This window comes from Paramicrobacterium humi, from assembly GCF_900105715.1.
GTDB classification, from domain to species: Bacteria; Actinomycetota; Actinomycetes; order Actinomycetales; family Microbacteriaceae; genus Paramicrobacterium; species Paramicrobacterium humi.
In genome coordinates this window covers 2,803,922-3,032,060 of record NZ_FNRY01000001.1, presented here as the reverse complement: position 1 = coordinate 3,032,060, position 228,139 = coordinate 2,803,922, and the positions used below count along the sequence as shown (strand labels likewise).

General features: G+C 67.3%; 216 protein-coding genes, 8 tRNA genes, 1 other RNA gene and 2 pseudogenes (2 of these 227 cut by a window edge). 70 read left to right on the top strand and 157 right to left on the bottom strand.

The window, feature by feature from the left end; genetic code table 11:
* The 3 genes in view from qcrA to ctaE are tightly spaced (at most 45 nt apart) and all read right to left on the bottom strand, a layout consistent with a single transcriptional unit that may run on beyond the window.
* Positions 1 to 808: the 5' portion of a cytochrome bc1 complex Rieske iron-sulfur subunit gene (gene qcrA, locus BLV49_RS15020; RefSeq protein WP_091186428.1), read on the bottom strand. The gene continues 281 nt to the left of window position 1, outside the view; 808 of the gene's 1,089 nt are visible here — the first part of the coding sequence; its start codon is at positions 806 to 808; its stop codon lies off the left edge, out of view.
* A gap of 45 nt (positions 809 to 853) precedes the next feature.
* Positions 854 to 1,678, bottom strand: coding sequence for a cytochrome bc1 complex diheme cytochrome c subunit (gene qcrC / locus BLV49_RS15015; RefSeq protein WP_091186424.1), 825 nt, complete (start codon positions 1,676 to 1,678; stop codon positions 854 to 856).
* 21 nt (positions 1,679 to 1,699) lie between these two features.
* Positions 1,700 to 2,329: an aa3-type cytochrome oxidase subunit III gene (ctaE, locus tag BLV49_RS15010; RefSeq protein ID WP_245723677.1), complete on the bottom strand. Its 630-nt coding sequence runs from the start codon at positions 2,327 to 2,329 to the stop codon at positions 1,700 to 1,702.
* A gap of 142 nt (positions 2,330 to 2,471) precedes the next feature.
* On the opposite strand from ctaE, the gene trpD reads away from it, so the two are divergent.
* From trpD to BLV49_RS14970, 8 genes are all read left to right on the top strand, one after another.
* A complete protein-coding gene (gene trpD, locus BLV49_RS15005; protein ID WP_091186420.1) occupies positions 2,472 to 3,536 on the top strand; it encodes an anthranilate phosphoribosyltransferase in 1,065 nt (354 codons plus the stop codon).
* Positions 3,537 to 3,622: 86 nt separating this feature from the next.
* Positions 3,623 to 4,624, top strand: a complete 1,002-nt coding sequence (gene dhaK, locus BLV49_RS15000; RefSeq protein WP_091186417.1) for a dihydroxyacetone kinase subunit DhaK — start codon at positions 3,623 to 3,625, stop codon at positions 4,622 to 4,624.
* 27 nt (positions 4,625 to 4,651) lie between these two features.
* Positions 4,652 to 5,284, top strand: coding sequence for a dihydroxyacetone kinase subunit DhaL (dhaL, locus tag BLV49_RS14995; protein WP_091186413.1), 633 nt, complete (start codon positions 4,652 to 4,654; stop codon positions 5,282 to 5,284).
* Positions 5,281 to 5,982: a dihydroxyacetone kinase phosphoryl donor subunit DhaM gene (gene dhaM / locus BLV49_RS14990; protein ID WP_091186410.1), complete on the top strand. Its 702-nt coding sequence runs from the start codon at positions 5,281 to 5,283 to the stop codon at positions 5,980 to 5,982. The genes dhaL and dhaM overlap by 4 nt, the downstream gene beginning before the upstream one ends.
* Before the next feature lie 14 nt (positions 5,983 to 5,996).
* Positions 5,997 to 6,437 (top strand): SRPBCC family protein, encoded by a 441-nt coding sequence (locus BLV49_RS14985; protein ID WP_176980865.1) that lies wholly within the window; start codon positions 5,997 to 5,999, stop codon positions 6,435 to 6,437.
* Positions 6,438 to 6,470: 33 nt separating this feature from the next.
* Positions 6,471 to 6,797 (top strand): hypothetical protein, encoded by a 327-nt coding sequence (locus BLV49_RS14980; RefSeq protein WP_091186403.1) that lies wholly within the window; start codon positions 6,471 to 6,473, stop codon positions 6,795 to 6,797.
* A gap of 258 nt (positions 6,798 to 7,055) precedes the next feature.
* Positions 7,056 to 7,424 (top strand): NUDIX domain-containing protein, encoded by a 369-nt coding sequence (locus tag BLV49_RS14975; protein WP_245723676.1) that lies wholly within the window; start codon positions 7,056 to 7,058, stop codon positions 7,422 to 7,424.
* Positions 7,425 to 7,474: 50 nt separating this feature from the next.
* Positions 7,475 to 7,909 (top strand): hypothetical protein, encoded by a 435-nt coding sequence (locus BLV49_RS14970; protein ID WP_143034069.1) that lies wholly within the window; start codon positions 7,475 to 7,477, stop codon positions 7,907 to 7,909.
* Between the two features lie 404 nt (positions 7,910 to 8,313).
* Here BLV49_RS14970 and BLV49_RS14965 read toward each other — a convergent pair whose 3' ends face one another.
* The 4 genes from BLV49_RS14965 to BLV49_RS14950 are packed head-to-tail and all read right to left on the bottom strand — an operon-like array spanning position 8,314 to position 12,217.
* The gene (locus tag BLV49_RS14965) at positions 8,314 to 10,701 is read right to left on the bottom strand and encodes an ATP-binding cassette domain-containing protein (RefSeq protein ID WP_176980864.1); all 2,388 of its coding nucleotides are present in this window, start codon (positions 10,699 to 10,701) and stop codon (positions 8,314 to 8,316) included.
* Positions 10,702 to 10,738: 37 nt separating this feature from the next.
* Positions 10,739 to 11,356 (bottom strand): VOC family protein, encoded by a 618-nt coding sequence (locus BLV49_RS14960; RefSeq protein WP_091186391.1) that lies wholly within the window; start codon positions 11,354 to 11,356, stop codon positions 10,739 to 10,741.
* On the bottom strand, positions 11,353 to 11,763 hold the full coding sequence (locus BLV49_RS14955; RefSeq protein ID WP_176980863.1) for a VOC family protein: 411 nt from the start codon (positions 11,761 to 11,763) through the stop codon (positions 11,353 to 11,355). Before BLV49_RS14955 ends, BLV49_RS14960 begins: the two co-directional genes overlap by 4 nt.
* Positions 11,764 to 11,773: 10 nt before the next feature.
* A complete protein-coding gene (locus BLV49_RS14950) occupies positions 11,774 to 12,217 on the bottom strand; it encodes a helix-turn-helix transcriptional regulator (protein WP_091187415.1) in 444 nt (147 codons plus the stop codon).
* 81 nt (positions 12,218 to 12,298) lie between these two features.
* Between BLV49_RS14950 and BLV49_RS14945 the strand changes: the two genes are divergently transcribed.
* Positions 12,299 to 12,925 carry an HdeD family acid-resistance protein gene (locus BLV49_RS14945; protein ID WP_218132637.1) on the top strand — a complete coding sequence of 209 codons (627 nt, stop codon included), beginning with the start codon at positions 12,299 to 12,301 and terminating at the stop codon, positions 12,923 to 12,925.
* 20 nt (positions 12,926 to 12,945) lie between these two features.
* Here BLV49_RS14945 and BLV49_RS14940 read toward each other — a convergent pair whose 3' ends face one another.
* Complete coding sequence (locus BLV49_RS14940; protein ID WP_091186384.1) at positions 12,946 to 14,940, bottom strand: S9 family peptidase; 1,995 nt, start codon at positions 14,938 to 14,940, stop codon at positions 12,946 to 12,948.
* 27 nt (positions 14,941 to 14,967) lie between these two features.
* Positions 14,968 to 15,735, bottom strand: a complete 768-nt coding sequence (locus BLV49_RS14935; protein ID WP_091186382.1) for an SDR family oxidoreductase — start codon at positions 15,733 to 15,735, stop codon at positions 14,968 to 14,970.
* Between the two features lie 126 nt (positions 15,736 to 15,861).
* Between BLV49_RS14935 and BLV49_RS14930 the strand changes: the two genes are divergently transcribed.
* The 4 genes from BLV49_RS14930 (at position 15,862) to BLV49_RS14915 (ending at position 18,523) form a co-directional block, all read left to right on the top strand.
* On the top strand, positions 15,862 to 16,332 hold the full coding sequence (locus BLV49_RS14930) for an NfeD family protein (protein WP_091186379.1): 471 nt from the start codon (positions 15,862 to 15,864) through the stop codon (positions 16,330 to 16,332).
* Positions 16,329 to 17,336: an SPFH domain-containing protein gene (locus tag BLV49_RS14925; protein ID WP_091186375.1), complete on the top strand. Its 1,008-nt coding sequence runs from the start codon at positions 16,329 to 16,331 to the stop codon at positions 17,334 to 17,336. The genes BLV49_RS14930 and BLV49_RS14925 overlap by 4 nt, the downstream gene beginning before the upstream one ends.
* Positions 17,333 to 18,067 (top strand): glycerophosphodiester phosphodiesterase family protein, encoded by a 735-nt coding sequence (locus tag BLV49_RS14920; RefSeq protein ID WP_091186372.1) that lies wholly within the window; start codon positions 17,333 to 17,335, stop codon positions 18,065 to 18,067. Before BLV49_RS14925 ends, BLV49_RS14920 begins: the two co-directional genes overlap by 4 nt.
* A gap of 93 nt (positions 18,068 to 18,160) precedes the next feature.
* Positions 18,161 to 18,523 carry an RNA polymerase-binding protein RbpA gene (locus BLV49_RS14915; RefSeq protein ID WP_091186368.1) on the top strand — a complete coding sequence of 121 codons (363 nt, stop codon included), beginning with the start codon at positions 18,161 to 18,163 and terminating at the stop codon, positions 18,521 to 18,523.
* Between the two features lie 7 nt (positions 18,524 to 18,530).
* On the opposite strand, the gene lnt is transcribed toward BLV49_RS14915, so the two are convergent.
* The 9 genes from lnt to BLV49_RS14870 all read right to left on the bottom strand — a co-directional run bounded on the left by lnt (position 18,531) and on the right by BLV49_RS14870 (position 28,340).
* Positions 18,531 to 20,075: an apolipoprotein N-acyltransferase gene (gene lnt / locus BLV49_RS14910; protein WP_245723675.1), complete on the bottom strand. Its 1,545-nt coding sequence runs from the start codon at positions 20,073 to 20,075 to the stop codon at positions 18,531 to 18,533.
* Between the two features lie 31 nt (positions 20,076 to 20,106).
* Positions 20,107 to 22,524, bottom strand: coding sequence for a DEAD/DEAH box helicase (locus BLV49_RS14905; RefSeq protein WP_091186364.1), 2,418 nt, complete (start codon positions 22,522 to 22,524; stop codon positions 20,107 to 20,109).
* Positions 22,521 to 23,267, bottom strand: a complete 747-nt coding sequence (tatC, locus tag BLV49_RS14900) for a twin-arginine translocase subunit TatC (RefSeq protein ID WP_091187407.1) — start codon at positions 23,265 to 23,267, stop codon at positions 22,521 to 22,523. The genes BLV49_RS14905 and tatC overlap by 4 nt, the downstream gene beginning before the upstream one ends.
* Before the next feature lie 66 nt (positions 23,268 to 23,333).
* A complete protein-coding gene (gene tatA, locus BLV49_RS14895) occupies positions 23,334 to 23,597 on the bottom strand; it encodes a twin-arginine translocase TatA/TatE family subunit (RefSeq protein ID WP_091186361.1) in 264 nt (87 codons plus the stop codon).
* Between the two features lie 40 nt (positions 23,598 to 23,637).
* A complete protein-coding gene (locus BLV49_RS14890; protein WP_091186359.1) occupies positions 23,638 to 24,624 on the bottom strand; it encodes a helix-turn-helix transcriptional regulator in 987 nt (328 codons plus the stop codon).
* Positions 24,621 to 25,655 carry a helix-turn-helix transcriptional regulator gene (locus tag BLV49_RS14885; protein ID WP_245723674.1) on the bottom strand — a complete coding sequence of 345 codons (1,035 nt, stop codon included), beginning with the start codon at positions 25,653 to 25,655 and terminating at the stop codon, positions 24,621 to 24,623. The genes BLV49_RS14890 and BLV49_RS14885 overlap by 4 nt, the downstream gene beginning before the upstream one ends.
* A 47-nt stretch (positions 25,656 to 25,702) precedes the next feature.
* Positions 25,703 to 26,593, bottom strand: coding sequence for an FKBP-type peptidyl-prolyl cis-trans isomerase (locus BLV49_RS14880; RefSeq protein WP_143034067.1), 891 nt, complete (start codon positions 26,591 to 26,593; stop codon positions 25,703 to 25,705).
* 41 nt (positions 26,594 to 26,634) lie between these two features.
* Positions 26,635 to 27,666, bottom strand: a complete 1,032-nt coding sequence (locus BLV49_RS14875; protein WP_091186353.1) for a tRNA (adenine-N1)-methyltransferase — start codon at positions 27,664 to 27,666, stop codon at positions 26,635 to 26,637.
* Positions 27,663 to 28,340: an HAD family hydrolase gene (locus BLV49_RS14870; RefSeq protein ID WP_245723673.1), complete on the bottom strand. Its 678-nt coding sequence runs from the start codon at positions 28,338 to 28,340 to the stop codon at positions 27,663 to 27,665. Before BLV49_RS14870 ends, BLV49_RS14875 begins: the two co-directional genes overlap by 4 nt.
* Before the next feature lie 86 nt (positions 28,341 to 28,426).
* Here BLV49_RS14870 and BLV49_RS14865 point away from each other — a divergent pair, with 86 nt between their 5' ends.
* A complete protein-coding gene (locus BLV49_RS14865) occupies positions 28,427 to 29,383 on the top strand; it encodes a proteasome assembly chaperone family protein (protein WP_091186344.1) in 957 nt (318 codons plus the stop codon).
* 1 nt (position 29,384) lies between these two features.
* Here the strand turns inward: BLV49_RS14865 and mshC are convergent, their stop codons facing one another.
* Genes mshC through BLV49_RS14850 form a run of 3 tightly spaced genes read right to left on the bottom strand, consistent with a single transcriptional unit; the run spans position 29,385 to position 32,871 of the window.
* The gene (gene mshC, locus BLV49_RS14860) at positions 29,385 to 30,632 is read right to left on the bottom strand and encodes a cysteine--1-D-myo-inosityl 2-amino-2-deoxy-alpha-D-glucopyranoside ligase (protein ID WP_091186340.1); all 1,248 of its coding nucleotides are present in this window, start codon (positions 30,630 to 30,632) and stop codon (positions 29,385 to 29,387) included.
* A 21-nt stretch (positions 30,633 to 30,653) separates the two neighbouring features.
* Complete coding sequence (locus tag BLV49_RS14855; protein WP_091186337.1) at positions 30,654 to 31,508, bottom strand: undecaprenyl-diphosphate phosphatase; 855 nt, start codon at positions 31,506 to 31,508, stop codon at positions 30,654 to 30,656.
* A 28-nt stretch (positions 31,509 to 31,536) separates the two neighbouring features.
* On the bottom strand, positions 31,537 to 32,871 hold the full coding sequence (locus BLV49_RS14850; protein ID WP_091186332.1) for a M20/M25/M40 family metallo-hydrolase: 1,335 nt from the start codon (positions 32,869 to 32,871) through the stop codon (positions 31,537 to 31,539).
* Between the two features lie 111 nt (positions 32,872 to 32,982).
* On the opposite strand from BLV49_RS14850, the gene BLV49_RS14845 reads away from it, so the two are divergent.
* A tRNA-Leu gene (locus tag BLV49_RS14845) sits at positions 32,983 to 33,068 on the top strand.
* Positions 33,069 to 33,193: 125 nt separating this feature from the next.
* Positions 33,194 to 33,916 carry a DUF6226 family protein gene (locus BLV49_RS14840; RefSeq protein ID WP_091186328.1) on the top strand — a complete coding sequence of 241 codons (723 nt, stop codon included), beginning with the start codon at positions 33,194 to 33,196 and terminating at the stop codon, positions 33,914 to 33,916.
* Between the two features lie 231 nt (positions 33,917 to 34,147).
* On the opposite strand, the gene BLV49_RS14835 is transcribed toward BLV49_RS14840, so the two are convergent.
* On the bottom strand, positions 34,148 to 35,968 hold the full coding sequence (locus BLV49_RS14835; protein WP_245723672.1) for a DEAD/DEAH box helicase: 1,821 nt from the start codon (positions 35,966 to 35,968) through the stop codon (positions 34,148 to 34,150).
* Between the two features lie 82 nt (positions 35,969 to 36,050).
* Between BLV49_RS14835 and BLV49_RS14830 the strand changes: the two genes are divergently transcribed.
* Positions 36,051 to 36,890, top strand: a complete 840-nt coding sequence (locus BLV49_RS14830) for an SGNH/GDSL hydrolase family protein (RefSeq protein WP_434061465.1) — start codon at positions 36,051 to 36,053, stop codon at positions 36,888 to 36,890.
* A gap of 1 nt (position 36,891) precedes the next feature.
* Here the strand turns inward: BLV49_RS14830 and BLV49_RS14825 are convergent, their stop codons facing one another.
* Positions 36,892 to 37,698, bottom strand: a complete 807-nt coding sequence (locus BLV49_RS14825; RefSeq protein WP_091186322.1) for a TrmH family RNA methyltransferase — start codon at positions 37,696 to 37,698, stop codon at positions 36,892 to 36,894.
* An 89-nt stretch (positions 37,699 to 37,787) separates the two neighbouring features.
* On the opposite strand from BLV49_RS14825, the gene BLV49_RS14820 reads away from it, so the two are divergent.
* Positions 37,788 to 38,639, top strand: a complete 852-nt coding sequence (locus BLV49_RS14820; protein ID WP_091186318.1) for a Sir2 family NAD-dependent protein deacetylase — start codon at positions 37,788 to 37,790, stop codon at positions 38,637 to 38,639.
* A 3-nt stretch (positions 38,640 to 38,642) separates the two neighbouring features.
* The gene (locus BLV49_RS14815; RefSeq protein ID WP_091186315.1) at positions 38,643 to 39,248 is read left to right on the top strand and encodes a histidine phosphatase family protein; all 606 of its coding nucleotides are present in this window, start codon (positions 38,643 to 38,645) and stop codon (positions 39,246 to 39,248) included.
* Here the strand turns inward: BLV49_RS14815 and BLV49_RS14810 are convergent.
* Positions 39,245 to 39,841: a hypothetical protein gene (locus tag BLV49_RS14810; protein WP_091186311.1), complete on the bottom strand. Its 597-nt coding sequence runs from the start codon at positions 39,839 to 39,841 to the stop codon at positions 39,245 to 39,247. The genes BLV49_RS14815 and BLV49_RS14810 overlap by 4 nt on opposite strands.
* On the bottom strand, positions 39,838 to 40,731 hold the full coding sequence (locus tag BLV49_RS14805; protein WP_091186308.1) for an alpha/beta fold hydrolase: 894 nt from the start codon (positions 40,729 to 40,731) through the stop codon (positions 39,838 to 39,840). The genes BLV49_RS14810 and BLV49_RS14805 overlap by 4 nt, the downstream gene beginning before the upstream one ends.
* Before the next feature lie 99 nt (positions 40,732 to 40,830).
* Here BLV49_RS14805 and treS point away from each other — a divergent pair, with 99 nt between their 5' ends.
* Positions 40,831 to 42,558 (top strand): maltose alpha-D-glucosyltransferase, encoded by a 1,728-nt coding sequence (gene treS, locus BLV49_RS14800; protein ID WP_091186304.1) that lies wholly within the window; start codon positions 40,831 to 40,833, stop codon positions 42,556 to 42,558.
* 48 nt (positions 42,559 to 42,606) lie between these two features.
* Positions 42,607 to 43,305, top strand: a complete 699-nt coding sequence (locus BLV49_RS14795) for a 3'-5' exonuclease (protein ID WP_434061464.1) — start codon at positions 42,607 to 42,609, stop codon at positions 43,303 to 43,305.
* Between the two features lie 63 nt (positions 43,306 to 43,368).
* Here the strand turns inward: BLV49_RS14795 and BLV49_RS14790 are convergent, their stop codons facing one another.
* The 3 genes from BLV49_RS14790 to glgA all read right to left on the bottom strand — a co-directional run bounded on the left by BLV49_RS14790 (position 43,369) and on the right by glgA (position 45,717).
* Entirely contained in the window at positions 43,369 to 43,617 is a 249-nt protein-coding gene (locus tag BLV49_RS14790; protein WP_091186300.1) for a type B 50S ribosomal protein L31, read from the bottom strand.
* 105 nt (positions 43,618 to 43,722) lie between these two features.
* Complete coding sequence (locus tag BLV49_RS14785; protein ID WP_091186295.1) at positions 43,723 to 44,505, bottom strand: ABC transporter ATP-binding protein; 783 nt, start codon at positions 44,503 to 44,505, stop codon at positions 43,723 to 43,725.
* Positions 44,506 to 44,535: 30 nt separating this feature from the next.
* Positions 44,536 to 45,717 (bottom strand): glycogen synthase, encoded by a 1,182-nt coding sequence (gene glgA / locus BLV49_RS14780; RefSeq protein ID WP_091186292.1) that lies wholly within the window; start codon positions 45,715 to 45,717, stop codon positions 44,536 to 44,538.
* Positions 45,718 to 45,778: 61 nt separating this feature from the next.
* Here glgA and glgC point away from each other — a divergent pair, with 61 nt between their 5' ends.
* Both glgC and serB read left to right on the top strand, forming a co-directional pair.
* Positions 45,779 to 47,023 (top strand): glucose-1-phosphate adenylyltransferase, encoded by a 1,245-nt coding sequence (gene glgC, locus BLV49_RS14775; protein WP_091186288.1) that lies wholly within the window; start codon positions 45,779 to 45,781, stop codon positions 47,021 to 47,023.
* Entirely contained in the window at positions 47,020 to 47,685 is a 666-nt protein-coding gene (serB, locus tag BLV49_RS14770) for a phosphoserine phosphatase SerB (RefSeq protein ID WP_091186284.1), read from the top strand. Before glgC ends, serB begins: the two co-directional genes overlap by 4 nt.
* Before the next feature lie 20 nt (positions 47,686 to 47,705).
* On the opposite strand, the gene fabG is transcribed toward serB, so the two are convergent.
* Positions 47,706 to 48,416, bottom strand: a complete 711-nt coding sequence (gene fabG / locus BLV49_RS14765) for a 3-oxoacyl-ACP reductase FabG (RefSeq protein ID WP_091186281.1) — start codon at positions 48,414 to 48,416, stop codon at positions 47,706 to 47,708.
* Between the two features lie 117 nt (positions 48,417 to 48,533).
* Between fabG and BLV49_RS14760 the strand changes: the two genes are divergently transcribed.
* From BLV49_RS14760 to BLV49_RS14750, 3 genes are read left to right on the top strand one after another with little or no spacing between them, the layout of a single operon-like run.
* Complete coding sequence (locus tag BLV49_RS14760) at positions 48,534 to 48,842, top strand: DUF3099 domain-containing protein (protein WP_091186278.1); 309 nt, start codon at positions 48,534 to 48,536, stop codon at positions 48,840 to 48,842.
* A complete protein-coding gene (locus tag BLV49_RS14755) occupies positions 48,839 to 49,063 on the top strand; it encodes a hypothetical protein (protein WP_091186274.1) in 225 nt (74 codons plus the stop codon). The genes BLV49_RS14760 and BLV49_RS14755 overlap by 4 nt, the downstream gene beginning before the upstream one ends.
* Positions 49,060 to 49,905: an SURF1 family cytochrome oxidase biogenesis protein gene (locus BLV49_RS14750; RefSeq protein WP_091186270.1), complete on the top strand. Its 846-nt coding sequence runs from the start codon at positions 49,060 to 49,062 to the stop codon at positions 49,903 to 49,905. The genes BLV49_RS14755 and BLV49_RS14750 overlap by 4 nt, the downstream gene beginning before the upstream one ends.
* A 3-nt stretch (positions 49,906 to 49,908) precedes the next feature.
* On the opposite strand, the gene abc-f is transcribed toward BLV49_RS14750, so the two are convergent.
* The 6 genes from abc-f to sufB form a co-directional block, all read right to left on the bottom strand.
* On the bottom strand, positions 49,909 to 51,507 hold the full coding sequence (abc-f, locus tag BLV49_RS14745; protein ID WP_091187399.1) for a ribosomal protection-like ABC-F family protein: 1,599 nt from the start codon (positions 51,505 to 51,507) through the stop codon (positions 49,909 to 49,911).
* Positions 51,508 to 51,609: 102 nt separating this feature from the next.
* The gene (locus BLV49_RS14740) at positions 51,610 to 51,939 is read right to left on the bottom strand and encodes a metal-sulfur cluster assembly factor (protein WP_091186265.1); all 330 of its coding nucleotides are present in this window, start codon (positions 51,937 to 51,939) and stop codon (positions 51,610 to 51,612) included.
* A gap of 4 nt (positions 51,940 to 51,943) precedes the next feature.
* Positions 51,944 to 52,708 (bottom strand): Fe-S cluster assembly ATPase SufC, encoded by a 765-nt coding sequence (sufC, locus tag BLV49_RS14735; protein ID WP_091186260.1) that lies wholly within the window; start codon positions 52,706 to 52,708, stop codon positions 51,944 to 51,946.
* Positions 52,709 to 52,710: 2 nt separating this feature from the next.
* The gene (locus tag BLV49_RS14730) at positions 52,711 to 53,028 is read right to left on the bottom strand and encodes a non-heme iron oxygenase ferredoxin subunit (protein ID WP_434061471.1); all 318 of its coding nucleotides are present in this window, start codon (positions 53,026 to 53,028) and stop codon (positions 52,711 to 52,713) included.
* 11 nt (positions 53,029 to 53,039) lie between these two features.
* Positions 53,040 to 54,248: a Fe-S cluster assembly protein SufD gene (sufD, locus tag BLV49_RS14725; protein WP_091186253.1), complete on the bottom strand. Its 1,209-nt coding sequence runs from the start codon at positions 54,246 to 54,248 to the stop codon at positions 53,040 to 53,042.
* Positions 54,249 to 54,250: 2 nt separating this feature from the next.
* Entirely contained in the window at positions 54,251 to 55,669 is a 1,419-nt protein-coding gene (sufB, locus tag BLV49_RS14720; RefSeq protein ID WP_091186251.1) for a Fe-S cluster assembly protein SufB, read from the bottom strand.
* 265 nt (positions 55,670 to 55,934) lie between these two features.
* Here sufB and BLV49_RS14715 point away from each other — a divergent pair, with 265 nt between their 5' ends.
* Entirely contained in the window at positions 55,935 to 56,915 is a 981-nt protein-coding gene (locus BLV49_RS14715; protein WP_342706637.1) for a COX15/CtaA family protein, read from the top strand.
* 282 nt (positions 56,916 to 57,197) lie between these two features.
* Here BLV49_RS14715 and BLV49_RS14710 read toward each other — a convergent pair whose 3' ends face one another.
* Positions 57,198 to 58,118, bottom strand: coding sequence for a heme o synthase (locus BLV49_RS14710; protein WP_091186244.1), 921 nt, complete (start codon positions 58,116 to 58,118; stop codon positions 57,198 to 57,200).
* 288 nt (positions 58,119 to 58,406) lie between these two features.
* Here BLV49_RS14710 and tkt point away from each other — a divergent pair, with 288 nt between their 5' ends.
* The 6 genes and pseudogenes from tkt (at position 58,407) to pgl (ending at position 66,547) form a co-directional block, all read left to right on the top strand.
* The gene (tkt, locus tag BLV49_RS14705; RefSeq protein ID WP_091186240.1) at positions 58,407 to 60,500 is read left to right on the top strand and encodes a transketolase; all 2,094 of its coding nucleotides are present in this window, start codon (positions 58,407 to 58,409) and stop codon (positions 60,498 to 60,500) included.
* A 25-nt stretch (positions 60,501 to 60,525) separates the two neighbouring features.
* The gene (tal, locus tag BLV49_RS14700; RefSeq protein ID WP_091186238.1) at positions 60,526 to 61,635 is read left to right on the top strand and encodes a transaldolase; all 1,110 of its coding nucleotides are present in this window, start codon (positions 60,526 to 60,528) and stop codon (positions 61,633 to 61,635) included.
* On the top strand, positions 61,632 to 63,242 hold the full coding sequence (locus BLV49_RS14695) for a glucose-6-phosphate isomerase (RefSeq protein ID WP_091186237.1): 1,611 nt from the start codon (positions 61,632 to 61,634) through the stop codon (positions 63,240 to 63,242). Before tal ends, BLV49_RS14695 begins: the two co-directional genes overlap by 4 nt.
* A 38-nt stretch (positions 63,243 to 63,280) precedes the next feature.
* Positions 63,281 to 64,824: pseudogene (gene zwf, locus BLV49_RS14690) on the top strand (glucose-6-phosphate dehydrogenase).
* On the top strand, positions 64,821 to 65,780 hold the full coding sequence (locus tag BLV49_RS14685) for a glucose-6-phosphate dehydrogenase assembly protein OpcA (protein ID WP_091186234.1): 960 nt from the start codon (positions 64,821 to 64,823) through the stop codon (positions 65,778 to 65,780). The pseudogene zwf and the gene BLV49_RS14685 overlap by 4 nt, the downstream one beginning before the upstream one ends.
* A complete protein-coding gene (pgl, locus tag BLV49_RS14680; RefSeq protein WP_091186230.1) occupies positions 65,777 to 66,547 on the top strand; it encodes a 6-phosphogluconolactonase in 771 nt (256 codons plus the stop codon). The genes BLV49_RS14685 and pgl overlap by 4 nt, the downstream gene beginning before the upstream one ends.
* Positions 66,548 to 66,612: 65 nt before the next feature.
* Here the strand turns inward: pgl and BLV49_RS14675 are convergent, their stop codons facing one another.
* From BLV49_RS14675 to uvrA, 10 genes are all read right to left on the bottom strand, one after another.
* Positions 66,613 to 66,981 carry an RNA polymerase-binding protein RbpA gene (locus tag BLV49_RS14675; RefSeq protein WP_091186226.1) on the bottom strand — a complete coding sequence of 123 codons (369 nt, stop codon included), beginning with the start codon at positions 66,979 to 66,981 and terminating at the stop codon, positions 66,613 to 66,615.
* Positions 66,982 to 66,990: 9 nt separating this feature from the next.
* Positions 66,991 to 67,242, bottom strand: a complete 252-nt coding sequence (secG, locus tag BLV49_RS14670) for a preprotein translocase subunit SecG (protein ID WP_091186222.1) — start codon at positions 67,240 to 67,242, stop codon at positions 66,991 to 66,993.
* Positions 67,243 to 67,324: 82 nt separating this feature from the next.
* Positions 67,325 to 68,116 (bottom strand): triose-phosphate isomerase, encoded by a 792-nt coding sequence (gene tpiA / locus BLV49_RS14665; RefSeq protein WP_091186219.1) that lies wholly within the window; start codon positions 68,114 to 68,116, stop codon positions 67,325 to 67,327.
* A complete protein-coding gene (locus tag BLV49_RS14660) occupies positions 68,104 to 69,318 on the bottom strand; it encodes a phosphoglycerate kinase (RefSeq protein ID WP_091186215.1) in 1,215 nt (404 codons plus the stop codon). The genes tpiA and BLV49_RS14660 overlap by 13 nt, the downstream gene beginning before the upstream one ends.
* A gap of 19 nt (positions 69,319 to 69,337) precedes the next feature.
* Positions 69,338 to 70,342: a type I glyceraldehyde-3-phosphate dehydrogenase gene (gene gap / locus BLV49_RS14655; RefSeq protein ID WP_091186212.1), complete on the bottom strand. Its 1,005-nt coding sequence runs from the start codon at positions 70,340 to 70,342 to the stop codon at positions 69,338 to 69,340.
* Between the two features lie 103 nt (positions 70,343 to 70,445).
* Positions 70,446 to 71,072 carry a superoxide dismutase gene (locus BLV49_RS14650; protein ID WP_091186209.1) on the bottom strand — a complete coding sequence of 209 codons (627 nt, stop codon included), beginning with the start codon at positions 71,070 to 71,072 and terminating at the stop codon, positions 70,446 to 70,448.
* A gap of 114 nt (positions 71,073 to 71,186) precedes the next feature.
* Complete coding sequence (gene whiA / locus BLV49_RS14645; RefSeq protein WP_091186205.1) at positions 71,187 to 72,167, bottom strand: DNA-binding protein WhiA; 981 nt, start codon at positions 72,165 to 72,167, stop codon at positions 71,187 to 71,189.
* 31 nt (positions 72,168 to 72,198) lie between these two features.
* Positions 72,199 to 73,077 (bottom strand): RNase adapter RapZ, encoded by an 879-nt coding sequence (gene rapZ, locus BLV49_RS14640; RefSeq protein WP_091186201.1) that lies wholly within the window; start codon positions 73,075 to 73,077, stop codon positions 72,199 to 72,201.
* Between the two features lie 41 nt (positions 73,078 to 73,118).
* The gene (gene uvrC, locus BLV49_RS14635) at positions 73,119 to 74,987 is read right to left on the bottom strand and encodes an excinuclease ABC subunit UvrC (protein ID WP_091186198.1); all 1,869 of its coding nucleotides are present in this window, start codon (positions 74,985 to 74,987) and stop codon (positions 73,119 to 73,121) included.
* Positions 74,988 to 77,879 carry an excinuclease ABC subunit UvrA gene (gene uvrA, locus BLV49_RS14630; RefSeq protein ID WP_091186195.1) on the bottom strand — a complete coding sequence of 964 codons (2,892 nt, stop codon included), beginning with the start codon at positions 77,877 to 77,879 and terminating at the stop codon, positions 74,988 to 74,990. It lies immediately after the preceding gene.
* Positions 77,880 to 77,959: 80 nt separating this feature from the next.
* Here uvrA and BLV49_RS14625 point away from each other — a divergent pair, with 80 nt between their 5' ends.
* Positions 77,960 to 78,625 (top strand): protein-L-isoaspartate(D-aspartate) O-methyltransferase, encoded by a 666-nt coding sequence (locus tag BLV49_RS14625; RefSeq protein ID WP_245723671.1) that lies wholly within the window; start codon positions 77,960 to 77,962, stop codon positions 78,623 to 78,625.
* On the opposite strand, the gene BLV49_RS14620 is transcribed toward BLV49_RS14625, so the two are convergent.
* From BLV49_RS14620 to polA, 12 genes are all read right to left on the bottom strand, one after another.
* Positions 78,594 to 79,148, bottom strand: coding sequence for a hypothetical protein (locus BLV49_RS14620; protein WP_091186183.1), 555 nt, complete (start codon positions 79,146 to 79,148; stop codon positions 78,594 to 78,596). The two genes, BLV49_RS14625 and BLV49_RS14620, sit on opposite strands and share 32 nt — an antisense overlap.
* Complete coding sequence (locus BLV49_RS14615) at positions 79,145 to 80,446, bottom strand: DUF58 domain-containing protein (protein ID WP_091186179.1); 1,302 nt, start codon at positions 80,444 to 80,446, stop codon at positions 79,145 to 79,147. Before BLV49_RS14615 ends, BLV49_RS14620 begins: the two co-directional genes overlap by 4 nt.
* A complete protein-coding gene (locus BLV49_RS14610; protein WP_091186176.1) occupies positions 80,443 to 81,417 on the bottom strand; it encodes an AAA family ATPase in 975 nt (324 codons plus the stop codon). The genes BLV49_RS14615 and BLV49_RS14610 overlap by 4 nt, the downstream gene beginning before the upstream one ends.
* A complete protein-coding gene (locus tag BLV49_RS14605; protein WP_143034066.1) occupies positions 81,414 to 81,887 on the bottom strand; it encodes a hypothetical protein in 474 nt (157 codons plus the stop codon). The genes BLV49_RS14610 and BLV49_RS14605 overlap by 4 nt, the downstream gene beginning before the upstream one ends.
* Positions 81,884 to 82,576: a DUF4129 domain-containing protein gene (locus BLV49_RS14600; protein ID WP_091186170.1), complete on the bottom strand. Its 693-nt coding sequence runs from the start codon at positions 82,574 to 82,576 to the stop codon at positions 81,884 to 81,886. Before BLV49_RS14600 ends, BLV49_RS14605 begins: the two co-directional genes overlap by 4 nt.
* Positions 82,577 to 82,631: 55 nt before the next feature.
* Positions 82,632 to 84,701, bottom strand: coding sequence for an excinuclease ABC subunit UvrB (uvrB, locus tag BLV49_RS14595; protein ID WP_091186166.1), 2,070 nt, complete (start codon positions 84,699 to 84,701; stop codon positions 82,632 to 82,634).
* 43 nt (positions 84,702 to 84,744) lie between these two features.
* Complete coding sequence (gene pcp / locus BLV49_RS14590; RefSeq protein WP_091186163.1) at positions 84,745 to 85,362, bottom strand: pyroglutamyl-peptidase I; 618 nt, start codon at positions 85,360 to 85,362, stop codon at positions 84,745 to 84,747.
* Entirely contained in the window at positions 85,359 to 85,967 is a 609-nt protein-coding gene (gene coaE, locus BLV49_RS14585; protein WP_091186160.1) for a dephospho-CoA kinase, read from the bottom strand. The genes pcp and coaE overlap by 4 nt, the downstream gene beginning before the upstream one ends.
* 1 nt (position 85,968) lies before the next feature.
* The gene (locus tag BLV49_RS14580) at positions 85,969 to 86,628 is read right to left on the bottom strand and encodes a TetR/AcrR family transcriptional regulator (protein WP_176980861.1); all 660 of its coding nucleotides are present in this window, start codon (positions 86,626 to 86,628) and stop codon (positions 85,969 to 85,971) included.
* Positions 86,629 to 86,782: 154 nt separating this feature from the next.
* Entirely contained in the window at positions 86,783 to 88,225 is a 1,443-nt protein-coding gene (rpsA, locus tag BLV49_RS14575; protein ID WP_091186153.1) for a 30S ribosomal protein S1, read from the bottom strand.
* 167 nt (positions 88,226 to 88,392) lie between these two features.
* Entirely contained in the window at positions 88,393 to 90,069 is a 1,677-nt protein-coding gene (locus BLV49_RS14570; RefSeq protein WP_091186149.1) for a DUF885 domain-containing protein, read from the bottom strand.
* A 35-nt stretch (positions 90,070 to 90,104) separates the two neighbouring features.
* A complete protein-coding gene (polA, locus tag BLV49_RS14565) occupies positions 90,105 to 92,756 on the bottom strand; it encodes a DNA polymerase I (RefSeq protein WP_091186146.1) in 2,652 nt (883 codons plus the stop codon).
* A 59-nt stretch (positions 92,757 to 92,815) separates the two neighbouring features.
* Here polA and BLV49_RS14560 point away from each other — a divergent pair, with 59 nt between their 5' ends.
* Positions 92,816 to 93,238 carry a hotdog fold thioesterase gene (locus tag BLV49_RS14560; RefSeq protein WP_091186143.1) on the top strand — a complete coding sequence of 141 codons (423 nt, stop codon included), beginning with the start codon at positions 92,816 to 92,818 and terminating at the stop codon, positions 93,236 to 93,238.
* A 75-nt stretch (positions 93,239 to 93,313) separates the two neighbouring features.
* Here the strand turns inward: BLV49_RS14560 and BLV49_RS14555 are convergent, their stop codons facing one another.
* From BLV49_RS14555 to BLV49_RS14540, 4 genes are all read right to left on the bottom strand, one after another.
* Complete coding sequence (locus tag BLV49_RS14555) at positions 93,314 to 94,039, bottom strand: amino acid ABC transporter ATP-binding protein (RefSeq protein ID WP_281245340.1); 726 nt, start codon at positions 94,037 to 94,039, stop codon at positions 93,314 to 93,316.
* On the bottom strand, positions 94,036 to 94,704 hold the full coding sequence (locus BLV49_RS14550) for an amino acid ABC transporter permease (RefSeq protein WP_091186139.1): 669 nt from the start codon (positions 94,702 to 94,704) through the stop codon (positions 94,036 to 94,038). Before BLV49_RS14550 ends, BLV49_RS14555 begins: the two co-directional genes overlap by 4 nt.
* 78 nt (positions 94,705 to 94,782) lie before the next feature.
* Positions 94,783 to 95,580, bottom strand: coding sequence for a transporter substrate-binding domain-containing protein (locus BLV49_RS14545; protein ID WP_091186135.1), 798 nt, complete (start codon positions 95,578 to 95,580; stop codon positions 94,783 to 94,785).
* A gap of 211 nt (positions 95,581 to 95,791) precedes the next feature.
* A complete protein-coding gene (locus tag BLV49_RS14540) occupies positions 95,792 to 96,400 on the bottom strand; it encodes an ANTAR domain-containing response regulator (protein WP_091186132.1) in 609 nt (202 codons plus the stop codon).
* A 38-nt stretch (positions 96,401 to 96,438) separates the two neighbouring features.
* Between BLV49_RS14540 and BLV49_RS14535 the strand changes: the two genes are divergently transcribed.
* Positions 96,439 to 96,521: transfer RNA gene (locus BLV49_RS14535), tRNA-Leu, on the top strand.
* Between the two features lie 145 nt (positions 96,522 to 96,666).
* Here BLV49_RS14535 and BLV49_RS16965 read toward each other — a convergent pair.
* The 43 genes from BLV49_RS16965 to BLV49_RS14330 all read right to left on the bottom strand — a co-directional run bounded on the left by BLV49_RS16965 (position 96,667) and on the right by BLV49_RS14330 (position 142,071).
* Positions 96,667 to 96,843 (bottom strand): hypothetical protein, encoded by a 177-nt coding sequence (locus BLV49_RS16965; protein WP_176980860.1) that lies wholly within the window; start codon positions 96,841 to 96,843, stop codon positions 96,667 to 96,669.
* Between the two features lie 25 nt (positions 96,844 to 96,868).
* Positions 96,869 to 97,249: a hypothetical protein gene (locus tag BLV49_RS17065; RefSeq protein ID WP_218132636.1), complete on the bottom strand. Its 381-nt coding sequence runs from the start codon at positions 97,247 to 97,249 to the stop codon at positions 96,869 to 96,871.
* Between the two features lie 88 nt (positions 97,250 to 97,337).
* A complete protein-coding gene (gene pyk / locus BLV49_RS14530; RefSeq protein WP_091186128.1) occupies positions 97,338 to 98,798 on the bottom strand; it encodes a pyruvate kinase in 1,461 nt (486 codons plus the stop codon).
* A gap of 82 nt (positions 98,799 to 98,880) precedes the next feature.
* Positions 98,881 to 100,338, bottom strand: a complete 1,458-nt coding sequence (locus BLV49_RS14525; protein ID WP_091186124.1) for a glutamate synthase subunit beta — start codon at positions 100,336 to 100,338, stop codon at positions 98,881 to 98,883.
* Positions 100,331 to 104,908, bottom strand: coding sequence for a glutamate synthase large subunit (gltB, locus tag BLV49_RS14520; RefSeq protein WP_091186120.1), 4,578 nt, complete (start codon positions 104,906 to 104,908; stop codon positions 100,331 to 100,333). The genes BLV49_RS14525 and gltB overlap by 8 nt, the downstream gene beginning before the upstream one ends.
* 101 nt (positions 104,909 to 105,009) lie before the next feature.
* Positions 105,010 to 105,987: a prolipoprotein diacylglyceryl transferase gene (gene lgt, locus BLV49_RS14515; protein ID WP_091186117.1), complete on the bottom strand. Its 978-nt coding sequence runs from the start codon at positions 105,985 to 105,987 to the stop codon at positions 105,010 to 105,012.
* Between the two features lie 28 nt (positions 105,988 to 106,015).
* Positions 106,016 to 106,804, bottom strand: coding sequence for a tryptophan synthase subunit alpha (trpA, locus tag BLV49_RS14510; protein WP_176980858.1), 789 nt, complete (start codon positions 106,802 to 106,804; stop codon positions 106,016 to 106,018).
* Positions 106,801 to 108,012, bottom strand: coding sequence for a tryptophan synthase subunit beta (trpB, locus tag BLV49_RS14505; RefSeq protein WP_091186112.1), 1,212 nt, complete (start codon positions 108,010 to 108,012; stop codon positions 106,801 to 106,803). The genes trpA and trpB overlap by 4 nt, the downstream gene beginning before the upstream one ends.
* 2 nt (positions 108,013 to 108,014) lie before the next feature.
* The gene (gene trpC, locus BLV49_RS14500; RefSeq protein WP_091187395.1) at positions 108,015 to 108,785 is read right to left on the bottom strand and encodes an indole-3-glycerol phosphate synthase TrpC; all 771 of its coding nucleotides are present in this window, start codon (positions 108,783 to 108,785) and stop codon (positions 108,015 to 108,017) included.
* A 14-nt stretch (positions 108,786 to 108,799) separates the two neighbouring features.
* A complete protein-coding gene (locus tag BLV49_RS14495; protein ID WP_091186109.1) occupies positions 108,800 to 109,030 on the bottom strand; it encodes a DUF6704 family protein in 231 nt (76 codons plus the stop codon).
* A 42-nt stretch (positions 109,031 to 109,072) separates the two neighbouring features.
* A complete protein-coding gene (locus BLV49_RS14490; RefSeq protein WP_091186106.1) occupies positions 109,073 to 109,654 on the bottom strand; it encodes a Trp biosynthesis-associated membrane protein in 582 nt (193 codons plus the stop codon).
* Positions 109,651 to 111,189, bottom strand: coding sequence for an anthranilate synthase component I (locus tag BLV49_RS14485; RefSeq protein WP_434061463.1), 1,539 nt, complete (start codon positions 111,187 to 111,189; stop codon positions 109,651 to 109,653). The genes BLV49_RS14490 and BLV49_RS14485 overlap by 4 nt, the downstream gene beginning before the upstream one ends.
* Positions 111,186 to 111,548 carry a phosphoribosyl-AMP cyclohydrolase gene (gene hisI, locus BLV49_RS14480; protein ID WP_091186097.1) on the bottom strand — a complete coding sequence of 121 codons (363 nt, stop codon included), beginning with the start codon at positions 111,546 to 111,548 and terminating at the stop codon, positions 111,186 to 111,188. The genes BLV49_RS14485 and hisI overlap by 4 nt, the downstream gene beginning before the upstream one ends.
* Positions 111,548 to 112,309 carry an imidazole glycerol phosphate synthase subunit HisF gene (hisF, locus tag BLV49_RS14475; RefSeq protein ID WP_091186093.1) on the bottom strand — a complete coding sequence of 254 codons (762 nt, stop codon included), beginning with the start codon at positions 112,307 to 112,309 and terminating at the stop codon, positions 111,548 to 111,550. The genes hisI and hisF overlap by 1 nt, the downstream gene beginning before the upstream one ends.
* A gap of 10 nt (positions 112,310 to 112,319) precedes the next feature.
* On the bottom strand, positions 112,320 to 113,159 hold the full coding sequence (gene hisG / locus BLV49_RS14470) for an ATP phosphoribosyltransferase (RefSeq protein ID WP_091186089.1): 840 nt from the start codon (positions 113,157 to 113,159) through the stop codon (positions 112,320 to 112,322).
* Between the two features lie 60 nt (positions 113,160 to 113,219).
* A complete protein-coding gene (locus BLV49_RS14465; RefSeq protein ID WP_091186086.1) occupies positions 113,220 to 113,483 on the bottom strand; it encodes a phosphoribosyl-ATP diphosphatase in 264 nt (87 codons plus the stop codon).
* A gap of 31 nt (positions 113,484 to 113,514) precedes the next feature.
* Positions 113,515 to 114,183, bottom strand: a complete 669-nt coding sequence (gene rpe, locus BLV49_RS14460) for a ribulose-phosphate 3-epimerase (protein ID WP_091186083.1) — start codon at positions 114,181 to 114,183, stop codon at positions 113,515 to 113,517.
* A 20-nt stretch (positions 114,184 to 114,203) separates the two neighbouring features.
* A complete protein-coding gene (locus BLV49_RS14455) occupies positions 114,204 to 115,634 on the bottom strand; it encodes an RsmB/NOP family class I SAM-dependent RNA methyltransferase (RefSeq protein WP_091186079.1) in 1,431 nt (476 codons plus the stop codon).
* 8 nt (positions 115,635 to 115,642) lie between these two features.
* Positions 115,643 to 116,563 carry a methionyl-tRNA formyltransferase gene (gene fmt, locus BLV49_RS14450; RefSeq protein ID WP_091186075.1) on the bottom strand — a complete coding sequence of 307 codons (921 nt, stop codon included), beginning with the start codon at positions 116,561 to 116,563 and terminating at the stop codon, positions 115,643 to 115,645.
* Positions 116,560 to 118,479 (bottom strand): primosomal protein N' family DNA-binding protein, encoded by a 1,920-nt coding sequence (locus BLV49_RS14445; RefSeq protein ID WP_091187393.1) that lies wholly within the window; start codon positions 118,477 to 118,479, stop codon positions 116,560 to 116,562. Before BLV49_RS14445 ends, fmt begins: the two co-directional genes overlap by 4 nt.
* Before the next feature lie 25 nt (positions 118,480 to 118,504).
* Complete coding sequence (gene metK, locus BLV49_RS14440) at positions 118,505 to 119,698, bottom strand: methionine adenosyltransferase (RefSeq protein WP_091186072.1); 1,194 nt, start codon at positions 119,696 to 119,698, stop codon at positions 118,505 to 118,507.
* An 83-nt stretch (positions 119,699 to 119,781) separates the two neighbouring features.
* On the bottom strand, positions 119,782 to 120,039 hold the full coding sequence (gene rpoZ / locus BLV49_RS14435) for a DNA-directed RNA polymerase subunit omega (RefSeq protein WP_091186069.1): 258 nt from the start codon (positions 120,037 to 120,039) through the stop codon (positions 119,782 to 119,784).
* An 8-nt stretch (positions 120,040 to 120,047) separates the two neighbouring features.
* A complete protein-coding gene (gmk, locus tag BLV49_RS14430; RefSeq protein WP_091186065.1) occupies positions 120,048 to 121,019 on the bottom strand; it encodes a guanylate kinase in 972 nt (323 codons plus the stop codon).
* Complete coding sequence (gene pyrF, locus BLV49_RS14425) at positions 121,012 to 121,863, bottom strand: orotidine-5'-phosphate decarboxylase (protein ID WP_091186061.1); 852 nt, start codon at positions 121,861 to 121,863, stop codon at positions 121,012 to 121,014. Before pyrF ends, gmk begins: the two co-directional genes overlap by 8 nt.
* Positions 121,860 to 125,135, bottom strand: coding sequence for a carbamoyl-phosphate synthase large subunit (gene carB, locus BLV49_RS14420; protein ID WP_091186057.1), 3,276 nt, complete (start codon positions 125,133 to 125,135; stop codon positions 121,860 to 121,862). The genes pyrF and carB overlap by 4 nt, the downstream gene beginning before the upstream one ends.
* Positions 125,135 to 126,319 carry a glutamine-hydrolyzing carbamoyl-phosphate synthase small subunit gene (gene carA / locus BLV49_RS14415; RefSeq protein ID WP_176980857.1) on the bottom strand — a complete coding sequence of 395 codons (1,185 nt, stop codon included), beginning with the start codon at positions 126,317 to 126,319 and terminating at the stop codon, positions 125,135 to 125,137. The genes carB and carA overlap by 1 nt, the downstream gene beginning before the upstream one ends.
* A complete protein-coding gene (locus tag BLV49_RS14410; RefSeq protein ID WP_091186051.1) occupies positions 126,316 to 126,840 on the bottom strand; it encodes a PH-like domain-containing protein in 525 nt (174 codons plus the stop codon). Before BLV49_RS14410 ends, carA begins: the two co-directional genes overlap by 4 nt.
* Positions 126,833 to 128,161 carry a dihydroorotase gene (locus tag BLV49_RS14405; RefSeq protein WP_091186048.1) on the bottom strand — a complete coding sequence of 443 codons (1,329 nt, stop codon included), beginning with the start codon at positions 128,159 to 128,161 and terminating at the stop codon, positions 126,833 to 126,835. Before BLV49_RS14405 ends, BLV49_RS14410 begins: the two co-directional genes overlap by 8 nt.
* Complete coding sequence (locus tag BLV49_RS14400) at positions 128,158 to 129,111, bottom strand: aspartate carbamoyltransferase catalytic subunit (protein WP_091186044.1); 954 nt, start codon at positions 129,109 to 129,111, stop codon at positions 128,158 to 128,160. The genes BLV49_RS14405 and BLV49_RS14400 overlap by 4 nt, the downstream gene beginning before the upstream one ends.
* Positions 129,111 to 129,644, bottom strand: a complete 534-nt coding sequence (pyrR, locus tag BLV49_RS14395) for a bifunctional pyr operon transcriptional regulator/uracil phosphoribosyltransferase PyrR (protein ID WP_091186041.1) — start codon at positions 129,642 to 129,644, stop codon at positions 129,111 to 129,113. The genes BLV49_RS14400 and pyrR overlap by 1 nt, the downstream gene beginning before the upstream one ends.
* A gap of 90 nt (positions 129,645 to 129,734) precedes the next feature.
* Positions 129,735 to 130,154 carry a transcription antitermination factor NusB gene (gene nusB / locus BLV49_RS14390; RefSeq protein ID WP_091186037.1) on the bottom strand — a complete coding sequence of 140 codons (420 nt, stop codon included), beginning with the start codon at positions 130,152 to 130,154 and terminating at the stop codon, positions 129,735 to 129,737.
* Entirely contained in the window at positions 130,154 to 130,717 is a 564-nt protein-coding gene (efp, locus tag BLV49_RS14385; RefSeq protein ID WP_091186033.1) for an elongation factor P, read from the bottom strand. The genes nusB and efp overlap by 1 nt, the downstream gene beginning before the upstream one ends.
* A gap of 101 nt (positions 130,718 to 130,818) precedes the next feature.
* Positions 130,819 to 131,247: a type II 3-dehydroquinate dehydratase gene (locus BLV49_RS14380; protein WP_091186029.1), complete on the bottom strand. Its 429-nt coding sequence runs from the start codon at positions 131,245 to 131,247 to the stop codon at positions 130,819 to 130,821.
* Between the two features lie 17 nt (positions 131,248 to 131,264).
* Positions 131,265 to 132,341 carry a 3-dehydroquinate synthase gene (gene aroB, locus BLV49_RS14375; RefSeq protein WP_091186027.1) on the bottom strand — a complete coding sequence of 359 codons (1,077 nt, stop codon included), beginning with the start codon at positions 132,339 to 132,341 and terminating at the stop codon, positions 131,265 to 131,267.
* A complete protein-coding gene (locus BLV49_RS14370; protein ID WP_091187387.1) occupies positions 132,338 to 132,829 on the bottom strand; it encodes a shikimate kinase in 492 nt (163 codons plus the stop codon). Before BLV49_RS14370 ends, aroB begins: the two co-directional genes overlap by 4 nt.
* A gap of 31 nt (positions 132,830 to 132,860) precedes the next feature.
* Positions 132,861 to 134,069 carry a chorismate synthase gene (gene aroC / locus BLV49_RS14365; RefSeq protein ID WP_091186023.1) on the bottom strand — a complete coding sequence of 403 codons (1,209 nt, stop codon included), beginning with the start codon at positions 134,067 to 134,069 and terminating at the stop codon, positions 132,861 to 132,863.
* Positions 134,070 to 134,126: 57 nt separating this feature from the next.
* Positions 134,127 to 134,978, bottom strand: coding sequence for a shikimate dehydrogenase family protein (locus tag BLV49_RS14360; protein WP_091186019.1), 852 nt, complete (start codon positions 134,976 to 134,978; stop codon positions 134,127 to 134,129).
* Positions 134,978 to 136,396, bottom strand: a complete 1,419-nt coding sequence (mltG, locus tag BLV49_RS14355) for an endolytic transglycosylase MltG (RefSeq protein WP_091186016.1) — start codon at positions 136,394 to 136,396, stop codon at positions 134,978 to 134,980. The genes BLV49_RS14360 and mltG overlap by 1 nt, the downstream gene beginning before the upstream one ends.
* 6 nt (positions 136,397 to 136,402) lie before the next feature.
* On the bottom strand, positions 136,403 to 136,873 hold the full coding sequence (ruvX, locus tag BLV49_RS14350; protein WP_176980897.1) for a Holliday junction resolvase RuvX: 471 nt from the start codon (positions 136,871 to 136,873) through the stop codon (positions 136,403 to 136,405).
* Positions 136,874 to 136,884: 11 nt separating this feature from the next.
* The gene (gene alaS, locus BLV49_RS14345) at positions 136,885 to 139,542 is read right to left on the bottom strand and encodes an alanine--tRNA ligase (protein ID WP_091186005.1); all 2,658 of its coding nucleotides are present in this window, start codon (positions 139,540 to 139,542) and stop codon (positions 136,885 to 136,887) included.
* Between the two features lie 34 nt (positions 139,543 to 139,576).
* Positions 139,577 to 139,810: a hypothetical protein gene (locus BLV49_RS14340; protein ID WP_091186000.1), complete on the bottom strand. Its 234-nt coding sequence runs from the start codon at positions 139,808 to 139,810 to the stop codon at positions 139,577 to 139,579.
* 126 nt (positions 139,811 to 139,936) lie between these two features.
* Positions 139,937 to 140,560, bottom strand: coding sequence for a 30S ribosomal protein S4 (gene rpsD, locus BLV49_RS14335; RefSeq protein WP_091185997.1), 624 nt, complete (start codon positions 140,558 to 140,560; stop codon positions 139,937 to 139,939).
* A gap of 185 nt (positions 140,561 to 140,745) precedes the next feature.
* Entirely contained in the window at positions 140,746 to 142,071 is a 1,326-nt protein-coding gene (locus tag BLV49_RS14330; protein ID WP_091185993.1) for a replication-associated recombination protein A, read from the bottom strand.
* Between the two features lie 160 nt (positions 142,072 to 142,231).
* On the opposite strand from BLV49_RS14330, the gene BLV49_RS14325 reads away from it, so the two are divergent.
* The 3 genes from BLV49_RS14325 (at position 142,232) to BLV49_RS14315 (ending at position 144,996) form a co-directional block, all read left to right on the top strand.
* The gene (locus BLV49_RS14325; protein WP_091185990.1) at positions 142,232 to 143,011 is read left to right on the top strand and encodes a peptidylprolyl isomerase; all 780 of its coding nucleotides are present in this window, start codon (positions 142,232 to 142,234) and stop codon (positions 143,009 to 143,011) included.
* Positions 143,012 to 143,102: 91 nt separating this feature from the next.
* Entirely contained in the window at positions 143,103 to 144,332 is a 1,230-nt protein-coding gene (locus BLV49_RS14320; RefSeq protein ID WP_176980855.1) for a DUF349 domain-containing protein, read from the top strand.
* 88 nt (positions 144,333 to 144,420) lie between these two features.
* Positions 144,421 to 144,996: a hypothetical protein gene (locus BLV49_RS14315; RefSeq protein WP_091185983.1), complete on the top strand. Its 576-nt coding sequence runs from the start codon at positions 144,421 to 144,423 to the stop codon at positions 144,994 to 144,996.
* On the opposite strand, the gene BLV49_RS14310 is transcribed toward BLV49_RS14315, so the two are convergent.
* The 15 genes from BLV49_RS14310 to BLV49_RS14240 all read right to left on the bottom strand — a co-directional run bounded on the left by BLV49_RS14310 (position 144,975) and on the right by BLV49_RS14240 (position 158,048).
* Positions 144,975 to 147,221, bottom strand: a complete 2,247-nt coding sequence (locus BLV49_RS14310) for a RelA/SpoT family protein (protein ID WP_091185978.1) — start codon at positions 147,219 to 147,221, stop codon at positions 144,975 to 144,977. The genes BLV49_RS14315 and BLV49_RS14310 overlap by 22 nt on opposite strands.
* A 55-nt stretch (positions 147,222 to 147,276) precedes the next feature.
* Positions 147,277 to 148,278 carry a protein translocase subunit SecF gene (gene secF / locus BLV49_RS14305; protein WP_091185975.1) on the bottom strand — a complete coding sequence of 334 codons (1,002 nt, stop codon included), beginning with the start codon at positions 148,276 to 148,278 and terminating at the stop codon, positions 147,277 to 147,279.
* A complete protein-coding gene (secD, locus tag BLV49_RS14300) occupies positions 148,278 to 149,993 on the bottom strand; it encodes a protein translocase subunit SecD (RefSeq protein ID WP_091185972.1) in 1,716 nt (571 codons plus the stop codon). The genes secF and secD overlap by 1 nt, the downstream gene beginning before the upstream one ends.
* A gap of 48 nt (positions 149,994 to 150,041) precedes the next feature.
* Positions 150,042 to 150,359: a preprotein translocase subunit YajC gene (locus tag BLV49_RS14295; protein WP_245723670.1), complete on the bottom strand. Its 318-nt coding sequence runs from the start codon at positions 150,357 to 150,359 to the stop codon at positions 150,042 to 150,044.
* 87 nt (positions 150,360 to 150,446) lie between these two features.
* Positions 150,447 to 151,472 (bottom strand): Holliday junction branch migration DNA helicase RuvB, encoded by a 1,026-nt coding sequence (gene ruvB, locus BLV49_RS14290; RefSeq protein ID WP_091185966.1) that lies wholly within the window; start codon positions 151,470 to 151,472, stop codon positions 150,447 to 150,449.
* Positions 151,469 to 152,089 (bottom strand): Holliday junction branch migration protein RuvA, encoded by a 621-nt coding sequence (gene ruvA / locus BLV49_RS14285; protein ID WP_091185961.1) that lies wholly within the window; start codon positions 152,087 to 152,089, stop codon positions 151,469 to 151,471. Before ruvA ends, ruvB begins: the two co-directional genes overlap by 4 nt.
* Positions 152,090 to 152,135: 46 nt before the next feature.
* Complete coding sequence (gene ruvC, locus BLV49_RS14280) at positions 152,136 to 152,702, bottom strand: crossover junction endodeoxyribonuclease RuvC (protein ID WP_091185956.1); 567 nt, start codon at positions 152,700 to 152,702, stop codon at positions 152,136 to 152,138.
* 3 nt (positions 152,703 to 152,705) lie between these two features.
* Positions 152,706 to 153,467, bottom strand: a complete 762-nt coding sequence (locus BLV49_RS14275; RefSeq protein ID WP_091185952.1) for a YebC/PmpR family DNA-binding transcriptional regulator — start codon at positions 153,465 to 153,467, stop codon at positions 152,706 to 152,708.
* Between the two features lie 66 nt (positions 153,468 to 153,533).
* Complete coding sequence (gene pdxT, locus BLV49_RS14270) at positions 153,534 to 154,130, bottom strand: pyridoxal 5'-phosphate synthase glutaminase subunit PdxT (RefSeq protein ID WP_245723669.1); 597 nt, start codon at positions 154,128 to 154,130, stop codon at positions 153,534 to 153,536.
* The gene (gene pdxS, locus BLV49_RS14265; protein ID WP_091185944.1) at positions 154,120 to 155,022 is read right to left on the bottom strand and encodes a pyridoxal 5'-phosphate synthase lyase subunit PdxS; all 903 of its coding nucleotides are present in this window, start codon (positions 155,020 to 155,022) and stop codon (positions 154,120 to 154,122) included. Before pdxS ends, pdxT begins: the two co-directional genes overlap by 11 nt.
* Positions 155,015 to 155,614: an HIT family protein gene (locus BLV49_RS14260; RefSeq protein ID WP_091185941.1), complete on the bottom strand. Its 600-nt coding sequence runs from the start codon at positions 155,612 to 155,614 to the stop codon at positions 155,015 to 155,017. The genes pdxS and BLV49_RS14260 overlap by 8 nt, the downstream gene beginning before the upstream one ends.
* On the bottom strand, positions 155,602 to 157,524 hold the full coding sequence (gene thrS, locus BLV49_RS14255; RefSeq protein ID WP_218132669.1) for a threonine--tRNA ligase: 1,923 nt from the start codon (positions 157,522 to 157,524) through the stop codon (positions 155,602 to 155,604). The genes BLV49_RS14260 and thrS overlap by 13 nt, the downstream gene beginning before the upstream one ends.
* A gap of 230 nt (positions 157,525 to 157,754) precedes the next feature.
* A tRNA-Val gene (locus BLV49_RS14250) sits at positions 157,755 to 157,826 on the bottom strand.
* Between the two features lie 20 nt (positions 157,827 to 157,846).
* Positions 157,847 to 157,920, bottom strand: a tRNA-Cys gene (locus BLV49_RS14245).
* Between the two features lie 56 nt (positions 157,921 to 157,976).
* A tRNA-Gly gene (locus BLV49_RS14240) sits at positions 157,977 to 158,048 on the bottom strand.
* Positions 158,049 to 158,220: 172 nt separating this feature from the next.
* On the opposite strand from BLV49_RS14240, the gene BLV49_RS14235 reads away from it, so the two are divergent.
* From BLV49_RS14235 to BLV49_RS14220, 4 genes are all read left to right on the top strand, one after another.
* Positions 158,221 to 158,293: transfer RNA gene (locus BLV49_RS14235), tRNA-Val, on the top strand.
* 121 nt (positions 158,294 to 158,414) lie between these two features.
* Positions 158,415 to 158,627 (top strand): MerR family DNA-binding transcriptional regulator, encoded by a 213-nt coding sequence (locus BLV49_RS14230; RefSeq protein ID WP_245723668.1) that lies wholly within the window; start codon positions 158,415 to 158,417, stop codon positions 158,625 to 158,627.
* Complete coding sequence (locus BLV49_RS14225; protein WP_245723667.1) at positions 158,624 to 159,244, top strand: GyrI-like domain-containing protein; 621 nt, start codon at positions 158,624 to 158,626, stop codon at positions 159,242 to 159,244. The genes BLV49_RS14230 and BLV49_RS14225 overlap by 4 nt, the downstream gene beginning before the upstream one ends.
* A gap of 115 nt (positions 159,245 to 159,359) precedes the next feature.
* Positions 159,360 to 159,716 (top strand): VOC family protein, encoded by a 357-nt coding sequence (locus BLV49_RS14220; RefSeq protein ID WP_091185934.1) that lies wholly within the window; start codon positions 159,360 to 159,362, stop codon positions 159,714 to 159,716.
* A 49-nt stretch (positions 159,717 to 159,765) separates the two neighbouring features.
* Here the strand turns inward: BLV49_RS14220 and BLV49_RS14215 are convergent, their stop codons facing one another.
* The 3 genes from BLV49_RS14215 to zapE all read right to left on the bottom strand — a co-directional run bounded on the left by BLV49_RS14215 (position 159,766) and on the right by zapE (position 162,540).
* Positions 159,766 to 160,062: a hypothetical protein gene (locus BLV49_RS14215; protein ID WP_091185930.1), complete on the bottom strand. Its 297-nt coding sequence runs from the start codon at positions 160,060 to 160,062 to the stop codon at positions 159,766 to 159,768.
* Between the two features lie 62 nt (positions 160,063 to 160,124).
* The gene (locus BLV49_RS14210; protein WP_091185926.1) at positions 160,125 to 161,366 is read right to left on the bottom strand and encodes an ammonium transporter; all 1,242 of its coding nucleotides are present in this window, start codon (positions 161,364 to 161,366) and stop codon (positions 160,125 to 160,127) included.
* Between the two features lie 133 nt (positions 161,367 to 161,499).
* The gene (gene zapE, locus BLV49_RS14205) at positions 161,500 to 162,540 is read right to left on the bottom strand and encodes a cell division protein ZapE (protein ID WP_091185922.1); all 1,041 of its coding nucleotides are present in this window, start codon (positions 162,538 to 162,540) and stop codon (positions 161,500 to 161,502) included.
* A 160-nt stretch (positions 162,541 to 162,700) separates the two neighbouring features.
* Between zapE and BLV49_RS14200 the strand changes: the two genes are divergently transcribed.
* Positions 162,701 to 163,603 (top strand): sulfurtransferase, encoded by a 903-nt coding sequence (locus tag BLV49_RS14200; protein ID WP_091185916.1) that lies wholly within the window; start codon positions 162,701 to 162,703, stop codon positions 163,601 to 163,603.
* A 48-nt stretch (positions 163,604 to 163,651) separates the two neighbouring features.
* On the top strand, positions 163,652 to 164,092 hold the full coding sequence (locus BLV49_RS14195) for a SufE family protein (protein WP_091185912.1): 441 nt from the start codon (positions 163,652 to 163,654) through the stop codon (positions 164,090 to 164,092).
* Here the strand turns inward: BLV49_RS14195 and BLV49_RS14190 are convergent.
* A complete protein-coding gene (locus BLV49_RS14190; RefSeq protein ID WP_245723666.1) occupies positions 164,081 to 165,244 on the bottom strand; it encodes an alpha/beta hydrolase family protein in 1,164 nt (387 codons plus the stop codon). The genes BLV49_RS14195 and BLV49_RS14190 overlap by 12 nt on opposite strands.
* Before the next feature lie 64 nt (positions 165,245 to 165,308).
* Here BLV49_RS14190 and BLV49_RS14185 point away from each other — a divergent pair, with 64 nt between their 5' ends.
* From BLV49_RS14185 to BLV49_RS14170, 4 genes are all read left to right on the top strand, one after another.
* Positions 165,309 to 165,902, top strand: a complete 594-nt coding sequence (locus BLV49_RS14185) for a DUF3000 domain-containing protein (RefSeq protein WP_434061462.1) — start codon at positions 165,309 to 165,311, stop codon at positions 165,900 to 165,902.
* Positions 165,895 to 167,094 (top strand): HRDC domain-containing protein, encoded by a 1,200-nt coding sequence (locus tag BLV49_RS14180; protein WP_091185900.1) that lies wholly within the window; start codon positions 165,895 to 165,897, stop codon positions 167,092 to 167,094. Before BLV49_RS14185 ends, BLV49_RS14180 begins: the two co-directional genes overlap by 8 nt.
* A gap of 71 nt (positions 167,095 to 167,165) precedes the next feature.
* A complete protein-coding gene (locus tag BLV49_RS14175) occupies positions 167,166 to 168,362 on the top strand; it encodes a thiolase family protein (RefSeq protein WP_091185896.1) in 1,197 nt (398 codons plus the stop codon).
* A gap of 2 nt (positions 168,363 to 168,364) precedes the next feature.
* Entirely contained in the window at positions 168,365 to 170,500 is a 2,136-nt protein-coding gene (locus BLV49_RS14170; RefSeq protein ID WP_091185892.1) for a 3-hydroxyacyl-CoA dehydrogenase NAD-binding domain-containing protein, read from the top strand.
* Positions 170,501 to 170,562: 62 nt separating this feature from the next.
* Here BLV49_RS14170 and BLV49_RS14165 read toward each other — a convergent pair whose 3' ends face one another.
* Complete coding sequence (locus tag BLV49_RS14165; protein WP_091185889.1) at positions 170,563 to 171,303, bottom strand: AfsR/SARP family transcriptional regulator; 741 nt, start codon at positions 171,301 to 171,303, stop codon at positions 170,563 to 170,565.
* Positions 171,304 to 171,525: 222 nt separating this feature from the next.
* Here BLV49_RS14165 and BLV49_RS14160 point away from each other — a divergent pair, with 222 nt between their 5' ends.
* Together BLV49_RS14160 and BLV49_RS14155 are read left to right on the top strand one after the other, a co-directional pair.
* Positions 171,526 to 172,788 (top strand): hypothetical protein, encoded by a 1,263-nt coding sequence (locus BLV49_RS14160; protein WP_143034065.1) that lies wholly within the window; start codon positions 171,526 to 171,528, stop codon positions 172,786 to 172,788.
* Between the two features lie 2 nt (positions 172,789 to 172,790).
* Positions 172,791 to 174,188, top strand: coding sequence for a caspase family protein (locus BLV49_RS14155; protein ID WP_091185883.1), 1,398 nt, complete (start codon positions 172,791 to 172,793; stop codon positions 174,186 to 174,188).
* Between the two features lie 89 nt (positions 174,189 to 174,277).
* Here the strand turns inward: BLV49_RS14155 and dxs are convergent, their stop codons facing one another.
* The 5 genes from dxs to dut form a co-directional block, all read right to left on the bottom strand.
* Complete coding sequence (dxs, locus tag BLV49_RS14150) at positions 174,278 to 176,233, bottom strand: 1-deoxy-D-xylulose-5-phosphate synthase (RefSeq protein ID WP_091185880.1); 1,956 nt, start codon at positions 176,231 to 176,233, stop codon at positions 174,278 to 174,280.
* Between the two features lie 109 nt (positions 176,234 to 176,342).
* Positions 176,343 to 179,156: an aconitate hydratase AcnA gene (acnA, locus tag BLV49_RS14145; protein ID WP_091185877.1), complete on the bottom strand. Its 2,814-nt coding sequence runs from the start codon at positions 179,154 to 179,156 to the stop codon at positions 176,343 to 176,345.
* Positions 179,157 to 179,295: 139 nt separating this feature from the next.
* Complete coding sequence (locus BLV49_RS14140) at positions 179,296 to 180,012, bottom strand: DUF3159 domain-containing protein (RefSeq protein WP_091185874.1); 717 nt, start codon at positions 180,010 to 180,012, stop codon at positions 179,296 to 179,298.
* A complete protein-coding gene (locus tag BLV49_RS14135) occupies positions 180,012 to 180,707 on the bottom strand; it encodes a DUF3710 domain-containing protein (RefSeq protein ID WP_091185871.1) in 696 nt (231 codons plus the stop codon). Before BLV49_RS14135 ends, BLV49_RS14140 begins: the two co-directional genes overlap by 1 nt.
* The gene (gene dut / locus BLV49_RS14130; protein ID WP_091185867.1) at positions 180,704 to 181,162 is read right to left on the bottom strand and encodes a dUTP diphosphatase; all 459 of its coding nucleotides are present in this window, start codon (positions 181,160 to 181,162) and stop codon (positions 180,704 to 180,706) included. Before dut ends, BLV49_RS14135 begins: the two co-directional genes overlap by 4 nt.
* A gap of 38 nt (positions 181,163 to 181,200) precedes the next feature.
* Between dut and BLV49_RS14125 the strand changes: the two genes are divergently transcribed.
* On the top strand, positions 181,201 to 181,665 hold the full coding sequence (locus BLV49_RS14125; protein WP_091185863.1) for a DUF3093 domain-containing protein: 465 nt from the start codon (positions 181,201 to 181,203) through the stop codon (positions 181,663 to 181,665).
* On the opposite strand, the gene BLV49_RS14120 is transcribed toward BLV49_RS14125, so the two are convergent.
* Positions 181,666 to 181,959 (bottom strand): DUF4193 domain-containing protein, encoded by a 294-nt coding sequence (locus tag BLV49_RS14120; protein WP_091185858.1) that lies wholly within the window; start codon positions 181,957 to 181,959, stop codon positions 181,666 to 181,668.
* Positions 181,960 to 182,162: 203 nt separating this feature from the next.
* On the opposite strand from BLV49_RS14120, the gene sepH reads away from it, so the two are divergent.
* Positions 182,163 to 183,230, top strand: coding sequence for a septation protein SepH (gene sepH / locus BLV49_RS14115; protein WP_091185854.1), 1,068 nt, complete (start codon positions 182,163 to 182,165; stop codon positions 183,228 to 183,230).
* Here sepH and BLV49_RS14110 read toward each other — a convergent pair whose 3' ends face one another.
* On the bottom strand, positions 183,231 to 184,358 hold the full coding sequence (locus tag BLV49_RS14110; RefSeq protein WP_091185851.1) for an alkaline phosphatase family protein: 1,128 nt from the start codon (positions 184,356 to 184,358) through the stop codon (positions 183,231 to 183,233).
* A gap of 64 nt (positions 184,359 to 184,422) precedes the next feature.
* On the opposite strand from BLV49_RS14110, the gene BLV49_RS14105 reads away from it, so the two are divergent.
* Positions 184,423 to 186,885, top strand: a complete 2,463-nt coding sequence (locus tag BLV49_RS14105) for a DNA gyrase/topoisomerase IV subunit A (RefSeq protein WP_091185848.1) — start codon at positions 184,423 to 184,425, stop codon at positions 186,883 to 186,885.
* A gap of 227 nt (positions 186,886 to 187,112) precedes the next feature.
* Here BLV49_RS14105 and BLV49_RS14100 read toward each other — a convergent pair whose 3' ends face one another.
* Positions 187,113 to 189,248, bottom strand: coding sequence for a DNA gyrase/topoisomerase IV subunit B (locus BLV49_RS14100; RefSeq protein WP_091187382.1), 2,136 nt, complete (start codon positions 189,246 to 189,248; stop codon positions 187,113 to 187,115).
* Between the two features lie 137 nt (positions 189,249 to 189,385).
* Between BLV49_RS14100 and BLV49_RS14095 the strand changes: the two genes are divergently transcribed.
* Positions 189,386 to 189,610, top strand: coding sequence for a DUF7455 domain-containing protein (locus BLV49_RS14095; protein ID WP_091185846.1), 225 nt, complete (start codon positions 189,386 to 189,388; stop codon positions 189,608 to 189,610).
* A gap of 55 nt (positions 189,611 to 189,665) precedes the next feature.
* On the opposite strand, the gene BLV49_RS14090 is transcribed toward BLV49_RS14095, so the two are convergent.
* Complete coding sequence (locus BLV49_RS14090) at positions 189,666 to 190,736, bottom strand: alanine racemase (protein ID WP_176980853.1); 1,071 nt, start codon at positions 190,734 to 190,736, stop codon at positions 189,666 to 189,668.
* The gene (locus BLV49_RS14085) at positions 190,733 to 191,269 is read right to left on the bottom strand and encodes an alanine racemase C-terminal domain-containing protein (RefSeq protein WP_218132635.1); all 537 of its coding nucleotides are present in this window, start codon (positions 191,267 to 191,269) and stop codon (positions 190,733 to 190,735) included. Before BLV49_RS14085 ends, BLV49_RS14090 begins: the two co-directional genes overlap by 4 nt.
* A gap of 148 nt (positions 191,270 to 191,417) precedes the next feature.
* Between BLV49_RS14085 and BLV49_RS14080 the strand changes: the two genes are divergently transcribed.
* Positions 191,418 to 192,437 (top strand): sugar-transfer associated ATP-grasp domain-containing protein, encoded by a 1,020-nt coding sequence (locus BLV49_RS14080; protein ID WP_091185835.1) that lies wholly within the window; start codon positions 191,418 to 191,420, stop codon positions 192,435 to 192,437.
* A gap of 62 nt (positions 192,438 to 192,499) precedes the next feature.
* On the opposite strand, the gene BLV49_RS14075 is transcribed toward BLV49_RS14080, so the two are convergent.
* The 4 genes from BLV49_RS14075 to BLV49_RS14060 form a co-directional block, all read right to left on the bottom strand.
* Entirely contained in the window at positions 192,500 to 193,201 is a 702-nt protein-coding gene (locus tag BLV49_RS14075) for a coenzyme F420-0:L-glutamate ligase (RefSeq protein ID WP_091185831.1), read from the bottom strand.
* Positions 193,202 to 193,244: 43 nt separating this feature from the next.
* Positions 193,245 to 194,507, bottom strand: a complete 1,263-nt coding sequence (locus BLV49_RS14070; RefSeq protein WP_091185826.1) for an RNA polymerase sigma factor — start codon at positions 194,505 to 194,507, stop codon at positions 193,245 to 193,247.
* Positions 194,508 to 194,713: 206 nt separating this feature from the next.
* Positions 194,714 to 196,033, bottom strand: a complete 1,320-nt coding sequence (locus tag BLV49_RS14065) for an MFS transporter (RefSeq protein ID WP_091185824.1) — start codon at positions 196,031 to 196,033, stop codon at positions 194,714 to 194,716.
* Positions 196,034 to 196,050: 17 nt separating this feature from the next.
* Positions 196,051 to 196,989, bottom strand: coding sequence for a proteasome assembly chaperone family protein (locus tag BLV49_RS14060; RefSeq protein ID WP_091185818.1), 939 nt, complete (start codon positions 196,987 to 196,989; stop codon positions 196,051 to 196,053).
* 83 nt (positions 196,990 to 197,072) lie between these two features.
* Between BLV49_RS14060 and BLV49_RS14055 the strand changes: the two genes are divergently transcribed.
* From BLV49_RS14055 to BLV49_RS14045, 3 genes are all read left to right on the top strand, one after another.
* Complete coding sequence (locus BLV49_RS14055) at positions 197,073 to 198,551, top strand: leucyl aminopeptidase (protein WP_091187380.1); 1,479 nt, start codon at positions 197,073 to 197,075, stop codon at positions 198,549 to 198,551.
* Positions 198,552 to 198,646: 95 nt separating this feature from the next.
* The gene (gene lpdA, locus BLV49_RS14050) at positions 198,647 to 200,020 is read left to right on the top strand and encodes a dihydrolipoyl dehydrogenase (RefSeq protein ID WP_091185814.1); all 1,374 of its coding nucleotides are present in this window, start codon (positions 198,647 to 198,649) and stop codon (positions 200,018 to 200,020) included.
* A gap of 48 nt (positions 200,021 to 200,068) precedes the next feature.
* Positions 200,069 to 201,454 (top strand): 2-oxo acid dehydrogenase subunit E2, encoded by a 1,386-nt coding sequence (locus BLV49_RS14045; RefSeq protein ID WP_091185811.1) that lies wholly within the window; start codon positions 200,069 to 200,071, stop codon positions 201,452 to 201,454.
* Here BLV49_RS14045 and BLV49_RS14040 read toward each other — a convergent pair.
* Positions 201,451 to 202,818, bottom strand: coding sequence for a serine/threonine-protein kinase (locus BLV49_RS14040; protein ID WP_091185805.1), 1,368 nt, complete (start codon positions 202,816 to 202,818; stop codon positions 201,451 to 201,453). The two genes, BLV49_RS14045 and BLV49_RS14040, sit on opposite strands and share 4 nt — an antisense overlap.
* Positions 202,819 to 202,979: 161 nt before the next feature.
* Here BLV49_RS14040 and BLV49_RS14035 point away from each other — a divergent pair, with 161 nt between their 5' ends.
* Positions 202,980 to 203,690 carry a DUF4191 domain-containing protein gene (locus BLV49_RS14035; protein WP_091185802.1) on the top strand — a complete coding sequence of 237 codons (711 nt, stop codon included), beginning with the start codon at positions 202,980 to 202,982 and terminating at the stop codon, positions 203,688 to 203,690.
* A gap of 106 nt (positions 203,691 to 203,796) precedes the next feature.
* On the opposite strand, the gene BLV49_RS14030 is transcribed toward BLV49_RS14035, so the two are convergent.
* Positions 203,797 to 204,252, bottom strand: a complete 456-nt coding sequence (locus BLV49_RS14030) for an RDD family protein (protein WP_091185798.1) — start codon at positions 204,250 to 204,252, stop codon at positions 203,797 to 203,799.
* Between the two features lie 134 nt (positions 204,253 to 204,386).
* Between BLV49_RS14030 and glnA (BLV49_RS14025) the strand changes: the two genes are divergently transcribed.
* The gene (glnA, locus tag BLV49_RS14025) at positions 204,387 to 205,811 is read left to right on the top strand and encodes a type I glutamate--ammonia ligase (protein WP_091185796.1); all 1,425 of its coding nucleotides are present in this window, start codon (positions 204,387 to 204,389) and stop codon (positions 205,809 to 205,811) included.
* Positions 205,812 to 205,904: 93 nt separating this feature from the next.
* Here the strand turns inward: glnA (BLV49_RS14025) and BLV49_RS14020 are convergent, their stop codons facing one another.
* The 3 genes from BLV49_RS14020 to BLV49_RS14010 form a co-directional block, all read right to left on the bottom strand.
* Entirely contained in the window at positions 205,905 to 208,919 is a 3,015-nt protein-coding gene (locus BLV49_RS14020; RefSeq protein WP_091185792.1) for a bifunctional [glutamine synthetase] adenylyltransferase/[glutamine synthetase]-adenylyl-L-tyrosine phosphorylase, read from the bottom strand.
* 8 nt (positions 208,920 to 208,927) lie between these two features.
* Positions 208,928 to 210,265, bottom strand: coding sequence for a type I glutamate--ammonia ligase (glnA, locus tag BLV49_RS14015; RefSeq protein ID WP_091185789.1), 1,338 nt, complete (start codon positions 210,263 to 210,265; stop codon positions 208,928 to 208,930).
* A gap of 77 nt (positions 210,266 to 210,342) precedes the next feature.
* The gene (locus BLV49_RS14010; RefSeq protein WP_091185786.1) at positions 210,343 to 210,528 is read right to left on the bottom strand and encodes a hypothetical protein; all 186 of its coding nucleotides are present in this window, start codon (positions 210,526 to 210,528) and stop codon (positions 210,343 to 210,345) included.
* A 34-nt stretch (positions 210,529 to 210,562) separates the two neighbouring features.
* Here BLV49_RS14010 and map point away from each other — a divergent pair, with 34 nt between their 5' ends.
* Both map and ppgK read left to right on the top strand, forming a co-directional pair.
* On the top strand, positions 210,563 to 211,429 hold the full coding sequence (gene map, locus BLV49_RS14005; RefSeq protein WP_091185784.1) for a type I methionyl aminopeptidase: 867 nt from the start codon (positions 210,563 to 210,565) through the stop codon (positions 211,427 to 211,429).
* Positions 211,430 to 211,454: 25 nt separating this feature from the next.
* Positions 211,455 to 212,207, top strand: a pseudogene (ppgK, locus tag BLV49_RS14000) (polyphosphate--glucose phosphotransferase); the annotation flags it as partial.
* Between the two features lie 20 nt (positions 212,208 to 212,227).
* On the opposite strand, the gene rnpB reads toward ppgK, so the two are convergent.
* The 8 genes from rnpB to BLV49_RS13960 all read right to left on the bottom strand — a co-directional run bounded on the left by rnpB (position 212,228) and on the right by BLV49_RS13960 (position 216,670).
* An RNA gene (gene rnpB / locus BLV49_RS13995) (RNase P RNA component class A) lies at positions 212,228 to 212,591 on the bottom strand.
* Between the two features lie 27 nt (positions 212,592 to 212,618).
* A complete protein-coding gene (locus BLV49_RS13990; protein ID WP_091185781.1) occupies positions 212,619 to 213,356 on the bottom strand; it encodes a zinc ribbon domain-containing protein in 738 nt (245 codons plus the stop codon).
* Entirely contained in the window at positions 213,353 to 214,192 is an 840-nt protein-coding gene (locus tag BLV49_RS13985; RefSeq protein WP_091185778.1) for a Nif3-like dinuclear metal center hexameric protein, read from the bottom strand. Before BLV49_RS13985 ends, BLV49_RS13990 begins: the two co-directional genes overlap by 4 nt.
* A gap of 9 nt (positions 214,193 to 214,201) precedes the next feature.
* Positions 214,202 to 214,711, bottom strand: coding sequence for an HIT family protein (locus BLV49_RS13980; RefSeq protein WP_091185775.1), 510 nt, complete (start codon positions 214,709 to 214,711; stop codon positions 214,202 to 214,204).
* The gene (locus BLV49_RS13975; RefSeq protein WP_091185771.1) at positions 214,708 to 215,214 is read right to left on the bottom strand and encodes a bifunctional nuclease family protein; all 507 of its coding nucleotides are present in this window, start codon (positions 215,212 to 215,214) and stop codon (positions 214,708 to 214,710) included. The genes BLV49_RS13980 and BLV49_RS13975 overlap by 4 nt, the downstream gene beginning before the upstream one ends.
* 59 nt (positions 215,215 to 215,273) lie before the next feature.
* A complete protein-coding gene (locus tag BLV49_RS13970) occupies positions 215,274 to 216,002 on the bottom strand; it encodes a DUF1345 domain-containing protein (protein ID WP_176980852.1) in 729 nt (242 codons plus the stop codon).
* A gap of 78 nt (positions 216,003 to 216,080) precedes the next feature.
* A tRNA-Val gene (locus BLV49_RS13965) sits at positions 216,081 to 216,153 on the bottom strand.
* A gap of 49 nt (positions 216,154 to 216,202) precedes the next feature.
* Positions 216,203 to 216,670 (bottom strand): redoxin domain-containing protein, encoded by a 468-nt coding sequence (locus BLV49_RS13960; protein WP_091185765.1) that lies wholly within the window; start codon positions 216,668 to 216,670, stop codon positions 216,203 to 216,205.
* Between the two features lie 197 nt (positions 216,671 to 216,867).
* Here BLV49_RS13960 and BLV49_RS13955 point away from each other — a divergent pair, with 197 nt between their 5' ends.
* The 5 genes from BLV49_RS13955 (at position 216,868) to BLV49_RS13935 (ending at position 221,673) form a co-directional block, all read left to right on the top strand.
* Positions 216,868 to 218,010, top strand: a complete 1,143-nt coding sequence (locus tag BLV49_RS13955; RefSeq protein WP_342706634.1) for a PucR family transcriptional regulator — start codon at positions 216,868 to 216,870, stop codon at positions 218,008 to 218,010.
* Positions 218,011 to 218,097: 87 nt separating this feature from the next.
* Positions 218,098 to 219,018, top strand: a complete 921-nt coding sequence (locus tag BLV49_RS13950) for an ACP S-malonyltransferase (protein WP_091185761.1) — start codon at positions 218,098 to 218,100, stop codon at positions 219,016 to 219,018.
* 13 nt (positions 219,019 to 219,031) lie between these two features.
* Entirely contained in the window at positions 219,032 to 220,036 is a 1,005-nt protein-coding gene (locus BLV49_RS13945; protein ID WP_091185757.1) for a beta-ketoacyl-ACP synthase III, read from the top strand.
* Positions 220,037 to 220,101: 65 nt separating this feature from the next.
* Positions 220,102 to 220,350 (top strand): acyl carrier protein, encoded by a 249-nt coding sequence (locus BLV49_RS13940; RefSeq protein ID WP_091185754.1) that lies wholly within the window; start codon positions 220,102 to 220,104, stop codon positions 220,348 to 220,350.
* Between the two features lie 87 nt (positions 220,351 to 220,437).
* On the top strand, positions 220,438 to 221,673 hold the full coding sequence (locus tag BLV49_RS13935; protein ID WP_091185750.1) for a beta-ketoacyl-[acyl-carrier-protein] synthase family protein: 1,236 nt from the start codon (positions 220,438 to 220,440) through the stop codon (positions 221,671 to 221,673).
* 65 nt (positions 221,674 to 221,738) lie between these two features.
* Here the strand turns inward: BLV49_RS13935 and BLV49_RS13930 are convergent, their stop codons facing one another.
* Positions 221,739 to 222,242, bottom strand: a complete 504-nt coding sequence (locus BLV49_RS13930; RefSeq protein ID WP_091185747.1) for a DUF3145 domain-containing protein — start codon at positions 222,240 to 222,242, stop codon at positions 221,739 to 221,741.
* Between the two features lie 226 nt (positions 222,243 to 222,468).
* On the opposite strand from BLV49_RS13930, the gene BLV49_RS13925 reads away from it, so the two are divergent.
* Together BLV49_RS13925 and BLV49_RS13920 are read left to right on the top strand one after the other, a co-directional pair.
* A complete protein-coding gene (locus BLV49_RS13925; protein WP_091185744.1) occupies positions 222,469 to 223,020 on the top strand; it encodes a PadR family transcriptional regulator in 552 nt (183 codons plus the stop codon).
* Between the two features lie 68 nt (positions 223,021 to 223,088).
* A complete protein-coding gene (locus BLV49_RS13920; RefSeq protein ID WP_091185740.1) occupies positions 223,089 to 224,210 on the top strand; it encodes an acyltransferase family protein in 1,122 nt (373 codons plus the stop codon).
* Between the two features lies 1 nt (position 224,211).
* Here the strand turns inward: BLV49_RS13920 and BLV49_RS13915 are convergent, their stop codons facing one another.
* The 4 genes from BLV49_RS13915 to BLV49_RS13900 all read right to left on the bottom strand — a co-directional run.
* On the bottom strand, positions 224,212 to 225,693 hold the full coding sequence (locus BLV49_RS13915; RefSeq protein WP_143034064.1) for a glycosyltransferase: 1,482 nt from the start codon (positions 225,691 to 225,693) through the stop codon (positions 224,212 to 224,214).
* Positions 225,694 to 225,852: 159 nt separating this feature from the next.
* Positions 225,853 to 225,926, bottom strand: a tRNA-Ile gene (locus tag BLV49_RS13910).
* Positions 225,917 to 227,167, bottom strand: coding sequence for a glycosyltransferase (locus tag BLV49_RS13905; RefSeq protein WP_245723665.1), 1,251 nt, complete (start codon positions 227,165 to 227,167; stop codon positions 225,917 to 225,919). Before BLV49_RS13905 ends, BLV49_RS13910 begins: the two co-directional genes overlap by 10 nt.
* Positions 227,168 to 227,308: 141 nt before the next feature.
* Positions 227,309 to 228,139, bottom strand: partial view of a DMT family transporter gene (locus BLV49_RS13900; RefSeq protein ID WP_091185732.1) — the 3' portion only. The gene runs 93 nt beyond the window's last position; only the last 831 of its 924 coding nucleotides appear in the window; its start codon lies off the right edge, out of view; it ends in the stop codon at positions 227,309 to 227,311.

Here is a 228,139-nt window from a genome sequence, read left to right as displayed (position 1 = left end):
TCTCGTGCAGGTCTTCGGGCTGCAGGCGCATGAGCAGCACGATCGCCTTTGCCTTCTCCTCGAGCATGCCCTCGGAGTGCGGGATCTCGCTCAGGCCCTCGGGGATCACGTGGAAGGCGGAGCCGAACGTCACGTCGGAAGCCTTGATCGGCGTGCCGTCTGGGTCGCGGGTGAGGCGGAGTCCCTTCTTCCACATCGTCTGGTTCAACAGCGCGACGGGTTCGGTGTCCTTGCCTTCCGGAGCCAGCCCGCGGAACAGGGCGACGGCGGGGAGGGGGAAGGCGATGAGGGCGCCGATGAGGGTGTTGCGGATCATCGAGCGCCGACCGAAGCCGGACTCCTGATTGGCCTCGTCAAAGATCTCCACCGCACGACTGCGCGTCTCTTCCGTTCCGCGAACGGGGTGGCGGACGTCAATCGACTCGTGGTCGGCCATGAGCGCCTTGCCCCAGTGGACGGCGCCGATACCGAGCGCGAGGAGGGCGAGAGCGATGCCGATGCCGATGAACAGGTTGTTCAGTCGCACCGAGCCGAGGTCGCTCGGATCGATGGGGAACAGCATGTACGCTGCAACGGCCCAGATGCTTCCGGCGATCGACAGGTAGAAGAGCGTGAAGACAGTGCGCTCGGCGTGCTTCTGCTTCTTCGGGTCGAGGTCCGTCACACGTTTGCGGTGCGGGGGGAGTCCCGGGTTCTTGACGGCGTCGGATGAGACGACGGCCGTACCGGCGGACGCTCCCGGCGCCGCGATGTGGGCTGACGAGTCCTCAGCGGCGAGGTCCTTGCCGCTGTTGTCGTCCTGTGCCATTCTGCTCCTTCTTACAGGTTGTCCGTGGTGTGAGTCTGCGTGGTCCTAGTTGGACTTCGCCGTGATCCACACCGTAATCGCCACGACAGTGCCGAGGCCGAAGATCCAGATGAAGAGGCCCTCCGCGACCGGTCCGAGCGAACCGAGGCTGAGTCCTCCGACGGAGGGGGTGTTCTCCATGTACTTGAGCGCCGTGATGATGTCGCGCTTGTCCTCAGGCGTGAGGTTGGCGTCGTTGAACACGGGCATGTTCTGCGGGCCCGTGATCATGGCCTCGTAGATGTGAGCGGGTGCGACGCCGTGGAGCGAGGGGGCGAACTTGCCCTCGGTGAGCGCGCCACCGGCACCGGCCACGTTGTGGCACATGGCGCAGTTGATGCGGAACAGCTCGGCGCCGTTCGCGGCGTCGCCCTCGGACGTGTCGAGGTACTTGTCCTCCGGAATGGCCGGGCCGGGAGCGACCGAGGCGACGAACGCGGAAAGCGCCGCAATCTGGTCGTTTGTGAACTGGACAGGCTTCGCTTCCGCCTGGGGTCCCTGCATCTGCATCGGCATGCGGCCCGTGCCGACCTGGAAGTCAACGGCTGCGGCGCCGACGCCGATGAGTGACGGCGCGTCCTTGGTGCCCTGGAGGTCGACACCGTGACACGTCGCGCAGTTGGCCTGGAAGAGCTTGTTGCCTTCCTCCACCTGCGCTTGCGACGAGACGGAGGCCGACGCTTCGTCCGCCGAAGCGGTCGTGGCGCTGAACGCGACGTACGCGCCGCCGCTGAAGAGAAGGCCGACGGCGATGAGCGCGACGTTGGCGAGCGGGTGACGGCGACCCCTCTTTGCTGCCTTCAACGCAGGATTCTTAGATGAACGTGACATGCGAACTGTCTGCTCCGAGTTCTACTTGAGGACGTAAATGACGAGGAACAGTCCGATCCAGACAACGTCGACGAAGTGCCAGTAGTACGACACGACGATTGCTGTTGTGGACTCCTTGTGCCCGAAGGTCTTGACCGCGTACGCGCGTCCGATGACGAGCAGGAACGCGATGAGGCCGCCCGTCACGTGCAGACCGTGGAAGCCGGTCGTCAGATAGAACGCTGAGCCGTAGGCGCTCGACGAGATGGTGACGCCTTCGCTCACGAGAGTGGCGTACTCCCACACCTGGCCGGCCACGAAGATGGCGCCGAGGGCATACGTGAGGAAGAACCACTCGACCATGCCCCACTGGGACGGCTTCCAGCCGACCGATCGCGGCTGCATGCGCTCAGCCGCGAAGACGCCGAACTGGCACGTGAACGACGATGACACGAGGATCAGGGTGTTCACGGTCGCGTACGGTACGTTGTGGATCGACGTGGACGTCTCCCATAGCACGGGAGATGTCGATCGCAACGTGAAGTAGATCGCGAAAAGTCCGGCGAAGAACATGACTTCGCTGCCGAGCCAGACGATGGTGCCTACCATCACGGCGTTCGGCCTCTTCAGCGCTGTCGCGCCGGGGGCATAGTTCAATGAGGTGCTCGTCACCGTTCCATTATGGCCGATATTTTGCCGAGAGTTTCGCACGACTGGCCAAGTCGCACCATGATCTTGTTTAGGGCGCCCTTAGTCGCGGCAGAGAATTCCCCGTGAATTACGGGGCGGTCGCGCTCGTCGCTAGGATCGCACCATGTCTGATCTGTTCTCCTGGCCCACCCTTCTCACGCAATTGCTGGAGCGCCGCGACCTCAGCGTCTCCGAAGCGACGTGGGCGATGAAGCAGATCATGACCGGAGACGCCACCTCCGCCCAGATCGCGGCGTTCACCGTCGCGCTCCAAGCCAAGGGGGAGACCGTCGACGAGATCGTCGGATTCCGCGACGCCATTCTCGAGGAGGCCGTGGGGCTCCCGGTCGACTCGATGGCTCTCGACATCGTCGGCACAGGGGGAGACCGCTACGGGACGTTCAACATCTCGTCGACCGCGTCGATCATCATCGCGGCATCCGGTGTTCCCGTCGTCAAGCATGGGAACAAGGCCGCAAGCAGCAAGTCGGGCTCGAGCGATGTTCTCGCCGCACTCGGCATCGACCTGTCGCTCAGCCCGGACGCCGTCGCGAGCGTGCTTGACGATGCGGGAATCACGTTCGCCTACGCCGCCGCCTTCCACCCGGGCTTCCGGTTCGCCGGTCCGGCGCGCGCTGAACTCGGCATCCCCACTGTCTTCAACTACCTCGGTCCGCTCTGCAACCCTGCGCGGCCCGAGGCCTCCGCCGTGGGCGTCGCGAATCTTGACCGGGTGGGCCTCATCGTCGGCGTCTTCCAGACCCGCGGAGCGACCGCGCTCGTGTTCCGCGGAGACGACGGCATGGACGAGCTCACCACGACGGGGCACTCGCACATCTGGGAGGTCTCGCGCGGCCTCGTGACCGAGCACGACCTCGACCCGAGGGACCTCGACATCCCGCGCGCATCGATCGACGATCTTCTCGGCGGCGACGCCGTCGAGAACGCCGCCATGGTCAAGCGCGTGCTCGCGGGGGAGAAGGGCCCGGTCAGGGACATCGTCCTCCTCAACGCGGCGGCGGGGCTCGTGGCCTATCGGCTCGAGGAGGACCCGTCGCAGAGCGAGCGTCGCATCGTGGACCGGTTCAGCGAACAGCTTGACGTGGCGCGTGAGGCGATCGACTCGGGTGCTGCTACCGAGAAGCTTGCCGCGTGGGTCGCCGCCTCCGCGCATCACGCCGGTCAGTAGCCTCTACCCGCCGGCACCGCTCGGGGGTAGGTTGTGAGTGCGGGCCCCCTAATCCCGCGTGATTTCCGTGTTGGAGGAGAGTTCCGATGAAGAAGCTCATCAATGACCCGAAAGACGTAGTCTCGCAGTCTGTCGAAGGTTTCGTCGCGGCGCACGGCGACATCGTGCGCGCCGAGTTCGATCCCACCTTCGTTGTGCGCACCGATGCTCCCGTCAGCGGCAAGGTCGGCATCATCAGCGGCGGCGGCAGCGGCCACGAGCCGCTGCACTCCGGCTTCGTCGGTGCCGGCATGCTCGACGCGGCCGTTCCGGGCGCCGTGTTCACATCGCCAACGCCTGACCCGATCCTCGCGGCGACGAAGGCGGTGGACTCGGGGGCGGGTGTGCTGCACATCGTGAAGAACTACACGGGTGACGTGCTCAACTTCGAGACGGCCGCCGATCTGGCGGAGGCCGACGGAGTCACGGTGCGCTCCGTCGTCATCAACGATGACGTCGCCGTGCAGGACTCGCTGTACACCGCCGGCCGCCGCGGTGTCGCGGGCACCGTCCTCGTGGAGAAGATCGCGGGGGCGGCCGCGGATCGCGGCGACGACCTTGACAGCGTCGCCGGCATCGCCGAGAAGGTGAACGCGAGCGTCCGCTCGATGGGCGTCGCGCTCACGCCGTGCGTCGTTCCTCACGCGGGAGAGCCGAGCTTCGATCTCGGGGACGACGAGATCGAGATCGGCATCGGCATCCACGGTGAGCCGGGTCGCGAGAAGATCCCCATGGAGAGCGCGGACGCGATCGTCGACCGGCTGCTCACTCCCATCCTCGACGATCTGCCCTTCTCGTCGGGCGACAACGTGCTGCTGTTCGTGAACGGCATGGGCGGCACGCCGCAGATCGAGCTCTACATCGTGTACCGGCACGCGGCCAAAGTGCTCGCCGACCGCGGCATCACGGTCGCCCGCAGCCTCGTCGGCAACTACACGACCTCCCTCGAGATGCAGGGCGCGTCGATCTCCGTGCTCAAGCTCGACGACGAGCTGACGCAGCTGTGGGACGCGCCCGTTCAGACCGCCGCCTTGCGCTGGGGACGTTGACCGAACCACTCGATCAAAGGAGAAGCTATGGCAGTGGATGCCGCATGGGCCGCCGCGTGGGTGCGAGCGAGCGCCGAGGTCATCGCTGAGAATCGTGTCGCCCTGTCCCATCTCGATCGCGACATCGGCGACGGCGATCACGGCGAGAACATGGACAGGGGCTTCCAGGCGGTGCTGCCGAAGCTCGACGGTCTCGCCGAGGATGCCGCTCCGTCCGATGTGCTCAAGCTGGTCGCCACGACCCTCATCTCGACGGTGGGCGGTGCGGCCGGTCCGCTCTACGGCACCGCGTACCTCAAGGCCGCCGGCGCCGTCAACGGGAAGGCAGAGCTGGAACCCGCCGACGTCGTTGCGCTGCTCGAAGCGGCCCGTGACGGCATCGTTTTGCGCGGCAAGGCCGAACCGGGTGACAAGACGATGATCGACGCCTGGACACCCGCGGTCGAGGCGGCATCCGCAGCGAACGAGGACGGGAAGGATGCCGCGGCCGTGCTCGCCGCGGCGGCCGACGCGGCCGAGGCAGGGGCGGAGGCGACGGAGCCTCTCGTCGCCCGGAAGGGTCGCGCGAGCTACCTGGGGGAGCGGTCAGCAGGACACCGCGATCCGGGCGCGCAGTCGACCGCGCTCCTGCTGCGCGCGGCGGCGAAGAGCGCGGCATGAGCGTCGGACTCGTCATCGTCTCCCACAGCAGCAAGATCGCCGAGGGGACGGTCGAGCTTGCCCGGCAGATGGCGCCCGACGTCGCCCTCGTCGCCGCTGGCGGCACGGATGAGGACGGCATCGGGACGAGCTTCGAGAAGGTCAGCGCGGCGCTTGCCGAAGCCGACAGCGGAGACGGTGTGGTCGTGCTGTGCGATCTCGGCTCCGCCGTGCTCACGACCGAGACGGCACTTGACTTCCTCGACGACGACGCCCGTTCTCGGGTGATTCTCGCCGAGGCGCCCATCGTGGAGGGCGCCGTGGCGGCTGCTGTCGCCGCCGCGACCGGAGGCGATGTCACCGGGGTGGCAGAGGCGGCCTCGCATGCGGGCGGCGCCAACCCGGCCGCGGCGGACACCGCGTCGCCGCCGTCCGACGAAGCGGCAGGGCAAGCGGCATCCGATTCGGAGTCGCGCACCATCCGGCTCATCAATCGAGACGGACTGCATGCGCGGCCCGCCGCCGAGTTCGTGAAGAAGGCGAGCGGTTACGACGCTCGGGTCAACGTCAACGGCGTCGACGCGAAGAGCCTGCTCGGCATCATGTCCCTCGGGCTCGTGCAGGGCGCCGATGTGACGCTCACGGCCGACGGGCCCGAGGCGAGAAAGGCCGTCTCGGAGCTGAGCGAACTGATCGAGTCCGGGTTCGGAGAGAGCTGACGCGGGAGGGCACCTTGTTGGAGAAGGCAGACACCGGGCCGTTCGAGGGCATCATCCGCATCGTCATGCGGCCCCGCGCCGACGTGTGGCGGCTATGGACCGAGCCGGCGTACATCGAGAAGTGGTTCTGGGACCCCGCGTGGAACGCCCGAGCGACGTTTCGTGCAGTGGAGGGGGAGCGCTGGCGGATCGTGTCCGACCACGCGTCGGTCGGCGGCCAGATCACGGGCGTGAGCGCGGGGGAGCGCCTGTCGTTCACGATGCGGTGGACCGGCGACGACCACACCCACTCGGTCGACGTTCGATTCGTCGACGATGCCGCGGGCGGCACGATCGTGGAGATCAGCGAGTCAGCGTTCGTGTCGGCCAAGGAACAGGCCGACCACGTGCGCGGCTGGAACGACGGTCTCAACCGGCTCGCCGCGATCAGCATCGATTCACTACCACAGCCATAGCCTTCTTGTCAAAACGCGCCTACAATAGGGGGCATGGTCCCGACAGAGAAGACCCACGAAGGCGACAACGCATTCGGTCGCTTCTTCATCTGGGTTGATGACAAGTTGACTCCCATCATCGGTTCCGCGAACGTGGGCCCGTATGACGAGTCTGCTCGTGCCGTCAAGGCAACGGACGAATGCCCTGTGTGTCGGCATGCGATGAGCGAGCACACGATCGACCACTCAACACCGAACGCGGTACTGCACTGCCCGGCCGAGGCCGAAGCGATCGAGGCGGACGTCGCTCCGCTCAACGAGCTTGGCATGCCGACCGACGCAGCCCGCCGCCGCGCAGGGCGTCACGCTGGTCGCGTCTGATCCGCAACCCACCTGCGGGCCAGGCGCAGCCTCCGGCGTGCGGCAGACTGGGGGCGTGATCCTCCCTCGTACTCCCGCCCGCGCTCCGATGCTTGCCGGTCGGCTCCGCGACTGGCATCCGCTCTCGAGTGCCCAGGCGACGCTTCGCGACGACTACCTCGATTTGCTGGAGACGCTGGGGAGAGGGCCCTCGAACGAGACGCGGGCCCGGAGCACCTCACGGCGAGCTGCTTCATCTTCACTCCGGATCTCACGCGCGTGCTGCTGTGCTTCCACAAGAAGGGTCGATTCTGGGTGCAGCTCGGCGGCCACATCGAAGTGCATGACGAGAGCATCCCGGATGCCGCCATGCGGGAAGCCGAGGAGGAATCGGGACTGGGCGGCCTGCGCCTTCTGCGGCCGGCTCCCGTCGACCTCAACCGGCACGAACTCGCGTCGACGTTCGGGCGCTGCCGGCGCCATTGGGATCTCGGCTACGCCGCTGTCGCGTCGGCGGCCACGGCTCCGATCGTGAGCGACGAGAGCGAGGATGTCGCCTGGTGGCCGGTTGACGGGCTGCCCGAGCAGATTCCGTGGGACTTTCCTCAGCGCATCGCCTACGTACTCGAAGAACTGCGATCGCGCTAGCCCTGAAAGTGCGCTTGACCGGGGCTTGAGATGCTACTAGCTTTCGAATCATGGCCAGCGATGTCGGTGGTTTGCGAAGGCGCGGCGTTCTGCAGCGTCGAGTCAGCGGCGGTCGGTTGCGGGAATCGTTCCGGTTCGCCGAGCTCGCAGCCCTGACGGTCGGGTTCGCCGGACTCGTGATGCCCGTGATCGGGTGGCTGATCGGCCTCGCGCTCGTCTTCGCCTCGCCGCGATGGTATCGCTGGGAGAAGTTCGTCGCCCTTGTCGTTCCCGGGGGACTCGCGACCCTCGTGGCTATCGCCGTGGCTGCGCTCACGCGGCTCCAGACGAATCACCCCGAGTTCGTACGCGACGCGCTGCCGTCGCCGTACGACGTTGCCTGGGTCGGCATCACGATGGTTCTCGTGATCGGCGCGTGCGTCGGCTTGTGGCTGTTCCATCGCATCGATGATGCATACCGGATGCCGCCGGGGAGCGGGGCATAGCTGGACGGGGTCACGAGCCGCGTGGAAGGCCGTCCGTGCTTGTTGACATAATGTACATTATCGGCATACGCCATCGGCCGGGTCGGGGTCGCCGCGCTTCGCGCGATGCTGCCTGATCCGCGTCGGGTGGGCCGTCGTGAGCTGTGCGTCAATGACGCGCCTCCATCGTGCCGTCATCGCGCTCAGATTGTTTCGACACAGCGTTGCGCATTGATCTCGTCGACGGTTCAAGCTGAGGTGAAAACGGAGGTCCTGGATTCCGTCGGCAACGCGGCGCCTCGCACGTCAGCTGGCGCTGAGCGACTGTGCGCGGCCAGGCGCCCGTTCGTCGCGCGCCTGCAGGTCTCCTCTGCGGTGACCTTGCGGCATCCCCCGGTACTTGACATAACGTGTAGCCGCTCGTTCTACGCGCCGACGTAGGCCGCGAGGTGTTTTCCGGTCAGCGTATCGGCGGAGGCGACCAACTCGGCGGGCGTGCCCTCGAAGACGATGCGGCCGCCGTCGTGGCCGGCGCCCGGCCCGATGTCGATGATCCAGTCCGCGTGCGCCATGACCGCCTGGTGATGCTCGATCACGATCACCGACTTGCCCGCGTCCACGAGGCGATCCAGAAGCCCGAGCAGCTGCTCGACATCGGCGAGATGCAGTCCCGTCGTCGGCTCGTCCAGAACGTAGACGTCCCCCTTCTCCCCCATGCGTGCCGCGAGCTTCAGGCGTTGACGCTCACCACCGGAGAGCGTCGTGAGCGGCTGGCCGAGCGTGAGGTAGCCGAGGCCGACATCAGCGAGCCGGGTGAGGATCTTGTGAGCGGCGGGCAGCTTGCTCTCTCCCGCGGCGAAGAACTCGGCGGCATCCGTCACCGACATCTCGAGAACCTCGGCGATGTTGCGACCAGCGAACGTGAACTCGAGAACAGCCGATTGGAACCGCTTCCCGTCGCACTCTTCGCACGTTGTCGACACGCTCGCCATCATCCCGAGATCGGTGTAGACGACGCCCGCACCGTTGCACACCGGGCAGGCACCCTCGGAATTCGCGCTGAACAGGGCCGGCTTGACCCCATTCGCCTTCGCGAATGCCTTCCGGATCGGCTCGAGGAGCCCGGTGTAGGTGGCGGGGTTGCTCCGACGCGAACCGCGGATCGGCGTCTGGTCGACCGTCACGACCCCCTCAAGCGGTGTGACAGATCCGTGAACGAGGGAGCTCTTGCCGGACCCGGCGACGCCCGTGATGACGCAGAGGACCCCGAGCGGGATGTCGACATCGACGTTCTGCAGGTTGTGCTCGTTCGCGTCACGCACCTCGATCGCACTCGACCGCGCGCGCACAGTGTCCTTGAGTGAGACACGATCATCCAGGTGGCGCCCGGTAACGGTGTCGCTCGCGCGCAACTCGCCGACCGTTCCCTCGAAGACGATCCCGCCTCCCGCGCTCCCCGCACCCGGACCGAGATCCACGACGTGGTCGGCAATCGTGATGGCCTCCGGTTTGTGCTCCACGACGAGGACAGTGTTCCCCTTGTCACGCAGCTGGAGGAGCAAGTCGTTCATCCGCTGGATATCGTGCGGGTGCAGACCGATCGTGGGCTCGTCGAAGACGTAGGTGACGTCCGTGAGCGAGGAGCCGAGATGACGGATCATCTTGACCCGCTGGGCCTCGCCGCCCGACAGGGTGCCGGCGGGACGATCCAGACTGAGATAGCCCAAGCCGATCTCCACGAAGGCATCGAGCGTCTCCCCCAGCGACGTGAGGAGCGGCGCGACCGAGGGGTCGCTCAGTTCCCGCACCCACCGGGCGAGGTCGTTGATCTGCATCGCATTCACGTCCGCGATGCTCGTCCCCTTGATCTTCGACGAGCGAGCCGTCTCGTTGAGCCGTGTCCCGTCGCACTCGGGGCATGTCGTGAAGGTGATTGCCCGATCGACGAAGGCGCGGATGTGCGGCTGCATCGCATCCCGATCCTTTGCAAGCATCGACTTCTGGATCTTCGGGATGAGTCCTTCATACGTGACGTTGATGCCCTCGACCTTGATGCGGGTCGGCTCCTTGCGCAGAAGATCGTCGAGTTCCGCGTCGGTGAAGTCGCGGATGGGCTTGTCGGCATCGAAGAAGCCGCTCCCCCGAAAGATGCGCCCGTACCAGCCGTCCATGCTGTAGCCGGGAATCGTGAGCGCTCCGTCATTGAGGGACTTGCTGTCGTCGTAGAGAGCCGTGAGGTCGAAGTCGGATATCGCTCCTCTCCCCTCGCAGCGAGGGCACATGCCGCCCGTGACGCTGAAGTCGCGCCGCTCTTTGACCGTCTTGCCGTCGCGCTCGAACGTGACGGCGCCTGCGCCGCTGATCGAGGCGACGTTGAAGGAGAACGCCTGCGGCGAGCCGATGTGCGGCTCCCCGAGGCGGCTGAAGAGAATTCGGAGCATCGCGCCCGTGTCGGTGGCCGTTCCGACCGTCGAACGCGGATCGGAACCCATGCGCTCCTGGTCGATGAGGATCGCCGTTGTCAGTCCCTCGAGGACGTCCACATCGGGACGCGCGAGGTTCGGCATGAAGCCTTGCACGAAGGCGCTGTAGGTCTCGTTGATCATGCGCTGAGACTCGGCTGCGATGGTGTCGAAGACGAGCGAGCTCTTGCCCGAGCCCGACACTCCCGTGAATACCGTCAGCCGGCGCTTCGGGATGTCCACGCTGACGTTCTTCAGATTGTTCTCCCGTGCGCCGTGCACGCGAATGAGATCGTGCCGGTCGGCGGCGTGGCGTTCGTGCGTCGTCTCGGGCGCCGTCTCAATGCTCATCGGATCTCCGTCCAGGTTCCTCATTCAATCGTCGTGGTCAAGCGGTCGCCGCGGCGGATTCCCACTGGAAGCCGTCAGGGTCCGCCGCTGCCGCGGCATCCCCCACGATAGTCAGTCGGTGGGAACCGGTGCCGTCGTCCGGGACGCCTGCCGATTTGGCGAGGGAACGACGACGATACAGGCCGAGGTTGATCCGCCCGCTCGGGGCGAACTCGACGTAGCCGTTGCCGAAGCCCTTCACGACGGTGAATCCTCGATCGACATAGAACTCCTTGCTGGCCTTGACGTCCGTGGCGCCGAGGAGAAGCACGACGTGCTCGATGGAGCGGCTCGCGGGCTCCGCGTTCTTCTTGGCGGACGTCGCGATGTTCCAGATCGCGCCGTCCGGAGCGGAGATGAGGCCGCCATAGCCCCACAGGCTCTTCGCGACCGGCTTGAGCGTCGTACCCCCGGCAGCGAGCGCCGCATCCACGAGCGCGTCGACGTTGCTCGGCTGGGCGGCGATGAGCGACAGAGTGAACCCCCGGAATCCGCTCGTGGCCTCGTCAGAGGCGCGAACGCCGACGCGATCGCCCAGGTCGAACGCGTTCGCGTAGAAGCGTTCCGCCGCTTCGGGGTCCGGCGTGCCAAGGATGACGGAGGAGATCGAGCTCATCGCACCTCCTTGATGCGGATCTGGTTGCCGGCAGGGTCCCGAAAGGCGCAGTCGCGCGCACCGTACGGCTGCTGCATCGGCTCTTGGATCACCTCGGCGTCTGTCGACTGGACCTTCTCGAAGACGCCGTCGAGGTCTGAGGAGGCCAGCAGGATCCAGCCGTACGTTCCTTTCGCCATCATCTCTTCGATCGTGCGTCGCTCCTCGGCAGTGACGCCGGGATCCGCCGCCGGCGGAGCGAAAAGGATCGACGTCTGCGGCTGATCGACCGGGCCGACTTCGATCCAGCGCATGGAGCCCTGCCCGACGTCATTGCGCACTTCGAAGCCGAGAGCGTCGCGGTAGAAAGCGAGCGAAGCTTCCGGGTCCGTGTGAGGAAGCACCGCCGTGTGGATTGTGATGTTCATGGCGGTCAGCCTATGCGCCCCGCACCGCTCGCACTTCTTGATTCCTGATCGGTCTTGCGATCTGCTTAGCGATGCACGCAGGCATGCCGACCGTCGGGTGTGCGCCGTGCCGCTGGTAGACGCTCGGCGGGACGCCCACGAGCTCGCTGAATCGCGTGCTGAACGTTCCAAGGGACGAGAAACCGACGGTGAAGCACACTTCAGTCACGCTGAGATCGCCCCGATTGAGCAGAGCCATTGCCCGCTCGATGCGCCGTGTCATGAGATAGGAGTACGGCGACTCCCCATACGCGAGCCGGAACTGGCGGCTCAGGTGGCCGGCGGACATGTGCACATCCCGCGCGAGCTCCTCGACGTTGAGCGGAGCCGGATAGTCCCGATCGATCCGATCGCGCACGCGGCGAAGCAGGGCCAAGTCACGCAGCCGCTGCGGAGAGGAGGGCGTATCGCTCACATCGGAGATAGTGCCACCGGGCCGCCGACATGTCCACTCGGCGCGGTCAGCGCGATCCGAATGCGTGCACTCGAGGCGAGAATGCGCCAGAGTAAGATCACGAGCTTCAAGGAGGACAGCATGGCCATCAGCGGCTCTCGATTTCTCATCGACCACTCGGTACTGACCAAGCGGCAGCTCTCGGGGCTGCGGGCCGCCCTCATCATCGGCGGCCTCGCTGCTGTCCTGCTTGGCATCCTCATCTGGTCGTGGCCGAACGCCACGCTCCTGCTCGTCGGATGGGCGTTCGGAGTGTTCTTCATCATCAGCGGGATCGTGCGAGCGGTCATCGGCCTGAGCGCCCGCTGGACGTCTGCGGGGAGCAAGACCCTCACGGTTGTGCTCTCGGTGCTGCTGGTCATCGCGGGCATCGTCGTGCTCGCCAACCCGGGCTTCGGCATCGTCGTGCTGGCGACTCTGGTCGGAATCGTCTGGATCCTCGAGGGGATCGCGGCACTCACCTCGATTCCGGACGGATCGCTCAAGTGGCTCGCCGTCATCTACGGCGTGCTGAGCATCCTCGGCGGCATCCTCGTTGTCCTCGCGCCGGTCGCCGCTGCCGGTCTCATGCTGATCTTCGCCGCGAGTCTTCTCATCGTCGCCGGCATCATGCAGACGCTTGAGGGAATCGTCTTCGGCCGCGGCCAGGACCGGCCCACCGTCGTCTGAGCGGTGAGCCGGCCCTGCCATCACGCGTTGTTCTCAGGCGTGGGCAGGTACTGAGCCCACCAGTCGAGGATCACCTCGAAGCGCTGCACGCGGTGCCGCGGCCGCCCGGACCGGCTGAGCTCATGGTTCTCCCCCGGGAAGACCGTGAGCTGCGCGTCGACGCCGTTTCTCACGAGCGCGGCGTAGTAGCGCTCCGCCTGACCCAGCGGGCACCGGTAGTCCTGCTCCGAGTGAAGCACGAGCGTCGGCGTCGCGACGCCGGCCACGTGCGCTTGCGGGCTTTGCGACGCGACGAGCTCCGGGTCGGTGCCGCAGTACTCGTCGCCGAAGAAGTCTCCGATGTCGCTGGTTCCGACGAACGCGTCGGGGTCAAGGAACCCGCGCTCGACGATCGCGGCGGCGAAACGGTGCTCGTTCGTGGTGATCCACGCCGTGAGGTAGCCGCCGTAGGAGCCGCCCATGATGCCGACGCGATCGGCGTCGAACCGGCTCTCCGCGGCGAGCACGCCGTCGAGGAAGTCCAGAACATCGGCTTCGTCGACGGTGCCCATCGCCTGACGGATCGCCCTGCCGTGCTGCTGTCCGTAGCCTGCGGATCCGCGCGGGTTGCACATCACGACGCCGTAGCCGGCCGCGACGAGAACTTGCGCCTCGTCGAAGAACGCGGCGGGGTAGGCGGCGAAGGGACCGCCGTGGATCATCAGCACGACCGGCACGCGTTCCGCCGACTCCGGTACGAGACTCCACCCGTGCACCGGGTAGCCGTCGCGTCCCGCGATCACGTGCTCGCGTGGCGCGACGACGCCGACACGGCGAAGCGCGGCGCCGAAGTCGGTGATCTGCCGCCAGATGCCGCGGGACACGATAGCGACGTCGCCGGCCGTGTACGGGTCGGTGTAGCTGACGACCGTGACTCCATCGGCGGATGCCGCTCCTGTGACGCTGCTCTCCCCCTGCGTGAGGGTGCGCAGCGCGCCGCCGCGGTGGACCTCGACGAGCTGGACCGTGCCGCGAGTGCGGTTCTGCACCAGAACGCCGCCGTCGGCGCAGGCCACGATGTCGCTTCCCGGCTCCCCCAGATCGACGGTCTCCGCGTCCGTCATCACGCGTGCGGACCCGTCGTCGACGACGTAGAGCGAGACGTTGCGGGCGACGAAATCGCGGCCGCTCTCCCCCACCTCCTGCGCGAGCAGGAAGAGCGTGCCGTCGTCGGCGAACCGGGCCTTCGCGATCGACAGGGTGTGTGGCCAGCCGAGGACGGCCGTCAGGTCGCCGCCGTCCACCGGGACAGTCCAGACATTGGATCGCAAGTCATCATCGCGTTCGGGATGCCGGGCGGCGAGCACCGCGATCGCGGACCCATCCGGAGTGAACTGCGGGTTCGAGTAGTCGGCATCGTCGAACGTGAGTTGGCGCGCCGGCGCGACGGGCGCGTCGGACGCGGGCGCCTCGCCGGAGGCATCCGGCACAGGCTCGATGTGCGGCTCCGCCGTGACGTCGGGACTGTCGACGACGAAGAGCTGGCTGCGCCGATCGCGGAAGTAGCCGAGCCCGTTCTGGCGGTAGCGCAGCGACGTGAACGTGCGCGGGTCCTCCGCGCCCGCATCACGACCCTCGACGGTGCCGTAGCGGCCCTGCTCCGGCACTCGGGCGACGAAGGCGAGGCGGGTAGCGTCCGCCGACCACGCGAACTCGGAGACCCCGAGGGCCGCATCCGTGACTGCGACCGGCTCCCCTCCCCCGGCCGACACGACGTGCAGCTGTGCGGGCTTACCCGGCGCGGCGCGCAGGAAGGCCAGCAGCTGTCCGTCGGGCGCGAACTGAGGATTCGTGTCGCGGAACCCACGCGTCAATCGCTCCGGCCCCGCGCCGTCGAGCGGCACACTCCACAGCTGGCCGACGACGGCGTCCGCGGCGAGACTCGGCCGGGTCACGGAGACGACGGCGCGGCCGCCCTGCGGATCCAGCGCCGGAGCGGAGACGGAGAGGATGGATTCGAGGTCTGAAGCTTTCACACGCCCATTCAACCACCGGGCGGGGCGTCAGCTCTCCGGGTCGAAGTCCGAAACGTCGCCGACGAGGCGCGTGTTGTCTGCGGGAACCGGCTCGACCGCCGCGAGGGCGACCTCCGCGGCGAACTCGGCGACGTTGTAGAGCTTGCCGGCCGCCTCCTTGCGGGCCGTGATGGCTCCCGGGTTCATCCGCTCCAGCAGGGTCGCGGTGATCGTGCCCTCGATCATGTCGCCCGAGACGACGACGAAGCCAACGCCCTTCTCGGCAAGGGAAGGAATGTATTCCCGGAGCGCGTCCTCGCCGGCGCGCTTCGACTTCGCGACGGGCTCGTACTCGGGCATCGTTGACGTCGTACGGATGAAATGCGCCTGGTGGCTCGTCACGAACACGACGCGTGCTCCGTCGCCGAGCAGCGGCAGCGCCGCGGTCAGCACGCCCACCTGGGCATCGCGGTTGAGCGTCATCGCGTAGTCCTCGGCCATGCCGGACTCCATGCCGCCTGAGGCGTTGAGGACGAGGATGTCGAGGCCGCCGAACTCGCGCTCGATCTCGTCGAACATGGCTGACACGGATGCCGGATCAGTCAGGTCGGCGCCGACGGTGATGGCGGTGCCGCCCGCCTCCCGGATCACTGTCGCGAGCTTCGCCGCGCGCGCCTCCTTGTTGCGGAAGTTGATGACGACCTTCGCGCCGGCGTCCGCGAAGTATCGGACGGTGTCTGCGCCGACGCCGCGACTCGAGCCGGTGACGAGAACGCGCTTGCCGTCGAGAGAGCCGGGCTGGAGGGGGTTGGACACAAGAAACTCCTCGGGGATCGGAACGCGGACACGCCGCACATACCCCACGAGACTACCAACACGGGCATTCGCCCGACTGCTAGATTCGAAGCAGGCACCCGAGCCTGCCGAGGAAGGGCCCCGACGATGGAGTGGATCACCCACTACGGCTGGATCATCTGGCTTGTGCTGATCCTCGCCTTCATCACGATCGAGATGCTCTCGCTTGAGTTCACGTTCCTGATGATCGCGATCGGCAGCCTCATCGGGATGCTCTCGGGCTTCGTCGGCGCTCCCTGGTGGTTGCAGCTGCTTATCGCGGCAGCGGCATCCGTTCTCCTCCTGCTGCTCGTGCGGCCGCCCCTCCTGCGCGCCCTGCACAAAGGAGAAGACCCGACGAAGAGCAACATCGCCGCCCTCATCGGCATGGGCGGTCGAGTGGTGAGCACCGTCGACGCCGTCGGCGGGCAAGTGAAGCTCGCGAACGGCGAGACCTGGACCGCGCGGATCGCGGAGGGCTCCCTCGTGCCGAGCGTCGCGCCGGGCACGCCCGTGACCGTACTCTCGATCCACGGGGCGACCGCGCTCGTGGCACCGACTGAAGGAGACCCCTCATGATCGAAGCGATCTCGCTCGGATCGGTGATCGGCTGGATCATCGCGATCATCGTCATTATCTTCGTGCTCGTCGCGCTGTTCCGCGCGATCCGCATCATTCCGCAGTCCACGGCGGGCATCGTCGAGCGGCTGGGCCGGTACCACAAGACGCTGCAGCCCGGACTGAACATCCTCGTGCCGTTCATCGACCGGCTGCGGCCGCTCCTTGACATGCGCGAGCAGGTCGTGTCTTTCCCGCCGCAGCCGGTGATCACCGAGGACAACCTCGTCGTCTCGATCGACACTGTCGTGTACTTCCAGGTCACCGACGCGCGCGCCGCCACCTACGAGATCGCCAACTACCTCGGCGCTGTCGAACAGCTCACGACGACGACGCTGCGAAACGTGGTCGGAGGGCTCAACCTTGAAGAGGCTCTCACGAGCCGTGACAACATCAACGGGCAGCTGCGCGTCGTCCTCGACGAGGCGACAGGCAAGTGGGGCATCCGGGTGAGCCGGGTCGAGCTCAAGGCCATCGACCCGCCCGTGTCCATTCAGGACTCGATGGAGAAGCAGATGCGCGCGGAGCGTGACCGTCGCGCGGCGATCCTCACGGCCGAGGGCACCAAGCAGTCGGCGATCCTCGAGGCGGAGGGCGCACGGCAGTCGGCGATCCTCAAGGCCGAAGGTGACGCGAAGGCCGCGGTTCTGCGCGCCCAGGGCGAGGCCGAGGCGATCCTCACGGTGTTCTCCTCGATCCACGAGGGCGACCCGGACAGCAAGCTTCTCGCCTACCAGTACCTGCAGATGCTGCCGAAGCTCGCGGACGGCCCCGCCAGCAAGCTGTGGATCATCCCCTCCGAGCTCACCGAGGCGCTCAAGGGCATCGGCGGCGCGTTCACGCCCGGCAAGCCGGACCCGTTCGGTCCTTCTGCTCCGAAGAATCCGGCATCGGAATCGCCATCGTCCGTCGTGCCGCCGCGCGGCGCTCACGGCTACGGCGTCGGCACGTCCTCGGAGTCATGACAGAGCCGTTCCTGCCTCCGCGCGATCGGGTCCGCATCTTCGCCCACCGCGGCCTGGCGACGCACGCTCGCGAGAACACGCTGCCTGCGTTCCGGGCGGCGCTCGACGCCGGCGCTGACTACCTCGAGACCGACGTCCACGCGACGCTCGACGGCGCGTGCGTCATCAACCACGACCCCGCGTTGGTCGTCGCGGGGCTGACGCGTCGAATCGCCGAGTCGACACTCGACGAGCTGTCGAGCGGCGAGCGGATGCCGCTTCTCGAAGACGCGCTGCGAGAGTTCCCGGATGCGAAGTTCAACATCGACGTGAAGGCCTTCGCCGCAGTCGAGCCCGCCGTCGCAGCCATTCGAGCCGCCGGCGCATCCCATCGCGTCCTCGTCACGTCGTTTGACGAGTCGACCCGCGCCGCCGTGACGGCCCAACTCCCCGCCGCCGCCACGAGCGCCTCCTCCAAGCTCGTTATCGCCGCGCTGCCGTGGCTCTACCTCGGCCTTCCCACGCTCGTGCGCGCGGCCCTTCGCGGCGTCGACGCCGTACAGCTGCCCGAGCGTCGGGGGCCGCTCCGGCTCATCTCCCGGCGCACGGTCCGCACCTTCCACCGCGCCGGCGTCGAAGTGCACGTCTGGACCGTGAACGACGAGCGTGACATGCGCCGCCTCGTCGCTCTCGGGGTCGACGGGCTCGTCACCGACCGCTGCGATCTCGCCGCCCGGATCTTCGCGAGCTGACGCTCCCTACGGCCGGCCGCGACCCGTGCTGGAAGGATTTGCCCAGCTTGTTGGTTTATACATGGTGAGAGCGTGCGAGAAGGAGACCACACAATGGCAGATCGCAGTTTGCGCGGAATGCGCCTCGGCGCCCAGAGCTTGCAGAGCGAAGAGGGCGTCGTATTTTCTGAACGGGTCCAGCGGACGTACCAGTGCACCGTCTGCAAGAAGGAGACCACCCTCACCTTCGCGGCCGACGCCGAAGCGCCGGACACCTGGGAGTGCAAGGCGTGCGGGGCTGAAGCCTTGCTGCTCGTCGGCACCGAGACGGTGACCGTCGACCACTCGGATGCGAAGCATCCGCGTTCCCACTGGGACATGCTGCTTGAGCGGCGTTCACGGGAAGAGCTCGAGGTTCTGCTCCAGGAGCGGCTCGACTACTTGCGTGCTCGCCGAGGGCAGCAGAAGAGCGCCTGACTCTTCTCTACCGGTTTCGTGGCCGCCTGGCGAATACGCCGGCGGCCACGAGCGTTCCGAGACCCAGCAGCGCGATGAACAGTTCGATCTGCCCGCCAAGAAGCACGGCAGGGGTGGTTCCGCGCATAAGCGGCATCGCCTGCACCATGTGCCCCGGCCGGTAGGCGGGGATCTCCTGCAGCGTCGAGCCGTCCGGCGCGATCATCTGGCTCTGTCCCACGCTGGAGATGTTGACGAGAGCCCGCCCCGTCTCGATGGCGCGGAGCCGGGCGTTCGCGAGCTGCTGCTCGTTCTCGTCCGTGCGGCCGAAGTCGGCGTTGTTCGTCTGCGCGAGGATGATCTGCGCACCGCGGTCGATCGTGTCGCGCACAAGCGCGTCATCGACGATGTCGAAGCAGATCGAGATCCCGACGATGCGCCCGTTCACGTCCATGACCGAATCGCGGGTGCCGGGCTGGTAGTCGCGTTGAATCAGCCCGATCAGATCAGGGGCGAGCGGTTCCCAGAAAGACCGGTCCGGCACATACTCTCCGAACGGAACCGGGTGCACTTTGTCGTAGTAGTCGGCGACTCCGCCGTTCTGCCACAGGAGCGACGTGTTGTAGTACAGCTTGTGCCGCTCCGTGATCGTCCCGGTGATGATCGGTGCGCCGCCGAGCGCCTGGCTCAGGAGGCTCAGCGCCACCGCGGCCGAGCTGTTGCGGGTGGGATCGAGATCCGTGCCGTTCTCCGGCCACACCATCATGTCGATCGGCGTGCCGATGACGGGAGCGGATGCTGTGAGCTGCGCCTTGAGGAGATCGCCGGGTTCCCGCGAGTCGAAGTAGCCTGCCTTTCCGTTGCCCTGCACCGCCGCGATCGTCGTTGTGCCCACTTGCTGCGTCGGCCACATCGGAACCGCGAGCACCGCCGTGATCAGCACGGCGGGAAGCATGAAGGACCAGGGGCGCACAGCGCCGGGTTCCCGCAGCAGCTGCACGAGGACCGCGGCGATCAGGACGATGACGAAGCTCAGCCCCGACAGCCCCAGCCATGACGCGAGCGCCGCGAAGGGAGACTCGGACTGGCTGAGCGCCGCTCTCCCCCATGCGAAGCCGCCGTATGGCCAGACGTTCGCGACAGCCTCCCGTGCCGTCCACAGGGCGGCGGCGACGGCGGGAACACCGACGAGGCGCGCCGCGGGTGAACTCCACACGCGCGGCATCCAGCGATAGGCGAGCGTGATGAGCAGCGCGCCCGCGGCGAAGAACAACGACTCGACGACGGAGAGCGCGAGCCACGGCACCGGCCCGAGGTACAGCGTCGCCCAGAAGATGTGGGTGAGGTAGAACGAGAGGCCCCCGACGAAGCCGACGAGGAGTGACGTGCCCGCGCGGCGGCCGATGAACGTCACGAGGAGCATGCCGATGCCGACGAAAGCGAGGGGCCACACGTTCTTGTCGGGGAACCCCGCGTCGTAGACGGGACCGGCGGCCGCAGCCACGATGAGCGCCGGAACGAGCGGAATCACGGGCCGGGTCACGGGAGGAGCGAGAAGCGCGGGCTGTGGCACGATTCCCAGCCTATGGCCCTCATCCTGTGAATCAGATCGTGCTGTAGGCGACGATTCCGCGTCGCACCGACTCGAGAGCGGAGCGGGCTTTGACAGCGAGCTCAGGGGACGCGACGCCCGAGATCTGATCGAGAAGATCTATCGTCTGCCGGCACCAGCGCACGAAGTCGCCGGCCGCCATGTCAGCTTCGATGAGGACGCGATCCAGTGAGGCGCCGCGCGCCCACATGTGCATCGCCGGTGCGAGCCCGGTGGACGGGGGCTCGGAGCGCGTGAGCCGGTGCTCCTCCTCGACCGCGTCGAGATCCGCCCAGATCTGGCGCGTCTCGCGCAGCGCGCGACGGAATGCGCCTCGCGGCAGGTACTGCTCGGCATACTCCGCGTCATCACGGCGCGGCTCGTACATGAGGCAGCAGACGATCGTGGCGAGGGCCGCCGGGTCAAGATTGTCCCAGATGCCGCTGCGCAGGCACTCGGCGACGAGAAGATCCCGTTCTCCGTAGACGCGGGCGAGCACCTCCCCTGCATCGGTCGGCTCGAGTCGCCCGTCATCCGTGGTCTGCAGGTAGTCGAGAGACACGAGCACATCCGTGACGCGATCGAAGACGGCCGCGACGGCGCCGGTTCGCGCGGCGATTCGGCGGTTGAGCTCGTCGGTCTTCCGGCGGAGCTTCCACCAGCGTTCCGCCCAGCGTGCGTGGTTCTCCCGATCGGGGCACCGGTGGCACGGGTGCGCCCGCAGCTGCTTCTGCAAGCTGGCGATACGGCGCTGCCGCTTCTCCCGCTGGGCGTGGGACATGCCGTGGACGGCCGCGCTCTTGCGCTCGAGGTCGGTCAGCTCGCGTCGCATGGCCGCGTATTCGCGGAAGTCGCCGCGATCGCACGTCATGGCCTCCTCGTAGCCCGCGAGGGATGCCTCCTGCTCGCGCACGGTTCGGGCGAGCTCGAGAACCGCGCGATCGGCCTGGAACTGGGCGAAGGAGGATTCCAGGACCTCCCGGGTCCTGGCGCGCCCGAACTGCGAGATCAAGTTCACGGCCATGTTGTAGGTGGGCCGGAAACTCGAGGTCAACGGGTAGCTGCGCTTGGAGGCGAGCGAAGCGACGTCCTGCGGGTGCAGGCTCTCATGCCACTGGATGACCGAATGCCCCTCCACATCGATGCCGCGCCGACCGGCTCGGCCGGTGAGTTGCGTGTACTCCCCGGGAGTGATGCGCACGCGAGCTTCGCCGTTGAACTTCTCGAGCTTCTCGAGCACGACGGTTCGCGCGGGCATGTTGATACCGAGCGCGAGCGTCTCTGTCGCGAAGACGAGCTTGAGAAGCTTGCGGCGGAACAGCTCCTCCACGACCTCCTTGAACACCGGCAGCATTCCGGCGTGGTGGGCGGCGATGCCGCGTTGCAGGCCCTCCAGCCAGGACCAGTAGCCGAGTACCCCGAGGTCTTCGTCGGGAAGGGTGCGACAGCGCTCCTCCGCGAACTCGCGGATCTGAGCCCTCTCCTCCTGATCGGTGAGGCGCAGTCCGGAGCGGAGGATCTGCTCCACGGCCTGATCGCAGCCCTTCCGGCTGAAGATGAAGAAGATCGCGGGAAGGAGCCGGTGCTCGTCGAGCAGCTCAACCATCGCGTCGCGGTTCATTCGAGGGATGCGCCGCGGGCTGCGCCGCTGGTTGTACCGGCTCACGTCACGGTATTGCTTGTTCGTCGGCGACCGCCCGCCGAACTGGGCTAGTCGAACCAGCTCCGGGTTCACGTCGGCGGTGTCGTCGTGCGATGTCGACGCGAACAGGTCGAGCAAGCGGCCGCGCATCAGCACGTGCTGCTCGAGGGGAACCGGCCGCTCTTCGGAGACGATGACTTCCGTGTCGCCCCTGACGGTCTGCAGCCACGCCCCGAACTCCTCCGCGTTCGAGACCGTCGCGCTCAGGGCGACGAGGCGAATGCCCTGCGGGAGATGAATGATCACCTCTTCCCACACGGCCCCGCGGAAGCGGTCCGCGAGGTAGTGCACCTCGTCGAGCACGACGAACGCGAGCCCGCCGAGCAGGTCCGAATCGGCGTAGAGCATGTTCCGCAGCACTTCCGTCGTCATCACGACGATGCGGGCTCGCGGGTTCACGTTTGTGTCGCCGGTGAGCAGGCCCACACTGTCGGCGCCGTACTGCTCGACGAGCTCCGTGTACTTCTGGTTGCTCAACGCCTTCATGGGCGCCGTGTAGAACACCTTCGCGTTCGCCTCTCGCATCGCGAGATGGATGGCGTACTCGGCGACGATCGTCTTGCCCGCGCCCGTCGGCGCCGCGACGAGCACGCTGCGGTCCGCGTCGAGAGCAGTGCAGGCGGCCAGCTGGAACGGATCGAGGTCGAAGCGCTGCGTGGCACGGAACGACCGCAGCGACGCCGACGCGTTCGTCGCGAAGCTGTACCGCTCGGAAGCGCTCGCCGTCACTGGCGGTACTCGGCGTCGATCGCGGCGGCTCGCTTATCCCGCCAGCGATCACGAAGGAACGCGACACCGTAGGCGGCGAAGTAGAGAACGATCATGGGCACTGCCAGCATGAACATCGAGATGACGTCAGCCGCCGGGGTGGCGATGGCGCAGAAGAGCATGATCACGAGGAGAGCGATGCGCCACCCCTTGATGATCGCCCTCGCCGAGAGCACCCCCACGAAGTTCAGCAGAACGAGGAACACGGGGAGCACGAACGCGATGCCGACGGCGAGAACGAGCTTCAGGATGAAGTCGTAGTAGTACCCGGCCTGGTAGAGGTTCGAAGCGTCGCCCGGGGTGAAGCCCGCCATGAGCTCCACGATGTGCGGCATGACGAACCAGCCGGCGGCGCAGCCGGCGAAGAACAGTGGAATCGCGCTCAACAGGAAGCCGAGAACGTAGGTGATCTCTGTGCGCTTGAGCCCCGGAACCAGATACGCCCAGATCTGATAGAGCCACACTGGCGCAGAGATGACGAGTCCCACCGTGAGCGCGACCTTCATGTGCAGGTCGAAGCCGCTTGTCACGGTGTCGAAGTTCAAGCTCGCGTTCTTCGACTCCGCGATCTCGCGAATCGGCGCCGACATCAGGTCGATGATGATGTTCGACAGCACGAATCCGGCGACCATGCCCACGACGATCGCGATCGCCGAGATGAACAGCCGTTTCCTCAGCTCGAGCAGATGCTCGGCCAGGCTCATGCGCCCCTCAGGGTCCTTCGCGGGCTTCGTCTTCTTGGAGCGAGCGAAACGTTCGGTCACGACCGGTCAGGGTTTGGAGGTCGGTTCGTCGGACGAGGAGTCGGGACGCGGCGTGTCGGCCGCTGGCCCGGGGTGTCGCACCTCGTCGCGCGGAGCGTCGGGGCCGGGGGCAGGCGTGCCCGGCTCGTCGTTGCTCTTGACCTCGCTCTTGAAGATCTTCATGGACTGGCCGATGCTGCGGGCGAGTCCCGGCAGCTTCGGCGCGCCGAACAGCAGCAAGACGAGGAAGAGGATGATGACAAGGTGCCATCCGTTGAGATTGCCAAGCATGTGTTTCCCATCACTGGAATGTCGGACAAGTCTAACGCCCTCAGCTGGCTGAGTCGGAGGAACCGTTCTCATACCGTGACAGTGCGCGGGACGCCCATTCGGCGACGGCCTCCCGGGCCTCCGGCGGGTCGAGCACACGCGCGAATCCGGGCAGTCCGACGATGAGCCGTCCGAGGCTCGCGAGGTGCGCCATGCGCAATTGGGCCCGTGTGCGGCCAGGCTCCGTCGCGGCCTCCGCCGAGACGATGTACTCCTCGATGAGGCCTTCGGCGTCTTTCGCGATATCCACGGTCACCGTCACGTCTTCGGCAGACGCCTCGAACAGCGTCTCCGGCAAGGTCACGTCGGCCGCCCGGTGCGTGATCGGCCTCTCGGCGATGCGAACGCCGCTCATCCGGTCGAGGCGAAAGGTGCGGATGCCGGTGCGGAGGTGGCACCACGCCCGCAGGTACCAGTTCTCATCGAGCGATTCGATGCGCAGTGGGTCAACGCGACGATCCTCTCGCTCGCCGCGCGAATTGAGGTAGCTGAACTCGAGCTGGCGCTCGTGCTCGACGGCCTCGCGGATGAGACCGAGCGTCCCGTCGGTCTCCACCGCCTCGACGGCCACCTCGATCGGGGCGCCGGAGGCGCCCCGGGTCAGCTTCGTCATGAGGGAGCCGACGACGTCGCGGTCAGCCTGCTCCGGAACCGTCGACAGATACTGCAGGCCGGCGATGAGGGCGGCCGCCTCCCTGGCGGAGAAGCGCGGCGAGTCGTCGATGGCGACGAGATGCGTGATGATGATCTCGTCGTTCTGCTCGAACGCGTCCCAATCGATGTCGAAGAGGTCGTTGTGCTGGTATTGGCTCGACTCCCCCGGGACGCCCGAGACAGCGATCAGCCGCACCGCCTGGCGCACCTGCTCTTCCGGAACGCCGAAGTGCGCCGCGGCTTCGGCCACGGTCGCGTGGCTCCGGTCGAGCAGGTACGGCACGAGGGAGAGCAGGAAGGCGAGCTTGTCCCGCGCCTGCGGCGGCCGGCTCATGACGACTCTCCGGTGTGCTGATCGGTTGGCCCGTGCGCCGTGCGGGCTCGCGTGAGCCGCTGAACGACAGCGGCGCGCAGGCTCGGCGGCGTGAGGGCCTCGGCCTCCGGCCCGAACGATGCGAGCTCGTCAGCGAGGATATTGATGTCGGTGAAGTGCAGCCGGAGCAGGCCCGCCTCGAGCTCCTCAGCGCCGTGTTGGCGAGTGAGCGTCGCGGCAGCGTGCGAATCAGGCGTCACGCGAACCGTCGCTGTGCTGCGCTCCCACAGCTCGTCGAGATTGCGGAGCGCCTTGTCCGAGAAGCTGCCCTCCGCCTCCGGCGGCTCAAAGGTTCGCCCTGTGACCCGGGGAGCCTGCACCATGCGGGAGAGCAAGAACGTGCGGCGCTCGTCGATGTCGACGTCGATCGCGTAGAGGTGCCAGCGTCCGCTGTGCTGAACGATCGCGAGCGGGGCGACGGTGCGCACGCGCGCCGCCGAGTCGCCGGGCTTCAGGTACGGGAACGTCACAACCGTGTGACGCTCCATCGCCGTGCGCAGCGGCTCGAACGCCGCCTCCCTCGTGCGCAGCCGGGGCGCGTAGCCGATCACCGGGTCGACGGCGTCGACGCCGAGCGAGCGCAGCTTCATGAGCGCCCGCTGGGATTCGCTCGAGAGCGTGCCCTCGCGCCACACGGTTGCCGCGAGACCGAGAAGAGTGATCTCCTCCGCCGTGAACGTGACGTCGGCGGGGAGATCGTACTCCCCCTTCGGAATCCGGTAGCGGATGTGCTGCGAGTTGCCTTCGTCTCCCGGCGGGGTGAGGGACTCGAGCGGAATGCCGAGCTCCCTGATGTCGTCCTTGTCACGCTCGAACTGCCGCTCGAGGCTCGCGTTGTCGCCGCCGTTCACATAGCGCTGGCGATAACCCTGCACGGTCGCGAGGATGGCATCCTTCGTGAGTCCGGACTCGGTGGCCACGAGAGCGAGCACGAGGCTGAAGAGGCGCTCCTCGACGGGAACGCGCTCGGCGGCGCGGGGCTGCTGGGACACGTGACCAATCCTAGTGAGCGGGATGCCTTGCGGCATCCGACACACCCTTAGTCGACGCCGAGGACGTCGATGACGTAGATCGTCGCATCGCCGTTGTCGCTCGGCACGAGTACGAGAAGCTGCGAGCCGACGGTCGAGCCGATGAGAGCCTTCTTGACCTCGTCGGGTACGGAGTCCATGGCGAACTGGCGGGGTGTGCCGTCGGACCACGTCGACTGCGAGACGGTGCGGGAGTTCCACGACGCCTGCAGCATGTGCGCGATGACGGTCGACGACTTCGTCACCGTCGCGCCGTCGCCCCGTTTGAGCGTCGTGAACTTCGCGGTCGTCGGAGCGTCGGACTTCGGGATCGTCAGCCCCGGCGTTCCGTCAGGTGCCGTGACGACCGAGGGGAAGCCCGGCTCGACGACGGGAACGTCGGCGCCGTTCGCCTTCGCGAGGTACGCACGTTCGATGTCGAGAACGATGATGAGAGTGTCGTCCTTGTTCACTCCGAGATCGGGGCGCCCGCCGGCAGGTCCGAGCGCGTCGTCCGCGGCGACGGCGGCGACGACACGGGAGCCGACGGTCTGGCACTCGAGCGCGCGCGCCATGCCGGGCAGCATCTGCGAGCTCGAGACGGGACCGAGGCTGCCATCGTAGGGGCTCGCCTCGATGAGCTTTCCGGTGCGACCGTCGTAGATCGACCAGTCGATGACGACCGGTTCGCCGCCTTCGAGCCGCTCCCCGTCGCCGACGATGTCGGCCTGAGCCTGCGTCTTCTGCGCGTACAGCGGAGTCGGGAAGGACACCGTGGGTGTGCTGCCGAGATCACCGCTCACCGAAACCTGCTCGGTCGCATCCCCCGGTGTCAGGCAATCGGAGGGTGCGCTGCTGCATCCGCTCAGCGTCAGGGTGACAAGTGCTGCCGATACAAGCAGGGCGGGTGCGGTGCGCACGGTACCTCGTTTCGAAGTCGCAGACGTCGGGCTCATCAAGTTTAGTGGTCGGATGCCGCGTCGCCGTCGGTCGTGTCATCGAAGCGCCGCGACTTGGACGTCTCGGCGCCCGTGGCGGCCGCGCGCACGCGCTTGCGGAGGCTCTTGGGGCTGACGGTGCGCTCGCCGAGGGCACCGGGCGTCCACGCCTCGACGTCCTCGTCGCTGTAGTCGCTCTTCGACGCGCGGCGCTTGAGCTCGGGTAGCACGGCGCCGGGAGCGAGCCGGCGGGCCGTGAGGAGGAAGCCCGTGTGCCCGATCATGCGGTGCTCCGGTCGCACGGCGAGCCCTTCCACGTGCCAGCCGCGCACGATGGTCTCGCTCGAGGACGGGTTCGTGTAATTGCCGCTGGCGCGGATCGCCTCGGCGACGCGAGAGAGCTGCGTCACTGTCGCCACATAGCACAGCAGCACTCCGCCCGGCTTGAGCGCGGCGGACACGGCATCCAGGCATTCCCACGGGGCGAGCATGTCGAGGACGACGCGGTCGACGGTGCCGTCGGCGGCGGCCTGCGGCAGCTCCTCGGCGAGATCGCCGACCGTGACGGTCCAATTCGCGGGATCGTGACCGAGGAAGGTCGCGACATTGCCGCGCGCGACGTCGGCGAACTCGTCGCGACGCTCGAACGACGCGAGCGAGCCGGCGTCGCCGATGGCGCGCAGCAGCCACAGCGAGAGGGCGCCGGACCCGACGCCGGCCTCCACGACCGTCGCCCCGGGGAAGATATCGGCGAGGGCGATGATCTGCGCGGCATCCTTCGGGTAGATGATCGCGGCGCCGCGCGGCATCGACATCGCGAAGTCGACGAGAAGCGGCCGCAGCGCGAGATACTCCACGCCGACGGTGTTCGCGACGACGGTGCCGTCGGGCTGCCCGATTATCGCGTCGTGCTCGATCGCGCCCTTGTGCGTGTGGAAGAGCTTCCCCGGCTCAAGCGTGATCGTGTTCCGCTTGCCTTTGGGGCCCGTGAGCTGCACGCGATCGCCGATGCGGAAGGGTCCGCTGTTCTGCGGGCGTTCGGAGGACAGGCTCATGCGGTGGCATCCGTTTCAGGGAGGGGAAGGGCGAACAGGTCGTCGACACCGCGGCCCTCGAGGGTCGGCCAGATGGTGTGGGTTGCGGCTTCCGGAATCGACACGGCGTGCGGCACCGCGAGAGAGCGGGCTCCCGAGGCGACCGCGGAGGCGAGCCCATTGCGGGAGTCTTCGATGGCGATGCAGTCGCGAATGTCCACGCCGAGCTCGCGCGCGGCTTTCAGATACGGCTCCGGGTGCGGTTTGGGGTGCGTCACCTCGTCGCCGGTGACAAGGATCTCGAACGCGGGGAACGGAATGTTCTCGACGACCTGCTCCGCCATCCGCCTGACCGACATGGTGACAAGAGCGGTGCGGATGCCGCGAGCGTGCAGCTCCTTGAGCAGGGCGCTCGCGCCGGGGCGGAACGGCACGCCGTCGCGAGCGAGCCGGCTCTGCACGCGGTCGGTCAGCAGAGCGACGATGTCGTCGGGCTCCATGTCGACGCCGTGGTCCTTGAGGATCTGCGCCGACTCCCACAGCCCGGCGCCAACGAGCGACATCGCGTCCTCGTAGGTCCACGTGTGTCCGAACGACTCGACGAGGTCGGTCTCGGCCTGTATCCAGTACGGCTCGGTGTCGACGACGGTCCCGTCCATGTCCCACAGAACGGCCGCCGGAGTAAGGGCAGTCACGGGGCACCATGCTACCGGCAACGGATGCGCCTATTCTGGGATGAACCGCCGGACGGCAGGCGGCAGACCGAGAGACATGGGTGCGTGTGACTGACGGACAGGACTTCTTGAGCGGCAGGCTCCTCGTGGTGGCGTTTGAAGGCTGGAACGACGCGGGCGACGCCGCAACGGGAGCCGTGCGCATGCTCAAGGACCAGCTCGAGCTCGTTCCCCTGTTCGAGGTGGATCCCGAGTTGTACTTTGATTTCCAGTTCAACCGACCCGTCGTATCGACGGACCCGGACGGCCGCCGCCGACTCACGTGGCCGAGCGCGCGTCTCTACGGTCCGGCCCATCCGATCGAAGCGTACGAAGCGGGCGACATCGCGCGCGACGCGGAGCTGACGATCAGCGCAGACAACAACGACAACGTGTACCTGCTCGTGGGCACCGAGCCGTCCCGCAGCTGGAAGGCCTTCTCGGCGGAGCTGCTCGACGCTGCTCTCACGCACGACGTGTCGGCGATAATCTTCCTCGGCGCCATGCTCGCCGATGTGCCGCACACCCGGCCGATCAGCATCTTCACGAGCAGCGAGAACGCCGAGGTGCGAAGGGCGCTCGGTATCGAGCGCAGCGCCTACGAGGGGCCTGTCGGAGTGCTCAGCGCGCTCGCCGACGCTGCTGACACGCTCGACATCCCGACGCTGTCGATCTGGGCGTCGGTTCCGCACTACGTGCAGCACTCCCCCTCGCCGAAGGCGATGCTGGCGCTCATCGACAAGCTCGAGGAGCTCATCGATGTCGTGATTCCGCGCGGTGAGCTGGTGGAGCAGGCCGCGGAATGGGAGCGGAGCATCGATACTCTCGCGTCCGAGGACGAGGAGATGGCGGCGTACATCCGTCAGCTCGAGGCCGCGCGCGACACGGTTGAGGCGCCGGAGGCCAGCGGAGAGGCGATCGCCCGCGAATTCGAGCGCTATCTGCGCAAGTCGGACGGACACCGCGGCCCGGGAACCGGTCCCGGCTCCCCCGACGACCCGAAGCGCGGACCCGACCCGAGCTGAGTTACAGCCGCACGCCGAGAAGCGCCTCGACGGCGTCTGCGATAAGCGCGGGGTGGTCCACGCCCGCTTCCGCTGCACCGTCGATGAGCGCGAGCGCCGTCGGAGTGTCGAGGTCGCCGCGGAGGGCCGCGCGCACAGCGTCGACGACATCGGACGCTGAGTCCTGCCCCGCTGTTGACGAGGCTCCGAACGCGTCCTGCCACCGTTGCAGGCGCTCGACGGACGCGTCGAGGACGCTGTCGAACCACTCCCAGTCGCTGCGGTAGTGGTGCGCGAGGATTGCAAGGCGGATCACGCGAGGATCGACGCCCTCTTCACGCAGTTGCGACACGCGCACGAGATTCCCGAGCGACTTCGACATCTTCTCGCCCTGGTAGGCGACCATACCCGTGTGGTTGTAGACGCGAGCGAGCGGCTTGCCGGACAGGGCCGCCGCGTGCGCAGCGCTGAACTCGTGGTGCGGGAAGACGAGGTCGCTGCCTCCGCCCTGCACCGTGAAGTCGCTGCCGAGCTCCATCAGGGCGATGACGGAGCACTCGATGTGCCAGCCTGGGCGTCCGGCACCCACGGCGGACTCCCAGCGCGGTTCGCCCTCACGGGCGGCTCGCCAGACGAGCGGGTCGAGACTGTCACGCTTGCCGTCACGATCGGGGTCTCCGCCGCGCTCGGCGAAGAGCTCCGCCATGACAGCGCGGTCGAGGCCGCTCTCCTCACCGAGCGTCCACGGCGACAGCCGCTCTGCCGCGGCGATGTCGAAGTAGACGTCTTCGCCCTCGGAGCTCTCGGGAGTCGGCACCGTATAGGCAGTGCCGTTCTCCAGCATCCGCTTGACCGCGCGCCCGATGGGCTCGATCACCTCCGTGACGGCGACGTAGTCAACCGGCGGAATGACCGCGAGGCTCTCCATGTCCGCGCGGAACAGCTCGATCTGGGAGTCGGCGAGCTCGCGCCAGTTCTCCCCCGTCACGGCCGCGCGCTCCAGCAGAGGGTCGTCGATGTCGGTGATGTTCTGTGCATAGTGCACGTCATAGCCCGCGTCGAGCCACACCCGCTGCAGCGTGTCATACGCGACATACGTGGCGGCGTGGCCCATGTGCGTCGCATCGTACGGAGTGATGCCGCACACGTAGATGCGGGCGACGTCGCCCGGACGCGCCTCCACGAGCGACTGCGTAGCCGTGTCGAACAGGCAGGGTGGTGACGATTCGCCGGGGACGGAGGGAATGACGGGACGCGACCACGACTGCATGCTCTCAGCCTATCGCCGCGGCTACGCCGTCATGACGCCGGTGAGCAGGAGCACGATGAGCGCACCGCCGAGCAGAATGCGGTAGATCACGAACGGCAGGAAGCTGTGCTTCGAGATCCACTTCATGAAGAACGCGATGACGACGATCGCGATGACGAAGGCGACGACTGTCGCGACGAGGGTCTCGAGCGGGCCGAAGATGTCCGGAGTGCAGCCGGTCATGCCCGGCTCGCACGGCGACGCGATGGACTTCGCCACCTGGTAGAAGCCGCTGCCGAGCACCGCAGGGATCGCGAGCAGGAACGCGTAACGCGCCGCAGCTTCCCGGGAGTAGCCGAGGAACAGGCCCGCCGTGATGGTGCCGCCCGAGCGGGACACGCCGGGGATGAGGGCCATCGCCTGCGCGAAACCGTAGATGACGCCGTGCCCGTAGGTCAGGTCGTCGAGCTTTCGTCGTTTCGCCCCGACCCAGTCGGCGATCCCGAGCAGGATGCCGAACACGATGAGCGTGGTTGCGGTGAACCAGAGGGACCGAAGCGTCGTCTCGATCGCGTCTTGGAACAGAAGGCCGAGCACGACGATCGGGACGCTGCCGATGATGATCAGCCAGCCCATCCTCGCATCAGGGTCATTGCGTGGGATCTTCCCGCCGAGCGCTTTGAACCAGGCGCCGATGATGCGGACGATGTCCTTCCAGAAGAAGATCACGACGGCTGCCTCCGTGCCGATCTGCGTGATCGCCGTGAAGCGGGCGCCAGGGTCGGCGCCGGTGCCGAGGAACTCTCCGACGATGCGCAGATGAGCGCTGGAGGAGACGGGAAGGAATTCGGTCAGTCCCTGGACGATGCCGAGGATGATCGCGTTGATGAGGTCCACGTGGAGAAGTCCGCCTGAGGGTTGAGTGTCAGTAGCGTCGCAGCAGGTCGGTGAGAACCTGCCTGCCAAAGACTAATGCGTCGAGTGGCACGCGCTCGTCAACACCGTGGAACATTCCGGGAAAGTCCATGTCGGCCGGCAGGCGGAGCGGCGCGAAGCCGTAGCCGGTGATGCCGAGTTTCGAGAGCGCCTTGTTGTCGGTTCCCGCCGGCATCAGATAGGGCAGCACGGGAGCGCCCGGATCATGACGGCCAAGCGAAGCGGTGACGGCGTCGATGAGCTCGCCCGCGAACGGGTTCTCGAGACCGACGTCGCGATGGCTGATCTGTACGTCGATGTCGGGGCCGACTAGCTCGGTTATCGCTGCGATGATCTCGTCTTCCTCGCCCGGCATGGCACGGATGTCGATGCGTGCTTCCGCCGTGTCGGGAATGACGTTGTGCTTGTAGCCCGCGTCGAGCATCGTGGGGTTCGTCGTCGTGCGCAGCGACGCCTGCAGGAATCCCGCGGCGGTTCCCGTCGCGAGGATGAGCTCTTGCGGGGCGACCTCTCGCACATCCGCGCCGAGGATCTCGGCGATGCGACCGGTCAGCTGTTCCGTCGTGTCGGTCAGTCGGACCGGCCATTCGGTGCGGCCGACCTTCGCGACGGCCTCCGCGAGCTTGGTGATGGCGTTGTCGTGCATGACCCGCGATCCGTGCGAGGCGGTTCCCCGTGCGATGAGCTTCAGCCAGACGAGGCACTTCTCACCCGTCTGCAGCAGGTACGCACGCGTGCCGTCGACATCGATCGAGTAGCCGCCCACCTCGCTGATCGCTTCCGTTGCGCCCGCGAACAGCTCCGGGTGGTTGTCGACGAGGTAGTGGGAGCCGTAGATCCCGCCGTTCTCCTCGTCGGCGAAGAACGCGACGACGAGGTCGCGCTCGGGTTGCCCGTCGGCGAGGATGTCCTCGAGGCTCGTCAGGATCATGGCATCCATGTCCTTCATATCCACAGCGCCGCGGCCCCACAGCATGCCGTCCTTCACGACGCCCTCGAACGGGTCGACGCTCCAATTCTCCGGGTCGGCGGGCACGACATCGAGGTGACCGTGCACCACAAGCGCCCGCTTGCTGGAGTCGCGCCCCTCGACGCGGGCGACGACGGAAGTGCGACGCGGCTCGGAGTCGAACAGCTGCGGGGCGAGACCCATGCCGGCCAGTCGCGCCTCGACGTACTCCGCGGCTTCGGTCTCGCCCTTCGACTTCCCGTCGCCGTAGTTCGTGGTGTCGAAGCGGATCAGATCGCGGGTGACAAGAGCCGTCTCGTCGAGTTCCGACCGGCGCTCGCCGCCGCTGGCCGCGGCATCGTCATGTGTAGGCATGCGTCCACGCTATCGCCTGAGGTTCCGGGTGCACGCGAGTGGCAAAACGCGATCGAAAACCGTGCTAGAGTCTTACCTCGGCGCCGGAGAAATCCGGTTCCGGAACATCACGCGCGGGTGGCGGAATTGGTAGACGCGCTAGCTTGAGGTGCTAGTGCCCGTATTAGGGCGTGGGGGTTCAAGTCCCCCCTCGCGCACGTGATGAAGAGCCGGACCTTCGGGTCCGGCTCTTCGCATTTCCGCCTGCGTAGGCGCTCGGCTTATGCGGCTTCTTGGCCAAAGCGCGTTTGTGGGTTGGCGCATTCATGTCAAGAATGGCTCCATGACGGAGTATGCGCGGCCGTACGTCGAACCGATGGTGTTCCGAGACGATTCCGGAGCTGTCATCGAGCACGGCAATCATTGGGCGGACCGAGGTGGAACTCCGCCAGAGGACAGCTACTCCGTCGTGAGCCACCCGGAGCGATTCGCTCCGCTGCACACGGTGGCGACAGCGCTCATCGACCATCTCGCGTCCACGTATGACGTCGGAGTTGAAGAAGGACACCACGTCACTCTTGATCTGCTCCACCCTCCGGCGGCCGATGAGACCGTGCGAGCCGTGCGCTTGACGCCGTGCGATGACGCGTGCGCACCAGTGGTGATCGTGCTGACCGACTTTCCCGGAGTGCGCGTGTTTGCCGGTGTGCTCTTCAGCGCGGTCTATCCCTCGTGCGGTTGCAACGCCTGTGACGAGCGATGGGACACCGTCGCAGACGAGCTCGAATGGGAGACATTCGCGATTGCCGGCGGCGGCCTTACTGAAGAAGTGAGCGAACCTCGCCGCGCGAAATGGACCTACGACAGCGGCCACGGATTCGTGAAGGGCATGGGCCAGACGGTCTCCTACCGGCTGCGCGCCCTCGACGGAGAGTCGGAGAGAAGCGGCCAATCGCGGGCGGAAGACGTGCCTGCCCGGATGCTGGCGAGCGCCCGCGCGAAGCTCGATGCGGTGACGGCGACCAGTCCCGGCGGCAACTGGCTGCCCTGGTCGACACGACGCTGATCTCGCACGATGTCTCGTGAGGCGTGGCTCCCGCGTGCCTGTTCAGGGCGGTTCTCGTCTCGAATGTGTCACGTGAGGGAATGACGCTTGGCGCGCTTCGAGCGCTTCTCGTTCCGCGCAGCTCAACCCGCTACGAACGTAATGAAGAGCGGACCCTCAGGTCCGCTCTTCGCATTTCTGCCCGCGCAGTTTCGCCGTGCAGCTCGCTCGTGGCGCGGCGGTGACGCTGTCTCAGCGCCCGCTGCCGAGCTTCTTCCGCAGGAACGCGATGCGCGCCTGCAGCTGCGTGACGCTCGCTTGCGGCACTGCGGGCCCACCGCAGACGCGCCGCAGCTCGGCGTGCACGAGCCCGTGCGGCTGGTTCATGTTCTTGGCGTAGAGCCCGACGAGGCTGTTGAGCAGGCTCCGCTGTTCCTTGAGCGTGCGGTACAGGGGGACGTTGTCCTCCTGCTGCTCGGGCGGCAGCGTCTTCTGCCTCGCCTCGATGCGGCGTGCCTGCCGGCGGTGCCGCTGGGTGAGCAGTTCGTGCACCTGCTCCGGCTCAAGCAGTCCCGGCAGCCCGATGAAGTCGAGCTCCTCTTCCGTCTCGGGCTGCGCGTACGACCCGAACTCTGCGCCGTCGTACACGACCCTGTCGAACTGGGCATCGGACGAGATCGCCTGATAGCTGAACTCGTTCATGAGCGCGTCGGAGGCCTTGTCGGGTCGGTTCGCGTCCGCGACCATCGCGTCTTCGGGGTTCCACAGGTCCCCCTCCGACGCGCCCGTGTCCTTCTTGTCCAGGGCGTGGTCGCGTTCGAGCTCCATCTGGCTCGCGAGGGCCATGAGCTGTGGCACGTTCGGCAGGAACACGGATGCTGTCTCGCCGCGGCGGCGGGACCGCACGAAGCGTCCGATGGCCTGCGCGAAGAACAGCGGCGTCGACGAGCTCGTCGCGTACACGCCGACCGAGAGCCGCGGCACGTCGACGCCCTCGGAGACCATGCGCACGGCCACGAGCCAGCGGCTGTCTGCCTTCGAGAACTGCTCGATGCGATCGCTCGCCTCCTTCTCGTCGGAGAGCACGACGGTGGGCTCCTCCCCCGTGATCTGGTGGAGGATCTGCGCGTACGCGCGGGCGGCGAAGTGGTCCGTGGCGATGACGAGGCCGCCTGCATCGGGGATGGCCTGGCGCACCTCGCTGAGCCGCCGGTCGGCGGAGGAGAGCACTTGCGGAATCCACTCCCCCTCCGGGTCGAGGGCCGTGCGCCACGCTTGCGAAGTGATGTCCTTGGTGTTGTCCTCGCCGAGCTTCGCCTCCATCTCGTCGCCGGTCTTCGTGCGCCAGCGCATGTGGCCCGCATACACCATGAACATGACGGGCCGGACGACGCCGTCAGCGAGAGCTCGACCGTAGCCGTAGTTGTAGTCCGTCTGCGACGTGCGGATGCCGTGCTTGTCGGGAAGATAGCTGACGAACGGGATCGGCGCCGTGTCGGAGCGGAACGGCGTTCCCGTCAGCGAGAGCCGGCGCGTGGCGCCCTCGAAGGCCTCGCGGATCGCGTCGCCCCAGCTCAAGGCGTCGCCGCCGTGGTGCACCTCATCGAGGATGACGAGGGTGCGCGCCGACAGGGTGATGTCGCGGTGCAGCGAGGCGCGCACGGCGACCTGTGCGTAGGTCACGGCGACGCCGTGGTAGTGGCTCGCGTAACGGCCCTGGCGGTTGGCGAATCCTGGATCGAGCCGGATGCCCGCCCGGCTGGCGGCATCCGCCCACTGCTTCTTCAAGTGCTCCGTCGGGGCGACGACAGTGACGCGGTCGACGGTGCGCCGGGCGAGCAGCTCGGCGGCGAGCCGCAGCGCGAACGTCGTCTTCCCGGCTCCGGGGGTCGCGGCGGCGAGAAAATCGCGCGGTTCGCTCTGGAAGTACAGGTCGATGGCCTCCTGCTGCCAGGCGCGCAGCTTCCCGACCGTTCCCCACGCGGCGCGCTCGGGAAACGTCGGCGAGAGGTGCTCTGCGGCTGACGTGCCGATGCGGGGGCCGGGGATCGGCGACAATTCAGGACTACTCACGACCTTGGTACTGTACCCGACGGCGCTGACAGGAACGCGGTAGCGTGAGGGCAGCGTCGTCCCCCGACGAAAGGTGGTTTTCGTGTCGATACAGACGGATCAGCATGCGGATGCCGAACCCGAAGACGCCGCCCAGCGGCACCCGTGGTCCCGGTATGTCGCGCTCGGCGACTCGTTCACGGAGGGCATCGGCGATCCAGAGCCCACGCTCCCCGGTGGACACCGGGGCTGGGCGGACCGGGTCGCCGAAGTGCTCAGCCGTGGTTCGAACGACTTCGCCTACGCCAACCTCGCCGTGCGTGGAAAGCTCATTCGGCAGATCGTCGACGAGCAGATCGAGCCGGCGCTCGACCTGCACCCCGATCTCATCACGATCTCCGCGGGCGGCAACGACGTCATCAGGCCGGGCTCGGACCCCGACGCGATCTCTGCCCAGTTCGACGACGCGATTCGCCGACTCAGCGCCGACCGGGCGACGATCGTCGTGTTCACGGGCGTCGACGTCGGCTTCTCCCCCGTGTTCCGCGGCATCCGCGGCAAGGTCGCGATCTACAACGAGAACATCCGTGCTATCGCCGACGCCTACGACTGCATCGTCGCCGACCAGTGGGCGCTCAAGCCCATCCAGGACGCGCGGATGTTCGCACCAGACCGGCTGCACCTCAACGCGCTCGGCCACCATGAGGTCGCGCGCATGGTTCTCGCGGCGCTCAACGTGCCGAACGACCTCGAGCCGATGAAGCCGGAGCCGCTGCCCGAGGTGAGCTGGCGGCAGGCGCGCACGGAGGACCTGCACTGGGCGCGGGAGTACCTCGTGCCGTGGGTGCTGCGCCGCATCCGGCACCAGTCCTCCGGCGACTTCATCACGGCCAAGCGACCCACCGCGGCGCCGTTCAACGTTCCGGTCGACCCGGAGGCGTAGCTCAGCGTCGGCGCAGCTCCCACAGGGCGACAGCGCTCGCCGAGGCGACGTTGAGCGAATCGACGCCGTGCTTCATGGGAATCACGACGACGGTGTCGGCGCTGCGGATCGCCGTGCGGCTGAGACCGTCGCCCTCTGCGCCCATCACGATCGCGAGCTTGTCGTGGTTCCGCGCCGAGAACTCGTCGAGCGGGACGGCGTCATCGGTGAGCGCGAGTGCGGCGACGTGGAACCCGGCGCTCTTCACGTCGGCGATTCCGCCCGCCCAGCTCGGCATGCGCGTCCACGGCACTTGCAGCACAGTGCCCATGCTGACGCGCACGCTGCGGCGGTAGAGCGGGTCGGCGCAGCGTGGACCCACGAGAACAGCGTCGGCTCCGATTCCCGCTACAGCCCGGAAGATGGCGCCGACGTTCGTGTGGTCCACGATGTCCTCGAGCACGACGATGCGAGACCCGTCGCTGATGGTGTCGGCGACGGAGGCGAGCGGCGGACGGTGCATCGAGGCGAGAGCGCCCCGGTGCATGTGGTAGCCCGTGAGCTGCTCGAGCACCGCTTCGTCGCCGACGAACACCGGCACGTCCGGGAACGGCTCGAGCAGCGGCGCGACGTCGTCGAGCCACTTCTGCTGCAGAAGCACCGAGCGCGGCACGTGCCCCGCGGCGATGGCACGCGCGATGACCTTCGGCGACTCCGCGAGGTACAGACCGCCTGCGGGCTCGAGCACCCGGCGGAGGGCGACGTCGGTGAGCCGGGAATAGTCCTCAAGTCCTGGCGCGTTGAGCTCGGTGATCGGTCGGATGTGCACGTGAGTCCTCTCTCGCGGAGACCGGGGCGAACCTGCTCCCGACCACTGCCGATACCATCGTCGCAGGTGCGACGAGTCTGGAGGGACACATGCCCGTGGTCGACGATGCACGCCTCGACGCCGCGGTCGACGCGCTTGACGGGCGACGTGTCGCCTTCCTCACGGGCGCAGGGGTCAGCACGGATTCGGGAATTCCGGACTACCGCGGAGACGGCGCTCCACGCCGAACGCCAATGACGATCCAGCAGTTTCTCGCGGACCCGCTTGCGCGCAAGCGGTACTGGGCGGGCAGTCACCGTGGCTGGACGATGTTCGACGCTGCGCAGCCGAACGAGGGGCACCGGGCGATCGCGGCGTTCGAAGCGGCAGGGCGCTCCACCGGGGTCGTGACGCAGAACGTGGATGCGCTGCACTTGAAGGCCGGCACCCGACGCCTCGTCGAGCTGCACGGCACCGTGCACCGCGTCGTGTGTCTGCGGTGCGGACAGGTGTACGCACGCACAGATCTCGCGCAGCGGCTCGACGCGCTCAACCCGTGGCTCGACGACCCCGCGAGCGTTGTCATCAACCCGGACGGCGACGCGGAGGTCACGGACACCGCCCGTTTCACCGTGCCCGAGTGCGAGCGCTGCGGCGGCATCCTCAAGCCCGAAGTGGTCTTCTTCGGCGAGTTCGTGCCCTCCGGGATCTTCCGCCTCGCCGCGGAGGTCGTGGGACGGGCCGAGGCACTCGTGGTCGCGGGGTCCTCGCTCGCTGTGAACTCCGGCATCCGCATCGTCGAACTCGCCCGGCGTGCGGGCAAACCCATCGTGATCGTCAACCGCGGGAGCACGAAGGGCGACTCACGCGCGACGGTTAAACTGGAGGCAGGGACCACAACGACACTCGCGGCCCTCGCCTCCCGTCTTCTCCCGTTCGGGGCGCGGCCGCCGAAAGGCTAACGCGTGACCGAGATCACCTTCGTGCGGCACGGCCAGACCGACTGGAACCTCGATCGCCGCATCCAGGGCCTCACCGACATTCCGCTCAACGACGTCGGACGCGCGCAAGCGCTGCGCTCCGCCGGACGGCTCGCCGCCTGGCGATGGGATGCGATCGTCTCGAGCCCGCTCGTGCGGGCGCTCGAGACGGCCCAGATCATCGCGACAAGGCTCGGGCTCGATGATCCCCGGCCTGTTCAGGGCCTTGAGGAGCGCGCCCACGGCGAGATGGAGGGCATGACGTTCGAGGAGCGCCAGGCCGCGTTCCCCGGAGCCGCCCCGGTTCCGGGTCTCGAATCTCGCGATGACGTGATCGCGCGCGTTCTCGCCGCGCTGCGCGGGCTGCCGGACGGCGACGACGGGCGGCGCGTGCTCGCCGTTACGCACGGTGGCGTGATCGGATCGCTCTTGCGGCACGTCACGAACGGCGACCTTCCGGCGGCGGGACAGATCGTCGCGAATGGCTCGTTCCACGATTTCCATCTGCAGGGCGGCGAGCTCTCGCTCGTGGAGTTCCGCCCCATGGACGCTGACCCGGAACTCGACCGGGAGCGCGTCGCGCCCCGCTAGCCTGCGGACGCGGCGGACCGCCGCTCGCGGTGCAGCGCGTAGAAGAGCGACATGAGCTGCTCGGCCGGCTCCGACCACTCTTCCGGGTCGATGCTCTCGATGTCACGCGGTTCGAGCCGTACGACGGGCTGACCGGCGCGTGTGCCGGTGACGGCGTCGCGCTGACCCGCTTGAGCGATTGCCGCGACGGCGTCGGCGCGGCGCAGCATCGTGCGTGCCGCGAGGCGTCGCAGAGGACGCAGCAGTCGTCGCCCCACGGAGGGCCGCTGGCCGGCGGGAGCCGCCAGAGGATGCGCAGAGCCCATGACGAGGGCATAGCGCCGGCCAAGGCTGCCCCACACGGGAGCGGGCGAGAATGCGACGTCGACGCCCGCCGAGTTGAGCCCGAGGGGCGTGAGCAGTTCGCGCGGGTCGTCGACGGCGCGCAGCAGCTGCCACGGCAGCGGCGGAAGCAGCTCGAGCTGCGCATGGTCGCTGATGAGCATCGTGAGCGGATGCCGCTCGCCGAGCGCGCCGACGAGACCCCGCGTGGCGCAGCTCACGGGGTCGTCACGTCGGGAGGTGACGAAGCGGCAGTCCACGACGAGCCTCATTGCGACTCCCCCAGCTCGCCCATGATGTGCCGCGCCGCCTCGGCGGGAGCCTCGTAGTGGATGAGATGCCCGACACCGCCGATGACGCGCAGCCGAGCGTCCGGGAACCGCGCGCACAGCGCGTGCTGTGCCGCGATCGGGGTGATGTCGTCCTTGTCGGAGGCGATCAGAAGCACAGGCTGGGTGATGTCCGCTGCGAATTCGCTCACGTCGTGGCTGACGGATGCCGTGAACGCCTCGAGCACGACGTCGCGGTCAGCGAAGGCGCTGAAATACCGATGGTGCTGATCGTGGATCCATCTCCGCAGGCCGGCATCCGTCGTCTTCGCCATCGCCTCGCTCATGACGCGCACGATGGCCCGGTTGCGCAGCAGGCCGAAACCCACCCGCTCGGGCAGCAGCGCGCCGAGCCGGTAGTAGAGGACGGCAAGTCGTGTCAGGATGCCGCGAGGACCTTCGAGCGCGGGCGCGGCGATGGGGTTGATGAGCACGACGCGCGCGCACGGCAGCCCCTGCGCGACGGCCGCCGAGACGACGATGGAGCCGAACGAGTGGCCGACGATGACGGTGTCCTCGCCGAGGTCGAGCGCGGCCGTGAAGGCCGTGAGCCACGCGGCGTACGCGGCGACGCTGTGCTCCCGGTCCGCGAAGCGAGCCGAGGTGCCGAACCCGGGAAGGTCGGGCGCGAGGATTCGCACACCGCGCAGATGCGCGATGACCGGCTCGAGGCCGTGATGATCGCCGCGGAAGCCGTGCACGAGAATGAGCGTGGTTGCGGCATCCGGGTCCCCATACTCCCAGTAGCGCGTTGGGGTTCCGAGCACGTCGACGACCGCCTCACGCACGGGGACGCGCGTGAGCAGCTCTGCATAAGGCGAGGGAACGGACATCAGTGTCCCAGTTTAGGGCGGTCCTGCGAAGAAACCCTGCCAGCAGGCCTAGACTCGAACGGACATGACGACCGTGACGAACATCGAGAGGGTTCCTTCGTGACGTTCACCGCTCCGATCCAGCTTCCTGGCCTCGCGCGCGATCCGTTGTGGCACCGCCGCGCGGTGTTCTACGAGGTCATGGTGCGCTCGTTCGTCGACAGCAACGGTGACGGCACGGGAGACCTCGCCGGGCTCATCGCGAAGCTCGACTATCTGCAGTGGCTGGGCGTCGACGCGCTCTGGCTTCCGCCGTTCTTCAGCTCCCCGCTGCGCGACGGCGGCTATGACGTCGCCGACTATCGGCGCATCCTGCCGGAGTTCGGCACGATCGAGGAGTTCAGCGAGCTCGTCACGAAGGCGCATGAGCGCAACATGCGCATCATCATCGACATGCCCCTCAACCACACGTCCGACCAGCACGAGTGGTTCCAGCAGTCCCGGTCAGACCCGGACGGCCCCTACGGCGACTTCTACGTGTGGAGCGACACCGACGAGAAGTGGCCCGACATCCGCATCATCTTCACTGACACCGAGGACTCGAACTGGGCGTTCGACTCCGAACGGCGCCAGTTCTACTTCCACCGCTTCTTCTCGCACCAGCCCGACCTCAACTACGCGAACCCGGCCGTGCACGAGGCCGTTTTCGACGTCGTGCGGTTCTGGCTCGAGCTCGGCGTCGACGGCTTCCGTCTCGACGCGATCCCCTACCTGTACGAATCGGACGAGGGCAACGGTGAAGGCGAGCCCGAGACCCACGAGTTCATCCGCAATCTCCGAGCGATGGTGGATGCCGAGTTCCCCGGCCGCATCATGGTCGCCGAGGCCAACCAGTGGCCCCGCGAAGTCGCCGCGTTCTTCGGAACCGACGACGAACCCGAGTGCCACATGGCGTTCGACTTCCCCGTGATGCCGCGCATCTTCTACTCCCTCCGCTCGCAGCAGGCCGAAGAGCTCGTACGCGTTCTCTCGGAGACGACAGAGATCCCGGAGTGGGCCGGCTGGGGAGTGTTCCTGCGCAACCACGACGAGCTCACGCTCGAGATGGTCAGCGAGGAGTACCGGCAGGCCATGTACGGCTGGTATGCCTACGACCCGCGCATGCGCGCCAACATCGGCATCCGACGTCGGCTCGCACCGCTGCTCGACAACTCCCGCGCCGAGCTCGAGCTCGCCCACGCTCTGCTCTTCTCCCTTCCCGGCAGCCCGTTCCTCTACTACGGCGACGAGATCGGAATGGGCGACAACATCTGGCTGCCCGACCGCGACTCCTCGCGCACGCCCATGCAGTGGACGCCCGACCGGAACGCCGGCTTCTCCACGGCCGACCCCGGCAAGCTCTACCTGCCCGTCGTCCGCTCTCTCGTGTACAACTACACGCTCGTGAACGTGGAGTCGCAGCTCGCGCAGTCACGCTCCCTGCTGCACTGGATCCGCAACGTCATCCACGTGCGCAAGAGCCACCCGGCGTTCGGCCTCGGCTCGATGCACGTCGTCGCGGCAAGCCACGACTCCGTGCTGGCCTTCGTGCGCGACTACGCGGGCGGGACGCGCCCGGGCGGCGATTTCCCCGAACGGCTGCTGTGCGTGTTCAGCTTCGCTCACCACCCCGTGTCTACCACGCTCCACGTCCCGCAGTTGGCCGGATGCCGCCTGTTCGACGTCTTCGGCGGCGGGGAGTTCCCGGCGGTCGACGAGAACGGCGATCTCACCCTCACGATCGGAACGCAGAGCTTCTACTGGCTGCACGCCGCTGATCCGGCCGGTTCCGAGCCGTACCAGATCTGAGCGGCGAGGCGGCCGCCCGGTGTCGGAGGTGCGCCGTACAGTAGCACCGTGGCAAACATCGTGAAGCACTGGTCCGAATCCGTCGGGGTCTTCGACCTCGAGACGACAGGAATCGATGTGGCGCAAAGTCGCATCGTGAGCGCCAACGTGAGCGTGCTTGACGGTGACGGCGGCATCACCCGCCGGCTGGACTGGCTCGCGAATCCCGGCATCCCGATCCCCGAGCAGGCCTCGCGCATCCACGGCATCACGACCGAGCGCGCGATCGCCGAGGGTCGCGTCGCCGCCGAGGTCGTCGCGGAGATCGTGACGACGCTGAGCGAGCTGTTCGAGGCCGGCATCCCGGTCGTCATCTACAACGCCCCGTATGACTTGAGTCTGCTCCACTACGAAGCGGTGCGGCACGGCATCACGCCGATCGACGACCCGCGGCCGATCATCGACCCGCTCGTCATCGACAAGGCCGTCGACCGCTACCGCAAGGGAAAGCGAACCCTCGACGTCGTCGCCGCGCACTACGGTGTCGAACTGCTTGACGCGCATGAGGCGGCGTCGGATGCGATCGCGGCCGGCCGGGTCGCGCAGGCGATCGCTCGCACGTATCCCGAGGCGCTCGGCATCTCGGCGACTGAGCTGCACGAGCTGCAGGTCAGCTGGTGCGACGCTCAAGCGCGCAGTTTCCAGACCTACATGCGTGCGAAGGGACGTGCGGAGTTCATCGCGAGCGGGCTGTGGCCTCGCCGCTGAGACGACACAAGCGAAAGGCTCGGTTCCCGCAGGAAACCGAGCCTTTCGCGTGAGCGCTGTGGCTTACTTGCCGAAGCCCTTGAAGCGCTGGTTGAACTTCTCGACGCGTCCGGCCGAGTCGAGAATGCGCTGCTTGCCCGTGTAGAACGGGTGCGACTCCGACGAGATCTCGACGTCGATCACCGGGTAGGTCTGGCCGTCGAGCTCGATCGTCTTGTCGCTCGTGGTCGTCGAACGGGTGAGGAACGTCGCGCCCGAAGAGAGGTCGCGGAAAACGACCGGAGCGTACTCGGGGTGAATGTCAGTCTTCATGGGATTCCTTCGTCGTACAGAGTGCTGGTGCTCGTCTGCCGATTCACGCTGGGCAGAGAAGTCGTCGGCGTGCGCCAGCTATCTACTTTACCAGATCGTCTGGGCTCAACGCGCCCGAGCGGCGAAGCGGCCGTCAGCGTCGGTGAGCTGGATGGACATGTCGAAGGTCTCGGACAGCGTCTCAGAAGTGAGCGACTCGTTGAGCGGCCCGCTCGCCACGACCTGGCCCTGCTTGAGCAGGAGAGCGTGCGTGAAGCCGCGCGGAATCTCCTCGACGTGATGCGTGACCATGACGATAGCGGGAGCGTCGGCGGCCTGCGCGTACCCGCCGAGGAGGGCGAGGAGCTCCTCGCGGGCCCCGAGGTCGAGGCTTGCCGCGGGCTCGTCGAGCAGCAGCATCTCCGGGTCGGTCATGACTCCGCGGGCGATCTGGACGCGCTTCTGCTCTCCGTCGCTGAGCGTGCCGAAGCGGCGATCGGCGAGGTGGTCGAGCTTCCACTCGGCGAGCACCCGGTGGGCGCGCTTCTCGTCGAGCTCCTCGTACTGCTCGTTCCAGCGACCCGTGACGGAGTACGCGGCCGTCATGACGACGTTGAGCACCGTCTCCTCGAACGGGATGCGCTTGGCCATGGCGCTCGAGGCGAAGCCGATGCGAGGGCGAAGCTCGAAGACATCGACCCGGCCGAGGGTCTCGTCGAGAATCGACACGGCGCCGCTCGTCGGGTACATGAGCGTCGCCGCGAGCTGCAGGAGCGTCGTCTTGCCGGCGCCGTTCGGGCCGAGGATGACCCAGCGCTCCGCCGCGTCCACCGTCCAGTCGACGCCGTCGAGAATCGGCTTGCGGTTGCGGACGACCGTGACATCGTTGAATTCGAGAACCGTCGACATGCTCCAAGCCTATCGGGCGGCCGATGCCGGTCAGGACAGCACGGACTCGTACAGGTCGAGAGTGTCGCGAGCGATGCGCGCCCAGCTGAACTCCCGCTCGGCGCGCTCCCGGCCCGCGCGGCCCATCGCCGCGGCGGCATCCGGATCCGACACCATCGCCGTCAGCGACTCCGCGAGATCGCGCGCGAAGCGGTCGGGATCGGTGGGTGACCCGGTGCCGTCGTCGACCTGGTCGATCGGGACGATGGCGCCCGTGACGCCGTCGGCGACGACTTCCGGGATGCCGCCGGTTCCCGTTCCCACGACCGCCGCGCCGCACGCCATGGCCTCGAGATTGACGATGCCGAGCGGCTCGTACACGGAGGGACAGACGAACGTTGTCGCCGCCGTGAGAAGCGCCGTCAGTTCGCGGCGTTCGAGCATGCGGTCGATCCAGACAACGCCGCTGCGCTCCTGCTGCAGCTCGCGCACGAGGCCGGTCACCTCGGACATGATCTCCGGCGTGTCGGGAGCGCCGGCGCACAGGACGAGCTGCACGTCGCCCGGCAGCATGCGGGCTGCTCGGAGCAAGTGCGGAAGGCCCTTCTGCCTCGTGATCCGGCCGACGAAGACGATGGACGGCGCGTCCGGGTCGACGCCGAGTGAGCGAACGAGATCCGGGTCGTCGTTCGGCGACCACGCCGACAGGTCGATGCCGTTGTAGATCGTGTGAACGAGAGACGGGTCAAGATCGGGGTAGCTGCGCAGGATGTCCGCACGCATGCCGTTGCTCACAGCGACGACCGCGTCGGCGGCTTCGAACGCCGTCCGCTCGAGCCAGCTCGAGACGCGGTATCCCCCGCCGAGCTGCTCGGCCTTCCACGGCCGCAGCGGCTCGAGGCTGTGCGCCGTGACGACGTGCGGGATTCCGTGCAGCAGCTTCGCGAGATGACCGGCGCCGTTCGCGTACCACGTGTGCGAATGCACGAGGTCCGCTGCGACGTCCTGCGCGATGAGCAGGTCGGTGCCGAGGGTCTGCAGCGCCCCATTCGAACCGTCGAGCTCGCTCGGGACGGGATACCCGACGGTGTCGGGCTCGTCGCGCGGCTCACCGAAGCATCTCACGGTCACGGGGATGCTCTCGCGCAGCGCCTTGACCAGTTCGGCCGCGTGCACGCCGGCTCCCCCGTAGATGGCGGGCGGGTATTCCTTGGTCAGCAAGTCAACGCGCATGACTTGAAGCTAGTACACGGGCGGGCACTCCTCTAGTGTTGGGGCAAGGGAGGTGGGTCCCATGCCTGCATCGAAGAAGGTGTTCGGAATCGTGCTTGCGGGCGGCGAGGGCAAGCGACTCATGCCGCTCACGGTGGATCGAGCCAAACCGGCCGTGCCCTTCGGCGGCCAGTACCGCCTGATCGATTTCGCGTTGTCGAACCTCGTCAACTCGGGGCTGCGTCAGATCGTGGTGCTGACCCAGTACAAGTCGCACAGCCTGGACCGCCACGTCTCCCAGACGTGGCACATGCCGAACCTGCTCGGCTCGTACGTCGCCTCCGTCCCCGCGCAGCAGCGGCTCGGCAAGCGCTGGTTCTCGGGATCCGCCGACGCCATCCTGCAGAGCCTCAACCTGATTCGGGACGAGAAGCCGGACATCGTCGTTGTCGTCGGCGCGGACCACGTGTACCGCATGGACTTCAACGACATGATCGACGCGCACATCCAGTCGGGAGCCGGCGCGACGGTCGCGGCGATCCGTCAGCCCATCGAGCTCGCGAACCAGTTCGGCGTCATCGACGTCTCCCCCGACGACCCGACGCGTATCCGCGAGTTCCTCGAGAAGCCGATCAACGCGACGGGGCTCGCCGATTCGCCCGGAGAGGTCTTCGCCTCGATGGGCAACTACGTGTTCACGGCCGACGCGCTCATCGACGCCGTGACGCGCGATGGCGAGAACACGCAGTCGAATCACGACATGGGCGGCGACATCGTGCCCGACTTCGTCGCGCGAGGCGACGCGGGCGTGTACGACTTGAAGAACAACGACGTGCCGGGCTCGACCGATCGGGACCGCTACTACTGGCGCGACGTGGGAACGATCGACTCGTTCTTCGACGCGCACCAGGACCTCATCTCCACGCTCCCGGTGTTCAACCTGTACAACGCGGACTGGCCCATCTACAGTCAGCAGCTGAACTCGCCGCCGGCGAAGATCGTCCGGGACGCGCAGGGGAACCTCGGGCAGCTCATCGACTCGATCGTGTCCCTCGGGTCGCTCATCTCCGGCGCGCACATCGAACGAAGCGTGCTCGGCGCGTGGGCCAAGATCGACTCGGGCGCGCATGTCGTCGATGCTGTCGTTTTCGATCGCGTCCAGATTGGTGCGAACGCGCGCGTGCAACGTAGCATCATCGACAAGGACGTGATCGTCGACGAGGGGGCGACGATTGGCGTCGACCCCGAGCGCGACCGAGCTCGCGGGTTCACTGTCACCGATTCCGGACTCACGGTCGTGGGCAAGGGAGTACACGTCACACCATGACGCTCAAGAGCGCCGTCGCATCGTCCGCCCGTTTCCTCGTCGTCCTCGATGCCGACTCGACGCTCATCGAGAACGAGGCGATCGAACTGCTGGCCGAGGAAGCCGGCTCGCTTGAACTCGTCGCCCGCGTCACGGAACGCGCCATGCGCGGAGAACTCGACTTCGCCGCGAGCCTGCGCGAGCGCGTCGCGACCCTCGCGGGCGTTCCCGTCGACGCGCTGCCGCGCATCCGCGAACGGATCACCCCGACTCGCGGCGCGGCCGAGATGATCGAGGCCGTGCACGCCGCAGGCGGCATCGTCGGCGTCGTCTCAGGCGGCTTCCATGAGCTGCTCGACCCCGTCGCGCAGGGCCTCGGCGTCGACACGTGGCGTGCCAACCGGCTCGAGGTGAGCGACGGCACGCTGACCGGTCGCGTGTCGGGCGACATCGTCGACGCCGAGACGAAGGCGCGTTCCCTGATCGAGTGGGCGGATGCCGCGGGCATCCCACGCCGCAAGACCATCGCCGTGGGCGACGGGGCGAACGACCTCACGATGATGGCGTGCGCGGGGCTGAGCGTCGCCTTCAACGCGAAGCCCGCCGTGCGCCGGCAGGCGCGGCTCGCGCTCGAGCGCGTCGACCTGGCCGAGCTGCTGCCCGTTCTCGGTCTGCGCGGCTGACGCGTAGGCCGCGCCCGCGGTCAGTGGCCCATGCCGAGGCCGCCGTCGACGGGGATGACGGCGCCGGAGATGTAGCCGGCGTCCTCGCCCGCGAGCCATGTGACGACGCGCGCGACCTCGTCGACGGAGGCGAATCGGCCAGCGGGGATGCTCTTCTTGTACTCCGCCTGCGTCGCTTCCGGCAGCTCAGCCGTCATGTCCGTCTGAATGAAGCCAGGGGCGACGACGTTTGCCGTGATCCCGCGTGCGCCCAGCTCACGGGTGATCGAGCGCGCCATCCCGACGAGACCCGCCTTGGAAGCGGCGTAGTTCACTTGCCCTGCGGAGCCGAACAGCCCCACGACGCTCGAGATGAAGATCACGCGGCCGAAGCGCGCCTTGAGCATGCCCTTCGACGCGCGCTTGACGACGCGGAAGGAGCCGCCGAGATTGGTGTCGACAACCGTGTCGAAGTCCTCCTCGCTCATGCGCATGAGCAGCGTGTCACGGGTGACGCCGGCGTTCGCGACGACGACCTCGACCGGGCCGAGCTTCGCCTCCACCTCGGTGAAGGCGGCGTCGACGCTCGCGGCATCCGTCACATCCGCCGTGACCGTGAGCGCTCCCTCCGGGCCGGAGCCGGAGCGAGCCGTGACCGCGACCCGGTGCCCCTCCGCGACGAACTGCGTGGCGATCGCGAATCCGATGCCGCGGTTTCCTCCCGTGACGAGGACGGTGCGAGGTGTGGTCATAGTGCGATCCAATCCGGTGAATGCGGTGCGGGGTCGAGTGGCGGCAAAGCGGAGAATCGTCCGTGCCGCTGTCACGGTATCAGCTTACGAGCCCCGAAACGACGTACGATTGAGGGGATGAAGAAGGCCTCGATCACCACCCTCGGGCTGACCCCCGAGGAGGAGCGTCGGCGCCGAATGATCAAGTACTCCGTCGCGATGTCGGTGCGCATGGTGTGCATTGTGCTGATGCTGTTCTCGCGCGGCTGGTGGCTTGCGCTGTTCGCCGCCGGCGCCATCGTGCTGCCCTATCTCGCCGTCGTCATCGCGAACACGCCGCTGCGCACCTCGCGGTCGGTCGAGCGTCCCGGCGGAGTCGTGCAGGTGCGTCCGCCCGCGGACAAGGGCGGCGATGGCTCGCCCGGCGCGGAACGGAAGGCGTCATGATCGGCTTCGGCGCCGAACCGGGCGTCCGTGAGTGCTCGCGCGCCGCCTGCCGGGCGGAGGCGTCCTGGCGCATCGGCTGGCGTAATCCGCGCATTCACGGCGCCGATCGTGAGAAGGTGTGGCTCGCGTGCGACGAGCACATGCCCTACTTGAGGGACTTCCTCGAGGCGCGGAGCTTCCCGGTCGCCGTGACGGCGCTCGAGAGCGAGGGGGCGTCATGAGCCGCGGCTGGAGATTCGCGTTCAGCGCGCGCTGGCTCGGCTACCTCGCCGTCGCCATCGTCTTCGCAGTCGTGTGCGGATTCCTGTCCAACTGGCAAGTGAGCCGACTGCACGAGAAGGAGCAGGTCCAAGCCCTCGTCGACGACAACTGGAGCGCCTCCCCCGTTCCCCTCGAGCAGGCGGCGCCCGATCCGGCGGCTCTTGATCCCTCCCTCGAATACCACCCCGTCTCGATGAGCGGAACCTACCTCACGGACGAACAGGTTCTCGTGCGCAACCGGCCCCGCTCAGGGCAGCCCGGCTTCGAGGTCATCACGCCGCTCAAGCTGGATTCCGGCGGCATCTTCATGGTGGACCGCGGCTGGGTGCCCACCGGAAACGACCAGGACGCCCCGGATGCCGTTCCCGCACCGCCGTCGGGCGACGTCACCGTAATCGCCCGCATCAAGCCCGGCGAGCCACAGCTGCCCGGCCGAAGCGCGGGAGAGGGCCAGATCGCCACGATCTACCTGCCCGACCTCGCCTCCCGCGTGAACGGCGACGCGTACACGGGGGCGTACGGCCTTCTCATGAGCGAATCGCCCTCCCCCGCGCAGGACCGGCCGCTTCCCGCGTTCCCGCCGGAGATCAACGAGGGAATGCACTTGTCGTACGCGATCCAGTGGGTGCTTTTCGCACTCCTGGCGTTCGGGTTCCTCTTCTACGCCGTGCGGCAGGAGTACCGCCTGCACAACGCGGAGGACCCCCGCGAGAAGGAGCGGTCTGCGAAGCGGGAGCTCAAGCGGAAGCAGAAGAGATCGGATGCCGACATCGAAGACGAGATCCTCGACTCCGTCTCCTGAGCCTCACGCGAGCGAGATGAGCTCCGCGTAGTCCTTCGTCCACAGGTCCTCGACCCCGTCGGGCATGATGAGCACGCGCTCCGGGTCGAGCGCCTCGACAGCACCCTCGTCGTGGCTGACGAGCACGACAGCGCCCTCGTAGTGCGCGAGCGCGTCGAGGATCTCGCCGCGGCTGGCCGGGTCGAGGTTGTTCGTCGGCTCGTCGAGCAGCAGCACGTTCGCTCCCGACACGACGATCATCGCGAGTGCGAGTCGGGTCTTCTCACCGCCGGAGAGCACCCCGGCGGGCTTGTGCACGTCTTCGCCCGTGAACAGGAACGAGCCGAGCACCTTGCGGGCCTCCGTCTCGGTGAGGTTCGGCGAGGCCGACACCATGTTCTGCAGCACGCTGCGCTTCACATCGAGAGTCTCGTGCTCTTGCGCGTAGTAGCCGATGCGCAGGCCGTGGCCGGTCTCGATCACGCCCGTGTCGGCCTCGTCCACGCCCGCGAGAATGCGCAGCATCGTCGTCTTTCCGGCGCCGTTGAGTCCGAGAATGACTACGCGTGATCCTCGGTCGATCGCGAGGTCGACCGCGGTGAAGATCTCGAGCGAGCCATAGCTCTTGCTCAGGTTCTTGCCCATGAGCGGGGTGCGACCGCAGGCCTGCGGTGTCGGGAACCGCAGCTTCGCGACACGATCGACCTGCCGGACCTCGTCGAGGCCGGCGAGGAGCTTCTCGGCACGAGCGACCATCTGGTGAGCCGCCGCGGCCTTCGTCGCCTTCGCCCCGAACTTCGCCGCCTGCTGCTGCAGCGCCGTCGCCTTCTTCTCGGCGTTCGCGCGCTCCTTCTTGCGTCGTTCCTCGTCCGCCTCCCGCTGGCGCTGGTAGTTCTTCCAGTTCATGTTGTAGATGTCGATGACCGTGCGGTTCGCGTCGAGGTAGAAGACCCGATTCACGGTCTCCCCCACGAGCGCGATGTCGTGGCTGATCACAATGAACCCGCCGCTGTAGCTCTTGAGGAACTCGCGGAGCCACACGACGGAGTCAGCGTCGAGGTGGTTCGTCGGCTCATCCAGGATCATCGTCTGCGCGTCGGAGAAGAGGATGCGAGCGAGCTCGATTCGGCGGCGCTGACCGCCGGAGAGCGTCTTCAGCTGCTGGTCGAGGATGCGGTCGGGCAGGTTGAGATTACTGGCGATGGATGCCGCTTCCGCTTCCGCCGCATAGCCGCCGAGCACATGGAAGCGCTCCTCGAGGCGGCTGTACTTCTTCATCGCCGCAGCGGTGACGGTAGGGTCGTCGCTGCCCATCGCGTCGGTCGCCTTGCGCATGCCGAGCACGAGATCACCGATGCCGCGCGCGTTGAGGATGCGCGTGCGAGCCGTCTCCTCCGGGTCGCCGGAGCGCGGGTCCTGCGGGAGGTAGCCGAGCTCGCCTGAGCGCTCGACGTTTCCGGCGCTCGGCATGACGTCGCCGGCGAGCACCTTTGTCAGCGTCGTCTTGCCCGCGCCGTTTCGGCCGACCAGACCGATCTTGTCGCCGGCCTGCACGCGGAAGCTGACGTCTTGCATCAGCACGCGTGCGCCGACGCGGATCTCGAGGTCACGCACGTTCAGCACGGGATTCATCCATTCGTAGTCGTGCGCCGGTCGGCGCGGTTTCGGACAGCATCATGGCTCGGCTCCGTTGCGGAGCCGAGCCATGATCCGATTCTCAGGTGTTCAGATCGCGAAGCCGAGGGCGCGCATCATGTCGCGACCGTCGTCCGTGATCCGTTCCGGACCCCACGGCGGCATCCAGACCCAGTTGATGCGGAACGCGTCAACGACTCCCTCGAGCGCTTCGGCGGTCTGCTGCTCGAGCACGTCGGTGAGCGGGCAGCCCGCGCTCGTCAGGGTCATGTGGATGATGAGCGAGTCGGTCTCGTCGTCCCAGCCGAGGTCGTAGATGAGGCCGAGATCGACGACGTTGACGCCGAGCTCGGGATCCATGACATCCTTGAGCGCTTCTTCGACCTCGTCGAATCGCTCAGGGCTCAGTGTTGTGACCATACCGTTATGATACGGCGGTTTCGGTCAGGAATCGATCGTAGCCCTCTTCCTCAAGGCGGTCGGCCAGCTCGGGGCCGCCTTCCTCGGCAACGCGGCCGTTCACGAACACGTGCACGAAGTCCGGCTTGATGTAGCGGAGGATGCGCGTGTAGTGCGTGATGAGCAGCACGCCGAGCCCGGTGTTCTCCTTGGCGCGGTTGACGCCCTCGGAGACGATGCGCAGAGCGTCGACGTCGAGTCCGGAGTCGGTCTCGTCGAGCACGGCGAACAGCGGCTTGAGCAGCTCCAGCTGGAGGATCTCGTTGCGCTTCTTCTCGCCGCCCGAGAACCCCTCGTTGACGTTGCGAGCGGCGAAGCTCGAGTCCATGCGCAGCTTCTCCATGGCGGACTTGACGTCCTTCATCCAGCCGCGGACAGCGGGCGCTTCGCCGTCGATGGCGGTCTTGGCCGTGCGAAGGAAGTTCGTCACGGTCACGCCGGGGATCTCCACCGGGTACTGCATCGCGAGGAACAGGCCGGCGCGGGCGCGAGCGTCGACGGTCATCTCAAGCACGTCTTCGCCGTCGAGCGTGATCGAGCCCGAGTCGACGATGTACTTCGGGTGTCCTGCGATCGTGTAGGCGAGCGTGGACTTGCCCGAGCCGTTCGGGCCCATGATGGCGTGCGTCTCACCCGTGCGGATCGTCAGATCCACGCCCTTGAGGATGGGCTTCGTGCCCTGGTCGGTTTCGACGCTGACGTGCAGGTCGCGAATCTCGAGTACTGACATGACTAGATCTCTTTCGTAACAGTCGGGTCTATGAAAATTGCACCGTCGATGATCTCGACGTTGTAAACGGGGACCGGCTCATACGCCGGAAGGGTGAGGGGCTTGCCCGTGGTGAGCGAAAACTGCGAGCCGTGCGCCCAGCACTCGAGGGTGCCGTCCTCGACGAACCCCTCGGACAGGGAGATGTCGCCGTGCGTGCAGGTGTCACCGATCGCGTGGACCGTGCTGCTCGAATCGAGCACGACGGCGATCGGGACGCCGTCGAGGACGACGCGCTTGGCCTGGTCGACCGTCAGCTCGCTCAGGTCGCATGCTTTCAGTGCTGCCACGGTTACTGCGCGTCCCCCGTGAGCACGGTCCCGCTGAGCTCCTGCTCGACGGCTCGCTCGAGGTGCTCCTGCAGCTCCGCGTCGCCGATCTGCTGGATGATCTCCGTGAGGAAGCCGCGCACGACGAGGCGACGCGCCTCGTCCTCCGGGATGCCCCGAGCCTCGAGGTAGAACAGCTGCTCGTCGTCGAAGCGACCGGTCGCGCTCGCGTGGCCGGCGCCCGCGATGTCGCCCGTCTCGATCTCGAGGTTCGGGACGGAGTCGGCGCGCGTGCCGTCGGTGAGCACGAGGTTGCGGTTCTGCTCGTAGCTGTCGGTGCCGGTCGCCTTTGGCCCGATGAGCACGTCGCCGATCCAGACCGTGTGCGCACCCTCGCCCTGCAGTGCGCCCTTGTAGGTGACGCGGCTGCGGGAGTAGGGGGCGTCGTGGTGGATGTACACCTGGTGCTCGAGGTGCTGCCCCGCGTCGGCGAAGTACAGGCCGAGCGACTCGATGTCGGAGCCCTGCTCCGCGAGGTGCACGGAGGGGTTCACGCGCACGATGTCGCCGCCGAGAGTGACGACGACGTGCTTGAGGCGCGCGTCGCGACTGACCCGGGCGAAGTGCGATGCGAGGTGCATGGCCGAGTCATCCCACCACTGCACGCTGACGACGGTCAGCTGCGCGCCCTCTTCGACGACGATCTCGACGTTCTCGGTGAGCAGAGCGTCGCCCGTGTTCTTGAGGATCAGCATCGCCTGGCTGTTCGGCTTCGCCGTGATGACCGTGTGAGCCGCCCGTGCGGTGGCGCCGAGCGCGGAGCGGTCCACCGTGACGGTCTTCGCTTCCTCGCCCGTGATCGTGATCGCGTAGACCTTCTCCGTCTGCGTCCATGCGTTCGCCGAGGGGCGCTCCTCCGGCTTTCCCGCCTGTCCGCGGTTCGCCTCGGCGACGTCGAGCCATTCGGCGCTCACGCCGGCGGCATCCGTCGTGCTGATCTCGTACGGCCCGCCGTCGAGCTCGCCGTCGCTGAGCGCCGTGAGGCGGGCGACGGGCGTGTAGCGCCACGCGGCCTCGCGGCCGGTGAGCTGCGGGAAGTCGGCGACGTTCGTGGAGTGGAACCGCTCGGAGCGGGTCTGGACGGGGACGAGGTCCCAGCCGCCGTCGGAGTGCTTCTTGAATCCGTGCTGGCCGGCCTCGGCGGGGGTTGCTGCGGTGTCTGTGACAGTCATCGTTAGCCGACGGATCCTTCCATGCCCATTTCGATAAGTTTGTTGAGCTCGAGCGCGTACTCCATGGGCAGTTCGCGCGCGATCGGCTCGATGAAGCCGCGCACGATCATCGCCATGGCCTCGGTCTCCTCGAGACCGCGGCTCATGAGGTAGAACAGCTGCTCCTCGCTCACCTTCGACACTGTCGCCTCGTGGCCGAGCTTGACGTCGTCGACGCGGATGTCGATCGACGGGTATGTGTCGGATCGCGAGATCGTGTCGACGAGCAGGGCGTCGCAGACGACCGAGTTCGACGAGTGGTGCGCTGACGCGTCGACCCGGACCTCACCGCGGTAGCCGGAACGACCGCCGCCGCGCGCGATCGACTTGGAGACGATCGAGGACTGCGTGTACGGCGCCATGTGAATCATCTTCGCGCCGGCATCCTGGTGCTGGCCGGGGCCGGCGAACGCGACCGAGAGGGTTTCGCCCTTGGCGTGCTCGCCGGTGAGGTAGATCGACGGGTACTTCATCGTCACCTTGGAGCCGATGTTGCCGTCGACCCACTCCATGGTGGCGCCCTCTTCGGCGATCGCGCGCTTGGTGACGAGGTTGTACACGTTGTTCGACCAGTTCTGGATCGTCGTGTAGCGCACGCGGGCGTTCTTCTTCACGACGATCTCGACGACGGCCGAGTGCAGCGAGTCCGACTTGTAGATCGGAGCGGTGCAGCCCTCGATGTAGTGGACGTAGCTGCCTTCGTCGGCGATGATCAGGGTCCGCTCGAACTGGCCCATGTTCTCCGTGTTGATGCGGAAGTAGGCCTGCAGCGGAATGTCCACGTGCACGCCCGGCGGCACGTAGACGAACGAGCCGCCCGACCAGACGGCCGTGTTGAGGGCGGCGAACTTGTTGTCGCCGGACGGAATCACCGTGCCGTAGTACTCCTCGAAGAACTCCGGGTGCTCGCGGAGCGCCGTGTCGGTGTCGAGGAAGATGACACCCTGCTTCTCGAGGTCCTCGCGGATCTGGTGGTAGACGACCTCGGACTCGTACTGGGCAGCGACGCCCGCGACGAGGCGCTTGCGCTCGGCCTCGGGGATGCCGAGGCGCTCATAGGTGTTCTTGATGTCGTCGGGGAGGTCCTCCCACGACGAAGCCTGCTTCTCCGTCGAGCGGACGAAGTACTTGATGTTCTCGAAGTCGATCTCGGAGAGGTCAGCGCCCCAGGACGGCATCGGCTTGCGGTCGAACAGCTGCAGCGCCTTGAGCCGGCGTTTCAGCATCCACTCCGGCTCGTTCTTCAGCCGTGAGATATCGGTCACGACATCGGCGTTGAGCCCGCGACGCGCTGAGGCGCCCGCGGCATCCGGATCCGACCAGCCGAACTCGTAGACACCGAGGCTTTCGAGTTCGGGGCGGTCAATCAGAACATCTGACATATCTACCTCTCTTCACCGCTAAGAAACAGGATCTCTGTTCACGGCATTCCCCCGCACGCAGGTGCGTCCGGCGAGTGAGGGAAAATGTGGTCCGCGTCCGCGTGAACCTACAATTGTTCGTGACCTCGTGAGAGCGGCGTCGGAACGCGCGCTGAAACCGGGTGATGAACAATGCAATTCTACAGGTTGTAGCTCCGAATGTGCGAGGAACTCAGAGGACGCTGAGGCGGCATTCCGCCGAGCGAAGCCACGAAGGATGACGAGAGTGAACAGTGTGAAGTCGGCCGGCACGGATCAGACCTCGGCGGGTCGGCCGCAGCGGCGGCTGGGGCGATTCTGGGATTGGCTCCCGACGACCGTTGACCGCCGCGTGCGCGTCGCGGCCTGGTTGAACCTGATCTTCCAGACCGTCCTCGTCGGCACCGGTGGAGCTGTGCGCCTGACCGCATCGGGTCTCGGCTGCCCGACGTGGCCCAAATGCACGGCGGGCTCGTTCGTGACGACGCCGGAGATGGGCATCCACGGCATCATCGAGTTCGGCAACCGGACGCTGTTCTTCGTGCTGCAGATCGTCGCCCTCATCGCGCTGCTGTTCGTGCTCAAGCTGCGCAAGGAGCGTCCCGACCTGTTCGTGCTCGCGGTCATCCCCGCGTGCAGCGTGCTGCTGCAGGCCGTGGTCGGCGGCATCACGGTGCTGAGCCAGCTCAATCCCTACGTCGTCGGGCTGCACTTCGTGCTCAGCGTCGTGCTCGTCGTGCTCGGCGCCGTGTTCGTCTATCGCACCTACACGGCGCCCGGGCCTCGCGAGCGTGTCGTCCCCGCCTGGTTCGCCGGCCTCACGCATGCCACCTCGTTCTTCGTCGCGATCACGGTGCTCGTCGGCATTCTGACAACCGGTTCCGGCCCGCACGCCGGCGACCACGGGTCGGCACGCAACAATCTGCCGACGGAGCTCATGGAGCACGTGCACTCCTGGCCTGCGTATGTGACCCTCGCGCTGACGATCGTGCTCGTGATCGCAGCCTGGACGCGTGGCATCACAGCCCCGCGTTCGGCCCTCAGCTGGCTCTTCGTCGTCGAGGGCGTGCAGATCATCGTCGGCGTGACCCAGGCGCGCACGGGGCTCCCCGGGATCCTGGTGGGAACGCACATGGTTCTCGCCTGCGTGCTCGCCGCCGTCATGGCCGTCGCGATCCTCCAGCTGAAGCAGCCCGTGCGAACGAGCGCCGTCGCTCGCGACCTCTGACGGCACAGAGGGCGCCGAGGCCTTCACGACTAGGCCTCGGTCCGCTTTGCCGCGTACCCGCGATTGCCCGACGTTCTCGGACGCGCACTCAGCGGATCGAGTCTCGCCGCAACGGCGCGTGATCGAACGCAGCTGCTCGGCTTGACGCGCCGCGTCCGATGAGGCGAGGAACTGCTGCCTGCAGGGCATCCGCGTGGGCCCGGACGCGTGAGCCCGCCCCAGCGTCGTCCCCGTCCGTCGAGCGTGGGCGCTCCGCCTCGGACGGCCGGCGCTCCGCCGACGTCAGAAGGGAAGCAGCGGGTCGATTCCGACGGCGAGGAACAGCAGCGACAGGTACGTGATCGACCCGTGGAACACGCGCATCGGCGACGCGTCCGAGTCGCGGATCGCGCGGTTGTAGAGGCGGTGCGTCTCGTAGATGAACCAGCCGCCGGCGACGAGCGCGATGGCCGTGTACGTGATCCCCATGGGCGCAACGGGAACGAGCAGAAGCGAGCACGCGACGGTCGCCCACGCGTACAGGATGGTCTGCAGACCGACGACGGCGCGGCCGCGCACGACGGCGAGCATGGGGACGCCGACTTCCTTGTAGTCGGCCCGGTACTTCATCGAGAGCGGCCAGTAGTGCGGCGGCGTCCACAGGAACACGACAGCGAACAGGATCCACGGCTCCCAGCTCAAGGAGCCCGTCACGCTCGTCCAGCCGATCAGCACGGGGAAGCATCCGGCGATTCCGCCCCAGATGATGTTCTGCTCCGTGCGGCGCTTGAGCCACAGCGTGTAGACGACGACGTAGAAGAAGATCGCGACGACCGAGAGCGAAGCGGCCAGCAGGTTCGTCGTGAGGGCCAGCCATACCGTCGACCCGATCGCGAGCACCCACGAGAACACGAGGGCCTCACGCGGGGTCAGCTCCCCCGTCACGAGCGGACGGTTCTCGGTCCGCTTCATGTGCTTGTCGATGTCGCGGTCGATGTAACAGTTGAAGGCACCGGCCGACCCCGCGCTCATGGCGCCGCCGATGACCGTGGCCGCGATGAGCCAGAGACTCGGGATGCCGTCATACGCGAGAATCATCACGGGCACCGTCGTGACGAGCAGAAGCTCCATCACGCGAGGTTTCGTCAGAGAGAAGTAAGCGGCGGCCTTGCGGCGGAACCCGATCCGGTCAGACGGGCGGGGGGTCTGAATGGCGACGTCCATTGCTCCTCAAACTATTCTCTGGCTCGGACAATTCTATGCCATCGGGCCTGAGAGCGTCCCCGCTCCCCGAGAGCGACGGAACAAATCACCCCCGTAATACGTTGTCAACCGTGTGGGACCAGCGGGTATGCGTTCCCTATACTGGGGGTGCTCGCCTACCTTCGCGGTGTCCGCGTCACATCAATCGTGATTCACCTCGACTCCGCGACGTGCCAAAGTAGCCAAATGTGCGTGTAAACGCTTCGGCGGGCCGTCAGGCCCGGACGACAACCAGAAGGGTCAGATAACGTGGCAGCTCTGCAATGGGACTCCATTGACAACAAGGCGGTCGACACCGCACGCGTCCTCGCGGCAGACGCCGTTGAGAAGGTCGGAAACGGTCACCCGGGAACGGCCATGAGCCTCGCCCCGGCCGCGTACCTCCTGTTCCAGAAGGTCATGCGCCGTGACCCGAGCGACGACAAGTGGCTCGGCCGCGACCGCTTCATCCTCTCCGCGGGTCACACCTCGCTCACCCAGTACATCCAGCTCTACTTCGCCGGAGACGGCCTCGAGCTCGACGACCTCAAATCTCTTCGCACGTGGGGCTCCCTGACCCCCGGCCACCCCGAGTACGGCCACACCAAGGGCGTCGAGATCACCACCGGACCGCTCGGCCAGGGACTGTCCTCCGCCGTCGGCTTCGCGTACGCCTCGCGCTACGAGCGCGGCCTTTTCGACCCGGATGCCGCTGAGGGAACCAGCCCGTTCGACCACTTCGTCTACGTGATCGCCAGCGACGGCGACATGGAAGAGGGCGTCACGAGCGAGGCCTCCTCCCTCGCCGGCCACCAGCAGCTCGGGAACCTCGTCGTTCTCTACGACAGCAACCAGATCTCGATTGAGGACGACACGAACGTCGCGTTCAGCGAAGACGTCGCCGCCCGCTACGAGGCATACGGCTGGCACGTGCAGACCGTCGACTGGAAGAAGACGGGCGAGTACGTCGAAGACGTGCAGGAGCTCTTCGACGCGATCGAGACGGCGAAGTCCGAGACGGGAAAGCCGTCGCTCATCGTCCTCAAGACGATCATCGGCTGGCCCGCTCCGAACAAGCAGAACACCGGCAAGATCCACGGCTCCAAGCTCGGCGGCGAAGAGCTCGCGGCTGTGAAAGAGGTGCTCGGCTTCGACCCCGAGCAGCACTTCGAGGTCTCCGACGAGGTGATCGAGCGCACTCGCGGCGCGATCGAGCGCGGGAAGACCGAGCGTGAGCAGTGGCAGAAGGGCTTCGACGACTGGAAGGCCGCGAACCCGGAGCGCAACTCGCTGCTCGAGCGGCTCCTGGCCGGCGAGCTGCCCGATGGCACCGCGGACGCACTGCCGAGCTTCGAGGCCGGCACCGACGTCTCCACCCGCGCGGCATCCGGCAAGGTGCTCGCCGCACTCGGCCCTGTCGTTCCCGAGCTGTGGGGCGGCTCCGCCGACCTCGCTGAGTCCAACAACACGACGATCCCGGACGCCGCATCGTTCATCCCCGCAGAGCACTCGACGGACGAATGGAGCGGAAACCCCTACGGGCGCGTGCTGCACTTCGGCATTCGCGAGCACGCGATGGCCGCGATCCTCAATGGGATCGTGCTGCACGGACCGACGCGCCCCTACGGCGGAACGTTCCTGATCTTCAGTGACTACCAGCGCCCCGCTGTGCGCCTCGCCGCCTTGATGGACATTCCGAGCGTCTTCGTCTGGACCCACGACTCCGTCGCGCTCGGCGAGGACGGCCCGACGCATCAGCCGATCGAGCAGCTGTCAACGCTACGCGCGATCCCGAACCTCACAGTCGTCCGTCCGTCGGACGCGAACGAGGTCTCGTACGCGTGGCTTGAGATCCTGAAGCGCCGCGGCGGCCCGACCGGCATCGCGCTGACCCGCCAGAACATCCCCGTGTTCGAGCGTGGAGACGGTGAGGCCTCCGGCGACACCTTCGCGGCGGCATCCAACGTTTCGAAGGGCGCCTACATCCTCGCGGAAGCGCCGAACGGAACCCCCGACGTCATCCTTATCGCCACGGGATCCGAAGTGCAACTCGCCGTCGAGGCGCGCGAGCAGCTCACGTCGGAGAACATCAACGCGCGCGTCGTCGCGGTTCCCTCGCTCGAGTGGTTCCACGAGCAGGACGCCGCGTACCAGGAGAAGGTGCTTCCCGCGGCCGTCACTGCGCGCGTCTCGGTCGAGGCGGGCCTCGACCTCACCTGGCGAAGCATCGTCGGTGACAAGGGGCGCTCGGTCTCCATCGAGCACTTCGGCGCATCGGCCGACTACAAGACGCTGTTCCGCGAGTTCGGCATGACGACCGAAGCCGTCGTGAACGCTGCCAAAGAGACGCTCGGCGCCAACTGAGGCCGAGCAGAGGAGAGAAGAATCAATGACTGAGACACCTACTGCGAAGCTTTCCGACGCCGGCGTGAGCATCTGGCTCGACGACCTCTCGCGTGAGCGCATCCAGACCGGAAACCTCACCGAGCTCATCGAGAAGAAGAACGTCGTCGGCGTCACGACGAACCCGACGATCTTCGCGAAGGCGATCAAGAACGGTGACCGCTACTCCGACCAGGTGGCGTCCCTCACCGCAGACGGCAAGAGCGTGGACGAGGTCGTGTTCGAGCTGACCACGGACGACGTGGCTGCGGCATCCGACATCTTCCGACCGATCTACGACGCGACAAAGGGCTTCGACGGCCGGGTGTCGATCGAGGTCGAGCCCGGTTTCGCCCGCGACGCCGACAAGACCGTCGCCCAGGCGAAGCAGCTGTGGGAAAAGGTCGACCGCCCGAACGCCTACATCAAGATCCCCGCGACCGCGGAGGGCCTCGAGGCGATCACCGCGACGATCGGCGCCGGCATCAGCGTGAACGTGACGCTGATCTTCAGCCTGCAGCGCTACCGCGAAGTCATCAACGCGTACCTGACGGGTCTCGAGCAGGCCAAGGCCGCCGGCATCGACCTCTCGGCGATCCACTCGGTCGCCTCGTTCTTCGTGTCGCGTGTCGACACCGAGATCGACAAGCGGCTCGACGCGGTCGGAAGCGACGAGGCGAAGGCGCTCAAAGGCAAGGCGGGAATCGCCAACGCGCAGCTCGCGTACCAGGTTTTCGAGCAGGAGTTCGCGTCGGAGCGCGCGACGGCGCTGCTCGAGGCCGGCGCGAACAAGCAGCGCCCCCTGTGGGCCTCGACAGGTGTCAAGGACCCCTCGCTTCCCGACACCCTGTACGTGACGAACCTCGTCGCGCCGAACGTCGTGAACACGATGCCCGAGGCAACGCTCGACGCGACCTTCGACCACGCCGAGATCACGGGCGACACCGTCACCGGAAACTACGACGAGGCCAACGACGTGCTCGACCGCGTCGCAGCGCTCGGCATCTCGTACGACGAGGTCACGCAGCAGCTCGAGGACGAAGGCGTCGACAAGTTCGTCGTCTCCTGGAAGGAACTGCTCGACGACGTGACCACCGCAATGGAGGCCACGAAGTGAGCTTCAAGATCCATGTGAGCGGGGCGGCCGAACAGGCCGTCCGCTCCGCGGTCCCGCAGCTGGTCGCCGATCTCGTCGCCTCGGGAATCACCGACCAGAACCCCACGCTGTGGGGCCCTGACGCGGAGTCCGAGTCGGCGAAGCGGCTCGGCTGGACGGAGGCCGTGTCGGTCTCACGTCCCCTCGTGCCGGAGATCCTCGCGCTGCGCGACAAGCTTCACGCGCAGGGGGTCGACCACATCGTCCTCGCCGGAATGGGCGGCTCGTCGCTTGCGCCTGAGGTCATCACCCGCACCTTCGGCGTCGAGCTGACAGTGCTCGACTCGACTGCGCCCGGACAGGTTCTCGCTGCGCTCAACGACCGCCTTGCGGCGACGGCGATCGTCGTTTCGTCGAAGTCAGGCTCCACCGTCGAGACCGACAGCCAGCGCCGCGTTTTCGAGCAGGCGTTCACGGATGCCGGGATCGACGCGCGCGAGCGCATCATCGTCGTGACGGACCCGGGCTCGCCGCTTGACGGTTCCGCGCGCGACGAAGGCTTCACCGTCTTCAACGCCGATCCCAACGTGGGCGGCCGGTACTCGGCGCTCACCGCCTTCGGGCTCGTCCCGTCGGGGCTCGCCGGCGTCGACATCGCCGCGCTTCTCGACGAGGCCGAGTCGGTGCTTGTCGAGCTGTCGATCGACGACGAGCACAACCCCGGTCTCATTCTCGGCGCCGCGATTGCCGCGACGTCGCCGCGCAAGGACAAGCTGGGCATCGTCGCCGACGGTACCCACATCGTCGGCTTCGCCGACTGGGCCGAGCAGCTGATCGCTGAATCGACCGGCAAGTCCGGCACCGGCATCCTGCCTGTCGTTCTCGACCCCCTCGCGCCTGAGCTCGAATCGCGTCCCAGCGATCTTCAGATCGTGCGCATCGTCGACGACGCCGACGCCATCCACTTGCTCCCCCGCGATCGCCACGAGGGCGAGATCCTCGTGAGCGGCACGCTCGGCGCTCAGATGATCGTGTGGGAGTACGCCGTCGCCGTCGCGGGACGACTGCTCGGCATCAACCCCTTCGACCAGCCCGACGTGGAGTCCGCGAAGGCCGCCGCTCGCGGACTTCTCGACGAGCGCCCTGAGGCGACGCCCGCCGCGTTCACGGACGGCGGCATCGAAGTCCGCGGCGACGCGAGCGTGCTGGGCGACGCCTCGGACGTCGGCGGAGCCGTGAAGGCGCTCCTGGCACAGCTGCCGGAGGACGGCTACGTCTCGATCCAGGCGTACGTCGATCGCCTCGCGCTGCCCCAGCTCGAAGGACTGCGCAGCATGGTCGCGGCGATCGCCGGGCGCCCCGTCACCTTCGGATGGGGACCCCGCTTCCTGCACTCGACCGGTCAGTACCACAAGGGCGGCCCCGCACAGGGCGTGTACCTGCAGATCACCGAGAAGACCTCGACCGATCTCGAGATCCCCGGTCGTCCGTTCACGTTCGGCCAGCTCATCGAGGCTCAGGCCGCCGGCGACGCGGGAGTGCTGCGCGAGCACGGCCGCCCGGTCATCACCCTGACCCTCACGAACCCGCAGGACGACGTACTCGCGCTGTTCGAGGCCATCAACTAGTCACGAGTCCGTGCACCGCCGATTCGTCAAGGAGCCGAATGTCCCCGGTGGAAATCACCCCTGAATACAATCCGCTGCGCGTCAGCAGCGACCGGCGACTCAACCGCATCGCCGGACCGAGCGGCCTCATCATCTTCGGCGTGACAGGAGACCTGTCGCGCAAGAAGCTGATGCCGGCCGTGTACGACCTGGCGAACCGGGGACTTCTTCCCCCGGCTTCGCACTCGTGGGCTTCGCGCGCCGCGACTGGGAAGACCAGGACTTCATGGCGGTCGTGCACGACGCGGTCAAGGACCACGCGCGCACGCCGTTCCGTGAGGAGGTCTGGGAGCAGCTCGCGCAGGGCATCCGATTCGTGCCGGGGGAATTCGGCGACGACGACGCGTTCAAGCGCCTCGGCGACGTCATCGATGAGCTCGACCGCGACCGGGGAACGATGGGCAACCACGCGTTCTACCTGTCCATCCCGCCGAAGGCGTTCCCACAGGTGACGGAGCAGCTCAAGCGCTCCCGACTCGCCGAGCAGAAGGACGGCCAGTGGCGACGCGTGGTCATCGAGAAGCCGTTCGGAAGCAACCTTGAGACCGCGCGCGAGCTCAACGACGTCGTCGAGTCGGTGTTCCCGCCGGACGCGGTGTTCCGCATCGACCACTATCTCGGCAAAGAGACGGTGCAGAACATCATGGCACTGCGCTTTGCGAACCAGCTGTTCGAGCCGATCTGGAACGCGAACTACGTCGATCACGTTCAGATCACGATGGCCGAGGACATCGGGGTCGGCGGTCGCGCCGGATACTACGACGGCATCGGCGCTGCGCGCGACGTGATCCAGAACCACCTGCTGCAGCTGCTCGCGTTGACGGCGATGGAAGAGCCGAACTCGTTCGACGCCGCCGACCTTCGCGCCGAGAAGGAGAAGGTGCTCGCCGCCGTGCGACTGCCCGACGATCTCGCGACCGGCACCGCTCGCGGACAGTACGCGGGAGGACTGCAGGGTGGCGAGAAGGTCGTCGGGTTCCTCGACGAGGAGGGCATGGACCCGCACTCGACGACGGAGACGTTCGCAGCCATGAAGCTGCACATCAACACGCGTCGGTGGGCCGGCGTCCCGTTCTACCTGCGCTCCGGCAAGCGCCTGGGCCGTCGAGTGACCGAGATCGCCGTCGTGTTCAAGCGCGCCCCGCAGTACCTCTTCGCGGAGGCGCAGACGGCGGAACTGGGTCAGAACGCGCTCGTGATCCGGGTGCAGCCCGATGAAGGGGTGACAATCCGGTTCGGCTCCAAGGTTCCCGGCGCCGGAATGCAGGTCCGAGACGTGACAATGGACTTCGGCTACGGCCACGCCTTCACCGAGGCCAGCCCGGAAGCGTACGAGCGGCTCATCCTCGACGTGCTCCTCGGCGATCCGCCGCTGTTCCCCCGCCATGAAGAAGTCGAGCTGTCATGGAAGATCCTCGACCCGATCGAGGAGTTCTGGGCCGCCCAGGGCGGACCCCTCGAACAGTACGACCCGGGCTCTTGGGGCCCCGAATCCGCTGATGCCCTGCTCGCCCGCGACGGCCGCACCTGGAGGCGCCCATGATCATCGACATGCCGGACACCACGACGAGCGCGGTATCGAAGCGACTCGTCACGCTGCGCGAGGAAGGCGGCGTCGTCGCACTCGGTCGTGTGCTCACCCTCATCATCGTCGCTAACCGCGGCGAAGAGGAAGACGCGATCGAAGCGGCGAACGAAGCCTCGCGTGAGCACCCCATGCGCGTGATCGTGATCTCCCGGTCAATCGAGCCGGAGGGCGACGAGCCGCGCATCGACGCGCAGATCCGCGTCGGCGGCGACGCGGGCGCCAGCGAGGTCATCATTCTGCGAGCCTGGGGTGACGCATCCCAGAACAAGGTCAGTCTTGTCACGCCGCTTCTGCTGCCGGACGCGCCGGTCGTGGCCTGGTGGCCGGGAGCCGCCCCGGAGAACGTATCCGACTCCCCCATCGGCAAGCTCGCCCAGCGGCGCATCACCGACGCGTCCGCGCACAGCAATCCGCACCTCGCGCTCGAGTCGCTCGCCCGCAGCTACAAGCCCGGCGACACGGACTTCGCGTGGACGCGCCTGACGCTGTGGCGTGGCCAGCTGGCAGCGGTGCTGGATCAGCCGCCATTCGAGCCGATCACGGCCGTGCAGGTGACGGGCGCCGCCGACTCGCCGTCGACCACTCTGCTCGCCGCGTGGCTGCAGATGCAGCTGCAGGTTCCCGTGGACTACGAGCTCACGCATTCGGTGCGCGGCGTCGGCGGCATCCACGGGGTGGAGATGGAGCGCGCGTCGGGAACGATCTCTCTCGAGCGTCCCCTCTCCAACGTCGCGACGCTGGAGATCCCCGGCCAGCCGACGCAGGACATCGCGTTGCCGCGCCGCAACCTCCGGGACTGCCTCGCCGAGGAGCTTCGTCGCCTGGACCCGGACGTGCTGTACGGTGAAGTCATCACACGGGGCCTGGCGGGACTCGAATCCCCGGCGGACGCGGCGGAGGAGAATCGATGACGAACGAGCGGCGAGTTCTCGTCCACAACGATCGCGCGGCCCTCGCTGCCTCGCTCGCGGCGCGATTCCTCACGAAGGTCGTTGACCTGCTCGATCAGAAGCAGCGTGTCAACGTCGTGCTCGAGGGCGGACGCGTCGCGATGGACGTGCTGCGGCAGGTGAACGAGAACCCTGCGCGGGATTCCGTGGACTGGTCGCGCGTCCACTTCTGGTGGGGCGACGAGCGTTTTGTGCCGACCGGTGACGCGGAACGCAACGACGCGAAGGCGCGCGACGCGCTGCTCGATCACATCGACGTACCGGCATCCAACATCCATCCCATGCCCGCTGCTGACGGCGAACTGAGCCTCGACGACGCCGCTGCGGCCTATGAGGCGGAGCTCCGCGCCAACCCCGACGGCGATCTTGGCATGCCGCGGTTCGACATCACGTTTCTCGGAGTGGGTCCCGACGGGCACACGGCGTCGCTGTTTCCCGAGCACCCGGAAGTGCTCGAGAAGGACGCGCTTGTTCTGCCGGTGCGGAACTCGCCGAAGCCGCCGCCAGAGCGCATCACGCTCACGCGCCCCGCGCTGAACTCCTCGCGTCGCATCTGGGTCGAGATCGCCGGAGCGGACAAGGCCTCGTCCCTCGGTCTCGCTCTTGCCGGCGCGGCATACTCGGAAGTCCCGATCGCCGGCATCAAGGGCCGCCGTCGCACCGTGTTCTTCGTGGACCGCGAGGCCGCAGCGGAAGTTCCGGAGAACCTGATCTCGCAGTCGTACTGACAAGCACACGACGAAGGGGCCGGCGATCTTTCGATCGCCGGCCCCTTCGTCGTGTGTCAGCCGCCTCAGCTAGCCGGGGCAGCGGTTCCCCGGCGTTGCCGCAGCTGATCGAGAGCATCGGACAGAAGCTTCTCAGCCTCCTCGTCGGTGCGACGCTCCTTCACGTAAGCGAGGTGCGTCTTGTACGGCTCCACCTTCGATGCGGCGGGCGGGTTGTTCTTGTCGCGACCGGCCGGCAGACCCGTCGTCGGAGAGTCGATGGTCTCCGGGATCTCCTCGTCGGGAACATCGGCCGCGAAATAGCGGACTGTCTCGTTGCCGAGCGAATCCCAATACGAGATCGCCACACGGTCGGCGTGGTGCCCGTGGTCCTGCTCCCCCATGGGACCGGAACCGACGCGCGAACCTCTGATTGCGCTGCCTCCTACTGGCACCTGATCCTCCTAGACGCCCGAATGGAATTTGGTGATGAGCCCGAGCACGACGATGCAGGCGAACCAGACCAGTCCGAGCAGCACCGTGATGCGGTTGAGGTTGCGTTCCGCCACCCCGGACGCGCCGAGGTTCGAGCCCATGCCGCCGCCGAACATGTCGGAGAGGCCGCCGCCGCGCCCCTTGTGCAGCAGAATGAGGAACGTGAGCAAGAGGCTCGTGATGCCGAGCAGCACTTGCATGATGACCTGGAGAATATCCACGAAGGACCTTTCTTGGGCGAAACCGGGTGCGGGCGACCTCGTCGATTATACGCGAGTCCGCGCCGCAACCCGGGTTCGGCGGCTAGACGCCGACGTGCTTCTGATAGCGGGCGATGTTCGAGAACTCCGTGACGTCGAGGCTGGCCCCGCCGACAAGAGCGCCGTCGACGTTCGGCTCGCGCATGAAACCCGCGATGTTCCCGGACTTCACCGATCCGCCGTACAGGATCCGGGTGCGCGCGGCGGCATCGTCACCGAGCGCCTCGGCGATGACGCCGCGCAGCGCAGCCGCGACGGCCTCAGCCTGGTCGGGCGTCGCCGCCTGACCGGAGCCGATCGCCCAGACGGGCTCGTACGCGACGACGATCTCTGCATCAGCCGACACGCCCTCGAGCGCCGCCCGGAGCTGAGCGACGGGGACCGCGCTCGAACCGTGCTTCTCGAGATCCTCGGCGGTCTCTCCGACGCAGATCACCGGCACGATGCCGTGCTTCAGCGCGGCAGCCGTCTTCGCACGGACGACCTCATCGGTCTCAGCGTGAAGAGTGCGCCGTTCCGAGTGCCCGATGATGACGTAGCGACAATCGAGCTGCGACAGGAACGCCCCCGAGATCTCTCCCGTGTAGGCGCCGGAGTCCTGCGCCGAGACGTCCTGCGCCCCGTACGCGAGGGGCAGCTTGTCGGCGGAGACCAGCGTCTGAACGCTCCGGAGGTCGGTGAACGGCGGGAAGACCGCGACCTCGACGGAATCGAAGTCGTGCTTTGCGTCCTGGAGACTCCACGCGAGCTTTTGCACGAAAGCGATCGCCTGCAGGTGATCCAGGTTCATCTTCCAGTTTCCGGCGATGAACGGGGTGCGTTTCACTGTTGCCATCCGAGTACCTCCAGGCCGGGCAGCCGCTTGCCTTCGAGGAACTCGAGGCTCGCTCCGCCACCGGTTGAAATGTGGCCGAACTGATCGTCAGAGAAGCCGAGCGCGCGTATAGCGGCAGCGGAGTCACCTCCGCCGACGACGCTGAGCCCCTTCACTGTCGTGAGCGCTTCCGCGACGGTCTTGGTTCCCGCCGCGAACGCGTCGAACTCGAATACGCCCATGGGACCGTTCCAGAACACTGTCGTCGACGCCGAGATCCGCTCCGCGAATGCCGCAGCGGTCTTCGGACCGATGTCGAGCCCGATGCCCTTGTCGCCGTAAGGGGTGTCTTCGATGGCGTCGACGTCGCGCACGACGTGATCGGCATCCGCAGCGAAACTCGCGGCGACGACGACGTCCTCCGGGAGGAGGATGTCCACGCCAAGCTCCTCGGCGTTGGCCAGGTACTTCTTCACCGTGTCGATCTGGTCCTCTTCGAGGAGGCTCGAGCCGACCTTGTGACCGAGGGCCGCGAGGAAGGTGAACAGCATTCCGCCACCGATGAGCAAGGCATCGACGCGCGGCAGAAGGTGCCCGATGACTCCGAGCTTGTCGGAGACCTTCGACCCGCCCAGCACGACGGCGTAGGGCCGCTCGGGCTTGGCGGTGAGCCGTTCGAGCACGTCGAGCTCTTCGGCGATGAGGGTTCCGGCGGCGCTCGGCAGGAGCTGCGGCAGATCGTAGACGCTTGCCTGCTTGCGGTGCACGACGCCGAAGCCGTCGGAGACGAATGCATCGCCGAAGGCGGCGAGCTGCTCGGCGAACGCTCGCCGTTCGGCGTCGTCCTTGCTCGTCTCCCCCGGGTTGAAGCGGAGGTTCTCGAGAAGGGCGATCTGACCGTCGGCGAGACCGTCCACGGCATCCCGTGCGCCCTGTCCGACAGTGTCGGAGGCGAACGTGACCGGGCTGCCCAGGAGTTCGCTCAGGCGCTGTGCAACCGGTGCGAGACTGTACTGCGCATCGGGCGCGCCCTTCGGACGACCGAGGTGCGAGATGACGACGACGCGGGCGCCCGCGTTGAGCAGGGCGTTGAGGGTCGGCAGAGACGCGCGAACGCGTCCGTCGTCGGTGATGACCCCGTCCTTCAGAGGGACGTTGAGGTCACACCGGACGACGACGCGTTTGCCGCTCAGCGAACCCAGCGATTCAAGAGTGCGAAGCACGCTGATTGTCCTGAGCCGCTTAGAGGCGCTCGGCGACGTACTCGGTCAGGTCGACGAGTCGGTTGGAGTAGCCCCACTCGTTGTCGTACCAGCTCGAGAGCTTCACCTGGTTGCCGAGGACGCGCAGCAGCCCGGAGTCGAAGATCGACGAGTGCGGGTCGTTGACGATGTCGCTCGAGACGATCTCGTCCTCTGTGTACTTCAGGATTCCCTTGAGCGGGCCCTCTGCGGCCTCCTTGTAGGCCGCCTTGATCTCGTCGACCGTGACGGGGCGCGAGGCCTCGACCGTCAGGTCGGTGATCGAGCCGGTCGGGACCGGAACGCGAAGCGCGAAGCCGTCGAGCTTCCCCTTCAGCTCCGGAAGCACGAGGCCGATGGCCTTCGCTGCACCCGTCGAGGTGGGGACGATGTTGATCGCGGCTGCGCGAGCACGACGCAGGTCCTTGTGCGGTCCGTCCTGCAGGTTCTGGTCGGCCGTGTAGGCGTGAACCGTTGTCATCAGACCGCGCTCGATGCCGAACTTGTCGTTGAACACCTTCGCGAGCGGCGCGAGGCAGTTCGTGGTGCACGAAGCGTTGGAGATGATGTTGTGGTTCGCGGGATCGTAGTCCTGCTCGTTCACACCCATGACGAACGTCGCGTCCTCGTCGGTCGCGGGGGCCGAGATGAGCACCTTCTTGGCGCCGGCCTCGATGTGCTTGCGCGCGTCGGCGGCCTTCGTGAAACGTCCGGTCGACTCGATGACGATGTCGACGCCGAGCTCGCCCCACGGCAGGTTCGCCGGGTCGCGCTCTTCGAAGACCTTGATGGCCTTGCCGTCGACGGTGATCTGCTCGCCGTCGTAGTCGACCTGCGCGTCAAGGCGGCCGGTGATCGAGTCGTACTTGAGGAGGTGGGCGAGTGTCTTGTTGTCGGTGAGGTCGTTGACCGCAACGATCTCGAGGTCACTGCCCTTGGCGAGAGCCGCGCGGAAGTAATTGCGGCCGATGCGGCCGAACCCGTTGATACCGATCTTTACTGACAAGGATGAACTCCTGTAACTGGGCGCTGGAAAGCGCGTTTTCAATGGTCTCGAGAGAGAACAGGGACGAGCTGTCCCAGGCAGGGCCCGGGACAACCCTGTCTGATTACGAGAGTATCAGCAGCCCTGAGGTCTTCTCACGAGCGGTGGTGAAGCGCTGCTGCACATTCGCCCAGTCGACGATGTTCCAGAACGCCTTCACGTAGTCGGCCCGGACGTTCTTGTAGTCCAGGTAGTAGGCGTGCTCCCATACGTCGAGGAGCAGCACGGGAATCGTGCCCGCGGCGAAGTTCGACTGCTGGTCGAAGAACTGCTGCACGATGAGCTTCTGGCCGATCGAGTCCCAGACCAGAGCGGCCCAGCCGGAGCCCTGCACGCCGAGAGCGGCGGCCGTGAAGTGGGCCTGGAACTTGTCGAACGAGCCGAAGTTGTCGGCGATGGCGGACTCGAGCTCACCCGTCGGCTTGTCGCCGCCGTTCGGGGACATGTTTGTCCAGAAGATCGAGTGGTTCACGTGACCGCCGAGGTTGAAGGCGAGATCCTTCTCGAGCTTGTTGACGTTCGCGAGGTCTCCCTTGTCGCGCGCTTCGGCGAGCTGCTCGAGCGCCTTGTTCGCGCCCGTCACGTACGCCTGGTGGTGCTTCGAGTGGTGGAGCTCCATGATCGTGCCGGAAATGCTCGGCTCAAGTGCGCCGTAGTCGTATCCAAGCTCAGGAAGCGTGTATTCAGCCATTTAAATCTCCTCGTTCGATCGACGCGCAGTTGACTGCGCGTAGCACTGAGTGACGTGTTCAGTCTAGTCGCGCTGCCGTTTGCCGCTAGTCGTCGCGAGCTGCATGACGACGTGCTACTCGCGCTCGAGCTCCGTGGGAAGGCCCGACTGGGTGTCCGGGACGCCGAGCTCCTTCGCGCGCTTGTCCGCCATCGCGAGCAGACGGCGGATGCGTCCGGCCACGGCGTCCTTCGTCATCGGCGGGTCGGCGAAGTGACCGAGCTCGTCGAGGCTCGCGTCGCGGTGCATGACACGCAGCTGCCCGGCGTAGCGCAAGTGATCGGGGATGTCGTCGCCGAGAATCTCCATCGCGCGTTCGACGCGCGCGCACGCCGCGACGGCTGCTTGAGCCGAGCGACGCAGGTTGGCGTCGTCGAAGTTGACGAGCCGGTTCGCCGTGGCGCGCACTTCCCTGCGCTGGCGAAGCTCTTCCCAGTCGCTGACGGTGTTGTGCGCGCCCATCGCCGTGAGCATGGCGCTGATCGCTTCGCCGTCGCGGATGACGACACGATGGATGCCGCGAACCTCGCGCGCCTTGCCGGTGATCCCCAGCCGGCCGGCAGCGCCGACGAGCGCCATGGCGGACTCGTTTCCGGGGCACGCGACCTCAAGGGCCGCCGAGCGACCCGGGTCGGTCAGCGTTCCGCGGGCGAGGAACGCGCCGCGCCAGACGGCGGCGAGTTCGTCGCGGGAGCCGGTCGTGAGGCGGTTCGGCAGGCCGCGGATCGGGCGCTTGCGCGCATCGAGAAGCCCGGTCTGCCGCGCGAGCGTCTCGCCGCCGGCGAGCACGCGCACGAGGTAGTACGTTCCCCGCCGCGCTCCCGACGGTGACAGTGCCGACGCCTCGCTGCGCACTCCGTACAGCTCCGCGAGGCTCTTGCGCACGCGCTGCGCCAATTGCGGAGTGTCGAGCTCCGCTTCGATGGCGATGCGGCCGGAGATGATGTGCAGTCCCCCGCTGAAGCGGAGGATCGACGCGAGCTCTGCCGCCCGCACCGAGTTGCGGGTCTCGTTGACGGCGGTGAGTTCGTCCTTGACGTCGGCAGTGAGTGCCAATCGTTGTCCTATCTGGTCTGATGCCCGTTGATCATTCGCGTCCGAGGTCACGGTGCTTGACCGTGACGGCCACGTTGGGCTGGCTGGTGATGAGAGCGGCGAGGCGTTCGGACATCGCGACGGAACGGTGCTTTCCGCCCGTGCAGCCGACCGCGATGACGGCATGCCGCTTGTTCTCCTTCTGGTAGCCCGCGAGAACGGGCTTGAGGGCTGCAGCGTACGCGGTGAGGAACTCCTCGGCGCCGGGCTGGTCGAAGACGTAGTCGGTGACTTCGGTATCGAGGCCCGTGTGCGCGCGCAGTCCCGGAACCCAGAAGGGATTCGGCAGGAACCTCGCGTCCGCAATCATATCCGCGTCCGTGGGGATGCCGTACTTGAAGCCGAAGCTCATCACCGTCACTTGCAGGCCCGGCGTGTTCTCGGCCGCGAAGAGATCCCGCACCGTGGAACCGAGCTGGTGCACGTTGAGGTCGGTCGTGTCGATCACGACATCGCTGATCTCGCGGATGGCGGCAACGCGTGCTCGTTCGATGCGGATGCCGTCGAGGATCGTGCCGTCGCCTTGCAGCGGGTGGGGGCGACGCACAGCCTCATAGCGCCGCACGAGAGCGTCGTCGGATGCGTCGAGGAACAGGACGCGCAAGTGCGTTCCCTCGCGCAGGCCTTGGAGCATGGACCGCAGGTCGGCGAAGAAATCTCTGCCGCGGACATCGACGACGGCCGCGAGCTTCTCCGTGCCCTCGGCGCGTTCCGCGAGGTCGACGAGCGGGCGAAGCATCTGCGGCGGAAGATTGTCGACGACGTACCACTCGAGATCTTCCAGCGCGTTGGCAACCGTCGAACGGCCTGCGCCGGACATCCCCGTGACGATGAGGACTTCCTGGCTGGAGTCGTTCGGGTCAGTTGTCATGGTCTCGGCTTTCCTCCGGCGTGTCGTGGCTCACGACAAGACTACCGAGTGTGCAGTCGCGCGTGTATCGTCTGAGCGAGCACAGGGCCAACGCCCGGCACTGTGGCGATCTGCTCGGGGCTCGCCGCCTTCAGTCGCGCGACCGAGCCGAAGTGGCCGAGGAGCCGCTTGACGCGAGCGGGACCGACGCCGGGAACCTCGCCGAGCACGGAGCTGATGTCCTTCTTCCGCCGCTGACGCTGGTAGCTGATCGCGAAGCGGTGCGCTTCGTCGCGCAGCCGCTGGATGAGGTAGAGCGCCTCGCTGTTGCGCGGAAGGATCACGGGATAGTCGCTGTCGGGCAGCCACAGCTCCTCGAGCCGCTTCGCGATTCCCGCGAGCTGGATGTCGGTGCGGCCGGATTCCTCGAGGGCGCGCTGGGCCGCCGCGACTTGCGGCTGCCCGCCGTCGACGAGCAGCAGCTGTGGCGGGTAGGAGAAGCGCCGCGGCGTCGTCTCCCCCGCAGGCTCATCGCGGTTCGGCTCCTCGTCGAGGTGGGAGAGTCGACGGGTGAGCACCTGGTAGATCGAGTCGGTGTCGTCAGTCGACTCGGCGATCGAGAACTTCCGGTACTGGTCCTTGCGCGGCAGCCCGTCTTCGAACACGACCATGGACGCCACGATGTTCGTCCCCGACAGGTGCGAGACGTCGTAGCACTCGATGCGCAGCGGAGCCTGCTCCATCCCGAGGGCGTCCTGAACGTCGCCGAGCGCCTGACTGCGCGTCGCGAAGTCCGCGCTTCGCCTCGTCTTGTGAAGCATGAGCGATTGCTTCGCGTTGAGCGTCGCCGTCTCCATGAGAGCAGCCTTCTCCCCACGCTGCGCTGTCTTCACGCGAACGCGGCCCTTGCCGCGCTGCTCGGCAAGCCAGACCGCGATCTCGTCGGCGTCTTCGGGAAGCACCGGCACGATGATCTCGCGCGGGACGTCTGCGCCCGGAGCGCTGTAGGCGGTGCGCACGACACCCTCGACCAGATCTCCCGTCGAGACGTCAAGCTCCTTGTCGACCGTCCATGACCGCACACCGCGGATGCGCCCGCCGCGAACGACGAACTGCTGCACGGCCGCGGAGAGCTCATCGTGCTCGATGCCGAAGAGGTCGGCGTCGACCGAGTCCTTCATGACGACGGTGCTCTTCGCGAGGACCGCTTCGAGGGCCTGGAGCTTGTCGCGGTAACCGGCCGCCGCCTCGTAGTCCTGGCGCAGGGCGGCATCCTTCATCCGCTCGGTCATCTCCCGCGTGAATCGCTTGTCGTTGCCGCTCATGAAGCTGACGAAGTCATCGACGATGCGCCGGTGCTCCTCGATGCTGACCTTCATCGAGCACGGTCCGCCGCAGCGACCGATCTGACCGGGGAAGCACGGCTTGCCGCTCTGCATCGCGCGCTTGTAACTCGAGTCCGAGCACGTGCGGATGGGGAACGCCTTGATCATGAGGTCGATCGTGTCGTGCACCGCCCAGACCTTCGGGTACGGCCCGAAATAGCGCGCGCCGGAAATGCGGGGATTGCGCGTCACCATCACGCGAGGGGCTTCGTCGCCGAGAGTCACTGCGAGGTACGGGTACGTCTTGTCATCGCGGAACTTGACGTTGAACGGCGGATCGAACTCCTTGATCCACGTGTACTCCAGTTGGAGCGCCTCGACGTCGCTTCCGACCACCGTCCACTCGACGCCCGCCGCCGTCGTGACCATGCGGCGGGTGCGTTCGTGCAGGCTCGACAGCGGCGCGAAGTAGTTGCTGAGTCGCGCGCGCAGGTTCTTCGCCTTGCCGACATAGAGCACCCGCCTGTTCTGGTCGCGGAAGCGGTACACGCCGGGCTGCGTCGGGATCTCCCCCGGTCGGGGCCGGTACACGAGATGCTGCGCCATCTAGCCTGCTTTGCGCTCGTCAGCGCGTTCCGCATCGAAGATCTCCTTCAGGAACACGCCCGTGTGGCTCTTCTTCGACGCTGCGATCTTCTCCGGCGTGCCCGTCGCGATCACTCGGCCGCCGCCTGCGCCGCCCTCGGGCCCGAGGTCGATCACCCAGTCCGCGGACTTGATGACATCGAGATTGTGCTCGATGACGATGACGGTGTTTCCCTTGTCGACGAGACCGCCGAGCACCTTGAGCAGCTTCTGCACGTCTTCGAAGTGCAGTCCCGTCGTCGGCTCATCGAGAACGTACACGCTTCGGCCGTTGGAGCGTCGCTGCAGCTCGGTCGCGAGCTTCACGCGCTGCGCCTCGCCGCCGGAAAGGGTCGTGGCGCTCTGCCCGAGCCGCACGTAGCCGAGGCCGACGTCGACGAGAGTCTTCAAGTAGCGGTGGATGGCCGTGATCGGTTCGAAGAACTCCGCCGCCTCCGAGATCGGCATGTCGAGAACCTCGGCGATGTTCTTGCCCTTGTAGTGCACCTGGAGCGTGTCACGGTTGTACCGCGCACCACCGCACACTTCGCACGCGACGTACACGTCAGGCAGGAAGTTCATCTCGATCTTTATCGTGCCGTCACCCGAGCACGCCTCACAGCGGCCGCCTTTGACGTTGAAGCTGAAGCGACCCGGGAGGTATCCGCGGGTCTTCGCCTCTGTCGTCTCCGAGAAGAGGGTGCGGATTCGGTCGAAGACGCCCGTGTATGTCGCCGGGTTCGAGCGCGGGGTGCGGCCGATCGGCGCCTGGTCCACGTGGACGACCTTGTCGAGGTGCTCGAGGCCGGTGATGCGTGTGTGCTTTCCGGGTACCTTGCGCGCTCCGTTGAGCTTGTTCGCGAGCACGCGGTAGAGGATGTCGTTGACGAGCGAGGATTTGCCCGAGCCGCTCACGCCCGTGACGGCGGTGAAGGTGCCGAGCGGGAAGTCGACGCTCACATTCCGCAGGTTGTTCGCGGAGGCGCCGACGACCGAGAGCATGCGGTCGGGGTCGACCGGGCGCCGCGACTCGGGAGTCTCGATCTGGCGGCGGCCCGACAGGTAGTCGCCCGTGAGGGAGGACGTGTTCGCGAGCAGCTCGGACAGGTCACCCGAGTGCACGACGGTTCCGCCGCCCTCGCCCGCGCCTGGCCCGATGTCGACGATCCAGTCCGCGGTGCGAATCGTGTCTTCGTCGTGCTCGACCACGATGAGCGTGTTCCCGAGGTCGCGGAGCGCGACGAGGGTCTCGATGAGGCGGCGGTTGTCGCGTTGATGCAGGCCGATGCTGGGCTCGTCGAGAACGTACAGCACGCCCGTGAGTCCGGAGCCGATCTGCGTGGCGAGGCGGATGCGCTGCGCCTCGCCGCCCGAGAGCGACCCGGCGGATCGCGAGAGCGTCAAGTAGTTGAGGCCGACCTGGATCAGGAAGTCAAGGCGCACCTTGATCTCGCGCAGCACTTGCGCGCCGATGCGCACGTCTCGGTCGTTGAGGGTCAGCGTCTCGAAGAAGTCGCGCGCGTCGGTGAGACTCAGGTTCGCGGCATCCGCAATGCTCGAATCGTTCACGAGAACGGCGAGGACCTCGGGCTTCAGCCGCTTCCCGTCGCACGTGGGGCACGGCACCTCGCGCAGGTACTCGGCCCAGCGTGCACGCTGCACGTCGGTCTCCGCCTGCATGTACTGTCGCTCGATGTAGGGGATCACGCCTTCGAAGCCGGACGTGTAGGAGACTTCCCGGCCGTAGCGGTTGCGCCACTTGACCTTGACCTTGAAGTTCTCCCCGCGCAGCACGGCGTCCTTCACGCGCTTCGGCAGTTTCGTCCACGGTGTGTCGAGGGAGAAGTCCAGGTCGTTCGCGAGACCGACGAGAAGCTTCTCGTAGTACTGGTACAGTCCCTTGCCCTGCGTCGTCCACGGCACGATGACGCCTTCGTTGAGGCTGAGCTCCTCGTCGCCGAGCAGCAGGTCGGAATCAACGGACATGCGCGTGCCGAGGCCCGAGCACTCGGGGCATGCGCCGAACGGCGCGTTGAACGAGAAGGTGCGCGGCTCGATCTCGCTGAGCTGGATCGGGTGGTTGTTGGGGCACGAGAGCTTCTCGGAGAAGGTGCGGACCGCGTCGGGGCCCTCAGCATCGACGAAGCTGACCTGTACGGTGCCGTCGGTGAGGCGCAGCGCCGTCTCGAGGGAATCGGTGAGGCGCGTGAGGATGTCGGGGCCGGCGACGAGACGGTCGACGACTACTGAGATGTCGTGCTTGTAGGACTTCTTGAGCGTGGGCGGATTGGACAGCTGCACGGTCTCGCCGTCGACGACAGCGCGAGCGTAGCCGGACGCCGCAAGCTCGGCGAACAGGTCGACGAACTCGCCCTTCTTCTGCGACACGACGGGGCTCATGACCATGTAGCGCGTGCCGGATTCGAGCTCCATGAGCTGGTCGGCGATCTGCTGAACGGTCTGCCGTTGGATAGGCTCGCCACACTCGGGGCAGTGGGGAACGCCGATGCGCGCCCACAGCAGTCGCATGTAGTCGTACACCTCGGTGATGGTGCCGACCGTGGACCGAGGGTTGCGGTTCGTCGACTTCTGGTCGATCGACACGGCCGGGCTGAGGCCTTCGATCACGTCGACGTCGGGGCGGTCGACCTGGCCCAGGAACTGGCGGGCGTATGCGGAGAGCGACTCGACGTAGCGACGCTGGCCCTCGGCGAAGATCGTGTCGAACGCGAGCGAGGACTTTCCGGACCCGGACAGCCCGGTGAAGACGACGAGGGAGTCGCGCGGAATCTCGACGTCGACATTGCGCAGATTGTGTACGCGGGCACCGCGAACGGTGAGCTTCGAGGCAGAGGAAACAGGTGAGATCGTCACCTGTCAATTCTACGGGGAGCCACCGACAGCGACCTGAGAGCGGGCTTCCCCTCGCCCGACAAGCGGGCCACAATGAGGACATGGGCGCGGATGAGGGACCGTACGATCGTGCGCGAGCGAGAATGGTCACGGAAGACCTGCGCGATCGCGGAATCGACGACGAGCGCGTGCTCGCAGCCATGGCCGAGGTTCCGCGAGAGGAATTCGTCACGCATCGTGACCGCGACGGCGCGTATGAGGACCATCCGCTTCCCATCGCGGAGGGGCAGACGATCTCACAGCCCTACATCGTGGCGTTGACCCTCCAAGCGGCACGGCTTCGCCCCGACCATGTCGTGCTCGACATCGGCACCGGCTCCGGATACGCGGCCGCGGTCGCGTCGCGTGTGGTCTCCCGCGTCGTGTCGATCGAGCGGCACGCGGCTCTCGCCCGCCGAGCGGCATCCGTTCTCCGTTCCCTCGGCTACGACAACGTGACCGTCGTGATCGGCGACGGCACGCAGGGCGTCGGCGATGCCGCTCCGTTCGACGCGATCCTGTCGGCGGCAGCGTCGGGCTCGATCCCGGAGAGCTGGTTCGAGCAGCTCGCCCCCGGCGGCCGCATCGTGGCTCCTGTCGGCCACGGCTGGGGTCAGCGACTGCACTCCGTGAAGCTGCGCAAGGATGGCACTCGGGTGGTCACCGACCTCGGCGGCGTCGCGTTCGTGCCGCTCGTCAGCGACGATCCGCTCCCGCCGCGCGGCTGAGCGGAAGCACGAGGAGCACGGCCAGCGCGACGGCCGCTGCGGCGCCGACAGGGGCGAGCACGGTGATCGGGGGCCACTCGCGCGACGTGCCCGACGCGAGCACGAGGGCGACCGCGAGGAGAACCTGGCACGGTGCCTGAAGGAGCAGGTAGTCCAGCGCGGGCCGTGTGAGGGTCCGCGCGCCGATCGAACCGCGCAGCGGCAGCAGCACGGTGAAGCCCGCGAGCAGATGCACGAGGTGGATGCCGGCGAGCACCGCGTACGCTCGCCCGTCGAGCGGGTCAGGGGTACGCGCGAGCGCTGTGAGGCCGATCGCGAAGATGAAGAACCACGCCGCGTAGCTGCGCGGCACGATCACAGCGGCCAGCCCGATTCCGCCGCAGACGACGAGCCAGAAGCCGGGCGGGACGGCTACAGCGCACAAGGCGCCTATCACGAGGGCGAGCGCGCCGCGCAGGACGGTCGCGGGAATCCGCGTCCCCGTCGCAAGTTCTGCGTGAGCGCGTCGCATCGCCGTGCTCATGCTCGCCTCCGCCGGGACAGTGCGAGAAGCGACGCCTCCACCTCGGCGTCGCTGCCCCAGCGGAGCAGCTCCACGCCGACCGCCTCGAGAGCGCCGAGCCGGTCTCCGCGCTCGAGCATGAGGATGCGGTGTGCGGTGGCCTGCTCGCGAGTGAGGCGGTCGCGGACCGGTTCGGGGAGCACATCGATGGCGATAACACGGTGGCCGCTCGCCCGCCACATTCCGGCGAGTCGCCCGGCCTCGTCATCGAGGAACGGTGAGATCACGTACACGAGCGCGCCCGTCGGCAGCACCGGTGCGCGGCGTCGCAGCCAGGAGGTGCCGTGCGCGCGCGTCGCCGCGATGGCCGCGCGCAGTCGCGCGAGGTGCCGCGCGCCCGAGCCGCGCCGCACGTGCGGCGCGCCGAGGCTGAGGTCGTGGAAGGCCACTTGATCGCCATTCTCCACGTACGCGGTGGCGAGCGACGCCGCCGCCTCACGCGCGAGGTCGAGCGAGAGCGTCCCGGTCAGTCGCGGGTCGCCATCAGGCCACTCGGCGACGACCTCACCGACGTCGGTGCCCGAGTCCATGACGAGAACGATCGAGGCGTCGCTGAGCGCGGACGTGCGTCGAACGTACAGATCGCCGGGACGTCGCGAAAGGCGGGCCGTGGCCTTCCAGTCGACGCGCCGCAGCCGGTCGCCCGGAGCGAACGGGTGGATGTCGCGGAATTCTCCCCCGTCGCCCGGCCGAGCGGACTCGTGGGATCCCGACAGACCCTGAAGGCGCGCGGGAAGCAGCAACCGGCTGAGCGGACGAACGACGGGCGGAATCGTGCAGCCGACGGCGACAGGCTCACTCGGTGCGGTGAAGAATGCCCCGTCAGCGGTGAACAGCCGCAGTTGCGCCTCGGCGACCGTGACGGGACCGGAGTGCAGCGCGGGCATACGTCCGCGAAGCGACAGCTCGTGCCGAGCGGAGAGCATCAGCTCGTGGTCCTCCACTCCCCCGGTGCGCACGCGCAGCTGCGCGAGCCGGGCGGGCTCCGCGGCGTCGACGCGAAGCGTGAACGGCACGGTCAGCCCACCGTGCGTCCTGTCTGGATTCTCGGCGGAGATTCGGATGCCGCTCTCGCCAGGCGATCGCGGCCGCCCCTGCCAGCGCAGGGCTGCCCACAGCACGAGGGGCACCCCGAAGCACCCGATGTCGGGTCGTGATGCGACGACGGCAACGCCAAGCAGCAGAAGCCCGACGATGATCGCGGCGGCGAACGCGCGCGTGGGGTGCCACACGGTCCGCATGCGCGCCGAGTCGCTCATGCTCCGCTCGGCACGGTGGGCGGTCCCGCGACGGCGCCGATCACGCTCGCGACGATGTTCTCCGCCTTCGTGCCGTTCGCCCAGGCCTGCGCTGTGAGCGAGAGACGGTGCGCGAGCACGGGCACGGCCACACGCTTCACGTCATCGGGAGTGACGTAGTCGCGGCCCGCGAGCACCGCGAGCGAACGGGCGACGAGCAGAAGCGCCTGCGAGCCACGCGGCGACGCGCCGACCTGCACTGCTCCGTCGCGGCGCGTGGCCGCGGCGATGTCGACGCAATAGCGGGCGATGTCCGGATCAACGTGCACGCGCTCGACTCCTTCCTGCATCCCCAGCAGCGTGTTCGCGTCGATGACGGGCTCGACTGTCGCGACCTCGTGCTGCCGGGCCACGCGAGCGAGGAGGATGCGCTGCTCTCCCTCCGCATCGGGGTAGCCGACGGCCAACCGGACCATGAAACGGTCGAGCTGCGCCTCCGGGAGCGCGTACGTTCCCTCATACTCGATGGGGTTCGAGGTGGCGACGACGTGGAACGGCTGCGCGAGCGGAAAACGCCGCCCCTCCACGGTCACTTGCCCTTCCGCCATGGCCTCGAGCAGTGCCGACTGCGTCTTCGGCGTCGTGCGGTTGATCTCGTCGGCAAGCAGCAGTCCCGTGAAGATCGGTCCGGGCCGAAATTCGAACTCACCGGTTGACGGGGAGTACACGAACGAACCGGTGACGTCCGAGGGCAGCAGGTCCGGGGTGCACTGCAACCGGCGGAAGTCGAGCCCGAGCGCGGCGGCGAGGCTTCGCGCCGCGAGAGTCTTGCCGAGGCCTGGCACGTCTTCGAACAGCACATGCCCGCCGGCGAGGATGCTCGCGAGGGCGACCTCGAGCGGATCGTCCATATCGACGGCGACGCTTCGCACGCGCTCGAGCACGTGGCCGCCGAGCTCGGCGATGCGGGAGACGCTGAGGGATTCGGTCATGAGTTCTCCTTCTTCGTGAGGGTGCTCAGACGGTCAAGCACAGCATTGATGTGCGCGAGACTGGGGGCCGGGTCTGCTCCAGGACGCAGCACGCGACGCGCATGCGGTCCGAGGAGTCGCGCGATCTCCGTCTCGTCGCCGGCGTCGTCGAGATCGAGACTGCGCCGCTCCAGCCTCACTCGGGCGAGCTCACGCACGCGCTTGATTCCGGCATCTCCGATCCCGCTTCGCTGGGGACGCAGCGACCAGCCGAGCCGAGAGACATCATCGCGGCGGCCGGCGGGTCGCTCGAGCTCGCGGTCGGGCCAGGTGAGCTCCTCGGCCGAGGGACGACACAGCCACAGCACGCCGAGCATAACGACGATCAGTGCGACGGCAATGCAGAATTCCAACGCGAGGCCGACGACCCAGAGGATGCCGCCGAGCGCGGCGCCCACGAGGGCGATGCCGATCAGCCGCCCTGCGCTCACGACCACCGCTCCCTCAGTGTCTCGAGGTATGCCGTCGCGCGGACGACGTCGGCAGCGGTCGCTCGATGACCGCCGAAGCGCACTCCCTGGTACAGCGCGAGCAGCTCGCGCACTTCGTGCTCGGCGCCGAGCCGGGCGATTGCGGCGGCCGTGAACTCGGCGGCCGTCTCCGCGGGGCGACGGTGAAGCCCGCTGTCCTCGGCGGACTCCTCCAGCCCCAGCCACGCGGCGATGATCGCGTCGCCTGGAGGTCGCTCCTCTCGGATCTGAACGAGCGCGTGCGCAATGCCGCGGCGGATGACCGCGGGCGGCACGTCGGCTTCGGCAGCGGGAGTGCTCGCGACCTCGCCGCCGTCGCCTTGCGGCGCGCCCGTGAGGGACGTTGTGAATCGCCGCGGCGTGCGCTGGCGCAGGCGAAAGAGGATGTAGGCGAGGACGACGACCGCGATGAGTGCGAGGACAACGATCACGAGAAGTGGATTGACATGGGCGGCGCCGTGCACCGGCGTGGGTGCCGGACTCGCGCTCTGGTCGGCGTTGTCGAACGCGGGACGTTCGGGAAGGTCGCTCGGCGCTATGCGCCACGAGGTGTCCCATCGTGGCGCCGTGAACGTCGCGGCCCCCTGGAGGGCCGCCGCGAGCACGATAACGACGCACAAGACGGCGGCGACAACGAAAAGTCGCCTCACCGGGCGCCGCCTCGTCTGCTGCGGTCCGCGGTGCCCATGACCCTACCGTAGCGGCCTAGATGTGTCCGGCCTTCTCCATTTGCCGCAGTTCACGTTTGAGATCGGCGACTTCATCCCTCAAGCGAGCGGCCAGCTCGAACTTGAGTTCACCGGCGGCCGCGAGCATCTGCCCGTTCAGGTCTGCGATTATCGCCTCGAGATCGTTGGCGCCCTCCGCTGCGAGGCCTTCGTGGTGGCGAAGCGACGGCGTCGGTGACCCTGCGCGATTGCCGCCCCGCTTGGCGAGGAGCTGCTCCGTGTCGGCGCCCTCGCGCGCGAGTACATCGGTGATGTCAGCGATCCTCTTCCGCAACGGCGTCGGGTCGATTCCGTTCTCAGTGTTGTACGCGATCTGCTTCTCGCGGCGCCGGTTCGTCTCGTCGATAGCGAAGCGCATGGAGTCGGTGACGTTGTCGGCGTACATGTGCACTTGGCCGGAGACGTTGCGCGCCGCGCGACCGATCGTCTGGATGAGCGACGTGGACGAGCGCAGGAAGCCCTCCTTGTCCGCGTCGAGAATCGCGACGAGGGACACTTCCGGAAGATCCAGTCCCTCTCTCAGCAGGTTGATGCCGACGAGCACGTCGTACACGCCCGCGCGCAGTTCGGTCAGGAGCTCGACCCGTCGCAGGGTATCGACATCGGAGTGCAGGTAGCGCACGCGAACTCCGGCTTCGGTGAGGAAGTCGGTGAGCTCTTCCGCCATCTTCTTCGTCAGCGTCGTGACGAGCACGCGCTCGTCACGCTCGCTGCGGGCGCGGATCTCCTCGAGCAGGTCGTCGATCTGTCCCTCCGACGGCTTCACGACGATCTCGGGATCGACGAGCCCGGTCGGGCGAATGATCTGCTCGACCACGCCGTCGGCGATGCCGAGCTCATACCGTCCAGGGGTCGCGGACAGGTACACGGTCTGACCGACGCGGTTCTTGAACTCATTCCAGGTGAGCGGCCGGTTGTCGAGCGCGCTCGGCAGCCGGAAGCCGTGCTCGACGAGCGTGCGCTTGCGCGAGGCGTCTCCCTCATACATCGCGCCGATCTGCGGAACCGTCACGTGCGACTCGTCGATGACGACGAGGAAATCTTCGGGGAAGTAGTCGAGCAGGCAATGGGGGGCCTCCCCCGGCTTGCGGCCGTCGATGTGACGCGAGTAGTTCTCGATGCCCGAGCAGAACCCGATCTGCTCCATCATCTCGAGGTCGAACGAGGTCCGCATGCGCAGCCGCTGCGCTTCGAGCAGCTTGCCCTGTCGCTCGAGCTCCGCGAGGCGCTCGGTGAGCTCCTCTTGGATGGTCCCGATCGCGCGGTGCATCGTCGCGGGGCTCGCGGCGTAGTGCGTCGCGGGGAACACGGAAACCGCATCGAGAGTCTTCACGATGTCGCCCGTGAGCGGGTGCAGCGCGTACAGCGCCTCAATCTCGTCGCCGAACATCTCGATGCGGATCGCGAGTTCCTCGTACACCGGGATGATCTCGATCGTGTCGCCGCGGACCCGGAAGTTGCCCCGAGAGAAGTCCACGTCGTTGCGGTTGTACTGCATGCCGATGAAACCGCGAATCAGGTCGTCGCGGCCGACACGCTGCCCGACTTGAAGTGCGACCATCGCGTCGAGGTACTCTTCGGCGGCACCGAGCCCGTAGATGCAGGAGACTGTCGACACGACGACGACGTCGCGCCGGCTGAGCAGCGAGTTCGTCGTGGAGTGGCGGAGTCTTTCCACTTCCGAGTTTATCGACGAGTCCTTCTCGATGAAGGTGTCCGTCTGTGGGACATACGCCTCGGGCTGGTAGTAGTCGTAGTACGACACGAAGTACTCGACAGCGTTGTTGGGCATGAGCTCGCGGAACTCGTTCGCGAGCTGCGCGGCGAGCGTCTTGTTGTGCGCGAGGACGAGCGTTGGTCGTTGCACGGCCTCGATGAGCCAGGCTGTCGTCGCCGATTTGCCCGTTCCTGTCGCGCCGAGAAGCACGACGTCTGTTTCTCCGGCGTTGATTCGCTGGGAGAGATCGGCGATCGCCTTCGGCTGGTCACCGCTCGGCTCGTATTCGCTGACCACTTCGAAGGGCCGGACAGAGCGTGTGGGTTCCATTCTTCGAGTCTAAGCTTCGGGTCTGACAGTCGCCGCTGGAGGGTCAGTCTTCCCGGCCGCCTCGAAGCGGCAGATCCTCCGAGCCCCGCTCGAGGACAGTCTCGATGATGGCGCGGAGCGCTCGTTCGGCGGCATCCGGCCCGATCGTCTCGCCGCGTGGAACGTGCACGAACCCGCCGACGACGTGCGGCAGCTCCTTCTCGAGCATCCGCATGAGCCGGTAGAACACGTGATTGCACACGTAGCTCCCTGCGGTCAGGGACACCTCGGCGGGAACTCCCGAACGGTCGACGGCGAGAGCGCATGCCTTGACCGGCATGCGAGAGAAGTATGCCGCTGGTCCGGCCGCGTCGATCGGCGCGTCGAGGGGCTGCTGGCCCGCATTGTCGGGAATGCGCGCATCATCGAGGTTCACGGCGACGCGTTCGATCGAAACGCGTGTGCGGCTCCCCGCCTCTCCGACACACACGACGACGTCGGGCCGGTGCCGCTCGAGTGCGGCGTGAACGGCGCTCGCGGAACCGGCGAAGGTGCACGGAATCAGCTCGCGGTGGATGTCGGCGTTTCGAATGCGGAGGGGAAGACGGCGCACCGCTTCCCACGAGGCGTTGACGCTCGCACCGCCGAACGGCTCGAACCCCGTGACTAGGACGGAACTCACGGCTGAGACTCGCGCGTCAGGCGCTGCCAGAGCGCGTGAACCTGTTCGCGCGTGTGCTCGAGACTGCCGGCGGTGTCGATCACGACATCCGCGAGAGCGAGCCGGGTCTCGTCGTCGGCTTGCGCGGTCACGCGCTGCTCGGCCGCGGTGCGCTCCAGTCCGCGCAAGGTGACGAGTCTGTCGACGCGAGCAGCGGCGGGCGTGTGCGCCACGACGACGAGGTCGAACTCGTCGGTTGAGCGCGACTCGGCGAGCAGCGGAACGTCGTAGACGATGACCGCGTCGGGGTCGGCCGCGGCCGCTTCCCTGATGCGCTGCTGAGACGCCTCCCGCACCGCGGGATGGACGATGCCATTGAGCCGAGCGAGCTCGGTCGGGTTGCCGAACACGCGGCCGGCAAGGGCCGCGCGGTCAAGAGAGCCGTCCGGTTGAAGCACGGCGTCCCCGAAATGCTCGACGACCGCGGACAAGGCGGGTGTGCCAGGCTCGACGACTTCGCGAGCGAGGACGTCGGCGTCCACGATGACAGCGCCGTGCTCGTGCAGCATCCGAGCGACAGTCGATTTGCCGGATGCGATCCCTCCGGTGAGTCCGACAAGCAACACGTCAGGCGTCGGCGCTGTGGGATGAGAGGTAGTCGACGGGCACCCGCACGGCTTCCTCAAGCAGCCCCGGGTCGCCCTCGGGGCTGTCGTCGAACGCGAGGCGCTGGAGCGTGCGGGAGAGCTCGATCGCGACGCCGACCCGTGCCCACCATGCCTCACCGGACGGAACGCCCTCGTACTGCGAGAGCAGCCCGACAACGGCGTCAACGTAGGCGCGCGTGCGCTCCTGGTACTTACCCTGGTTCTCATCGTCCGCGAGAATGCGGTAGTGCGTGGCCTTGTAGCCGGGAATCGTGCGGCGGGCGACGACCGTGCTCTCGACCAGGGTGGCGAAGGCCCCCTGCCACGTCTCGGCGGGCTTCTCGGCGAATGCGTCGAGGGCGATCTGCACGTACCGAGCGAGCATGTAGTCGTACACGCCCAGCATGAGTGCGATGCGGTCAGGGAAGAAGCGATACACCGTGCCGATGGCGATGTCGGCGCGCTTGGCCACTTCGGCCGTGGTGACTCCTGCGTGGCCCGACTCGTCGATGAGCTGGCCGCACACCTGCAGGATGGTTTCGAGACTTTGGCGGCTTCGGTTCTGCTGGGGGCTGTTGCGCAGAAGCGAAGCGTCTGCATATTCGATTGTCAGGAAGTTCGTCAACGAATCAACGTTCACTTCACACCTTGTCTTTGGGATCAGGAAAGGACCATCGGCGGGCAGGTGCGCCGGGAGGAGTACGTGCCAACCCTACAGGAGTAACGCTCACGTAGTGTGGAGACACGGTCGAGGCCGGCCCAGCAGTGCTGAGCCGGCCTCGAGGGTCAGGCGATCAGGAGTTGCTCGAGAGCTTCTCGCGGAGCGCTGCGAGCGAAGCGTCGTCGGCGAGAGTGCCGGCGCCCTGTGCGTCGCTCGAGAAGGAGGAAGCCCCGGACGGCGCCTCGACGGCGGCCTCGTCCGTGAGAGCGGCGGCAACCTGCTTCTTGTGAGCCTCCCAGCGAGCCTGGGCAGCAGCGTAGTCCTGCTCCCACTTCTCGCGCTGAGTCTCGAAGCCTTCCTTCCACTCGTTGGTCTCCGGGTCGAAGCCCTCGGGGTACTTGTAGTTCCCCTCCTCGTCGTACTCGGTGAGCATGCCGTAGAGTGCCGGGTCGAACTCGGTCCCTTCGGGGTCGACGCCCTCGTTTGCCTGCTTGAGGCTCAGCGAGATGCGGCGACGCTCGAGGTCGATGTCGATGATCTTGACGAAGACCTCCTGGCCGACGGAGACGACCTGGTCGGCAAGCTCGACGTGCTTCGAGCTGAGCTCGGAAATGTGCACGAGGCCCTCGATGCCGTCGGCGACGCGAACGAACGCACCGAACGGAACCAGCTTGGTGACCTTGCCGGGTGTGATCTGCCCGATCGCGTGCGTGCGGGCGAAGACCTGCCACGGGTCCTCCTGCGTCGCCTTGAGCGAGAGCGACACGCGCTCGCGGTCCAGGTCGACCTCGAGGATCTCGACGGTGACTTCCTGACCGACCTCGACGACCTCGGACGCGTGCTCGATGTGCTTCCAGCTGAGCTCCGAGACGTGGACGAGCCCGTCGACCCCGCCGAGGTCGACGAACGCACCGAAGTTGACGATCGACGAGACGATGCCCTTGCGAACCTGACCCTTGTGCAGGTTGTTGAGGAACGACGTGCGGCTCTCGGACTGCGTCTGCTCCAGCAGCGCACGGCGGGAGAGAACGACATTGTTGCGGTTCTTGTCGAGTTCGAGGATCTTCGCCTCGAGCTCCTGGCCGAGGTACGGCGTCAGGTCGCGCACGCGGCGCAGCTCGATGAGCGAAGCGGGGAGGAACCCGCGGAGTCCGATGTCGACGATGAGACCACCCTTGACGACCTCGATGACCTGGCCGGTCACGACGCCATCGGCTTCCTTGATCTTCTCCACGTCGCCCCAGGCACGCTCGTACTGTGCGCGCTTCTTCGACAGGATGAGACGCCCTTCCTTGTCCTCCTTCTGGAGAACCAGCGCCTCGACGGTGTCGCCGACCTTCACGACCTCGGCCGGGTCGACATCGTGCTTGATGGAAAGTTCGCGGGAGGGGATAACACCCTCGGTCTTGTATCCGACGTCGAGGAGAACCTCGTCGCGGTCGATCTTCACGACAGTGCCCTCGATGAGGTCTCCGTCGTTGAAGAACTTCAGTGTCTTCTCGACCGCTGCCAGAAAGTCTTCTGCAGATCCGATGTCGTTGATGGCGACCTGCTTGGCGGTCGTTGCGGTTGTCATATAAGTAAGTGCTCCAGAATGGACTGTAAATCGGGCCCGCTCACGTGTCGTGCTAGTGCGCGGCGGGCAGGCGGATAGGACGTCACAGAAGTGACGCTCTAGTCTATCGGGTTCGCGGCATGCGAATCAACCGGAGGGCCGGCACCCTCCGGTTGGTGCATGAGGGCTCAGCGCAGCAGCTCCGAACGCAGCGTGTCGAGACCGACCCCGCCGAGGTTGAGGGCACGGCGGTGGAACTCCTTGATGTCGAAATTCGCGCCTTCCTTCGCGTGCGCGTCATCGCGCAATTGTTCCCAGATGCGCTGGCCGACCTTGTAGGCGGGTGCTTGCCCCGGCCAGCCGAGGTAGCGATTGACCTCGAACGTGACGAATCCCTCGTTCATGTTGACGTTCTTCGACATGAAATCGAACGCGTACTCGGCGCTCCACGCGCCTGTTCCGTCGGGAAGCTGCTTGCCCAAGTGCACCCCGATGTCGAGAACCACGCGCGCCGCGCGCATGCGCTGACCGTCCAGCATCCCGAGTCGGTCGGCCGGGTCGTCGAGGTAGCCGAGCTGTTCCATGAGGCGCTCCGCGTACAAGGCCCAGCCTTCGGCGTGCCCGGAGGTCCCGGCGAGCTGGCGTCGCCATAGGTTGAGCGTATCCCGGTTGTACACGGCCTGACCGATCTGCAGGTGATGCCCCGGAACGCCCTCGTGGTAAACGGTCGTCAGCTCCCGCCACGTGTCGAACTCGGTGACTCCGGTGGGAACCGACCACCACATGCGCCCGGGACGCGAGAAATCGTCGGTCGGGCCCGTGTAGTAGATGCCACCCTCCTGTGTGGGGGCGATCATGCACTCGATGGTCTTGATCTCGTCGGGAATGTCGAAGTGGGTGGCCGACAGCTCCGCGACGGCGCGGTCGCTCGTCTCCTGCATCCAGCGCTGCAGCGCCTCAGTGCCGTGCAGCTTGCGCGACTGATCCTGGTCGAGGAATTCGATCGCCTCGAGCACTCCGGCGCCCGGCTTGATCTGTCGGGCGATCGACTCCTGCTCTTCGACCATGCGGGCAAGCTCTTCGATTCCCCACTCGTATGTCTCGTCGAGGTCGATCGTGGCGCCGAGGAAGCGGCGCGACTGCAGCGCGTAGAGGTCGCGGCCGATCGCGTCCTGCTCCGTGGCGGCCTCCTCGAGCTCCGAGGCGAGGAAGTCCGCGAGCGAGCCGAATGCGACGGCGGCCTCACCGGCGTGCTCCGTGAGCGAGGTGGCGAGCGAGGCCGGGAGTTCCCCGCCGTCGGTCGAGGCCGAGCCAGCGAAGTCCTGGAAGAACCCCTCGCCGACCGTGAGCTTTCGAACCTGCTGGTACACCTCGCGAACTTGGCGCTTCGCCGGCGTGATCCCGCGCCGAATGCCCTCACGGAGTGTCTCGATGTAGCCCTCGACCGCGGCAGGCACTCCCCCGAGTCGCGTCGCGATCGTCTCCCAATCGTCCAGAGTGGCGGTCGGCATGAGGTCGTACACCTCACGGATCTCCTGCGCCGGAGACGCGATGACATTGAGGTCGCGCAAGTGCAGTCCGGCGTCGATGCTCTCGAGCGTTAGCTCAAGCTCGCTTCCCAGGTCCGTCTTCGTGACGCGGTCGACGTCATCGCGAGGCTGTTCGGCATCTAGCGCAGCCTTTGTGCGACGCACGGCCTCGGCGTACGCCTCGGTGCCCGCAGGTGAGTAGTCCCGGTAGCGGCCATTGACCTCGTTGCGGCCGATATAGGTTCCGATCGCCGGGTCGAGGTCGACGATCGTGTCGACCCAGTCTTCGGCGATCGCGTCGATCGCCGAAGGGGTTCTCTTCTGTTGTGCAGTCATGACTCGAGCGTATGGGGGCCGAGGATGCCGCGCAATTAGTGCGCCGCAGCGTCCCAGTTCGAGCCGTAGCCGACCTGAACCTCGAGCGGAACGCTGAGTTCGGCTGCGCTTCCCATGCGTGCACGCACGATCTCCTCGAGGCGGTCGTGCTCGCCGCTCGAGACTTCGAAGATCAGCTCGTCGTGCACCTGCATGAGCATGCGGCTCGACAACTCCGCATCTCGAATGTCGTTCTCGATGTTGATCATCGCGACCTTGATGATGTCGGCGGCCGAACCCTGAATGGGCGCGTTGAGCGCCGCGCGCTCGGCGTTCTGGCGAAGCGTGCGATTCGGACTCTTGAGATCAGGGAATGGTCGGCGGCGCCCGAAGATCGTTGTCGTGTAGCCATCCACCTTCGCCTGCTCGACCACGTTGCGCAGATAGTCCCGAACAGCCCCGAACCGTGCGAAGTAGTCGGCCATGAGCTGCTTGGCCTCCTTGCTGTCGATGCGGAGCTGGCGAGACAGACCGAATGCGCTCAGACCGTAGGCGAGGCCGTAGGACATCGCCTTGACCTTGGTGCGCATCTCGGGCGTGACATCGGCGGGATCGACGCCGAAGATGCGGGCGCCAACGAACCGGTGGAGATCTTCACCCGCGGTGAACGCCTCGATCAGACCCGGATCGCCCGAGAGGTGCGCCATGATGCGCATCTCGATCTGCGAGTAATCGGCCGTCAGGAGGCTGTCGTATCCCTCGCCGACGGTGAAGGCGGCGCGAATGAGGCGCCCCTCCGCCGTGCGGACGGGAATGTTCTGCAAGTTGGGGTCGGTCGACGAGATTCGTCCCGTTGAGGTGCCGGTCTGTACGTACGAGGTGTGGATGCGGCCCCCGGAGTCGATCGACTTGTCGAGCGTCTCGACGATCTGGCGCAGCTTTGTCGCATCGCGGTGCTCGAGCAGGAGGCCGAGGAACGGGTGCGGGTTCGAGGCCTGCAGATCGGCGAGAGAAGCGGCATCCGTCGAGTACCCCGTCTTCGTCGCTCGCGTCGTCGGCATCTGAAGCTGCTCGAAGAGCACCTCCTGGATCTGTTTCGGCGATCCGAGGTTGATCTCGCGACCGATCTCGGCGAACGCCCGTGCCGCAAGATCGCTGGCTGTCGAACCGAGGCGATTCGACAGTGCGGCGAGCTGATCGTGGTCGACGGCGACGCCGCGGAGCTCCATCGCGGCGAGCACGCTGACGATCGGCATCTCGAGTTCGCGCAGAACGCGTGCCGAGCCGTCGTCGAGCCGCGCGCGGAGCGGTGCGACCAGACGCGCCGTGTACCAGGCCTCGAGAGCGGTCGAGAGCGGCTCGACGTCGGGAACGAGCTGGTTCGGGTCGGCCTTGGGGAGCTGCTCGTCGAGATAGCGCAGAACAAGGTCGGCGAGCGTCTTGTCCGTTCCGCCCGGACGCAGCAGCCAGCCGGCGATGAAGGTGTCGAACGTGAGCCCGGCGATAGTAAGCCCCGCCTCGATGAGGGCCTTGATCTGCTGCTTCGCGCCGTGCATGATCTTCGGCCGATCATCATCGGCGAGCCACGACTCAAACGGTGCGTAGTCGGCGCGACCCGGCTGCCACGCGAGCGAGACGGCTTCGTCCTCCGTCGCGATGCCGATCGCCGTCGGCATCCCGTTGGCCACCTCGACGGACAGGGCGAGACCCTCGGGGTGGGCAGCACAGTGACGCTCGATCCACGCTTCGAGCTCCTCGTCGAGGAGGTTCTGCGGGCTGGGAGCGCTGACGCCTGGCTCCGCGGGGGCGCCGCCCTCGACGCCTTCGAGTTTGAGAACGCGGTCGAGGAGGGTGCGGAACTCGAGCTTTCCGAAGATCTCGCGCACGGCAGCTTGGTCGATGGGCTTCTTCTCGAGCGCTGTGATCTCGCACGGCATCTCGACGTCGGTGAGGAGGCGATTGAGTTTGCGATTGCGGATCGCATTCTCCTTGTGTTCGCGGAAGCTCTCCCCGACCTTGCCGGTGATCTCATCGGCGTGGGCCAGAATCTCGTCGAGGCTGCCGTACTTGTGCAGCCACTTGACGGCGGTCTTCTCGCCCACCTTGGGGATGCCGGGCAAGTTGTCGCTGGTCTCCCCGACGAGCGCTGCGATCTCCGGGTACTGGTGGGGTTCGATGTCGTAGCGATCCTTGACCTTCGCCGGGTCGTACCTCGTGAGGTCGGAGACGCCCTGCCGTGACGGATACAGGAGCGTGACGTTGTCATTGACGAGTTGGATGGTGTCTCGGTCGCCGGAGACGACGAGGACGCGGTAGCCCTCGTGCGTTCCCTTGACGGAGAGGGTGGCGAGGATATCGTCGGCCTCGTAGTCCTCGATCGAGATCGTCGTGACGTTCATGGCCTTGAGGGCGTCTTGCAGGAGAGGAACCTGACCGATGAACTCGGGCGGCGTCTCTCCGCGAGTGCCCTTGTAATCCGGGTACTCGCGGGTGCGGAACGAGTACCGAGAGATGTCGAAGGCGACCGCGACGTGGGTGGGCTTCTCGTTCTTCAGCAGATTGAGGAACATGGCGATGAAGCCGTGGATCGCGTTGGTGTGCTGACCCTCGCTGTTCTGGAAACTGTCGACGGGCAGCGCGTAGAACGCACGGAATGCGAGCGAGTGGCCGTCGATGACGAGGAGGGTAGGCTTTTCGTTGTCCGACACAGCCCCCAGCCTACAAGTCGACTGCGACATCGCGTTGGGGCCGAAGCGCGAAGGTGTGCATGAGCCAGACAGCATCCGACCCCCTTGAATACGTGAACACTCGAGGGCTGGGAGCTCTCGCCGAGAAGATGGGCATCAGGATCACCGAGTTCGGCGTCGAACGCACGGTGGGCACCATGCCAGTGGAGGGAAACACGCAGCCGGCGATGCTGCTCCACGGTGGCGCGTACGTCGTTCTCGGCGAGTCGCTCGGTTCCATGTCGGCCAACTACTTCGCCGGCGAAGGGCGTCTCGCTGTCGGCATCGACATCAATGCCACGCACACGCGGTCGGCGACGTCCGGAATCGTGACGGGCGTGTGTACGCCCATTCATCTTGGCCGCAGCCTCACCGTGCACGAGATCGCGATCTGCGACGAGCAGGGGCGGCGTTGCTCGACGGTGCGGATCACGAATCTCATCAAGGATCGCCCCGCGACCTGAACCGGCTGAGAAACGGGACGAGGGCGCCGGGAGTCACGTGACTCCCGGAGCCCTCTCGCGTGGTCTGCGTCGGTGTCAGAGCACCTTATTCAGAAACTCACGTGTGCGTGCTGATTGCGGGCGGTCGAAGATGTCCTCCGGTTTGCCCTCTTCGACGACGACTCCGCCGTCCATGAACATCACGCGGTCACCGACCTCCCGGGCGAAGCCCATCTCGTGCGTGACGACGACCATGGTCATCCCCTCAAGGGCGAGCTGCTTCATGACGGCGAGCACCTCGCCGACGAGCTCGGGGTCAAGAGCGCTCGTCGGTTCGTCGAAGAGCATCATCTTCGGCTCCATGGCGAGGGCCCTGGCGATGGCGACGCGCTGCTGCTGTCCGCCCGACAGCTGAGCCGGGTACGCGTCGGCCTTCGCGGCGAGTCCGACTTTCTCGAGCAGGCGCACCCCGCGCTCGCGAGCCTCAGCGCGACTGAGCTTTCGAACCTTCATTGGAGCGAGCATGATGTTCTCGATCACCGACTTGTGCGGGAAGAGGTTGAACTGCTGGAACACCATTCCGATTTCGGTGCGCACTGCGTTGATGTCGACGTCTTTCGCCGTAAGGGATTGACCGTCGATGACGACGTCACCGCTCGTGATCTCCTCAAGCAGGTTGAGGCACCGCAGGAATGTGCTCTTCCCCGAACCGCTTGGACCAATCACACACACGACCTCGGACGGTTCGACGTCGCAGTTGATTCCCTTGAGGACCTCCAGGTCCCCGAACTTCTTGTGCAGATCTGAAACGTGGATGATCATGAGCGGGCCAGCCTCTTCTCGACGACGTTGAGCACCTTCGACAGGGGCAGGGTGATGACCAGATAACACAGCGCCGCAGTCGTGTAGATCTCGACGGCGTTGAAGTGGTTTGCGGCGATGAGGCGCGCCTGGAAGATGAGTTCGGGAACCAGGATCACCGAAAGGATCGAGGTGTCCTTGATGCTGATTATGAATTGGTTGCCGAGCGGCGGAATCATGCGCTTGAACGCTTGCGGCCAGATCACGTGAAGCATGGTCATGTGGCGGCCCATGCCAAGGGAGCGTCCGGCCTCCATCTGGCCCTTCTCGATCGACTGCACGGCGCCGCGGACGATCTCTGCGATATACGCGCCCGAGTTGAGCCCGATGACGACGATACCGGCCGTGAGCGGCGGGATATTGAATCCGATGATCAACGGAAGCGCGTAGAACGTCCAGATGGCCTGCACGAGAATCGGTGTTCCGCGGAGGACTTCGACGTAGACGGTGGAGATTCCGTAAATGATCTTGTTGCGCGAGATGCGACCGAGTCCGAAGATCGCGCCAAGCACGAAGCCGATGAGCAGTCCGACGATCGAAATGAGGACGGTGTAGTAGAGGCCGACACCGAGTGCCGGGAGATAGTCGACTACGCCGAGCCAGTCGAATTGGGCTGTATGTACCATTCTTCCCTCTCAAGGAAAGCGGGCACGAGGCGCAGCTGCCCTCGTGCCCGCTGCTCGATATGCAATTGTGGTGAGCCGTTAGTCGTCGCTCGGAGCTTCGCCGAACCACTTCTTGTACAGCTCGTCGTACGTTCCGTCGTCCTTGAGAGTGGCGAGAGCGTCGTCGATGGCCTTCACGAGATTGGCATTGCCCTGGGCTATCGCGATCCCGTAGTCCTGCGCTTCCATGAGCTCGCCGACCATCTTTAGGCTGTCTTCACCCTTGGTCTGGATGTAATAGGCGACGTTCGGCGCGTCGTACAGCACAGCATCGGCGCTGCCGGACTCGACCGCGAGGTACGCCTGATCGAGCTGCTCGAACGTCTTCGGCGTCGCATCGGGAATGTTCTTCTCGATGTACTCGGCGCTCGTGGACCCGAGCCGGGTTGCCACGTTCTTGCCGGCAAGGTCATCGACGCCCTTGATGTCCGTATTGTCCACGGGCACACCGATGCGCAGTCCGGACTTGTAGTACGGGTCGGAGAAGTCGATCTTCTTCGCTCGCTCGTCGGTGATGGTGATGCCCGCGATTGCGATGTCGAAGGTGCCCGTCTGGAGGCCCGGAATGATTCCGTCGAAGTTGGTCGTCTTGAGGTCGATCTTAAAGCCGGCCTCGTCAGCGACGGCGTTGATGAGATCGATGTCGAAGCCGACATAGTCACCGCCGTCCTTGAACTCGAACGGGACGAACGAAGTGTCCGTCGCGACGACGTACGTGTCGTCGAGGGGTGCGTCTGCGTCGGCCCCGCTGTCTCCGGAACAGGCAGTCAGGCCCGCTACCAGTCCGAGCGAGGCGACGACTGCGCCCCCGGTGATCCATCGCTTCTTTGCTTTCACGAATGCCTCTCATTGTGCGAACGCCGCTGTCGGGCTTGCTGTGGTGAGCAAAGCTACGCGGCAGTTTCGGGGCATGTCAAAGCGACGCGCTGTCGTTTCTGAACTTTGTCGACAATCGACACGGGGCTTGACGTCGCCGTGGAATCGTGCAACGCGCGCGCACGAAAATACCCGCACGGGGTGTCCGTGCGGGTATTCGAAACTGAGGAAGCTACTTCTTCTTCGCGCTCAGCTGCTCGATAATCGCCTGTGCGACGTCGTGCATGGTGAGTCGGCGATCCATGGAAGCCTTCTGGATCCAGCGGAAGGCCTCCGGCTCAGTGAGCCCCATCTTCTCGTTGAGCAGGCCCTTGGCGCGGTCCACGAGCTTGCGGGTCTCGAAACGCTCGACCATATCGGCCACTTCGGCTTCGAGGGTGATGATTTGCTGGTGGCGGCTGAGGGCGATCTCAATGGCGGGCAGCAGGTCGTTGGGAGTGAAGGGCTTCACGACGTAGGCGAGGGCTCCAGCCTCGGACGCACGCTCGACGAGGTCCTTCTGGCTGAAAGCGGTGAGAAGGACCACAGGAGCGATCTGCGCCTTGCTGAGCTTCTCCGCAGCCGAGATTCCGTCGAGCTTCGGCATCTTCACGTCCATGATGACGAGATCCGGTCGCAGCTCGGTCGCGAGGGCGACTGCGGTTTCGCCGTCGCCGGCCTCTCCTACCACCTCGAATCCGTTGTCTCGGAGGATCTCGACGATGTCGAGTCGAATCAGCGATTCGTCCTCAGCGACGACAACACGACGGGGTGCGTTTGCGGGGGTATCTTGCTCAGTCACCCTAGAATCCTACGATAACCTTGATCACGTTGTGTCACGCCGATGTGGCGGAATGGCAGACGCGGAGCACTCAAAATGCTTTGTCCTTGCGGGCGTGTGGGTTCGAGTCCCACCATCGGCACTGTCTGAAGGCACTCGACTTCCGCGTAGTAGCGCGGAAGTCGAGTGCCTTCGTCGTTGTCACCTGAACGAGGGAACCCTCCGGCGGCTGTCATCAGACGGGGTTTCTCGCAGAGCAGAACAGACGAGCAACTCGGGCGAGTTGCTCAGCGTGAAGGACCCGGAGCGCCGGGAAAACCGTCGGTTCTCTCAGCCGGAGGTTGCTTCCGCGTGTCGCGGATTCCGTGTCGCACGGCGAGCCGGATGATCCAGTACAGCGCGAACGCGACGATCACGACGACGAGCAGGTACAGGACGATGCCGACGGTGGCCGCTGAAGTCATGACCTCAGGGTAGCGGCCGGGGTCGTCAGAGCCCGTTCACGGCGTTGAACACCTGCCAACCGAGAGTGGGAATCAGGTTCAGCGCGGCGACGAGCGCACCAAAGATGAACGCTGTCAGCGAGAGCGCGAAGCCGCGGCGCGCCCCATCGCGCATCAGATCCCGTCGCGCGACAAGGGCGCGAGCGACAGCGGCCAGCCCGACGATACCGGCGGCGACACCGGCGATCGGCTTCTGCGGGTCATGCTCGCCGTGATCTCCGTGTTGCTTGTCGGCGTCGTCACCTTCCTGTTCGACGTGGTGGCCGGCGACCTGGCCGGCACGATCGCCGGGGGACTGGCGTTCGTCGTCGCCGCAGCGGTCTGGATCCTCGTGTGGCGCACCGGGCGTCACTCGCGCAGGCGGCACGCGGAAGGCTGAGCCGGCACAGGGGGCGAGAACGACTGATGCCGGTCGGCTTCGCGGCCGACCGGCATCCGCTTGCCTCAGCGAACGGCTACTGAGACTGCTTCTTCACGAGCGCGTAGGCGGGTGCGACTCCCTGGTGGGCGTCGCCCATGCGATGAACGCGCACGTCGTTCGTGGAGCCCGAGATTCCGGGAGGCGATCCCGAGATCACGACGACCTTCTCGCCTTCGACGGCGCGGCCCGTTCCGAGGAGGATGTCGTCGACCTGACCGAACATCTCGTCGGTGTGCGTGACGCGGTCGACGATGAACGACTCGATGCCCCAGTTGAGCTGCATGCGACGGCGCGTGGACTCGTTCGGCGTGAAAGCGAGCACGGGGATCTTCGTGCGCAGGCGGGACATGCGGCGCACGGAGTCGCCGGTCTCGGTGAACACGCACAAGTAGCGCGCATCGACGAACTCGGCCACTTCGGATGCCGCGAGGGTCAGGGCGCCGCCCTGCGTGCGCGGCTGCGAGCCGAGCGGGGCGATGCGTTCGAGACCGTGCTCCTCGGTGGCCTGGACGATGCGGGCCATCGTGCGCACCGTGACCTCGGGGTACTCCCCCACACTCGTCTCGCCGCTGAGCATGACCGCGTCGGCGCCGTCGAGCACCGCATTGGCGACGTCCGAGGTCTCCGCGCGCGTGGGCACGGGACTCGAGATCATCGACTCGAGCATCTGCGTCGCGACGATGACGGGCTTCGCCATGCGACGGCAGAGCTCGACCGCGCGCTTCTGCACGAGCGGAACCGCTTCGAGCGGCAGCTCGACGCCGAGGTCGCCGCGGGCGACCATGATGCCGTCGAACGCGTCGATGATCTCCTCGAGAGCGTCGACGGCCTGCGGCTTCTCGATCTTCGCGATGACAGGGAGAGTGATTCCCTCTTCGTCCATGATCTCGTGCACGCGCTCGATGTCGGCGGCGTTGCGCACGAACGACAGGGCGATGAAGTCGGCGCCGAGCTTGAGTCCCCAGCGCAGATCCGCTTCGTCCTTCTCGGAGAGGGCGGGCACGTTGACGGCCACGCCGGGCAGGTTGATGCCCTTGTTGTTCGAGACGGGGCCCGCGACGATGACTTCGGTCTTGACGCGGACGCCGTCGGTCTCGAGGACCTTGACGCGCACCTTGCCGTCGTCGATGAGGAGGAAGTCCCCGGGCGAGACGTCTTGCGGCAGTCCCTTGAAGGTCGTGCTCGAGATGTCCTTGTTGCCGAGGATGTCTTCGGTCGTGATCGTGAAGATGTCGCCGGCGGCGAGCTCGTAGGGTCCGCCTTCGAACTTGCCGAGCCGGATCTTGGGGCCCTGGAGGTCGACTAGCACCGCGATCGGCTTGTCGGCGTCGGCTGCGGCCTTGCGCACGTTCGCGTAGACGCCCTCGTGAACGTCGTAGCTGCCGTGACTGAGGTTCATGCGCGCGACGTTGACACCGGCATCGATGAGCGCGCGGATATTTTCATAGCTGGACGTCGCCGGTCCAAGCGTTGCGACGATTTTTGCTCGTCTCATGTATGAGTGACTCCATGTCCTGCGCAGGGGGAATGCGCTGGGTGGTTATGTGATTTTCCGCGCGTCCGCACCGGAAACACGGTCAGAGGGCGATCGCGCGATCGGTCGGAAGGACCGGTGCGGGAAGATCGCTCTCCCCTTCAAGATACCGGTCAACGGCTGCGGCCGCTGACCGACCTTCCGCGATGGCCCAGACGATGAGCGATTGGCCGCGTCCGGCATCCCCCGCGACGAACACTCCCGGCAGCTCTGTCTGATAGTCGGCGTCGCGAGCGACATTGCCTCTGTCGGTGAACGGAACGGCGAGTTGCGAGGCAAGATCCTCGGGCTCCGGCCCGGTGAAACCGAGGGCGAGGAGCACGAGGTCCGCGGGGATCTCCCGCTCGGTGCCTGACTTGGGCACGCGGCGGCCGTCGACGAATTCGGTCTCGGCGACGCGGAGCGACCGCACGTTTCCGTCGTCGTCGGCGAGGAACTCGACGGTCGAGACGAGGTACTCGCGGGCGCCGCCTTCTTCGTGGGAGGTCTGCACTTCGAAGAGTGTGGGCATCATGGGCCATGGCTGGTGCTCGGGCCGGCCTGTGAGCGGTTGGCGACCGATGGCGAGGTTCGTCACCGACGCCGCTCCCTGGCGGTGCGCGGTTCCGATGCAGTCCGAGCCGGTGTCGCCGCCGCCGAGCACGATGACGTGCTTTCCCGTGGCGGTGATGGGCTCGGCGACCTCGTCGCCCGCGACCTGATGGTTCGCGCGTACGAGGTAGTCCATGGCGAAGTGCACGCCGCCGAGGTCCCGTCCGGGAATGGGCAGGTCACGCGGAACGAGCGAACCCGTCGCGATGATCACGGCGTCGTAGCGGCTGCGCAGGTCGGCCCAGCTGAGATCGACGCCGATGTTCACGCCCGGGCGGAACCGCGTGCCCTCTTCGCGCATTTGCTTGAGGCGCTGCTCGAGCACGCGCTTCTCGAGCTTGAAGTCCGGAATTCCGTAACGCAGAAGACCGCCGATGCGGTCGTCGCGCTCGTACACGGCGACGGTGTGACCGGCCCGCGTGAGCTGCTGGGCGGCGGCGAGTCCCGCGGGCCCGGAGCCGACGATCGCGACGGTCTTTCCCGTGAGACGCTCCGGCGGGTGCGCGTCGATCCAGCCGTTGTCGAACGCCTGATCGGCGATCGACTGTTCGACGCGCTTGATCGTCACGGCCGGCTGGTTGATGCCGAGAACGCACGCGCTCTCGCACGGAGCGGGGCACAGCCGTCCCGTCAGCTCGGGAAAATTGTTGGTCGCGTGCAGGCGGTCGGCTGCCGCACGGTCTTCGCCCCGCCACGTGAGGTCGTTCCACTCCGGGATCAGGTTCCCGAGCGGGCAGCCCTGGTGACAGAACGGCACGCCGCAATCCATGCAACGCCCCGCCTGCCGACGCAGCTGCTCCGGATCGCCCTTCTCATACACTTCCTTCCAGTCCATGATGCGGACGGGCACGGGACGCCGTTGAGGAAGTTCGCGTTCCGTGACCTTCAGGAAGCCTCTGGGATCAGCCACGGGTTACCTCCAGGATTCGGCCCCACATCTCATCGCCGTCGGGGTCGAGGCCTTCGGCCACGGCCTCCTGCCGCATCTGCAGCACGGCCGCGTAGTCGCGGGGTAGTACTTTCGTGAATTTCTGCGCCGCGGCCTCGAAGTCCTCGAGCAGTCGTTGCGCCAGCGGGGAGCCGGTCTCGGCGTGGTGTTGCGTGAGCAGGTCGCGCAGGATCTCGGTGTCGCCCGGTCCGAGCGGGAGAAGGTCGAGTTCGTCGCCTGCGATCGCTTCGCGGTTGACGTGCTCGCGGTCGAGCTCGAAGATGTAGGCGCTGCCGCCCGACATGCCGGCGCCGAGGTTGCGGCCGGTCGGGCCGAGAATCACGGCGAGCCCGCCGGTCATGTACTCGAGGGCGTGGTCACCGACCCCTTCGACGACGGCCGTCGCGCCGGAGTTGCGCACGAGGAAGCGTTCACCCACGACGCCGCTCAGGAACATGCTGCCCTGCGTTGCGCCGTAGCCGATGACGTTTCCGGCGATGACGTTCTCTTCGGCCGCGAACGCTGCGTCGGAGGGAGGGAAGATCGCGATGCGGCCGCCCGAGAGGCCCTTTCCGACGTAGTCGTTGGAGTCGCCCGTGAGCCGGAGCGTGATACCGGAGGGCACGAAGGCGCCGAACGACTGCCCGGCGGAGCCCGTGAGCTCGACAACGATCGAGTTCTCGGGGAGCCCCTGCTCTCCGTGGCGCTTTGTCACCTCGTGCCCGAGCATCGTCCCGACCGCACGCGCCGTGTTGGCGACCGGGAGCGCGATGGTCGTCGACCCGCCGTCCTCGAGCACGCTCCGCGAACGCCGGATGAGCTCGGCATCGAAGTGCTTGTCGAGTTCATGGTCCTGATTGCGCGCGTGCCTGCGCGGGGTGCCGTCGGGGAACACGGGCCCGTCGAGAATCGGGGCAAGGTCGAGTCCCTGCGCCTTCCAGTGGCGAACCGCGTCACGCGTGTCGAGCAGCTCGCTGTGTCCGACGGCCTCCTCGATCGAGCGGAAGCCGAGTGCCGCGAGGTACTCGCGCACTTCCTGGGCGATGAATTGGAAGAAGTTCACGACGAACTCGGCCTGACCCGTGAATCGCTGCCGTAGCAGAGGATTCTGCGTGGCGACCCCCACCGGACAGGTGTCGAGGTGGCACACGCGCATCATGACGCACCCTGAGACGACGAGTGGCGCGGTCGCGAAGCCGAATTCCTCGGCGCCGAGCAGGGCGCCGATGACGACGTCGCGCCCGGTCTTGAGCTGACCGTCGACCTGCACGACGACCCGGTCGCGCAGATCGTTGAGCATGAGAGTCTGCTGCGTCTCAGCGAGGCCCAGTTCCCACGGGGTTCCCGCGTGCTTGAGCGAATTGAGCGGACTCGCCCCCGTTCCACCGTCGTGACCCGAGACGAGGATCACATCGGCGAGAGCCTTCGCGACGCCCGCAGCGACCGCACCGATGCCTGACTCGCTCACGAGCTTCGTGTGGATGCGCGCGGACGGGTTCGCTCGCTTGAGGTCGAAGATGAGCTGCTTGAGATCCTCGATCGAGTAGATGTCGTGGTGCGGCGGTGGCGAGATGAGGCCGACGCCCGCCGTCGCGTGTCGCGTGCGCGCGACCCACGGGTACACCTTCGCCGGTGGTAGCTGGCCGCCTTCGCCCGGCTTGGCGCCCTGGGCGAGCTTGATCTGGATGTCGTCCGCGTGGGTGAGGTACATGCTCGTCACGCCGAACCGGCCGGACGCGACTTGCTTGATCGCGCTCCGGCGTTCCGGGTCGAGGAGCCGGTCGACGTCCTCGCCGCCCTCGCCGGTGTTCGATTTCGCTCCGAGCCGGTTCATCGCTATCGCAAGAGTCTCGTGCGCCTCCTTCGAGATCGAGCCATAGCTCATCGCGCCCGTGGAGAATCGCTTGACGATCGAGGAGACCGGTTCGACCTCGTCGAGCGGTACCGGGGTGCGACGTGTCGTGTCGAACCGGAACAGGCCGCGAAGCGTCATGAGCCTCTCCGCTTGATCGTCGACGAGCTTCGTGTATTCGCGGAACACGTCGTAGCGGCGGGTGCGCGTCGAGTGCTGCAGACGGAACACCGTGTCCGGATTGAAGAGGTGCGGGGCGCCGTCGCGTCGCCACTGGTACTCGCCGCCGGTCTCCAGTCGCTGGTGCGCGTGGCTCGGCTCGTTCGCCGGGTATGCGGAGGTGTGGCGGTGCAGGTTCTCGGCCTGGATGACGTCGAGGCCGACTCCCCCGAGCCGTGACTCCGTCCCCGTGAAGTACGTGTCGACGAAGTCCTGACTGAGACCGACGGCCTCGAAGGTCTGCGCACCCGCATAGGAGGAGACGGTTGAGATGCCCATCTTCGACATGATCTTCAGAACGCCCTTGCCGAGCGCGTAGATCACGTTCCGCACGGCCTGGTCTGCCGTGACGCCGTGGATGTCGCCGCGTCGGACGAGCTCCTCGCAGCTCTCCATCGCGAGGTACGGGTTGACGGCCGAGGCGCCGTAGCCGATGAGCGTCGCGACGTGGTGCACTTCGCGCACGTCACCGGCCTCGACGATGAGGCCGACCTTCATGCGCGTCTCCGCGCGGATGAGGTGGTGGTGCACAGACGCGAGGGCGAGAAGCGACGGAATGGGCGCCAGATCCTTGTTGGAGTCGCGGTCGCTGATCACGATGTATTCCGCACCCGCCTCGATGGCGGCATCCACCTCACGGTTTATCGCGTCCAGGCGGTTGCGCAGCGCGTCCTTGCCTTCGTCGAACCGGTAAAGGGCGCGCACGATCGCCGTCGTCGCGCTGCCCGGCAGCGGGTCGATGTGCTGGATCTTCGCAAGCTGGTCGTTGTCGATGACGGGGAAGTCGAGAATGACCTGGCGCGTGTGCTCCGGGCCGGAGCTGAGCAGGTTGCGCTCGGGACCGAGCGACAGCGAGAGAGAGGTCACGACCTGCTCGCGAATCGAATCGAGAGGCGGATTCGTCACTTGCGCGAACTTCTGCGTGAAGTAGTCGAAGAGCAGTCGCGGCCGATCGGCGAGCACGGCGATGGGCGTGTCCGTTCCCATCGCGCCGATCGGCTCCGCTCCGGTCTCCGCCATCGGCTTCAGCAGTCGCTTGACTTCCTCCTCCGTGTAGCCGAAGGTGCGCTGTCGGCGCGTGACCGACGCGGGAGTGTGCACGATGTGCTCGCGCTCGGGCAGTTCGGACAGGCGAATCCGGCCGGATTCGAGCCACTGACCCCACGGCTGTGCCTCCGCGAGGGCGTCCTTGATCTCGTCGTCCTCGATGATGCGGCCGGCGTCGATGTCGATGAGGAACATCTTTCCCGGCTGGAGGCGGCCCTTGCGCTTGACGCGCTCCGGCGCGATGTCGAGCACGCCGATCTCGCTGCCGAGAACGATGAGCCCGTCGGTGGTCTCAAGCCAGCGCCCGGGGCGCAGCCCGTTGCGGTCGAGAGTGGCTCCGACGTTCGAGCCGTCGGTGAACGTGAGGGCGGCGGGGCCGTCCCACGGTTCCATCTGCATCGAGGCGAACTCGTAGAAGTCGCGCCGCTTCGCATCGAGGTCGGTGCGGTTCTCCCACGCCTCTGGCACCATCATGAGCATCGCGTGCGGCAGGGAGCGTCCCGTGAGCGTGAGCAGCTCGAGCACTTCGTCGAACGAGGCGGAGTCGCTCGCGCCCGGCGTGATGATCGGCAGCAGCGGCGCGAGGTCCCCCAGCAGCTCCGATTCCAATTGCGACTGGCGGGCGCGCATCCAGTTGCGGTTGCCCTGGATCGTGTTGATCTCCCCGTTGTGCGCCATCATCCGCAACGGCTGTGCGAGCGGCCACGAGGGGAACGTGTTCGTCGAGTAGCGCGAGTGCACGATCGCGAGCTTTGACGCGAACCGCTCGTCCTTGAGGTCGGGATAGAACGGTTCGAGCTGCAGCGTCGTTACCATGCCCTTGTACACGATGGTGCGGCATGACAGGGAGACGAAATAGGCTCCGATCTCGCGTTCTGCACGCTTACGGAGCCTATAGGTGATGCGGTCGAGCTGGATGCCGCTGAGCTGCCGGTCGCCCGGAGCAGTCTGCTCGCTCTGAACGAAGAGCTGCTCGATCGCGGGCATCGCCTCAGCGGCGAGGGAGCCGAGGTGAGCCGCCTCGGTCGGCACACTCCGCCAGCCGAGCACGACGAGCCCCTCTTGCGTCGCTATCGACTCGATCGCGGACTTCTCGGTCGCGCGCTCGTCGGCGTCGTTCGGCAGGAACGCGAGGCCGACCGCGTACTGGGAGGCGGCCGGAAGCTCGAAGCCCGCGACGGCGCGGAAGAACTCGTCGGGGATCTGGGTGAGGATGCCGGCGCCATCGCCCGTTCCGGCGTCAGAGCCGACTGCGCCGCGGTGTTCGAGATTGCGCAGCGAATCGAGCGCCGCCTCGATGATGTCGTGACCGGCGTATCCGCGCAGCGTTGCGACCATCGCGAGGCCGCAGGCGTCCTTCTCGTGGCCAGGATCGTACAGTCCCTGCTGCTCGGGAACGAGCCCGAACCGGGAATAGGGGAAGCGTGAGGTCATTGAAAGTGCCGTCCTCATGAAGCGGAAGGACGGGACGCCGGTGGCCCGCCGAGGGAGAACCGACCCGTGGTCGGTGGAGCGCCTCGGCAGCGGCGTGAATGTCACTCCCGGGGCGATGCGGCTTTCGCGCTTGTGGCCGTCAGCTCGTCCGATCCGGCCACTCCCTCGGCGTCGTAGCCGAGATCGACATAGTCGGAATCTGGTGACGTCGAGTTTAACCCGCCCTGTGTTTCGAACGTGTTACGGCCAACTCGGTACGGGCTCGGCTGGAGCCCGGGGTGGCGACGGGCCTGGACGATGAAGATCACGATGCCGACGACGACGGCGATCAGCGCAGCCCACACGTTGACCCGCAGGCCGAGGAAGACTTCGCTCGGGTCGATGCGAATCGACTCCCAGACCACGCGGCCGGCTCCGTACCAGATCAGGTAAAGGGCGAACTGGCGTCCCCACTGCAGCGTGAACTTGCGGCCGAGCCAGAAGATCACGGCGGCGCCGAGCAGGTTCCAGATGACCTCGTAGAGGAACGTCGGGTGGAACAGCGTGCCGTCTGGAAGCCCGACGGGGTACGCCGGGTTCGACGACTCGATCTCGAGACCCCACGGCAGGCTCGTGGGAATGCCGAACAGCTCATGGTTGAACCAGTTGCCGAAGCGGCCGAACGCTTGAGCGACGAGCATGCCCGGGGCGAGGGCGTCGGCGAATGCCCAGAACCGGAGCCCCGTCAGGCGGCATCCGATCCATGCGCCGATCCCGCCGCCGATGAGGGCGCCGAAGATGGCGATGCCGCCCTCCCAGATGTACAGCGTCGCCCACAGGTTCGCGCCGGGGTAGAAGTAGTCGTTGGGGTGGGTGAGCACGTGGAAGACCCGCGCCCCGATGATGCCGAGCGGGACGAGCCACAGCAGAAGATCGATGACGATGCCCGGCTCAGCGCCTTGCCGGGTCAACCGCGCTTGCGTGATTATCGCGGCCGCGATGATGCCGGCGAGAATGCAGAGCGCGTAGAAGTGGATCGTGAACGGCCCGAGCTGGATGTAGCTCACGTCGGGACTCGGGATGCTGAGGGGAAGGGACACCGTTCGCCTTTCGTAACGGGTAGCCGGACTATCGGGTGTGCGTCGCGCCCGTTGCGAGCTCGCGCGCGAGAGCGCTCAAGCGCTCGACTCCGCCCTCGCCGAGCGCCCGCACGAGTGCGGAGCCGACGATCGCGCCGTCAGCATACTCCAGCACTTCGCGCACGTGCTCGGCCGTGGAGATGCCGAGACCGACGCACGCGTTCTCCGCGCCGGCGTCGCGCAGCCTCGAAACGAGGCTGCGAGCGGCCGTGTCGACGTCGGTGCGGGCGCCCGTTATGCCCATCGTCGAGACGGCGTAGACGAATCCGCGGCTCGATTCGACCGCCTGCACGAGGCGTGCGTCGCTCGAGGACGGCGCCGCGAGGAACACGCGGTCGAGGCCTGTGCGCTCGGATGCCGCGATCCATTCCGCTCCCTCGTCGGGGATGAGATCGGGCGTGATGAGGCCCGCTCCCCCGGCCGCGACGAGATCGTCGGCGAAGCGCTCGACGCCGTATTGCACGACGGGATTCCAGTAGGTCATGAGGAGCACGCGCGTGTCGACGGCCTCGGTGATGCGGCGCACGGCCTCGAACGCGTGGCTGAGCCGGAATCCCTCGGCGAGGGCGCGCTGCGTTGCCGCCTGGATGACCGGGCCGTCCATGACGGGATCCGAGTACGGCACGCCGAGTTCGATGATGTCGACGCCGTTCTCGGCGACCGCGATCGCGGCGTCCACGCTCTCGTCGAACGTGGGGAAGCCGACGGGCAGGTACCCGATGAGGGCGCCGTCTCCCGCGTCGCGCTTGGCCTTCAAAGTGTCCGAGACGCCGGTCACGATTGTGAAGCTCCTTCGTCGATGAGGTCGAAGTACCGGCCGGCGGTCTCCATGTCCTTGTCCCCGCGCCCGGAGAGGCTCACGAGGATCGTCGCTTCGGGCCCGAGCTCACGGCCGAGTTGCAGCGCGCCGGCGAGGCCATGAGCGGACTCGATGGCCGGAATGATTCCCTCCGTGCGGCTGAGCAGCCGCAGAGCCTCCATCGCGTCGGCGTCCGTGACCGGCCGGTAGGTCGCGCGGCCGGTGCTCGCGAGCCACGCGTGCTCCGGTCCCACACCCGGGTAGTCCAGTCCGGCCGAGATCGAGTGCGACTCCACGGTCTGACCGTCATCGTCCTGCAGCAGGTAGCTGCGGGCGCCGTGCAGCATGCCGGGACGGCCCTTCGTTATCGTCGCGGCGTGGCGAGGCGTGTCGACGCCTTCACCGGCGGCCTCGAAGCCGTAGAGCGCGACGTCGGGGTCGTCGAGGAAGGCGTGGAAGATGCCGATGGCGTTCGAACCGCCGCCCACGCACGCGGCGACCGCGTCGGGAAGGCGCCCGGTGAGGGCGAGCACTTGCTCGCGCGACTCTTCGCCGATGATCTTCTGCAGATCGCGCACCATGGCCGGGAACGGATGCGGTCCCGCGACGGTGCCGAAGATGTAGTTCGTCGTGTCGACGTTCGTCACCCAGTCCCGCATTGCCTCGTTTATCGCGTCCTTGAGGGTGCGCGACCCGGTCTTCACCGAGACGACCTCGGCGCCGAGCAGCCGCATGCGGGCGACGTTGAGAGCCTGCCGCTCCGTGTCGACCTCGCCCATGTAGATGACGCAGTCCAGGCCGAACAGCGCGGCCGCGGTGGCTGTCGCGACTCCGTGCTGGCCCGCGCCCGTCTCGGCGATGACGCGTGTCTTGCCGATGCGCTTCGTCAGCAGGGCCTGCCCGATGACGTTGTTGATCTTGTGCGAGCCGGTGTGGTTGAGATCCTCGCGCTTCAGGATCATGCGTGCGCCTCCGCCGTGCTCGGCGAAGCGGGGCACCTCGGTGATGATCGAGGGGCGGCCGACGTAGTCGACCAGCAGTCGGCTCAGCTCCGCCTGGTACTCCGGATCCTGCTTCGCCTGCTCCCACGCCTCCGTGAGGTCGTCGAGGGTCGCGATGAGGGACTCGGGGACGTATCGTCCGCCGAACTCGCCGAAATACGGTCCGGTCTGGTCTCGAAATGACATGGTCACACCGCCAGGAAATCGTTGAGGGTGGCAATCGGGTCGCTCGTGACGAGGGCTTCGCCGATGAGCACGACGTCGGCGCCGGCGCTGCGGTAGTGCGCGACGTCCGACGCGCTCGAGACAGCGGACTCCGCGACCTTTATCGTGTGCGCGGGAAGAGCGGGCGAGAGCCGCCCGAACAGGTCCCTGTCGAGCTCGAAGTTCTTCAGGTTGCGGGCGTTGATGCCGACGAGCCGCGCGTCGAGGTCGATGGATCGTTGCACTTCGTCGGCCGTGTGCGCTTCGACGAGCGCTGTCATGCCGAGCTCGCGCACGAGATCGTGCAGCTCGACGAGCTGCGGCTGATCGAGAGCGGCGACGATGAGCAGCACGATGTCGGCACCGGCCGCACGCGCCTCGATCACCTGATACGGCGTCGCGACGAAGTCCTTCCGCAGCACGGGCAGCGACACGGCGCTCTTGACGGCCCTGAGGTCGGAGAGCGACCCCTTGAAGCGGCGCTGCTCGGTCAGCACGCTGATCGCGCTCGCCCCGCCGCGCTCGTACGTCGCGGCCAGCACCGCCGGGTCGGGGATGTCGGCGAGGTCGCCGCGCGAGGGGCTCGCGCGCTTCACTTCGGCTATGATCTTGACGCGCTCCGCGGGTGCGAGAACCGTGAGCGCGTCGATCGCGGGAGCGGCATCCGTCGCTGCCTTCTCGACCTGGGCGAGCGGATGCTGCTCGCGCCTGGCCTCGGCGTCGGCGACCGACCCGGCTGTCAGTTCGGCCAGCAGGTCAGCCACAGCGGTCAGTGGCCCTTCGGCTGGTAACGCGGTCCGTTGACGCCGTATCCGGCCTTCTTGAGGATCCAGCCGACGAGGAGACCGATCAGGAGGAGCACGGCGGCCGCGACGACGCCGTACGGCTGCCCGATGAACAGCATGACCGTGCCGAGAACGAACGCGGCAAGCATGATGACGACCGCTACCCAAGCGGCCGGAGAATGGCCGTGTCCGGGGTCGATGGTCTCTGGGTTCACTGGAACTCCTTCTCTCGCAGGGTGCGTCTTAGAGTCTATCGGCTAACGTGTCGGGTCCTCGCCCCGACTCAGCTCGTCCCAGCTGTCGACGGCGTCGGGCGCCTGTGTGTCGTCGTGCGTGGTCTCGAACTTGCGGTTCGGCCCGGGCCAGCGGCGGAACGTGACGCCGACGACGACGCCGAGAACGGCGAGCAGGACGCCGGCGGCAAGAGCGACGAACGGCCACGCGGTCGGCGCCGCTGTGCGCACGAGCTCGTGCACGGCGGAGTCGCCGGAGACGCCGGTCAGCTCCGTGACCTTCTGCGAGCTCGCGCTAGCGGGGTCTGCGAGAGCGATGACGGCGGAGGTGACGAGGCTCGCGCCGATCAGCAGCTCGAGCACGCCGAAGACGATGCGGAAGGCGCGACCGGCGATGCCGAGGGCCGCGCCGAGGGCGAGGCCGGCGAGGCCGAGCGCGGCGACGGCGGGACCTGCCGCGTCACCGCCGACGTCGACGGAGCTGCCGGCGTGCGTGCCCTGCGTGAGCGAGAGCGTGAACCACGGCTGGGTCCAGCTCAGCAGGGCGAGACCGCTCACGGCGAGCGTCGCGAGGATGAGCGTCGTCTTGAGCCGGCGCGCCGTCATACTGCGCCGATCCGTGTGATCGCGTTCGCGATGGCGACCGCGCGAAGGGGCGCCGCCGCCTTGTTGCGCGACTCCTCGTACTCCGACTCGGGCACCGAGTCGGCGACAAGCCCGCCGCCTGCCTGGACGAGAGCGGTGCCGTCGATGATCGTCGCCGTGCGAATCGCGATCGCGAGGTCGGTGTCGCCGGAGAACCCGATGTAGCCGACGACGCCGCCGTAGACGCCGCGCTGGGCCGGCTCAAGCTCGTCGATGATCTGCAGCGCGCGCGGCTTCGGCGCGCCCGAGAGCGTTCCCGCGGGGAAGGTGGCACGGAAGATGTCGACGGGGCTCACGTCGTCGCGCAACTGGCCCTCTACGCTCGACACGAGGTGCATGATGTGGCTGAACCGCTCGACGCGCATGAACTCGGTGACGTCGACGGTGCCGGCTTCGCACACTTTCGCGAGGTCGTTGCGGGCGAGATCGACGAGCATGAGGTGCTCCGCGCGTTCCTTGAGATCGGCGCGCAGCGTGCTCTCGAACTCCGCGTCCTCCTCCGGCGTCGCGCCGCGAGGCTTTGAGCCGGCGATAGGGTGCGTGACGACGTGGCCGCCTTGCGCCTTCACGAGCGCTTCCGGCGAGGAGCCGACGACCGAATACGGTGTGCCGTCGGGCGCCTCGAGTGTGAGCAGGTACATGTACGGGCTGGGGTTGAGCGCACGAAGCACCCGGTACACGTCGAGCGGATCCGCGGTGCTGTCGAGCTCGAACCGCTGGGAGATGACGACCTGGAAGATATCCCCATCGTGGATGTAGCGCTTGCTCTTCTCGACGGCGGCGAGGAAGTCGGATTTCTCGGTGCGGTGCCGTGCCTCCGGCACGAGGGAGAGGTCCACGTCGGCGAGCCACGCCTCCGAGGGGGCGGCGAGGCCGTTCTGCATGACGTCGAGCCGGCGCTGCGCGTCCGTCCACATCTCGTCGGCATCGAGGTGGCCGTCGTTGAGGGCGTTCGCGATGAGCTGCACGGTGCCGAAGCGGTGGTCGAGCACGACGATGTCGGCGGCGAAGCACAGCGCTTGACCCGGAACGGGGAACTCGGCGGGCGGAACGTTCGGCAGCCGTTCGATCTGCCGGATCGCTTCCCAGCCGATGAAGCCGACGAGTCCGCCGGTCAGCGGGGGCTGCCCGGGAATCCGGGCCGTCCGCCAGCGCTGAGCGAGGTCCTCGACGGCCTGCAGAGGCTCGCGCGCGGTGAGGTCGCCGATGGCGCGTTCTGCCGACAGGCCGTCGTCGAGCCACGTGGCCGCATCACCGTCTTGCGTGAGCACCCCGAACGACGAGACCCCGACGAAGGAGAAGCGGGACCACATGCCGCCCTGCTCCGCGGATTCGAGCAGGAAGCTGCCCGGCCGACCGGCCGCGAGCTTGCGGTAGATGCCGACCGGCGTCTCGCCGTCGGCGAAGATCTCGCGGACGACGGGAATGACCCGCAGCCCCTCGGCGACGTGCGCATCGAAATCGGCACGGCTCATCGAGCCCATGGGACCGCTCATCGGCTCTCCCCCTCGTCGCCGATCGCGGGATCGAGCGTGTCGGCGTCGAAGCAGGTGCGAGTGCCGGTGTGGCACGCCGCGCCGACCTGGTCGACCTGCACGAGCAGCGTGTCAGCGTCGCAATCCAGAGCGGCGCCCTTCACATACTGCCGGTGGCCGGAGGTGTCGCCCTTGCGCCAGTACTCCTGTCGGGAGCGCGACCAGAACGTGACGCGGCCGCTCGTGAGCGTTCGGCGCAGCGCCTCGGCGTCCATGTAGCCGAGCATGAGCACCTCGCGAGTGTCCCACTGCTGAATGATCGCGGGCAGCAGGCCGTCGTCCGCGAAGCGGGCACGGGCCACGACGTTCTCGACGTCCATCAGCGAACCTCGATTCCCTCGGAGGAGAGCGACTGCTTCACATCCGAGATGGACAGCTGGCCGGAGTGGAATACGCTCGCCGCGAGAACGGCGTCAGCTCCGGCGCGGATGGCGGGCGGGAAGTGCTCGGCCGCGCCGGCGCCGCCCGAGGCGATGACCGGTACCGCGGCGTTCTCCCGCATGAGCGTGATGAGCTCGAGATCGAAGCCGGTCTTCGTGCCGTCCGCGTCGATCGAGTTGACGAGCAGCTCGCCGGCGCCGCGCTCGACGGCCTCGCGCGCCCACGCGACGGCGTCGATCGTGGTCTTCGTGCGGCCCCCGTGGGTCGTCACGACGAAGCCGGAGGGCATGCCCGGGTCACGTGTGATGTCGAGCGAGAGCACGACGAGTTGCGCGCCGAACCGGTCGGCGATCTCGCCGATGAGCGCGGGCCGGGCGATCGCGGCGCTGTTGATGCCGATCTTGTCGGCGCCGTGCGCCTGCAGCTTCGCGACGTCCTCGACCGAGCGGATGCCGCCGCCCACCGTGAGCGGAATGAACACTTTCTCGGCCGTGGCCCGCACGACGTCGTACATCGTGTCGCGGTTGTCGACCGTCGCCTTCACGTCGAGGAAGGTGAGCTCGTCGGCGCCCTGCTGGAAGTAGCGTTCCGCGAGCTCGACAGGGTCGCCCTGGTCGCGGAGGTTCAGGAAGTTGACGCCCTTGACGACGCGCCCGGCGGCGACGTCGAGGCACGGGATGACGCGAACGGCGAGAGACATCAGCGGCGCCTCACAATCGCGCAGCGTGGATGGCGCTGACCAGGATGGCCCGCGCGCCGAGGCCGTAGAGCTCGTCCATGATCTGGTTCATGTCGCTGCGCGGCACCATGACGCGCACGGCGACCCACTCGGGGTCCTTGAGCGGCGACACGGTCGGCGACTCGATTCCGTGAGTGACCGCGGTCGCCTTCTCGAGCAGCGCCACCGGCAGGTCGTAGTCCATGATCACGTAGCGGCGGGCGACGAGCACGCCCTGCAGCCGCCGCAGCAGCACGTCGGTTCCGGGCCGCTGGTCGGGCGCGGTGATGACGACGGCCGTTGACTGCAGGATGACCGGCCCGAAGATCTCGAGCCCGGCGTTGCGCAGCGTCGTGCCCGTCGAGACGACGTCGGCGACGGCATCCGCGACACCGAGGTCGACGGCGGACTCCACCGCCCCGTCGAGGCGGACGAGCTCGGCGCGCACTCCCGCGCGCTCGAGGAAGTCGCCGACAAGTCCGGGGTAGCTCGTCGCGACGCGCACGCCCTCCAGGTCGCTCAGCTCGCTGAAGCGTGCGGGCGGCCCGGCGAAGCGGAACGTCGAGTCGGCGAAGTCGAGCGGAGCGACCTCGCGCGCCGCTGACCCGGAGTCGAGCAGCAGGTCCCGGCCCGTGACGCCCGCGTCGAGGGCGCCCGAGCCGACGTACGTGGCGATGTCACGCGGCCGGAGGTAGAAGAACTCGACGTTGTTCCGCTCGTCGACGAGGTGAAGGGCCTTCGGGTCCTTGCGGGTGAGATAGCCGGCCTCGGACAGCATGTCTGCGGCCGTCTCGGCCAGCGAGCCCTTGTTGGGCACTGCGATTCGCAACATTCGTGTGGGTGCTCTCGTGTGTTCGAAGTGACGGTGGCGGATGCCGCAGGGCGGCGAGCGTCACAGATGTCGGTACACGTCCTCGAGGGTCAGCCCCTTCGCGACCATCATCACCTGCACGTGGTACAGCAGCTGGGAGATCTCCTCGGCGGCTTCCTGGTCGGTCTCGTACTCGGCCGCCATCCAGACCTCCGCGGCCTCCTCCACGATCTTCTTCCCGATCGTGTGCACGCCGGCGTCGAGCTCCGCGACGGTTCCCGAGCCCGCCGGGCGGGTCTCGGCCTTCTCGGTGAGCTCGGCAAACAGGGCGTCGAAAGTCTTCACCGCTCCAGCCTACCCGGTCGCCGAGTCGCGATTATGCGCCGTGGCGGTGGCCCGCGGCGCGTTCGCGCAGCAGTTCGACCTGTGCGGCCGGGTCGTCCGCGGCGAAAACGCTCGAGCCCGCGACGAAGGTGTCGGCGCCGTTCTCGGCGGCGATCTCGATCGTCTCGGCGTTCACTCCCCCGTCGACCTGCAGCCACACGTCGAGTTCGGCCGCGTTCACCGCGCTGCGCACGGAGCGGAGCTTCGGCATCATGTCGTGCATGAAGCTCTGGCCGCCGAAGCCGGGCTCGACGGTCATGACGAGCACCTGGTCGAACTCGGGCAGCAGGTCCAGATACGGCGAGACGTCGGTCCCCGGCTTGAGCGCGATCCCGGCGCGCGCGCCGATCTGTCGCAGCCGCCGGGCGAGTGCAACGGGGTCGCTCGCGGCCTCGGCATGGAAGGTGACCGAGAAGGCGCCCGTCTCGGCGTAATCGGGAGCCCAGCGGTCGGCGTCGTCGATCATGAGGTGCACGTCGAGCGGAATCGGCGACACCTCCTGCAAGCGCTGCACCATCGGCAGGCCGAACGTGAGGTTCGGGACGAAGTGGTTGTCCATGACGTCGACGTGCACGAGGTCGGCGTTCGCGATGCGCTTCAGCTCGCTCTCGAAGTTGACGAAGTCGGCGGAGAGGATACTCGGGTTGATGCGCGTTGCCATGGACCGATCCTATCGAGGGCTCACTCAGCGGCCGTGCGCAGCAGAACCATGTACATGGCGTCGGTCCCGTGCCGGTGCGGCCACAGCTGCACGTGCGCGATCTCGGGAGAGCGGTCCTGCTCCGGCGTGCCGAGGTCGATGTCGCCGACGATGCTGCGCAGCACAGCGGGAGTGTCGAGTGACGAGACGGTGCCTTGCGAACGGCGGATGGCGTCGCCGACGATCGCGCGGGTCTCGCCGAGGTGCGGCGAGCACGTGACGTAGGCGACGATGCCGCCGGGTTTCACGGCGTCGAGCGCCGAGCGCAACAGCTCCGACTGCAGGCTCGAGAGCTCCGCGACGTCCTTCGGCTGCTTCCGCCAGCGCGCCTCCGGGCGGCGGCGCAGCGCACCGAGGCCCGTGCATGGCGCGTCGACGAGCACGCGGTCGAAGCGCTGCGGATGCTGCCGGCCGACGTCGCGGCCATCTCCCGTGACGACGTCCACGTGGTCGGCGACGGGAGCAACGGCCCGCCGCACGAGCTCCGCGCGCGCCGGCACGACTTCGTTCGCCACGACCGAGGCGCCGTTCCGGGCCGCCTCCGCCCCGAGCAGAGCCGTCTTCCCTCCGGGCCCGGCGCACAGATCGAGCCAGCGCTCCCCCGGGCGCACGGCCTCTGCCCGGCTGAGCACGAGAGCGGCGAGCTGCGAGCCTTCGTCCTGCACGCGCAGCGCCCCGGCAGAGCCGCGCACGGCGGCATCCGGATCGCCCTGGCCGAGGACGAATCCTACGGGCGAGTAGCGGTCGGGCTCGGCATCGGCGGGCCGTTCGGCGACGCCGGGCAGGGCGACCATGTTGACGCGCGGCGCGGCGTTGTCGGCGGCGAGCAGCGCCTCGAGCTCGTCGCCTCGGCCCTCGGCAGCGAGTGCCTGCCGGAAGGCGCGCACGATCCACACGGGATGCGAGGAGGTCAGTGCGAGCGTCTCCGTCTCGTCTCCCGCACTCTCGGCGACGAGATTCCGCCACGTTTCGGCGCTGTCGCGCGTGACGCGTCGCAGCACCCCGTTCACGAAGCCGGTCGCCGAGCGGCTCGCCACTCGGTGCGCGAGAGCGACGGACTCGTTCACGGCGGCGTGCGGCGCCACTCGTGTGGCGAGCAGCTGATGGATGCCGAGCCGGAGCACGTTGCGCACGGGCTCGTCGAGGCTCGCCGCCGGACGGTTCGCGGCGATCTCGATGACGCGGTCGTAGAAGCCGCGACCGCGCAGGGTGCCGTAGCAGAGCTCGGTGGCGAGGGCCGCGTCGGCGCTCGAGAGCCCGGCCTTCTCGATCGCGTGCGGCAGCAGCAGATTGGCGTACGCCTCGTCCGCGTCGACGGCGTGCAGCACGTCGAAGGCCACGAGCCTGCTCGGCTGCACGACGTCTGCTCCGGCGGGCCGTTGCGGTCGCCTGCCGCGTGCTCTGCTGTCCATGACTCTCCCTACTCGGCGCGAAGCTCGCGCCCGCGCTGTCCGCGCCACCAGTCGGCGGCTGCCATCGCGGCCTTCCCGGCCGGCTGCACGCGCTCGAGAACGAGCGGCTCCGTCGCCGTGCCGACGAGCACGACGCCGTCGGCCTCGCCGAACTCCCCCGGCTCGAGCGCGGGCGTCCGCGGGCCGGGTCGGCCCATGGCGTGGATCTTGAACCGCGCGCCGGCGACAGTGGTGTGCGCGCCGGGCTCCGGCGTGACGCCGCGGAAGCGGTTGTAGATCTGCTCGGCGTCCTTGGTCCAGTCCAGCCGTGCGTCCTCCAAGGTCAGCTTGTGGGCGTAACTCTCGGCACCCTGCTGCGGGCGGGGCTCCGCGTTGCCCGCGGCGATGCGCTCGACGGCCTCGAGCACGCTCGCGGTTCCGGAGCGGGAGAGCCGGTCGAGGAGCTGGCCGGCGGTCTCGTCGGGACCGATCGTCTCGGTGGCCGCAGTCCACACGTCGCCGGCGTCGAGGGCGGGAACGAGCTGGAAGACGGTGACCCCGATGCTCGCGTCGCCGTTGATGAGCGCGCGCTGGACGGGAGCGGCGCCACGCCAGGCGGGAAGCGCGGAGAAGTGCAAGTTGATCCAGCCGTGGCGGGGTGTCGACAAGAGCGGTTCGCGAACGAGTCCGCCGTAGGCGACGATGACGCCGAGTTCGGGACGCAGCTCGGCGATGCGGGCGGTCACGGCGTCATCGAGCCGGTTGGCTTTGACGAGCGGAAGGCCCAGTTCGCTCGCGCGGGCGGCGACGAGTGAGGGGGTGAGCACGCGCTTGCGTCCAAGCGGGGCGTCTTCTCGAGTGACGACAGCGACGATGTCGTGTCCGGCATCGTGCAGCGCATCAAGCGAGGGGACGGCGACGGCGGGAGTGCCGGCGAAGACGATTCTCATTGCAGGATCTCCGTTTCGTCGAATCTGATCCGCAGGCTCGGCGGCGGACGGTAGCCGCCCTTCGCCGCGGGCGTGCGGCGGCGTGTGGTCGTGTTGGCGATGATCGCGGCCCGCATGGCGGCCGCGAGAGCGGCGCCCTTCGCATAGTCGAAGCGCACAACCGACCGTACACCGCCGTCGGGCAGCTCGGTCGGGCCGAGCACGTCGCGGTAGAGCGCCGGATCGACGCCGTCGATGGCGCGCTCCACGGCGCTGAGGTCTCCGCTCACCGAGGCGGTGCGCACGGCGGGCGGAAACGCCAGCTCCCGACGGTCGGCGAGTTCGGCGGCCGCGAACGACTCGGGGGTCCACGTCGCGAGCGCCTGACCGAGCCGGCCGCCGACTCCGACGAGCACGACGGGTGCTCGGGGCGCGCTGAGGGCCGCGGCGTTCGCCCACCAGCGCAAGCAGTCCATGGCGATGCTGAGCGCCTCGCGGGCGAGCATCCGCTCGCCGTCGAGGAGCAGGATCGCGTGGTAGCCGCCGTCGGCCACCGGTTCGGCTCCCCGCGTCGCGACGACGAGCGCCGGCCGGGCGGGAACCCGTTCGACGCGATGCTCGCCGTCGGAGGTGACGACCATCGTGCCGGGGAATGCTCGACCGAGCTCCTCGGTCGTCCGCCCCGTGCCGCGCGTGACGAGGCGGAGCTGTGTTGCGCCGCACTCGTCGCACGCCCATCCCGCCTGGATGGCGCCGCACAGGGCACAGCTCGGGGCTGCTCCCGCCGAGCGGATGCCGAGCGGGCCGTGGCACGTTCGACAGCGTGCGGCGGTGTGGCAGCGCTGGCAAGCGACGACGGGGGCGTATCCCGGGCGCGAAACCTGCACGAGAACGGGGCCGTGCGCGAGCGCCTCGCGTGCGGCGCGCCACGCCGCCGAGGGGATGCGCGCGGTCTCGCCCGTCTGTGCGGGGTCGCTGAGAATGACGCGGGGACTTGTGGTCCGTGCCGGTTCGACGGCGGTGAGCCAGCCCAGTTCGACGAGGCGCTGCGCCTCGACGCTGCGGGTGTGCCCGGCGAGGATCAGCGCGCACCCGCTGTCCTCCTGCCGGATGAGCGCGGCGTCGCGTGTGTGCACATACGGGGCGAGGGGCTCGGCGTGGAGATCGTCGGCGTCGTCCCAGACCAGAATGAGGCCAAGCTCGGCGGCCGGCGCGTAGATGGTCGAGCGGTTGCCGATGATCACGCGAGGGCCGGGTCGCAGGCACTCGAGGAAGGCGCGGTAGCGTTCGGCGGCGCTCTGCCGCGCGTCGAGGCGAGATACCGCGTGCGCGGGAACGCAGTCCGCCAAGGCGGACTGCAGCTGGTCCTGATCGCGGTAGTCGGGCACGCAGACGATCGTGCTCCTGCCCGTCGCGAGCACGCGAGCCGCGAGCTGGGCGACCGTCGCCGCCCAGCGTCCGACGGTGACGCCCGCGTCCGTCTCGGCGAGCGTCGGGATGGCGGACAGCGCCGAGCGCGTTCCCGGGGCGGTGAGCCGGTCAGGGTCGGCGTAGCCCTCGACGGCGGGCGGTTCGATGGAGAGGGGCTTCGGCTCCTCGGCCGCGAGCCACGCCTTCTCGACGCGCACGTGTCGTTTGGGCACGGCGAGCCGCACGATGTCACTCGCGGTGCCTGCCGCCCTGTCGGCGGCGCGGCGGGCGAGTCGCCAGACTTCGGGAGTGAGAACTGGGATCGGAGACACCAGCTCGTCGATCGCGCTCAGCTGCCCGTCGAAATCGCTCTGCTCGGCGAGCTCGATTACGTATGCGTCGGCGCGTCGCCCGCCGCTGCGCAGCGGCACGCGCACGCGGGCGCCGACGACGATATCGTCGACCAGGTGATCGGGGATCGCGTAGTCGAAGGGGTGGTCGAGAGCCGGGACGGGCGAGTCGATCATCACCCGGGCGACGCGGGCGGTCACGTCAGAGTCCGGCTGCGGCCCGCAGGTCGTCGGCGCGTCCGGTCTGCTCCCACGTGAAGTCGGGCAGCTCTCGGCCGAAGTGACCGTATGCCGCCGTCTGCGCGTAGATGGGGCGCAGCAGGTCGAGCTCGTCGATGATGGCGGCCGGGCGGAGGTCGAAGACCTCGTTGATAGCGGCGACGATGCGTTCGTCGGAGACGCGCCCGGTGCCGAAGGTCTCGACGTACAGTCCGACGGGCGATGCCTTGCCAATCGCGTACGCAACCTGAACTTCGAGCCGGTCGGCGAGTCCGGCGGCGACGGCGTTCTTCGCGACCCAGCGCATCGCGTATGCCGCGGAGCGGTCGACCTTCGACGGATCCTTGCCGCTGAACGCCCCGCCGCCGTGGCGTGCGGAGCCGCCGTACGTGTCGATGATCACCTTGCGACCGGTCAGTCCGGCGTCGCCCTTCGGGCCGCCGATGGTGAACGTGCCGGTCGGGTTGATGTACTGCTGGTAGTCGGAGATGTCGAGGTCGAGCGGCGCGAGGACGGGGCGGATCACGTGCTCGGCGACGTCCGCGCGCAGCTGCTCCGTGCTCACGTTCGGCGCGTGCTGTGTCGAGAGCACGATCGTCTTGACGGCGCGGGGCACGTCGCCCTCGTAGCCGACCGTCACTTGCGTCTTCCCGTCCGGCCGCAGGTAGTCGAGCTCGCCGCTCTTCCGCACGTACGAGAGCCGCTCTGAGAGCCGGTGCGCGATCCACACGGGCATCGGCATGAGCTGCGGCGTCTCACGCGTGGCGTAGCCGAACATGATGCCCTGGTCCCCCGCGCCCTGCCGGTCATAGGCGTCCCCCGAGGACTGCTCACGCGCCTCGAACGCGTCGTTGACGCCCTGGGCGATGTCGGGCGACTGCGCGCCGATCGAGATGGACACGCCGCACGAGTCCGCGTCGAAACCGGCCTCGCTCGAGGTGTAGCCGATGCCCCGGATGACATCGCGCACGATGGCGGGGATCTCGACGTAGCCGGAGGTCGAAACCTCACCGGCCACGTGCACGAGGCCCGTCGTGACGAGCGTCTCGACGGCGACGCGGCTGCGCGGATCGGCCGCGATGAGCGCATCGAGGATGCTGTCGGAGATCTGGTCGCAGATCTTGTCCGGGTGCCCCTCTGTGACGGATTCAGAGGTGAAGAGTCGCAGCTGCGTCATTTGGGGTCCCTACGGTGTCGTGTCGGCACATGAAAATGTCGGTGGTTCCAGCGTGGGCTGCACCACCGACATTCGCTCGGTTGCTACTCGGACAGCGGGCGCAGAACCAGCTTGTCCTCGTTGATCTCGTGCAGGGCAACCGAGAGGGGCTTGTCCTCGACGGTGGAGTCGACGAGCGGGCCGACGTTGTCGAACAGGCTTCCCTCGTGAAGGTCAGCGTAGTAGTCGTTGATCTGACGCGCACGCTTGGACGCGAAGATGACGAGCTGGTACTTCGAGTCGACCTTCGACAGCAGGTCGTCGATCGGCGGGTCAATGATTCCCTTGAGCTTGTCGGCCATAGGTGTAGTCACACTCCTCGTGTGGTCGTTGCGGCGTTGGATGCTGCTGCGGGGTTCGCCCGGCGGGGGCTCCGGCCGCGAGTCTTTATCAATTCTACGACTTCCTGGGCCGCTTCGGCGACGTCACCGTTAACGACGCGGAAGTCGAACTCGTCTTGGGAGGCCAGCTCGAGCTTCGCGGTCTCGAGTCGACGGGCGCGTTCCTCGGCTCCTTCCGTGCCGCGACCGACGAGGCGGCGCACGAGCTCGTCCCAGCTGGGCGGGGCGAGGAACACGAGCGTCGCCTCCGGCATGCGCTCTCGCACCTGCCGCGCGCCCTGCAGGTCGATCTCGAGGAGAACGCTGTTTCCCGACGCGAGCGCCTGCTCGATCGGGCCGCGCGGTGTGCCGTACCGGTACGAGTTGTGCACGGTCGCGTACTCGAGCAGCTCGTCGTCGGCGACGAGCCGATCGAAGCCGCTGTCGTCGACGAAGAAGTAGTTGATGCCCTCGATCTCGCCCGGCCGGGGAGGTCGAGTCGTCGCGGACACGCTCAGGAGAACGTCGGGATGGTGGTCGCGGATGTAGGACGCGACCGTTCCCTTCCCCACGGCGGTCGGCCCGGCGAGCACGACGAGCCGGCTCCGGCGACGCGACCGGTTGATGGATTCGCGCGTGCCGAGGAACTCGGACAGACGCTCCCGCTGGTGCACGCCGAGTCCGCCGATGCGCTTGGAGCGGGAGATGTGCAGCTCGTCGAGAATCCGCTCGAGCTTGGTGACGCCGATGGCGGGCACGCTGATCAGGAGATCGGTGACGCGAAGTCGGCCCTCGACTCCCTCGGGGTCGGCGAGGCCCGCGCGCAGCACGTCGAGGGCCGAGCGACGCCCGGCTGCGACGTCGGCCTTCACGGCGGCGCGAGCCCGTCGCGCGGCAACGGCGGCGCGGGACGCGGCGACTCTGTCTACCTCGGGCGGACGCCGATGCGACGGTTCAGACAAAGCACTTCCTCACTTCTTCGGCGCGGTGCGCGGCCATGCTCGCGAGCTCTTGGGGCCCGGCTGACAGGATACTGCGGGATTCGCTCACGATCACTCCGGCAGCCAGCCTGCCGAACACGGACGGCGCGTCCTCGAGGCGGGCGCCCTGGTGGCCGAAGCCCGGCGCGAGCACCGGGAGAACGGGCGAATGCGGCGTCTCGGTGTCGAGGCCGAAGGCGGAAAGCGACTGCGTGGCGCCGATGACGACGCCCGCGGAGCCCACCCTGCGCTCCGCACCGTTCGTGCCGTTCCAGCGGCTGACGCCCGCGAGCACGTCGGCCGACACGGTGTCGCCCGACCGCGTGCGCGCGTGCTGCACCGTCGCGGCCTCCGGATTCGAGGTCGCGGCGAGCACGAACACGCCCTTTCCTGCTGCATCGGCCGTCGCGAAGGCGTCCTCGAGCGTCCCCACCCCGAGATAGGGGTTCAGCGTCATGGCGTCCACCTCGAGCGGTGAGCCCGGCGTCAGCCAGGCTGACGCGTAGCCCGCCATGCTCGAGCCGATCTCGCCGCGCTTGACGTCGCCGATCACGAGAAGTCCGGCAGCGCGAGCCGCCGCGAGAACGTCCTCGAGCGCCGCGTAGCCGGCCGAGCCGAAGCGTTCGAAGAACGCGACTTGCGGCTTGACGATTCCCACGGCGCCGGTGGCGGCATCCACACACCTCAACCCGAACTCGCGCGCCCCGGCAGCCGTGTCGGGCAGCCCCCACGACTCGAGCAGGTAGGCGTGCGGGTCGATGCCAAGGCACAGCCTGCCGCTCGAGTAGAAGGCGCGCTCGAGGCGTGCGCCGAAGCGCTCGGTCATCCGGCGAGCTCCCGCTGGCGCTGGTACTCCTGCAGGCTCGTCACCTGGAAGCCTTCGCGCACGGCGGTGAGCGAGGCGACAGCGGCCGAGAGCTCCGCGACGGTCGTGAAGATCGGCTTGTCGGCGGCGACTGTCGCGGCGCGGATCTCGTAGCCGTCCGCGCGGGCTGAGCCGCCGCTCGGGGTGTTCACGACGATGTCGATCTCGTTGCGGTCGATCAGGTCGACGACGGTCTCGCCGCCCTCGCTGACCTTGCGAACCGTGCGGGCCTTGATTCCGTACCGGGTCAGAACCCGCGAGGTGCCCTCTGTCGCGAGGATGTCGAAGCCGAGCTCCTGCAGGCGCAGAACGGGAAGCACGATCGAGCGCTTGTCCTGGTCCGACACCGAGACGAAAACGGTGCCCTCAAGAGGAAGGCCGCCGTAAGCGGCATCCTGGCTCTTCGCGAACGCCGTCGGGAAGTCCTTGTCGATGCCCATGACCTCGCCCGTCGAGCGCATCTCGGGGCCGAGCACGGAGTCGACGATCGTGCCTTCCTTCGTGCGGAAGCGCTTGAACGGCAGCACGGCCTCCTTCACGGCGACGGGCGAGTCGATCGGCACGTGCGATCCGTCCGTCGCGGGCAGCAGGCCCGAGTCGATCAGCTCGGCGATGCTGGAGCCGGTCATGATGAGCGACGCGGCCTTCGCAAGCGGGATGCCGAGCGCCTTCGACACGAACGGCACGGTGCGGGACGCGCGCGGGTTCGCCTCAAGCACGTAGAGCACGCCCTGGCCGATCGCGAACTGCACATTGAGCAGCCCCTGCACGCCGATGCCTTCGGCGATCGCGCGGGTCGCGTCGCGCACGGCGTCGATCTGCACATTGCCGAGCGTCACGGGCGGGAGCGTGCAGCTCGAGTCCCCGGAGTGGATGCCGGCCTCTTCGATGTGCTCCATGATTCCGCCGATGTACAGCTGCTCGCCGTCGTAGAGGGCGTCGACGTCGATCTCGATGGCGTCGTCGAGGAAACGGTCGACGAGAAGCGGGTGCTCCGGCCCGACGATGCCCTGACCGGCGATGCGCGCGAAGTAGTCGTGCAGCGCGTCTCGGTCGTAGACGATCTCCATGCCGCGGCCGCCGAGGACGAAGCTCGGGCGCACGAGCACCGGGTAGCCGATCTCATCGGCGACGCGGATGGCGCCCTCCTCGTCGATCGCGGTGCCGTTGCGGGGCGAGAGGATGCCGGCGTTCTCGAGGATCTGCGCGAACTGTCCACGCTCCTCCGCCGTGTCGATGGCCTCCGGCGTCGTGCCGAGAATCGTGACGCCGTTCGCCTTGAGGCCCTTCGCGAGGCTCAGCGCCGTCTGCCCGCCGAGCTGCACGATAACGCCGACGAGCTCGCCGGAGCGGGACTCCGCGTCGATGACCTCGAGGACGTCCTCGAGCGTGAGCGGCTCGAAGTACAAGCGGTCGCTCGTGTCGTAGTCGGTCGAAACGGTCTCGGGGTTGCAGTTGATCATGATCGTCTCGAACCCCGCGTCGTGCAGGGCGAACGAGGCGTGCACGCAGGAGTAATCGAACTCGACGCCCTGACCGATGCGGTTGGGGCCCGACCCGAGGATCACGACCTTGCGGCGATCGCTCGGCGTCACCTCGGTCTCCTGGTCGTAGCTCGAGTAGTGGTACGGCGTGAGCGCCGGGAACTCGCCCGCGCACGTGTCGACGGTCTTGAACACCGGCCGCACGCCGAGGATGTGGCGCACTTCGCGCACCTGATCCTCGGCGAAGCCGCGCAGCTGACCGATCTGGGCGTCGGAGAAGCCGTGGTTCTTCGCGGCCCGCATGACGGTGCCGTCGAGCATCGGCGCGGCCTTGATGTACTCGGCGACCTGGTTGATGAGAACGATCTGGTCGATGAACCACGGGTCGATCTTCGTCGCGTCGAACACCTGCTTCGCCGTCGCGCCCTTGCGCAGCGACTGCTGCACGAGGACCATGCGGCCGTCGGTCGGCGTCGCGATGAGCGTGAGCAGCTCGTCGGCGGTGCGCTCCTCCTCGAGCCAGTGGAACGAGGAGCCGCGCTTCTCGAGAGAGCGCAGTGCCTTCTGCAGCGCCGTCGCATAGTTGCGGCCGATCGCCATGGCCTCGCCCACCGACTTCATGGTGGTCGTGAGCGTCGGGTCGGCGGCAGGGAACTTCTCGAACGCGAACCGCGGCACCTTCACGACCACGTAGTCGAGCGTCGGCTCGAAGCTGGCCGGAGTGACCTGCGTAATGTCGTTCGGGATCTCGTCGAGCCGGTACCCGATGGCGAGCTTGGCCGCGATCTTCGCGATCGGGAAGCCCGTCGCCTTCGATGCGAGGGCGCTCGAGCGCGACACGCGCGGGTTCATCTCGATGACGATGACGCGGCCGTCGGCCGGGTCGACGGCGAACTGGATGTTGCAGCCGCCCGTGTCCACGCCGACGGCGCGGATGATGTCGATGCCCACATCGCGCAGCTTCTGGTACTCGCGGTCGGTGAGGGTGAGCGCCGGCGCGACGGTGATCGAGTCTCCCGTGTGCACGCCGACGGGGTCGACGTTCTCGATGGAGCAGACCACGACCGTGTTGTCGGCCGCGTCCCGCATGAGCTCGAGCTCATACTCCTTCCAGCCGAGGATCGACTCCTCGAGCAGCACCTCGTGGGTAGGGCTCTGGTGGATGCCGTCGCCGACGATCCGCACGAGCTCCTCTTCCGTGTAGGCGAAGCCCGAGCCGAGGCCGCCCATCGTGAACGACGGGCGCACGACGAGCGGGTAGCCCAGGTCCTTCGCGTACTCCTTGGCCTGATCGACGCTCGTCGCAATGTAGGAGCGGGCGACGTCGGCGCCGCATTCGATCACGAGGTCCTTGAACGCCTGCCGGTCCTCGCCCTTCTGGATGGCTTCGAGGTTCGCGCCGATGAGCTCGACGTCGTACTTCTCGAGAATGCCGTGCTCGTGCAGCTGAACGGCCGCGTTGAGCGCGGTCTGCCCGCCGAGGGTGGGGAGGATCGCGTCGGGCTTCTCCTTCGCGATGATCGTCTCGATGACCTGCCACGTGATGGGCTCGACGTAGGTCGCATCGGCGAAGTCGGGGTCGGTCATGATCGTGGCGGGGTTCGAGTTGACGAGGATGACGCGCACGCCTTCCTCGCGCAGCACGCGGCAGGCCTGCGTGCCCGAGTAGTCGAACTCGCACGCCTGGCCGATGACGATCGGGCCGGAGCCGATCACAAGGACGCTGTTGATGTCTTCGCGCTTCGGCATTAGTTGTTGTCTCCTGCGTTGTTCGAGCTGTCGGTGTCGGCGCGCTTCGCCACGATCATGTCGCGGAAGCGGTCGAAGAGGTATCGGGCGTCGTGCGGACCGGCCGCGGACTCAGGGTGGTACTGCACGCTGAACGCGGGGATGTCGAGGCAGTTGAGGCCCTCGACCACGTTGTCGTTGAGGTCGTAGTGGCTGACCTCGACACGGCCGAAGCCCTCACTGGACTCGCTGATCCCCTCGATCGGCGCGTCGACGGCGAAGCCGTGGTTGTGCGCCGTGATCTCCACTCGGCCGGTGCTCTTGTCGAGCACCGGCTGGTTGATGCCGCGGTGACCGAACGGCAGCTTGTAGGTGGGGAAGCCGAGCGCGCGGCCGAGCAGCTGGTTGCCGAAGCAGATGCCGAAGTACGGCACGTCGGCGCGGAGCACCTCACGGAGCAACTCGACGTGGCGGTCGGAGGCACCCGGGTCGCCGGGGCCGTTGGAGTAGAAGAGCGCGTCGGGCCCCAGCTCGAGGATCTGCGCCGCGTCGACGTTCTGCGGCAGCACGTGCACGTCGAAGCCGCGCTCGGCGAGGTAGTTGAGGGTCGAGGTCTTCACGCCAAGGTCGAGCACGGCGACGGAGCCGATGCGCTCGCCAACCGCGGGCAGCGTGTACGTCTCGGCGGTCGACACCGTGGCCGAGAGGTTGAGCCCCGACATCTGAGCGCCTTCGCGCACCACCTGCAGCTGCTCGGAGTCGCTGAGGCGCAGCTCCTCGCCCGAGAAGATGCCGGAGCGCATCGCGCCGGCGGAGCGGATGTGCCGGGTCACGGCGCGCGTGTCGACATTGCTGATTCCCACGATCCCGTCGGTCGCGAGCGCCTGGTCGAGGCTCTCCTCGGCGCGGAAGTTCGACACCACGCGGGACGGGTCGCGCACGACGTAGCCGGCGACCCAGATCTTTCCGGATTCCATGTCCTCGGTGTTCACGCCGGTGTTGCCGATGTGAGGTGCCGTCATGAGCACGATCTGACCGGCGTATGACGGGTCGGTGAGGGTCTCCTGGTACCCGGTCATGCCGGTGGAGAACACGATCTCGCCGAGCGCTCGCCCGGTCGCGCCGTAGGCGCTGCCCGTGAATCGTGTGCCGTCTTCCAGCACGAGCACGGCGGGTGATGGCGGGGTGAAGGAGGGGGATGTCATACGTTGTTCTCGCTCTCGGCGGCCGAGTCGGCCGGATATGTGGGGATCAGGTTCGTGATGGCGTCGATGACGGCGGGCTGTTCGCTCCCGTCGCGCACGCGCAGGTAGCTGTCGCAGTCGGTGCCGTCCGGCAGCGTCCAGGCCAGCAGCAGAAGGCCGTCGGCTTCGACAACGCGGTCGATCGTCATCTGGGCGGTGCGGATGCCGCGGAGCTGCCGTGCCGGAAGGAACGTCGTTCGCTCGCCGGGGATCTCGAGGGCGAGCCCGTTCGATCCGATCAGCAGTCGGGCGGCGGCGCGGTAGGCGAGGCCGGGGACGGCGAGTCGCTCCAGTGGCGCGTCGCGCTCCGTCGTGGCGACATAGAGGGTCTCGTACTCCTCGAGCACGGCGAAGTCGGCGGGCACCGAGGCGGGTGCATGGCCGGCGTCGCGCCGCGTTCGTCGTCGCCAGCCGGCCCACATGGCGGCGAAGATGACGACGACTATCGCCGCGACGATGAGGCCGGGAATGACCTTATCCACGCGCCACCTCTTCCGCGAGCTCGTGCTCGTCTCGCAGCACGCCGTCGTCGAGCGTGACGGTTCCGTTGTGGATCGTCGTGACGACGCGGCCCGGAAGCGTCCGGTCGATATACGGCGAGTTGCGGCTGCGACCTGCGAGGGACGCGGCAGTGAAGTCGGCGCGCGCGTTCTCGTCGTAGAGCACGAGGTTCGCGTGCGATCCGACCGCGATCGGCTCGCCCTGTCCGGCGAGTCGGCCGATGCGCGCGGGCGTCGCGCTGAGCACGCGCGCCACGTCGCTCCAGTCCAGTTGCCCGGCGGAGACGACCGCCTCGTGCACGACGCGAAGCGCGGACTCGAGGCCGACCATTCCGTTCGCCGCCGCGTCCCACTCGCAGTCCTTACTCTCGCTGGGATGGGGCGCGTGGTCCGTTGCGACGATGTCGATGGTGCCGTCGGCGAGAGCGGCGCGCAGCGCGTGCACGTCGTCAGCCGTGCGCAGCGGCGGATTGACCTTGAAGCGTGCGTCGTAGCCCGACACGAGGTCCTCCGTGAGCAGCAGGTGGTGGGGTGTGACCTCGGCGGTGACGGGGATCCCGCGTGCTTTCGCCCAGCGGATCACCTCGACGCTTCCCGCGGTCGACACGTGGCACACGTGCAGGCGGGACCCGACGTGTTCCGCGAGCAGCACGTCGCGCGCGATTATCGACTCCTCGGCCACGGCGGGCCAGCCCGTCAGGCCGAGCTCGCCCGAGAGCGCGCCCTCGTTCATCTGCGCGCCCTCGGTGAGCCGCGGCTCCTGAGCGTGCTGCGCGATGACGCCGTCGAACGCCTTCACGTATTCGAGAGCGCGGCGCATGAGCAGCGGGTCGGCCACGCAGAAGCCGTCGTCGGAGAAGACGCGAACCTTGGCGCGCGAGGAGGCCATGGCGCCGAGTTCGGCGAGGCGCTCTCCCTTGAGGCCGATAGTGACGGCGCCGATGGGCTGCACCGTCGCGTAGCCCGCGCGCAGTCCGAGCTCGAGCTCTTGCTCGACGACCCCGGCCGTGTCCGCGACCGGCGACGTATTCGCCATCGCGAAAACGGCGGTGAACCCGCCCGCTGCGGCCGCTTGGGTTCCCGTCAGCACGGTCTCGCTCTGCTCATAGCCGGGTTCCCGCAAGTGCGTGTGCAGGTCGACGAGACCGGGAAGGGCGAGCAGCCCGTCCGCATCGATGACGCGGGCTCCGGATGCCGAGAGACCCGTGCCGAGTTCCGCGATGCGTCCGTCGGTGACTCGGATGTCGGTGCGGGTTCCGTCGGCGAGCGTCGCGCCCGTGATGATGATGGGCTGCGTGTTCACAGGGAGTCCTCCCGGTCGCCGGACAGAAGAAGATAGAGCGCGGCCATCCTCACGGAAACTCCGTTCGTGACCTGTTCGCGCACCGTCGACTGAACTGAATCAGCAGCGAGCGAGGAGATCTCGAGTCCGCGGTTCATCGGGCCGGGGTGCATCACAATCGTACTCTGCGGCAGACGGGCGAATCGCGCGTCGTCCAGGCCCCACCGTCGTGAATACTCCCGGCTGTTCGGGAAAAACGCGTCGTGCATGCGTTCCGACTGGATTCTGAGGAGCATCACGACGTCCGGTTCGCCGCGGAGAACCTCGTCGAGATCGTAGGAGATCCGCACGGGCCAGCCCGACACGTCGACGGGCAGGAGCGTCGGAGGCGCGACGAGTGTGACGTGCGCGCCGAGCGTCGAGAGCAGCCACACGTTCGAGCGCACGACTCGCGAGTGCAGGATGTCGCCCACGATCACGACGTGCATTCCGTTGAGGTCGCGGGCACGGCTTGCCGATCCGTGCGCTCGCTTGCGCATCGTGAACGCGTCGAGCAGCGCCTGAGTGGGGTGCTCGTGCGTCCCGTCGCCCGCGTTGAGCACTCCGGCGCTGATCCAGCCGCTTGAGGCGAGGGTGCGCGGAGCGCCGGAGGCGCTGTGCCGGATGACGACGGCGTCGGCGCCCATGGCCTCGAGGGTCTGGGCGGTGTCCTTGAGGCTCTCGCCCTTCGACACGCTCGAGCCCTTCGCACTGAAGTTGATGACGTCGGCCGAGAGCCGCTTCGCCGCGGCCTCGAACGAGATGCGCGTGCGCGTCGAGTCCTCGAAGAAGAGGTTGACGACGGCCTTGCCGCGCAGCGTGGGGAGCTTCTTCACCTCGCGCTGCTGGGTGGCGGCCATGTCCTCAGCGACGTCGAGCAGGCCGATGGCCTCGTCGTAGCCGAGGGTCTTGGTGCTGAGCAGGTGGCGCATCAGTTCGCGCCGCCTTCGATCGTCACTGCCTCTTCCCCGTCGAGCTCGCTCAGGAGCACGTTGATCCGCTCGGCCTGCGATGACGGCAGGTTCTTGCCGACGAAGTCGGGCCGGATCGGCAGTTCGCGGTGGCCGCGGTCAATGAGGGTCGCGAGGCGCACGATCGCGGGTCGACCGATGTCGCTGAGCGCGTCGAGAGCGGCGCGGATCGTGCGACCGGAGTACAGCACGTCGTCCACGAGCACGACGGTCGCTCCCTCGATGCCGCCTCCGGGGATCGAGGTCGGGGCGGGCGCACGGGTGGGGTGCCGATCGAGATCGTCTCGGTACATCGTCACGTCGAGTGCGCCGACCCGCACGGGCTGTCCGGAGATGTCGCGGATGTGACCGGCGATGCGATCGGCGAGTGGCACGCCGCGAGTGGGGATGCCGAGGATGACGAGTCCTTCGGGTCCGCGATTGGACTCGAGGATCTCATGAGCGATGCGGGTCAGGGCCCGCGCGATGTCTGCTTGCTGCAACACGATGCGCATGCCGAATGCAGACTCCCTTCTCCGCCTCACAGGACGGCCTTAAAGGTGTCGTTTGTTCGATCGTACCGCACCCGAATGCGGGTGCCCGACTCAGGCGACCCCGGCGGCTTCGGCGATCTTCCCCAGCAGCCCGTTGACGAAGCCCGCCGATTCGTCCGTCGACAGCGTCTTGGCCGACTCGACGGCCTCGTTGATGGCGACACCCGTCGGGATCTCCGGGTTGAACAGGAGCTCCCACACGCCGATGCGCAGCACGGCGCGATCCACGACGGGCATGCGCTCGAGCGTCCAGCCCTGCGCGTACGTCTCGATCTGCTCGTCGATCTCGGCCTGGTGGTCGATGACGCCGTCGACGATCTCTCGCGCGTACAGCCAGGACGCCTCGCGGGCGGGCTCACTTGCGGCGCGCTTCGCTTCCGCCGTGAGCGCCTCTCGCACGGCGATGCTGCGCACGTCGGCGCTGTACAGGATGTCGATGGCGCGCTTGCGCGCTTTTGACCGTGCGCTCACTAGTCGTTGACGCGGCCGAGGTAGTCGCCCGTGCGGGTGTCGACCTTGACCTTCGTGCCCGTCTCGAGGAACAGCGGAACCTGGATCTCGTAGCCGGTCTCGACGGTCGCCGGCTTGGTTCCGCCGGTCGAGCGGTCGCCCTGCAAGCCGGGCTCGGTGTAGGTGATCTCCAGAACGACGGATGCCGGGAGCTCGACGTACAGCGGGTTGCCGTTGTTCATGGCGATCGTTATCGACTGGTTCTCGAGCATGAAGTTGGCGGCGTCGCCGACGATGGACGCGGGAACCGTGATCTGGTCGTAGTCCGACTGGTCCATGAACACGAAGCCGTCGCCGTCGTTGTACAGGTAGGTGTAGTCGCGGCGGTCGACGTTCTCGAACTCGACCTTCGCGCCCGCGTTGTAGGTCTTGTCGACGGTCTTGCCCGTGACGACGTTCTTGAGCTTCGTGCGGACGAAGGCGCCGCCCTTGCCCGGCTTGACGTGCTGGAACTCGATGACGCTCCACAGCTGGCCGTCGATGTTGAGGACGGCGCCGTTCTTGATGTCAGCAGTTGATGCCATAGAAATGGATTCCGTTCAGATGGAAGATGAGCGGCCGATTGCGACCCGAGGAGACAGTTTACCGTCTCCCGCTCGAGGGCGCGGCACACGCCCGCGCGGGCTCAGCGGAGCAGCTGGCTGAGCGCGAGGCGGTACGAGTCGAAGCCGAACCCGGCGATGACGCCGCTTGCGACGGGAGAGAGCACGCTCGTGTGGCGGAACTCCTCGCGAGCGTGCGGGTTGGAGATGTGCACTTCGATGACGGGCACCCCTGCCGCGACGGTCATCGCGACGGCGTCGCGCACGGCGTACGAGTAGTGCGTCCACGCTCCCGCATTGAGGATCACGGGCGAGCCTGTGTCGATGGCCTCGTGCAGCCAGCCGGTGAGCTCGCCTTCGTGCTCGGTCTGCCGCACCTCGACGCTGTGGCCGGGCGCGTCGGAGGCCAGCAGATCGGCGAGATCGGCGAGCGTGCGCGACCCGTAGACGTCGGGCTCCCGGGTCCCGAGGCGGCCGAGGTTCGGGCCGTTGAGCACGAGAACGTTTGTCATGTCACCGAGCTTAGGGCTTACGAGGCGATTTCCTGGTACGCCGAGAACAGCAGCGACTGGTCGGGCGCGCGCAGGACGGTCGGGCGGGCGATGTCGTCGAGCACGATGAAGCGCAGCATCCCGGCCCTGGCCTTCTTGTCGCGCTGCATCGTCGCGAGCAGCGTGTTCCACCGGCCGAGCGGGTACTCCATCGGCAGGGTCAAGGCGCCGAGCACGGAGCGGTGCCGGTCGACCGCCGCGTCGCTGAGCCGACCGGCGAGGCGGGAGAGCTCGGCGGCGTACACCATTCCGACGGAGATGGCCGCGCCGTGCCTCCACTGGTAGCGCTCCGCGTGCTCGATCGCGTGACCGAGCGTGTGGCCGTAGTTCAGGATCTCGCGCAGGCCCTGCTCGGTGAAGTCCTCGGAGACGACGCGCGCCTTGAGACCGATCGAGAGCTCGACGACGCGACGGAACTGCTCCGTCGTCGGGTCGGTGGCGCGGTCGGTGTCGGCCTCGATGATGTCGAGGATCTCCGGCTCGCCGATGAAGCCGCACTTCGCGATCTCCGCGAATCCGGCGAGGATCTCGTTGCGCGGCAGCGGCGTGAGAGCATCGAGGTCGGCGATGACCGCGCGGGGTGCGTGGAACGCGCCGACCAGGTTCTTCCCCTCGGCCGTGTTGATGCCGGTCTTCCCGCCGACGGAGGCGTCGACCATGCCGAGAACGGTCGTGGGGATCTGGATGAGCTCGACGCCGCGCAGCCACGTCGCGGCCACGAAGCCCGCGAGGTCTGTGACGGCCCCGCCGCCGAAGCCGATCACGGCGTCCGTGCGCGTGAAGTCGGCTTGCCCCATGATCTGCCAGCAGAATGCCGCCACTTCGACCCGTTTGCCCGCCTCCGCGTCCGGGATCTCGGCCAAGAGCACCTGGCGGTCGCCGGCGAGGGACTCCCGCAATTCGGCGGCTGCGACGGCGAGCGTCGGCGGGTGCACGATGAGCACCTTCGCGGCAGAGGGGCTGAGCGCCTCCCCCACCGACGTGCGGATGCCGCGGCCGACCGCGACATCGTATGGCGCGGCTCCTGTGACGGTGATGCGAGTGGTCTGGGTCATGGCGTGGCCTCCGGGTTTCTGCCGCGCGCCCACGCGGCGATGTCTTGAGCGATGTGCGTGATCGGCCGGGCTGACGTGTCGAACGTCACGCTCGCGAGCCGTTCGTAGATGCCCTTCCGCTCGGCGAAGATCTTCTCCCACGCCTCCGGACCGTCCTTGAGCAGGGGCCGCTTGCTCGTGTCCATGCGCGCGAGGACGGCGCGGGAGTCGACAGTGAGGTACACGACGCGGTGAGCGGCGAGGGCGTCCTGGGTGGCGGGGTCGAGGACGGCGCCTCCGCCGAGGGAGACGACGGCGCGCTCGGCGAGGGCCTCGGCGACGGCTTCGCGCTCGAGTTGCCGGAAGCGCGCCTCGCCGTCGTTCTCGAAGATCGCGGTGATGGGACCGTGCTCCGCGACGATGCGCTTGTCCGTGTCGATGAACGGCACGCCGAGCAGCTTCGCGACCCGCTTGCCGAGGCGCGTCTTGCCCGAGCCCATCGGGCCCATGAACACGATTGGAAGCTCGAACTCCGCCACGTCAGCCGTCGGAGCGGGAGGCGTGCGCCGTGTGAAGCGTCGCCGGGATGGCTGCGAGGTAGGCGTCGAGGTTGCGTTTCGTCTCCGGCAGCGAATCGCCGCCGAACTTCTCGAGGATCGCGTCGGCGACGGTGAGAGCCACCATGGCCTCCGCGACGACGCCGGAGGCGGGAACGGCGCACACGTCGGAACGCTGGTGGTGCGCCGTGGCCTCCTCCCCCGTGGAGACGTCGATCGTGCGCAGCGCACGCGGCACCGTCGCGATGGGCTTCATGCCGGCGCGCACGCGCAGCACGGTTCCCGTCGACATTCCGCCCTCGGTGCCGCCTGCGCGGTCGGAGGCACGGTAGATCTCGCCGTCGAGCGGGTACAGCTCGTCGTGCGCTTCGGAGCCGCGCCGTGTTGTCGTCGTGAAGCCGTCGCCGACTTCGACGCCCTTGATGGCCTGGATGCTCATGAGCGCTTGCGCGAGCCGGCCGTCGAGGCGGCGGTCCCACTGCACGTGCGAGCCGAGCCCGGGCGGGAGATTGTAGGCGAGCACTTCGACGACGCCGCCGAGCGTGTCCCCTGCCTTCTTCGCGTCATCGACCTCGGCGACCATGCGCGCGCTCGTCGCGGCGTCGAAGCACCGCAGCGGATCGGCGTCGAGCGCGTCGACGTCATCGGCCGTCGGCAGGGCGGCGCCGTCCGGCACGCGCACGGGGCCGATGGCGAGCGTGTGGCTGACGAGTCGGATGCCGAGCTCGCCGAGGAACGACTTCGCGACGGCGCCGAGCGCGACGCGGGCGGCCGTCTCGCGAGCGCTCGCGCGCTCGAGGATCGGACGAGCGCTGTCGAAGCCGTACTTCTGCATGCCGACGAGATCCGCGTGCCCGGGCCGCGGCCGCGTCAGCGGAGCGCCCCGCCCGCGCGACTTCTCGGTCTGCTCGGTGGGCTCGGCGTTCATCACCTCGGCCCACTTCGGCCATTCGGTGTTTCCCACGCGGATCGCGACGGGGCTGCCGATCGAGAGCCCCTGCACGACTCCGCCCGACAGGTTGAGCTCATCCTGCTCGAACTTCATTCGGCTGCCGCGGCCGTAGCCGAGCTTGCGGCGAGCGAGATCGGCGCGAATCGCGTCGATCGAGACGGGGACGCCCGCAGGCAGACCCTCCAGGAGCGCAATGAGTTCCGGACCGTGAGATTCTCCGGCCGTGAGCCAACGAAGCATACTGCTATCTTTCCACAGCCGCGCGGGCCGGACGCTCCGTGTGACCGCCGCCGCGCGCTATGCGCGCATGAGCCCGTCCGCGGGGAGGTCGACGGCGGCGAGCATGGCGTGCAGCACCGCGGCTTCGTCGGGAAGCGGCGTGCCCGTGTCGCCGGCGTCGAAGATGCGCACTTGCAGGAGCGCCTGGTGCACGAGCATCGCCAGTCCGTTCAGGACCCGGCCGGATGCCGCGTGCCATTCGCGGGCGAGCGCGCTCGGCCACGGGCTGTAGGCGACGTCGAGCAGGAGCGCGTGGCGGCGGCTCGGCGCGGTGTAGTGCTCCGGCGCGTCGACGCCGCCGGGCAGCGTCGATATCACGAGCTCGTGCTCGAGGCTGCGCTCCTCGACGTCGAAGCGACGGATCGCGGCATCCACCCCGAGCTGTGACGCGAGCCGCTGGATGTGAGCGGCTCGCTCGGGCGCGCGCACCGCCACCTCGACGTTCGAGGCGCCGAGCCGCTCGGCGGCGAGCAGAGCGGATGCCGCTGTCGCTCCGCCGCCCAGGACGAGGACACTCTGCGGCGCCCGCAGGCCGGCCGCGTTCACGGCGCGCGCGATGCCCTCGACGTCGGTGTTGAACCCGAGCACCCGCCCATCGGCGAAGCGGAGAGTGTTGACCGCGCCCGTGGCGGCTGACGCGTCGTCGACGGGCTCGGAGAGCGCGAACGCGGCGTTCTTGAGCGGCATCGTGAGCGAAAGTCCCCGCCACGACGAGTCAAGGCCCCCGACGAAGCCGGCGAGCTGGTCGGCGACGAGCTCGGCCGAGCCGTACTCCCAGTCGCGACCGAGAACCCGGTACGCGGCTCGATGCAGGGCGGGTGACTTCGAATGGGCGATCGGCGAGCCGAGGACGGCCAGCTGGTCGACCATCAGCAGCCCTTGCCCGGATTCTCCTTGCACCAGGTGCGCAGCTGGGCGACGGCCTTCTCGTGCTGCGCGTGCGTCGTGGAGAACACGGTCTCCCCGGTGGAGAGGTTCACGGTGACGAAGTAGAGCCAGTCTCCCGCTGCCGGGTGCGTCGCCGCCTCGATCGCGAGATCGCCGGGGTTCGAGATCGGCCCGACCGGCAGACCCTTGCGCTTGTACGTGTTCCACGGGTTGTCCGACTCGAGCGCTTCCTTGCTCGACCAGACCGAGTCCGTTCCCGCGTTCACGCCGTACTGCGCCGTCGAGTCCATCTGCAGGAGCATGTCCTTGTCGAGGCGGTTCTCGATCACGCGCGAGACCTTGTAGAAATCCGCGTCGACGCGCGCTTCGCGCTGCACGATCGAAGCGATCGTGAGCACGCGCTCCCGATCATCCTTCGCGACTCCCGCGTCATCGAGCGACTTGACGGTGCGGTCAACGAGCGTCTGGATGACGCTCTCCGCCGTCGCGTCCGGCTGGAACGTGTACAGGGCGGGGAACAGCCAGCCCTCGATCGAGGGTGCGGTCGACGGAACGCCGTACTGCGTCGGATCCTTCACGGCGGCGCGGAAGTCCTCGAGGGAGATGTCCGTTGAGTCGGCGAGGATCTGCAGCACCGACTCCCCCGTCAGCCCCTCTCGGATGAGCGCCGTGTTCTCGACGCGGCTTGCCGGGTCCAGCAGCAGGTCGAGAGCGCTCTTCGCGCTCATCTTCTTCTTCAGCTTGTACGTTCCCGGCTGGAACGTCGGCTCCGGCTTGGTCTGGAGCAGCAGTTTGTAGAACGCTTCGGAGGTCATGGTGACACCCTCGGCTGCGAGCGTCTTCGCGATGTCGTTGCCCGTGTCGCCTTCGCTGATGACGATGTAGGTCTCGCCGCTGCCGGAGCCTTCGTAGTCGGTGGGCTCCTGCATGCCGACGACGGCGCGGATCTGAGGCTCGAACGTCTTCCAGACGTAGAATCCGCTGGCGACGATCGCGCCGATGACGACGATCGTGAGAGTGACCCAGAGCCAGCGATGTCCGGAGCGCTTCTTCTCCTCGCCGGGAGGCTGTGTGCGCCGGCGCCGTTCGGATCGATCCGTCGGCTCGGACTCGCCGAGGAGCAGATCGAACGAGGGAGTCGTGGTGGCGGGCCGCGACGGGTCCGCGGGAGCCGCGTCGTGCGCCCTGCCGTCCTCGCTCGCGTTTCCTGCGGCGAGCGAGCTCTGCTCCGCGTTCTCGGCGTCCGCCGCTTCGCCTTCCCCGTTTTCGACGTTCGTCGAACCGGTTTCCGCGGCGGCCTGAGCGCGTCGTCGGGCGGCGCGTCGCGACAGGGGCTGCTCGGGCTCGTCGTCGAAGAGGTGGCGAAGAGGATCGTCGTCAGTGGGGCGCTCAGGAGTCATTCGGGCTCACGATTCGGTGGTTTTCCGCACCGGTGTTCCGGCGGGAACGGTCGACGCCCTCTCGGCGTCGAGCGCGTGCTGCAGGATGATCACTGCGGCTACTTGGTCAATGATCTTACGGGAACCCTTCTGGGTTCTGCCTGACGAGCGAAGCGCGGACTGCGCCGTCACCGTCGAGAGGCGCTCGTCGACGAGCCGAACCGGGATCTCGAGCGCGTCGGCGAGCCGCTGCGCAAAGCCGACGGCGTCGTCCGTCGACGGTGTCGAACCGCCCGAGAGCGAGAGCGGCAGTCCGACCACGACCTCCACGGCGTCCTGCTCGGCGGCGATCGCGCTGATGCGGGCGACGTCTGCGGAGCCGTCGCCGTCGCGCGGGACGGTCTCGACGGGCGTCGCCAGCATGCCGTGGAAATCGCAGCGCGCGACTCCGATGCGAGCCTTGCCCACGTCGATGCCGAGGCGTACGCCCGGGCGGATGCCGCTCACGCTCAGTGCCTGAGAGCCGATACGACGGCCTCAAGCGCCGCCGGGATCGCCGTCACGTCCTGGCCGCCGCCCTGCGCCATGTCGTCCTTGCCGCCGCCTCCGCCGCCGAGCGCCTTCGCCGCATCGCGCACGAGCTGGCCGGCGCGAGCTCCGCGTTCGCGGGCCGCCTCGTTGGTGGCGACGATGATCACCGGGCGTCCGTTCACGTCCGCGATGAGCGCTGTGACGCTCGGTTCGCTGCCGAGCTGCTGCCGCACGCTCGAGACGAGACCGCGCACCTCGTCGGCGGAGCCGAGCGCGCCGAGCGACTCGGCCACGACGTGAAGGTCCGCGACGTCCATGCTCTTGGCGACCAGTTCCGGCACGCGCTGGGAGAGCGCCTTCGCCTCGTAGTCCTTGATCTTCTTCTCGGCCTGCTTGAGGTTCGCGACGAGGTCACCGATGCGGGTCGCGAGCTGGTCGCGCGGCGTCTTGAGCGAGGAGGAGAGCTCGCGCACGATGGCGCGCTCGGCGGCGAGGTCGTTGAACGCCTCCCGGCCGACGAGCGACTCCACTCGACGGTTCGTGGACCCGACGGAGGATTCGCTGACCAGGTTGATCATGCCGATCTCCGAGCTCGACGACACGTGGGTGCCCGCGCACAGCTCACGGGACCAGGGTCCGCCGATGTCGACGACGCGCACGACGTCGCCGTACTTCTCGCCGAACAGCGCCATGGCGCCCATTGACTTCGCCTCGTCGAGCGGGAGCTCGCGCGTGACGACTTCGAGGTCGTCGCGGATGGCGTTGTTCGAGATCTCCTCGATCTCGCTCAGCGTCTCGCGGGAGAGCCCCTGGTTCCAGGAGAAGTCGAGGCGAAGGTAGCCGGCCTTGTTGTAGGAGCCCGACTGGTGTGCGTTCGGCCCGAGGGTCTGCCGCAGCGCCGCGTGGATCACGTGCGTGCCCGAATGCGCCTGGCGGGCACCACGGCGGTAGTCCGCGTCCACGATGCTCGTGGCCGGCTCATCGACGGCGACGACTCCCGAGACGACCTTGACCTTGTGGCTGATGAGACCCTTCACGGGCTTCTGTACGTCCAGCACCTCGAGTTCGAACCCGTTGCCGATGATCAGACCCTTGTCGGCATCCTGACCGCCGGACTCGGCGTACAGTGCGGTCTCGGCGAGGATGATCTCGGCGACCTGGCCGGTGCGGGCGCTCGTGGCGGATTCACCGTCGACGATGATGCCGAGCACGCGGGATTCGGTCTGCAGCTCGGTGTACCCGGTGAACTGCGTCTCGCCGAGCGAGCGGAACGCGCTGTACACGCCGAGGTCGGCGAGCTGCGTCTTCTTGCTCTTCGCGTCCGCCTTCGCACGCGACTTCTGCTCGGCCATGAGCGAGTCGAATGCTTCCCGGTCGACGGAGAGCCCCGCCTCTTCCGCGACCTCGAGGGTGAGGTCGATCGGGAAGCCGTACGTGTCGTGCAGCAGGAATGCCGTGTCACCGGCGAGCACCTCGGTGCCGGCCTGCTTCGATGATGCGACGGCGAGGTCGAGGATCGTCGTTCCACCGGCGAGAGTGCGCAGGAACGTCTCCTCCTCGGCGAAGGCCGACTGGGAGATGCGGGCGTACTCGTTCTGCACTTCGGGGTATGCAGACTTCATCGCGTCGCGCGAAGCGGCGAACAGCTCGGGGAACGTCGGGCCGTCGACGCCGAGGAGCCGCATCGCGCGCACGCTTCGGCGCAGCAGACGGCGGAGGATGTAACCGCGGCCCTCGTTCGACGGCGTCACTCCGTCGCTCATGAGCATGAGCGAGGAGCGCACGTGGTCGGCGATGACGCGCATGCGCACGTCGTCGTCGTGGTCCGCGCCGTAGCGTCGACCGGAAAGCTCCGAAGCGCGGTCGAGCACCGGGCGAACCTGGTCGATCTCGTACATGTTCTCGACGCCCTGCTTGAGGAACGCCACACGTTCAAGACCCATGCCCGTGTCGATGTTCTTCTTCGGCAGCTCGCCGATGATGTCGAAATCGGTCTTGCTTCGCACGTTCTCGATCGCGTACTGCATGAACACGAGGTTCCAGATCTCGACGTAGCGATCGTCGTCCGTCGCGGGGCCGCCGTCGATGCCGTATGCGGGTCCGCGGTCGAAGAAGATCTCGGAGCACGGTCCGGCGGGTCCGGGATGTCCCGTCGACCAGTAGTTGGTGTCCTTGTCGAGCCGCTGGATGCGCTCGTCGGGCAGTCCCGCCACTCGACGCCAGATGTCGATTGCCTCGTCATCGTCCTTGTAGACGGTGACCCACAGGTCCTTCTCGTCGAAGCCGTATCCGCCGTCGCGTTCCGCCGAAGTGAGAAGCTCCCACGCGTAGCCGATCGCGCCTTCCTTGAAGTAGTCGCCGAACGAGAAGTTCCCATTCATCTGGAAGAACGTGCCGTGCCGAGGAGTCTTGCCGACTTCTTCGATGTCGTTCGTGCGGATGCACTTCTGCACGCTCGTCGCGCGCGGGTACGGAGCCGGGATGAGCCCGGTCAGGTAAGGGATGAACGGCACCATGCCGGCGATGGTGAACATCACCGTCGGGTCATCGCTCACGAGCGGCGCGCTCGGAACGACGGTGTGGCCGCGCTCGGCAAAGAAATCGAGCCAACGCTGACGGATCTCGGCAGTCTTCATGTGTCCGTTCGTTCGTATGTGGGGTTCGGCGCGGTCAGCGCTTGTTCAAGTCGTCGATCGCGGCTTCCGCGTCCTCGACGAGCGAGTCGATCGTGGAGCGAAGCTCAGCCTCGCGCTCGCGGTATGCCTCGGCGACGGTGTCGGTGAATTCGCGCATCCGCGCGTCGACTTCGGCGAAGAACTCGCGACCGCGCTGTGTCTTGTTGACCTTGTGGGCGACGACAAAGCCGACGGCGATGCCCGTGACGAGCACCAGCAGGTTCTTCATGCTCTCTCCTCGATCGGTTCCGGAAACCCCGTCAATCCTAGCCTGTGCGCGTGGACGCCCACGGGAGGCCGAGGGGCAAAACGCGAGGAGGGCCACGGCGAACCGTGACCCTCCTCGATGCTGATGTCAGCGCGCGGCGTAGTACTCGACGACGAGCTGGACTTCACACGTGACGGGGATCTCGGCACGCTTCGGGGCGCGAACGAGACGCGCCTGGAGCTTGTCGAGCTCGACCTCGAGGTAACCCGGAACCTTCGGGAGGACCTCGGCGTGACCGCCGGCGGCGGCGACCTGGAAGAGCTCGCTGCTCTCGCTGCGGCCCTTCACGTGGATGAGCTGCCCCTCCTTGACGCGGAAGGACGGGCGGTCGACGAGCTGGCCGTCGACGAGGATGTGACGGTGCACGACCATCTGACGGGCCTGAGCCGTCGTGCGGGCGAAGCCGGCACGCAGCACGAGCGCGTCGAGGCGGGTCTCGAGGATCTCGACCAGGTTCTCACCGGTCAGGCCCTGACGGCGACGAGCTTCTTCGAAGGCGATCTTGAGCTGCTTCTCACGGATGCCGTACTGGGCGCGGAGACGCTGCTTCTCACGCAGGCGGACCGCGTAGTCGGAGTCGGCCTTGCGCTTTGTGCGGCCGTGCTCACCGGGAGCGTAGGGACGCTTCTCCATGTAGCGGGCCGCCTTCGGGGTCAGTGCGACGCCGAGGGAACGGGAGAGACGCGTCTTGGAACGCGAGGTGTTCGACACGAAGGGTGTCCTTTCGATTGTTCTTCTCTAACAGTGCTTTGCAAGCGCGCGTGAGCGCACAGCAGGGCAGAGGGATCGGCCGTCGGGTCGTTCGGCTACAGAACGGATCCCATCGACAGGCGGTGATCGCGCAGCCGCACGCGGTCACCAGTCATAGGCCGTCTGCAATCCTAACACGGCACGGCTCATCGTCCGCCACGCACGATTCGCAGCAGCTTCGCGAGCCGGGACGCGACGTCGCGCTCGTTGCCGTGCTGGGTCGGCTTGTAGTAGCGCCGGTTCACGAGCTCGTCCGGCAGGTACTGCTGTGTCGCGACTCCGAGCTCCTCGTCGTGCGGGTACCGGTAGCCCTTGCCGTGGCCGAGTCGCTTCGCACCGGCGTAGTGCGCGTCACGCAGATGCAGCGGCACTCGACCGAGGTTTCCGGCGCGGACATCGCCGATCGCCGCGTCGATCGCGCTGATCGTCGCGTTCGACTTCGCCGCGGTCGCGAGGTAGATCGTCGCCTCGGCGAGCGGGATGCGCCCTTCGGGCATGCCGATGAACTGCACCGCGTCGGCTGCCGCCGTCGCGATGAGAAGCGCTTGAGGGTCGGCCATGCCGATGTCTTCTGCGGAGTGCACGATCAGGCGCCGGGCAATGAAGCGCGCGTCCTCCCCCGCCTCGATCATGCGAGCGAGGTAGTGCAGAGCGGCGTCGGGGTCGGAACCGCGGATCGACTTGATGAAGGCGCTGATGACGTCGTAGTGCTCGTCGCCGTTGCGGTCGTAGCGCAAGAGGGCACGATCGACGGCCGTCGCGACGATCTCTGTCGTGATGACCGGCTCGTCCTCGTCGGAGCTCGATGCGGAGACCGCGGCGGCCTCGAGTGCGGTGAGCGCGCGTCGCGCGTCGCCGGAGGCGAGGCGGATGATCGCCGCGCGCGCGTCGGGGTCGAGCGCGACCGCCCCGCCGAGCCCGCGTTCGTCAGCGACCGCGCGGTCGATGAGGACGCCGAGATCCTCGTCGCTGAGCTGCTGGAGCGTCAGGAGGAGCGATCGTGAGAGCAGCGGCGAGATGACCGAGAACGAGGGGTTCTCGGTGGTCGCGGCGACGAGAATGACCCAGCCGTTCTCGACGCCGGGCAAGAGGGCGTCCTGCTGCGCCTTCGTGAACCGGTGGATCTCGTCGAGGAAGAGGACTGTCGACAGTCCGTAGAGGTCGCGGCTGTTCATCGCCTCTTCCATGACCCGGCGAACGTCCTTCACTCCCGCGGTGACGGCGGACAGCTCCACGAATCGTCGCCCGGAAGAATGCGCGATGGCCTGCGCGATCGTGGTCTTGCCCGTCCCCGGCGGACCCCACAGGATGACGGAGACGGAGCCGCTCGTGCCGGCCGAATCGCTTGCGAGCGCGACGAGCGGTGAGCCGGGCGTCAGCAGATGGCGCTGTCCGGCGACCTCGTCGAGGCTTCGCGGACGCATGCGCACGGCAAGCGGCACGTTGCTCTGCTGGTACCCGCCTGTCGCCATGCTCTCAGGCTATCGGCTGGCGACGACAGCGCCGCTCGGCGCGGCTTTGCGTCTGCCGCGCGGCGACCCGTAAAGTTCAGGAGGGATCGTCGAGGCTCGCGCCGGTGGCGGTCCCGCGTCCTGCGCCCGCGGCGCACCGGCCATGACACTGGAGGATTCCGTGGCCCGAAGCAAGAACGACGGCAGGAAGTCGCGTGAGGAGCGGCAGAGGCTGCGCGCCTACCAGGCGCGTATGGCGCTCCACGACCGCCGCTTGAAGCGCCGGGTCCGCGACAACTGGATCGCCGGCGTGCTCATCGTTCTCGTCGCCGTCGCCGCGGCCTTCGCGCAGCTCTTCTACTTCACAGGCGGCCCGGGCGCGCCCGAGGCCGAAGCGACGCCGAGCCCCTCGGCATCCGCCCAGTACTCGCTCCCCGACTCCTCTCTTGCCGAGTCGCGCGACTGGACCGGCACGCTCACCCTCAACGATGACGTGGAGCTCGGCATCACTCTCGACGGGGCCGCCGCGCCACAGGGCGTCTCGAACTTCGTCTACCTCAGTCAGAAGGGCTTCTACGACGGGCTCTCGTGCCACCGCCTGACGACAAGCGAAAACTTCGGCGTGCTGCAGTGCGGCGACCCGAACGGCGACGGCAGCGGCGGTCCCGGCTACTCGTGGGGCCCGGTCGAGAATGCTCCGAGCGATAACTTCTACCCGGCCGGCACGATCGCCATGGCGCGTCAGAGCGACAAGGGCGACAGCATGGGCAGCCAGTTCTTCATCGTCTACGAGGACTCCACGATACCCTCAGACACCGCTGGCGGCTACACGGTGCTCGGAACCGTGACGAGCGGCCTGGACGAGCTCACGAAGCAGATTGCGGATGCCGGGACGAAGGACGGATCCGCAGACGGCTCCCCCGCCGTGCCGACGACGATCACCGGTGTAACAGTTCAATAGCAGTGGCCGGCACTCGCGCGCGCCCGTAATAGGCTGGGAGACCGGGTCGCAAGCACGCGAACGCCGTGAACTGACAACAAGGTAGAGGCACGTGGCAGAAACACAAGAACAACCGTGGGGTCGCGCAGACGAGACCGGCACGGTGTTCGTGCGAGAAGGAGATGACTGGCGCGAGGTCGGCCAGTTCCCCGACGGGACCCCTGAGGAAGCGCTCGCGTACTTCGAGCGCAAATACGTCGATCTGGCCGGTCAGGTCACGCTGCTCGAGCAGCGCGTCAAGCGCGGTGCAGCAGCCGGCGACGTCGCGAAGGGCGTCGCGTCGCTCAACGAGGCGCTTGCCGAACCTCGCGCCGTCGGCGACATCGCCGCCTTGCGCGCTCGTGTCGCGGCCCTCGACACGACAGTCGACGAGCTCACGGAGCAGCAGCAGGAGCAGGCGAAGGAGGCCCTCGCCGAGGCCGTCGCCTACCGCACGGCCATCGTCGAGGAAGCAGAGTCGCTTGCCGCCCTCGAACCGGCAAAGGTGCAGTGGAAGCAGATGACGGCACAGGTCGCCGACCTGTTCGCACGGTGGCAGGCTCACCAGCATGACGGTCCGCGGCTCCCCAAGGCGCAGGCGAACGAGCTGTGGAAGCGCTTCCGAACCGCTCGCACTCAGATCGAGCAGGAGCGCCGCGCGTTCTTCGCCGACCTCGACAACCAGCACAAGGATGCCAAGCAGCGCAAGCAGCAGCTCATCGAGCAGGCGGAAGCGCTCGTGCCGAAGGGTGCGGACGGCATCCCGGGCTACCGGAAGCTGCTCGACGACTGGAAGCAGTCCGGTCGTGCCGGCAAGAAGCAGGACGATGCGCTCTGGGCGCGGTTCAAGGCGGCCGGGGATGCGATCTATGCGGCAAAGGCGGAGATCGATGCGCGAGACGACGAAGAGTATCGCGCCAATCTCGAATTGAAGCTCGCTCTGCTCACGGAGGCGGAGCCGCTGCTCGAGGAGAGTGATCTCGACAAGGCGAAGTCGACGCTCCTTGGAATCCAGCAGCGCTGGGAGGAGATCGGTCGAGTTCCCCGCGACAAGGTCAAGTCGGTCGAAGAGCGACTTCGCCGCGTCGAGCAGGCCGTGCGGAAGCTTGACGAAGAGCACTGGCGGAAGAACAACCCGGAGACGAAGGCGCGTTCGGAAGGTCTCGCGTCGCAGCTGACGGAAGCGATCGAGAAGCTCCAGGCCGAGCTCGATGAGGCGAAGAAGGCGGGTGACGCGGCTCGCATCGCAGAGGCGGAGGAGGCGCTCGAAGCGCGCAAGCTCTGGCTCAACGCCATCGGCTGATTCTCCACAGGCTCGGCTCGCGCGAGCAGAGTCCACAGCGGACGGGATCCTCCCGTCCGCTGTTCTGCGGTTACGCCACGATGGGGCAATGCCGCGTCTTCTCCCCACTGTGATCCACGCTCCGACACTCCCGCTCGCGGTGTTGAGCGCGGCGAAGCTCGACGGTCAGCTGTGGGAAGTGTTCGACGGCTACTCGCCCGTGGATGAACCCGACCGTCCCGAGCTGCGCGCTCTCGCGCTCCTGGCGTCCGTCGACGATGGCGACATCATCGTCGGCCGCTCCGCCGCCTGGGTGCTCGGCGCGATGCCGCGGCCCGTGCTTCCGATCGATGTGTGCGGGAATGCGCGACGGAAGGCGCCCCGCCGCGGCGGCATCCATTTCCGTGAGCTGCTCATCGACGAGCGTGATGTCCTCACGCTCGCCGGGCGGGTCCGCGTCACCGGGCGTGAACGCACGATTCGAGATATCGCGTTCGCTGCAGAGCGCATGCACGGCGACACGTCCGCCGTCATCGAGCTCTGCGGACGTGACCCGGCGAGGCTGACGGCGTGCGTGAACGAGATCGCCGCACGAGGACGAGCGCCCGGGAAGGTGCGCGCGCTCGACTACCTCGCGCACGTCGCCGCGGAGCTCTCCGCGGCTCAGCCTCCGTTGACGCGGTAGACGTCATACACGGCCTCGACGCGCCGCACGGCGTTCAGAACGCGCTCCAGATGCGTCGTGTCGCCCATCTCGAAGACGAACCGGCTGATCGCCAGGCGCGCGTTCGACGTCGACACCGTGGCCGACAGGATGTTCACGTGGTACTCGCTGAGCACCCGGGTGATGTCGGACAGGAGCCCGGCACGGTCGAGCGCCTCGACCTGGATCTGCACGAGGAAGAGGCTCTTCGACGATGGCGCCCACTCCACGTCGATCATGCGCTCGGGTTCCTTGAGCAGCGTCTGCACATTGTGGCAGTCCGACCGGTGCACGGAGACGCCGGAGCCTCGCGTGACGAAGCCGACGATCTCGTCGCCGGGCACGGGAGTGCAGCACTTGGCGAGTTTGACGAGGATGTCGGGAGCTCCGCGCACGAGAACACCGGAGTCGCTGTTCGTGGCGCGTGGGCGTGATCGACCGCGCACGGGGAAATCGAGAACCGGGTGATCCGATTCCGCTTCGCCCTGCAGCACCGCGGCGACCTTCTCGAGCACCGATTGGGTCGACACGTGTCCTTCGCCGACGGCGGCGTAGAGCGCAGAGACGTCGTCGTAGTGCAGCTGCGAAGCCACCTCGCTGAGCGAGTCGGCCTGCTGGAGCGGAAGGTTCTGCTTGCGCAGGGCGCGCGCTATCGCATCCTTGCCCTGCTCGATGGCCTCGTCCCGCCGCTCCTTCGTGAACCACTGGCGGATCTTGTTGCGCGCTCTCGGGCTCTTGACGAACGTCAGCCAGTCCTGGCTCGGTCCCGAGTCCGGGTTCTTCGAGGTGAAGACTTCGACGACGTCGCCGCTCGTGAGCTGCGTCTCCAACGGCACGAGGCGGCCGTTGACACGAGCGCCCATCGTGCGGTGACCGACCTCCGTGTGCACGGCGTACGCGAAATCGACGGGCGTCGCACCGGAGGGCAGGCCGATGACCCGGCCCTTCGGGGTGAACACGTACACCTCCTTCGCTCCGATCTCGAAGCGAAGCGAGTCGAGGAACTCGCTCGGGTCAGCGGTCTCCGCCTGCCAGTCGGAGATGTGCGCGAGCCACGCGAGATCCGTGTCGGGCGACGGTCCCCCGGCGCTCTTCGCGCCGTTCATCCGCTCTTTGTACTTCCAGTGCGCAGCGACGCCGTATTCGGCGTGCTGGTGCATCTCGTGCGTGCGGATCTGGATCTCGACCGACTTGCCCTCCGGCCCGATCACCGTCGTGTGCAGCGACTGGTAGAGGTTGAACTTCGGCGTCGCGATGTAGTCCTTGAAGCGGCCCGGAATCGGCGTCCACCTGGCGTGGATCGCACCGAGCACGGCGTAGCAGTCGCGGACCGTGTTCACGAGGACTCGGATGCCGACAAGGTCGTAGATGTCGTCGAAGTCGCGGCCGCGCACGACCATCTTCTGGTAGATCGAGTAGTACTGCTTCGGTCGGCCGACGACCTTTCCTCGGATCTTCTGCGCCTTCAGGTCGTCGTTGACGGAGTCGATGACCTTCTGCACGAGCTGCTCGCGCTGCGGTGTGCGCTGCTTCACGAGGCTTTCGATCTCGGCGTAGATCTTCGGCTGGAGTACAGCGAACGACAGGTCCTCGAGCTCCCACTTGATCGCCTGGATGCCGAGTCGGTGTGCGAGCGGGGCGTAGATCTCGAGTGTCTCTGTCGCCTTCTTCGCCGCCTTCTCCGGCGGCATGAATCCCCACGTGCGGGCGTTGTGCAGCCGGTCGGCGAGCTTGATGATGAGTACGCGGATGTCCTTCGACATCGCGACGATCATCTTGCGGACGGTCTCCGCCTGGGCCGCCTCACCGTACTTGACCTTGTCGAGCTTGGTGACCCCGTCCACGAGCATCGCGATCTCGTCACCGAAGTCGGCGCGCAGTTCGTCGAGCGTGTACTCGGTGTCCTCCACAGTGTCGTGCAGAAGAGCGGCGGCGATCGTCTTCGAGCCGATACCGAGATCGGCGAGGATCTGGGCGACGGCCACCGGGTGGGTGATATACGGCTCGCCGCTGCGTCGCGACTGTCCTCGATGCGACTTCTCGGCGACCGTGTACGCGCGCTCGATCACACCGACATCGGCCTTCGGCTGGTGCATCCGCACCGTGCGAATGAGCCGATCGACCGCTCCCGCGGGCTGTGTCTTGGAGAAGATCCGCGGAACAAGGCGTCGCAGGGACGCTGACGGCAGCGGAGTCGTTTCCGTCATGGCCGCATCACCTCCCTGAGATCTCAAGGATACTGCTCACCGAGCAGCCCTCCGGTCACTCGGCAACGCTGCGCTGCACGGCCTTCTCGCGAGCGGCGAGCACTCGGGCGTCGCGCTTCTTTATCGCTGGCTCGTTCTGGCGGAACAGCGCGTACAGCGGTGCGCCGACGAAGATCGTGGAATACGTCGCGACCAGAATGCCGACAAACAGGGACAGCGAGATGTCGCGCAGAGTGTCGGCGCCGAGCACGAGATCCCCGAGCACGAGAATCGCCGCGACAGGGAGGGCCGCCACTACCGACGTGTTGATCGAGCGGACGAGCGTCTGGTTCACCGCGAGGTTGACGGACTCGGCGAAGGTTCGCGGCGAGTCCTCAGCGTCCTCGTGCGTGTTCTCCCGGATCTTGTCGAACACCACGACAGTGTCATAGAGCGAGTAGCCGAGAATCGTCAGGAAGCCGATGACCGCGGCCGGCGTGATCTCGAAGCCCGACGCGGAGTAGATGCCGAGCGTGATGATGAGCACGTCGAAGAGCGTGATGATAGCCGCGGCCGACATCTTCCACGTTCTGAAGTACAGGCCCATGATGATGAAGGTCAGTACGAGGAAGATGACGAGACCGGTGAGGGACTGCTTCGTCACGTCATTGCCCCATGTGGCGCCGACGAAGTTCGTCGTCACATCAGCTTCATCGACGCCATACGCGGTCGCGAGGTTCTGCGTCACCTTCTGCGTCTGGTCCGGAGTCAGCTGGTCGGTCTGCACGCGCACGCCAGAGCCGCCCACGATCACGACGCGCGCGACCGCGTCGGGCACGACTTCGGCGACCGCTTTCGTCGCGAGATCCTGATCCGTCGTGTGAGCATCCGAGATCGTGAACTGCGATCCGCCGGTGAACTCGATGCCGAAGTTGAAGCCGCCCTTGAAGATGGGAACAAGAATCGACGCGATGACGAGCAACGCGGCGATGCTGAACCACACCCGCCGGTTGCCGACGAAGTTGACCGAGCGCTTACCGGTGTAGAGATCGTTTCCGAAATTGACGAAGCTTGCCATCAGGAGTCTTTCTCCTCGTTCTTCGAGGACCCGGTCGCGGCGAGCTCGTGCTTTCGCTCAGCAATCGTCTGTCGCTTCTGCGCTTCCCTGCTCGAGGAGGCGATCTTCGAGCGCTTCGCCGCAACGGGGGTGCGGAACTGGGCGCGACCCCGATACACGGCGCCAAGCGCGTTCGGATCGAGGCCGGACAAGGGGTGGCCGCTTGAGAAGAAGCGGGTCTGGGCCAAGAGCTGAAGCATCGGGTGGGTGAAGATCACGACGATGAGGACGTCGAGGATCGTCGTCACGCCGAGCGTGAACGCGAACCCGCGGACATTTCCGACGGCGAGAACGTAGAGCACCACGGCCGCGAGCAGGTTGATGCCCTTCGCCGAGTAGATCGTGCGTTTTGCGCGCTTCCACCCGGCCTCGACCGCCGACTCGAGCCCTCGGCCGTCGCGGAGTTCGTCTCTGATGCGTTCGAAGTAGACGATGAAGGAGTCCGCCGTGAAGCCGATCGCGACGATCAAGCCGGCGATGCCCGCGAGAGAGAGGCGGTATCCCTCACGCCACGACAAGATGGCGATGACCAGGTAGGTGAGGATTCCCGCGATCGCGAGCGAGAATATCGTGACGAATCCGAGCAGCCGGTACTGGAACAGCGTGTAGACGACAACGAGCAGCAGGCCGATGAGGCCCGTGATGAACCCGATCGTGAGCTGGGCGGAGCCGAGCGTCGCCGAGATCTGGTCTGAGCTCTGAACGCCGAAGCTGATCGGCAGTGCGCCGTACTTCAGCTGGTTCGCCAGCGTCTTTGCCGACTCTTCGGTGAAGCTTCCGCTGATCTGCGAATTCCCGTCCGTGATCACGGCCATCGACCGGGGCGCCGTGATGACTTCACCGTCGAGGACGACGGCGAACTGGTTGCGGGGTGCGTCGAGCGGGGTGAGCCGCTTCGTCGTCTCGGCGAACGCGGCGGTGCCCTTCTTGTCGAACTCGAGGTTGACGACCCACTCCCCCGTGGTGGCGCCCGTCGACGTCGTCTTCATTCCCGCCGTCGCGTCAGAGATGTCCTTGCCCTCGACTTCGACGGGACCGAGAATGTACTTCGCGGAGCCGTCGGCCTCACACGCGATGAGCGGCTCGTCGGCGGGAGCCTTCACAGCCGCGTCATGGTCGGCCTTGCAGTCGTACGCCTGGAACTCGGCCTGGAGGCGCGGGGTGATCCAGCTGGTGTCGCTGGGGTCGGTCGGTACGGCGGTGGGGGTGTTGGGGACCGTGGCCGCCGGCGTCGGGTACGGCGTGGACTGGCCGTCTTCGCCGACGAACGTGTTCGCCGGTTCGCCCGCGAACAGCACGGGGCGGAAGTCGAGCTTCGCCGTCGCCTCGATGCGATTGCGGGTCTCTTCGTCCGCGACCCCGGGAATCGCCACGACGATGTTCCGGCCGCCCTCTGTCGTCACTTCGGCCTCGGAAACACCGGACGCGTCAACACGCTGACGGATGATGGAGACGGCCTGGTTCAGCTGCTCCTGAGAGACCTGCTCACCGCTGTCGAGCTGGGCTTCGAGAATGATCTGCGTGCCGCCCTCGAGGTCGAGAGCGAGCTTCGGCGCGAACGAGGCGCCGCCCCAGAGCACGCCGCCCGTGAGAATCGCGAGCAGCGCGAAGGTGAGGATGCCGAGCCAGGACAGCGATCGCGTCGCCTTCCGTACCGGCGTGGAACGTGATGCCACCTATGTACTCAGCTTTCTCTCGTGAGGACGTCGTCGCCCCACTGAGCCTTACGCGTTGTCGGACTTGCTGTCGCCGGGTTCGCTGCCAGCGTCGTCGGCCGGCTCGTCCTCGTCGGCGACCGCGTCGTCGGCCTCGACGACGCGTGCGACCGTCTGACGGTGCACGGTGAGAACGACGCCCGGGCCGGCCTGCAGCTCGACCTTGTTGTTCTCCTCGTCGATGTCAAGAATCGTGCCGAACAGACCGAAGTTGGTCATGACGTCAGCGCCGACAACCATCTTGGACCGCAGCGCCTCTTGATCGCGCTTGCGCTTCTGCCCGTTCCGGAACATGAAGAAGATCAGAACGGCCAGAATGGCCAACATGGCAATAGTCAACGGGTCCATATAATTGCACGGCTTTCCGCGGCTGAGCACCGCTTAAGTAGGGGGAGGCCGGTGGGCCAGAGTCGATTATAGGGCATCAAGGGGAAGCGAATCCTGTGCAGGACTGATTCCGAAATGCCGGTACGCGAGCTCCGTAGCGATTCGGCCTCGGGGTGTTCTGGCAATCATACCGATGCGAACAAGGAACGGCTCGACAACGCTTTCGACGGTCTCTGACTCCTCGCCGACCGACACCGCTAGCGTGTTCAACCCGACCGGTCCGCCGCCGAAACGGGTCAGGAGGGTCATCATGACAGCGCGGTCGAGGCGGTCGAGTCCCAATTCGTCGACGTCGTAGAGCTCGAGCGCTGCGTGCACGGCACCGACGTCTCCGCGGCCGCCGTGGACGAGCACGTAATCGCGGACGCGTCGAAGCAGACGATTGGCGATGCGCGGTGTCCCCCGGCAGCGACCGGCGATCTCCGCGACTGCGTCACCGTCGATGCGGAAGTCGAGCATGAGCGCCGCGCGCGTCAGGACCTTCTCGAGATCGGAGTCGTCGTAGAACTCGAGGTGCGCGGTGAACCCGAAGCGATCCCGTAGCGGATTCGGCAGAAGTCCTGATCGCGTCGTCGCGCCGACCAGTGTGAACGGCGAGAGGTCGAGCGGCACGGATGTCGCTCCAGCGCCCTTGCCCACCATGATGTCGATGCGGAAGTCTTCCATCGCGAGATAGAGCATCTCTTCGGCGGAGCGTGCCATCCGGTGAATCTCGTCGATGAAGAGCACTTCGCCGGGAACGAGGCTCGACAGCACCGCGGCGAGATCGCCCGCGTGCTGGATGGCGGGACCGCTCGACATGCGAAGCGGCTGCCCGGTCTCGTGCGCGACGATCATGGCAAGAGTGGTCTTGCCGAGCCCGGGAGGTCCGGCAAGCAGGATGTGGTCGGGGGTGCGCTGCTGGATGCCGGCGGCCTTGAGCAGCAGCTCCAGTTGCCCGCGCACCTTGGGCTGACCGACGAACTCAGTGAGGCTCTGCGGCCGGAGCGCCCCCTCGAACGCGAGTTCCGCCTCCGAGATCGCCTCGCCGGCTGTCAGCTCTGAGGAACTCATCGGCGACCACCCGTCGCCTTGGCCGGGCCAAGCTGGGCAAGCGCGAGTCGCAGGAGCGTCTGCACGGGAGCATCCACGAGATCGGGCTGCGCGGCGACGATGTCGGACACGGTCTGCTCCGCGACCTTCTCCGACCAGCCGAGTCCGGTGAGGGCGGCGACGATGCTCGGACTGACCGTGGACTCAGAAGGCGGCGCCGTCTCCGCCGTCATCGCGAGGGTGCTGACCTTGCCGGCGAGCGAGACAACAATGAGCTTCGCCGTCTTCGGGCCGATTCCGCTCACCTTGCGGAACGGTTTGTCGTCTTCCGCATCGACCGCCGCGGCGACCTGACCGGGGCCGAGCGTTGAGAGAACTCCGATGGCGGACTTCGGTCCAACGCCGGTGACGCCCAGGAGAAGGTGGAAGATCTCCAGTTGGTCGGGAGTCTCGAACCCGAACAGGCTCAGTGAGTCTTCGCGCACGATGAGGCTCGTGTGGATGAAGGCGGTGTCGCCTTCGCGCAGGGCGAGCGCGTGCTCCGGCGTGACCTGGATGGCGAGGCCGACCCCACCGACCTCGACGACCACGGAATTGGAGCTGCACGAGAGTACCGTGCCGCGAACCGAAGAAATCACGTCTCTACCCTACGCGGAGCCCCCGACAGCGAGAGCTGCGACGCGCTCAAGAGCGTCGTCGTGCGGCCTTCTCCGCCGCCTGCCACGCTCGCTGTGCCGGGGTCTGGCCGGGGCGGCCCTCCGCGGTCACCGTTGAGCCGACCCGCCAGGCATGGCAGAGCGCGAGCGCGAGCGCGTCCGCCGCGTCCGCCGGTGTCGGCGGTTCGGCGAGCTTCAAGATGCGAGCGACCATCGTCGCGACTTGCTTCTTCTCCGCCGAGCCGTAGCCCGTGATCGACGCCTTTACCTCTGACGGCGTGTGGAGTCCGACGCGCAGTCCGCGCGCGGCAGCGGACGCGAGCGCGATGCCGCTGACTTGTGCCGTGCCCATCACGGTCCGCAGGTTGTGCTGCGCGAACACGCGCTCGACGGCTACCGCTTGCGGCTCGAAGCTGTCGAGCATCTCCGCTATACCGTTCGAGATCGTCAACAGGCGCTGCTCGATGTCAGCGTCCGTCGCACTGCGAATCACGCCGTAGTGCACGAGCGCCGCTTCGCGGTTGGGACGCACGTCGACAACGCCGATCCCACATCGGGTCAGGCCCGGGTCGATGCCGATGACGCGGAGCGCCACAGCCTACTCGTCGTCGGCTTCGAGCTGCGCCTGGACCTCGGCGCTGATGTCGACGTTGCTGTAGATGTTCTGCACGTCGTCGGACTCTTCGAGGGCGTCGATGAGCTTGAACACCTTGCGTGCCGTCTCGGCGTCGACCTCGACCTTGAGGTTGGGAACGAACGCGACATCGGCCGAATCGTAGTCGATTCCGGCATCCTGAAGCGCCGTTCGGGCGGGCACGAGATCCGTCGCCTCGGTGATGACCTCGAAGGTGTCACCCTCAGTCAGGACCTCTTCAGCGCCCGCGTCCAGCACCGCGGCGAGGACGTCGTCTTCGGTCGTGCCCTCACGCGGAACGACAACGACGCCCTTGCGCGCGAAGTTGTACGCCACGCTCCCCGGGTCTGCCATCGTCCCGCCGTTGCGGGTCATGAGAGTGCGCACGTCGGCGGCCGCGCGGTTCTTGTTGTCGGTCAGACACTCGATCAGCAACGCGACGCCGCTCGCGGCATAGCCCTCGTACATGATCGTCGTGTAGTCGATGGTCTCGCCGGTGAGGCCGGCGCCGCGCTTGATCGCACGATCGATGTTGTCGTTCGGGACGGAGGTCTTCTTCGCCTTCTGGACGGCATCCTGCAGTGTGGGGTTGCCCGAGAGGTCAGCGCCGCCGATCTTCGCGGCGACCTCGATGTTCTTGATGAGCTTGGCGAACGACTTCGCACGGCGCTGGTCGATGACCGCCTTCTTGTGCTTGGTCGTTGCCCACTTGGAGTGCCCTGACATGTGCTCCCTCACTGAAGTGTCGAAAAGTACAGCCCATTCTAAGACAGGCTCGGGAATTGCGTTCGCTCAGGCGGAGGAGCGCACCTTGTTGAGGAAGTAGGCGTGGAACCGCCGTTCGCCCGACATCTCCGGATGAAACGAGGTGCCGAGCAGATTGCCCTGCTCGACCGCGACCACGCGCCCGTCCTCAAGTGACGCGAGCGCGGTTGCGCGGTCACCGATCTCGGTGACGATGGGCGCCCGGATGAATACCGCATGCACGGGTTCCGCGCCGAGAGCGGGAACGCCCAGATCGACCTCGAACGAGTCGAGCTGAGATCCGAAGGCGTTGCGCTGCACGGTCACGTCGAGGCCGCCGAGGCTCTGCTGGCCCTGGATGCCGTCGGAGATGCGATCGGCGAGCATGATGAGCCCTGCGCAGGTGCCGTAAACGGGCATTCCGTTCGCGATGGCAGCGCGCAGGGGCTCGGCCAATCCGAACAGACGACTGAGCTTGTCCATCACGCTCGACTCGCCGCCGGGAATCACGAGTCCCGAAACCGAGTCGAGCTCGTTCGGACGCCGCACCGGGACGGCGTGGGCGCCGAGTCCCTCGAGCAGGGTGACGTGCTCGCGCACGTCACCCTGCAGAGCGAGGACGCCTACGCGGGGGCTACCAGCCACGCTCGGCGAGACGGTGCGGTGCAGGCAGATCGGCGACGTTGATGCCGACCATGGCCTCGCCGAGACCTCGGGAGACTTCCGCGACGACCTTGGGGTCGTCATAGAACGTCGTCGCCTTCACGATCGCCGCGGCGCGCTGTTCGGGGTTGCCGGACTTGAAGATGCCGGATCCGACGAAGACGCCGTCGGCTCCGAGCTGCATCATCATGGCGGCATCCGCCGGGGTGGCCACTCCGCCGGCCGTGAACAGCACGACGGGAAGCTTGCCCGTCGAGGCGATCTCCGCGACGAGTCCGTAGGGCGCCTGAAGCTCTTTTGCCGCGACGTAGAGCTCGTCGGTCGACATGGCGGTGAGCGCCTGGATCTCGGAGCGGATCTTGCGAATGTGCTTCGTCGCTTCCGAGACATCGCCGGTGCCGGCTTCGCCCTTGGAGCGGATCATGGCTGCGCCCTCGTTGATGCGGCGGAGAGCCTCGCCGAGGTTTGTGGCGCCGCAGACGAAGGGAACGGTGAAGTTCCACTTGTCGATGTGGTTCACATAGTCGGCCGGGCTCAGCACCTCGGACTCGTCGATGTAGTCGACCTTGAGAGCTTCGAGGACCTGGGCCTCGACGAAGTGTCCGATGCGGGCTTTCGCCATGACGGGGATCGAGACCTCGGCGATGATCGCGTCGATCAGGTCAGGGTCGCTCATGCGCGCGACGCCGCCCTGCGCACGGATGTCGGCCGGCACGCGCTCGAGCGCCATCACGGCGACGGCTCCCGCGTCTTCCGCGATGCGCGCCTGTTCGGGCGTGACGACGTCCATGATGACGCCGCCCTTCAGCATCTCGGCGAGTCCGCGCTTCACGCGGTTCGAGCCGAATTCACCCTGGGTGGTGTTGTCAGTCATTGTGCTCATTCTCTTGGGGGTCGGGCTTCGGCCACGCATCGGCGATGGTCTGGCGGACCTCGCCGAGCAGCTGGGGAAGCGCTTTGGTCTTGGCGATGATGGGGAGGAAGTTCGCGTCCTGCGCCCATCGCGGGACGATGTGCTGGTGCAGGTGCGCCGCGATTCCCGCTCCGGCGACGGCGCCCTGGTTCATTCCGAGGTTGAACCCGTCGTTTCCCGATACGGAGCGGATCACCCGCATGGCGATCTGCGTGAGCTCTCCGATCTCAGCAACTTCCTCCGGGGTCGCCAAATCGTAGGTCGAAATGTGACGGTAGGGGCACACGAGCAAATGACCGGAGTTGTAAGGGAACAAGTTGCACACGACGAAGGCGTGTGTGCCGCGCGCGACGATGAGCGATTCTTCATCGGTCATGGTCGGGCCGATGCAGAACGGGCACTCATCGCGGGACGGCTGCCCCTGGTTGATGTAAACCATGCGATGCGGCGTCCACAGGCGCTGGAACTCGTCGGGCACGCCGGCGAGATGGAAGTCCTCCGGAAGCTCGGCGTGAACCGTCTCGTCTGCGTTCGTCTCGTTCACTCCTGCCATGCGCTCACGACCTGTTCATGGCTCGCGATGCTCATCACGATGCGCTCGATGGCCTCGTCGACGGGAACGCCGTTCAGCTGGCTTCCGTCGCGGAAGCGGAAGCTCACGGAGTTGTTCGACCGATCCTCTTCGCCGGCGATGAGCTGGAACGGAACCTTCTGCTTCGTGTGCGTGCGAATCTTCTTCTGCATGCGGTCGTCGGAGCTGTCCACTTCCACACGCACGCCGCGCGCTCGCAGCCGGGAGGCGACGTCTTCGAGGTACGGCGCGAATTCATCCGCGACGGGGATGCCGACGACCTGAACGGGCGAGAGCCAGACCGGGAACGCGCCGGCGTAGTGCTCGAGCAGGATCGCGAAGAACCGCTCGATCGAGCCGAGCAGAGCACGGTGGATCATCGCCGGGCGCTGACGTGTGCCATCCGCGGCGGTGTATTCGAGCTCGAAGAGCTCGGGCTGGTTGAAGTCCAGTTGAACCGTGGACAGCTGCCAGGTGCGGCCGATCGCGTCCCGAGCCTGAACGGAGATCTTCGGCCCGTAGAACGCCGCCCCGCCCGGATCGTCGACGAGCTCAAGGCCGGATTCGAGAGCGACCTGACGCAGCGTCTCGGTCGCCTCTTCCCACGCCTCGTCGCTGCCGACGAACTTCTCCGGGTCCTTCGTCGAGAGCTCGAGATAGAAGTCGTCGAGACCGTAGCCGCGCAGCGTCTCGAGCACGAACTCGAGCTGGCGGGCGACCTCACCCTTGATCTGGTCCTCGGTGACGTAGATGTGAGCGTCGTCCTGCGTGAGTCCGCGAACCCGCGTGAGCCCCGACAGGGTCCCGCTCTTCTCGTAGCGGTACACGGTCCCGAACTCGGCGAGCCGAAGCGGGAGCTCCCGGTAGCTGCGCCCACGGGCGCGATAGATCAGGTTGTGCATGGGGCAGTTCATGGGCTTGAGGTAGTAGTCCTGCCCTTGCTTTGTCACGTGCCCGTCCGCGTCGACTTCCTCATCGAGGTGCATGGGCGGGAACATGCCGTCCTTGTACCACGCCAGGTGCTGGCTGATCTCGTACAGCCGGCCCTTCGTGATGTGCGGCGTGTTCACGAGCTCGTAGTCGTTCTCGATGAGCCGCTCCCGCATGAAGCTCTCGATCTCGTTGCGGATGATGCCGCCCTTGGGGTGGAACACCGCGAGGCCCGAGCCGATCTCGTCGGGGAAGCTGAACAGGTCCATCTCGGCGCCGAGCTTGCGGTGGTCGCGCTTGGCCGCTTCCTCGAGCCGCTGCTGGTAGGCGCGGAGCTCGTCTTTCGTGGGCCACGCGGTGCCATAGATGCGCTGAAGCTGCGGGTTCTTCTCCGAGCCCCGCCAGTACGCGGCGGCGACGCGCATGAGAGCGAAGCCGTTGCCGATGAGGCGCGTGGTGGGCAGGTGCGGGCCCCGGCAGAGGTCCTTCCACACCGTCTCCCCCGTCTTCGGGTCGACGTTGTCGTAGATCGTCAGCTCTGCGCCGCCGACCTCGACGTTCTCGTTGTCGCCGCCGTCGGCTGCACCACCCTTGAGGCCGATGAGCTCCATCTTGTAGGGCTCGTCGGCGAGCTCGGCGCGCGCCTCGTCTTCCGTGACGACGCGACGCACGAAGCGCTGCCCCTGCTTGATGATCCGCTCCATGTGCTTCTGGAGCGCCTTCAGGTCCTCGGGGGTGAACGGCTCGGCGACGTCGAAGTCGTAGTAGAAGCCGTCGGTGATGGGCGGACCGATCCCGAGCTTCGCCTCCGGGTTCACGTTCTGAACCGCCTGCGCGAGCACGTGCGCAGCGGAGTGCCGCAGGATGTTCAGACCGTCCGCCGAGTCGATCGTGACCGGCTGAACGTCGTCCGTGTCCGTGACCGTCGTCGCGAGATCCTTGAGCTCGCCGTTGACGCGCATTGCGACAACGGAGCGGTCTGGGAAACGTTCGAAACCGTCAGACACCGGTAGTCAACTCCTTGAGAGGCGAAAGGGACGCTCACAACTTTAGTCGTCTCACGGCCGGCTCCGGAACGACACCGACAATCGCCGTGAGAGACAGGATGCCGCGGCGGCAGTGCTGCCATCGCGTCGTGCCGCGGTGCTGGAGCGGAAACACGAAAACCCCTGATTTCTCAGGGGTTTTTCTGTGGGCGATACTGGGATCGAACCAGTGACCTCTTCCGTGTCAGGGAAGCGCGCTACCGCTGCGCCAATCGCCCGGGGTGTTGCAAGTGCGAGGTGGAGGTGGCGACGGGATTCGAACCCGTGTGGACGGCTTTGCAGGCCGCTGCCTCGCCTCTCGGCCACGCCACCGCGTGTGGGTAAGCCCACATGCCGTAACCAGCCTTGAGACTGATCCTCAGCACTCGAGCGGATGACGAGATTCGAACTCGCGACCCTCACCTTGGCAAGGTGATGCGCTACCACTGCGCCACATCCGCATTTTTGCTCGCATTTCTGCGTGCTCAAGAACTGTAACCGAAAACATCCGCAATGTTCAAACTGAGAAATTCCGCGCGTGTCGTCACAACGCCTCACGTTCTTTCTCGATGTGCGTCGCACCTGAATTGTCGGCTAGTATCAATTCTCGTCGCCGATCGAATCGGCGGCAACGGGCGATTGGCGCAGTTGGTAGCGCGCTTCCTTCACACGGAAGAGGTCATCAGTTCGAGTCTGGTATCGCCCACCGAATTGAGAACCCTCGCAGCACGAGGACCGTTCCTTTCCCCAGCTTGGACCCGCCGCGTCACGCAGGCCGAGCGCGCTCTCCTAGGCCGCCCGCGATGCCAAATGGGAGAATGAGGGCCATGGCCGGCACGTCAGGAGCTCTGCTGGGTATCGGGGACTTCTCCCGGTATGCGGGTCTGAGCGTGCGGATGCTGCGCCACTACGACGATCGCGGACTCTTGACCCCCGCCGAGGTAGATCCGTTCACCGGTTATCGCCGCTACTCCCCGAGCAGTTACGCCTCGCAGGGCGCATCCGGGCTCTGCGAGACGCCGGTTGCGGCATCCGGTTGATCGCCGATCTGCTGCCGCTCTACGAGGAATCGCCGGGCGCGCTTCGTGACCGGCTGGAAGCGCACATCACGGGGCTGGACCAGGCTGCGCGCCAGATCGCCGCCCAGAGAAGCCTCGCCGTAGCGCTGGCACTCGCGCTCGACGATGCCGAGCCGGTGGTGGCCGAGCGTGAGTTCGCAGCAGCGCGGGTGCTTATGCTGCGGCGCACGGTAGCCTGCTATCCGGCCGAGGGAGAGCTGTGGGCGGAACTGCGAACCACACTCGCGTCGCGGTCGGGCGTGGATCCGGCCGCATTCGGGGAGCTGATCGGAGCGACCTATTTCGATGAGGAGTACCGGGACGAGGACGTGGAGATGGCGATCTGGCGCGACTACCACGGGTCCTTCTCCCCGCACGGCGGGTTCGAGGTCGTCGACCTCCCCGCACAGCACGTCGCCTGGACGACGCACTACGGCGGCTTCGAGACGATCGGACGGGCGACGGAGGCACTTGGCGCGTGGATCAGCGAACATGCTCGGAGGCGGGTCGGTCCACTGTTCAACGTCTACGTCGTCGGTCCGGGCCGCGAGGCCGACCCCGCCAAGTGGGTTACCGAGGTGAGCGTTCCGATCGCCTGATCGATCCGCCGCCCCGCACTCACGGGTTGACTCTCTCACTGTGGCAGGTTCCACGCTTGGTTCTGAGACGACACCGAACGTGAGGCGGCGTCGCTGATCGAAAGGACAAGCGCTGATGAGCGAGACAACGAACACAGTGAACTACTTCGAGATCGGCACCCCGGATCCCGAAGCCGCCCGCGCGTTCTACGGGGAGGTTTTCGGATGGGAGTTCGGTCCCGCCGGGCCGGCCGGGTACGGCACGGTGAACCAAGGCGCGGGCGGTCTGTGGGACACCAGCGGGATCGGGGCGGGGGCGTGGGCCGTGTTCTACGTCGAGGTCACCGACATCCAGGCGAGCGTCGACGCGGCACTGTCGCACGGCGCCCAGACGGTGCTGCCGCTCGTCGACAACGGCGTCATTCTGTTCACCCACCTCGCCGACCCGGCAGGCAATCGATTCGGCATCTGGCAGCGTAAGAGCGCCGACTGAATCGGACGGGGCGACGGCCAATCGCGGAGGAGCGAGGGCGCCGTAGCGCTCACTCCTCCGCGATGAGGATGCCGAGTCCGACGTTTCCCTCGGGAACCTGAGCGCGCAGCGCCTCGCGTGCCTCGGCGTAGTTCGCGCCGGTCGCCTCGATGGGCGTCGATGTCGTCGCGCGGATGATGCCGGTGACGCGGGACCCGGTCTCCGTCTTGCCGATGTCGAGCTGGATGATCTCGAAGCCGTCGGGCACTTGGCTCTCGATCTGAGCCCGCGCCTCGGTGACGTCCGCGGCATCCTGGGTGATTTCTTTCGTATCGGTCGTGCGGTAGGCGCTGACAAGTCGGGTCATGATTCCAGACTACGGCGGAGGACGGACGGCCATTCGCATGCCGCCCGTCCCTCGCGCGCCGGTCAGACGCGCGCGTCGATCTCCATCGCGTACGCGCTCTCCCCGTGCACCGAGCTGTCGACGCCGGCGGCCTCGTCCTTCTCGGTCAGGCGGAAGCCGATGGTCTTCTCGATCGCGAAGCCCAGCACCCAGGCGACGACGAAGCTGTAGACCAGCACCGCGAGTGCCGCGATCAGCTGCAGCACGAGCTGCTGCACGCCGCCGCCGGTGAACAGCCCGGTCCCCGTGGCGAAGAAGCCGAGGTAGAGCGTGCCGATGAGCCCGCCGACGAGGTGGATGCCGACGACGTCGAGCGCGTCGTCATAGCCGAGACGGTACTTCAGTTCGACGGCGAGGGCGCACACCGCGCCCGTGACGACGCCGAGCAGGAGCGACCAGCCCGGCGTCAGGTTCGCGCACGCCGGCGTGATGGCGACGAGCCCGGAGACCGCTCCAGAGGCGGCGCCGACCGAGGTCGGTTTGCCGTCCTTGATCTTTTCGACCACGAGCCAGCCGATGATCGCCGCCGCCGTCGCGCCGAGCGTGTTGAGCACGATCAGGCCGCTGCCCGCGAGCTCGTTGAGCCACTCGGCGCCCGCGTTGAACCCGAACCAGCCGAACCACAGCAGAGCGGCGCCCAGCAGCACGAGCGGAACGTTGTGGGGCTTGTCGAAGCCCTTCCCGAAGCCCGTCCGCTTGCCGAGCACGAGCGTGAGCGCGAGGGCCGCGGCGCCCGCGTTGATGTGCACCGCCGTGCCGCCCGCGTAGTCGATGACCGCGGTCGTGGTCTCGGCGCCGAAGAGGGTGGTGCCGAGGTGCAGGATCCAGCCGCCGCCCCACACCCACGCGGCGACCGGGAAGTACACGAGCGTCGCCCAGGCCCCGGCGAACAGCATCCATGAGCCGAATCGGGCCCGGTCGGCGATCGCTCCCGAGATGAGGGCGACGGTGATGATGGCGAACGTTGCGCTGAAGGCGACGCCGAGCAGGTCAGTGTTCGCGGTATCCCCCGCCGCCATCGCGCCGAGGCCGAAGTCCGAGAAGGGGTTCCCTGCGAAATCCCACACGCTGCCGACGGTGCTCATGTTGGCGCCGTAGAGCACCCAGAGCACGCCGATGAGCGCAAGTGCGCCGAAGCTCATCATCATCATGCTGACGACGCTCTTGGCCTTCACGAGACCGCCGTAGAAGAACGCCACTCCCGGTGTCATGAGGAGCACGAGCGCCGTGGCGACGACTCCCCAGGCGATGCTGCCGGTGTCCATAATCCTGCCTCTCGAAGATGTGCCGGCGGCGGGGCGCCGTCGGTAGTCACAGCTTCGAGCGGTGGTGTTTCGCCTCGTGGCGGCGATCGTTACGGGGACGTAACGATGCGCTCCCCCGTGTGAACGTCGTGTTTCACTGCTGCTCGGTGAGAGCGATCATGCGCGACATCGCGCGCAGGTACTTCTTGCGGAAGCCGCCGTTCAGCATCTCGTCGGTGAACACCTCGTCGAGCGGGATTCCGCTCGCGACGACGGGCAGCTGTGCGTCGTAGACCCGGTCGATGAACGCGACGAGACGAAGCGCGGCGGCCTGAGAGTCGAGAACGCGAACGCCCTGCACGGCGATGAGCTCCGCGCCCTCGATGAGCTTGACGAACCGCGAGGGGTGCACGTGCGCGAGGTGGGCGATGAGGTCGTCGAACCCGTCGAGGGAGACGACGGTGCCGGATGCCGCTGCCGCGTCGACCCGCTCACGCACAGCGTCGTCATCGAGCGCGCGCGCGTGGCCCTCGACGCTGCGCCTGCGGTAGTCGGTGCCGTCGATGCGCAGCGTCTCGAACTGCGACGAGAGAGAGTGGATCTCGCGGAGGAAGTCCTGTGCGGCGAAGCGGCCCTCGCCGAGCGCGTTCGGGGGCGTGTTCGATGTCGCCGCGAGGCGTGTGCCGCTTGACACGAGTTCGGTGAGCAGGCGCGTCATCATCATCGTGTCGCCCGGGTCGTCGAGCTCGAACTCGTCGATGCAGATGAGCGTCGACCCGGTCAGGAGCTTCACGGCTCCCGCGTAGCCGAGGGCGCCGACGAGCGCCGTGTACTCGATGAACGTGCCGAAGTACTTGCGCGTGCCCGGCTCGGCGTGCCAGAGCGCCGCGAGCAAGTGGGTCTTGCCGACGCCGAACCCTCCGTCGAGGTACACGCCGGGCTTCGCCTCGGGCTCCTTGCGTCGGCGGGAGAAGAAGCCGCCCTTCTGTGGCTTCGGGCCCGCCGAGAACGAGCGCAGGTAGTCGACGGCCGCCTGCTGCGACGGGTAGTCGGGGTCGGGCCGGTAGCTGTCGAAGCTCGCATGCGCGAACTGCGGCGGCGGCACGAGGTTCGACGCGAGGTCCTCCGCCGACATCTCGGGGCGCCGATCGGTGAGGTGCATGATCGTCCCGGATTGTGACGAGGGAATAGTCATCTGGTCTCGCGCCTTCAGGTCAAAGTGGCAGAGTGGAGGGTGAACCCAAGCGGCACCTGGCCGCTCGCGAGGGTCGTCACGCCGAGCGCGATTCGCGCGCGACGCTGACCAGCCTAACGGCAGTCCCGAGTCCGGTTCGGCCCCGATTGAAGGAGAACAAATGACCGTTGCACCCGATTCGACGTCTGAGAAGTTCGCTGGCTACGCCAACCCTTCGCGACTCGTGACGACCGGTTGGCTGCAACAGCACCTCGGGGAACCGGGTCTCGTTGTCGTCGAGAGCGACGAGGACGTTCTGCTGTATGAAACCGGCCACATCCCGGGCGCGGTCAAGGTCGACTGGCACACCGAACTCAACGACCCGGTCACGCGCGACTACATCGACGGCGAAGGCTTCGCCGAGCTCATGAGCAGCAAGGGCATCGCCCGCGACGACACCGTCGTGATCTATGGCGACAAGAGCAACTGGTGGGCGGCCTACGCGCTGTGGGTCTTCACCCTCTTCGGCCACGAGGACGTCCGCCTTCTCGACGGCGGCCGCGACAAGTGGATCGCCGAGAACCGTGAGATGACGACGGATGCCGCTGCGCGAGCCGCGACCGAGTACCCCGTCGTGGAGCGCGACGACAGCGGCATCCGCGCCTTCCGCGACGACGTCCTCGGCCACTTCGGCAACCCCCTCGTCGACGTTCGCTCCCCCGAGGAGTACACGGGCCAGCGCACGACCTCGCCCGCGTATCCCGAGGAGGGCGCTCTGCGCGCCGGCCACATCCCGACGGCCGCGAACGTGCCGTGGGGTGCGGCCGTCGACGCCGACGGAACCTTCAAGCCGGCCGGCGAGCTCGATTCGATCTACCGCGGCAGCGCCGGATTGAGCGACGGCGACGACGTCATCGCGTACTGCCGCATCGGTGAGCGCTCGAGCCACACGTGGTTCGTGCTCACGCACCTGCTCGGCTTCGAGAACGTTCGCAACTACGACGGCTCCTGGACCGAATGGGGAAGCGCCGTCCGCGTCCCGATCGCGATGGGCGAGGAGCCCGGCGAGGCTCCCGCACGCTGACGCGGCATCCAGCCCGTTTTCGAGGTCGGATGGGATGATGGAGCGATCATGACCGAACCTGTGCTCACCACCGCGCTGTCCGAGATCCGCGAGGAGTTCCTCGAGGTGTCCGAGCAGGAGCGGCTCATGCTTCTGCTCGAGTTCGCCAACGAGCTGCCCGACCTTCCCGAGCGCTACGCCGACCATCCCGAGCTGCTCGAGCGCGTGATCGAGTGCCAGTCCCCCGTCTTCCTCGTCGCGGAGGTGCACGACGACGACTCGGTGCAGCTCATCGCCTCCGCGCCGAAGGAGTCCCCGACGACGCGGGGTTTCGCGAGCATCCTCGCGCAGGGCCTCTCGGGACTGAGCGTCGACGAGGTGCTTGCGGTGCCGAACGACTACCCGCAGATGCTCGGCCTGAGCAAGGCGGTCTCGCCGCTCCGGCTCAGCGGCATGGGCGGCATGCTCGCGCGGACGAAGCGGCAGGTGCGCGAGAAGTCAGGTCGCTGAGCGAGCAGTCTCGTTCAGCCTCGCGAGCCACTCGCTGATCGCATCGCTCCACCTCTCCGGCGCGAAGTTCCACAGCTTCGTGTGCCGCGCCACGCTGAACGTCACGAGCGTCACAAGATCGGGGCGCGCCTCGGCGAGGGCGTGGGAGGCGTCCGAGGGCACGAAGCCGTCATCGTCGCTGTGCAGGATGAGCACCGGATGGTGCAGTTCGCCGGCGTGTGCGACGCGATCGAGCCGGTCGAGGTCGATGGGATGCCGCAAGCCCGTGAGCAGCCGGCCCGCCCGGCTCCCGATCAGCCACATCGCGGTGTCGCGAACGAGCGGTGGAATGCGCGATGCCTTCGCCTGGAACCGCAGCACGCTGCGCCAGTCGACGACCGGCGAGTCGAGGATGACGCCGTCGACGATGCTGTCGTGAATGGAGCGCTGCGCCGTCTGAAGCACGATCGCGCCGCCCATGGACCAGCCCATGAGCACGACGCGAGGCGCGCCGTGCTCCGCGGCGTACGCCAGGGCGGCGTCGACGTCGCGCCACTCTGTTGCACCCAGTCCGTACCGGCCGTCAGCCGACGCCGGCGCCTCACCGTCGTTGCGGTACGACACGACGAGGCACTCGTAGCCGGCGGCGTGCAGAACGGGAACCGCTCGCAGCACTTCCGGTCGCTGCACTCCTCTGCCGTGCACGAGGATGGCCCACGGTGCGTCGGCGCTCGGCTCGGGTGCGGGAAAGCGCCATGCTGGAGCGTCCCCGAGCTCCGTCTCTATCATCACGTCGGCGAACTCGAGCCCGAGCTCGGCCGGATGCCGAAAGTACCATCCGCTGAACGACGCCGGGCCCGGGACGATCCGGGAGACCTCGTCGTCCTCGATCAGCTCCCGGGTCACTGTCTGCGTTGTGCGCTCGAGCACAGGGCCGAGCCGGTGATAGCGCTCGGAGCCCGGCACCCACAGGCCGTATCTCCCGGGCAGCAGCGTGTCAGGCGTCGCCGCGAGGGTGATGGTGCGCTGCCGAGGCGCGGCGGAGAGTACACGGGCGTCGAGCGGCCGGGTCGGCACCGGAATGACGACGCGGCGCGCAACGGCCGTGACAACGGCCCCGAACAGGCCGGCTGCCAGCGCCGCCGATGCGCCGAGGATCCCGGCGACGGGCAAGCGGCGCTGTCTCTGGCCGGCGTGGCATGGGCGATTCATCGCCGATTAACTCTAGTCTGCAATCGTGGCAGACCAATCGGCAGACGAGGTGCCCGAGGAGTTCTCGGCCGCCATCGCGGCAGTGCGCGCAGCCCAGTTGCGCGATGAGCTCGTCGTGAGCGAGATTCCGGCTCCGGCGAAGCTTGCGCCGCACGCGCTTGCTCTCGCCGCCGACGTGCGGCCGAGCGCGCACGGCACCGACTCGGAACTCGGCACAGGCCGCTTCATTCTCCTGTACGACCCGAGCGAGCCGGAATCCTGGGGCGGACGATTCCGCATCGTGTGCTTCGCCCAGGCGCCCCTCGAGACCGAGATCGGCCTTGACCCGTTCCTTTCCGAGGTAACGTGGTCGTGGCTCATCGACGCGCTCAACGCCCGAGGGGCGAAGTACGCGGCAGCGTCGGGCACCGCGACGCGCATCCTCTCGACGGGATTCGGAGAGCTCGCCGACCAGGGCGATGGCGCACAGATCGAGCTGCGGGCATCGTGGACGCCTCTCGAGGCCAGCGTGTCCGCCCACGTGGAAGGCTGGGCCGAGCTGCTGTGCATGCTTGCGGGACTGCCGCCCACGACAGAAGGAGTGACATTGCTATCCGCTCACAGGACGGCCCGTGACTGACCGTCACGTCATCGACACCGTAGACGAATACGACAGATCCGTCGCCGAGCTCGCCGCCGGACACGGGCCCATCGCAATCGACACCGAGCGAGCCTCCGGTTACCGCTACTCGCAACGCGCCTACCTGATCCAGGTCTTCCGCCGCGGTGCGGGCGTCTACCTCTTCGACGCGCCGAGCATCGGCAGCTTCGAGACGATAGACGCCGCCTTCGAAGGCGAGGAATGGGTTCTGCACGCCGCGAGCCAGGACCTGCCGTCGCTGCGTGAAGTCGGAATCCAGCCGCGGCGGCTGTTCGACACGGAGCTTTCGGCGCGGTTGCTCGGCATGCCGAAAGTCGGGCTCGGCGCTGTCGTCGAGGAGACCCTCGGCATCCACTTGGCGAAAGAGCACTCGGCCGCCGACTGGTCGACGCGGCCGCTCCCCCAGTCCTGGCTCGAATACGCGGCGCTCGATGTCGAGCTGCTCGTTGACGTGCGGGACATCCTCGAGCAGCGGCTCGTCGAGAACCGTAAGACGCGCATCGCACGCGAAGAGTTCGAGGCCGTGCTCGACGAGCCGGCTCGTCAGCCGCGCGTGGACCCGTGGCGCAAGCTCAGCGGCATCCATTCCGTCAAAGGCATACGTCACCTCGCGGTTGCGCGTGAGCTGTGGAACGCGCGCGACGCTTACGCGCGCGAGACGGACACGGCTCCGGGGCGTCTCGTTCCGGATCGCTCGCTCGTGGCCGTCGTGAAGGCGCTCCCGCGCAGCAAAGAGGCTCTTGCCGGCCTGCGCGAGTTCACAGGCCGTGCGAGCCGGAGCCAGATCGATCGCTGGTGGGCGGCCATCGAACGCGGACTGAGCACCGAGGATCTGCCCGCTGCGCGAGCCGCCGCCACCGATCATGTTCCGCCGCCGCGCTCGTGGGCCGAGCGCGATCCCGACGCCGACGCGCGGCTCAAGCGGGCGAAACCGGTTGTCGCGAGCATCGCCGACGCCCTCGACATGCCTGTCGAGAACCTGCTGAAACCCGACTACTTGCGGCGTGTCGCCTGGCACCCACCTCAGCCCGCCGACGCTGCCGCGATCGGCCGCGAACTCGCGGGCTACGGCGCCCGAGCGTGGCAAGTTGAAGCTACCGCACAGTCGATCGCCGATGCGTTTGTGGATGCCGCCCAAAACGGCGCGCCGGAGTCGGAAACGGCGTCGTAGAAACAAGCAAAGGATTGTCTCGCGCGTCGTCCGCCCTCCTAGGCTCAACGTAAATCCCCGAAGGAGGCACAGTGACGATCAATGCTGACGTCTATTTCATTGACGGCGTGCGGACGCCGTTCGGCCGTGCCGGCGAAAAAGGCATGTACTGGCAGACCCGCGCCGACGACCTCGCGGTCGCGGCGATGATCGGAATGCTCGAGCGGAACCCATCCGTGCCGAAGGAGCGCATCGACGACGTCGCGATCGCGGCGACGACGCAGCAGGGCGACCAGGGGCTCACTCTCGGCCGCACGACCGCGCTGCTCGCCGGGCTGCCGAAGTCAGTGCCCGGCTACGCGATCGACCGCATGTGCGCGGGAGCGATGACCGCAGTGACGGCGGTCGGCGGCGGCGTCGCGTTCGGTGCGTACGACCTCGCGATCGCCGGCGGCGTCGAGCACATGGGCCGGCACCCGCTCGGCATCGGCGCGGACCCCAACCCGCGCTTTCTCGCCGAGAAGCTCGTGAGCGCCGACGCCCTCGACATGGGGAAGACCGCCGAGCGCATTCACGACCGGTTCCCGCACCTCACGAAGGAGCGCGCCGACCGCTTCGGGATGCTCAGCCAGCACAAGGTCGCCGCCGCGTACGAAGCCGGCAAGATCCAGCCCGACCTGGTCCCCGTCGCCACGCGCAGCGACGCCGGCTGGGGGCTCGCGACTCGCGATGAGGGCATGCGCCCCGAGACGTCGATGGAAGGACTCGCGGGACTTCGAACTCCGTTCCGCCCGCACGGCCGCGTCACGGCCGGCACCTCATCACCGCTGACCGACGGCGCCACGGTGAGCCTCATCGCCGGCGCCAACGCCGTGAAGGAGTTCGGGCTCACTCCGAAGATGCGCATGGTCAGCTTCGCCTTCGCCGGCGTGGAGCCGGAGATCATGGGCCTCGGCCCGGTCCCCTCGACGGAGAAGGCGTTGCGCAAGGCGGGGCTCAGCATCGACGACATCGGACTGTTCGAGCTCAACGAGGCGTTCGCGATCCAGGTTCTCTCGTTCCTCGACCACTTCGGCATCGCCGACGACGACCCGCGGGTGAACCTGTGGGGCGGCGCCATCGCCGTCGGCCACCCGCTTGCGGCATCCGGCGTGCGGCTCATGATCCAGCTCGCCGCGCAGTTCGCCGAGCACCCCGAAGTGCGCTACGGCGTCACGGCGATGTGCGTCGGCCTCGGCCAGGGCGGCACAGTGATCTGGGAGAACCCCTCGTGGAACGGACGGAAGTGACGATGACGAACGACACGCGCGCACGCTTCAGCGCTCTGCTTGACATCTCCGGCGACGAGGTCGTCACGCACTCGTTCGTGCGTGACGTGTCGCTGCCGACGGGGAAGACGCTCGCCCTGCTCACGCTCGACAACGGGAAGGACCACACCCGGCCGAACACGTTCGGGCCGATCGGGCTCATCGAACTGGACGACGCTCTCGAGACCCAGCGCGAGCGGGCGAGCCGCGGCGAGATCGCCGGTCTCGCGATCACAGGCAAACCGTTCATCCTCGCCGCAGGCGCCGACCTGTCGAAGGTCAACGACATTCCCTCGCGCGAGGTCGCGAACCTCCTCCCGCAGCTGGGCCACCACGTCTTCGGGAAGCTCGAGGACCTCGGTGTGCCGACGTTCGTGTTCATCAACGGGCTCGCACTCGGCGGCGGACTCGAGATCGGGCTCAACGCCAACTACCGCACGATCGACTCCTCGGCGGCGGCGATCGCCTTGCCGGAGGTGTTCCTCGGACTCGTGCCCGGCTGGGGAGGGGCGTACCTGCTGCCGAACCTCATCGGCATCGAGAATGCGCTCAAGGTCATCATCGAGAATCCGCTCAAGATGAACCGCATGCTCAAAGCGCCGCAGGCGTTCGAGCTCGGCATCGCGGACGTCATGTTCCCCTCCGCGCGCTACCTCGAGGACTCCATCGCGTGGGCGTCCGGAGTCATCGAGGGTGCGATCAAACCCGAGCGCAAGAACACGCCCGGGAAGATCGAGCGGATGGTCAAATGGGATGCGGCGACAGGTATTGCCCGCAAGATGCTCGAGTCGAAGATCGGCACCGTGCCGGTCGCGCCATACAAGGCGCTCGACCTCCTGAAGGCCGCAAAATCAGGAACGAAGGCCGAAGGCTTCGCGCGCGAGGACGAAGCCCTGGCCGACCTGATCGCGGGAGAGCAGTTCCGTGCGTCTGTGTACGCGTTCAATCTCGTGCAGAAGCGAGCGAAGCGACCTGCCGGTGCGCCCGACAAGGAACTCGCGCGCAAGATCACGAAGGTCGGCGTGATCGGAGCGGGCCTCATGGCCACGCAGTTCGCGCTGCTGTTCGTTCGACGCCTCCAGGTCCCGGTCGTGATCACCGACCTCGACCAAGAGCGGGTTGACAAGGGCGTCCAGACGATCCGCAGTGAGATCGACGCGCTGCTCGCGAAGAAGCGCATCTCCCCCGATGAGGCGAACAGACTCAAAGCGCTCGTCCACGGCACGACCGACAAAGCCGACTTCGCGGACTGCGACTGGGTCATCGAGGCCGTCTTCGAAGAACTCACCGTCAAGCAGGACGTGTTCGCCGACGTCGAGAAGCACATCGCCCCGGAGGCCGTGCTCGCAACGAACACGTCGTCGCTCTCCGTCGAGCAGATCGGCGCGAAGCTCGAACACCCCGAGCGGCTCGTCGGCTTCCACTTCTTCAACCCGGTCGCGGTCATGCCGCTCATCGAGGTCGTGCGCACGCCGCAGACGAGTGACGAGGTGCTCGCAACCGCAATGGCGACGGCGAAGAACCTCAAGAAGAACGCCGTCATCACCCGGGACACGCCCGGATTCGTCGTCAATCGGGTGCTCGCCAAGCTTCTCGGCGAAGCGATGCACGCCGTCGAGCTCGGCACGAGCTTCGCCGACGTCGACGCCGCCCTCGCACCGCTCGGCCTCCCCATGCCCCCCTCGGAGCTGCTCGACCTCGTCGGGCTTCGTGTCGGCGCGCACGTGCTCGACACGCACCACCGCGCGTTCCCGGATCGCTTCTACGACTCCGAGAAGCTGCACAAGCTCGCCGAGTACGGCACTCTCTTCGAGAAGGACAAGAAGGGGGCGATCAAGGGCTTCGACAAGGGCGCCCTGAAGATCATCTCGGGCGGACGCGAACCGATGAGCCGCGAGGAGCTCCTCCGACGCGTGCAGGACGGACTCGCCGACGAGATCCACCGCATGCTCGACGACGACGTCGTCGAGGCCGCGGAGGACATCGACTTGTGCCTCATTCTCGGCGCCGGGTACCCGTTCCAGATGGGCGGTGTGACGCCGTACCTCGACCGGGTGGGCGCGAGCGAGCGCGTCTTCGGCGACACGTTCCACCACCCGCCGCTGCTCGGGCTCTCCTGACCGACGCGGCTGACAGCCAGAGCGGCCGGTCATCCCTGGCGATGCCCGGCCGCTGAACGTGGTCAAATGAACCAGGTCGATTCCGTTTCCCCTCGGTCCTTCACCGCTTGAGAGCGAAGGAGCGCCGTGGTCTCAGCGGATGGACCGAGTCCGAACTCCCGGCCCAGGAGAGCGCGGTACTTCGCATACGCCTGGACTGCCGCGGCATAGTTTCCGGCGGAGAGGTGGCCGCGGATGAGCAGTCGCTGGCAGCTCTCCCGGAAAGGATCGATGAGGGCCGCCACCTCCGCAGCCTCGGTCGCTTCGTCGTTATGACCAGCCCGCAAGCAACTGGCTGAGAGTGCTTCCAGCGTGTGCAGCCTGAAGCGGCGGATGCGCTCCTGCTCAGGAAGCAACCATTCGTCGTACCAGCCGGGAAGCAGATCTGCCGATCGGAGGCGCTCGATGGCGGTCGTCGCAATCGCGGGCGATACGTCCGCTTGCAGGTCGGTGGCCAGTTGGTACAACTCCCTCACATCCGTCGCGACCTCGAAGCGCAGCGACAGCGGATTGCGCAATTCCGAGAGCAGACCGGGCATTGAACGCCTGATCTGCCATAAACATGAGCGAAGGCTTTGCGCTGCGTGGACCTCGTTGGCATCCGGCCACAAGAGCCCAGCCATGAAGTCGCGCGGCCGATGGCCGAGCAGCGCGAGGGCAGCGATCACTCGTTGCTGACCGGTCGGGATCTCGATCAGCCGGCCGGCACGTTCCAGGCCCCAATAGTTGAATAGCCTGAGGCGCCATTCCGGGTCTCCAGTCACGAGCGCCCCCTGCGTGCTCTTGCGACTCAATTACCCGCGCAGTTGACGTAGCCCGCGGGCGTGTCACGCAGTCCCTAAGGATGCGCAGTGACGGAAACCTAACTCATTCTTGACGCTGCGATAACGGGAATTTTACACCTCTGGCGCTTCAATGAGCACCGACAGAGGGAGAAGATCATGTCCACGACAACCACACGAAAGCCACGCAGGACACCGCGCGCCGTGGCAGAGGAAACTGCACCGGAAGCGGCATCCGAGGACCGTTCGACAGTCACGGCGACCCGAGACCCCCTTATCGCGGCCGGTGGATCGGTTCCGATGACCGACGCTTCCACAATTCCGACAAGCGCGGAGCCGCAGCCCTCACTCGAGCCGGCCGGTGCGCCTGTGCCGACAGATGAAGAGCTCGCATACCGGGGCTGGTTCTCCGACGCCGTCAGCTGGGTCGGCGACAAAGTGGAGGACGCAGCCGACGCCGTCGTCGATGAGGTCAAAGAACACGCCGACGACGCCGTCGTCTGGGGAACAGGCAAGCTCGGCGGCATCCTCGGCGCTTTCGGCGGACCCGTTGGCGCAGCCGCGGGCGCACAACTCGGCACCTATGCAGGCAAGCAGCTCACCGGGCTCTTCCGCGGTCAGGACGGCTCACCCGTCGTCATGGACGCTCAGACCGCTCGTGCGCTCGACCAGTCAAGGAACGAGCAGGCTCAGCTTCGAGCCATCACGCGGGAGGTCACACAGCGTCTCGCGCCGATCCTCGCCGACGCGATGTATCAGGAATCACAGGCACGCAACGCTCGCGGAGAGGACGGACCGGCCGACGACGAAGCGATCGAGCGCTTCTGGGCCGACGACCTGTTCAAACAGATCACCAGCACGATCATGACCGACTGCCTTCAACCGGCGATCAAGACTGTGACTCAGAGCCTGGGCATGTTCGCCGACAGCAGGGACATGGACACAATCGATCCAGTGCTTGTCGACACGGAAGTGGCGCACAAGTTCACAGCGCCGGTGCTCGGAGCTGTCATCGCCGCCGTCCAGTCGTGTGTTCCCGACTTCTACGCGTACATCCGAACGGGGTCCGCACCGACTGTCCCCCGCGATGCCTCGATCACGTGGGACGACCTCATCTCAGGCGGCCGGCTCTTCGACGGTGACCGGATTGCTGTTCTCGAACCGACTCCGCTCGACGACCAGCGCGCGACCGAATTCGTCATCGAAGTGCCCAAGCACAAGTCCTGGTTCAAAGGACTGCAGCTCCTCGACGAAAGCGGAACGCCGATTCTTGAACTGAGCGTCGACGGCGTCGACCGCTCAGACAGCGGCCGAGTGGCTTCGGAATCCTTCTTGGCCTCCGGATGCATCATGCAGCTGCTCAAGTCCGACGCCTCGGGACTGCGCCGTGTCGCCTACCGGCTTCCCACCGCAACGCTGACCGAGCTGCAGGGTCAATCCGTTCACTTCTACTGGTATGCGGGCTGATCATGCGCAATCTCTCGTTCGGCTCCATCGGGGACGATGTCAAGCTCGTCCAGGGGAAACTGCAGGAGCTCGGCTATTACACGCTCGCCATCGACGGTCGCTTCGGGCCCGGAACCGAGGGCGCGGTCATGCGGTTCCAACGCGACAACGGGCTGGACGTCGACGGCATCGTCGGCGAGCACACCTACGCCGCACTTGGCATCGCGGCCGGTGCTGTGGAGGGCGCTGAGCCGGCGCCCGCCGGTACGTCCACACGGCGCCGCAGATCCCTGCACGTAGGGCTCAACGGCGTCGACGCGAATCAGTACAACGGATGGGATGGGAAACTGACCGGCTGCGAGAATGACTGCCGAACGATGCTCGAGATCGCAACCGCCGACGGCTACAGCGTCCACCAGCTTCTGACGGCGCAAGCGACGACGACCAACGTGTTAGCCGCAATCGCCGACGCCGCCCAGGAGTTGAGGGCCGGGGACGTGTTCTTCCTCACCTACGCGGGGCACGGCGGCCAAGTGCCGGACACCAATTCGGATGGCGAGACGGACCGGCAGGATGAAACCTGGGTGCTGTACGACCGCATGCTGATAGACGACGAGCTAGAGGCGGCCTTCAGCCAATTCGCGTCCGGCGTCGACATCGTCCTCGTATCAGACAGCTGCCACAGCGGAACCATCTACCGCGACATGTTCAGTACCGGGCAGTTCGAGTACTCCCGGCTGAAGGAGTCGTTCTACCAGGACGTCGTCACTCCTCCGGAAGCCGAAAGGGACTCGTCCGGCGTCGTCGCGCGCTACTTCCCACGACCGGCGATGGCCATGACGCGGTCATTCACGGCCGCAGGCGGAGACGCGGAGCTGTTCGCGAAGGCCCAAACGCAATGGAACGGAGATCTGGACAGCACTCCCGCGTTCTCCTGGCGGGACATGCTCCCGCCGGACTCGCACCCGCGCGGCGTTGGCGCAGAGCCGCTCGGAGCAGCGCCTCGCCGGTTCCCCGGAGCAGTGGCTGCTGCGACGATGCTCGACACGCGAAGCATGGAAGAGATGACGACCGGAATCGTGGCCGTTCGCGCGATGCCGCTCGCTGTGAACGCCGACATCATCGTTCGACAGGCGCGACAATACGCCGCAGTGAAGGAGGCGGTTCGGGCGCGCTCGGCGGTTCAAGCACGCGGTCTTGCGCTCTCAGGGTGTCTTGACGCGCAGCTCTCACAGGAGGTCGGCGGCAACGGGGTGTTCACCACGGCGCTCAAGCAAACCTGGGCAGAAGGGAGCTTCACCGGCTCGTACGTCTCGTTCCACACCGCGATTCTGTCGCAGATGGGACCAAGCCAGACGCCGCAGCTCAGCGGATTTGGCACGGACTCCGACAAGGTCATGCAAGAGACCCCGTTCGCATGAGCCTGCTGTCGCTGTCGCGGACACGGCCGGGAATGCGGTGCGATGAACAGATCGGCCGGTCATCCTGCGGGATGACCGGCCGATCGGCGTCAGGAGCGCTCGCTCGCCTGGGTGTCGGGTTGCACGGCCAGGTCCAGGTCTTCCGTGGCCGGTCGCGCGACGGGGATGCGGCTGCCGAGCACCTGGGCGACGACGTCGCGCGCGATCTGCTGGGCTGTGAGCCCCGCGCTCTCCAGGATCTGCTCACGCGAGGCGTGCGGAATGAACTCGTCCGGGAGACCAAGCTCGTCGACGGCCGTGTCGACGCCGGCGCCGCGCAGCACCTGGCGGATCCGAGTTCCGATCCCGCCGACGCGGATGCCGTCCTCGAGGCTGATCACCAGGCGGTGCTCGCGAGCCATCCGCACCACGCTCTCCGGTACCGGGATCACCCAGCGCGGATCGACGACCGTGGCGCCGATGCCCTGGTCGGCGAGGCGCTCTGCCACGTCGAGGGCGAGTGACGACATCGGGCCGACCGCGACAAGCAGCACATCCGGCGTGTCGGGCTCGCGCAGCACGTCCACCCCGTCTGCCGTGCGCGAGAGAGCGGGAACGGCACTCGCCGCCGCCCCTTTCGGAAAGCGCACGACGGTCGGCGCGTCCTCGATCGCGACCGCCTCGGCAAGCTCCTCGCGCAGCCGCTCGGCGTCGCGCGGCGCGGCGATCCGGATGTGCGGAACCGTCTGCAAGAGCGCAAGGTCCCAGATTCCGTGGTGCGACGGCCCGTCCGGTCCCGTCACCCCCGACCGGTCCAGCACGAACGTCACTCCGGCACGGTGCAGCGCGACATCCATGAGCACTTGGTCGAAAGCACGATTGATGAACGTCGCATACAGCGCCACCACGGGGTGAAGTCCGCCGAAAGCGAGACCGGCGGCGCTTGCAACGGCGTGCTGCTCGGCTATGCCCACGTCGTGGACGCGGTCCGGGAAGCGCTCAGCGAATTGGTTGAGCCCCGTGGGCCGCAGCATCGCGGCGGTGATGGCGACGACCCTCGGGTTCGACTCGCCGAGCGCCACGAGGCTGTCTGAGAACACGCTCGTCCACGAGGGGCGGGACTCGACCGACGTCGGCGCCCCCGTCGACGGGTCGATCTTGCCCACGGCATGGAACTGATCTGCCTCGTCCCGGAGCGCGGGCGCATAGCCGCGGCCCTTCTCGGTGATGGCGTGCACGATGACAGGGGCGCCGTAGTCGCGCGCCTGCTCCAGCGCCTCTCGCATCGCCACGATGTCGTGGCCGTCGACGGGACCGATGTACTTGATGTCGAGGTTCGAGTAGAGGGCCGCGTTGTTGGTGAATCGGGTGAGGAAGCCATGGATGCCGCCGCGGACACCGCGATACACGGCGCGAGCGGGTCGGCCGAGCCGGTCGAATGCCGCCTCGCTCGACTGCTGCAGTGACTTGTAGCCCTGGCGGGTGCGTATGCTGCTCAAGTAGCGCGCCATCCCGCCGATCGTCGGCGCGTACGAGCGACCGTTGTCGTTGACGATGATGATCAGCCGCCGCGTGTTGTCGTCGGAGATGTTGTTGAGCGCCTCCCAGGTCATGCCGCCCGTGAGCGCCCCGTCGCCCACGATGGCGACGACGCGGCGATCATGCTGTCCTGTCATCTCGAAGGCGCGCGAGATCCCGTCGGCCCAGCTGAGGGAACTCGACGCGTGCGAGCTCTCGACGATGTCGTGCGGCGACTCGGAGCGCTGCGGGTACCCGGCGAGGCCGTCGCGTTGCCGTAGCAAGCTGAAGTCGTGCCGGCCGGTGAGCAGCTTGTGCACGTACGACTGGTGTCCCGTGTCGAAAACGATCGCGTCTCGAGGTGAGTCGAACGTGCGGTGCAACGCGAGGGTGAGCTCCACGACGCCGAGGTTGGGGCCGAGATGCCCGCCGGTTTGCGACACTTGCGCCACGAGGAACGATCGGATCTCGGCGGCCAGCCGCTCCAGCTGCGTGTTCGACAGCCTGTCGAGGTCGCGCGGTCCGGAGATCGACTCAAGAAGGGTCATGGATGCTGCTCCTCGCACACTGTCGTCCGCCGTGGCTGCTACTTTACGCCGCTGCCCCCGAGCGGCTCACACGGAGCGCTCAGGGGCAGCGAGGTGATTGGTGCTGTCGCTACGCGACGAGGCTGCGCAGCACGTACTGCAGAATGCCGCCGTTGCGGTAGTAGTCGGCCTCACCCGGTGTGTCGATGCGGACCGTCGCGTCGAACTCGATGGTCCGCTTGCCTTCGGGCGAGTGCTCGCTCGGCTCGGCCGTGACGTGCACGGTCGAGGGCGTGGAGCCGTCGTTGAGCGCCTCGATGCCGGAGATCGAGACGATCTCCGTGCCGTCGAGCCCGAGGGAGGCGGTGGTCTCCCCCGCCGGGAACTGCAGCGGGATGACGCCCATGCCGATCAGGTTCGAACGGTGGATGCGCTCGAAGCTCTCCGCGATCACGGCGTGGACGCCGAGCAGGCTCGTGCCCTTCGCCGCCCAGTCGCGGCTCGATCCCGAACCGTACTCCTTGCCCGCGAAGATCACGAGCGGGGTGCCGGCCGCCTGGTAGTTCTGCGAGGCGTCATAGATCGCGGCCTGCGGGCCGTCGGCCTGCGTGAAGTCGCGGGTGAAACCGCCCTCGACGTCCTCGAGCAGCTGGTTGCGCAGGCGGATGTTCGCGAACGTGCCCCGGATCATCACCTCGTGGTTCCCACGACGGGAGCCGTACGAGTTGAAGTCCTTGCGGGACACGCCGTGCTCCGTGAGGTAGCGGCCGGCAGGGCTGTCGGCCTTGATGGAGCCGGCGGGGCTGATGTGGTCGGTCGTGACCGAGTCGCCGAGCTTCGCGAGAACGCGAGCGCCGCTGATGTCCGAGACGGGAGTGATGTCGAGGATCATGCCGTCGAAGTACGGAGGCTTGCGCACGTACGTCGACTCGGCGTCCCATTCGAACGTCGCACCGGTCGGCGTCGGGAGCGACCGCCAGCGCTCGTCGCCGTCGAAGACGCTGCTGTACTCGTGCGCGAACATGTCGCTCGAGATCGACGAGTCGATCGTCTTCTGCACCTCAGCGGGGTCCGGCCAGATGTCCTTGAGGAAGACATCGTTGCCGTCCTGGTCGGTGCCGAGGGGGTCGCTCTCGAAGTCGAAGCTCATCGAACCGGCCAGAGCGTACGCGATCACGAGCGGCGGACTCGCGAGGTAGTTCATCTTCACGTCGGGGTTGATGCGGCCCTCGAAGTTGCGGTTGCCCGAGAGCACCGCGGTGACGGCGAGGTCGCTGTCGTTGACGGCAGCGGAGATCTCGTCCTCGAGCGGTCCCGAGTTTCCGATACAGGTGGTGCAGCCGTAGCCGACCGTGTAGAAGCCGAGCGCCTCAAGATCTGCCGTGAGACCGGACTTCTCGTAGTAGTCGGTGACGACCTTCGAGCCGGGAGCGAGAGTCGTCTTCACCCAGGGCTTCGACTTGAGGCCCTTCTTCGCGGCGTTGCGCGCGAGCAGTCCCGCAGCGAGCATCACCGACGGGTTCGAGGTGTTCGTGCACGAGGTGATCGCGGCGATCGCGACGGCGCCGTGGTCGATCGTGAACGCCTCGCCGTCGTTCATTGTCACGTCCGTCGGCTTCGAGACCGAGTGCGGAGCGTGGCTGCGGTGCGTGTGGTGGTGCTCGTTGTGAGCGTCCTCGGGCGTGTTGCTCGGCGGGTCGGATGCCGGGAAGGACTCCGACACCTCGAGGTCGACGAGGTCGTGCTCGACCGTCGCGTAGTTGTGCAGGTCCTGCTCGAACTGCGACTTCGCCTCGGTGAGCCGGATGCGGTCCTGCGGGCGCTTCGGGCCGGCGATGGAGGGCACGACGGTCGACAGGTCGAGCTCAAGGTACTCGCTGTACTGCGGCTCCTGGCTCGGGTCGTGCCACAGGCCCTGCTCCTTGGAGTACGCCTCGACGAGCTTGATCTGCTTCTCGTCGCGACCGGTCAGGCGCAGGTACTCGAGAGTGACGTCGTCGATCGGGAAGATCGCAGCGGTCGAGCCGAACTCGGGGCTCATGTTTCCAATCGTGGCGCGGTTCGCGAGCGGGACCGCGGCGACGCCCGAGCCGTAGAACTCGACGAACTTGCCGACGACGCCGTGCTGACGCAGCATCTCGGTGATCGTGAGCACGACGTCGGTCGCCGTGACGCCCGAGGGGATGTCTCCGCTGAGCTTGAAGCCGACGACCTTGGGGATGAGCATGGAGACGGGCTGGCCGAGCATGGCCGCCTCGGCCTCGATGCCGCCGACGCCCCAGCCGAGCACGCCGAGGCCGTTGACCATCGTCGTGTGCGAGTCGGTGCCGACGAGCGTGTCGGGGTACGCCTGGACGGCCCCATCGACCTCTCGCGTGTAGGTGACGCGAGCGAGGTACTCGATGTTGACCTGGTGCACGATGCCCGTGCCGGGCGGAACGACCTTGAAGTCCTCGAACGCGGTCTGGCCCCAGCGGAGGAACTGGTAGCGCTCCCCGTTGCGCTGGTACTCGATGTCGACGTTGCGCTCGAGCGAGTCCGCCGTGCCGAACACGTCGGCGATGACCGAGTGGTCGATGACGAGCTCCGCGGGTGAGAGCGGGTTGATCTTGCGCGGGTCGCCGCCGAGGTCGACGACGGCTTCACGCATCGTCGCGAGGTCGACGATGCAGGGCACGCCGGTGAAGTCCTGCATCACGACGCGAGCGGGCGTGAACTGGATCTCGGTGTTCGGCTCCGACTGCGGGTCCCACGACCCGAGGGCCTCGATGTGGGCCTTCGTGATGTTCGCGCCGTCTTCGGTGCGGAGCAGGTTCTCGAGCAGAACCTTGAGACTGTATGGCAGCTTCTCGAAGCCCGAAACGGCATCGAGGCGGTAGATCTCGTAGTCGGCGTCACCGACGCTGAGCGTGCTCTTCGCACCAAAGCTATTTACCGTGGACACTTGCCTCTCCTTCATCGGCGCTGGCAGTACAACGCTCGTTCACAGTCAATTCTGGCTTCCGGGTGATTTCTCAGCTAGCAAGGCCTGCCTAACCCGACGCCGACCGTGCGAATTTATCTTGATGTCGAGATAAAGTCTATCAGGCCGGCTCGGCGTTCTCTCGCGGACCGGTGCGTCGACGGATCGCCGACACCACGAGCCACGTGGCGACCAGGACGGGCGCGTAGAGCGGGACGCCCATGAGCAGTCGGAGCGCGCCGAGGGCTTCGACGTTCCCGGCGAAGTAGAGCGGAAGCTGCACGACGAGCCGTGCCGCGAACATGGCAGCCCAGACAAGCGTGATGCCGCCGTAGATGCGGCGAAGCGCGCGGTGGCCGCGCCAGTTCGCGCCCTCTCCCGTGAGTAGCCCGACGACCACGCCGACGAGCGGCCAGCCGATGAGCACCGAGATCAGGAGCGCGGCGAGGTACGTGCCGTTGGTCCAGAATCCGAGAACGTAGTAGTCCTCTGGCTTGTCGTTGAGCAGGGCGAGCCCGGCGGACAGCGCGATGCCGACGAGCCCGGCAAGTGCTTGCGTCAGGCTCTGCCGCTGCGCGAGGCGCACGACGGCGAAGAGGACGCCGACGACGCCGGCCGCGACGATGGCGGCGATGAGCTGCTGGCTGACGGTGAACACGACGAGGAACAGCAGGCCGGGCAAGACGGCTTCGAGGATGCCGCGGACGCCGCCCATCGCCGCGAGGAGCGCTCGGCCGGTGAGGGTGTCAGCGGCGGTGAGGTTCGCGAGGTTCGAGGAGGCGGCGGCGCGGCGCACGCTGTCGCCGACCGCGTCCTTGTGCGCGTCGTCGCCCGACACTACGCCTGCTGGCCGGGCTGGACCGGCATCTTGAGCGGGATCAGGTCGCGTGGCGGCATGGCCTGGCCGCCGCGCACGACGACGATGCTGCGGAACAGGTCATCGAGCTTCTCGGCGGCGTCGCCGCCTTCTGCTCCTGCTCCGGCGACAACGCCTCGCAGGAACCAGCGCGGCCCGTCGACCCCGATGAAACGAGCCGCCCGGCTTCCGGAGGCGCCGTCCTTCGCCACGATCGGCACGGATGCGCGCAGCTCAGGACCGAAGGTACCTTCGACCTCTTCCACGGTGCCGCCCTGCTTCGTGATCTGCTCGCGGATCTGTTCGCGAGTCTCGTGCCACAGGCCGCGGCTGCGCGGCGCCGCGAAAGGCTGCACCTGGAGCGTCGAGCCGGCATAGTCAAGGCCGACGGCGACGATGCGCTTCGAGGACTCCTCCACTTCGAGGCGGAGGTTGAGGCCCTCGCGCGGGAGGACCTTCACTCCCCCGAGGTCGATGAACGGCTGAACGGGGTTGGCCTCCGCCTCGTCGAGGGGACCGTTCTGCTCGCGGTCGGCGGGCGCGGACTTCTCCGTCTGGTCGGGCTCTTCCGCGGCCTCGGCCTCGGTCTCGTCGACGGCGTCGTCGTCCGCGACGGCGGCATCCGTCTGGTCGTCGTGCTCGAGAGCCGGGTCGCTCTTCTTCCTGCGCAAGATCATGACTGGACTCCTGTCTTGGGTGCGTTGTAGCCGGTCGAGCCGAAGCCGCCCGCGCCGCGAACGCTGTCGGGAAGGACATCGACGGGCGTGAACGTGGCCTGGGCGACCGGCATCACGATCAGCTGGGCGATGCGGTCGCCGGCCTCGATGCGATACGGCTCGCTCGCGTCGGTGTTGAGCAGGATCACCTTGATCTCACCGCGGTAGCCTGCGTCGATCGTGCCGGGACTGTTGACGACGGTGATGCCGTGCTTGGCCGCAAGCCCGCTCCGCGGAACCACGAACGCGGCGAATCCCTCGGGAAGCGCGATCGACACGCCCGTCCCGACGAGGGACCGCTGACCCGGCTCGAGAGTCAGGGACTCCGCCGATCGGAGATCAGCGCCGGCGTCTCCCGGGTGGGCGTAGCTCGGAGGCTGTGGCGCGATAATGAGTACGTCTGCGCTTTCAGTCACAGATCGAGGTTAGTGCAGAAATCTGAATGTAGAGGGACATGTCGACTTATCACGAACGCGTCTGGCCGGCGGTGTGGGTGCTCGTGGCATCCGTTCTCGTCATCCCCGCGTCGCTCATGGTGTTCGCACCGATCTCCGTGCTCGCCGGCGTCATCACCGGCGTCGCACTGTACGCGGGCTGCGTCGGACTCTGGGTGCTGTCAACGCGCACGATCGAGATCGTCGACGACGAGCTGCGCGCGGGCCGAGCGCGCATTCCGGTCTCGTTCGTCGGCGAGGCCGTCGCGCTCTCGGGACACGAGGCGTTCGCGGCCCGCGGCGCGGAGCTCGACGCGCGCGCGTGGCTGCTGATCCGCGGCGGGGTCCCCGACGTCGTGCGGGTGCCGCTCACCGACCCCGACGATCCGACGCCCTACTGGCTGCTGTCGTCGCGGCACGCAAAAAAGCTGGCCGCCGCGATAAACGAATCGCGACGGCCGGCTTCTCGGGTTGACAAGTCCTGACTAGGAGGCGCACTCCAGGCAGATGGGACCGAGCTTGCTCTGGTGGTCGATCTGTGAGCGGTGCTTCACGAGGAAGCAACTCACGCACGTGAACTCATCCGCCTGGGGCGGGAGCACGACCACGTCGAGGTCGACGTCTGAGAGGTCTGCCCCGGGCAGATCAAAGCTTCCGGGGTTGTCGGCGTCTTCGACGTCAACGGCACCCGACATCTTGTCGGGAACACGCTCCTTGAGGGCCTCGATGGACTCTGAGTCGTCCTCGGACTTTCGGGGAGCGTCGTAATCCGTTGCCATACTTTTCCACTTCTCGCTTTCATGGCCAAACAAAATCGGCGGGCACAGTTTGCATCATCGACGGCCAAAGAGCAAACCGCTTCCGCTCGCTGGTGTGACTGCGCTCAGGAGAACTTGCGGCGCGCCCGCGATATTCCCCGGAAAACCGGGAATCGCATGTGACGATAGCTACACGAAGCCAAGAGCCGGAAAGGCATTTGCTCATGCAAGATCTGAAGGTCATCGGGGTCGAGGACGGTGCCCTCGTCGCGGCTACCGAACACGGTGAGCGCTTCCGCATCGCCATCAACGACGTGCTGCTGTCGTACCTCCGTCCGCCGCGCGAATCGCGCAACGACGAGAAGCGGCTCAGTCCGCGGGAGATCCAGGCGCACATCCGCTCGGGCATGTCCGCGGAGGAGGTCGCCGCCGTCACGGGCGCGAGCATCGAGTACGTGCAGCGGTTCGAGGGCCCCGTGCTGGCCGAGCGCGAGCACATCGTCGGCTCAGCCTTGAGCGTGCCGGTTCTCGCGACGATCGACGTGCCCGACGGCGAAGAGCCGACGTTCGGCGTCGCCATCGCCGCCCGGCTCGAGGGACTGCGAGCCACCGGTGAACGGTGGACGAGCTGGAAGGAGCCGGGCGGCGGCTGGGTCGTGAAGCTGTCGTTCACGGCGGAGACGATCGACCACGACGCCCGCTGGAGCTTCGACCCGAAGAAGCGGACGCTCGCACCGCTGAACCGTGAGGCTGTGACGCTGTCGAAGCAGGGCGACCTGCCGCACGGCATGATCCCCCGACTGCGGGCGGTCGAGGCGGATGCCGCTCCCCCGCGGGAGCCGGCCGTCCACGACGAGTCCCGCTTCGACAGCGGCGCCTTCCGCTTCCGCGACCCCGACGAAGCCGATCCGAAGACCATCGCGCTTCTCGAGCCCGCCGTGCTCGCGCCTCGGCACCCGTCTGCGGCCTCGAGCGCCGCTATCAACCGCGGCGAGAGGGCGGAGAGCAGCGAGAGCTCGAACCAGACAGCCGATCTGCTCGAGGCGCTGCGCAAGCGCCGGGGACAGCGTGAGGCGGCCCCGGAGCCGCCGCTCGCGGACCCGGAGCCGATCGAGTCCCCCGAGGCAGAGTCGACGGACACGCCCCTCGACTTCGGGTCCCTCGGCCGCGACGGTGACGAAAGCAGCTCTCGACCTCAGCGCCGAACGGCGGGGCGGAACAAGCGTCAGCGTGCGTCCATGCCCTCGTGGGATGAGATCGTGTTCGGCGCCCGCTCCGACAACGACGACTGATCAGCCCCACGCTCCGAGGCGCACGAACGGCACCCGACGCTCCTCGTCGGTGAGGGAGCCGTGCTGCCCGATCATGCGACGAGCCGTGAGCGTCGCTGGCGCATCCTGGTAGTAGGCGACGGGCGCCCGAGCGGCGACGAGGACGTCGCCGATGCGCGGTGCGACGCGCTCGGAGACGTCACCGAACCAGCCGGCGCCGATCGCCTCCTCGCGCGTCGCCACCCACGCGCGATCACCTTCCGCATCCCGCCACGCGGCGGCGACGGATGCGGTGGCTGCGGCATCGCGCGTGTGCAGCTGCAGGAAGCGCGGCTCGCCGGCCACGTGGCGAACGCCGTCCATGAGCGGTGAACCGGCGTGGAAGAGCACGTGCCGCTCGGGCGGCACGTCTATGACGCCGTGGTCCGCCGTCAGGAGGCCGCCGACGTCGTGCGGCAGCCGCTCATGCAGGACGCCCAGCTGAGCGTCGACCTCTTCGAGAGCGGCAAGCCAGCGATCGCTGCGCCAGCCGTGGCTGTGCGCGAGCTTGTCGAGCTCCGGAATGTAGACGTACACGAACGCCGGCCGCTTCTCGCCCGCGATCCGCAACGCAACCTCGACGCGGTCGGCGATGCTCGCCGCGCTCTGGTACTCCGCGCCGCGGAGGACGGCGCGCGTGAACCCCGAGCCGGCATAGGCGTCGGGTCCGACTGCGACGGCCCGTCCGGCGGCATCCGTCACGTTCTCGAATATCGTGGCGCTGCGCTGCCAGGTCGCGGGCGTCATCCCCTCGTCCCAGCCCTTGAGCTGGTTGACGACGCGGTCGTGATCGGGATCGAGAACCGAATAGCCGACCAGGCCGTGGGTTCCCGGTTGCGCGCCCGTGAGGATCGTGGGGAGGGAGGCGGCCGTCGTGGACGGAACCGGAGAGAGCAGGGACCGACCCGTGCGTGCCGAGAGGAAGCGGGCATGACCCGAGCGCTCCCCCAGGTTCGCCGAGCCGAGACCGTCGACGACCACGAGGACGACGGATCGGACGGGCGTGAGGCCGAGCCTGCCGTGTGCGCCGCGCAGCACACCGAGGAATTCCGGGACAAGCCCGGCAAGGCTGCGGGCCGACGCCGACTCGGTCGGTAGCATGGAGGTCATCGTGGCCAGTCTCCCATAACCGGCCGCGCCTTCCCCTGCGCAGAGAGACACCCGTAAACACCGAATGGCCCGCTCGAAAGACACCACGCCGCCCGAACAGATCGCCGAGCGCATCGAAGACGTCGACGTTTCGACAGAGATGCAGGGATCCTTCCTCGAATACGCGTATTCCGTCATCTACTCGCGGGCGCTGCCCGACGCTCGCGACGGGCTCAAGCCGGTTCAGCGCCGCATCATCTACCAGATGGCGCAAATGGGCCTGCGCCCCGACAAGGGGCACGTGAAGTCGGCGCGCGTCGTCGGCGAGGTGATGGGAAAGCTGCACCCGCACGGCGACAGCGCCATCTACGACGCCCTCGTGCGGCTCGCGCAGAGCTGGACGATGCGACTGCCGCTCGTCGACGGGCACGGCAACTTCGGCTCACTCGACGACGGCCCCGCGGCACCGCGCTACACCGAGGCGCGGCTGCACGCGGCGGCCCTCGCCCTCGCAGAAGACCTCGACGAGGACGTCGTCGACTTCGTGCCGAACTACGACAACCAGTTCCAGCAGCCGGCCGTGCTGCCCGCCGCCTTCCCCAACCTGCTCGTCAACGGTGCCTCCGGGATCGCCGTCGGCATGGCGACGAACATGGCGCCGCACAACCTCATCGAGGTCGTCGGTGCAGCACGGCACCTGATCGACAACCCCGACGCGACCCTCGACGACCTGATGGCCTTCGTGCCAGGTCCGGACCTGCCCTCCGGCGGCACGATCGTCGGCCTCGAGGGCATCAAGGACGCATACGCGACGGGCCGCGGTGCGTTCAAGACGCGCGCTCGCGTGTCAATCGAGAACATCACCGCCCGCAAGACCGGACTCGTGGTCACCGAGCTGCCCTACGGCGTCGGACCGGAGAAGGTGATCGAGAAGATCAAGGACGGCGTGCAGTCGAAGAAGCTCAGCGGCATCTCCGACGTCACCGACCTCACCGACCGCGCGAACGGGCTGCGGCTCGTCATCGGGCTCAAGACGGGGTTCAGCCCCGAGGCCGTGCTCGAGACGCTCTACCGGTTCACGCCGCTCGAGGACTCCTTCAGCATCAACAACGTCGCCCTCGTCGACGGCGGGCCGCGCACCTTGGGCCTGAAGGAGCTGCTGCAGGTCTATGTCGACCACAGGATCAGCGTCGTCACCCGCCGGTCCCGGTTCCGGCTCGCTCGTCGGCAAGAGCGCCTGCACCTCGTCGAGGGACTGCTCATCGCGATCCTCGACATCGACGAGGTCATCGACGTCATCCGATCCAGCGACGATTCGGAGCAGGCTCGCACCCGCCTCATGGACGTGTTCGACCTGTCCCAGGTGCAGGCCGAGTACATTCTCGAGCTGCGGCTGCGCCGGCTGACGAAGTTCTCGCGCATCGAGCTGGAGTCCGAGCGCGACGAACTGAAGAAGCAGATCGCCGAGCTCGAAGACCTGCTGTCGTCGGAAGCGAAGCTGCGCGCGCAGGTCTCGCTCGAGTTGGAGGAAGCCGCGGATCGCTTCGGCACGCCCCGCCGCACCCTGCTCACGCAGGCGAAGCCGAGCATCGCGCAATCGGGCAAGGGCAAGAAGAGCGCGCCTGTGCTGGAGATTCAGGACTCGCCCTGCCGGGTCTACGTGAGCGCGACGGGTCGAGCGGTCCGCGTGGATCTCATCGACGATCAGTCAATAAACCATCCCACCCGGCGCAGCAAGCACGACGCGATCAAAGCCGTTCTCGACACGACAACGCGAAGCGAGCTCGGCGCGCTCACGAGTCGCGGCCGGCTGATCCGGTTCACTCCCGTCGACCTGCCGTCGGTGCCCGCGTCGAGTGTTCAACTCCGCGCCGGCGTGAAGATGAGCGACTACCTCGGCCTCGCCGATCGCTCCGAGCGCGTTCTCGCCATCGTCCCGCTCGCCGAGGAGCGCAGCCTCGCGCTCGGCACCGCGCAGGGTACGGTGAAGCGACTGCAGATGGGTGCGTGGCCGAACAAGCCGGACTTCGAGGTCATCAGCCTCAAGGACGGCGACACGGTCGTCGGCGCGGCCGTCGCTGACGACGCCGACGAGCTCGTCTTCGTCGCCTCCGACACTCAGCTTCTGCGTTTCTCCGCCGGTTCGGTTCGCCCTCAAGGCCGGACGGCGGGAGGCATGGCCGGCATCAAGCTCGGCGCGGGTTCGCGCGTCGTGTTCTTCGGCGTCGCGGCCGCCGGGGCGGAGTCACGACACGTCGTGGCGACAGTCGCGACGAACGAGCAGATGCTCGCCGGAACCGACCCAGGATCGGCCAAGGTCTCGTATCTCGCGGACTTCCCGGTCAAGGGCCGGGCGACCGGCGGCGTTCGGGCCCAGCGTCTGCTGAAGGGCGAGGACGGAGTGTCTGTGGCCTGGGTCGGCCCCGCCCCCGCGTTCGCCGTGGACGCCGACGGGACCCCGCGCGTCCTCCCCGCCGCGGGTGCGAAGCGTGACGCGTCCGGCGAACCGCTCGACGGCGCGGTCGCGGCGATCGGAAGCCACATCTAGAGACGCGAGAGCGCCCGGGCGGATCCGCGCTCAGACTTCGGGCATGCCCTCAGCAGCCGGAAGCGATGGCGCTCTACGCGAGCGCCTCCTAGCAACCGATTTCGGGCCACGGGTATTGGAAGGACGACCCGACAACTCGCTGCGTCGAGAAGAGCGTCTAACCGAGCTCAGGCAAAGGCTGGTACGCCGAGCTCATCGGTGGCGCAGGAGCGGTACCAGCGGTTCCGTTACGCGTCGATGCGCTCTTGGCTCAGCCGGTCAGAGTTGTCGATGAGGAACTCCTTGCGCGGGGCCACGTCGTTGCCCATCAGCAGCTCGAACACCTTCCCTGCCATTTCCGCGTCCTCGACGCGCACTCGGCGTAGCGTGCGGTGGCGGCGATCCATCGTGGTCTCGGCGAGCTGGTCAGCATCCATCTCCCCCAGTCCCTTGTAGCGCTGGATCGGCTCCTGGTAGCGCCGTTTGCTGCGCTCGAGGCCGGTCAGGACGCCCTGCAGCTCCTGCTCGGAATAGGTGTAGAGCACGTCGTTCGGCTTGGAGCCGGGATTGATCGACACGACGCGGTGCAGCGGAGGCACCGCGGCGTAGACGCGGCCCGCCTCGATCATCGGCCGCATGTAGCGGAAGAAGAGCGTGAGCAGCAGCGTGCGGATGTGCGCGCCGTCGACATCGGCGTCGCTCATGAGGATGACCTTGCCGTATCGCGCCTGCTCGAGGTCGAACGAGCGGCCGGAGCCCGCGCCGATGACCTGGATGATCGATGCGCACTCCGCATTCGAGAGCATGTCGCTCACGGACGCCTTCTGCACGTTGAGGATCTTCCCCCGAATCGGCAGCAGAGCCTGATAGGTGCTGTCACGGGCGAGCTTCGCCGTGCCGAGCGCCGAGTCGCCCTCGACGATGAACAGCTCGCTGTGGGCGACGTCGTTCGAGCGGCAGTCGACGAGCTTGGCCGGGAGCGTCGAGTTCTCGAGCGCGTTCTTCCGCCGCTGCGTCTCCTTGTGGGCGCGGGCGGAGATGCGCGACTTCATCTCGGCGACGACCTTGTCGAGCACGAGGGAGGTCTGCGCCTTGTCGTCGCGCTTCGGCGAGGAGAAGCGCTCCTTGAGCGCGTCGCCGAGGACCTTGCCGACGATGTTGCGGGCCGCCGGCGTGCCGAGCACTTCCTTCGTCTGGCCCTCGAACTGCGGCTCGGGCAGTCGCACGGTGAGCACTGCGGTGAGGCCGGCGAGGACATCGTCCTTCTCGACCTTGTCGTTTCCCGCCTTGAGACGGCGCGAATTCTTCTCGACCTCGCTGCGCAGCACCCTCAGCAGCCCCTGCTCGAAGCCGGTCTGGTGAGTGCCGCCCTTCGGCGTCGCGATGATGTTCACGAAGCTGCGCACTGTCGTGTCATAGCCTGTGCCCCAGCGCAGCGCGATATCCACTTCACACGTGCGCTCGACCTCTGTGGCGACCATCGCGCCGTTCGCCTGCAGCATCGGCACGGTCTCGGTGAAGTTGCCCGAGCCTGTGACCCGCCACACGTCGGTGACGGGAGTGTCGGCGGCAAGGTACTCGGCGAACTCCGAGATGCCGCCGTCGAAGCGGAACTCGGTGTGCGTGACCTCGGCGTCCCCGACGCCCGCGGCGCGCTCGTCGTCGATTCGGATCGTCAGCCCGGGAACGAGAAAGGCGGTCTGACGGGCCCGGCCCTGGAGGTCGTCGACGTTGAACGTCGCGCCCTTCTCGAAGATCTGCCGATCAGCCCAGTAGCGCACGCGCGTTCCCGTGACGCCCTTCTTCACCTTGCCGACAACGCGCAGCTCACTGCGATTCTCGAACGGCGTGAACGGCGCGTCCGGGCTGGGCTCCTTGCCCTTGTCGTCGAAGATTCCCGGCTCGCCGCGGTGAAAGGACATCGCCCACGTTTTCCCATCGCGGTCGACCTCGACGTCGAGCCGCTCAGAGAGCGCGTTGACGACGGACGCGCCGACGCCGTGCAGGCCGCCGGACGACGCGTACGAGCCCGTGCCGAACTTGCCGCCCGCGTGCAGCTTCGTGAACACGACTTCGACACCGGACAGGCCCGTCTTCGGCTCGACGTCGACCGGCACGCCGCGAGCGTGGTCGCGGACCTCGACGCTGTCGTCGGCGTGCAGCACGATCTCGATGTGGTCCCCGAAGCCGGCGAGAGCCTCGTCGACGGAGTTGTCGATGATCTCCCACAGACAGTGCATGAGGCCGCGGGATCCGTTCGACCCGATGTACATGCCGGGACGCTTGCGGACGGCCTCGAGCCCCTCGAGCACCGAGAGATGGCGTGCGGAATAGTCAGAACTCACAAATCCAGAGTAGTTCGGCGCGAAGCGGCATCCGTTCATCGACACCCGCTACCGGCGCTGCTTGGCCATACGCGCACAGCGAAATCGCCGCCGCACACGGAAGGTATTCATGTGCGGCGTGGTTACATGGTGACAAGAGGAACGTAATCGGCGTTCCGTGAGGTCAGGAGGAGCTCATGTCGCACATTGGTACCGAGACCGTCGACGCCGTTCAGCCCCAGCTGACCGCAGCAGATCGTTGTGACAGCTGCGGAGCGCAAGCCTACATCCGCGCCGTCGTGAACAACGGCGAACTGCTGTTCTGCGCGCACCACGGCAAGAAGTACGAAGAGAAGCTTCAGGCCGTCGCTCAGAGCTGGCACGACGAGTCGGCTCGGCTGCTCGAGGAGTCGCGCGCGTAGCGCCGATCAGGGGACGGGAGGATGCCGCGGCACCTCCCGTTTCTGCGTTAAGACCTCAATCGACGTAGGCGTGCTCAGCACGCGCGGCCAGTCGGATGACGAGTTCTTCGCCGATCGTGCCCATCGCGTCCGCCCACTCCTGAAGCACAGCTTCGCCCGAGCTGCCGTCGCCGAAGAGCACGACCTCATCCCCCGCGACGATCCCTGTGCCCGTGACGTCGATCTCGGACCGCGTGCTGCCGACCGCGCGTACGCGGTGGCGCCGGCCCGAGATGGTCACGTCGACGGCGCCCGCCGCGTCCGTGTAGAGACCGTGAACGCCGCCGACGGGGATCATCGCGACGCGCGCACCGTTCCGGTTATCGACGGATGAGACGGTCGTCGTGAGCCGGAGCGCCGGGCGCAGGCCGAGCTGCGCCGGACCGATCCCGTCACCAGGGGCTATCCCGTAGACGAACGCGCCCACGCGCACCATGTCGAATCGCGCATCCGCCCGCTCGAAGGACGCCGCGCTTGCCGCGAGGTGGCGGACGGAGGGGGTGAGCCCGGCCGCCTCGAGCGCGGCGATCGCCGCATGGAAGCGATGGATGGATGCCGAGTCGGCATCCCATGACGCCTCCGAAATGTGCGTCCACACGCCGACCACGTCGATGAGACCCTGGCCGGCGAGAATCGCGGCACGCTCGACGAAGGCGGGCCACTCGCGCGGCGGAACGCCGGCACGGTGCAGTCCTGTATCGATCTTGAGGTGCACGCGCGCGGGCCGGCCGAGCGCCGAGGCCGCCTCAGCCACCCGCTCGAGGATCGCCGGGTACGAGACGCCCAGGTCGAGCTCGGCGTCGATCGCCGCCCGCAGATCATCGTTCTCGCCGAACACCCACGTGAAGATCATCTCCGCCGGGGCAAGGCGCCGCACACGCAGGGCCGTCGCGAGATCGAGCGCGCCGAAGCGATCGACGCCGGCGGCACGGAGGGTGCCCACCACTTCCTCGAGTCCGTGCGCGTAGGCGTCATCCTTCACGACGACCGCGAGGGCGGCGGGGCTGACTCGGTCGGCGACGAGACGGGCGTTGTCGACGAGCGCCGAGCGGGAGACTCGGGCGTGAAGCACGGCGGACTCGCTCATGCGCTGATCACCCGCCGAGTGCGCGCGTCGAAGCATGCGGCGACGGCTACCGGCGGTTCACCGATGCTGGCCGCCCACTGCTCGAGCGGGATCTCGCCGTTCGCGGCGTCGCCGAAGACGACGACCCGGTCACCGGCGGCGACCGGCGTCGAGCCGACGTCGACGACGAACTCGTCCATTGCGACGCGGCCGACGATCGGCAGCCGCACCGGCATCTGCCCGGTCGCCCGCCACGTCACGGACGCGCGATTCCCGGCCTTCCGCGGAAGACCATGCCCGTACCCGATCGCGACGCGGGCGAGCACGGTCTCCGTCGTCGTCACGTAGGTGTGCCCGTACGACACGCCGGAGCCTGCGGGCACGGACTTTGTCGAGATCACCTCGACGAGAAGCCGAACCGGCTCGCGCACGAGCTCGGTGTCGAACGAGGCCGCGGCCTCAGCGTCTCCCGCGCACGCCCGTCGCAGCCGTTCGTTCTGCGCGGCGGAGAGATGGAGAAGACGGATGCCGGCGGCGGAGCTGTCTGTCGTCACCGGACCGAACTCCTCTGCTGGGCTGCCTGCACGTCGAATCAAGTCTAATCGGGCCGGCCGGCGCACCGTCGCTGACAGACCATGCCAAGGAAGGTCCTCCGTATAATTGGGTGCTTACGCCACGACCTAGATCGGAGAGCCCAAGACTATGCCGAACGGCAACCGCCTCAAGATTCGCCTCGAGTACCTGCGAAACAGAGTCCGCCGTTTCGACGCCGCCTCCGTCATCGAACGGGCGAAGGAAGTTTCCGCCCAGCATCACAAGCCGGTTCCGGTCGTCGTGGTCGACATGCTGTGGTCGGCCGTCTTCCGGAACACGGCATTCCAGGACTACGTGGACTGGGACTTCGCGATCCTGTCCCGCGCCGAGCGCGAGACGTTCATGACGCACTCCATCTCCAACCACATCGCCATGGAGTACGACGCCAGGGAGCACCGGGGAACGTTCCAGGACAAGATCGAGTTCAACAAGGTGTTCGACCCGTTCCTCAAGCGCCGGTGGCTCGACGTGCGAACGGCCTCGGTCGACGAGCTGCGCGAGTTCATCGAGAGCGCCGGCACCGTCATGGGCAAGGTTCCGTTCAGCAACTCCGGGCACGGCGTGCACCGCCACATCGCGAGCGAGATCACCGACTGGGGAGCCTTCCGCGACCGGCTTCTCGCGCAGGGCCAGACCCTGATCGAGGAGTACATCCAGCAGCACCCCGTGCTGGCCGAGGTCTGCCCCGGCACCGCGAACACGACGCGCGTGACGACGTTCTTCGACGGCGAGACGACGCACATCCTGTCGATGGCGCAGAAGTTCGGGCGCGGCCAAGCAAGCGACCAGCAGACCTTCGGCGGCTTCTACACGATGCTCGACCTCAACGGGCACTCGATGGGCCGGGGCTACGACTCGCACGGCAGCGTGCACGCCACCCACCCGGAATCCGGTGTGTCGATCCCCGACTTCCAGCTGCCGCTCATGGAGACCGTTCACCCGTTCATCGACCAGGTCGCACGCGTCGTTCCCGAGGTGCGCTACGTCGGATGGGACATCGTCATGGGCGAGGACGGACCGGTCCTCGTCGAGGGAAACTGGGCGGTCGGCGTGTACGAGAACAAGCCGAGCGTCACGGGCATCCGCACCGGCTCGCGGCCCCGCTTCCAGGAGATCATCGGCTTCTGACCCCCCGCTTGAGAAAGGCTCGGGCCGTCCACACGGACGACCCGAGCCTTTTCTCGTTGCAGCTAGTTGGTGCGGCGGATGATGCCGATCGGCGTGCTCTGGTGCTGCTGCCCGAGCGGGTTGTCCTTGAGGACGCGCACCATGCGCTCGTCCGACTCGTGCCCGAGCGTCGTACCGAGAATGTTCCCGCCGAGGTCGTTGATGTCCACGATGAGGACGTCGGCCTTGCCGCCGAGGGCCGCCTTGAGCTGCGCGGCGACCTCGTCGGGGCGTTCGGGACCGAGCACGACCTGCGAGTTGTAGGGCGGAATCGTGTGCCGAGTGGGACCGTCGATAGCGCGAGCCTTCTCCCCCGCGATGCGGTAGAAGTCGCCGGAGCGCCCGAACAGCTTCGAGACGACAGACACGGCGGCCGCGAACACTATGCGGGGCGTGCCGCACTCGCGCAGCGCCATCTCCATGGTCTCGGGCATGCCGAGGCCGATGCCGTACGAGGTCTTCGTCACGTACTTCGAGAGGAACGTCGCGAGCTTCCGCGGGTGGATCTCGGAGACCGGGTATGCGCGTCCCTGCGTGATCGCCACGATCTTCTCGGTGACGAACACGATGTCGCCGTCCTCGACGACATCGCGCGCGAACGTCGTCACGACGTCGACGATGTCGTCATCGGGGCCGACGAGCTTCGTCTTTATCGGGATGCGCAGGTATGCGACGCCGTCGATCGTCGTCTCGAGCGACTTTCCCTCATTCGCCTCTACGGCCATGCTGTCGTATGCCTTCCGTCGTTCGGTGCTCGTCGCGAGCGGCTTACTCGAGGTAGTCGCGCAGCGACTGCGAGCGGCTGGGGTGACGCAGCTTCGCCATCGTCTTCGACTCGATCTGGCGGATGCGCTCGCGCGTGACGCCGAACGTGTCGCCGATCTGGTCGAGCGTCTTCGGCATGCCGTCGCCCAGGCCGAAGCGCATGCGGATCACGCCGGCCTCGCGCTCCGACAGCGAGTCGAGCAGCGACTCGAGCTGCTTCTGCAGCATCGTGAAGCCGACCGCGTCGGCCGGGACGACAGCCTCGGTGTCTTCGATGAGGTCGCCGAACTCGCTGTCGCCGTCCTCGCCGAGGGGTGTGTGCAGCGAGATCGGCTCACGGCCGTACTTCTGCACCTCCACGACCTTCTCGGGCGTCATGTCGAGTTCCTTGCTCAGCTCCTCGGGCGTGGGCTCGCGGCCCAGGTCCTGCAGCATCTGACGCTGCACGCGGGCGAGCTTGTTGATGACCTCGACCATGTGCACGGGGATGCGGATCGTGCGCGCCTGGTCGGCCATCGCGCGCGTGATGGCCTGACGGATCCACCACGTCGCGTAGGTCGAGAACTTGAAGCCCTTCGTGTAGTCGAACTTCTCTACGGCGCGGATGAGTCCGAGGTTGCCCTCCTGGATGAGGTCAAGGAACTGCATTCCGCGTCCGGTGTAGCGCTTCGCGAGCGAGACGACGAGGCGCAGGTTCGCGCCGAGCAGGTGGCTCTTCGCGCGCTGGCCGTCGCGAGCGACCCACTGCAGTTCGCGGCCCAGCTGGGCGCGCTTCTCGGCGTCGGTCATGCCGCTGAGCTTGTCCTCGGCGAACAGGCCGGCCTCGATGCGCATCGCGAGCTCGACCTCTTCGGCGGCGTTCAGCAGCGGAACCTTGCCGATCTGCTTCAGGTAGTCCTTGACGGGGTCGGCGGTGGCGCCCGTGATCGTCGCCGAGTAGACGGGGATCTCGTCCTCGTCGTCGGCCTGCGACAGCACGAGCGCGTCCTTCGGCAGCGGCTCCGCCTTCGCCGCCGACTTCTTCGCCGACTCGGCGTTCTCGTCGGTCTCGGCTGCGTCGACGTCGACGGCCGTGTCCTCGGCGTCGAGCTCGTCGGCTTCCTTCTTCTTCGCCGCCGTCGTCTTCGCCTTGACGGCGGGCTTCTTCGTCGTCTTCGCGCTCGCTGTCTTCTTGGCGGCGGTCTTCGTCGTCTTCTTCGCCGTCGTGGCGGCGGTCTCGTCAGCCTCTACCGTGGCGTCAGTCTTCTGTGCAGGCTTGGTTGCCATGCGAGCACCCCTTCAGTCCGTGCTGGCCGTCGATGTCGGCCGCTCTCGCGGCTCGTGTAACCGACTCTGATCGTTTTCGGACAGTACTAAGACCCATGTCAAGTCCCGGATGCCGCTCTCGCGATCATGCCGAGGACACAATGGGTCCACTGCATCATTATGTCATGGATTGCGCGAGCTCCTGACACCCCCTGTCGGCCGCGCGTTCAGTCGCGCGAGCGGCGCACCCACCTGGCAAGTGAAACCCACAGAGGGGCCACTTCTATTCCCTCGTCCTCGGCGAGCCGCGTCCGTGTGGAGCGCCGCGCGAGGAACAGCATGACCACGCCGAAGCCGACGACGACGTACTGCACGAGGAACGCGATCTTGAACGAGGACAGCGTGTAGACAGCGGCGGGGTCGGCGGCGGAGTGCCCGAGCAGGTCGAGGATCAGGCCGATGAGGAACATCATGACGAAGCTCGCGAGGAAGCCGCCGACGTTGACGACGCCGTTCGCGGAGCCCAGCGCCCGGTTGCGGTTGAACGTGCGAGCGAAGTCGAAGCCGATGAGGGAGCCGGGGCCGCCGATGCCGATGGCGACGAGCAGCACGATGAGCAGCCACGTCGGCGGCGTGCCGGGCCAGGCGAGCAGCGCCGTCCATGCGATGGCCATGACGCAGACGATGCCGAGCACGAGGTTGCTGCGCCGCAGCGGGTACCGCGCCGTGAGCACGCCGAGCACGGGCCCGACGACGACGCCGGCCGCGACGACGATGAGCAGGTAGGCGGCCGCCGTCGACTCGGGAATGTGCAGTGCGTAGACCATGAACGGGTAGCCCCACAGCAGGGAGAACACGGTCCCGCTCGACTGGGTGATGAAGTGCGCCCAGAATCCGAGCCGGGTGCCGGGGCGCTTGAGGGCGTCGATGAGTACGTCGAGCGATTCGCCCCACGTCGCCGTGAGCGGCTCCGCGTTCACGTCGTGGGGTCGGTCGGACACGAAGATGAGCACGCCGATCAGCATGAGCACGCCGAGCGCTGCGGCGGCGACGTAGGCGGGCTCCCAGCCGAAGTGGTTGAGCACCCACGCGAACGGCACGGCCGAGAGCACTTGTCCGAGCTGGCCGATGTTGCCCGTCCACTGCGACAGCTGAGGGACGGCCCGGCCGGAGAACCAGGAGTTCACGAGCCGCAGAACGGAGACGAAGATGCCCGCGTCGCCCACGCCGACGAAGACGCGGCCGAGAACCGCGATGGTGAGGTCGGGAGCGACCGAGAGCACGCCCTGGCCGATGCTGATGAGGATGAGTCCGATGATCAGCAGCCGCCGCGGCCCCCACCGGTCGATGAGCATGCCGATCGGGATCTGCATAGCGGCGTAGACGATGAGCTGCACGACGGCGAGGGAGGAGAGTGCGGCGGCGGTGATGTCGAACCGCTCGACGGCGACGACGCCGGACACGCCGAGGCTGCTGCGCTGCAGGATCGCCACCACGTACGCGGCGACGCCGATGATGAAGACGATCCAGGAGCGGCGGGAGTTCACTCCCGCAACTCTATCGCTCAGTCGCGGTGCGAGCCGTTTCCGTGCTCGTCATCGCCGTTGTGTCGTCCGGCGAGGTAGCGTTCGAGCTCTGCCGCGATGTCGTCAGCGGAAGGGATGTCGCCCTCTTCCATGACGAACGGCGCACGCTGTTCCGTGCCCTCCATGTAGGTGTCGTAGCGTGCTTCGAGTGCCGAGACGAGTTTGCCGAGCTCGTGGTTCTCAGCCACCTGCTCGTCGACGCGGGCGATGAACTCGCGTCCCTCTTCGCGCAGCTCGTCGCTCGGCAGCACGAGACCTGCGGCCGCGCTGTAGAGCTCGAGCGCCACGAGAGCGGCATCCGGATATTCCGTCTCCGTCAAGTAGTGCGGGACGAGCAGGGCGAACCCCGTGACGGGAAGATCCAGCTGCTCGAGCCGGTACTCGAGCAGGTGCAGAACGTTCGCCGGAACCTGCGTGCGCGGACGCCAGATCGAGAGGGACTCGATGAGCTCCGCACGGTTTCCGCTCACGGTCGCGCCCATGGGCCGGGTGTGCGGGACGGGCATCGGGATCGCGTGAACCCAGGTGGTGTGAGCGACCTGGAAGCGGCGGATGATGTCGACGATCGTCGCCGTGAACTGCTCCCAGCGGAAGTCGGGCTCGTAGCCGGTCATGAGAAGGAACTGCTTGCCGAGCTCGTCGGACGCGAGCGAGACCTCGAGCCGCGCGGGCTCGTAGTCGCTCAAGTGGTCCTGGTCGAACTGGATGATCGGCCGTCGCGCCCGATAGTCGAGCAGCGCGTCGTTGTCGTACACCGCGAGAGGCTCGTGACGCACGCTGTCGCGCAGATACTCGGTGACTTGCGCGATCGTTCCGCCCGCGTCAGCGAAGCCCGTGAGGCCGATGACAAAGGGAAGCCCCTCGGGCACCGTGTCGGCGATGTCCGTGAGGGTGTAGATCTCGTCGCGATTGCGCATGTCTCCATGCTATTGGCCGCCGGATGCCGCGATGGCGCAGCGCCTGTGCCCGTAGCGAACACGCCGTCGGTAGCATGGCGGGCATGAGTGTAGAGACCCTTGACTTCAGCACAGCGAACCCGCTCACCATCGACGCGGACGTCGTCATCGTCGGCGCCGTGTCCACGAGCGACGGCCCGCGACTGCATGCCGCCGCGGGCTTCGAATGGCTGGGCGACGCTCTCGCAGGCATCGGCGCCTCGGGAGCGCCCGATCGTCTCGTGCGCGTGCCGGGCAACGGCTCTGCCGCACCGGTCGTCGCGATCGTCGGAATCGGAGATGCGGCAACGGTCGAGGCGCTGCGTTACGCCGCCGGCTCGGCTGTGCGTCAGCTCGCCGGAACCGGGCGCGTCGTGTTCGCCTTCCCGCTCGAGGACGACGCCGCCGCTGCCGCCGTCGCGGAGGGGGCCGCGCTTGCGGGGTACGCGTTCTCGGCGGAGAAGGGCGTGAGCTCGGTGCCCGAGCCGGTGCGCAGCGTCACCGTCGCCGTTCCGTCCGCGCCCGCAGGAGACGTCGCCGAGCGCGCGCAGGTCGTCGCGGAGGCCGTGCATCTGGTCAGGGACCTCGGCAACACGTCGGCTTCGCTCCTGTACCCCGAAGAGATGGCGAACCGCGCACGCGCCGCCGTCGAGGGTCTTCCCGTCACGACGACGGTGTGGGATGAGAACGCGCTTGAGCGCGACGGATTCGGCGGCATCCTCGGCGTCGGCCGCGGGTCGGTCCGCGCGCCGCGGCTCGTGAAGCTCGAATACTCCCCCGAGGGCGCCACGCGGCACATCTCGCTCGTCGGCAAGGGAATCACGTTTGACACGGGCGGGCTCTCCCTCAAGCCCGCCGGCTCGATGGTGGGAATGAAGTACGACATGCTCGGCGCCGCGACCGTGCTCGCCGCCGTCGTCGGGGCGGCGCGCCTCGGCGTCCCGACCCGCCTCACGGCGTGGCTGTGCATCGCCGAGAACATGCCGTCCGGCTCGGCCACGCGCCCGGGTGATGTGCTGACCATGCACGGCGGGCGCACCGTCGAGGTGCTGAACACCGACGCCGAGGGGCGCCTCGTGATGGCGGACGGACTCGTCGCCGCCAGCGCCGAGCAGCCGGATCTGATCCTCGACGTCGCAACATTGACGGGCGCCGCGACGATCGCGCTCGGCAAGCGCTACACGGGCGTCATGGGGAACGACGAGACCGCGGACACCGTCGTATCGCTCGCCGACGCGCAGGGCGAGCCGTTCTGGCGGATGCCGCTCGCCCCCGAACTGCGCGCGGTCCTCGACTCCGACGTCGCCGACATCGCGAACGCGAAGATCGGGCACCGCGAGGGCGGCATGCTCATCGCCGGGCACTTCCTCAACGAGTTCATCGGCACGAGGCCGGACTCGGCGGAGAGCATCCCCTGGGTGCACCTCGACATCGCCGGTCCCGGCGACAACGGCGAGGCCGGCTACGGGTTCACAGGCAAGGGGGCCACCGGTGTCGCCGTAAGGACGCTGCTGTCGCTCGCCGAACAGTACGGCCGTGCGTAGTAAGGTCGAGGAGGCGCGAAAAACAGCCGAAAGCCGCCCGCCAAAAACGGGCGTGCGGCTCACCCGCAAAACCCACATGCAAAGGGAGAAGCTCAGTGTCGGAGCAGAATTTTGACATCGTCGTCCTCGGCGGCGGAAGTGGCGGATATGCAGCAGCTCTGCGAGCGACCGAGCTCGGTTTCTCCGTCGCACTGATCGAGAAGGACAAGGTCGGCGGCACGTGCCTCCACCGCGGCTGCATCCCGACGAAGGCTCTGCTGCACGCCGCCGAGGTCGCCGACTACTCGCGGGACTCGGGCAAGTTCGGCATCAAGACGTCGTTTGACGGCGTCGACATCGAGGGTGTCACCAAGTACCGCGAGGGCATCGTCGCGAAGAAGTACAAGGGACTCCAGGGCCTCATCAAGGCGCGCAAGATCACGACAATTGAGGGCGAGGGGAAGCTCACCTCCCCCACCACGGTGCAGGTCGGCGACCAGACCATCACCGGCAAGAAGGTCATCCTCGCCACCGGCTCCTACAGCCGCTCGCTCCCCGGCCTCGAGATCGGCGGCCGCGTGATCACGAGCGAGCAGGCGCTGCAGCTCGACTTCGTGCCGAAGAAGGTCGCCGTGCTCGGCGGCGGCGTCATCGGCGTCGAGTTCGCGAGCGTCTGGCGCTCCTTCGGCGCCGAGGTGACGATCATCGAGGCGCTCCCCCACCTCGTTCCCAATGAGGACGAGACGATCAGCAAGTTCCTCGAGCGCCAGTTCCGCAAGCGCGGCATCGACTACAAGATCGGCGTGCGTTTCCAGAGCGTCGAGCAGAACGATGACGGCGTGCACGTCACTCTCGAGAATGGCGACACCGTCGACGCCGAGCTGCTGCTCGTCGCCGTCGGCCGCGGACCCGTCACCGAGGGCCTCGGCTACGACGAGGTCGGCGTGGAGATGGACCGCGGCTTCGTGCTCACGAACGACCGTCTCGAGACGAACGTCAAGGGCGTCTACGCGGTCGGCGACATCGTGCCCGGGCTGCAGCTCGCGCACCGCGGATTCCAGCAGGGAATCTTCGTCGCCGAGGAGATCGCCGGAAAGAACCCGGTCATCATTCCCGACACGAACATCCCCAAGGTGACCTACTGCGACCCGGAGGTCGCCTCGGTCGGCCTCAGCGAGGCGAAGGCCAAGGAAGCGCACGGCGACGACAAGATCACGGCGTACGAGTACAACCTCGCCGGCAACGGCAAGAGCGAGATCATCGACACGGCCGGCCTCATCAAGGTCGTCCGCGTCAACGACGGCCCCGTCGTCGGCGTCCACATGATCGGCGCGCGCGTCGGCGAACTGATCGCCGAAGGCCAGCTCGCCGTGAACTGGGAAGCGTACCCCGAGGACGTCGCTCCGCTCATCCACGCCCACCCCACTCAGAACGAAGCCCTCGGCGAAGCTTTCCTCGCGCTCGCGGGCAAGCCGCTGCACGCTCTTTGATCGCGCAGATACGCTAAGACGAAGAATGCTTTCAAAGGAGACAAGTTCATGAGCGAATCGGTCAACCTTCCGGCACTTGGCGAGAGTGTCACCGAGGGAACCGTCACCCGCTGGCTGAAGAACATCGGTGACCGTGTCGAGGTCGACGAGCCCCTACTCGAGGTGTCGACCGACAAGGTGGACACCGAGATCCCGTCGCCGGTAGCGGGTGTGCTCGAAGAGATCTTGGTCCAGGAAGACGAGACCATTGAGGTCGGCGCGGAACTCGCGCGTATCGGCGATGGTTCCGGAGCCGGCTCAAGCGAGCAGGCCCCGGCCGAAGAGGCGAGCGCGGCGGAAGCGGAAGCTCCGGATCAGCAGGCAGAACCGGAGCCGGAGCAGCAGACCGAGTCCGAGCAGGCTCCGGCGGAGGAGTCTCCCGCGGCGGAAGAACAGCCGCAGGAGGCCGAGCAGGCGCCGGCCGAGGAGAAGGCGTCAGCGCCGGAGGCTCCCGCGCAGCCGCAGGGCGAGCCCGAGCGTTCGGAGGCGTCCGTTGACGTCTCCGGGAACGCCGGGTACGTGACGCCGCTGGTTCGCCGCCTCGCGAACCAGCACGGAGTCGACCTCTCGACCGTGACCGGAACCGGTGTCGGAGGCCGCATCCGCAAGGAGGACGTGCTCGCCGCGACGCAGCCTCGCGCCGGGAAGTCGGCCGAGCGGGCTCCGCTCGAAGTCTCGAAGCTCCGCGGCACGAGCGAGACCATGTCTCGCCTGCGTAAGGTCGCGGCCGAGCAGGCCGTCACCTCGATGCAGACGACGGCGCAGGTCACGACTGTGATCGAAGCCGACGTGACGAAGGTTGCGGCTCTCATCGCCCGCCGCGGCTCGGCCTTCCAGGAGAAGACCGGCACCGAGCTCGACTACGTCCCCTTCTTCGCAAAGGCCGCGACCGAGGCGCTTCAGGCGTTCCCGGTGATCAACGCGATCGTGGACGGCGACCAGATCGTCTACCCCGAGCAGGAGAACCTCAGCATCGCGGTGGACACCGAGCGCGGTCTGCTGAGCCCCGTCGTCAAGGACGCCGGTTCGTTCGACATCGCGGGGCTCTCGAAGGCGCTCGGAGACCTCGCCGAGCGCACCCGATCGAACAAGCTCACGCCGGACGAGCTGTCCGGGGGGACGTTCACGCTCGCGAACAGCGGCTCCCGCGGCGCTCTGCTCGACACCCCCGTCGTGTTCCTGCCGCAGTCCGCGGCCCTCAGCACGGGCGCTGTCACGAAGCGCGCTGTCGTCATCGATGCGGACGGCGCAGATGCGATCGCCGTTCGCTCGGTGGTCTACCTGTCGCTGTCGTACGACCAGCGGATCATCGACAACACCGATGCTTCTCGCTTCCTCGTCGCCGTCAAGGATCGGCTGGAGCAGGGCGATTTCGAGGACTCCCTCGGAATCTAGCCGACGAACACATCACGAATCCGCCAACCGGCCTCGGTCTCCATCAGGAGCACCGAGGCCGCGTTGTCTCCCGAGCCCGTGGCCGTGACGGTGATGATCACGGCTTCGCCGTGAGAGTCGGGCTCGCCGAGCTCGCGCACAGTCGCCGGCAGCGAGAGCACGGGATACGGGTCGGATCGTCCCGCCGTGAGCGCGGCCTTCTCCGCGTCCGCGGCTGATGCTCCCGCCTCGTAGAGCGCGGCGACGCAATCGGCGTCCTCACGTGATCGGCAGTCCCGTCGCGCTTCCAACAGTGCCTCGAGGGCGTCGCGCGCGGCCAGCTGGGGCGCCGCGACCGTCGTAGGGTGCGATGGCACAGCCTCGCCGCCTTTCGGTTCGGGCTGCGCTTGAGCGCCGCCGGGAATCAGCACGAGCGCCGCGGTGAGCCCGATCGCGAACACGATCGCTCCCACGCCGAGCACGCGCCACCGTGGTGCGAGGCGGGCCACGCATGTGAGAAGCGCCGCGGCAACCTGACGCACCACGTCGACGGAGAAGCCGAACTCCCCTTCCAGAACGGATTCGAGAACTCCCGCGCGGTCCTCCCGGCGCCGCAGCTCGTTCCCGCCGCGCAGAGCAGCCTCCGGAGTCTGCTCGGGCACCGCCTCAGCGAGGGCGAACGGAAGCGGCTCGGCCAAGGCGAAGATGCGGCATTCAAGGTCTGTGTAGAAGGCCGGGGTGAACGGCTCCGTCCGCTCGCACGCATCCGCGAGCCACTCGATGAGCTCTCGCGCCCCGCGGACCCTCGTTTCCGGGTCGGTGCGCTCGAGGACCTGTGAAGCGACGGCGCTGAACGCGCGAACATCCGCCGCTCGCGTCGCGCTCGTGCCCGGAACACCGCCATCGGCGCCTGTCAGCACGGGACGGCCGTCTGCGGCGAATCGGATGTGGGCACTGTTCACCGAGCCGTGGGCGTATCCGGCGGCGTGCAGAGCCGCGAGCGCGGAGACGAGAGGGGCGAGGAGCGAGACGAGAGAGCCTGCCGCCAGCCGGCCGCCCCGTTCGAGGATCTGCGAGAGCCGATCGCCGAGCCGTTCGGCGACGAGGACGACCTCGTCGCGCGCCGTGGCGCCGACGTCGAGCACGGAGGCGACATGCGGACACTCCACCTCCTCGTCGAGGCGGAGCTCGGCTGCCGCGTGCGCGCCATCTCGGAAGATGCGCACGACGACGAGAGCGTCATCTGAGCCGGCGGCAAGATACGCGTTCGTGCGGTCTCCGCGGTGCACGCGACGGAGCAGCCGGTACCCGCAGAGCTCTCGCTCCGGTGCCTCCCCTGGCGGACCGACCTGGGCGTCGGCGGTCGTTCTCGCGGTTCGTCGCATGCCTCAAGTGTCGTTTCGGGGTCGTGCATCTCGAGTGGTCGTCGCCGGGTTGTGGACGACCGCGCCTCGGCATTGCGCTGTGGACGAACGGAGCCGCGAGGCCGCCCGTTGCAGGCGCACGCGGTGCGCGGCGGCATGCGCCGTGACGTATCCTTGTAGGCATGGCACGCAAGGACAAATCCGCGAAAAAGGCGGCGAAGGAACCCGGTCGCATCAAGCAGATGTGGCAGGTCTTCCAGATGACGCGCCGCTACGACTCCAAGGCCCAGTGGTGGATTCTCGGAGCGCTCGTCGCCGGTATCGTCCTCGGTGTCGTGCTCGCCATCTTGCTCGCGGCGGGCAACGTCTTCCTCATGATCATGTGGATCCTCTCGGGACTTCTCGCGGGTGTGCTTGCGGCGATGATCATCCTCGGCCGTCGCGCCGAGCGCGCCGCCTACGGCCAGATCGCCGGACAGCCGGGCGCCGTGGGCGCCGTGTTCAAGAGCTCGCTGCCCCGCGGCTGGTCGGGCAGCGAAATGCCGATCACCGCGAACGGCCGCACGCAGGACGCGATCTACCGCGCCGTCGGCAAGGGGGGCGTCGCACTTGTCGCCGAAGGTCCCGCGTCACGAACGCGCCGCATGCTCGACGACGAGCGGCGCAAGGTCAAGCGTGTTCTCCCCAACGTGCCGATCACGGTGTTCCACGTCGGTCCCGACGAGGACTCCGTGCCGCTGCACCGCCTGCCCAAGGAACTGCGGCGGGTCAAGAAGGCTCTGACAAAGCCCGAAGTGCTCGCCGTCGTGAACCGGCTGAGCTCCCTCGGCAACCAGCTCCCGATTCCCAAGGGCGTCGACCCGTACAAGGTTCGTCCGCAGCGCGCGCGCTGACCGCCACCCCACCCGTCAACGGGGTGTCTCGCACGCTGGCCCGGCCGCGGTAGCGGACGCTCAGCGCCGCGTCGCAAGCGGCATCCGTTCCGGAGGGGAACAGCTGTCAGCCTCGGACGAGGACCGTTCCGGCGATCTTGTCGTGGAAGCCGCGCTGGTCGGAGTCCCACACGATGATCGGCACCACGAGGCAGAGCAGCACGGTGCGGACGACGGGGCGCCAGAGGCCGATGTACCCGCCCGCGAGGGGCACGAGGCGCATGCCGAGGAGGCGATGCCCGATGCTGCCGCCGATCGTCGTGATGAAGATCACCTGGAGGACCGCGAAAGCGAGCGGCACCGAGATGGGATTCGCGGTGAGGCCATGCCACCCGGGGACGACCTGCGCGAGCCCCGCGACGATGAGCGACGCGAGCGCCCAATCGATGATGAGGCCGGTCAGCCGCCGGCCGAAGCGCGCGACGCTGCCGGCACCGGAGCGCGGAAGACCGAGCCGTTCACCCGGATACTCGCTCGGCGCGAGGTCGCCGAAAGTCTGACCGGGTATGTTGGAGGGTGGCACCCCGCCATTCTAGCTGCGGGTCGCGGCGTAACCTCCTGGAAACGTGAGTGATATCGAGGAGAAACCGCGGATCCATATCGTGATCACGTTGCATGGTGCAGCTAACTCAGAGTAAGACATCTGGAGTACCCCACATGTTCAGTTCCCCGTCCGAAGTTCTCACATTCATCACGGAGACCGACGTCAAGTTCGTCGACATCCGGTTCACGGATCTCCCCGGCGTCCAGCAGCACTTCAACATCCCCGCGTCGACCGTCGATGAGGACTTCTTCAACAACGGGCAGCTGTTCGACGGCTCGTCCATTCGCGGCTTCGCGAGCATCCACGAATCGGACATGCAGCTCATCCCTGACGTCAGCACCGCGTACATCGACCCGTTCCGACTCGAGCGCACGCTCGTTCTCATCTTCGACATCTACAACCCGCGCACGGGCGAGATCTACGCGAAGGACCCGCGTCAGGTCGCGAAGAAGGCCGAGAAGTTCCTCGCCTCGACCGGCATCGCCGACACCGCGTTCTTCGCGCCCGAGGCCGAGTTCTACATCTTCGACGACGTGCGCTACGAGAACAAGGAGCACCTCTCGTTCCACTCCGTGGACTCGAGTGAGGGCGCCTGGAACAGCGGTCGCGAAGAGGAAGGCGGGAACCTCGCGAACAAGACGCCGTTCAAGGGCGGCTACTTCCCCGTCAGCCCCGTGGACCAGCACGCCGATCTGCGCGACGACATCTGCCTCAAGCTCAGCGACGTCGGGCTGATCCTCGAACGCAGCCACCACGAGGTCGGCACCGCGGGGCAGGGCGAGATCAACTACCGCTTCGACACGATGGTGCACGCCGCCGACGACATCCTCAAGTTCAAGTACATCGTCAAGAACACGGCACACCAGTGGGGCAAGACGGCGACGTTCATGCCGAAGCCGCTGTACGGCGACAACGGCTCCGGAATGCACACGCACCAGTCGCTGTGGAACGGCAGCGAGCCGCTGTTCTACGACGAGAACGGCTATGGCGGGCTCTCGGACATCGCCCGCTGGTACATCGGCGGACTGCTCGCGCACGCGCCCGCCGTGCTCGCCTTCACGAACCCGACCGTGAACTCGTACCACCGCCTCGTTCCCGGGTTCGAGGCCCCGGTCAACCTCGTCTACTCGGCCGGGAACCGCTCCGCCTCCATCCGCATCCCGATCACGGGAACGAACCCGAAGGCGAAGCGCATCGAGTTCCGCGCGCCTGACGCCTCCGGGAACCCGTACCTGGGCTTCGCGGCTCAGCTCATGGCCGGTATCGACGGGATCAAGAACCGCATCGAGCCGCACGAGCCCGTCGACAAGGACCTCTACGAGCTTCCTCCCGAGGAGGCGAAGGACATCCCCCAGGTTCCGGCATCGCTCGGTGAGGCGCTTGCCGCCCTCGAAGCCGACCACGACTTCCTCCTCGAGGGCGGCGTGTTCAGCCGTGAGCTCATCGACACGTGGATCGACTACAAGCGCGAGCACGAGCTGAAGCCGCTCGCTCTGCGTCCTCACCCGTACGAGTTCGAGCTCTACTACGGGGTGTAAGCAGTCGCACTTCCGCCTCGCAGGACGACGTCCGCCCGAGCACCGCACGGTGCGACGGCGGACGTCGTCGTTTCTGCGGGAGGCCCGGGCCGCTCAGAACGGGCGTGTCTGCAGCCGGTCCTGCCGGCCGTAGAACTCGTTCTCGAACACGCGACGCGCCCGCCGCGTCACGGCGAAATAGTCCTCTTCGAGCTGCGCGGCCGAGCCGGGCGGATACTCGAGCACGCGCGCGATGCCTTCAAGCTGGCGCCGCTCGTCGGGCAGCACGTCGCGCGTGCGATTGAGCCAGAGCGTCATGGCCGACCGCACACGCGACGAGAAGACCCACGCGTCGTGCAGCTGCTCGGCGTCGGCCTCGTCGACGAGGCCGTGTTCCACGGCGACCTGGAGCGCCGTGAGCGTCGAGGTCGTGCGCAAGTCGGGAATCTGCGCGGCGTGCTGCAGCTGGATCAGCTGGACGAACCATTCCACATCGCTCAGCGAGCCGCGGCCGAGCTTCACGTGTCGCGCCGGATCGGCGCCACGCGGAAGGCGCTCGCTCTCGACGCGCGCCTTGATGCGCTTCACTTCCCGCACGTCGTTCTCGCTGATGTTCGCCGGGTACCGCATCGCGTCAGCCACGGCCGTGAAATCGGCGATGAGGTTCTCGTCGCCCGCCACGCCGCGCGCGCGGAGCAGAGCCTGCGCCTCCCACGTGAGCGACCAGCGCTCGTAGTAGGTGCGGTACGACTCGAGCGAGCGCACCATCGGCCCGCTCTTGCCCTCGGGGCGAAGATCGAGGTCGAGATCGAGAGGGAGCGTGGGATCTTCGGTGAGTCTGGCCAGCTCGGAGGCGTACGTCTGCGCGATGCGCTGCGCCGACGCGCTGTCCTCACCGGTGGGACGGAAGACGTAGATCACATCGGTGTCGGAGCCGAAGCCGAGCTCGGACCCGCCGAAGCGGCCCATCCCGATGACGGCGAACTCGAGCTGGTCGCCGCCCTCGACCGTCGCGCGGATCTGCCGCAGCACGCCCTGCAGCGTGGCCTCCGTGATCTCGGTGAGAGCGTGGCCGAGTTCGACGACGCCATCGATGTCGAGGACGGCGCCGAGAGCGAGTCGCAGAATCTCGCGTCGCCGCACCCGCAGCACGGCCTTCGTGGCGCGTTCAAGCGACTCATGCCGCCCGAAGATCGCCTGCATCTCCTCGCGCAGCGTCGCCGGGTCGACCGGGCGCAATTGGGCGTCGTCCTCGAGCCAGGCGGCGGACTCGGGGAACGCCGACAGAAGCTCCCCCACATACCGCGAGCTGGAAAGAACACGGGTGAGTCGTTCCGCGACCATCGACGAGTCGCGCAGCATCCGCAGGAACCAGTGTGTCGAGCCGAGCGCGTCGCTCAGGCGGCGGAACGCGAGCAGCCCGTAGTCCGGGTCTGCGCCCTCCGCGAACCAGCGCAGCATGACCGGGAGCAAGTGACGCTGGATCGCGGCTCGGCGGGACACTCCCGTCGTGAGCGCCGCGATATGGGCGAGGGCGCCGCGCGTGTCGCGGAATCCGATCGCGGCGAGGCGTGCCTTCGCCTGCTCGGGGCTGAGCGCGAGCTCATCCTCGGGCAGCGCCGCGACGGCGCTCAGCAGCGGGCGGTAGAACAGCCGCTCGTGCAGGTCGCGCACGTCGTGCTTCGTGCGTTCCCAGGCGGTCACGAGCGTCGCGGCATCCTTCGCCTGCGCACTCGACCGGGCGAGCACGCGCAGCGCCTCCTCGTCGCGCGGCATCAGGTGGGTGCGGCGCAGGCGGGTCAGCTGGAGCCGGTGCTCGAGCACGCGCAGGAACCGGTAGGCCTCCGCGAACTCGGCGGCCTCCTGACGGCCGATGTATCCGGCCTCCGCGAGAGCGGAAAGCGCGGGAAGCGTTCCGCTCTCGCGCACCGTCTCATCGGCCTGCCCGTGCACGAGCTGCAGCAGCTGCACCGTGAACTCGACGTCGCGCAGGCCGCCCGGCCCGAGCTTGATCTGGTGGTGCACCTCGTCCGCTGGGATGTTCGCCGTCACGCGCTCCCGCATCGCCTGCACGGACTCGACGAAGTTGTCGCGGCTCGAGCTCTCCCACACCATGGGGGCGACCGCGTCGACGTACCGGGAGCCGAGCTCGAGGTCGCCCGCGATCGGGCGCGCCTTGAGCAGCGCCTGGAACTCCCAGCTCTTCGCCCAGCGCTCGTAGTAGCTCACGTGGGACTCGAGCGTGCGCACGAGCGAACCGGACTTGCCCTCGGGGCGCAGGTTCGGGTCGACTTCCCACAGCGCAGGCTCGATTGCGGGCTCGTCGACGACGCGCTGCAGCGTGACGGCGAGCTTCGTCGCGACGTCGATGGCGCGAGACGCGGCGAGATCGCCGTCGCCTTCGGCGACGTAGATGACGTCAACGTCGCTCACGTAGTTCAGTTCACGCGCGCCCGTCTTGCCCATCCCGATCACAGCGATGCGGGTGCGCTCGACATCGGCCCGCGCGAACAGCGGGCTGCCGAAGTCGGACGTCGAGATCTGGGTGCGAGCGATCGCGAGCGCCGCGTCGAGGGTTGCGGCGGCCGCATCGGCCAGTGCGCCGGCGACGGCCTCGACGACATCGGTCGGATGCTGCTGCGCGAGGTCGAACCGCGCGATGCGCAGCAGCTGCCGACGGTATCGTTCCCGCAGCAGGCACTCGGCCTCCTCCCCCGACTCCGCGGCGAAGCCGCGCGCGTCGATGCGCAGCGAGTCGGCGAAGTCGGCGCGCATCTCAGCGAGGCTGGGCAGACTGGCATCCGGAGTCTCGAACACGTCGAGATGCTCAGGGTGCCGGACGAGGAACTCCGCCAGTCCGGCCGAGGCCCCGAGAACGCGGACGAGCTGTTCGCGAGAGACCGGATCGTCGAGTCGCGATGCGAACGCTCCGGGATGCGCCCGCTCGAGATCGATGGCGTGCCGGAGCGCGGCGTCGGGATCGGCAGCGCCGGCGAACGCGGGCGCGAGCGTCGCGGCATCCGATTCGACCGCCTCGGCGAGCTGCTGCAGGTCCTCTCGAGCGCGCGAGAGAGCGACGAATCCGACGCGAGCGAGGCCGCTGAGCTCAGACTGACCGCGAGGTGGCATGACGTGCCTCAGAGCGAGCTGAGGTTCGTCTGCAGCTCGTACGGAGTGACTTGCGCGCGATAGTCGTGCCACTCCTGCCGCTTGTTGAGCAGGAAGTAGTCGTAGACCTGCTCGCCGAGCGTCTCGGCGACGAGCTCGGACTCCTCCATGTACTGGATGGCGTGGTCGAGGTTCGACGGCAGGGGCGCGTAGCCGAGAGCACGGCGCTCGGTGTTGGACAGGCTCCACACGTTGTTCTCGGCCTCGGGCGGAAGCTCGTAGCCCTTTTCGATGCCCTTGAGACCGGCGGCGAGCAGCAGGGAGAACGCGAGGTACGGATTGCAGGCGGAGTCGAGGCCGCGGTATTCGATGCGCGAGCTCTGGCCCTTGTTGGGCTTGTACATCGGCACGCGGATGAGAGCCGACCGGTTGTTGTGCCCCCACGTCACAAAGCTCGGCGCCTCGTCGCCGCCCCAGATGCGCTTGTAGGAGTTCACGAACTGGTTCGTGACGGCGGTGATCTCCTGCGCGTGGGTGAGCAGGCCCGCGACGAACTGCCGGCCGACCTTCGACAGCTGGTACTGCGAGCCCGGCTCGTGGAAGGCGTTCGTGTCGCCCTCGAACAGCGACATGTGCGTGTGCATTCCGGATCCCGGCTGCCCGGCCATGGGCTTGGGCATGAACGTCGCGTGCACGCCCTGCTCGATCGCGACCTCCTTCACGACAGTGCGGAACGTCATGATGTTGTCGGCCGTGTTGAGCGCGTCGGCGTAGCGCAGGTCGATCTCGTTCTGGCCGGGGCCGCCTTCGTGGTGGCTGTACTCAACGGAGATGCCGATGTCTTCGAGCATCGTCACGGCGCGGCGGCGGAAGTCGTGCGCCGTTCCTCCGGGCACGTTGTCGAAATAGCCCGCGTCATCGACAGGCTGCGGTCCGCCCTCGACGAGCTTCGCGGACTTCATCAGGTAGAACTCGACCTCGGGGTGCGTGTAGAACGTGAAGCCGAGGTCCTTGGCCTTCTCGAGCGTGCGCTTGAGCACGTGACGGGGATCGGCGACCGCGGGCTGCCCATCGGGGGTTGTCAGGTCGCAGAACATGCGTGCCGTCGGGTCGATCTCGCCGCGCCACGGCAGGACCTGGAAGGTCGCGGGGTCGGGAATGGCGAGAAGATCGGACTCGTAGCTGCGGGTCAGCCCCTCGATCGCCGAGCCGTCGAAGCCGAGGCCCTCCGCGAACGCGCCCTCGACCTCGGCCGGGGCGATCGCGACCGACTTGAGAGTGCCGACGACGTCGGTGAACCAGAGGCGCACGAACTTGATGCCTCGCTCCTCGATGGTGCGAAGAACGAAGTCCCGCTGCTTGTCCATCCACTCCCCTTTGCGCCGTCGATCCTGACAGATCCAAGGCTAGTGGTTCTGTGTTCGTTCGTGCTGCAGGTCCTGTCTCAGTCTTCGGCGGCGTCTTCCTCCGCCCACTTGCGGCTGTTCTCTCTCAGCCGCTCGAGTGCGTGGGCGGCCTCTTCGGCGGTGTTGAACGGGCCGGCGCGGTCGACGGACGGTGACTGATAACCATGCTCGACCTGGCCGGTTTTGAGGTTGTACCAATACTGGGTCGACGGATCCTCTGTCATTGCTGCCCCTTCGCACTCAACTACCCTTGAGTCTATGCCCAAGGATTCCGCCGGACACCTCATTGCCGGACGTGTCAGCCCCCAGCGAACCGTGCCCGCCGAGATCGCCCGGCCCGAGTATGTCGGCAAGTCGCAGCCGTCCCCGTATGCGGGTAACGACGTGTATTCACCCGAGGAGATTGAGCGGATCCGGATCGCCGGGCGCGTCGCCGCGCAGGCGATTGCGCTCGTCGGCGAGCACGTGAGACCCGGCGTGACCACCGAGCAGCTCGACGCGATCGCCCACGAGTTCATCGTGTCGCAGAACGCGTACCCGTCGACGCTCGGCTACCGGGGATATCCGAAGTCGCTGTGCAGCTCCGTGAACGAGGTCATCTGCCACGGGATTCCCGACGACACCGTGCTCGAGGACGGCGACATCGTGAACATCGACGTCACCGCGTTCACGGGCGGCGTGCACGGCGACAGCAACCGAACCTTCCTCGTCGGCAACGTCGCCGACGAGGTGCGGCTTCTCGTCGAGCGCACGGAGGAGGCGCTGCGGCGCGGGATCAAGGCCGTCGCGCCGGGACGGGAGGTCAACGTGATCGGGCGCGCAATCGAGTCGTACGCCAAACGCTTCGGGTACGGCGTGGTCCGCGACTTCACGGGTCACGGCGTCGGTGCTGCGTTCCACTCGGGATTGATCATCCCGCACTACGATTCGGCGCCGCGGTTCGACCGCGTGATGGAGCCGGGCATGGTGTTCACGATCGAGCCCATGCTCACGCTCGGCGGCATCGCCTGGGAGATGTGGAACGACGACTGGACCGTGACGACGCAAGACAAGTCCATCACGGCGCAGTTCGAGCACACGCTCGTCGTCACCGAGCGCGGCGCCGAGATCCTCACCCTGCCGTGACAGCAGGGTCGGTATCGTTGAGGCCATGAGCAACGACACGGGCGTCGCGATCGGCGTCGATATCGGAGGCACGGGAATCAAGGGTGCGACGGTTGACGTCGGCACCGGAGAGTTGACGAGCGACCGCATCAAGATCGCCACTCCGGAGGGCGCGAGACCGGACGATGTAATCGCGGCGGTAGCGGAACTCGTGCGCAAGCTGCCGAATGCGGGCGACGAGCACACGCCCATCGGGGTCGCTTTCCCGGCGGTGGTCAAGCACGGCGTGACGATGACCGCTGCGAACGTCTCCGACGACTGGATCGGCCTCGAGGCCGAGAAGCTGTTCGAGAAGGCGCTGGGTCGAGACATCAGCTTCCTCAACGACGCCGACGCGGCCGGGCTCGCGGAGTACATGTACGGCGCGGCGAAGGACGTCGCGGGCGTCACGCTCGTCACGACTCTGGGGACCGGCATCGGCACAGCCATCATCTGCGACGGCGTCCTCGTTCCGAACGTCGAACTCGGGCATCTTGAGATCGACGGCCATGATGCCGAGACGCGGGCCTCGAACGCGGCGCGCGAGCGGGAGGACCTGTCGTGGAAGAAGTGGGCCAAGCGACTGCAGAAGTACTACCGGGCGTGCGAGAAGTACCTCTCCCCCGACCTCATCGTCGTCGGCGGCGGCGTCTCGAAACACTACGAGGAGTTCCTGCCGCTTCTCGATCTTGACGCGCGCATCGTGCCGGCGAAGCTGCGCAACAACGCCGGCATTCTCGGCGCGGCGTGTCGCGCGGCCGGCCTGCACGGCACGGCAGGTGAACGGGTCGGCTGATACGCCGGGTTCTGTTCGGACGCGAGCGTCCTGGACGGCCATCTCTCTCGGGGACGTGTTGCCACGGCCCTCTAGCGGTCTACCCGAGGACGGGACGAGCAGCCCCATAGTCCTCTGTCTGACCTTGCTCCGGGCGAGGTTTACCGAGCCGGCCGAGTCACCTCGGCCGCTGGTGGTCTCTTACACCACCCTTTCACCCTTACCCCGACGCCGAAGCGTCGGGGCGGTCTGCTCTCTGTTGCACTGTCTCGCGGGTTGCCCCGGGTGGGTGTTACCCACCGCCCTGCTCTGCGGAGCCCGGACGTTCCTCGGCGCCGTTTCCGGCGACGCGGCCGTCTTGCCGGCCCGTTCACGCTCCCATCGTAGCGTGACCGGCTACCAGAGACCTGACTCCTCGGTGCGCACGACGATGCAGCCGCACTCGGGGCACTGCACGACATCGTCGATCTCCGCGGCCCGCACGTTCGCGAGATCCTGCCCCGTGAGACTCATGGTGCAGCCGCCGCAGGTTCCGGCGCGAAACAGGGCGGCGCCGATGCCGGTCTTCTGCCGCTGACGCTCGTAGAGCTGCACGAGCGCGGCATCCAGCGCCTCCGCGATCGAGGCCCGCTGTCCCGTGAAGGTGCCTCGCTGGCCGGCGATCTCGTCGAGCGCGCGCGTACGGGCCGCGGTGAGCGTGTCGAGCTGCTCGGCGAGAGCGGCATCCTCCCGACGCGTCTCGTCGACGACGCTCTGCGCCGTCTCGACCTGCTGCATGACCTCGAGCTGCTGGTCCTCGAGAGCCGAGGTGCGGCTTCGCAGCGACTGGATCTCCGACTCGAGCGCCGTCACGTCCTTGACGGACGAGGTCTGCTGGAGGCGCTGCTCGTCACGCTGCATGCGCGTCGCGACGGTCTCGGCATCCGATTCCAGTCGGCGCAGCTCGGTCTGCGCGTCCTCGAGCTGCCCGACTTCGGCCGCGAGGCGACGCGTGAGGGCATCGCGTGCTGCCGTGACCTCGGCGAGGGACGCGTTCTCGGGCAGGTTCTTCTCACGGTGGATGAGCCGGTCGAGGCCGCTGTCGGCCGCCTGCAGGTCGAGCAGCTTCTTCTGCTCAGCGTGTGGTGCTTTCACTGTTTCTCTTTCGGCTGTGCGTCAGTGGTGACGAGGAAGTCCCAGGGGTCTGTGCGGATGCTGCTCACGACGACGTCGAGGTCGGGATGTCGCTCGCGCAGCTGCGCGGCCGCCCGCTCGAGCCAGAGCGATTCGGACGCCCAGTGCGAGACGTCGATGAGGGCGGGGCCGCCCGAGAGCAGCGCCTGCTCGCGTGCTTCGGACGCCGGGTGATGCCGCAGGTCGCTCGTGATGTAGACATCGGATGCCGCCACGCGCGGATGCGCCAGGAGCGAGTCCCCCGCCCCTCCGCACACCGCGACGGTGCGAATCAGCGCATCGGCGTCTCCCGCGACGCGCACGCCGACGGCGGTTGCAGGCACGACGGCGGCGACGCGTTCGGCGAGCTTCCGCAGCGGGATCGGTGACGCAAGCACGCCCGTGCGGCCGATCCCGCCGATGCCGTTGCGGGCCTCGGCTATCGGTTCCACGTCGGTCAGTCCGAGCGCGTTCGCGAGCGCCGCCGACGTGCCCTCGTCGACGACGTCGGCGTTCGTGTGGGCGGCGAGCAGGGCGCATCCGCCGCGGATGAGTCGCGTGACGACGGCACCCTTGTACCGGTCTGCGGCGACGCTCGTGACGCCGCGCATGAGCAGCGGGTGATGCGCGATCAGCAGCTGCGCTGCGGAATCGACGGCCTCAGCGGCCGTGGCCTGTACGGCGTCGACAGCGAGAAGCACGCGCGCCACCTCGTCCTCGGGCGCTCCGACGACGAGTCCGACGGCATCCCACTCTTCAGCGCCTGAGCGGGGCCAGAGCTCTTCTGTCGTGCGGAGGATGTCTGCGAGCTGAGCCACGCTGACAGCCTACGCGACGGGTGCGTCGTCGCGCCCGGCGCTCTCGTCGGCGAGCAGGCTGCGGAGCCGGTCGGCGTACTCGCGCATCTCCCCCGGCGCATACGTCGTCCGCGGCCAGAAGAAGCCGCGTAAACCGTCACCCTTCGTTCGGGGCACCACGTGGATGTGCAGGTGCTTGACGGACTGGCTCACGACGTTGTTCATCGCGACGAAGGTTCCTTGCGCCTGATAGGCCGCCGGCAGTGCAGCCGCCAGGAGACGCGCGGCGCCGAACAGCGGATCGATGAGCCGGTCCGGCAGTTCGGGCAGGGTCTCCACGTGCTCGCGCGGCACGAGAAGCACGTGCCCCTTGAACACCGGGCGGCGGTCGAGGAAGCCGACGACCGCCTCATTCGCGAGAACGATCTCGGCCGACTCTTCCTCCGCAACGATGCGGCAGAACGCGCAGTCCGAACGGGCTTCCCGGCCGACGCCGTCCGAGGCACTGTTCGCATCAGGGTCGAGTCGGCGCGGCGTCACCCTTGGAAGTCCTCGGGATTGACGTCCTTGAGGAACGACTTGAACTCGTCGAGCTTCCGCTCGTCCTCGGCCTCGTCGTCTCCCGCGTCGACGAGCGAGGCGGGAATCCCCGCCTCCTCGAGCACGCTCTCGGCGACGAAGAGCGGCGCGTCAGTGCGCACGGCGAGAGCGATGGCATCCGAGGGTCGCGCATCCACGACCGCGCTCTCCAGCGCTCCCGCGAGAGTGATCTCGGCGTAGAAGGTCCCCTCGACGATGCGAGTGACCTCGACGCGTTCGACGCTCGCGTCAAGACGCTCGATGACCGTCTTCATGAGGTCGTGGGTGAGCGGACGGGGTACGTGCCCGTTCGAGAGCGCGATGAGGATCGAGGTGGCCTCCTGACTGCCGATCCAGATGGGCAGCACCCGGTCCTGCGCGACGCCGTCGAAGATCGGCTTCAGCAGCACGATGTGCTGCTGGGCAGCGTCGAGGGCGACTCCGAGCACGCGCACCTGGACCATTGGCGGCTCCCGTCTGACGTTGAGCGGGGTGTTGCTCCCATGGTAGATCGTCGCTCCGCTCAGAGCGCGGCCCCCGCGTTCGTGGAGATGAGCCCTACGATGAGCGAGACGGTCATCGCGACGACGAGCGCGTTGAAGACGAAGGCGATCACCGTGTGCGTGCGCACGGTGCTGAGCCCCGCCCGGCTCCGAGGAGCGGCTGGCGAGATCGTGCCGGCCGCGGAGATCATTATCGCCAGCGAGAGGAAGTCCGTGAAGCGCGGTGCTTCCTCGATGTCGAACCGGAACCGCTCACCCGCCATGTGCTGCCGGAAGTAGCGAAGAGCGAAGGCGTACGCGACGCTCGCCCACGCGGCCGCTCCCGTGAGCAGAACAAGAAGGGCGAGCAGCACGCCGCCTTCTCGAGCGCCGAACACGGCGGCGGCGAGAGCCACGGCAAGCGCTGCGCCCGCGGCCGATATCGCCCAGCTCTCGGCGCTGCCGAAGCCGAGAAGACGCGTTAAGGTGCTCGCCCGGCGGTGAAACTGCACGGCTCCCACGTGCGCGAGCGCTCCCGTGTCGTCGCTTGTGAAGACCACGTGCGTCCAGACCACGTAGACGAGAAAGGAGCACGAGAGCGCTGCGCACGTTCCGGCGACGATGAGAACAGGATTGAAGTCGACCGCTTGAAGCGTGACCGCGACGAAGGGAATGAGGATGACGGGCAGTCCCGCCGCTATCGCGATGCCGCCCCGGAAGCCGTCGTCATAGCGGAGAGCAATGTCTCTCGAAGCCCGTTGTCGCCCCATCCTGATCATCGTATCCGGCTGTGGGGCCGGCGAACGTCGCGATCGTGCACTGCTCGGATTCGCCGCATGCGCCTGAAGTGGGCCCTGCCGGGCTCGAACCGACGACATCCACGGTGTAAACGTGGCGCTCTACCAACTGAGCTAAAGGCCCCTGTCGCACGCGACGTGTCAATGATAGCGGTGACAGCGGCCGCCGATGGTCAGGATGCCGCATGCGGGAGGGCTGCGAGCGCCTCGGTGTACTGCGCGAGCGATCGCGGACGGTGCGGGGGCGCCCGGAAGGACGCGCGCACGATGCCGCCCTCATCGATCATGATCGTGGCGCGATCCGCGCGTCCTGTTCGCTCGTCGAAAGCGCCGAAGCGGCGGGCAACGTGACCGTGCGGCCAGAAGTCGGAGGCGAGCGGGAACGTCGCCCCTGCGGCATCCGACCATGCCCGGAGGGCGAAAACCGAGTCGACGGTCACGCCGACGAGCTGCGTCTGCGCCTCGTCGAACATGGCCGTGTTGGCGGCGAGTTCGGCGAGCTCGTCGCCGCAGACGCCCGAGAACGCGAGCGGAAAGAACACGAGGGCGACGCGACTGCCGCGCAGGCGCGCGGAGGCGACCTCGCGACCGTGCTGGTCGACGAGCGTGAAGTCCGGCGCCCGCTCTCCTGGCTGGATCATGACCGCTCCCCCGCACTTGTGTGACATCGTGCACTCTCGATGCCGTATGTTGTATGACTAGGCTAATCCCTTGCCCGCGTCACCCTCGGCGGGCAGCCCACCCGGAGCGAGAGCGAGGACCGACCCTGAGCGCGGCAAAGAACAGCAAGCAGGAGACGCTCGCCTGGCTGCGCCGGATTTCCGGCGAACTCGCCACCGTGACGATCAAACGGCTCGAGGACACGCTGCCCTGGTATGCCGACATGCCGCCGGGCCGCCGGAGCGCGGTCGGCCTCGTCGCCCAGGCCGGCATCTCATCGTTCATCTCGTGGTTCGACGATCCCCGATCCACGCCGTGGATCGCCGCAGACGTCTTCGGCGCCGCACCCCGGGAGCTGCTGCGCTCGGTGAGTCTGCAGCAGACGCTCCAGCTCATTCGCGTGACGGTCGAGGTCGTCGAAGAACGGGTCGCCGGCCGTGACAACCATTTGCGCGAGGCCATCCTGCTGTACTCTCGCGAGATCGCCTTCGCCGCAGCAGACGTGTACGCGCGCGCCGCTGAGGCGCGCGGGCTCTGGGATGCGCGTCTTGAGGCGCTTGTCGTCGACTCGATCCTCACGGGCGAGACGGACGATGAGCTGCCGAGCCGCATCGCGGCACTCGGCTGGCACGGTCATGGCGAGGTCGCCGTGCTCGTCGGCACGACCCCGGCTCAGCTCGACGTCGACCACGTGCGACGCGCGGCACGGCACATGCAGGCCGACGTGCTCATCGGCGTGCAGGGCAACCGCCTCGTTCTCGTCATCGGTCGATCCGAGAGCCCGAACGGCGACGGCGACGATGCCGTCGGCACCGCCCCGGCGCTGTCATTCCTCGAGATCGCGAGCCAGCTCGAGCCGAGCTTCGGCGACGGCCACCTCGTGCTCGGTCACGCCGTTCCCACTCTCGTGGACGCCTCCCAGAGCGCTCGAGCGGCCCTCGCCGGATTCGCGGTGGCACGCTCCTGGCGTCATGCTCCGCGACCCGTGCTCGCCGACGACCTGCTGCCCGAGCGCGCCCTCGCGGGCGACCCGCTGGCCCGGCGCACGCTCATCGAGCGCGTCTACCGACCGTTGAAGGACCATTCGACGGAGCTCGCGACGACTTTGTGGTGCTATCTCGACAACGGCCGCTCCCTCGAGGCCACGGCACGGGAGCTGTTCGTTCACCCGAACACCGTGCGGTACCGGCTGAAGCGCGTCTCCGAGGTGATCGGCTGGGACGCTACGGGGGCGCGTGAGGCACTGATTCTGCAGTCGGCTCTCATTCTCGGATCGATCGCGGAGCACGAGCCGCCGCGTAAGCGACGCGTCGCACCGTGACGATTTGAGCGGCTCGAACAAACGATCTGGCGATTATTCGTCGCCGTTGAACAGACAACGAACGGTCCGAGCAGGCAGACTAGAACGGTGATAGTCATCGTCTGCCCCGGCCAGGGGTCTCAGAAACCCGGGTTCCTCGCACCGTGGCTGGATTCCGATGAGAACAAGGCGCTCCTCGCCGACTACTCCGATGCCGCCGGGCTCGATCTGGCCGCGCACGGCACGACGTCGGACGCGGAGACGATCAAGGACACCGCGATCGCGCAGCCGCTCATCGTCGCCGCCGGACTTCTCGCGCTCCGCGCGCTCGACAAGCACGGCGCCCTCGACCGCGTCGGCGGGATCGCAGGCCACTCGGTCGGCGAGATCACGGCCGCCGCAGGTGCCGGCATCCTCGACGTCGGCGACGCGATGGACTTCGTCAGCCAGCGCGCGGTCGCGATGGCGGAAGCGGCGAATAGCACTCCGACAGGAATGAGCGCCGTTCTCGGTGGCGAGCCCGACGAGGTCATCGCGGCCGCCGAGTCGCTCGGTCTCCAGCCCGCCAACTACAACGGCGGCGGGCAGATCGTGGTCGCCGGCGACCTCCACGCGCTCGCTCGGCTCGCGGACGAGCCGCCCGCGAAGGCGCGCGTGATGCCGCTCAAGGTCGCGGGTGCGTTCCACACCCGGTACATGGAGCCCGCGCGGGAGTTCCTCGCCGCTGCCGCCTCCTTGTTCACCGCGAGCGACCCGAAGCTGCGCATCTGGACGAACAGCGACGGCACCGTCGTCAGTGACGGCGAGCGATTCCGCGATCTTCTCGTGAAGCAGGTGGCGTCGCCCGTGCGCTGGGACCTTTGCATGCAATCATTCGCCGAGAACGGCGTCACGGGACTCATCGAGCTCGCTCCCGCTGGCGCGCTCATCGGCCTCGCCCGTCGCGGACTCAAGGGAGTGCCAACGGTCGCCGTCAACACGCCCGACGACATTCCCGCAGCCCTGCAGATGATCGACGCGGCAGCCTGAACCCGAAGGAATCATGACAACACCCACGCTCACCCAGTCCACGGGCCCCTCCTACACGCGGTTCCTCGGGTTCGGCGCGTCGCGCGGCGACCTCTCCGTGCCGAACGATGACCTCGTTGGACCGATCAACTCCTCCGACGAGTGGATCCAGCAGCGCACCGGCATCGTCTCCCGCACGCGAGCGTCGAAGGGCGTTCAGGCCATCGACATGGCGACGGATGCCGCCAAAGAGGCGATCACCGTCTCCGGCGTGGATCCGGCCCAGATCGACCTCGTGATCATCGCCACCATCAGCAATGTGCGGCAGACGCCGTCGATGGCGGCCGTCGTCGCCCACCGCGTCGGCGCGAACCCCGCGGCCGCGTACGACGTGAACGCGGCGTGCGCGGGCTACACCTACGCGGTGGCGCAAGCGGACGCGCTCATCCGGGCTGGCGCAGCGCACTATGCCCTCGTGATCGGCGCCGAGAAGCTGTCCGACATCGTCGACCCGACCGACCGCTCGATCTCCTTCCTTCTCGGCGACGGCGCCGGCGCCGCCGTGATCGGCCCGAGCGACACGCCGGGGATCTCCGCCACCGTGTGGGGCTCCGACGGCTCGAAAGCCGACGCTGTGTCGATGAACCACACGCTCACGGAGTTCCGTGACGGCGAATCGCCGTGGCCGACGCTGCGTCAGGAGGGCCAGACGGTCTTCCGCTGGGCTGTGTGGGAGATGGCGAAAGTCGCCCGAACGGCGGTCGAGAACGCCGGAATCACCGTCGATGACCTTGCCGCGTTCATCCCCCACCAGGCGAACATGCGCATCGTGGACGAGTTCGCGAAGCAGCTCAAACTGCCGGCGAGCGTCCTCATCGCGCGCGACATCGAGTCGACGGGGAACACCTCGGCGGCCTCGATTCCGCTCGCGACTCACCGTCTGCTGCAGGGGCACCCGGAGCTGTCGGGCGGGCTCGCGCTGCAGATCGGATTCGGCGCCGGGCTGGTGTTCGGCGCGCAGATCATCGTGCTGCCCTAACCACGGCGGCGCTGCCCTCCCCTCTAGACTGTTCAACGGTCAACCCACACTCAAGGAGAAACACCATGGCACTGTCCAACGAAGAAGTCCTCGCTGGCCTGGCCGAGCTCGTCAACGACGAGACCGGCATCGCGGCTGACACCGTCGAGCTCGACAAGTCGTTCACCGACGACCTTGACATCGACTCGATCTCGATGATGACCATCGTCGTCAACGCCGAGGAGAAGTTCGACGTGAAGATCCCGGACGAAGAGGTAAAGAACCTCAAGACCGTTCGCGACGCCGTCGACTTCATCGTCAAAGCCCAGGCCTGACGCGCCCGACCTCCGGAGCGGGCCGCCGCCATGGCGCGCCCGCTCGGATGTCGAGTTATGCCCCGACACCTTGAGAGAGTCGAAGGAATGACCAAGAAGATCGTCGTCACCGGGATGGGCGCAACATCGCCGCTCGGTGGAAATGTCCGTGACAGCTGGAACGCGCTTCTCGCGGGAGAATCAGGCTCGCACACGCTTGAGCACGAGTGGGTCGAAGAGCTTGAGCTGCCTGTCAAGTTCGCCGCTGAGGCGAAAGTGCGCCCGTCCGAGGTGCTCGAGCGTCCCGTCGCGAAGCGTCTCGACCCGTCGGCTCAGTTCGCCCTCATCTCCGCGATGGAGGCGTGGGCGGATGCCGGAGAGCCCGACGTGGACCCGGAGCGCCTCGGAGTGGACTTCGCGACGGGCATCGGCGGAGTCTGGACTCTGCTTGACGCGTGGGACACGCTCCGCGCCAAGGGTCCCCGACGAGTCATGCCCATGACCGTGCCCATGCTCATGCCGAATGCCGCTTCCGCGGCCGTGTCGATGCACTTCCACGCTCGCGCGTTCGCCCGCACGGTCGCGTCCGCGTGCGCATCGAGCACCGAGTCGATCGCGAACGCGTACGAGCACCTCCAGCTCGGCCTCGCCGATGTGATCATCGCCGGCGGCACCGAATCCGCCATCCACCCCATCACCGTCGCGTCGTTCGCTTCGATGCAGGCCCTGTCCAAGCGGAACGATTCGCCGGAGACCGCGTCGAGGCCGTACAGCATCGACCGAGACGGCTTCGTGATGGGTGAGGGCGCAGCCAGCCTCGTCCTCGAAACCGAAGAGCATGCCCTCGCACGCGGTGCTCGCATCTACGCCGAGCTCGCCGGCTCCGGCGTCACGGCTGACTCCTATCACATCACCGCAAACGACCCGGAGGGCGGCGGCGCGAGCCGTGCGGTCACCCTCGCGCTCGCGCAGGCCGGCGCCTCGCCGGACGATGTCACCCACATCAACGCCCACGCGACGAGCACTCCCGTGGGCGACATCGCGGAGTACGCCGCGCTGCGGAAGGTGTTCGGAGACCGTGTGACGCAGATCCCCGTCTCCGCCACGAAGGCTTCGACCGGGCACCTGCTCGGCGGCACTGGCGCTCTTGAGGCCGTCTTCTCGATCCTCGCGATCCAGGACCGCAAGGCGCCGCCGACGATCAACCTCACTACCCAGGACCCGGAGATTCCGCTGAGGGTCTCGGGTGAGACACAGGCGCTCGGTGACGGCCCGCAACTCGTGGTCTCGAACTCGTTCGGGTTCGGCGGGCACAACGCGGTCGCAGCGTTCCGCAGCGTCTGATCCCGGCACAGCAGCAGAGAGCCGCGCGGTGATTCACCGCGCGGCTCTCCTGTTCCAGAAGGGCGTCAGCCCACCTTGTGCAGCCACACCACCGGCGAGTGGTCGCTCGCGTGGCGGAAGACGTCGAGTTCGTCGTCCCAGGCCTGGCCGAGCGCAAGCCCGAGCTCCGCAGTGAGGTCAGCGGCTGAGCCGGCAGCGATCTCCACGGCGTAGCGGATGCGCTCCTCGGAGACCACCATGTTTCCGGCTGAGTCCGTCTGCGCATAGAAGACGCCGAGATCGGGCGTGTGCATCCAGCGTCCGCCGTCCGACCCGGGCGTCGCATCCTCCGTCACTTCGTACCGCAAGTGCTCCCACCCGCGCAGCGCCGACGCAATGGCAGCGCCCATGCCCTGACGTCCTTCCCAGAAGAACTCAGCACGCTGTGAGCCGGGCAGAACCGGCTGGTCCGCCCAATCGAAGTTGACGGCGCGACCGATAGCGCGCCCCGCCGCCCACTCGACGTGGGGGCACAGCGCGCGCGGAGAAGAGTGAATGTAAATCACTCCCCGTGCAGCTGGTGTCGTCATCTTCTCTCCTTGTCTCCATTGGTACGTCTTCCCCTACGACCGATGGATGCGAGAGCGGCAACACCGCGTATGAAGTTGTCCGGGACCGGGGTCCTGCACACATTATGCCCCAGATCACGAGCACATAACAACAGGCGCGCGGCGCAGATTCGCGGCCCGCGCGGCCACCACCGGAACTCGCCGTGCGGCTCCTATACTCGGTCTCAGGCCACGCGGAAGGAGGGGAATGACGGTAAAGCACAGCCTGCTGGCTCTGCTCACGCTCGGCCCGGCGTACGGCCTGCAGCTTCGCGACGAGCTTGTCGCACGCGCACCGCATCGCACCGGAATCAACGTCGGGCAGGTGTACGGCACGCTCGACCGCCTTCAGAAGGCCGGCCACATCATCTCCGCCGGTGTCACCGACGACAATCTGCCGCTCTACACGCTCACCGACGGGGGCCGCGAGGAAGCGCAGGCGTGGCTGAGCGCGCCGTCAGGGATCGACGCTCTCGACTGGACGGAGATGCTCGACCAGGTGCTCGTGTGCTCCTCTGTTCCTGGCGCGCCGTGGCGCGCGCTCGTCGCCGACTATCGGCGCCTCTGGCTCGGCCGCGCCGGCTCGCCGAGGGAAAGTGAGGGTCCGCAGGCCGCGATGAGCGCTCGAGCGGTCGCAGAATCGGCGCGTGCGGCCGTGGCCTGGCTGGATGCCGCCGAGCAGACCTTCTCCGGGAACTCCCCCGCAGCGGGCTTCTCGCGTCGCCGACCGCGGCGGGGCCGTCCCGCGCTTGTCCTCTGACGGCATCCTGACTGCGACCACAGGCGCTATGCAGGTGACGCCCAGAGCGCCCTCGTAGCGTGGGAACAATGGCGAGCAGGGGGAGAATCCACAGTCTCGACGGCGTGAGAGGCGTCGCCTCGCTCGTCGTGATGGTCTACCACGTCAGCCTGGTGTGCCGGCCCTACATCGATCCGGTTGGCTGGGCGTGGCTCACGCAGAGCCCCGTGAAACTCCTCCTGGTCGGCACGGAGTCGGTGCTCGTGTTCTTCGTCCTCTCCGGACTCGTCGTCGCACTCCCTGCTCTCAAGGATTCTTTCTCGTGGCGCGGCTACTATCCGCACCGTGTTCTTCGCCTGTACCTTCCGGTGATCGCCTCCTTGCTCTTCGCGACGGCGTTGATCTTCCTGTTCGCGCGCGACCCCGCCACAGCTCCGGACGGCTCGTGGCTGCAGAACGCTCAGGCACACACGGTCACCCCGGCGGGATTCTTCAGCGAAGCCTCCCTGTTCCGGATCTCGTATGACATCAACAACGTGCTCTGGTCACTGCGATGGGAAGTGATCTTCTCGCTGTGCCTGCCCGCGTTCGTGGGCCTCGCGGTGCTGCTGCGCAAACACGCCGTCATTCTCGCCGTCGCGTGCGGCTTCCTGACCGTTCTCGGCCGGGTCATCGAGATCGACGCCCTCGTCTATCTGCCCGTGTTCATGTTCGGAACGCTCATCGCCGTACACCTCGAGCGACTCACGACATGGGCTGCGCGCCGAGCGCGCCCCCGGCTGTGGGCGGCGACGGCAGCGCTCGCGTGTCTGCTCATGGTGGGCAGCTGGCTCGCACGGCCCGTGTTCGAACCGGGAACGCTCGCCAACAGCATCCTGTGGGGTCTCGCCGGCATCGGAGCGGCGCTCATCATCGTCATCGCCATTGCCTGGCCCGCACTTCGGGAGCGGCTGGAGCGCCGCCCGGTGCAGTGGCTCGGCAAGGTGTCATTCAGCCTGTACCTCGTGCACGCCCCGATCCTCGGCACGCTCGGCTACCTCTTCGGCGCCGAGTACTGGTGGGCAGTCGGACTCGTCGGAGTCCCGCTCAGCGTGGCGGTAGCGGCCGGGTTCTACCGCTGGGTCGAGGCGCCGACGCAGCGGGCGAGCCGCCGTGTCGGCATCTGGGTCGCCGAACGGACAACAACGCGCCGCCGGGCTCTCGCCGGCTGACTCAAGCGCCGAGCACGCGCTGCACGCGACGCTTGAACCGGCCGGCCCGATGGCGCAGCCGCAGCATGGCGGACTCGCCGGCGTCGCTCTCGCGCTTGCCTTCGAGGGCGAGCTCCATCGCGCGTCCCCAGCGACGCGTCACGGCGGCATCGCCGAAGCGGCGCGCCGTGGCGCGAGCCCGGCGGCGCAACTCGCTCACAGCGCGCGGCGGCATGCGCTGCAGTTGAGTGATGCGTTCCGCGAGCTGCTCGATGTCGCCCTCGGGCACGAGGAACCCGTTGCGCCCGTTCTGGATGATGTCGGCGGGCCCGTAGCAGATGTCGTACGCGATCGGGATGCAGCCGGCCGCCATGCTCTCGGCGAGTACGAGCGGAAGGCCCTCCGAGGTCGAGGTGAGCAGCGTGAAGTCCGCGTCGGCGAAGTGCACGTCCGCGTCCCGCTCGAAGCCGCGGAGCCGGACGGTATCCGTCAGCTCACGATCGACGATGCGTTGTGCGAGGGCCTCGTGCTCGGGTCCCTCCCCGAAAAGGTCGAGCGTCACATCGGCGCCGCCGCGGCGGACGAGCGCAAGGGCGTCGATAGCGTGCGTGATGCGCTTTCGCTTCGTGAGGGAGGCGAGCATGACGCCGCGTCCTCTCACGTGCGCCGTCTTCGAAGTCGTCTCGCGCTCCGCCCGGCCGTTGGGGACCACGAAGAGCGCTTTCGGTGATGCGCCGTCCGCGAGATAGTCGTCGGCCTGACGCCGGGTGAGGGTCACGATCGCGTCATAGTCGCCCGCATGCTCGAACGTCTCCCGTCGCGAGTCGCTCACCGACTGCGCGGAGCCGCGACGGCGATGCGAGCCGTGCAGCACGTGCAGCGTGACCACGTGCTCACGCCGATAGCTGTGCACGAAGCGAGCGGCGGTCTTCGAGTCGACGACGAGGAAGCTGCGACGGCTGGCGGTGAGCTGGTCGAGCCAGTAGCGATACAGCGCCCACGTGCTCTTCCAGAAACGCACCGGCTCGCCGTCTCGGCCGTACAGCACCAGGTGCCGGTCCCCGTTCTCCTGACGGTCGGTCAGCAGAAGGGAGCCGTCCGGGCGGAAGCGATCGACCGCGACCGTGCGGCCGTCGCTCGTGCGCGTCCGGCTGCGCGTGACGCCGTCGTGTGTGCGCACCGCGTCGGACTCGTCGTCCTCGAGCGCCGTAGCGGCGGGAACGTGCCGCGCGGCGTGGCGGACGTGGGCTTCACTGAGCCAGTCCCACAGATTGAGAATGCGAATGCCGTCGACGATGGTGCCGTCGGCGCGCAACCGGTCCTCGAGCACCGCGTAGTCGGGCCGATCGTCGAGCGTGAGCACCGTGACGTCGGCGCCCGCTTCGGTCACGAAGGCGCGCGAGCGGTGCAGCATGGCGGCCGTCATGCCGCCGAAATCATCCGGAATCCCCCAGGTCAGTGCGAACTGTCGCCCCCGAGGAAGTCGCGCTGGTGCTAATGACACGCGACTGAGACTATGCGGGCTTCCTTTGCGTGTGCTGTGGCTTTGCTCCTCCGCCGTCGAGAAGAGCGCGAACTCCGCCTGAACGACGCGACACTCCAGCAGGAGCTGCAGACAGGAACCCCGTCGGGAGCGCTGGGCTCCCGACGGGGTGTTCGTGCGTGGGGCGTGCGGGGCTTGAACCCGCGACCGACGGATTATGAGTCCGCTGCTCTAACCAGCTGAGCTAACGCCCCAGAGTGCCGTCTTGACGCGACGACACGTCGGTGACCGGATCAGTCACCGCCTCACCACGATACAGGCTCTCGAAGGTCGAGAGCGTGTTCTGGATGTCGTGGGGCCTGATGAGGTCGAGGGACGCCTGCTTCATGGCCCTCAGCGACTCCGCGTCGGCGGTGAGCACGTCGGTGAGTCGTGCGGCGAGTTCGTTCTCGTCGCCGGGGGTGAACAAGTAGCCGTTCGCGCCGTCGTGCACGAGGTGCGGCAGCGCCATGGCGTTCGCGGCGACTACGGGAAGGGCGGAGGCCATCGCCTCCATCGTGACGATGCTCTGCAGTTCCGCGATCGACGGCATGGCGAGCACTGTCGCGCGCGCGTAGGCGGCGCGCAGCTGCTCGTCGGTGACGTACCCGGTGAACGTGACTCGGTCGGCGAGCCCGAGCTGCTCCGCGAGGTGCTCGAGATTGCGCTTCTGGTCGCCGCCGCCGATGATCTCAAGACGCGCGTCGAGCGACGAGTCGATCTGGGCGAATGCTCGGATCAAGACGTCGATCTGCTTCTCGCCCGTGATGCGCCCGACGAAGATTATCCGGTTCTCGGTGCGCGGCGAGAAGTCCGGCGTGTACATGGACGCGTCGATGCCGCACGAGATCGCGTGCACATCGCTGCGTCCGGTCGCCTTCTCGAGGAAATCGGCCGCGCGGCGTGTCGGCGTCGTGACGGCGCTCGCCATGCTGAGGATCTGCTTCGCGTCCTTCCACATGAGGCCGACCGCGATGTGCTGCACGAACTTCGGCAGGAGCGAGAACTCGAGCATGTTCTCCGGCATGAGGTGGTTGGTGGCGATGACGCGGATGCCGCGCTTGGCGGCCTCGATGGTCATTCCGCGCCCCACCACGAGGAACGACTGCGAGTGCACGACGTCCGGCTTCACCCGGTCAAGGATGCGGGCGGCGTTTCGGCGCGAACGCCATGGCAGTGCGAAACGCAGCCAGTCGTGCGGGTACCAGCGCCAGCTGTAGAGGCGGTGCACGGTCATGCGCTCGCCCTCGTGGGTCTCCGTCCAGGTTCCGTGTCGACGGGAGGCTGCGGGGGCGACAACGTGCACTTCGTGCCCGCGCTCGACGAGCCCTGCGGCGAGCCGCTCCGCGAAGCGGGCGGCGCCGTTCACGTCGGGCGCGAAGGTGTCGGCGGCGATCAGCACCTTGAGCGGCTTCGGTGCCGGTAGTGTCGCGTCGTTCTTCTCTGGCTCAGACAAGTGGGCGGTCTTCCTCCGGCTCGGCCCCGCGGGTTCTCGCGTGGTCTTGTGGCGTCCGCGCGCAGAGTCTCGGCGCGGACTCCCCAATTGTAATGGCCGTGACCGTGCTGGACGGCTCTGACGCTTCGTGTCTCGAAATGCTCACACCTTGGCTTGCGGGTGGTGTCGCGCGAGCTGGAACACGCCCCACACGGAGATGAGCCCGGCTGCGACGAACGCGAGAACAGCCCAGAGCGGCGCGCCCGCGGCTTCCTGCAGCACAACGATGCCGATGCAGACCGCGACCATCGGGTCGATGACGGTGAGGCCGGCGATCACGAGGTCCGGCGGGCCCGAGGCGTACGCGTTCTGCACGAAGTACGCGCCGAGCACGGTCCCGGCGATCAGTGCGACCGCGCACACGATCGTGAGCCAGTCCACGTTGCCGTGCTGGATGCGACTGATGATGACTTTCGCGAGCGTCGCGACGAAGCCGTAGATCGCGCCCGCGGCGATGATGTAGAAGATCGCACGCGCCTTCGTTCGGGCGAGGAGGAAGGCCGTCGCGAACGCGATGAGCACGCCGGCCATGGCGATGAGGATCGTGATGAGGGCGCTCGTGCTGACGGGACGGTCGATTCCGACGATGGCCGCCGTTGTCACGAACAGCGCTATGCCTCCGACGCACGCGCCGATCGCGATTATCGACTTCCGGTTGAGCGTGATGTTCGCGATTCGCGCATTGAGGATCGACGTGATCACGAGCGCGATCGCCCCGAGGGGCTGCACGAGGATGAGCGGTGAGAAGTTGAGCGCCGAAAGCTGGAAGACGATCGCGAGGGCGAGCATGATCGTGCCGATCACCCAGGAGGGCCGCGAGAGCAGCGCCTTGAGCTGCGCGACGTTCAGTCCGCTGCTCGCATTGCGCCCGCTGTTCTGCTCGACTTTAACGACGCCGCGGTGCTGAAACTGGGCGCCGAGAGACATCAGCAC

Bases quoted from the DNA above. Each gene is read 5' to 3' on its own strand.
- qcrC (WP_091186424.1), bottom strand. From the start codon at position 1,678: ATGTCACGTTCATCTAAGAATCCTGCGTTGAAGGCAGCAAAGAGGGGT.
- trpD (WP_091186420.1), top strand. From the start codon at position 2,472: ATGTCTGATCTGTTCTCCTGGCCCACCCTTCTCACGCAATTGCTGGAG.
- dhaK (WP_091186417.1), top strand. From the start codon at position 3,623: ATGAAGAAGCTCATCAATGACCCGAAAGACGTAGTCTCGCAGTCTGTC.
- dhaL (WP_091186413.1), top strand. From the start codon at position 4,652: ATGGCAGTGGATGCCGCATGGGCCGCCGCGTGGGTGCGAGCGAGCGCC.
- dhaM (WP_091186410.1), top strand. From the start codon at position 5,281: ATGAGCGTCGGACTCGTCATCGTCTCCCACAGCAGCAAGATCGCCGAG.
- BLV49_RS14980 (WP_091186403.1), top strand. From the start codon at position 6,471: ATGGTCCCGACAGAGAAGACCCACGAAGGCGACAACGCATTCGGTCGC.
- BLV49_RS14970 (WP_143034069.1), top strand. From the start codon at position 7,475: ATGGCCAGCGATGTCGGTGGTTTGCGAAGGCGCGGCGTTCTGCAGCGT.
- BLV49_RS14965 (WP_176980864.1), bottom strand. From the start codon at position 10,701: ATGAGCATTGAGACGGCGCCCGAGACGACGCACGAACGCCACGCCGCC.
- BLV49_RS14960 (WP_091186391.1), bottom strand. From the start codon at position 11,356: ATGAGCTCGATCTCCTCCGTCATCCTTGGCACGCCGGACCCCGAAGCG.
- BLV49_RS14955 (WP_176980863.1), bottom strand. From the start codon at position 11,763: ATGAACATCACAATCCACACGGCGGTGCTTCCTCACACGGACCCGGAA.
- BLV49_RS14945 (WP_218132637.1), top strand. From the start codon at position 12,299: ATGCGCCAGAGTAAGATCACGAGCTTCAAGGAGGACAGCATGGCCATC.
- BLV49_RS14930 (WP_091186379.1), top strand. From the start codon at position 15,862: ATGGAGTGGATCACCCACTACGGCTGGATCATCTGGCTTGTGCTGATC.
- BLV49_RS14925 (WP_091186375.1), top strand. From the start codon at position 16,329: ATGATCGAAGCGATCTCGCTCGGATCGGTGATCGGCTGGATCATCGCG.
- BLV49_RS14920 (WP_091186372.1), top strand. From the start codon at position 17,333: ATGACAGAGCCGTTCCTGCCTCCGCGCGATCGGGTCCGCATCTTCGCC.
- BLV49_RS14915 (WP_091186368.1), top strand. From the start codon at position 18,161: ATGGCAGATCGCAGTTTGCGCGGAATGCGCCTCGGCGCCCAGAGCTTG.
- tatC (WP_091187407.1), bottom strand. From the start codon at position 23,267: ATGAGCCTGGCCGAGCATCTGCTCGAGCTGAGGAAACGGCTGTTCATC.
- tatA (WP_091186361.1), bottom strand. From the start codon at position 23,597: ATGCTTGGCAATCTCAACGGATGGCACCTTGTCATCATCCTCTTCCTC.
- BLV49_RS14890 (WP_091186359.1), bottom strand. From the start codon at position 24,624: ATGAGCCGGCCGCCGCAGGCGCGGGACAAGCTCGCCTTCCTGCTCTCC.
- BLV49_RS14875 (WP_091186353.1), bottom strand. From the start codon at position 27,666: ATGAGCCTGTCCTCCGAACGCCCGCAGAACAGCGGACCCTTCCGCATC.
- mshC (WP_091186340.1), bottom strand. From the start codon at position 30,632: ATGCAGTCGTGGTCGCGTCCCGTCATTCCCTCCGTCCCCGGCGAATCG.
- BLV49_RS14850 (WP_091186332.1), bottom strand. From the start codon at position 32,871: ATGCCTACACATGACGATGCCGCGGCCAGCGGCGGCGAGCGCCGGTCG.
- BLV49_RS14840 (WP_091186328.1), top strand. From the start codon at position 33,194: ATGACGGAGTATGCGCGGCCGTACGTCGAACCGATGGTGTTCCGAGAC.
- BLV49_RS14820 (WP_091186318.1), top strand. From the start codon at position 37,788: ATGCCCGTGGTCGACGATGCACGCCTCGACGCCGCGGTCGACGCGCTT.
- BLV49_RS14810 (WP_091186311.1), bottom strand. From the start codon at position 39,841: ATGAGGCTCGTCGTGGACTGCCGCTTCGTCACCTCCCGACGTGACGAC.
- BLV49_RS14805 (WP_091186308.1), bottom strand. From the start codon at position 40,731: ATGTCCGTTCCCTCGCCTTATGCAGAGCTGCTCACGCGCGTCCCCGTG.
- BLV49_RS14790 (WP_091186300.1), bottom strand. From the start codon at position 43,617: ATGAAGACTGACATTCACCCCGAGTACGCTCCGGTCGTTTTCCGCGAC.
- BLV49_RS14785 (WP_091186295.1), bottom strand. From the start codon at position 44,505: ATGTCGACGGTTCTCGAATTCAACGATGTCACGGTCGTCCGCAACCGC.
- glgA (WP_091186292.1), bottom strand. From the start codon at position 45,717: ATGCGCGTTGACTTGCTGACCAAGGAATACCCGCCCGCCATCTACGGG.
- glgC (WP_091186288.1), top strand. From the start codon at position 45,779: ATGCCTGCATCGAAGAAGGTGTTCGGAATCGTGCTTGCGGGCGGCGAG.
- serB (WP_091186284.1), top strand. From the start codon at position 47,020: ATGACGCTCAAGAGCGCCGTCGCATCGTCCGCCCGTTTCCTCGTCGTC.
- fabG (WP_091186281.1), bottom strand. From the start codon at position 48,416: ATGACCACACCTCGCACCGTCCTCGTCACGGGAGGAAACCGCGGCATC.
- BLV49_RS14760 (WP_091186278.1), top strand. From the start codon at position 48,534: ATGAAGAAGGCCTCGATCACCACCCTCGGGCTGACCCCCGAGGAGGAG.
- BLV49_RS14755 (WP_091186274.1), top strand. From the start codon at position 48,839: ATGATCGGCTTCGGCGCCGAACCGGGCGTCCGTGAGTGCTCGCGCGCC.
- BLV49_RS14750 (WP_091186270.1), top strand. From the start codon at position 49,060: ATGAGCCGCGGCTGGAGATTCGCGTTCAGCGCGCGCTGGCTCGGCTAC.
- BLV49_RS14740 (WP_091186265.1), bottom strand. From the start codon at position 51,939: ATGGTCACAACACTGAGCCCTGAGCGATTCGACGAGGTCGAAGAAGCG.
- sufC (WP_091186260.1), bottom strand. From the start codon at position 52,708: ATGTCAGTACTCGAGATTCGCGACCTGCACGTCAGCGTCGAAACCGAC.
- sufD (WP_091186253.1), bottom strand. From the start codon at position 54,248: ATGACTGTCACAGACACCGCAGCAACCCCCGCCGAGGCCGGCCAGCAC.
- sufB (WP_091186251.1), bottom strand. From the start codon at position 55,669: ATGTCAGATGTTCTGATTGACCGCCCCGAACTCGAAAGCCTCGGTGTC.
- BLV49_RS14710 (WP_091186244.1), bottom strand. From the start codon at position 58,118: ATGGACGTCGCCATTCAGACCCCCCGCCCGTCTGACCGGATCGGGTTC.
- tal (WP_091186238.1), top strand. From the start codon at position 60,526: ATGACTGAGACACCTACTGCGAAGCTTTCCGACGCCGGCGTGAGCATC.
- BLV49_RS14685 (WP_091186234.1), top strand. From the start codon at position 64,821: ATGATCATCGACATGCCGGACACCACGACGAGCGCGGTATCGAAGCGA.
- pgl (WP_091186230.1), top strand. From the start codon at position 65,777: ATGACGAACGAGCGGCGAGTTCTCGTCCACAACGATCGCGCGGCCCTC.
- tpiA (WP_091186219.1), bottom strand. From the start codon at position 68,116: ATGGCAACAGTGAAACGCACCCCGTTCATCGCCGGAAACTGGAAGATG.
- BLV49_RS14650 (WP_091186209.1), bottom strand. From the start codon at position 71,072: ATGGCTGAATACACGCTTCCTGAGCTTGGATACGACTACGGCGCACTT.
- rapZ (WP_091186201.1), bottom strand. From the start codon at position 73,077: ATGACAACTGACCCGAACGACTCCAGCCAGGAAGTCCTCATCGTCACG.
- uvrC (WP_091186198.1), bottom strand. From the start codon at position 74,987: ATGGCGCAGCATCTCGTGTACCGGCCCCGACCGGGGGAGATCCCGACG.
- BLV49_RS14625 (WP_245723671.1), top strand. From the start codon at position 77,960: ATGGGCGCGGATGAGGGACCGTACGATCGTGCGCGAGCGAGAATGGTC.
- BLV49_RS14620 (WP_091186183.1), bottom strand. From the start codon at position 79,148: ATGAGCACGGCGATGCGACGCGCTCACGCAGAACTTGCGACGGGGACG.
- BLV49_RS14615 (WP_091186179.1), bottom strand. From the start codon at position 80,446: ATGAGCGACTCGGCGCGCATGCGGACCGTGTGGCACCCCACGCGCGCG.
- BLV49_RS14610 (WP_091186176.1), bottom strand. From the start codon at position 81,417: ATGACCGAATCCCTCAGCGTCTCCCGCATCGCCGAGCTCGGCGGCCAC.
- uvrB (WP_091186166.1), bottom strand. From the start codon at position 84,701: ATGGAACCCACACGCTCTGTCCGGCCCTTCGAAGTGGTCAGCGAATAC.
- rpsA (WP_091186153.1), bottom strand. From the start codon at position 88,225: ATGACAACCGCAACGACCGCCAAGCAGGTCGCCATCAACGACATCGGA.
- BLV49_RS14570 (WP_091186149.1), bottom strand. From the start codon at position 90,069: ATGACTGCACAACAGAAGAGAACCCCTTCGGCGATCGACGCGATCGCC.
- BLV49_RS14560 (WP_091186143.1), top strand. From the start codon at position 92,816: ATGAGCCAGACAGCATCCGACCCCCTTGAATACGTGAACACTCGAGGG.
- BLV49_RS14555 (WP_281245340.1), bottom strand. From the start codon at position 94,039: ATGATCATCCACGTTTCAGATCTGCACAAGAAGTTCGGGGACCTGGAG.
- BLV49_RS14550 (WP_091186139.1), bottom strand. From the start codon at position 94,704: ATGGTACATACAGCCCAATTCGACTGGCTCGGCGTAGTCGACTATCTC.
- BLV49_RS16965 (WP_176980860.1), bottom strand. From the start codon at position 96,843: ATGACTTCAGCGGCCACCGTCGGCATCGTCCTGTACCTGCTCGTCGTC.
- pyk (WP_091186128.1), bottom strand. From the start codon at position 98,798: ATGAGACGAGCAAAAATCGTCGCAACGCTTGGACCGGCGACGTCCAGC.
- gltB (WP_091186120.1), bottom strand. From the start codon at position 104,908: ATGACCTCACGCTTCCCCTATTCCCGGTTCGGGCTCGTTCCCGAGCAG.
- trpB (WP_091186112.1), bottom strand. From the start codon at position 108,012: ATGTCATTTCGAGACCAGACCGGACCGTATTTCGGCGAGTTCGGCGGA.
- BLV49_RS14490 (WP_091186106.1), bottom strand. From the start codon at position 109,654: ATGACGGCGCGCCGGCTCAAGACGACGCTCATCCTCGCGACGCTCGCC.
- BLV49_RS14485 (WP_434061463.1), bottom strand. From the start codon at position 111,189: ATGAGCGGTCCCATGGGCTCGATGAGCCGTGCCGATTTCGATGCGCAC.
- hisI (WP_091186097.1), bottom strand. From the start codon at position 111,548: ATGGACGTCGAGAACGTCGTGGCCCGTGCCCGCTTCGCGGACGACGGC.
- hisF (WP_091186093.1), bottom strand. From the start codon at position 112,309: ATGTCTCTCGCCGTTCGCGTCATCCCGTGCCTCGACGTCGCCGCCGGG.
- hisG (WP_091186089.1), bottom strand. From the start codon at position 113,159: ATGTTGCGAATCGCAGTGCCCAACAAGGGCTCGCTGGCCGAGACGGCC.
- rpe (WP_091186083.1), bottom strand. From the start codon at position 114,183: ATGGCAACGCGCATCAACCCGAGTATCCTCTCCGCCGACTTCGTCAAC.
- BLV49_RS14455 (WP_091186079.1), bottom strand. From the start codon at position 115,634: ATGGACAGCAGAGCACGCGGCAGGCGACCGCAACGGCCCGCCGGAGCA.
- fmt (WP_091186075.1), bottom strand. From the start codon at position 116,563: ATGAGAATCGTCTTCGCCGGCACTCCCGCCGTCGCCGTCCCCTCGCTT.
- BLV49_RS14445 (WP_091187393.1), bottom strand. From the start codon at position 118,479: ATGATCGACTCGCCCGTCCCGGCTCTCGACCACCCCTTCGACTACGCG.
- metK (WP_091186072.1), bottom strand. From the start codon at position 119,698: ATGACGCAGCTGCGACTCTTCACCTCTGAATCCGTCACAGAGGGGCAC.
- rpoZ (WP_091186069.1), bottom strand. From the start codon at position 120,039: ATGGCCGACAAGCTCAAGGGAATCATTGACCCGCCGATCGACGACCTG.
- pyrF (WP_091186061.1), bottom strand. From the start codon at position 121,863: ATGACCGAGCGCTTCGGCGCACGCCTCGAGCGCGCCTTCTACTCGAGC.
- carB (WP_091186057.1), bottom strand. From the start codon at position 125,135: ATGCCGAAGCGCGAAGACATCAACAGCGTCCTTGTGATCGGCTCCGGC.
- carA (WP_176980857.1), bottom strand. From the start codon at position 126,319: ATGACATCCCCCTCCTTCACCCCGCCATCACCCGCCGTGCTCGTGCTG.
- BLV49_RS14400 (WP_091186044.1), bottom strand. From the start codon at position 129,111: ATGCGCCACCTGCTCAGCACCAAGACCCTCGGCTACGACGAGGCCATC.
- pyrR (WP_091186041.1), bottom strand. From the start codon at position 129,644: ATGCGCATCGTGTTGCAGCAAGCAGACATCGCGCGGGCCCTGACCCGC.
- efp (WP_091186033.1), bottom strand. From the start codon at position 130,717: ATGGCATCAACTGCTGACATCAAGAACGGCGCCGTCCTCAACATCGAC.
- BLV49_RS14380 (WP_091186029.1), bottom strand. From the start codon at position 131,247: ATGACAAACGTTCTCGTGCTCAACGGCCCGAACCTCGGCCGCCTCGGG.
- aroB (WP_091186027.1), bottom strand. From the start codon at position 132,341: ATGACCCAGACCACTCGCATCACCGTCACAGGAGCCGCGCCATACGAT.
- BLV49_RS14370 (WP_091187387.1), bottom strand. From the start codon at position 132,829: ATGGGCCCGATGGGCTCGGGCAAGACGCGCCTCGGCAAGCGGGTCGCG.
- aroC (WP_091186023.1), bottom strand. From the start codon at position 134,069: ATGCTTCGTTGGCTCACGGCCGGAGAATCTCACGGTCCGGAACTCATT.
- BLV49_RS14360 (WP_091186019.1), bottom strand. From the start codon at position 134,978: ATGGTCGACCAGCTGGCCGTCCTCGGCTCGCCGATCGCCCATTCGAAG.
- mltG (WP_091186016.1), bottom strand. From the start codon at position 136,396: ATGACTCCTGAGCGCCCCACTGACGACGATCCTCTTCGCCACCTCTTC.
- alaS (WP_091186005.1), bottom strand. From the start codon at position 139,542: ATGAAGACTGCCGAGATCCGTCAGCGTTGGCTCGATTTCTTTGCCGAG.
- BLV49_RS14340 (WP_091186000.1), bottom strand. From the start codon at position 139,810: ATGAAGAACCTGCTGGTGCTCGTCACGGGCATCGCCGTCGGCTTTGTC.
- BLV49_RS14330 (WP_091185993.1), bottom strand. From the start codon at position 142,071: ATGGCGACAGGCGGGTACCAGCAGAGCAACGTGCCGCTTGCCGTGCGC.
- BLV49_RS14315 (WP_091185983.1), top strand. From the start codon at position 144,421: ATGCCGCGTCTTCTCCCCACTGTGATCCACGCTCCGACACTCCCGCTC.
- BLV49_RS14310 (WP_091185978.1), bottom strand. From the start codon at position 147,221: ATGACGGAAACGACTCCGCTGCCGTCAGCGTCCCTGCGACGCCTTGTT.
- secF (WP_091185975.1), bottom strand. From the start codon at position 148,278: ATGGCAAGCTTCGTCAATTTCGGAAACGATCTCTACACCGGTAAGCGC.
- BLV49_RS14295 (WP_245723670.1), bottom strand. From the start codon at position 150,359: ATGTTGGCCATTCTGGCCGTTCTGATCTTCTTCATGTTCCGGAACGGG.
- ruvB (WP_091185966.1), bottom strand. From the start codon at position 151,472: ATGAGTTCCTCAGAGCTGACAGCCGGCGAGGCGATCTCGGAGGCGGAA.
- BLV49_RS14275 (WP_091185952.1), bottom strand. From the start codon at position 153,467: ATGTCAGGGCACTCCAAGTGGGCAACGACCAAGCACAAGAAGGCGGTC.
- pdxS (WP_091185944.1), bottom strand. From the start codon at position 155,022: ATGACTGACAACACCACCCAGGGTGAATTCGGCTCGAACCGCGTGAAG.
- BLV49_RS14260 (WP_091185941.1), bottom strand. From the start codon at position 155,614: ATGGCAGGAGTGAACGAGACGAACGCAGACGAGACGGTTCACGCCGAG.
- thrS (WP_218132669.1), bottom strand. From the start codon at position 157,524: ATGCGCGTCAACGGCGAGCTCAAGGATCTCGCGACGACGGTCACGGAC.
- BLV49_RS14230 (WP_245723668.1), top strand. From the start codon at position 158,415: ATGGCCGGCACGTCAGGAGCTCTGCTGGGTATCGGGGACTTCTCCCGG.
- BLV49_RS14220 (WP_091185934.1), top strand. From the start codon at position 159,360: ATGAGCGAGACAACGAACACAGTGAACTACTTCGAGATCGGCACCCCG.
- BLV49_RS14215 (WP_091185930.1), bottom strand. From the start codon at position 160,062: ATGACCCGACTTGTCAGCGCCTACCGCACGACCGATACGAAAGAAATC.
- BLV49_RS14210 (WP_091185926.1), bottom strand. From the start codon at position 161,366: ATGGACACCGGCAGCATCGCCTGGGGAGTCGTCGCCACGGCGCTCGTG.
- zapE (WP_091185922.1), bottom strand. From the start codon at position 162,540: ATGACTATTCCCTCGTCACAATCCGGGACGATCATGCACCTCACCGAT.
- BLV49_RS14200 (WP_091185916.1), top strand. From the start codon at position 162,701: ATGACCGTTGCACCCGATTCGACGTCTGAGAAGTTCGCTGGCTACGCC.
- BLV49_RS14195 (WP_091185912.1), top strand. From the start codon at position 163,652: ATGACCGAACCTGTGCTCACCACCGCGCTGTCCGAGATCCGCGAGGAG.
- BLV49_RS14170 (WP_091185892.1), top strand. From the start codon at position 168,365: ATGACGAACGACACGCGCGCACGCTTCAGCGCTCTGCTTGACATCTCC.
- BLV49_RS14155 (WP_091185883.1), top strand. From the start codon at position 172,791: ATGCGCAATCTCTCGTTCGGCTCCATCGGGGACGATGTCAAGCTCGTC.
- dxs (WP_091185880.1), bottom strand. From the start codon at position 176,233: ATGACCCTTCTTGAGTCGATCTCCGGACCGCGCGACCTCGACAGGCTG.
- BLV49_RS14135 (WP_091185871.1), bottom strand. From the start codon at position 180,707: ATGATCTTGCGCAGGAAGAAGAGCGACCCGGCTCTCGAGCACGACGAC.
- BLV49_RS14125 (WP_091185863.1), top strand. From the start codon at position 181,201: ATGTCGACTTATCACGAACGCGTCTGGCCGGCGGTGTGGGTGCTCGTG.
- BLV49_RS14120 (WP_091185858.1), bottom strand. From the start codon at position 181,959: ATGGCAACGGATTACGACGCTCCCCGAAAGTCCGAGGACGACTCAGAG.
- sepH (WP_091185854.1), top strand. From the start codon at position 182,163: ATGCAAGATCTGAAGGTCATCGGGGTCGAGGACGGTGCCCTCGTCGCG.
- BLV49_RS14110 (WP_091185851.1), bottom strand. From the start codon at position 184,358: ATGACCTCCATGCTACCGACCGAGTCGGCGTCGGCCCGCAGCCTTGCC.
- BLV49_RS14105 (WP_091185848.1), top strand. From the start codon at position 184,423: ATGGCCCGCTCGAAAGACACCACGCCGCCCGAACAGATCGCCGAGCGC.
- BLV49_RS14100 (WP_091187382.1), bottom strand. From the start codon at position 189,248: ATGAACGGATGCCGCTTCGCGCCGAACTACTCTGGATTTGTGAGTTCT.
- BLV49_RS14095 (WP_091185846.1), top strand. From the start codon at position 189,386: ATGTCGCACATTGGTACCGAGACCGTCGACGCCGTTCAGCCCCAGCTG.
- BLV49_RS14090 (WP_176980853.1), bottom strand. From the start codon at position 190,736: ATGAGCGAGTCCGCCGTGCTTCACGCCCGAGTCTCCCGCTCGGCGCTC.
- BLV49_RS14080 (WP_091185835.1), top strand. From the start codon at position 191,418: ATGCCGAACGGCAACCGCCTCAAGATTCGCCTCGAGTACCTGCGAAAC.
- BLV49_RS14075 (WP_091185831.1), bottom strand. From the start codon at position 193,201: ATGGCCGTAGAGGCGAATGAGGGAAAGTCGCTCGAGACGACGATCGAC.
- BLV49_RS14070 (WP_091185826.1), bottom strand. From the start codon at position 194,507: ATGGCAACCAAGCCTGCACAGAAGACTGACGCCACGGTAGAGGCTGAC.
- BLV49_RS14060 (WP_091185818.1), bottom strand. From the start codon at position 196,989: ATGCGCAATCGCGACGAGATCTACACCCTCACGGACATCGCCGACACG.
- BLV49_RS14055 (WP_091187380.1), top strand. From the start codon at position 197,073: ATGAGTGTAGAGACCCTTGACTTCAGCACAGCGAACCCGCTCACCATC.
- BLV49_RS14045 (WP_091185811.1), top strand. From the start codon at position 200,069: ATGAGCGAATCGGTCAACCTTCCGGCACTTGGCGAGAGTGTCACCGAG.
- BLV49_RS14040 (WP_091185805.1), bottom strand. From the start codon at position 202,818: ATGCGACGAACCGCGAGAACGACCGCCGACGCCCAGGTCGGTCCGCCA.
- BLV49_RS14035 (WP_091185802.1), top strand. From the start codon at position 202,980: ATGGCACGCAAGGACAAATCCGCGAAAAAGGCGGCGAAGGAACCCGGT.
- glnA (WP_091185796.1), top strand. From the start codon at position 204,387: ATGTTCAGTTCCCCGTCCGAAGTTCTCACATTCATCACGGAGACCGAC.
- BLV49_RS14020 (WP_091185792.1), bottom strand. From the start codon at position 208,919: ATGCCACCTCGCGGTCAGTCTGAGCTCAGCGGCCTCGCTCGCGTCGGA.
- glnA (WP_091185789.1), bottom strand. From the start codon at position 210,265: ATGGACAAGCAGCGGGACTTCGTTCTTCGCACCATCGAGGAGCGAGGC.
- BLV49_RS14010 (WP_091185786.1), bottom strand. From the start codon at position 210,528: ATGACAGAGGATCCGTCGACCCAGTATTGGTACAACCTCAAAACCGGC.
- map (WP_091185784.1), top strand. From the start codon at position 210,563: ATGCCCAAGGATTCCGCCGGACACCTCATTGCCGGACGTGTCAGCCCC.
- BLV49_RS13975 (WP_091185771.1), bottom strand. From the start codon at position 215,214: ATGGTCCAGGTGCGCGTGCTCGGAGTCGCCCTCGACGCTGCCCAGCAG.
- BLV49_RS13970 (WP_176980852.1), bottom strand. From the start codon at position 216,002: ATGGGGCGACAACGGGCTTCGAGAGACATTGCTCTCCGCTATGACGAC.
- BLV49_RS13960 (WP_091185765.1), bottom strand. From the start codon at position 216,670: ATGATCCAGCCAGGAGAGCGGGCGCCGGACTTCACGCTCGTCGACCAG.
- BLV49_RS13945 (WP_091185757.1), top strand. From the start codon at position 219,032: ATGACAACACCCACGCTCACCCAGTCCACGGGCCCCTCCTACACGCGG.
- BLV49_RS13940 (WP_091185754.1), top strand. From the start codon at position 220,102: ATGGCACTGTCCAACGAAGAAGTCCTCGCTGGCCTGGCCGAGCTCGTC.
- BLV49_RS13935 (WP_091185750.1), top strand. From the start codon at position 220,438: ATGACCAAGAAGATCGTCGTCACCGGGATGGGCGCAACATCGCCGCTC.
- BLV49_RS13930 (WP_091185747.1), bottom strand. From the start codon at position 222,242: ATGACGACACCAGCTGCACGGGGAGTGATTTACATTCACTCTTCTCCG.
- BLV49_RS13925 (WP_091185744.1), top strand. From the start codon at position 222,469: ATGACGGTAAAGCACAGCCTGCTGGCTCTGCTCACGCTCGGCCCGGCG.
- BLV49_RS13920 (WP_091185740.1), top strand. From the start codon at position 223,089: ATGGCGAGCAGGGGGAGAATCCACAGTCTCGACGGCGTGAGAGGCGTC.